Consider the following 162,933-nt stretch of genomic DNA (forward strand, 5'->3'; position numbering starts at 1 on the left):
CGTTCAACGCCGTGAAATACTGGCGGGTGCGGTGGCTATATTCGGCGCGGCCGAAGACGGAGCCGTCGCCTACCGGCACATCGACCTGGCTGTAGAGCGTATAGGCCCATTTCGGTGACAGGTTCAGGTGGTTGCCCGATGCGTCGAACGCGATATTTCCGGGCTTCAGAGCGTTGGTGTAATTCTTGTAGACCGCGTCGAGATAGGCGAGGTTCGCGCCGATCTGCAGCCAGCTTGTCGGACGCAGTTCGCTTTCGATCTCGACGCCGTTGACGCGCGCGTCTGCGGCGTTGGTGATGTCGATCACGCCCGGCGTCAGGAACGACTGAACCTGCAGGTCCTTGTACGCATAATGGAAGACGCTGGCGTTGATGCGCAGGAGCCTGTCGAACAGATCCAGCTTGGCGCCCGCCTCGTAGCTCCACAAGGTCTCCGGATCGAAGCCCTGCGCCGGATTGACGCTCGAGAAGTTGAAGCCGCCCGACTTGAAGCCCTTGGTGGCCGAAGCGAACAGCAGCACGCCGCTCGTCGGGCGGTATTCGACCGCGATCTTCGGCGTCCACGCCTTGTAGATGCCGCGCGACGAGTAAAGGCGCGGATAGGTCGCGAGCGGCAGGCCGGTGGGCAGCGAGAAGTTCGTCGCGACCTGATCGAAATCCTTGCGTTCGCGGGTGTATCGGATACCGGCGGTGACCGAGAACTGGTCGGTAAGCGCATAGGTGCCCTGCGCGAACGCGGCGAGGGCGCTGGTCTGGATCGTCGGCGCGAAATTGGCGCGCACCGTCGGATAGGTGGTGACGCTCGAGTCCACCTTGATGTTCTCGCTGAAATAATAAAGCCCGGCGATATAGGTGAGGCCGCCGGTCTTGCCCGTCAGGTTCAGCTCCTGCGAGAATTGTCGCTGGCCCTCGAACTGATCGGTGCGGCGGGTGTTGACCGCCGTGCCGTCGGTGTCGCCCACCTGGATCAGCCGGTTCTCGCGATAGGCGGTGAGCGACTTGATCTGCATGTCCGGGCCGAGATCGTAATTGATCTCGCCGGCCAGGCCCCATTGCTGGCGATTCGAAGACGAGCGGATGTTCGTCGCGACCTTGCGATAATCGCCGATGATGCTGTTCGCGAGCGGATCGGTCGTCGTCTGCAGCATTTTCACATAGCCGGCCAGCGCGTCGTCCGATTTCAGATAATCGGCGCGCAGGATGATCTCCAGCGGTTCCGACGGCGTGAAGCGGAGCTGGCCGCGCGTGCCGTAGGTCTTTTCATTGTCGAGATCGCCGACGCCCGGCGCGATATTCTTGAGATAGCCGTCGCGGCGCGTGCCGATGACGGAGATCGACGCCGCGACCTTGTCGGTGACCAGCGGGCCGCTGACATAGGCCTCGCCGCGTAGAAGATCGTAATTGCCGTAGGTGAACTGAGCCTTGGCGGCGAAGTCGTTGCCGGGTTTGCGGCTGATCACGTTGATCGTGCCGCCTACCGAGTTGCGGCCGTAAAGCGTGCCCTGCGGACCGCGCAGCACCTCGATCCGTTCGACGTCGAGGAAATTGCTGAGATAGCTGGCAGGGCGCGCGAGATAGACGCCGTCGACATGGATTGTCGACGATGGGTCCGATCCGCCGAACACGTTGTTCGATCCGATGCCGCGGATATAGACTTGGGAGAAGGATGCGTTCTGCGTGACCTGCAGATTGGGGGTCATCGTCGTCAGGTCGCGCACATCCTTGACGCCGGTCGCTGCAAGCGTGGCGTCGCTGAAGGCGGTGATCGAAAGCGGCGTGTCCTGAAGGCGCGAAGCGCCCGTCTTGTTGGCGGTCACCACGATATCGCCGTCATCGAAGGTGTTCGGCGCGTCCGCTTCCTGCGCCATCGCCATGCTCGATGCAGTGAGCAGCAGCCCACCCTGCAGCACCCGAAGAAAGATCCCCATTGCTGTTCCTCCCGACCTTGGACCGCGCCCCTGTCGGGCGTCGGCTTGAGGGGAAGAGACCATGATTCGGGTCGCGATGCAACCTTATTGTCGACGATTCTTGCAATATCATGACGATTCAGCGGATTAAAATCCTGAAATCGTCGACAATCTTGCTCTTTATCCGGCTCCACGCAGCAGCGAGACGCACCAATCGCCGTGATAACGCATCACGGATTCGCCCGTGGCGGGGTCGCCGGCGAGCACGGCATCCGTCATCCGCTGATAGTTGCTGACATATTTTGGTGCATGGACCTCCAGGTCGATCGCCTGGACCAGGAAGCGATTCCAATATTCGATGTTCACCGCGCGCAGGACGAAATCGACATAGGGGCGCTCGGCGATGGCGTTCAGCAGATAGTGGAATTCGTTGAGCACCAGATAGAAGCCCACCTTGGGTGTGGTCTCCTCGCCGGCGCGGCGGATGGCGGCCATCGCGGCGATGACGCGCGCGGCATTGTCGCCTTCCTCGATGCGGAGCGCCGCGCCGCGTACGCCGACGGCGGCGACTGGGGCGCTGACTTCGTAGATGCCGATCAGGTCGTGCACCGTCAGCGGGCGCAGGATGGCGCCGCGATCGGGATGAAGCTCGACCAGGCCCTGGCCCGCCAGCACCGCCAGCGCCTCGCGCACCGGCGCGCGGCTGAGGCCCAGCCGCTGCGCGAGTTCGGATGCGATGATCCGGCTACCGGGCATCAGTTCGCCGGCATCCAGCGCTTCCATGATCGTCGCGTAGACGCTCTGGACGAGCGAGGTCTTCAAGCCGCCATCGGCGAGTTGCTTGGGCGTGCCGAATGGCTGGGCGCCCGCGCTGGCCGGCGCCTTGGATTTGCGTTTCGCACCTGGGCTGCGGCCCATCTCGATTTCTCCCCTTGCATCCGGCGGACGGGTGCAGACGATCGCTTCCGCCGGATGCGCGGTTTCACCCAGACGCCCGCCGATCACAATCTCTGTTTTGAAGCGCGTGAATCGTGGCGCCGGCCTCACCAGATCCGCACGCGATCTGCCGGCGCCAGATACAGCGCGTCGCCAGGCTTCACGCCGAACGCATCGTACCATGCATCGATATTGCGGACGACGCCGTTGACGCGGAATTGCTCGGCCGCGTGCGAATCGAGCAGGATGCGCAGCCGCGCGGTCTCGTCGCGCTGGCGCGATCGCCACAGTTGCGCGAAGGCATGGAAGAAGCGCTGCTCGCCGGTCAGCCCGTCGATCACCGGCGCGGGCTTGCCGCTCAGCGACATGCGGTACGCTTCCAGCGCGAGCACCGCGCCGCCGAGATCGGCGATATTCTCGGCCATGGTGAGTTCGCCGTTGAGCGGGAAGCCGGGCAGCGGTTCGTAGCGTGAATATTGTGCGCCCAGCTTCGTTGCCTCCGCACGGAAACGTGCGTCGTCCTGTGGTGTCCACCAGTCGCGCACTTCGCCCTTGGCATCGTAGCGGCGACCGATCGTATCGAATGCATGGCTCAGCTCATGGCCGATCACGGCACCGATCGCGGCATAATTGGCTGCTGGATCGGCGGCGGGGTCGAAGAAGGGCGGCTGCATCAGCGCGGCTGTGAACAGCACTTCGTTGCGGCTGCCATTATAGGTCGCATCGACCAGCGCCGGGGTGATCTGCCATTCGGAGCGATCGACGGGGCGGCCGAGCCGTACGACGCGCATGTCCCAGTCGAAGGCGCGGCCCCGCCGCAGATTGCCATAGGCGTCGCCGGCCACGACTTTCAGGCCCGCATAATCGCGCCATTGATCGGGATGGCCCACCTTGCGCAGCAGCCCGGCGATCTTGGCATGCGCCTCCTTCCGCGTCTCCGGGCCCATCCGGTCGAGCCGGTCGATCCGCGCGGCCGCCGCTTTCTCGAGATTGGTCAGCAATTGCGCCACGGCCTGGCGCGTGGCGGGCGGCAGATGGCGTTCGACATAGCGGCGGTTGAGCGTGTCGCTCATGTAGCGGTCGAGGGTCAGCACCGCCTGGCGCCAGCGTGTGGGCATCGCCGGCGTGCCCTGCAGCGCCTTGTCTCTGAATGCGAAGCGCGCCGCGCCGAACCGGGCCGGCAGGATCTCGGCGGCATTGTCGGCATGCGTAAAGACCTGCCATGCCTTGAGCGTCTCGATCGGCGTCCCTGCGAACGCGGCCGCCAGCCGGACGATCGCACTGTCCTGTGCGAGCACTATGGTGTCGACATCACGCAGCCCCGCAGCGGCTAGGAAGGGGCGCCAGGCAAAGCCGGGCGCCGCCGCTTCGAGCGCCGCCACCGTCATCGGATGATGGGTGCGTTCGGGATCGAGGCTGTCGGCGCGGCTCCAGCTCGCCTGGGCGATCTTGGTCTCGAGCGCGACCACCGCCTCCGCCGCGTGTTCGCTGTTCGCCCAGCCCGCAAGCTTCAGCATCGTCGCGACATAGGCCTGGAAGGCTTGGACATCGCCCTGATAGCGCGGATCGAGATAATAATCGCGATCGGGCAGGGACAATCCGCCCTGGAGCAACTGCACCGCATAACGATCGGGCTCGCGGGCATCGGCGCGAATGCGGAGCTGGAACAGCGATCCGGCGAAGCCGCGATTTGCCGATCCCATGATCGCGGCGAGCGCATCGTGATCGCGCGCGGCGCGGACCGCCTTCAGATCGGTGTCCAGCGCTGCGGTGCCGAGCGCCTCGATCCGCGCCTCGTCCATATAGGTGGCGTAGAAAAGGCCGAGCGCGTCGGGTTTGGTTGCCGACGCGGCCTCCGTCAGGATCGCGTTCTGGCGCTCGCGCGACAGATCGTCGAGAAGCGAGAACCAGTTCTGGCGCGGCCGGTCTGCCGGGATTTCCATCGCCGCCACCGCGCGGCCTTGTGCGAAGCGGTAGAAATCGTCGCCGGGGCGGACCGTCGGATCGCCGGCGCCGGGGGCCAGGCCCCAATCGCCATGCACAGGCGCCATCGCCAGGCGCCCGGCCTCGGCCGCGAGCGTATCGAAGGCGACCTGCTGCAATGCCCTGGCCTGGGCCGGCGATATGCCCAGTTCGGATGCTGCGATCTCCTTTTCGCCCAGCATGCGCGGATCCTTGCCCGTCACGCTGCCGAAGACGACCAGCGCCTCCAGATAATAGCCGTGCGTGCTGCCGTGATAATGATCATGGGCCCAGAGGTCGATCTTGCCGGCGTCGATCCCGTCATAGGGATTGGCATCGGCAACCCCGGCATCGATCGCACGTGTCCAGGCCTGGCCCACGGGAATGACGCCCTTGATCGCCGGCGTGCCGGCAGCGGCCAGATCATAGGCGCGGCGCACGACCATCGCCATCGCGCCGATCGGCTGGCCATACCAGCGCCCGTCCGGCTGATAGGTCTGGTCGGCGCGCGACCAGGTCGCGGTCAGCCGCACCTGCACCGCCGGATTATGGCGACGGAACAGATCGGTCAGCAGCCCCGCGTAAGTGACGGTCGAGCCGGCGTCACCCGGCTTCTTGCTGTCGAGCATGCTGAGGCCCTGCATCACCACATGATCCCAGCCCTTGCCGATCGTCGCGGCCTTCTGGGTCAGGTGGAAATCGAGCCCCTGGCTCGGCGCCGTCTCCAGGCTCACCTCGTAATCCAGCCCCGCCTGCCGTGTGAACATCTCGAAGAGCGCCGGTACGCCGCCGATCCGTTCGCCGTTCAGGTCGGTGACGGTCTCCGATCGATAATGCTGGACCGGCGAATAGGCACCATAGGTGAAGCTGTTGCCGATGAAGAGGATGGTTTCGGCCTGCGCTGGCGTCGCGCCGATCAGAGTGAAGCCGAAAAGCAATGCTTTGATATTCATCGATATTCCTGCCGATTTCTCGCGTGCGTCACGCGTGAGGCTGCTGCGCTGAAAAGTCGCGATCAAGGGCTGGAAAAATATATTCGTTTTGCCGAAGGAACTCGCTTCGCCGCTCGTCTGGGCTATGCGTGTCGACTGTTTGAGCGAAAGGAACGAAGCGCGATAATGGGGGGTCGGGATCAACGCCTCGTCGCCTGGGTATCGACCCAGGTGATGCCGCATGAGCCGGCGGTGCGCGCCTGGCTCAAGCGGTCGATGGTGTCGGCCGAAGATGCCGACGATCTGATCCAGGAGGCCTATGCCAATCTCGCCTCGCTCGACGCGTTCGAGCAGATCGCGCGGCCCGACGGCTATTTCTTCCAGATCGTCCGCAACCTGCTGACCACCCAGATCCGGCGCGCGCGCATCGTGCGGATCGAAAGCGTCGCGGAGATCGACACGCTCGTGGCCGGATCGGAGGACCCCTCGCCCGAGCGCGTGACCGGCGCCAGGCGCGAGCTGGAGATGGTGCAGCGGCTGATCGCGGGGCTCCCCGATCGCTGTCGCCGGATCTTCGAGATGCGCAAGATCGAGGGCCTCTCCCAGCGCGAGATCGCGGAGCGGCTGAAAGTGACGGAAAGCATTGTGGAGAATGACGGGGTCAAGGGCATGCGCCTGATCATGCAGGCGATGCGCGCGACGGGCGAACCCGCATTCACCGGAAAGAAAGCGAATGATGAGCGACCGGCAAAGCGCAGCTGAGATAGAGGAGCAGGCGGTGCGCTGGGTCTGGCGCATCGATGCCGAAGGGCGCACGCCCGCCGTGCAGGCGGAGCTGAACGGCTGGCTTGCGGGTGACGTCCGTCGGCGTGGCGCGCTGCTCCAGGCGGAGGCGACCTGGCTGTTGCTCGATCGTGGCAGTCAGTTGCAGGTGAGCGAGCCCGAACCCGTCGAAGTCGACCGCCGGCGCTGGTTCACGCCTCGCCGCGCGATGTTCGGCGGCGCCGGCGCGCTGGCGGCGTCGCTTGCCGCCGCCTTCCTGCTGATGCAGCCCGATGCGCGGTACGACACGGCTGTCGGGGAGATCCGGCGCGTGCCGCTGGCCGATGGATCGGCCGCCGTGATCAACACGGCGAGCGCCGTCGATTTCGACGCGCGGCGCGATCGCCGCGTCGTCCGCCTGGCGCAGGGCGAGGCCTGGTTCCAGGTCGCCAAGGACAAGCAGCGGCCCTTCGTCGTCGAAGCAGGAGATGTGCGCGTGCGTGCCGTCGGCACCGCCTTTTCGGTGCGGCGGCGCGACGGGGGCGCCGATGTGCTGGTGACGGAGGGCGTGGTCGAAACCTGGGTGGCTGGAGCGGAGGGGCATCGCGTCCGCGTCGGTGCGGGCGCGCGCGCCTTCGTCGCCGACAATGCCGCGATCACCAGCCGGTTTTCCGCTCCGTCGGAGATCGATCGCGCACTGGCGTGGCGCAACGGCAAGATCGACCTGAGCGGCGAGACGCTCGACTGGGCCGCCGCAGAGTTCAATCGCTATAATGCCCGCGAACGCATCGTCGTCGACCGTTCCATCGCAGGGGAAAGGCTGTTCGGCATTTTTCGCACCGACGATCCGGAGGGATTCGCCTCGGCCGTCCGCATGAGCCTGGGCGCGCGGATCGCGCGCGATGCCGAAGGCCAAATCACGATTTCCGCCGGAAAATGAGCACGTGACGGGTACGCGAAAGAAAAAAGACGCGTTGGTGAAAAGGAAATGCGCAGGCCCCGCGTCTTTACCGGTCGAGGCGTGACAACGCCGCTGAATCGAAGGGGGGTTTCAATGTCGTTCCGGTCCATCCAGCTTCACGGACTGTCCGCCGCCGCCGTCGTCGCGTCGATCGTGGTTGCGCCGCCGGCCGCCGCGCAGGCCAAGCGTTTCGATCTCGCCGCGCAACCGGCGGCCACCGGGGTCGCCGCCTTCGCGCGCCAGGCCGATGTGCAGGTGCTGATCTCCGCGGGTGACGCACGCGGCCGCCGCACCAACTCCGTGCGCGGCGCGATGACCGTTCCCCAGGCGCTCGACCAGTTGCTGCGCGGCACCGGCCTGGTCGCGCGCATGACGGGCGCACAGACCTATAGCGTCGTGGCTGCCGCTCAGGTCGTCGCCGTCGAAGCTCCGGTGGACGAAGCGGAGGAAGCCGATCCGATCCTCGTCACCGGATCGCGCATCCGCACCGCCGCCAATGACGCGCCGGCGCCGGTCTCCGTCGTCCCGGCCACCGAGATCCTCGGCAAGACCGGCCGGACCGCGCTGGGCGACGAACTCAACGAACTGCCGCAATTCCGCTCCACCTTGTCGCAGGCGTCGTCGACGGGCAACCAGCCGCCGAGCCAGGTCGGCCTCAACCAGCTCGATCTTCGCGGCCTCGGCACCTCGCGTACGCTGGTCCTCCAGAACGGTCGCCGCCATGTCGCCGGTTCGCAGGTGGTTTCGCAGCCCGACGTCAACGCCATTCCCGTCGAACTGCTCGACCATGTCGAGATCCTGACGGGCGGCGCATCGGCGGTTTATGGCGCGGACGCCATCGCCGGCGTCGTCAATTTCGTGCTCAAGGACGATTTCGAAGGGCTGGCGGCGCGCGCGCAGGGTGGCATCAGCGCGCGCGGCGACGCCGGCGCCTATATGGGCTCGATTACCGCCGGCACCAATTTCGGCGGCGGGCGCGGCAATATCGCCGCCAGCGTCGCCTATGCCCGCCGCAACCAGCTTCGCTACGATGCGCGTGAATTTTCGGCGAACCAGGCGAGCTTCGTGCCCAATGTGCTCGATACCGATCGCACGCGCCCGGCGGGCTCTGCGCCCGACGGCATTCCCGATCAGATCCTGATCACCAAACTGCGCCTGCTCGCCACCTCCAATGGCGGTACCATCGTGCGCAGCACCGCGACCAATCCGCCGGGCATCTATCGCTTCGCGCCGGACGGCAGCCTGAACCTCGCGAATTTCGGCAACGGCCATTTCCTGCCGCTCGCGCCGGTCAGCGATGGTGGCGACGGGCTCAACTCGATCGGCACCAGCACGCTGCTGCCCGACAACGAGCGTTTCTCGGTCAATCTGGTCGGCCATTACGACCTGTCGGATTCGCTGCGCTTCTTCATCGAGGGAAAGGGCGTCTGGCAGAATGCCAGCACCTGGGGGCAGGGAACCTCGAGCAGCCTGACGCTCTCCACCGCCAATCCGTTCCTGACACAGCAGGCGCAGGCGATGCTGGCAACGCTGATTCCTGGCGGCGGCACTTTCGCGATGAACCGGGTCAACGACGATCTTGGCGTGCAGGGTGAGCGCACCAAGCGGACGACCTTGCGCGGCGTCGCCGGATTGAAGGGCGATCTCTCCGATCGCTGGAGTTTCGAGCTCTCCTATAATTACGGCCGGACGGAAGTGACGTCCGATTTCTTCAACAGCATCTATCCCGCGCGCATGGCGCTGGCTGCTGATGCGGTGCGTGATACCGCCGGCGTGCTCGGCACGCGCGACGCGATCGTCTGCCGCGCCCGGCTTCAGGCGGGCGGCGTGCCGACGGGCAATGCCGCGATCGATACCTGCGTCGCCGCCAATGTGTTCGGCAACGGCTCGATCGACGCGGCGGCGCGCAAATATCTGACCGTCGATACGCGCGCGACCGGCCTGCTCCAGCAGCATGTCGTCGGCGGCTTCGTCACCGGCGATACCGATGGCTTTTTCCGTTTGCCAGGTGGCCCGGTCAAGCTGGTGGCGGGTTTCGAATATCGTGACGAAAGCACGCGCTATTCGCCCGATCCACGCGACCTGGCGGGCCAGACCAGCTTCACCGGCTTCCAGCCGATCAAGGGTTCGCTCGATGTGATCGAGGGTTATGGCGAAGTGAAGCTGCCACTGCTCGCCGACATGCCCGGCGCGCGCCTGCTCGAACTGAGCGGCGCGGTGCGCGTCGCCAAATACAGCCTGGCCGGCGTCAACACCGAAGTCTCGTGGGGCGGCGGCGCTGTCTACGAACCGATCGAAGGGCTGCGCTTCCGCGGATCCTATCAGCGCGCCGCGCGTGCGCCCAACCTCGCCGAACTGTTCCAGCCGACGGTGGGCACGCGCTTCAGCGTGTTCGATCCCTGCTCGGTCGGCAACGTCAACCAGGGTACGACGACACGCGCCAACAATTGCCTCGCGCTTGGCATTCCCGCCGGCTTCGTCGCCGGCACGATCGGCTCGACGGTTCCGGGCTCGACGGGCGGCAATCCCAATCTCGACGTCGAAAAGGGCACGACCTGGACGCTCGGCATGGTGCTCACCCCGCGTTTCCTGCCGGGCTTCTCGCTCACCGTCGATTATTACAACATCAAGCTGACCGACGCGATCACCTCGATCCCGGTCAACACGATCATCAACCAGTGCGTCGATTCACCGACGATCGCCAATGTGTTCTGCCCGCTGATCACGCGTGATCCGACGACGCACGAGATCACCGACATCGCGCAGCGCGCGGTCAACCTGACCAAGCTGACCGCGTCGGGTGTGGATGTGGAAGCGCGCTATGGCTTCCCCGTCGGGCCGGTGCGCGTCGATCTTCGCGCGGTGGGCAGCTATGTGATCGATCGCGACGATTATCTGTCGCCCACCCAGCCCGATTTCCCCACCCAGCAGGTGGAAACGGTTTCGCGCCCGCGCATCGCGGCGAATCTGGGCACGACGCTGACTTATGGCGCGTTCAGCCTCGATCATGATCTGCGCTATTTCTCCAGCCAGTATCGCGGGCCGGTCGCGAATTTCAAAAGCGTCGGCGGCCAGCCCGCGCTCAACCCGGATTCGCTGCCGCCCGAATATCGCAAGACCGGCAGCCGCTTCGTTCATGACGTGCGCATGGGCGCGATGATCAACGAGCGCAGCGAATTCTATATCGGCATCGACAATCTGTTCGACAGCAAGCCGCCGCTCGGCATCTACGGCGCGGGCTTCGGCGGGGCGAACTTCGATAATGTCGGCCGCTTCTTCTATTCCGGCGTCTCGCTGAAATTCTGAAGGAAGACCGATGCGATTGTCGATGATCGTGGCGGCGGCGCTTTTCATGGCGCCGTCCGCAGCCCTTGCTTTTGACTCGAGCTGGACGGGCACATGGCGCGGCGTGCTCGAGAATCTGCCCGGCAAGCCTGACGCCGAACGGATCGACGTGATCTTCGAAGCGGGCGAGCTGCCCGAGCGCGAAGGCGAATGCGCGACCTGGCGCACGCGCTATCTCCACGGATCGGCGCTGCGCCACCTCAAGGACTATCGGCTTTGCCGGCTTGCGGGCGAGGGCGAATATACCGTCGACGAGGGTGACGGCATCAAGCTGCCGACCCGGCTGCTCGGCGACACGCTCTATTCGATCTTCAAGTTCGACGACCATCTCCTCACCGTGATCACCCGCAAGCGCGGCGACCGGCTGGAGCAGGAGATCATCTCTGCGGACGATCAGCCGGCAAGCAAGGGCGTCGTCACGCTGCATCCCCGCTCGATCCAGCGCATGACGCTCAGCCGGGCCGAGCCATGAGGGCGATGCGCGCGTTCGTGGCCGTGGCGGCGATGCTGCTTTCGGCCGCGGCGCCCGCCCAAGACGACGACCCTTATCTCTGGCTCGAAGAGACGCAGGGCCAGCGCGCGCTCGACTGGGTCGCGGCGCAGAATGCGCGGTCGCGCACCGCGCTCGAAGCGGGCAAGGCTTTCGATCGCCACAGGCAGGAAGCGGCGACGATCCTCAACGATCGCAACCGGCTGGCGATGCCGCGTGCGGCCGGTGCCGATATCGTCAATTTCTGGCAGGACGCGACCAATGTGCGCGGCCTTTGGCGTGCCGCCGAACGGCGCGGCTTCATCGCCGGCGCGCCACAATGGCGGACGCTGATCGACCTCGACGCATTGGCCGCGCGCGAAAAGCGCAACTGGGTCTGGCGCGGCGCGACCTGCCTCGCGCCCGAGCATCGCCGCTGCATGGTCGCGCTCTCCGATGGCGGCAAGGATGCCGTCACCTGGCGCGAGTTCGATCGGGTCGAGGCGCGCTTCGTCGATGGCGGCTTCGTCACCCATGAAGCCAAGACCGATCTGGTCTGGCAGGATGAAGACCACTTGCTGCTGGTTTCCGATTTCGGGGCGGGCACGCTCAACAGTTCGGGCTATGGCCGCCAGCTTCGGCGCTGGACGCGGGGCGCGGCGTTGGCCGATGCGGCTTTGCTCTACGAAGCGCCGGCGACCGATGTCTGGCTGCGGCCGATCGTCGAGCGCGACGGTGCGGCGACGCATGTCCTGATCCTGCGTAACCGCACGACCTGGGATGCGGAACTGCTCCATCTGAAGCCGGACGGGCGCACCGCGCGTGCGCCGCTTCCAGAGGATGCGACCTATCAGGCGATGATCGGCGATCGCGTGATCGCCCGGCTGCAATCGCCGCTGCGCGTTTCCGGGCGGGATCTGCCCGCTGGTGCCCTGGTCGCCTGGCGGCTGTCCGCCGCCGCGCCGGCGCTGGAACCGGTCTATGTGCCTGCCGCCGGGGAATCGATCGTCTCGGTCGCTGCGACACGGTCGACGCTGTATGTCGGGCTCCTCCACAATGTCGCGGCCCGGCTGGTCGCGCTGCGCGGCGGTGCGGCCGGCTGGCGGGCGAAGTCGGTTCCGGTGGCGCCCGATAGCGCGCTCGCCTTGGCCGATGCCGATCGCGATGGCGATACGCTCTTCTATGTCGTTCAGGGTATGACCCGGCCGGAGACGCTGTATGCGCTGGCCGACGTTGGCGCGCCCGTTCGCATCGCGTCCGTGCCGCCGCGCTTTGATGCGGCACGCTATGCGGTGTCGCAGCATTGGGCGATCTCGCGCGACGGCATGCGCGTCCCCTATTTTCTCGTCAAACCCAGGGACGCGACCGGGCCGCTGCCGACATTGATCCATGCCTATGGCGGCTTCCGCCAGCCGAGTCTGCCCACCTATCTTTCGGCGATGGCCCAGCTCTGGGTGGAGGCGGGCAATGCCTATGTCATCGCCAATGTCCGCGGCGGCGGCGAATTCGGCCCCGCCTGGCATGCCGCCGCGATCGGCCCCGGCCGGCAGAAATCCTATGACGATGTTCATGCCGTGGCGGAGGGGTTGCGCGGCTCACAGGCCGCGTCGCGGGTCGGCATCTATGGCGGGTCCAATGGCGGGCTGCTCGCCGGCGCCGTGTTCCTCCAGCGCCCCGGCCTGTACGATGCGGTGGTGATGAGCGCGCCGCTCACCGATATGAAGCGCTACAGCAAATTGCTCGCCGGCGCGTCATGGATGGCCGAATATGGCGATCCCGATCGCGCCGAGGACTGGGGCTGGCTGCGGCGCTATTCGCCCTATCACAATATCCGGCGCGACCTCGTTTATCCCAGGCCGCTGATCCTGACATCGACCAAGGACGACCGCGTCCATCCCGCCCATGCCCGCAAGTTCGCGGCGCGGCTGGAGGAACAGGGCCATGCCTTCTACTATTACGAGAATGTCGATGGCGGCCATTCGGGCACAGCCAATCGCAACGAGCAGGCATATCGCACCGCGCTGATCCTGAGCTATCTCGATCGCGAACTCGGCCGCAAGCCGGCACCGTCGGGCCCCGCATTGGACGGCAATGCGCTCTACGCGCAGCAAGCCTATCTGACCGGCCTGACCTCGGCGGATTGGCGGACGACGCCGAGCGGCCTGCGCTACCGGGTGACGCGCGCCGCCTCCACCGATGCGCCGCGCCCGCTGCCCACCGATTGCGTGACCGTCAATTACGAGGGGCACTTCATCGACGGCCGCATCTTCGACAGCAGTTACAAGCGCGGCGAACCCGCGACCTTCCCGGTCGCCGGCGTCGTGCGTGGCTGGCGAGAGGCATTGCCGATGATGCGCGTCGGCGAAGAATGGGAAATCGCGCTGCCCGCCTATCTCGGCTATGGTTTTGCCGGGCGCGGCGAAATCCCCGGTGGCGCGACGCTGATCTTCAGGATCGAACTGCTCGCCATCACGAAATAGGCTAAAGTCGAAGCGTTCTCCTTCGGCACTTGATTTGAAGGAAAGGGCAGGGCTTCGACCCGAACGGCTTGTTGGGGCATCGCCAACGTACCTCGAAATCCCAATGGCGGATTGCCCGCGCCCGTGCATCATCCCGGTATGGGATTGGGTCGAGGGGGCATGTCCGTGCAGCTAAGCTGGATCGCGAAGAAAATCGTATTTGGCCTGGGGGCGTTGCTGGCGCTTGCCGTGGCGCTGCCCGCATATGCGCAGCTTCGTTTCGAAGTGACCTTGCCGGCGGACGCCGCCAAGGGCCCGGTCACCGGCCGCCTGATCGTCGTCACCGCGCGCGGCGACACGCCCGAGCCGCGGCTCGCCATCGGCATGAACGGGCCGCCGGCCTTCGGTGTCGATGTCGAAGGGCTGAAGCCCGGCGAAACCCGGATCGTCGATGCCAAGGCCGATGGCTTTCCCTTCGATCTCTCCAAGCTGCCGGCGGGCGATTACAGCGTCCAGGCGCTGCTGATCCTCTATACCCAGGCCAAAAGGTCGGATGGCCACACCATCTGGGTTCCGCTGCCCAAGCAACGCGTCATCGCGTTCCAGGCGCCGGGCAATCCCTATAGCAAGGTGACGAAGCTGCGGCTCGATCCGGCGTCCGCGACGGTCGTGCCGCTGTCACTGACCGAGAAAATGGGGCCGGTGCCCGAAGAGCCCGACACCCCCTGGATCAAGCGCGTCAGCATCAAGAGCAAGATCCTGTCCGATTTCTGGGGCGTGCCGATGACGATCGGCGCCGAGGTGCTGCTGCCCAAGGGTTGGGCGGAAAATCCCAAGGCGCGCTACCCGGCGATCTACACGTTCGGCCATTTCGGTGGCCCGTTCAATTTCAACGACGATCCCAAGAGCGACAGCGATCGCGCGCGCGCCGCCGCGGCGGATGCCAATGTCAAAACGGGCTATCAGTTCGCGCAGGAATGGATGGGGGCGAAATTCCCGCGCATGGTTGGCATCGCGCTGGTCTCGCCCGGACCCTATTTCATCGAGAGCTATGCGCTCAACTCGGCCAATAACGGGCCATGGGGCGATGCGATCACCAAGGAGCTGATGCCCTATCTGGAAAAGACCTTCCACCTGATCGACCAGCCCTATGGCCGGATCGTCGAGGGCGCCTCGACCGGCGGCTGGGAAGCGCTGGCGATGCAGCTCCATTATCCCGACCTGATCGGCGGTGCCTGGGTGTTCAATCCCGATCCGATCGATTTCAGCCGCTATCAGCTGACCGACGTCTACAAGGAAGACAATATGTTCACGCTGCGCGTGAACGAATGGACCGCGCCCGAAAAGCCGTTCCGCCGCAGCCGCGAGGGGCATCCGCTGTTCCCGCTGCGCAGCCTCGCCGCGCTGGAAGGCATGTTGGGTTCCAAGGGCCGCTCCTATTACCAGCTCGACATCTGGCAGGCGACGCACGGGCCGGTGGGTGCGGACGGCTATCCCGTGCTGCTGTTCGACAAGAAGACCGGCGCTATCAACAAGGACGTCGTCAAATATATGCGCGAGCATGGCTACGACCTGTCGGCCTATGTCCGCGACAATTGGCCGGTGCTCGGCCCCAAGCTGAGCGGCAAGCTCAATTTCTTCGCTGGCGAGATGGACGATTTCTATCTCAACCTCGCGGTCTATCGTTTCCAGGACATGATCGCCGAGGTTGCGGGCAAGGATTATCCGATCCGCTTCGAATATGGCCGGCCGAAAAAGGGTCATAACTGGCACCACACCGACTGGGCCGGCGTCGTCCGAGAAGTCGCCGACCATGTCCGCAAGACCGCGCCCGCCGGCGCTTCGGTCGCCGACTGGAATTATTGAGGAGGATGGCGATGGGACCAAAGGGCAAAAGGCTGGCGCTGATCGGCGCGGCTTTCCTGGCCGGGGCGATGATCCCCGCCGCCTGGGTGATGGCCGATGGCGGGCCGGCCAAGACGAGTTTCGACGAGATCAGCGTGAAACGGATCAACATCGTCGAGCCTGACGGCAAATACCGCCTCGTCCTCGCCAATTCCGAACGCTTCCCGGGCCTGTTCATGGAAGGCAAGGAGTATAAGCATCACAGCCGCACGGGCGGCGGCATGCTGTTCTTCAACGATGAGGGCGATGAAGTCGGCGGTCTCAGCTATGGCAGCAACACCGTGGGCGGCAAGCGCGCCGCCAGCGGCAGCCTGATGTTCGATCAGTATAAGCAGGATCAGACTGTCGGCATCCAGTATAGTGAGGGCAACGGCCGCCGCGCGGCGGGCCTTCGCGTCTGGGATCGGCCGGACTGGTCGATCAAGCCTCTGATGGAGATGAGCGACGCCGCCGCGCGCGCGACCACCGATGCCGAGAAGCAGAAGATCCGGGGCGAGATGCAGGCCTTCGCCATGTCGAAGGGCGGCATGGGTCAGGAACGCCTGTTTGCCGGCAAGACGCAGGAGGATGCGATCGTCCGGCTGGCGGACAAGAACGGGAAGCCCCGGTTGCTGCTCAAGGTAGGTGCGGACGGCGCACCGAGCATCGAGTTCCTCGACGAGAGCGGCAAGGTGGTGAAGCGTATTACCCAATAAAGCCCGCCGTCCATCGATCGGAAATTGTGCCGGGGCCGCGCCTCCGGCCGTTTTCGTTTCTCGATATATCACCTAACTAAATGATTTATTTCAGTAATTTTTCAAATTGATGTCATTTTCCCTTGACGCCAAGCGCAATCGATGATGCCATTGCGCGCGATGGATCATCAGGCCCGACTCCGCTGGTTTGCGCGCGAAGTGCTTCCGCATGAGTCCGACATGCGCAAATGGCTTGCCGGGCGCATTCGGGGGCTGACCTCGTGCGACCTCGATGAGGTCGTCCAGGAAGCCTATGCACGGATCTGGTCGGCGGATATCGACGCGATCGGCAATGCCCGCGCCTATCTGTTCGTGACCGCCCGCCATATCGTCGGCGAACAGATCCGTCGCTCGCGGATCGTGGCGATCGAACTCGTGGCGGATTTGGAAACGCTGAACATCATAGATGATGAGGTCGGCGCGCATCGCCGGTTGAGCGGGCAGGAGGAAGTGGCGCGGCTCCATGCGATCCTCGCCGAGCTTCCGCCGAAATGCCGCCAGGCGTTCCAGCTCAAGAAATTCGAGGAATTGTCGCAGCGGCAGATCGCCGAACGGATGGGGATAGCGGAAAGCACGGTCGAGAAACATCTTGCCAAGGCGCTCCGCCTGGTATCGGAAGAAATGAAGAAGACGCCGGCGTCCGGCGCAAAGGATAGAAGGTCTGGTGAGCGCAGGTTCTGGAAATGGGGCTGATATCGACGCTCAGGCCGCAGCCTGGGCGATCCGGTCCGCAGAGCGCCCGCTAGATTCGTCCGAGAGCCAGGCGCTGGAAGCCTGGCTGGAGGAGCCCCGTCATCTTGGCGCCTATGTGCGCGCCCAGGCGCTCTGGCTCGATATCGATCGTGTCGCCTCGCTCGACAGCGGTTCGCGGATCGAGGCGCCCGCCATCGAGGAAAAACCGCGCCGCTGGCCGCGCTATGCGATGGCGGCCTCGGTTGCGATGGCGCTGATGGGCGGTGGCGTCGCCTATGACCAGCTTGCCGGACGTGTCTCGACCGGCAAGGGCGAGGTGCGCGAAATCGCGCTCGACGACGGATCGACCGTGGTGCTCAACGGCGATTCCGCGATCCAGGTCCGATATGAGAATGACGTTCGCCGGATCGTGCTGCGGCGCGGCGCCGCTTATTTCAAGGTGGCGCACAACAAGGCGCGGCCCTTCATCGTCGATGCCAACGGGCTGGCGGTCCGCGCCGTCGGCACCGAATTCGCGGTCGGCCTGGAGAACAAGGACGTCGAGGTTACGGTCGAGCAGGGTGTGGTCGCGGTTGCCGGCGTACCCGGCACCGCCGCGCCGCGCTATTTGAAGCGCAACGAGCAGTTCGTCGCGGCCGAGACCGGCCCGCGCAAGGCAGTGCTCGATTCGGCGGATGTCGAACGGATGACCGCATGGCGCCGTGGGCTGCTCGTCTTCCAGGGGCAGCCGCTGGGCAAGGCCGCCGCCGACGTCAATCGCCATTCGGACCTCCGCGTCGTCATCGACGATCCGACCCTGGCGCGCGCTGAATTCATGGGTGTGTTCAAGATCGGCGACGCCAGGGGGTTCGCGACCGCCGCCGGCCGGGCCTTCAATGCCGACGTGGTCCAGAGCGGGCAGGAGTTGCGGCTGGTTCGCCAGCAAAATTCGCCGTCTCACTGATGGACTAGCGGATTTCATCGCACCGTCACTCTTCTGCAATGGAGGCGATTGGTTCGCACTTCGGGGCGGGGAGAAACGCGATGAATTGGGGGCAATCAGTTCGGTTCGGCAAGCGGGCGATGCTGCTCGGCGGTGCGGCCGCATTGCTTTGGGCGGCGCCCGCGGCGGCACAGGACAAGCAGCGCTACAATCTGCCTGCGGGCGATGCGAGCACTGCGGTGCAGCGGCTCGCGGTTCAGTCTGGGCTGCAGATCATGGCGCCCAACGACGATCTTTCGGGCATTACCACCAATCCCGTCGAGGGCAGCTACACGCCTGTCGAGGCCTTGCGCCGGATGCTGGCCAATAAGGGGCTGACGGTCAGCGTGTCCAGCGAAGGCACGGTCGTCATCCGCAAGGCCAACGCCGGAGATGCGCCGCAGGACAGTGCGAGTTCGGGCGGCGAAATCGTCGTGACCGGGTCGCGCATCGAGCGCACCGGCTTCGATACGCTCCAGGCGGCCTCGACCACCGACGCGGCCGAGATCGCGCGCCGCGGTTATACCAATGTTCTCGAGGCGTTGCAGGATACGCCCGGCTTTGCGCCGGCCGACAACAGCCAGATTGGCACCACACAAGGCAATCTGGGTGTGGCGCAGAGTTTCGCCGACTTTTTCGGCCTCGGCTCGCAGCGCACGCTGACGCTGGTCAATGGCCGGCGCTTCGTTTCGTCAAACACGGTTTCGGGCACCGGGAGCACGGTAAGCCCGGGGTCGCAGGTCGATCTCAATCTCATCCCCGTCGGGCTGATCGAGCGGGTCGAGACCGTCGCGATCGGCGGCGCGCCGGTATATGGCACCGACGCGATCGCCGGGACGGTCAACGTGATCCTCAAGGAGGATTATCACGGCCTCGAATTGACCGGTCAGACCAGCATCAGCGATCGCGGCGATGCCGCCAATCAGTCGGTGCGCGCGCTGTTCGGGCGAAACTTCATGGAAGGCCGTGGCAATATCGTGCTCGGCGCCGAATATGTGCGACAGGAAGGCATGCTGCTCAGCGGCCGTTTCCCACGGTACGCCCTGGCGGCATCCGGCAATACCAATCCCAATGACGGCATAGCATCGCAGCTGGTTGTCGATCGGCGTTTGGCCATCCTGAGCGAAGGCGGGCTGCCCTTCCGCCCAGGCACCTTGACCAATATCACCCAGAATGGCGTGCCGATGCAGTTCGCCCCGAACGGAGATCTGGTGCCGCTCAATCTTGGTGCGCGCTATCTTGGCGATCAGGGCGCATATCGCGATGGCGGCGATGGCGTGAATCCTGCCGATCATGCGCTCCTGCTGTCGCCCAATCATCGCATCCTGCTCAATGCGATCGGCAATTTCGACATTACGGACGGGATCAACTTCTTCTTCGAGGGATCCTACGCCCATACCAGCGGCACGAAGCTCAGCGACCTGTTCCAATATGCTTCGGGTGGTTTGGGTGGTCCGCTGCTGACCTTCAGCGTCGATAACCCTTTCCTGTCGAAGCAGGCGCGCGACATTCTGGTCGCCAATGGCCTGACCACCTTCCGTCTCGATCGCAATCTCAACGATATCGCAGACAGTCGGCCGGCGAAGACCGAACTCGATGTTTATCGCATCGTCGCCGGCTTCAAGGGTGATTTCAATGTTGCCGGAGAGAAGTGGAATTGGGACCTCGCCTATAATTACGGGCGCAGCCGCAATTCGTCCGAGTTCAACCAGATCAACCGGACGCGCTTCCTGCAGGCGATCGACGTTGTCGGCACGCCGGGCAACGTCACCTGCCGTGTCGGCGGCAACTGCATCCCACTGAATCTGTTCGGCCAGGGCGCCTTCACTCCCGAGGCGGCGGCTGCCGTCATCGATCAGGGCGTCGGGATCAGCGTCAACGAACTCGAGGCCTTCACGGCGAATATCGGTGGCAAGCTGCCGTTCGGCATCGCCGAACCGATCGCGTTCAGCATCGGTTACGAGCATCGTCGCGAGGCCGGTTATTTTGCGGGCAACGACATCATCAATGGTGGCCTTACGCTCTTGGGCGGCGCACTGGGCTTCCCTGATGCACCCAAGGCCAGCTTCAACACCGATGAGGTCTATGGCGAAACGATCGTTCCGTTGATCGATGACGAAATGGGCGTGCCGCTGATTCGGTCGGCCCAGTTCGAAGGTGCGGTCCGCTATGTCGATCACTCGTCTGCGGGCGGTGATATCACCTGGTCGGCTGGCGGACGGCTGGAGCCGCGTTTGGGCGGGGTACTTGAAGGGATCACGCTACGGGGCGTCTATACCCGTGCGATCCGTTCACCATCGCTCGTCGAGCTCTTCCTGAACTCGACGCCGACCGCACGGGCCGCCAACGATCTCTGTGAGCGAACCCGGATCGATACTGGTCCCAATCCAGCCGCTCGTCGCGCGAACTGTACGGCGGCGCTCGCGGCCGTGGGCGTGACGAATGTGGCGACCTTCGATCCAACGACGAACGGTGCGTCGCCGTTCGGCACGGTTGGCGGAAATCCAAATCTGGGCAACGAAAAGGCAAATAGCTGGTCGCTCGGTGTCGTCTATCAGCCGCCTGCGATCCCTGGGCTACGCTTCTCGATGGACTATAGCAGCGTCAAGCTTCGCGGTGCGATCTCGCGCTTCACGCTGCTGACCGCTCAGTCGGCCTGTTACGACAGCACCAACTATCCCAACGAAGGTGGCTGCCAGGCCTTCAGTCGTTTGACCGCGGCACAGGCTGCGGCGCAGAGCGCGGCGACGGGCCGAGCCCGCGTCGCCGGCGATATCGCCGACAATTATCTCGAATCCTATTTCAACAGCGCGGTGACCGATTTCGAGGGCATCCTCGGCGAGCTCCAATATACGATGGAGGTCCCGAACATCGCGTCGTCGTCGGGCGAGGCCGGTCAGCTCCGCTTCGGCATCAAGGCCTTCCACGTGGCGAAATACACGTCGCAGACCTCCGGTGCCGCGCCGGTTCTGGATTCGGCGGGAGAGGTGGGGACGCCGTCCTGGAGGCTCAATGGCCGGATCGGATATGCGTTCGATCCCTTCGATCTCGACGTGCAGGTGATGTGGACCGACAAGGTGAAGGCGAGCAATACGCTGACGATCGAAGATATCCCGATCCTCAACGTGCCGGCCTATACGATGGTCAATACCTCGCTCGGCTTCAGGGTCGCCGAGAATTTCCGCCTGCAGTTCAGCGTGCGGAACCTGTTCGACAAGAAGGTGCCTTACGAGGCGATCGTGCTCGGGCAGTTCGGCGCCTATGATCCGATCGGCCGGACCTTCCAGGCACGTGCGTCCGTCAATTTCTAGGGGCATTGCCGGGCGGTACTCCCATGCCGCCCGGCTACCCATGTCGACGTTGGGGGGATGATGCGGATATCCTTTTTGCCGGCCCTTGCGGGTTTTCTTGCCGTTTTCGTCCCCGCCGTCGCGGGGGCGAAGGAGTATACGATCGAACAGCTCATGGCCGGCGATTCGATCGGCGGGATCTCCTGGTCGCCCGACGATTCAAAGCTGATCTTCACCAGCAACCGCACCGGCATCGCCAACATCTACGTCATGCCGGCGACTGGCGGTGCGGCGACGCCGCTCACCAATTCCGTCAAGGAAACGGTGAACGCGATCGGCTATTTCCCGAACGACGAGCGCATCCTGTTCTCAAGCGACCAGGGCGGCAACGAACTGGCGCATATCTATGTCCGCGAACGCGACGGCACCACGCGTGACGTGACGCCGGGTGCGAAGCATGTCGCGCGCTTCGTCGAATGGGCGCAGGACGGAAAATCCTTTTTCGTCCAGACCAACGAACGCGATCCGCGCTTCTTCGATCTCTACGAGATCCAGGCCGATGGTTACGCCAAGGCGCGGCTGTTCGAGAACGACAAGGCCTATCAGGTGCGCGCGGTCAGCGCCGATCGCCGCTATGTCGGGCTCAGCCGCATCGTCGATAACGCGACCAAGCATTGCTATGTCTATGACCGCACGGCGGCGAAGCTGATCCAGCTCACCGCCGAGGGCAAGCCGGTGGCCTGCGAGCCGCAGAGCTTCGCGCCCACCGGATCGGAGCTGTTCTACACCACCGACGATGGCGGCGAGTTCGCCTTCCTCGTCCGGCAGGACGTGGCGACGGGCAAGCGCGTTACCGTGTTAAAGCCCGATTGGGACGTATCGGGCGCCGGCTTCTCGCGTGACGGGCGCACGCTCGTCGTCTCGGTCAACCAGGATGCGCGGTCGCGGCCCTGGCTGCTCGATGCGAAAAGCTTCAAGCCGCTGGCCTTCACGAATCCGATGCCCGAGGCGAGCGTCGGGCTGTTGCTCGCCAATCGCGCGAAGAAGGCGGTGCTGCGTGCGTCCAACGGCGCGACGCCGGGCGACGTGCTGCTGCTCGATCTGGCGACGGGCAAGCGCACCCCGCTGCTCAGCGCGCTCTCGCCCGAGGTCTCGCCAGAGGATCTGGTGCCCGGCAAGGTCGTGCGCTTCAAATCCTATGATGGCGTCTCGGTGCCCGGCATCCTCTATGTGCCGAACGGCGCGAAGGCGGGCGACAGGCTGCCTGCGGTGATCCATGTCCATGGCGGGCCGGGTGACGAGAGCGCGATCGGCTATCGCCCGCTCGTCCAGTATCTCGTCAATCACGGCTATGTCGTGTTCGAGATCAACAATCGCGGCAGCAGCGGATCGGGCCGCACCTTCTACCATCTCGACGATCGCCGTCACGGCGACGCCGATCTCGACGATGTCGTCGCGGCCAAGGCGATGCTCGCCGAAACCGCGTTCGTCGATCCGGCCAAGGTCGCGATCCAGGGGCAGAGCTATGGCGGCTATATGACGCTGGCGGGCCTCGCTTTCCGTCCCGACGCGTTCGCGGCCGGCGTCGATATCTACGGCGTGTCGAACTGGCCCAGGCTGCTCGCCAACACGCCGAGCTGGTGGGAGGATCTTCGCCGCCTGCTCTTCACCGAGGTCGGCGATCCGGAGAAGGACGCGGAGTATCTGAAGAAGATCTCGCCGGTCTTCCATGCCGCGAACATCCGCAAGCCGCTGCTTGTGCTCCAGGGCCAGAACGATCCGCGCGTGTTGCCCGTCGAATCCGAGGACATCGTCGCCAAGGTCAAGGCGAACGGCGTGCCTGTCGACTATGTCGTCTTTCCCGACGAAGGCCATGGCTTCCGCAAGAAGGCCAACCAGATCGTCGCCTATCGCACGATCAAGGCGTTCCTCGACACATATGTGAAGGGCGCGCCGGCCACCGCCATGGCCGATGCCGAACCGGTTTCACCGATCGGCGACTTCCCGATCGGCCGGTGAGCGTGGCTAGGTTCACGATTTCACCCTCCTCCCCCCGTTTGCTTCGAGCAGCGTCGAGCCCTTCGACTGCCTGCCAAGGCAGGCGCTCAGGATCAACTTCTCCGCATTGCGGAGAAGTCGAGACGCGCCCGTCGAGAAGCGCTGCGCCCGGCAACTTCTCGACTGCGGTTCTCGACAAGCTCGAACCTGCGCTCGAAGTAAACGGAGGGGGCGCATGACCCTCAACCGCCGCGACTTCCTCATGGCCGGCGCCGCACTGGCCGCAACACCTGCATGGGCCACCACCGGCGCGACCGAAACCGATCGCCTCAACGCCTTTTTCGAGGGCGTCTTCCAGCGCAATCTTGCGCGGGATCCCGGTGCGCAGTCGGGCATGGGCGTGAAGGCGGGGCAGGATCGCTGGCCCGATATCGGCGCCGCGCGCGCGGCGGCGGACGTGGCGCAGTTGCGGCAGGATCTTGCTATGCTCCGCCGCTTCGATCGCGACGCGCTGACGCAAGAGGGCGCGCTCAGCCACCGGCTCTTCGAATATGATGCCGAGGAGACGATCGAGCGCCATCGCTGGCGGACCAATCGCTATCCGGTCTGCCAGATGCGCGGGCCGCAGCGCTCGATCCCGCAAACGCTGATCAACAATCATCCGATCACCGATCTCGCCGATGCCGAGGCTTATGTCGCGCGGCTGCACAATGTGAAGCCGTTCCTCGAACAGGTGGTGACGGAGCTTGAGGCGCAGGCGGCAGCCGGGGTGCGCCCGCCCGCTTTTTCCTATCCGCTCGTGATCGGCAATTGCGTCAAGCTGATCACCGGGCGCCCGTTCCAGATGGACGGGGCGGACAGCCCGATCCTCGCCGATTTCAAGGCGAAGATCGCCAGGCTTGCGATCGCCGATGCCGTGAAGGCGAAACTGACCGCCTCCGCCGAAGCGGGGCTGAAGCAGGGGTTCGAACCCGGCTTCCGCCGCCTGATCGCGCATCTGGAGGATGGCCGGCGCACCGTCGCCTATAATGACGGCGTCTGGCGCCTGCCCGATGGCGACGCCTATTATGCCGCCGCGCTGCGCTGGGAAACCACGCTGCCGATCGCGCCGGCGGAGGTGCACAGGATCGGGCTGGAGGAAACCGCGCGGCTGCATAGCGAGATGCGCGCATTGATGAAGCGCACCGGCTTCTCCGGAACGCTTCCGCAATTCTTCGCGCACGTCCAGACCGACGATCGCTTCTATTATCCCGAAACGGCGGAGGGCAAGGCCGCCTATCTCGACGCGATGCGCGCCAAGATCGCGGGGGTGACGGCGCGGCTGGGCGAACTGACCAGCCATGTTCCAAGCGCCGACGTTCTGGTGAAGCCGGTCGAGCCCTGGCTGGAGGCGTCGGCGGGCACCGCCGGCTATTTCGCGCCATCGGCCGACGGATCGCGTCCGGGCATCCTCTACGTCAACACGCGGAAGATGCGGAACCTGCCGATCTTCGAACTGTCGGCGCTCTCCTATCATGAGGGCGTGCCCGGTCATCATCTCGAAAAGGCGGTCACCCAGGCACTGACCGGCCTGCCCAAGTTCCGCACCTTCAACGGCTATACCGCCTTCAGCGAGGGCTGGGCGCTGTTCGCCGAACAGCTTCCGCTCGAAATGGGGCTCTACAGCGATCCGTGGCAGGAATTCGGCCGGCTCTCGATGGAGCTGATGCGCGCCGGCCGGCTGGTCACCGACACTGGCGTCCATGCCCTGCGCTGGAGCCGCGAGAAAGCGGTGGCCTGGCTCGACGAGAACACGCCCTCCGGCCATGACGACAATGTCACCGCGATCCAGCGCTACATCGTCACGCCCGGTCAGGCCTGCGCCTATGAGATGGGCAAGCTCCGGCTCGTCGCCTTGCGCGATCGTGCGCGCGCGGCGCTGGGTGGAGGCTTCGACATCCGCCGCTTCAACGATGTCGTGCTGGGCAGCGGCGCGCTGCCGCTGCCCATGCTGGAGGAGAATGTGGATCGATGGATCGCTCGCAAGGGGCAGGCGGCATGATCAGTCGTCGCCGGTTCGGCGCGTCGGCCGCGCTGCTGTTCGGTACGCTCGCCTTGCCGCCGCTCTTCGCCGCCGAAACCGACGAGGACGCCAGGCTCGACGCGTTCTTCGAGGGCGTCTTCCAGCGCGGCCTCGATCGCAGTCCGACGCGCCAGTCGGCGCTCGGCATCCGCCGCGACCAGGATAAATGGGACGATATCGGCGAAGCGCGCGCACTCGAAAGCCATGAACTGCTCAAGCGGGATCTGGCCGCGCTGCGCAGCTTCGACGTCGGGAAGCTCTCGCCCCAGGCGCGGCTGAGCTATCGCATGTTCGAGCGTTCCGCCGAACGCGGCATCGCCGATTTCCGCTGGCGCGACCATGATTATGCGATGACGCAGATGGGCGGCCTGCACACGCGCGTGCCGGGCACGCTCACCAACAGCCATCCGATCGCCACCCGCGCGGATGCCGACGCCTATATCGCGCGTGTCGCCGGCGTGGGGCCGTTGATGGCGCAGGCGATCGCCGCGCTCGCCCGGCAGGAGGCGAAGGGGATCCGCCCGCCGCGCTTCGTCTATGCGCAGGTGATCGGTCCGTGCGAGAATATGCTGAAGGGCGCACCCTTCGATACGGACGCCGCCGACAGCCCGATCCTCGCCGATTTCAGGGCGAAGGTGGGCAAGGCCGATTTCACCGATGCCGAGCGCGCCGACCTGCTCGCGCGCGCCACCACAGCGCTTCAGGGCGGTTTCGCGACCGGCTATCGCGCGCTGATCGCACATCTGCGCGCGGCGGAGGCCCAGGCCGACACTGTCGACGGCATCTGGAAGCTGCCCGATGGCCAGGCCTATTACGAGGCGCAGCTCGAATCCTACACGACGCTGCCGCTCAAGGCCGCCGACGTCCACAATCTCGGCCTGCGCGAAGTGGCGCGCATCCATGGCGAGATGCGCGGCATCATGAAGCATGTCGCCTTTACCGGAAGCCTGCAGGATTTCTTCGCCTTCGTGCGCAGCGATCCGCAATTCTACCATCCCGACACCGATGCCGGCCGCGCCGCGTATGTGGCGGAGGCGGAGGCGCTGCTCGCCGAGATCCGCGCACGGCAGAGCGAGCTGTTCGGCATACTGCCCAAGGCGGAGGTCGTCGTCCGTCCGACCGAGACATGGCGCGAGAAATCCGCGCCCAAGGCGCAATATCGCAATCCGCCGCAGGACGGATCGTCGCCGGGCATCTTCTATATCAACTTGGCCGATATGAAGGCGCAGCCGCGTTATCAGCTCGCCGCGACGCTCTATCATGAGGCGATCCCGGGCCATCATGTTGAAACCTGTATCGCGCACGAGATGACGGGGCTGCCCAAGTTCCGTCGTTTCGCGAGCATCGCCGCGTTCAGCGAGGGATGGGGCCTCTATTCGGAACGGCTGCCCAAGGAGATGGGGCTCTATGCCGATCCCTATTCCGATTTTGGCCGGCTCTCGCTCGAACTGATGCGCGCCTGCCGGCTGGTGGTCGATACCGGCATCCATCACCTCAAATGGTCGCGCGAACGGGCCACTGCCTATTTCGACGAAAACATGCCGTCGAGCCACTATGACAATCAGCGCGAGATCGACCGCTACATCGTCATTCCCGGCCAGGCGACATCCTATTATGTCGGCATGCAGACGTTCCTCGAACTGAGGAGCCGGGCGAAGGCGAAGCTCGGTCCGGCGTTCGACCTGCGCGCCTTTCACGACGTCGCGCTCGGCGCCGGGCCGCTGCCGCTGCCGATCTTGGACGAGCAGATTGCCGCCTGGATCGCGGGCGGCGGGAAGGGCCTGAACCGATGAAAAGACCATGGTTGATGCTTGGCGCGGCGCTGACGATCGCGGCGCTGGGCTGGAGCGCTGCGGCGCAGGAGGCGCCGGCAACCTATATCCATGCGGGGAAGCTGCTCGCCGATCCGGCAAGCGGCCGCGTGCTCGAACGCCAGACCATCGTCGTGCGCGACGGCAAGGTGGCGGAGATCCGGCCCGGTTTCGTCGGCGAGGGCGATGTCGTCGATCTCGCTGACAGCTTCGTGCTGCCCGGCCTGATCGACAGCCATGTCCATATCTGTCACGAAAACGGCCCCAACGACAAATTGCGCCGCACCGTGCAGACCACCGCCGATCTCGCGATCGACGGCGCACGCTATGCGCGGATCACGCTCGATGCCGGCTTCACCACCGTCGCCGATCTGGGTGAGGAGAATGACGCGATCTTCGCGCTGCGCGACGGCATCGCCGCGGGCAAGGTGCCGGGGCCGCGCATCGTCGCCGCCGGCAATGCGCTGAGCCCACATGGCGGCGCCGGCGATCCGGCGGGCTACCGGCCCGATGTCGGCCATCTCGTCCGCCGGCCCAGCCTGTGTTCGGGCGGTGACGATTGCCGGCGGGTGACGCGCGAGACCATCCATCGCGGCGCCGATCTCATCAAGATCGTCGCGACCGGATCGGTGCTGGCGGACCAGGCGTCGGGCCTCGGCCAGCAATTCGCCGATGACGAGATCAAGGCGATCGTCGACGCCGCGCACGCGCTCGGCCGCCGCGTCACCGCGCATGCGCATAATGCCGCCGCGATGAACGCCTTTCTGCGTGCGGGCGGCGATTCGATCGAACATGGCACCAATCTCGATGCGGAGACGGTGAAGCTGTTCAAGGCGAACAATGCCTGGCTGGTCCCGACCCTGCTCGCCGGCGACACGGTGACGCGCTGGGGCAATGATCCGCAGAGCTTCCTGTCCCCCGCCGTTCGCGCCAAGGCGCTGGAGGTTGGGCCGCTCATGATCCAGTCGGCCGCCTTCGCGCATAAGCACGGCGTGCGCATCGCCTTCGGCACCGACGCCAGCGTCAGCAAGCATGGCGAGAATGCGCGCGAATTCTCGCTGCTCGTCCGCGCCGGGCTGACGCCGCTGGAGGCGATCCGCGCCGCGACCGTCAACGCCGCCGATCATCTGGGGCTGCTTTCGACGATCGGCTCGCTCGCGCCGGGCAAGGCGGCGGACATCGTCGCGGTGCGCGGCGATCCGCTCAGCGACGTCACCACACTCCAGCATGTCGGCTTCGTGATGAAGGGCGGCACGATCTACAAGAAATAGGGGGAAAGATGCGTATCGTCTCGGGCCTGGTTCTGGGCCTTCTGTCCGTGGCGAGCGCGCATGCCGCCCCGCCGCATTATCGCGTGAATGCGGATTTCGATCCGCAGGGCAATCTGAAGGCCGATGTCACGGTCACCCTGACCGAGGCGACGAGCGAAAAGGCGTTCCTGCTCTCGCGCCGTTTCGCGCTGGAGCCGATGAAGCTGCCGCATGGCGTGACGGTGACGACCGAACCGGCGGAAAAGCCCGTCGAGGAGCTGACGCGCTACACCTTCCATTTCGCGAAGCCGACGGCGGCCCCCGTCAAGCTGCGCTTCCGTTATGCCGGGCAGATTAACACCAAGCATGACAGCAATGCCGCCGCCTTGCGGCCGGAGGGGTTCGAGCTGTTCATCGATCATATGTGGATCCCGATCGGCGCGGATATCCAGACGCGTTTCACCGTGGATGCCGATATCAGGGGGCTGGCCCCCGATCTCGTCGTCGTGGCGCAGGGCGATGTGAAACGAACCAGGACGGGCGTCCGCATCCATCGCGACTTCATCGATATCGATCTGCCGATGGTCGCGATGCAGGGATTGCAGCGCGCTGAGGCGCATGGCGTTGAATTTTTCGGACGCGACCTGTCGACGCGGCTCTCGGGCTTCTACGTCAAGCACGCCGAGGGCGCGGCGCGCTATTTCGAGGCGATGTTCGGCCCGCTGCCGCGCAAGGTGCGGATGGCGCAGGTCTGGCGCAAGAGCGGCCTCGGCTATGCCCGCACCGCCTATACCGTGCTCTCCGAAGGCGGGCGATCGGGCGAGGACGTGCCGGAGGTCAATCCGGCGCGCTATGTCGCGCATGAGGTCGGCCATGCCTGGTGGATGCTCGCCAGCCCGCTCAGCGAGGATTTCTGGCTGGTCGAATCCGCCGCCGAATATATGTCGATGCGCTATGTCGAGGCGACGTTCGGGGCTGAGGAACTGGCGAAGAACATCGCGTCGAAGGTGGATGGCAGCAAGGATGCCGGGCCGGTGATGGGCCATGGCCGCCCCAATCGCATCCAGCTCTACGGCAAGGGTCCGCTGATCCTGTGGGAGCTCGACAAGAGGATCGGCCGGTCGGCGATGGACCGGCTGATGATCGCGATGGCGCGCGAGCCCGTCCACACCACCCCGATCTTCCTGAAGCATCTGACCGCGATCGCTGGCGCCGACCAGGCGAAATGGTTCGAAACGGCGATGCGGACATGAGCGTCAGCCGCCGGACGGTGCTTGCCGGTGCGGCTGCACTGGCATTTGCCGGCCGGGCCGATGCCCAGACCTTCGGAGCCGAACGCTACGCCCGCGCGATGGTGATCGACGGGCTCGGTTCGCTCGGCAATCTCGATCCCAGATTGCCGGGCATCCAGGCGCAGCTCGCCGCGTTCCGCGCCTCCGGTCTCACCGCGATCAACCAGACGGTGGGGGCCGGCGGCGGCGCGCCCGGCCGCTTCGAGGAGACGTTGCGCCGTATCACCCGCTATGCGCGCTTCGTCTCCGCCTTTCCCGATCACCTGCTCCAGGTGCGCAGCGCCGCCGATCTCAAGCTGGCGCAACAGAGCGGCCGGCTGGGCGTGATTTTCGGTTTCCAGGACAGCGTTCCGCTCGAAACCGAGATCGGCCGGCTCGACCTGTTCGACCTGCTCGGCGTGCGCATCGTCCAGCTCACCTATAATGTCCGCAATCTCGTCGGTGATGGTTGTCTGGAGCCCGCCAATGCCGGGCTCAGCGCCTATGGCCGCGATGTCGTCGCGGCGCTCAACACGCGGCGGATATTGGTCGACGCCAGCCATGCCGGCGCCCGCACCATCGCCGACGCCATCGCCGCGTCGACGGCACCGATCGCGATCAGCCATACCGGCTGCCGCGCGCTGGTCGACGTGCCGCGCAACACATCGGATGCCGAATTGCGGGTGCTGGCTGACAAGGGCGGTGTCGCGGGCATTTATTTCATGCCGTTCCTGCGCGAACAGGGCCAGGCGCGCGCCGAGGATGTCATCCGCCATATCGAGCATGTCGTGAAGGTGGCGGGGGAGGACCATGTCTCGCTCGGCACCGATGGCGGCATCCGCGCGGCGCCGACCGGGGCGGAGGCGCTGGCGGCGCAGAAGCGCTTCTACGATGAGCGCAAGGCCATGGGCGTCGCGGCACCGGGCGAGGCGCCCGATGTGCTCAATCTTGTGCCGGAGTATAACGAGCCCAGCCGCTTCCTGCGCCTCGCCGACGATCTCGCGGCGCGCGGCTGGCCGGCGCGACGGATTGAGAAGCTGCTGGGAGGCAATTTCGCAAGGCTTTGCGCGGATGTGTGGGGCGGTTGATTGACAATCCCCCTCCCGCTTGCGGGAGGGGCTAGGGGAGGGCCCGTTTGGGCTTGGTGCTGCCTTCGACAGGCCCACCCCCGACCCCTCCCGTAAACGGGAGGGGAGTAAGGGCGCTGCCCATCCGGCTCACAATCTCCTCCAATATTTTCGCCGAAGTCGCGAAATTGAGCCGCACATGCCCCTCACCCGGCGCCCCGAAATCCGGCCCCGCCGACAGCGCGACCTTCGCCCGCTCCAGAAAATACCCTGCCGGATCCTCGATCCCGAGCGCCCGGCAGTCCAGCCACGCCAGATAACCCGCCTCGGGCGCAACATAGCCGATCGCCGGGCAATGCTCCGCCAGCAACGCCGCAAGCTGGTCGCGCCGCGCCTGGAGGTGGTCGACACAGGCAATCAGCCATTCCTCCCCGGCGTCGCTCCATGCTGCCAGCGCGGCGCGGACGCCTGGCGCCGAAAACGCGTTCCAGCGCGTCGACGGCAATGATTTGAGCTTTGCGAGCAAATCGCCGCGCGCCACGCAGACCGCGGTGCGCAGCCCGGCGACGTTGAACGCCTTGCTCGGTGCGTTGAGCGTCACCGTGCGCTCGTGCGTGATCGTCGCGAACGGGATATGGCGATGCGGCCTGTAGGTCAGGTCGGCATGCACCTCGTCGGAAATCACGACCACGTCGTGCTTGCGCGCCAGCTCGGCGATGCCGGTCAGTTCCAGCGCGGTGAAGCAGTGGCCGCTTGGATTGTGCGGATGGCAGAACAGCATCATCCGCACGTTTTCCCGGCTCATCAGCGCATCGAGTTCGTCCAGGTCGATGTGGCCGTCGGCCAGCTCATGCTCGATCAGCCGCCGGCCCGCGGTCCGCACCGAACCCAGCAGCGGCGGATAGGCGGGTGTCTGGACGATGATCGCGTCGCCCGGTGCGCTCAGCGCCTCGATGCAATTGGCGATCCCGCCGACGACGTCGGGCATCAGCAGCACGTCTTCGGGCCGAACCCGCCAGTCCCAGCGCCGCTCTGCCCAGCGCGCGAAGGCCGCCGGCACGCCGTTGGTCGCCATTGTCAGCCCATAGCCGAAATCGCCCAGCCGCAGCGCCTCGGACAATGTCTCCACGATCGCCGGCGCCGGCATCAGGTCCATGTCCGCGATCCAGGCGGGGATCACGTCGTCGGGATAGCTGCGCCATTTGCGGCCGGCGCGGCGGCGCAGCTCGGTCTCGGATGGGATCTCGATCATCACCGGCCCGGGCGCAGTCGGTCGGCGCGGCGGCGCAGCAGTTCGGCGGTGCCGAGCAGGCTGGTGGACGCGATCACCAGCAGGGTCGCGGCGGCGGTGATGGCGGGGCTGATCTGCTCGCGCACGCCTTCGAACATCTGGATGGGCAGAGTGCGCTGATCGGGCCCGGCGATGAACAGGGCGACAACCGTCTCGTCGAATGACGTCATGAAGGCGAAGACCGCGCCCGCCGCGATGCCCGGCGCGATCAGCGGCGCCAGCACGCGCAGCACCACGATATGCGGCCGGGCGCCCAGGCTGGCGGCGGCGCGCACCAGCTCGAAATCGAAACCCTGCAGCGATGCGTGGACGACGATCACGACGAAGGGCAGGGCAAGCACGGTGTGCGCGACGACCAGGCCCGCAAAGCCGTTCACCAGCCCGAGCGGCGCGAACAGGAAATAAAAGGCGATGGCGACCACCACCACCGGCACCACCATCGGTGCCGAGAGCAGGGCGACGATCAGCGGCTTGGCGCGCGAGCGCATGTTGACGAGGCCGATCGCGGCCAGCGTACCCAGCGGGGTGGCGATCAGTGTCGTTGCGGTGGCGACCGACAGGCTGTTGCCGAAGGCGCGCATCCATTGCGGCGACTCCCACAGAGCCCGGTACCAGCGCAGCGAGAGGCCATGTTCTGGAAAGACCAGGAACGCGCTGGGGTTGAGCGACAACGGCACCACCGCCAGGATCGGCAGCACCAGAAAGGCGAAGACCAGGCTGCAATAGCCGATCAGCGCGAAACGGCCCCAGCCGCGCTGTGCGATGCCGTGCCCGCTCATGCCGGCACCGTCCGCGCCATCGTCCGCCCGGCAAAGACCATCAGCAGCAGCGGGATCAGCAGCAACAGGCTGAGCGCGGCGGCCATGCCCCAGTTGAGCGACTGGTTGGTGTAGAAGGCGATCGATCCGCTGATCATCTGGTCCGCGCCGCCGCCGACCAAAGCGGGCGTGATGTAATAGCCCAGCGACAATGTGAAGACGATGATCGCGCCCGCCGCCACGCCCGGCATGGTCTGCGGCAGATAGACCTTGAGGAAAGCGGTGAGCGGCGTCGCGCCCAGCGAGCTGGCGGCGCGCATCGCCGATGGCTCGATCCCCTTCATCACGCCGTAGAGCGGCAGGATGAAGAAGGGGAGCAGCACATGCGTCATCGCGATATAGACGCCCAGCCGGTTGTAGATCAGCTGCAGCGGGGCATCGATCAGCCCGACCTGTTCGAGCAGCCCGTTCACCACGCCGTTGGTCTGCAGCAGCACCACCCAGGCGGTGGTGCGCACCAGCGCGGAGGTCCAGAAGGGCAGCAGCACCAGGATGAGCAGCGGATTGGCGCGGCGTTCGGGCAGCGAGGCGAGCAGATAGGCGACGGGATAGCCCAGCATCGTGCAGAGCAGGGCGACGACTAGGCTGATCTTGAAGGTGCGCAGGAAGATATCGACGAACACCGCCTGTTCGCGTGCGACCGCCGAGATAACGCCGTCCGCATCGATCCGCCGGTCGAGCGAGGCGAGCAGATAATAGCTGGTCAGCGGCCCCGCCGCGTGGCGCATCGCCGACCAATAGGTCCTGTTCGCCCAGCGTGGGTCGATGCGCACCAGATCGGCAAGCGAATTGCCGGGGGCGCCCGCCGCCAGACGATCGGCGGTCGCGTAAAGCAGTGTCCGCGATCCGACGACGTCGTAATTGAGGCGGTTGGCGACGCGATTGAGCGTGCCCGCCTGCCGCGCCACCAGCATCTCGGTGGCGACGGTCCGCGCCAGCGCATCGTCGGGCAGGCCTTCGCCATTCCATTCTGCAAGCGCTTCGGCGCTTTGCGGCCAGCTATCGGCGAGCTCGTGATCGGTCACCGCGCGCGACAGCATCATCAGCACCGGCACGATGAAGCTTGCCAGCAGGAACAGCAGCAAGGGCGCGATCAGGGCGAAGGTCCACCAGCGGCGTGGCGCAGGCTTCTGCAACGATCCGGGTTGCGCGGATATCGATGGGGTCATGGTTTCAGCGCGCGACCCAGGCGTTGAAGCGCTGGGTCAACTGATCGCCATATTCCACCCAGAAATCGCCATCGAGCGCAAGCGCGTCGGTCATGTTGGCGGGATCGGACGGAGTGTCGCGCTTGTAGCGCGGATCGATCCTTTTTCCTGCCTCCACGCTGGTCAGGCCGGTGGGAATGAAGGTGGGCAGGCGCATCTGGTTTTCCGGACGCGTCATGTAGCGCAGCAGTTCGTTCGCCTCGGCCTTGCGCGGGCTGTTGCTCAGGATCACCCAATAATCGACGGCATAGATGTTGCCGTGCCAGCTCACCTTGAAATTGCGCTTCTCGGTCTGGTTGGCGACGATCAGCCGGCCCGGACTCGTCACCGACATCGCGACCTCGCCCGATCCGATCAGGTCGGGCACCTGCGAGATCGAGGACCACCAGACGATATTGGGCTTGAGTTCGTCGAGCTTGCGGAATGCGCGATCGACGCCCGCCGCCGTGCGCAATGTGGGATAGACCTGGGCGGGTGGCACGCCATCGGCGAGCAGCGCGAATTCGAGCGAATATTTGGGCGTCTTGCGCATGCCGCGCTTGCCGGGAAAGCGCTTCACGTCCCAGAAATCGGCCCAGTTCTGTGGTCCCGGCCCCTTGATGCGGTCGCCGTCATAGCCGATCAGGTACGACCACAGCATCGCGCCGACACCGCATTCATGGACGGCGGAGGGCACGAAGGCCTCGCGTCCGCCCAGCGCCGCCCAGTCGAGCGGCTGGAACAGCCCTTCCTCGCAGCCCAGGATCAGGTCCTCGGTCTCGACCTGGACGATGTCCCAGCTTGAATCGCCGCCGATCACCTTGGTCCGGATCACGCCGACGCCGCCATGCCAGGTGTCCTCGCGCAGCTTGATGCCGGTCGTCCTGGCGAAGGACGTCCAATAGGCGTTGCGGTGCGCGTCCTGCGACGATCCGCCCCAGCCGACGATGGTCAGCGGCCGTGTCGGCGCGTCCGATCCGCATGAGGAGAGCGCGATGGCCGTGGCCGTGAGGCCGAGCGTCGCGACCATGCGTGCCCATCGCTTCATTGCGCGTCCCCCAGCGGATCCTCTACCCAGTCGTCCGCCGGGAAGGCGAAGCAGCGATCCGCGCACCAGCCGATCGGCAATGCCTCGGCCGGCTCGATCCCCCGTCCGCGCGGTGCGCAGATGGTCAGCGTCGCCCCGCCCGGCAATGTCGCCCGGATGCGGCTATGATCGCCGTGATAGACGAGTTCATCGACGCGCGCATCCAGCCGGTTGCAATAGCTGCCGGTGCCGTTGTCCATGCCGACATGTTCGGGGCGGATGGTGGTGACGACGCGCGCGCCCGGCGCGATATTGCCGATCGCGGTCGCGCGGATCGCCTCGCCGCCGTCGAGCCGCACCTCGCAGACATCGCCGTCCCTTGCGGTGACGGTGCCGGCCAGCCCGTTATTCTCGCCGACGAACCCCGCGACAAAGGCATTGGCGGGATGTTCGTAGATCGATTGCGGCGATCCGATCTGCTGCACCGCGCCGTCGGCGAACACGACGATCCGGTCGGACAAGGTCAGCGCCTCGCTCTGGTCGTGCGTGACATAGACGATGGTCAGCCCCAGCGCGCGCTGGATGCGCTTGATCTCCGCCTGCAGCTTTTCGCGGAGCTGCCGGTCGAGCGCGCCCAGCGGTTCGTCCATCAGCACCAGATCGGGCTCGAAGATCAGCGCGCGCGCCAGTGCGACGCGCTGGCGCTGGCCGCCCGAGAGCGCGTCGAGCCGGCGATGGCCGAGCCCGTCGAGCCTGACCAGCGCCAGCGCCTCGTCGACGCGCCTGGCGATATCCTGGTTGCGCATGCCGCGCACGCTCAGCGGAAACGCCAGATTCTGCGAAACCGACATATGCGGAAACAGCGCGTAATTCTGGAAGACGACGCCCATGTTGCGCTTGTGCGGCGGCTGTTTCGCCAGCGAGTGGCCGTCGAGCATGATGTCGCCGGCGGTGGGCGTCTCGAAGCCGGCAAGCATCATCAGCGTGGTCGTCTTGCCCGATCCCGAAGGCCCGAGCAAAGTCAGGAATTCGCCCTTGGCGACCGTCAGATCCAGCCCCGCGACGGCCGGCCGCGTGCCGCCGCCATAGCGTTTCTCGACGCCGCGGAACTCGACCAGCGGCTGCGGGGCCGATGCCATCAGCCGGCGACCGACCGATAGGCGCCGGCAAGGCGGCGCACGCCTTCGTCGATCTGCTCGGGCGTCGCATAGCTGTAGGACAGGCGGATATGGTTCCTGGGCGCGCGCGTGTTGCCCGCGCCCGGCGTCGCGAAGAAGGTGCTGCCCGCGATCAGGTTGACCTTGGCCTCGGCGGCGAGTGCGGCGACCACATCGCCATCGACATGCGACGGCAGCGTCAGCCAGACATAATATCCGCCCTCCGGCACCGCGATCTCGGCGGCCGGGATTTCGCGGCGCACCGCCTCGACGATGCGGTCGCGGCGTTCGCGATAGACGGCCTGGACGCGCTCGATATGCGCGGCGAAGGCGGGCGAACGCCCGAATTCATAGATGATGCGCTGGACGAGCGGAGAGGATCCGCCATCGGATTTCAGCCGGATCAGCCGCGCGATGATCTCGGGATCGGCGGCGACCCAGCCGATGCGCAGGCCCGGCGCGACCAGCTTGGAAAAGGTGCCGACATGGAAGACGTTGCCGGTGCGGTCGAGCGCCTTCAATGACGGCACGGTCTCGCCTTCGAAACGGACGCGGCGATAGGGCGTGTCTTCGACCACGGCGATGCCGCGTGCCTCGGCCAGCGCGATCAGCGCCTGGCGTCGCTCCAGTGACATGGTGGCGCCGGTCGGATTATGGAAATCGGCGACATTGTAGATCAGCTTGGGCGCGGCCAGCCCTTCCTTCGCCCGCGCGTCGAGCAGCGTCTCCAGCGCGGCGACGTCGATACCATGCTTGTCCTGGCCGACCTCGATGAAATCGACGCCGAAGCTGCGGAAGATCGGGATCGCGGTGAAATAGGTCGGCGCGGTGACGACGACGGCGTCGCCTTCGTCGAGCAGCAGCCGGCAGATCAGTTCCAGCCCGTGCTTGGCGCCGTTGACGATCAGCAGATGATCGGGCGTCAGCGCGCAGCCATCCTCGTTCATCAGCTCTGACAGCCAGCCGCGCAGTTCGGGCTGGCCGTGCGTCGGCGAATATTGCAGCGTTTCCTCGCGGTGCGCGTTGAGCGCGGCGATCGCATAGTCGGTCAGGTCGGGCAGCAATTGCGGCGCCGCGAAACCCGAATCGAACGGGATCACATCGGCTTCGAGTTCCGATGGAAAATGCGGTGCCGGAAAGCTGGTCGGAAGATTGGCGGCGCGACGCGCCAGACGATGTACACTCACTATGGCCCAGCCCCTCATGATATCCGCAGGGATAAGCGGATCTCCCCTGCCCGAGACGATGGCCCGGCCGGGCAAATCCGCCACTCGCCCGTCGTAAAAAGCGAGTGGCGGATTCCTTGCGCCCGTCGCTCCTCTGCTGTGGGGTGGAGGTCGATTATGGGGTCAGCGGCGGAACGAACGGTTTTGGATGCTGGCCAGCTGATCGGCGCGGCGCTGCTGTTAGCGGTCGGCTGCGTTGCGGCGGCGCAGGATGTCGGTGGTGGGGATCCCTTTACCTCCACCTATCGTCCTGCGCCGCATCCGCCGCTCGCCATCACCGGCGCGTCGATCCTGACGGGCACGGGCGCGGAGATCGCGATCGGCACCGTGCTGGTGCGTGATGGCAAGGTCGAGGCGGTCGGCGCCGATCTCGCCATTCCCGATGGCTATCAGCAGATCGACGGGCGCGGCAAATGGGTGACGCCCGGCATCATCGACGCGCATTCGCATCTCGGCGTCTATCCCTCGCCCGGCACGCCCTCGCACGAGGATGGCAATGAGGCGGTCTCTCCCAACACGGCGGAGGTTTGGGCGGAGCATTCGGTCTGGCCGCAGGATCCCAAATTCCGGCTGGCGCGCGGTGGTGGCGTCACGTCGCTGATGATCCTGCCGGGCTCGGCCAATCTGTTCGGCGGCCGTTCTGTCACGCTCAAGAACGTGCCCGCCGTCACCACCCAGGCGATGAAATTCCCGGGCGCGCCCTATGGGCTGAAGATGGCGTGCGGCGAGAATCCCAAGCGCGTCTATGGCGGCAAGGGCCGCGCGCCGATGACCCGGATGGGCAATGTCGCAGGCTATCGCAAGGCGTGGATCGATGCGGCCGAGTATCTGAAGCGCTGGGACAAATGGGAGAAGGGCGGAAAGGCTGGGGATGCGCCCAAGCGCGATCTCCAGCTCGAAACGCTGGCCGGCGTGCTCAAGGGCGAGATCCTCGTCCAGAACCATTGCTATCGCGCCGACGAGATGGCGGTGATGATCGACGTCGCGCGCGAATTCGGCTTCCACATCCGCGCCTTCCATCACGCCAACGAAGCCTACAAGATCGCCCCCTTGCTCGCGAAGGAGGATATCTGTGTCGCGACCTGGGCGAACAGTTGGGGCGCGAAGATGGAATCGCTCGACGGCATCGAGGAGAATGCGCCGATGATCGACGCGGCGGGCGGCTGCGCGATCATCCATTCGGACGACGGGCTGCTCATCCAGCGATTGAACCAGGAAGCGGGGATCGCGATGACCGCCGCCAACCATGCCGGCATCAGGATCTCGCGCGGACAGGCGATCCGCTGGATCACCGCCAATCCGGCCAAGGCGATGGGTGTCGCCGATCGCGTGGGCACGCTGGAGCCGGGCAAGATGGGCGATCTGGTGCTGTGGAGTGCCGATCCGTTCAGCGTCTACGCCGTCGCGGAAAAGGTCTGGATCGACGGCACGCTCCGCTGGGACCGCGCCGATCCGCGTTATCAGGCGCCGTCCGATTTCGTGCTGGGCCAGCCGGGACAGGAGTTCGCGCGATGATCCGGCATATTCTGGCTGCACTCATGCTCACCGCCGCGATGCCGGCGGCGGCGGAGACCGTGGCGATCACCGGCGGACGCGTGGTGACGATGGGCGGCGCGGGCGAGATCGCGCGCGGTACCGTCATCGTGCGTGACGGGCGGATCGTCGCGGTCGGCGCCGATATATCCGTGCCGCCGGGCGCGCGTATCATCGATGCCACGAACAGGATCGTCACCCCCGGTCTCGTCGCGTCGGGCACCGCGCTGGGCCTGATCGAGGTGCGCGCGGTCGAATCGACCGACGATCGCGGCGCGCATAACAGCGAAATCAGCGCGGCGTTCGACGCCGGCTATGGCCTCAACCCGGATTCGCTGCTGCTGCCTGTTGCGCGGCTGGGCGGCATCACCAGCGCGATCGCGACGCCCGGCTATGACGATGCGGCGGGCCGCGAACTGCTCTTCGCGGGGCAGGCGGCGGCGGTCTCGTTGGGCGGCGCGCCGATGCTGATGAAGCGCGGCGTCGCGATGGTGCTCGACATGGGCGATGCCGGCGCCGAACGCGCTGGCGGCGCGCGCGCCGCCGAACTGGTCGCGCTTCAGGCGATCTTCGCCGAAGTGCGCGATTTCGCGCATCGCCGCGCCGCCTATGATCGCGGAGAGACGCGTGACTATACGCTGTCTCGCATCGATCTGGAGGCGCTGCTGCCGGTCGTCGAGGGGCGGATGCCGCTCCTCGTTTCCGTCAATCGCGCATCGGATATCCGCGACGCGCTGGCGATGGCGCGCGAGGAGAAGGTGAAGCTGATCCTGGAGGGCGCGGGCGAGGGCTGGCGCGTCGCGCGTGAGATCGCCGCGGCGAAGGTGCCGGTGCTGTTGACCCCGATCGAGAACAATCCCGTCTCGTTCGAGATGCTCGGCGCGACGCTCGGCAATGCCCGTCGCCTGGCCGCCGCCGGCGTGACGATCGCGATCCAGGGCAATGGCAATCACCGCGAGCGCGAGATGCGCTACAATGCGGGCAATGCGGTCGCCAACGGCCTGCCCTGGCAGACCGCGCTCGCGGCGATGACGATCAATCCGGCGCGCATCTTCGGCCTGGCCGATCGCATCGGATCGCTCGAGGCGGGCAAGGCCGGCGATATCGTGATCTGGGACGGCGATCCGCTGGAAACCGTCGCGCGGCCGGTATCGGTGCTGATCGGCGGTATCGAACAACCCATGACGTCGCGCGCGACCGAGCTGCGCGACCGCTATCTTCCCGCCGTGACGGCGAACGGTTCAACAGGAGAGAAACAATGAACGGCAACAGGCTCCTCATCCTCTATTCGGGCGTGCTCACCGCCGCCATGGCCTTTTCGCTCGGCACCGGCGCGATGGCGGATACCACGCCCAGGAAAGCGGCGTTCGACGAGATCGACGTGAAGCGCATCAATGTGCGCGAGGATGACGGCACGATCCGGATGATCGTGTCGAATACCAGCCGTTCGCCGGGCATCATCTATCACGGCAAGGAACGCCCGCATCCCAGCGGCAATCGCGGCGCCGGCATCATCTTCTACAATAATGAAGGCACCGAGAATGGCGGGCTCACCTTCAGCGGCCAGAAGGGCCCTGATGGCAAGGTTTCGGGCGGCGGTCATCTGAGCTTCGACCAGTTCGAGCAGGATCAGGTGATCCAGTTGACCCAGAGCGAATATGCCGGGCGCCGCTGGGCGGGCATGATCGTCAACGACCGGCCTGACGCGCCGCTCGATTTCGACGAGGCCATGCGCTTCAGCAAACTGCCGGACGGCCCCGAAAAAACCGCGCTGATGCAGAAATTCCAAACGGAGGGCACGTTCGGCCGCCAGCGCGTCTATGTCGGCAAGACGCGCGATCGCGATTCCGCGGTGATGCTCAACGATGCGATGGGGCGTCCGCGTATCCTGATGAAGGTCATGCCCGACGGCAAGGCTTCGATCGACTTCCTCGACGAAAAGGGCGGCGTGGTCCGCTCGGTGACCCCCGACGGCAAATGATCAGGCACGCGCTTTTCCTGTCGCTCTCGGTCGCGCTGGCCGGCTGCGCGCCCACGCAGCCGCCCGCAACGACGGCCGCCAGCGCCGCCGCCGCACCGGCCGAACCGGTGCGGCCGATCGACGCCAATCCGTTTCCGAGCACCTATCAAGCGCCCGTCGTCGGCAAGCTCGCGCTCGTCGGGGGCACTGTGCTCACCGCGACGGGTGCGGAAATCGCCGACGGCACGGTGCTGATGGACGCTGGCCGGATCGTCGCGGTGGGCGCGAACCTGGCGGTGCCTGAGGATTATGCCCAGGTCGATGCGCGCGGCAAATGGGTGACGCCCGGCGTGATCGACGCGCATTCGCATCTCGGCGCCTGGTCGCAGCCCGAAGGCGCGGACGCGCTCAACGACGTCAACGAGATGACCGATCCCAACACCGCCCAGGCCTGGGTGGAACATTCGGTCTGGCCGCAGGATCCGGGGCTCGATGCCGCGCGGCAGGCGGGGGTGACGACCCTGATGGTGCTGCCGGGTTCGGCGAACCTGTTCGGCGGGCGGACGGTGACGCTCAAGAACGTGCCCGCCGGCACGATGCAGGCGATGAAATTCCCCGGCGCGCCTTATGGCCTCAAGATCGCGTGCGGCGAAAATCCCAAGCGCGTCTATGGCGCGAAGGGGCGTTCGCCGGCGACGCGGATGGGCAATGTCGCGGGCTATCGCAAGGCGTGGATCGACGCGCAGGATTATGCGCGCCGCTGGGAGAAATGGGAAAAGAATGGCCGCGCAGGTGATCCGCCCAAGCGCGACCTCCAGCTCGAAACGCTGGCCGGCGTGCTCAAGGGCGAGATCCTCGTCCAGAACCATTGCTACCGCGCCGACGAGATGGCGAACATGATCGACATCGCGCGCGAATTCGGCTTCCGCATCCGCACCTTCCACCACGCGAACGAGGCGTACAAGATCGCGCCGATGCTGGTGAAGGAGGATATCTGCGTCGCCACCTGGGCAAGCTGGTGGGGTTACAAGATGGAGGTGTTCGACGCGATCGAGGAAAATGCGCCCTTGATCCACGCGGCGGGCGGTTGCGCGATCATCCATTCGGACGATCCGCTGGTCATCCAGCGCCTCAATCAGGAAGCGGCGGTCGCGCTGTCCTCCGCCTGGCGGGCGGGGCTGAAGATCCCGAAGGCGGAGGCGATCAAATGGTTCACCGCCAATTCGGCCAGGGCGCTCGGCATCGCCGACAGGGTCGGCACGCTCGAACCCGGCAAGAATGCCGATGTCGTGCTGTGGAGCGCCGATCCGTTCAGCATCTATGCGCGCGCTGAGAAGGTCTGGATCGATGGCGGCATCGTCTTCGATCGCTCGGACCCATCTTATCGCCCGCATTCCGATTTCACCCTCGGTCAGCCCGGAGGCACGCGATGATCCGTCCGCTACTGGGGGCGCTTGCGCTCATTCTGTCCTCGCAGGCGGCGGCCGAGACCGTCGCGATCGTCGATGCGCGGCTGATGACGATGGCAAGGGCCGGTGAGATCGAACGCGGCACCGTGCTGATCCGCGACGGACGCATCGTCGCGGCCGGGGCGAACGTGGCCGTGCCCGCGGGCGCGCGCGTGATCGACGGCAGGGGTGGGGTGGTGACGCCCGGCTTCATCCAGGCGGACAGCAGCCTGGGCGCGGTCGAGGTCAGCCAGGTGCCGACAAGCGCAGACCGCGCGACGCACAGTGCCGGGATCAGCGCGGGCTTCGATATCTCGCGCGGGCTCAATCCGGACTCGATCCTGTTGCCGGTCTCGCGGCTCGCGGGCATCACCCATGCGGTGACCACGCCGCTCTATGACGACCGGCGCGGGCGCGAACTGCAATTCTCCGGGCAGGCGGCGGTGATCGATCTCGCCCAGCAGCCCGACATGGTGACGCGTCCGCGCGTCGCGATGGTGCTCGAAATGGGCGAAGGCGGCGCCGAACGCGCCGGCGGCGCGCGCGGTGCGGCGATCGTCCAGTTGAAGGCGACGCTCGCCGATGTCCGTCATTTCGCGCGCAATCGCGCCGCCTATGATCGCGGTGCGGGGCGTCCGCAGCCGCTGTCGCGCATCGATCTCGAAGCGCTGGTTCCCGTCGTCGAGGGAAAGATGCCGGTGATCGTCAAGGTCGATCGCGCGTCGGACATCGTCGAGATGCTTGCCCTGGCGCGTGATGAGGGGCTGAAGATCATCCTCGACGGCGCGGCGGAGGGCTGGCGTGTCGCGCCGCAGATCGCGGCGGCGGGCGTACCGGTCATCGTCGATCCGGTCGCGAACCTGCCGCGCAGCTTCTCCGAACTCGGCGCGACCGAGGAGAATGCCGCCCGGCTCAACGCAGCCGGCGTCATGTTGATCCTGAAAACGGGCAGCGGCGTCGCCCATCGCGCGCGCGAGCTGCGCTACGGCGCGGGCAACGCCGTGGCGTGGGGCCTGCCGCACGATGCCGCCGTTGCCGCGATAACAATCAATCCGGCGAAGATATTCGGCCTTGCGAACCGGATTGGTTCGCTCGAGGCAGGTAAAGAGGCTGATCTGGTACTGTGGAATGGCGATCCGCTGGAACCGTTGTCGCAGCCGCAGGCGGTGTTCGTGAAGGGGATTCAGATGCCCGTGACCGCGCGGCCGCTGGATTTGCGTGATCGGTATATGGGAGTGGCTGCCAACCCGTGAACCAAACCCGTTCGTGTCGAGCGAAATCGAGACACGCTGCGCGCTGACGTCTTCGCGCGATCACCTATCCCACGGAAACCGCAACGTCGGCTGGTTCACGTACCGCCTTACACCGATCGTCAGCGTCTGGCCCGCGCCGGGCGCCAGCCGCACGTCGAAGGCGGGCGTATCCAGCAACCGCTGAACGCCCGCAACCGTCACGCTCGTCGCCTTATGCTCGCCATAGCCGCCCATCTGCACCGTCACGATGCGTGGCCGGAGCGGATTTACATTGATCAGGGTCAGCACCACCGAATCCGGCGTAATCTTCTCCACCAGCGCGGCCACATCGGGCGGCAGGCCGGCACGGCGCGCTACCGGGTCGAAGTGGCGCACCTGCGCGTGGAGCGGCAGCGGGCCGTGGCCCGATCCGTCAGGATCGGCGGCGCCCATCGTCAGGTTGATGAGCGCGGTCGTCGCGACCGGATTGGCATTGGACCAGCGCGTCTCGTCGGGTGGATAGCCGATGCTGCTGTCGTCCTTGCGCAGGATACCCGCCGCGACGCGGACTTCTTCGATATCCTTTTGGAGCGCCCTTAGCGGATAGGCTGGATCGCCGTGGTTCAGGAAGCCGATCCAGCCGCTGTCGGGCAATCGCCTCAGGTCGCCGGGGTTCAGCGACCAGAGATAGATGTCCTGCTCCACCTGGCGGCGATTGCCGAGGCCGGGTGAACTGCCGTCGACGTCGAACCAGCCATACCAGCCCTGATCGCCGTGATAGACGGGGATCAGCGTCTTGCCGCCCTCCACCTTCTTCTGCGCATAGAGATTGTCGATCTGTCGGCGCAGCACTTGCGTGTAGCGCTGATCGCCGGTCAGCAGCAGTGCGTTGCCAAAGCCCTCGGGCGGGCCACGCAGTACATAGTTGCGGACGCCTTGGTCGGGCGAATTCCAGCCGAACACGCCGCCATACCATTTGCCGCCCCATTCGCCGCCGATCGTGCCGTCCAGCCCGATATTGGAGGGGATGTTGCCGCCGTTGGCGTCAATGCGCTTCGCCCAGGCATCGACATAGTCGAGCAGCCAGGTCCGGTATTTCGGATCGCCGGTGACCATATAGGCGTGAAGCGCCAGATTGGTGCTCGCCAGATTGAGCGGATGGTCGCCCCGGATATTGGTGGCCTTCAGGAAGCGGGTCTGCCGCTTCGGATCGCCGCCGGGCACGGGCGGACCGTCCCAGTCGGTGGGTGAGGGTTCGCCCAGATTGGGGCCCTTGCTGCCGTTGAACAGGCTGCGGATGATCTGGAGCTTCGGATCGTAATTGGGCGCGGCAGGATCCTCGCCGAGATAGAAGCCGGCGAAGCGGCGCAGCCGCGTTTGATAGGTCGGATCGTCCGGCGCGCTCAAGCCGTAGAAATAGAAGCCCGACAGCCCTTCGCCCATATGCTCCCAGTCGAAGGAAGGCGTGAACTCGCGCTGGTAGATGCCGTCCCTGGCCGCCGCAACCTCCAGCACCTTCGCGCGCGAATATTGGTCGAGATGCCCTTCCCAGACGAAGCGCCATTGCGTCAGGATCGAATCCGGCCCGCCCAGTGCATGGGCGAGCGGCCAATTGCGGATCGGCTCGACCGCATCGTCGGGCCCATCGGTGATGCCCCAATGTTCCGGCCCGCGCAGATAGCCGCGCGGATCGACATATTTGTCGATGAACAGCTTCACGCCCTCGCCGTTGAGTGCGATCAGTGCGCGTTCCGCCAGCGCCCAGTCGGGCGGCGGCATCGGCCGGTCGATCTCGATCGTCTGCGCGATGGCGGGTATGGAGAACGGCAGCGCCGCGGCGCTGGCCAGGACCAGCTTCAGCGCCGCGCGCCGGTCAGCGCGCATCGGCCACCGCGGCGGCGATCAGCGCGCGCATATGTTCGATATAGGTGCCGGTGGAGATGCCGATCACCGGCTTCTCCGCGAAATAGGGCGAGGTGTCGGTCGCGTCGCCGACGCGGGTGGCGCGATAGTCGCCGGGCTGGGGCGTCGCGCTGCCGTCGCCGCGATAGGGATTGCTCGTCGCCTTGAGTTCGGTCGGCCACCAGCCCTTGGCGTTGAGCGAGGAGACCAAAATGTCGAGACCCGCGCCGCTGCGGTCGGTGTTGAGGTCCGACGTGTCGGCATCCGACAGGAAGTAGCGGGGCAGCGGCACCCGGTTGCCCTGTTTGAGCGGCGAATCCTTCGCGACCTGTTCGGGCGGCAGCGCCTTCAGCGCCTCATAGTCGCGGCGGATGGCGGCGACGTCGATCGCGCGCGTCGATCCATAATGTGACACGGTGTTGGCGGGATCGTAATCGGCATAATAGGCACCGTTGACCACGTTCGACCCGCGGCGATGGATGTAGAGCGGCTTTCCGGTGCCGATCTCGACGAAGGTGGGATAGGCCTTGCCATCCTTGATCTGCGCATCGGGCAGGCGGACGGAATCGAGCCAGTCCAGCGCCTCGGGCACGCGGGCGAGGAACTTGCTATCCCCGGTCAGGCGGTAGAAGTCGAGCAGGCGGCGGATATTGTCCGCGGTCGTATGCGTGGCCAGCGCGCGCGGCTCGTAGGTGCGGGCGCCGGCGGGCTTCAGGTCGGTGGTATATTGCAGCGCCCAGCCAGGCTGGGGCTGCCCCTGCTGCGTGACCAGAAAGACGCTCATCGCACGGTTGATCGCATCGAGCACGCGCGTCTCGCCCAGCGCCTGGTAGCAGAGGATCAGGAACTTGACGTTCTCGCCCGCGACGTCGTCGTTGAAGGTGATGAAGGACGTGTAGTCCGGCCGCCCGTGATGGGCGAATTCGTATTTCAGCGGATAACGCTGCGGCCAGCCACCGACCGGATACTGGCTTTCCAGCACGAAGCCGATCGCACGCTCCAGCGCGGGGCGGTATTTGGGGTCACGCTTTTCGACATACAGGCGCAGCAGGAATTGCATCGCCTCCGAGGTGCCAGCGTCGTCGAACGTGGCATTGCCCCAATAATGCTGGAATTCTTCCAGCCGCCAAGCGTTCTTGCCGATCGTGTCATACCATTGGCGGGTGGAGGACTCGCCGTCGAAATCGATGAAGTAATTCCATCCGCCGCTGGGCAACTGGCCGAAGATCAGCGCCTCGGCCGCCTTTTCCGCCGCCTGGTAATAATATTCGTCGCCGGTGGCGTGATAGGCGTCGAGGAACAGATGGCCCATGGTCGGCGTGCCCGGCGGCTGGACCCAGACCATGCTGGGATATGCCTCCATCTCGCCCCATCGCCGCGACTTGTCGGGGAGATAAGACCAGACATAGCCGCCCTTGGTCGAGACCTCCTCCACCATGAACCGCGTTGCGCGCTTCATCGTGTCGACGATCTGGGTGCGGCTTGGTTTCGCCTCCGCCGCGATGGGAAGGCAGGCACCGGCCACGACCAGGCCAAGAGCGACGACGCGGCTCAATAGGGTCATTTCAATCCTGCATTCATTCCGGGGAGTCGCGGGGGGGGGGGAGTCGGGGGGCGCCAGGGGTAAGGCGCCCCGCGAAACCGTCAATAAGTGTAGCGGATACCGAACAGGAATTCGCGGCCCGAGTGGCGATAGACCGAAAGCAGGTCGCGCGAATCGTTGAACTGATCCTGATACTGGTCGGTCAGGTTCACGGCTTCCAGCGACAGCTTGAAATTGTCGGTGAGCGTGAACTGGATCGACGCGTCGAGGTTGAAGGTGGAGTTGGTGCCGTCGACATCGGTGCCGCGTTCGGTGCCGGGTACGCGCGTCAGATATTTGCTGCGATAGGATCCAGACACGCGCGCGCTGAACACCTTGTCTTCATAATAGATGGTGGCGTTGGCCGATCGGCGCGACAGGCCGGTCAACTGGTTGATGGTGGCGACCGTACCGTCGGCGGCCAGATATTTGATGCGCGAACTGACCTGGGTGTAGTTCAGCAGCAGGCCGGTATTGCTCAGGAATCCGGGCAGGAAGCGCAGCGGCTGCTGGTAATTGACCTCGAAGCCGCGCAGGCGCCCACCGGGCGAGTTGCGCGGTGCGCTGAAGGTCCAGTTGTTGAGCGATGGGCCGCAATTCGGCGTCGAACCGCAGGCCGCGACCGCGACGCTGTCGGGCAGGCCGAACGGATTGCCACTGAATACGCTGCCCGGCGTCGATACCGTCTGCACGAAGCTGCCGATATTCTTCTGGAACACCGCGAGGGAGAGCAGTGAGCCAGGCTGGAAATACCATTCGATCGCGCCGTCGAAGGTATCCGCTCGATAAGGGTCGAGCACGGGATTGCCGACACTGACGGTGCGGCCCGACCCCGAAACCGAGATCGAGGCGCCGGGCGGCAGGCTGCCGAGATCGGGGCGTGCCATCACTCGCGCCGCGGCGAGGCGGAGAACGAGGTTCGACGCGGGTTCGATGACGATGTTCGCGGAAGGCAGCCAGTCCTCATAGCTGCGCGGCGTCGTGATCTCCTGTGGGGCTCCGCTGGTGAATACATAGCCGGTTGCCGCCTGCCTGGTCTTCACATAGCGCAGGCCGGCGTTGCCACGCACGGGAACACCGCCGATCTCGGTCTTGAAGTCACCCTGGATATAGGCGCTCTTGTCGGTCTCCGCGACGCGGCTCTTCGAACCGAGCGCCGGTTCAGGCCCAAGCTTGAACGCGCCGCCATAGATGGATTGATCCTCCAGGCTCAGCTTCTCGGCTGCGGTCTCGTAATCGGGCACGATGAACGATGTGCCCTGGAAGGTGATGACCTTGGTATATTGTGACAGCGGGATCGCCGCGACTTCCGCCGGGATCGTCGCTTCGCGGTTCGACGTGGTGCCGTTGGAGCGGCGCAATTCCTCCGTCCTGAACTTGTACTTCTTGTAGTTCACGCCCGCGCTGATGCTGAAATCGTCGTTCAGTTCCCACTTCAGATTGCCCTGGAAGGTGTTGAAGGTGTTGACTGCCCGCACCGCGCGCAGGCGAAGCTGGCCGAGCACCCAGGCATTGGGATTGTCGATGTCCGCGGTGCCCCAGTTGAACACAGGTGCGCGCGAATTGGTATAATCGTAGCTGAAGCCGTCGGTGTTGTAGGAATCGAGGATCACCGTATTCTGGATCGGATTGTTGAAATCCGACTTGGAATAGCCGGCGACGGCGGTGAAGGTCAGCGCGTCGCCGAGCTTCTGCTCCAGATCCGCCGAGATCTGCCGGAACTGGGTCTTGGACCGGTCCCGCCGGTTCTCGACGCGCAGGTCGACATCGTTGAACGTGCCGGAAACCATGACGCCGTTCTGGATGTTCATCGCGGTGATGTCGGTATCGGCCAGGCCGCAGGTGGTGGGCCGCGTTGCCGTGGTGCAGGCGCCGGCCGCGCTGAGTGACGGCGCTTCCAGGTAGAATTCGCCGCGACGGACCTTGAAGTCGGCATAAAGGCCGTCGATGCTTAGCGTGGTGTTGTCGCTGGGACGGAATTGGATCGATCCCGTCGCACCGATACGCTCCACATCGTTGCTGTAGATGTCGTAGCGCGGGAAGCGCGGATGCAGTGCGGCGTTCGCATCGTTGCAGGCCGTCGCGTTAGTGGCGCAATTCTGGCCGAGCACGCTTTCGAAACCCGGCGCGAAGGCCGAGCCCTGCGCCCAGCGAACGGTGGAGAAACCCTCCTCGACCGTCTTGCGGCGGCCATAGGCGGCGGAGAGCAGCACGCCGATCGTGCCGTCGGCGAAGGTGTCGGCGATCAGGAAGGCGCCGCGCGGCGAAACCTTTTCGGAGAGATCGTTGTAGGCTGCCTGCACCGAACCGGCGAGTGTGAAGCCGTTATAGTCGAAGGGACGCGCGGTCCGGAGATCCACGGTCGCGCCCAGCGAACCTTCCTCGGTGGAGGCTTCGGCGGTCTTGCGCACGCTGATCTGGTTGAACAGGTCGGCCGCAAACACGTTGAAGTCGAAGCCGCGGCCGCGATTGGTGCCGCCGCTGGCGTCGGCGCCGCCCGCCGTGGTCAAGGCTTCCATGCCGTTGATGCGGACGCGCGTGAACTGGGGGCCAAGGCCGCGCACCGATATCTGCCGGCCTTCGCCGCCGTCGCGGGTGATCGCGACGCCGGGGATGCGCTGGATCGATTCCGAAAGATTGAGGTCCGGAAACTTGCCGATGTCCTCGGCCAGGATCGAATCGACTGCCGCCGATTCGTTGCGTTTCAGGTCGATCGCCTTGGCGAGGCTGCTGCGGAAACCGGTGACTATGATGTCTTCATCGGATGGTTCGGATGGGGCTGCCTGGCCGGTGTCGGCTGAGGGGGCCTCGCTCTGCGCGTGCGCCGTGCCCGTGGCGAAGGCGGTCAGCGTCAGTGCCGCGACCGATGCGCCGCAAAGCTGCCACGCATGGCGATTGCCAATCTTTCGCATTGATATCTCTCCCCTTTTTTCGTTCGAACTCTCTCCGTCCGATCTCTTACGGGGAACCCCCGCCGCCGGACTTGGCCCCTGCAAGTCGCTCCTTGAGCAACCCGAAGGGCATCGCACCTTCGCGCAGCACAGCGTGATGGAATGCCGCCATCCGCTTTCCGCGCTCTCGCCCGACCATCGCGTCGCGCTGCTCGGCCAATGCCAGCCACGTCATCGCTTCGGCCGCGCGCCCGCCGGGGTTCTGGCGGATTCGCTCGATATCTCGTTCAAACGGCGCGAAAATCATCGCGTCGCCCTGCAGCTCGGCCACGAAGTCGACCGCCTGCGAAACACTCCATCCCATGATATGGACACCGGTGTCAATCGTGGCCCTGCCGATGCGAAAAAGCATCCATTGCAGATAGCCGATCATGGCCGGCCGATCGTGCCGAAGCAGGCCCACCTCGACGCTTAGCTGCTCGGCATAGATCGCCCAGCCTTCCGCGAAATTCGGCGCATAACGCAGCCGCAGCGGATGGGGCGTGGCCAGCGATTGCGGCGCTTGCTGGACGAAATGGCCGGGCAGCAGTTCGTGATGGACGACGCTCGGCAGGCTCCAGCGCGGCCGGCGGCGGATTTCGCGAAGATCGACATGATATGTGCCGGGCCGTCCATCCTGCGGCGGAGCGCGATAACCCTGGCGGCCTGCCGCGATATCGTCGGCCGATAATGACTGGACGATGACATCGCCGGTCTCCGCAGGCAGCCCCGTGACCAGCGCGGGCAAGCGGATGCGGGAGGCCGCCAGAGTCCGGCTCATATCGGCCACCGCCTGCACGCGCCCCGCCTCATTGTCATCGTAAAGCCAGCGCGGTTGGCGGGCAAATTCGCGGAGGCGCTGGCCCACGCTGCCGTGCATGAGGCCTTCCGCGCGAAGCAGCGAATCGGCCCGGCGTGCCAGTGCCTTCGCCTGCATCTCGAAACGCCGATGCAGCGCGCGGGGCTCAAATGGCGCGCCGAACTGGCGTTCGAACAATTGCCCGTAACCCGCCGATCCGCGCGCGATATCGGCGTCGATCGCAAGGCCCCAGAGCACGGTTTCGAGGTCGGCGCGCGCCGATGGCGACAGTCGTGAGGCATCGATATCGGCCAGACGGCGGTGCGATTCGCTGGGGTCGGCGCCGGGATCGATCGCGTCGAGCAGTCGATGGAGCGCGTCGTCCGCCGGCATGCTCGGCCGGGCATGGGTCGGAGCCTTGGGAAGCGCGATCGCGGCCATCGCACCGATCAGCAAATCCCGCCGATTCATCTGAATGACACCGCGATCATTAACAGGCCACGCATTGCCTTTCCTCCCGCCCCTTCGCCACTGTTTCAATAGGGCCTGGAGGCAGTGCAGGTCCAGCGTGCCGTCTCGGCGTGGATCGAAGGAGGATCGGGGCTGGAACCGGACGAGAGCGCGTTCGACTGGGCGTCGGGCTTTAAGGGGGAGCGCGGACGCCGTTGGCACGGCACGCGCTCTCGTCCGGAGAATTTCCGAGGAAGGCCGATACGCTGCCTTCCCCGGCCCACCGTCTGGGGGAGTGGGTCACCTCGAGGGGGGATACAATCCGAGGCTTGCCCATAAGACGTCGTGCTGCGGCGGGACCCGCATAAAAAAATCGCGCCGGCCCGACGATCAGGGTGGCTCTTGCCTCCGGGTGTCTATCCGGCGCATGGAGCGCGCGTGTTTTTCAAACCGATCAGCGACCGATGACCGTCGGCGGTCTCGAAGCGGTGTTCCTTTCCAACCGGGACATGCTGCTGCGCTTCCTGCGCGCGCGCGGCGCGGCTGACGCGGCGGAGGATCTGCTGCACGAATTGTGGCTGCGTGCGTCGGGCGCGCAGGCCGGCCCGATCGCGGAGCCGCTTTCCTATCTTTACGCGACCGCCAACAACCTGATGCTCGATCGCCACCGTTCGACGACGCGCGCGCAACGTCGCGACCATGACTGGTCGGATGCGGCCGGCACGACGGTGGCCGGGGTGTCCGACGATCCGTCCGCCGAGCGGCTGCTGATCGCGCGCGAACGCCTGCGCCAGGCTGAGGAAGCGCTTGCCGCGCTTGGTGAGCGGCCGGCGGCGGTGTTCCGCCGCTTTCGCATCGACGGGGTCAGTCAGCGCGACATCGCGCAGGAATTCGGCATCAGCTTGAGCGCGGTCGAGAAGGATCTCCAGAAGGCCTATCGGGCGATGATCGAATTAAGGAGACGGGACGATGCGGATTAGTGGGGACCGCGGCGTCATGGTCCTGAGACAGACATGAACAGACCGCGTATCACCATTGAAGACGAGGCGATCGGCTGGGTTATCCGCCAGCGCGATCCCGGATTCGCGGACTGGGATTCCTTCATGCTGTGGCTGGAGGAAGATTCGATGCATGCGCAGGTCTATGACGAGATGGCGCTCGCCGACCGGGACATGGCATCATATGCCGCACCTGCCCCGAAACCATTGGCGCCACCGGCCCGGCACGATGGCGGCTATCGCCCCAGCCGGCGCGGAGCGTTGGGCTGGGGTGCGGTGGCGGCGTCGCTCGTCGCGTTTGCCGGTTATTCGCTGCTCGTGCCCGCCAGTGCGGGTTATGCCGTCGAAACCAAGGCGGGTGAGCGCCAGAGCGTCGCGCTCGCCGACGGCAGCCGCATCGACCTGAACGGCGGGACGCGGCTGATGCTCGATCGCGAGAATCCGCGTTTCGCGCAACTCGAACGCGGCGAGGCGCTGTTCACCGTCGTTCATGACGAAACCCGCCCCTTCATCGTCAAGACCGGCGGGGCGACGCTGACCGACGCCGGAACCGCGTTCAACGTCGTGCGCGCCGGAGACGTGACCGAAGTGGCGGTGTCCGAGGGCGTGGTGATCTACGACAAGGGCGCCGAACGCGTGACCCTGCCGATCGGGCGCCGGCTGCGCGCGGTCGACGGTCGTCGCGCCGAGGCCGGCGATACCGATCCTGGCGCGGTCGCGGCATGGCGCGAAGGCCGGTTGATTTATGGCAGCGCCGCTTTCGCGACGGTGGCGGACGATCTTTCGCGCAATCTGGGCGTGCCGGTGTCGGCCGCCCCGGGCGTGCGTGCGCGCCGTTTCAGCGGCGTGATCCTGCTCGATGGCGGCGCCGATCGCGCGGTGCCGCGTGCCGGCGCCGTGCTGGGCGTGTCCGCGCGGCGCGAGGGCAATGGTTGGGTGCTCATGGCGGGGAGCGATGCGGAACGCTGAACGCGCGTTGATTGCGATCGCCCTTGTGGCGAGTGCGTCCGCCGCCCAGGCGGAAACGCGGCGTCCGGTGGACCTGCCCGCCGGATCGCTTGGCAGCGCTGTGGTCGCGCTCGGGCGTCAGGCGGGGATCAGCATCGGCGTTTCCGATCCGCGCCTGGCTTCGATGCCGGTCCGGCGGGTGCGCGGCCAGCTCACCGTGCGGCAGGCCCTGCAGAAGCTGCTCGACGGCACCGAGGCCGGCTTTGTGAGCATCGGCGCGGATAGCTGGCGGATCGTCCGGCGCGGTCCGCCGCTTCAGCCCCAGCGCATCGCGCAAAGACCGATGTTCCAGCCCGCGGTGATGACGGTCGAGGAGCCGCCAGGCGACATCATCGTGACCGGCAGCAAGCGCGCGACTCCGCTCTCCGCCTATCCGGGGAGCGTTTCGGTTTTAAGGATGGACGATCTGCCCGTCGGCGCTGAAGGCCATGGCACTGACGCGATCGCGCAGCGCCTGCCTGGCGTCGGTTCCACGCATTTCGGGCCTGGGCGCAACAAGCTGTTCATTCGTGGCATCGCCGATTCCAGTTTCAACGGCCCCACCCAGGCGACGGTTGGCCAGTATCTGGGCGAGACCCGGCTCAACTATAACGCGCCCGACCCCGATCTCCGGCTCTACGACATCGCGACGATCGAGGTGCTGCAGGGGCCGCAGGGCACGCTGCACGGCGCCGGTTCGCTCGGTGGCGTGCTGCGCATCCTGCCGGTGGCGCCGCGCCTGGGTGAAACCCAGGCGAGCGCCGCCCTGTCGGCGGCGGCGACCGCGCATGGTGCCCCGAGCTACGATGCGAACGTCATGGTCAACCTGCCCGTCGCGGGGGATCATGTGGCGGTGCGCGCGGTCGGCTACGCGGTGCGCGACGGCGGCTATATCGACGATACGCTGCGGGACCTGAAGGACGTCAACCGCACCGACACCTATGGCGGGCGCATCTCGCTGCGCGCCGAGCCCGCGCCGGGCTGGACCGTCGATATCGGCGGCACTTACCAGTCGATCCGCGCGCGCGACAGCCAATATGCCAACCGCGACCTGCGCGACCTGGTCAAGGAAAGCCCGGTCGCCCAGGCGTTCGGCAACGATTATGCGCTGGGCCAGTTCGTCGTGCGCAAGCAATGGGATTCAGGCCTCAGCTTCGTCTCGGCGACAGGCGTGGTGCGCCAGGATATCGACGAGACCTATGACGCGACGCCGGAGAATGGCCCGCCCACCCTGTTCCGGCAGAACAGCCGCATCTCGCTGCTCTCGAACGAGAATCGACTGTCCTACGACATGGACGGCGGCCTCGGCTGGGTGGTCGGCACCAGCGTGGTCAGGAACGACTATCGGCTCAGCCGCAGCAGCGGCGCGGGGATGTTCAGCAGCGAGGTCGGTGTTTTCAACCGCGTCGATGAAGCCACCCTGTTCGGTGAAGTCACGCTGGCGATCACGCCTTCGCTCAGCGCCACCGGCGGTGGGCGATTGACGCATGCGCGGCTGTCGGGCGACGCGCTCGATGCGCCGCAATTTGAACAAGCCGATGTCCGCATGGAGGCCAAGCGCTCCGAAACGACGATCCTGCCGTCGCTCGCGTTCAGCTATCCCGCGGCGCCGGACCTGACATTCTTCGCGCGCTATCAGGAAGGGTTCCGGCCCGGCGGCATCGCGGTGCGCAACAATTTTGTCCAGCGCTACCAGAACGACGACGTCGCCACCACCGAGTTGGGGATGCGCTATGGCGGTACCGGTGTCGGCGCGGTGAATCTCGCGCTGTCGGTCGCGCATACGCGCTGGCGCGATATCCAGGCCGATCTGATCGACGGCACGGGCCTGCCGGCGACCAACAATATCGGCGACGGCCGGATCTGGTCGGTCGACGCGACCATCGGCTGGCGGCCGCTGCCCGGATTGTTGATCGAGGCTTCCGGCGTCTATGCGGACAGCAAGCTCACCGATCCCTTCACATCGGCGGTGGTGCTGCGCTCGTCGCTGGTCGCCTATGACGGCGGAACCGGCGTTGTGAGTGGCCCCGGCCCTGGCGTGATATTCCCCTTGCCGGCAACGGCGGTGATCGCCGAAAGCGATGACCTGCCCAATGTCGCGCGCTTCAACGGGCGCATCGGCGCGGAATACAGCACCGTCCTTGCCGGGGAATATGATCTGCGCGTGTCGGGCTGGGCGCGCTATGTCGGCCGCTCGCGGCTCGGCGTGGGGCCGGTGCTCGGTGTGTCGCAGGGCAATTACCTCGATACCGCGCTCAGCGCGCGGATCGGGCGCGGCGGATACGGCCTGTTCCTGAGTGCGACCAACTTGTTCGATTCGATCGGCAACCGCTTCGCGCTGGGATCGCCCTTCACCCTGCCGCATGAACGCCAGATCACCCCGTTGCGCCCCCGCACGCTGCGCATCGGCATGGATATCCGATTCTAGGGTGTTTGCCTGAAAAGGCCGGGAACCGGTTTCCCGCACGTTATCATCGCACCTCCACTGGTCGAAAATTCTTACGGGTCTTGTCGCCCCGCGCCGTCATGCGGGCATTCACGGAGCGCGCAAGCCTGCTCCGCTGCCCAAAGACGGAGTTGAAATGCGTACTCTTCTTGCCTGTACCTGTCTGACACCGATCGCCCTGCTCGCGGCGACCAGCCCGCTGCGCGCCGAGACGGTGGTTGACACCGCACGCACCACGCCGGCGGCGACCTCGACGATCAAGAGTGGCGCGGCCGATGATATCCGCATCACCTCCGCCGGCTCGGTGAAGCCCGCAAGCGGCACGGCGGTGACGATCGACAGCAACAACAGCGTCAAGAACGAAGGCACGATCCAGATCACCGGCGCCAATGACGCGACGGGCATTCTCGCCAATGCCAACGTTTCCGGCGGCATCACCAACACCGGCACGATCACCATCGACGAGAATTACACCGCGACCGATACGGACAATGATGGCGATCTCGACGGCCCCTTCGCGCAAGGGAGCAACCGCTCCGGCATCCGCACCGCCGGCGCCTTCACCGGCAATGTCGCCAATAGCGGCACCATCACCGTCGAAGGCAATGACAGCGCGGGCATCGCGCTCGGTGGGCCGCTCACCGGATCGCTTTCGCACACCGGCGGTACCATCTCGGTCACCGGTGATCGCAGCTATGGCATCCGCACCGGGAATGTCAGCGGTGACGTGAAGATCCAGTCGGCGGTTTCGGCGCGCGGGGCCAATGCCGTTGGCGTCGCCATCGACGGCAATGTCGGCGGCGCGCTCGTGATCCAGGGCGCGATCTCGTCTTCGGGTTATCGTTCGACCACCGCGCCCACCGATGTCAGCAAGCTCGATGCCGACGATCTGCTCCAGGGCGGGCCGGCATTGCGCGTTTCGGGCAATGTCGGCGGCGGCATCGTCTTCGCGGTGCCCCCGGCGGACAACAACAAGGACGACGCCGACGAGGACAAGGACGGTATTCCCGATGCGAATGAAGGCACGGCTGCCGTCACCTCCTATGGCGCGGCGCCGGCGGTCCAGATCGGATCGGACAGCGCCGCCACCACGATCGGCGCTGTCACGGGCAACGCTGACGGCCATGGCATCGTCGTCAACGGCACGATCACAGGTGCCGGTGTCTACAAGGATGTCGCGGCGAACGGCCTCGTCATCGGCGGGCTGGGCGGAAACGTGACGGTCGCCGGCGGCGTCACCGTCACAGGAACGGTCACAGCCTCATCCAATTCCGCCAATGCCACCGCGCTGCGCGTCGGCAGCGGCGCCAGCGTTCCCAATATCAAGACTTCCGGCGTGATCACGGCGGCGGGCGGCAACGCGGCCGGCTCGCTGGTGCGTGCCGTCGCGATCGATGCCGGCGGCGACGTCCGCTCGCTCGTCAATAGCGGCCGGATCCAGGCCGATGCGGCAGGCGACGGCACCGCCGTCGCGATCTCCGACAAGGCGGGCAAGCTCGCGCTTGTCGAGACCAGCGGATCGATCATCGCCACGGGCAAGAGCGGCAATGCGATCGCCATCGATCTTTCCGTGAACAATGCGGGCGCGACGGTCAGGCAACTCGCGGTCGCCAGCGGCGCGACCGCGCCCGTCATCAGCGGCGACATCTTGTTCGGCGCGGGCGCCGACACGCTCGATATAGCCGACGGCACCGTGACCGGCGCCGCGAAGTTCGGCGCGGGGGACGACCGGCTGACCTTGAGCGGTGATACCAAATATACGGGCAATGCCACTTTCGGCTCCGGCGTCGACACGATCGCGCTTTCGGGCACCTCGACGATGACGGGCACGCTCGATCTTGGCGGCGGCGCGGACAGCCTCTCGCTCGGCGGCACCTCGATCTTCACCGGCACGCTGCTCAACAGCACGGGCGCCGCCGTGAATGTCAGCGGCGGCAAGCTGCTCGTCCAGGGCACCAATGCCGTCGCGATCTCGTCGCTGTCGGTGAGCGGACAGGGCACGATCGGCGTGAACATCGATGCGCAGGCCAACAAGTTCACCCAGTATCTGGTGAGCGGCGCCGCGAATTTCGCGGCGGGATCCAAGGTCGCCGTGTCGCTCGCCAATGTCAGCGATGCCGAGGGCGAATATCTGATCGTCAAATCCGGATCGATGACCGGGGGCGCCAATCTCGCGAGCGAAGCGGCGGCTCTGCCCTTCATGTTCAAGAGCAACGTCACCGCGAACGACGTGGCGGGTGAGGTCAAGCTCAACGTCGCGCGCAAAACCACGACCGAACTCGGGCTCAACCGTTCGCAATCCAGTGCCTATGACGCGATTTTCAAGGTGCTCGACAGCGACGCCAAGGTCGCCAATGTGTTCCTGGGCTATGCCAATGGCGATGATTTCCGCCGCGCGGTCGCCAGCATGCTGCCCGATCACGCCGGCGGCGCGTTCGAGACGGTGACGCAGGGCTCGCGCGCGACGGCGCGTTACCTGGCGGATCCCAATGCACCGATGAGCGACCAGGGCGGCTGGGGCTTCTGGCTGCAACAGGTGGCATGGGGCACGTCCAAGGGCATTGGCAAGACCTCGTCCTATGACATCACCGGCTGGGGCGCATCGGGCGGTGTCGAGGTGAAGACCGGCGGTTTCGGCAATTTCGGCCTTTCGGTCGCCTATCTGTCGGGCAAGGATTCGGACGGTGACGTGTCGAACGAGGTGACGGCGGACCAGATCGAGCTGGCGGCGCACTGGCGCGGCGAGTGGGGCGGACTCAACGCCTTCGCGCGCGTTTCGGCCGCGCAGATCGATTTCGACGGCGTGCGCGTGTTCAGCGGCCGCCTCGGCACCGAGACGGTATCGCGCACCGCGAGCGGGGCCTGGAACGGCAAGCTCTACTCGGCCTCGGGCGGCCTCTCCTACGAGCTGCGCTTCGGTCGTTTCTCGCTGCGTCCTGCGGCGGCGATCGATTATTACAAGCTCGACGAGAAGGGTTACACTGAAACCGGCGGTGGCGATGCCTTCAACCTGACCGTGCTGGGCCGCAAGAGCGATGAACTGGCCGCGACGGGCAGCGTCGCCGCTGGCCTCAATTTCGGCAAGCGCGAACCCGATTCCACCTGGTTGCGTCTCGAACTCGAAGGTGGCCGCCGCCAGATCGTCGGCGGTACGCTCGGCTCCACCATCGCGCAATTCAAGGGCGGCGAGCGTTTCACGCTGGAGCCGGAGCAGCGCACCGATGGCTGGGTCGGCAAGTTCCGCGCCGTCGGCGGGCTGGGCGATTTCCAGCTTGGCGGCGAAGCGAGCGCGGAAGAGCAGCAGGGCCGTGTCGCGCTGGCGTTCCGCGTCTCGCTCAACCTCGGCCTCTAAACCTCACGAACGGCTTCCCTCTCCCCGATGCATCGCGTTAGGGAGAAGGGATGGCCGATGTCGATATCATCCTGGACGCCGCGCGCCGCTGGCAAGGGGCGCCGCTTGCGCTCGCGACCGTCGTTTCGACCTGGGGATCGGCGCCGCGCCCGGTGGGCAGCCATCTGATTGTTCATGGCGATGGGCGATTCGAGGGATCGGTATCGGGCGGCTGTGTCGAGGCGGAAATCCTGCACGCCGCAGCGGAAGTGATCGCGGGCGCGCCGGCGCGGCTGATGCGCTTCGGCGTCGCGGACACCTCGGCCTGGGAAGTCGGGTTGCCGTGCGGTGGCGAGATCGCCGTGTTCGTTCAGCCGGTTTCCGAAACCGGCTTTGCACCTGATCTGTTCGACCGGATCGCGGCTGCACGTGCCGGGGGCGATACGCTCATCGTCTCGACCGATCTTGAAAGCGGCCATAGCGTCGAAGGCGCGGGGCAGGGTTTCCAGAATCGCTACCTGCCGCCCCGGCGGCTGTTCATCGTCGGCGCGGTGCAGATCGCGCAGGCGCTGGCCGGGCTGGCGCGCGAGATCGGCGTGACGCCGGTGATCATCGATCCGCGCGGCCGGTTCCTGACGGCGGAGCGCTTTCCGGGCGCCGAACTCGACGATGCCTGGCCCGACGATGCCGTCGCCGGGCGCCGCCCCAATGCGGCGACCGCCGTGGTGACGCTCAGCCACGATCCCAAGATCGACGATCCCGCGCTGATCGCCGCGCTCGCCGCGCCGACCGGCTATGTCGCGGCTCTTGGATCGCGGCGCAGCCATGCGGCGCGGCTCGAACGGCTGGCGGCGATGGGCGTATCCACGGAGGCGCTGACGCGGATCGACGGCCCGGCGGGCCTCGATATAGGCGCGATCGGCCCGGCGGAAATCGCGCTGTCGATCGCCGCCGGCATGGTCGCGGCCTTCAATGATCGCGGCTGACCGCGTTGCCGCGATCCTGCTCGCGGCGGGTGGCTCGACGCGCTTCGGGCCGGAAGACAAGCTCAACGTGCAGTTGGGCGGTCGGCCGCTCGTCACGCATGCGGCCGCGACTCTGGCGGATATCGGCTTCGGCGCTGTTGTCGCGGTCTGCGCGCGGGCGACGGCGCCGCTGCTCGCCGGCTTCGATATCGTGATCAATGATGCGCTCGAACGCGGACAGGCGCATTCGATCCAGCTTGGCGTTGTGAACGCGCTGGAGCGCGATGTCGATGCGGTGTTGATCGCCCTTGGTGACATGCCGTTCATCACCGCCGCGCATCTGTGCCGGCTGCTGGAATCGGATGGTGAGATGGTGGCATCGTCGCTGGATGGGCAGGCCATGCCGCCGGCATTGTTCTCGCGTCGTGCGGCATGTGATTTGCTGATGCTCGATGGCGACACGGGTGCGCGCGGGCTGCTGCGAAACGCGATATTGGTGCCGGGTGATGCCGCCATGCTCGCGGATATCGATCGACCATCGGATTTGCCGCGCTGAGCCTGGCGGGTGACGCTTCACCTTGGGGGCGGTTGAGTGCATAGAGCGCGGCCACGGATTTGGGCGGGACGATGACGGCCGGGACGGCACAGCGCGAATGGCGGACGGAGATGCGGGCGACCGTGCTGCTTGCCCTGCCGCTCATCTTCGGAAATCTCGCCCAATCGGCGATCTATGCCACCGATCTCATCTGGCTCGGCCGGCTCGGCGCCGATTCGCTTGCTGCCGCCGCGCTCGGCGTCAATCTCTACACCGCCTGCATGATCTTCGGCATGGGGCTGATGACGGCGGCCTCGCCGATGATCGCGCGCGAGCGCGGCCGGCGCTTCAACTCGATCCGCGACGTTCGGCGGACCGTCCGCCAGTCGTGCTGGGCGGCGGTCACCATCGCCCTTCCGCTGTGGGCGGTGATGTGGAACGGCGAGGCGATCCTGCTGCTGATGGATCAGGATCCCGCGCTCGCGGCGATGGCGGGCACGATGCTGCGCTGGCTGCAATGGGGGCTGCTGCCCTATCTGTTCTTCCTGGCGCTGCGCAATTACGTCTCCGCGCTTGAGCGGCCGCGCTGGGCCGTCGGCGTGCTGGTGGCCGGGCTGCCGATCAATGCGCTGCTCGCCTGGATCCTGATCTTCGGTCATCTCGGCATGCCGAAAATGGGGCTTGCGGGCGCCGGCCTGGCAAGTGCGCTCACCAATTCGCTGCTGTTCCTTGGATTGACGGCGGTGGTCGTGACCGATCGCCAGTTCCGCCGCTACCGGCTGTTCGGCCGCTTCTGGGTGGCGGACTGGCCCCGCTATCGCGCCGTCTGGGCGCTCGGCCTGCCGATCGCGGTGACGCTCGCCTTCGAAGTGACGGTGTTCAACGCGGCGGTGTTCCTGATGGGGCTGATCGACAAGCCGTCGCTCGCCGCGCACGCGATCGCGATCCAGATCTCCGCCATGGCGTTCATGGTGCCGATGGGGCTTGCCCAGGCGGCGACGGTGCGTGTCGGTTTCTGGCAGGGGCGCGGCGACGCCCGCGCGGTGGCGCGTGCCGGCTGGCTGTCGCTCGCCATCGCGCTCGGTTTTTCGGTGCTCGCGGCGGCGGTGCTGATCGGCGCGCCGCGATTGCTGATCGGCGTCTTCCTCGATCTCGACGATCCGGCCAATGCGCTGGTCGCCCGGCTAGCGGTGTCATTCCTGGCGGTGGCCGCTCTGTTCCAGATCGTCGATGGCGCGCAGGCCGTGGGCGCGGGGGTTTTGCGCGGTCTTCACGACACGCGCGTACCGATGCTCTATGCCGGTGTCGGCTATTGGGTGATCGGCATCGGCGTCGGCACGGTGCTGGCCTTTCCGCTGGGAATGCGGGGCATCGGCATTTGGCTGGGGCTGGCGAGCGGGCTCGCCGCCGTCGCGGTCCTGATGGTGTTGCGCTGGGTGCGGCGCGACCGGCTTGGCTTGATTGCCACCGGGTAACCAAATCCTAATTCCTTATCCGTTAACCATTGTCCGCAAAGGTCGTCGCGCGCCGTTCTGGCGCGTGCCAAAGGGATTAGGGACAGATGGTTTCGATACGGGCGATCGCGATCGCCATGATTTGCGCGCCGGTCGCGGCGCACGCGCAGGATGCGGCTGACGATACGGGCGCGCTCGACGAAATCGTCGTCACCGCGCAGAAGCGCGAACAGGCGCTCGTCGATGTGCCGATCTCGATCAGCGTCGTCGATGCCGCGACGCTGGCAGCGACGCGATCGTACGAATTGCGCGATCTCTCCCGGTACGTTCCCAATTTCTCGGTCGAGCGCCAGGGCGCTATCGATACCATCTTCATTCGCGGCGTCGGCGGCGGCGGCCGCAATATCGGTTTCTCGACACGCGCGGGCGTCTATGTCGACGGCGTCTATGCCGGGCAGTTCGCCTCGATCAATCAGGACACGCTCGACATCGCCCGTGTCGAGGTGCTGCGCGGCCCTCAGGGGCAGCTTTTCGGCCGCAACACCGTGTCGGGTGCTGTCAGCATCGTCACCGAACGCCCCGGATCGGCATTCGAGGGGCGCGTTGATGGCGGCATCGGCAACAAGGACCTGTTCGAGATTCGCGGCATGGTGAATGCGCCGCTCGGCGAAGGTGTGGCGCTGCGTGTTTCCGCCTCGCATCGCGAGCGCGACGGCTTCACCCTCAACGTGCCCACCGGTACTGATCTCGACAATATCGATCGCACCAGCGCGCGCGCGCAACTGAGCGCCGATCTCAGCGACGGCGTCCGCCTCGATCTGGCGGCGGATTACAGCCGTGACCGCAGCAATAAGCAGGCGGGCGAGGCGATCACCGATACGTTCGGCACCGGCCCGGCGGAGGAGCCGGGCGCGTTCCGCACGCCCTATAATCGCGATCCGCGCCAGCGCATCGAATTCGCAGGCGGTTCGGCGACGCTCAACTGGGATCTTTCCGATACCGCGACGCTGACCGCGATCAGCGGATATCGCTGGACGCGCTACGATCGGACCAACGATCTCGATTATGCGTCGTTCGATTTCTTCTTCATCGATTTCGACCAGAGCTTCCGCCAGTTCAGCCAGGAAGTCCGCGTCGCCTTCGGCAAGGGCGGGCCGCTGAGCGGCGTCGCCGGCCTCTATTATTTCGACGAATCGGCCAAGTCGCTGAGCGTGGTTTCGGGCGGTTCGATGATCGGTTTCCTCGGGCTCGGCCTGCAGCCTGGCCCCGGCGGGATCGTCAGCGCGCGCGTGAAGACCAAATCCTATGCGGCGTTCGGTTCGGCCGATTGGGAACTCACCGACCGGCTCACGCTCAACCTCGGCGCGCGCTTCAGTCATGAGAAGCTCAGGATCGTCGATTATTCGATCTCGGCGCCGGCGGTGCTCGGGCTGGCGTCGTTGCCCGATTATGACGATGCTCGTTCGGTGGACAGTTTCGATCCGACGATCGGCCTGTCGTTCAAGCTGTCCGAACGCTCCAACGCCTATGTGAAATATGCGCGCGGCTTCAAGAGCGGCGGCTGGAACGTCGATTTCATCAGCCTGCCGCTGACCTTGGACGGCGTGCCGTTCAAGACCGAGCGTGTCGATTCGGGTGAGGTCGGCTTCAAGACCGAGAATGCCGATCGCACCCTGCGCTTCAACGCCGCCGCCTTCTATGCGGTCTACGACAATTACCAGATCAACCAGTTCGTCGATATCGGCTTCGGCCAGACCTCGCTGCAGCTTCGCAACGCCGCCAAGGTGACGAGCTGGGGTGCGGAGGCGAGCGTTCAGGCGGCGCCCGTCAAGAACCTGCTGCTGACCGCCGACCTTGGCTATACCCATGCCGAGTTCGACCGGTTCCCCGATGGCGGCGGGCCGGGCGTGGATCTGGATGGCAACCGCCTGCCTTATGCACCGCGCCTGACGGCCTCGGCGGGTGCATCCTATTCGGTGCCGATCGGCTTCGGCAGCCTCGACCTGTCCGCTCAGGTCAGCCACAAATCCGGCGCCTTTTCGGGGCCGGAGAATATCGCCACGCAGAAGCTGGACGCACGCACCACCGTCGATGCGCGGCTGGAACTGGTCGGCGACGGCAAGCATTGGTCGCTGGCCCTGTGGGGTCGCAACCTGTTCGACGAACGCTGGATCGACAATCGCGTCTTTGATTTCTTCCAGACCCAGCTCGTCGAATATGGCGAACCGCGGACTTATGGCATCAGCGGGAAGCTGAGTTTCTAAAGCCGGACCTGTGCTATCGTGCCAGCTCGCGCGCGGCCTTCGCATAGAAGCGCCGCTGCGATGCTGTGTGTAAGAGAGGCATCGGGAGCACTTCGTGATCCCGGCAGTGGTCGGACTCCAAGCTTCACCTTGCCGCCGAACATGGCTTGAATGTCCTGACGGACGCCGATGTCTCCGCTGTCGATAATGGGCATGAGCTGATGATAGGCGAAGAACGCACCGTTTTTGCCGACAAGGTTGAGCAACGGTGATGGCAGGCAGGATCGCGCGCACCTTGCGCCAAACCTTCCGGAATTATGTCCGCTCCGGGATCGAGAGTATGTTTGGAACCCTCGAGTACTCATCCGCCCTCCGCCGGATGTGGCTGATGGACTCACTCGCCTTCACCACGCCGATCGCCTGGAACCTCAGCCATGGGGTGATCAGAAACGGTTGATCCCAGGCCAGCATCGTCAGGCGTTCGCAGCGCCTTAAAATTCATCGCAAGATCCAAACCTCGGCCACAGGCTGTAGCCCCAGGCTTCAGAAGCACATCGTTTGCCGTCTTGTGCAAAGGGCCCACCTGAGGGTCGCCAGCCTTTGCCGGCCCGATGGTTGGGCGCAGGTTTATCTGGCTGTCGCAAAAGGAAACGCCCGGCGACCTTGCGGTCGCCGGGCGTCTTTTCGGCCGTTCCTCGAACCGATGCCATTGCCTTTGGCTGGGTAGGCAATGGCGATAGCGGCACCCCCCACGAGCCCGCATGATCGGAAACGGCCGTCCTTCCCGGCTTCGGCGCAACCCGGCGCGAGGGGGCCGGGTGCCGATGCCTGGGAGTAGAAAAACCGCGATGTGCGATCGCGGTGCGATCCGTTCCGCCGGGGCCGGTGATTGCGCCGGCCCCGGCGGGTGACGGGATCAGCGCAGCAGCGAGAGAACGTTCTGCTGGCTCTGGTTCGCCTGGGCAAGCATCGCGGTCGACGCCTGGCTCAGGATCTGCGCCTTGGCGAGCGCGGCGGTCTCGGCCGAATAATCGGCGTCCTCGATGCGCGAGCGGGCGTCGGACAGGTTGGTCGAGTTGGTCGTCAGGTTGTTGACCACCGATTCAAGACGGCTCTGGCCGGCACCGAGCGACGCGCGCGCCGCGTTGACCGAGTCGAGCGCGGTGTCGACATTGCCGATGGCGGTGCCGGCGGCGGTGTCGGTGGCGACGCTGAACGCCGTGGTGACGCCGGTCAGGGCCGAGATCGACAGGGCGACGGTGTCGCTGCTTTCCGCACCCGTCTGGATCGTGACGCTGGTCGCGGCCGTGGTGCTGAACAGCGTGACGTCGTTGAACTTGGTGTTGCTCACGATGCTGCTGATCTGGCTGGTCAGCTCGGTCACTTCGGTCTGCATGTTGGTGCGGTCGCCGGAGCTGTAGGTGCCCGACTTGGACTGAACGGCCAGTTCGCGGACGCGCTGCAGCATGTTGGTGACTTCGTTGAGCGCGCCTTCGGCGGTCTGCGCCAGCGCGATGCCGTCATTGGCGTTGCGGATCGCCTGGTTCATGCCGCGGACCTGCGCGGTCATCGAGGTCGAGATGGCGAGGCCGGCGGCGTCGTCCTTGGCGCTGTTGATGCGCTTGCCGGTCGACAGGCGCTCCATGGCGCTGCCCAGCGCCTTGCTGGCGTTGGTCGAAGCGTTCGCTGCCCGCAGCGACGCCATGTTCGTGTTGATCACAGTCATGTCTAGTCTCCAATTCTTGCTGACCCACGCCCCATTTCGTGGGCCGGATGTCGCTTCAGGCAACATGTGCCGTCAGCAAGAGCGGCGAACCGGCCGGAGAGTTAAGGGGATGGAGCAAAATTAACCAGATAACATACTGAAATAATTCAATAATAATTCTCATCTACAGGGTTTTCACCGTACCCCTGATTGCGTCGTCGTTAACCTTAACACCCGCATAACCATCGCATCGAAATTGCGAAGTTGCCTGGTGGGGGGCATTCGAAGATGACCGGACTCGATCATGACGATATCGTGCTGCGCGATCATGGACAGCTGGTCCATCGCGCCTCGGCGATCTTCGCGGCCTCGGCGGGCAGCCGTGGCGATGCGGGCTGCACGCTGACCGCATCGGATGCCGATCAGCCCGCCGGCCGTGGCCGGGTCGTCGCGCTGGAACGGAACGATGCACCCTTCATCGAACGGGTTGCCGGCAACCGACTGAAGCTCGGCTATGCCGATGGCGGTTCCGAAGCCTCGCTCGCGGCGCTGCTCGCCTGCGTCACCAAGGCGGGCGATCCGATCGCCGCCGATCCCGAAAGCCTGGCGGTGCTCTCGCTCGCCGAGCGCCTGGCCGTCAGCGATATCCCCGTTCTCATCAACGGCCCGACCGGCACCGGCAAGGAAGTGCTGGCGCGCTTCATCCACTCGCGCAGCGCCCGTGCCGACAAGCCTTTCGTGGCGGTCAATTGCGCGGCGGTTCCCGAAGCGATGCTCGAAGCCCTGCTATTCGGCCATCAGAAGGGCGCGTTCACTGGCGCGCACAATGCCGGCGAAGGTTTCTTCCGTGCGGCCGATGGTGGCACGCTGCTGCTCGACGAGATCGCGGAGATGCCGCTGGCGCTGCAGGCCAAGTTGCTGCGCGCGTTGCAGGAAGGCGAAGTGGTGCCGCTGGGCGCCACCCGTCCGATCAAGATCGATGTTCGTATCATCGCCTGCGCCAACCGTGACCTGCCGCTCGAAGTGGAGGAAGGCCGCTTCCGCGCCGACCTTTTCTATCGCCTGAACGTCTTTCCCTTGTCGCTGCGTCCGCTGTGCGAGCGCCCCGAGGATGTCGCGCCGCTCGCCTTCGCGCTGGCGCTGCGCCATGCTCCGGCCGGCGCACCACTGCCCTGGATCGCGAACGATGCGCTCAACGCATTGAAGGCGCACAACTGGCCGGGCAATATCCGCGAGCTCGAGAATGTGATGCGCCGCGCGCTGCTGCTCTCGAACGGCGACGGCGAGATCGGCTTGCGCCACATCCATTTCGATCGACCCGCGCGGCTGGTCACCACCAATGTCGCGATCCAGCCGGCCCAGCCGGTCGAGATCGCCGCACCGGTCGCCGAGCCCGCTGGCGGCGAAGCGCTCAGCAAGGTCGTGCAGCTTTCCGAGGCGCGCGCCATCATGGCGACGCTGGAGGCCTGTGACGGCAGCCGCGTTCGCGCCGCCAAGCGGCTGGGCATTTCGGAGCGTACGCTGCGCTATCGCCTGGCGCGCTTCCGTGATGCCGGCCAGATGATCGCGGGAGGCACGGCATGACCTCCCCCGTCGGTGGGGCCTCCGGCCTTCAGCAGATCCTGGCGATGCGCCAGGAGATGATCGACAAGAACCAGGTTCTCCAGTCGCTGCGCGCGGGGGCCGGTACCGGCGCCGCGCCGGCGGACGCGCCGAATGCACCCGTCGCGCCCAATGGCCCGGCGGGCGGCTTCACGGATGCGCTCAAGACCGCGCTCGACGGCGTCAATGCGACGCAGCAGCGCGCCTCGGACATCTCCGCCGCCTATGAGCGCGGCGAAGTGACCGACGTCGCCAAGGTCATGCTGGCGCGTCAGGAAGCGGGCATCGCGTTTGAGGCGACCTTGCAGGTCCGCAACAAGCTGCTGTCCGCCTATCTCGACATCCTGCGAATGGGAGTCTGATAGATGAGCGATCTCGTTCCGGCTTCGGCGCCCGTTCCGCTCGGCAATGCCCGGGCGGTGGATGGGCAGCGCCCGGCCATTCTTCAGCAGATCAGCGGTTTCGCCGCACAGCCTGCGGTCAAGCGGACCTTGCCTTATGCCGCCGCCGTGGGCGTACTCGGCTCGGCCGCGCTGGCCTGGATGGTGCTGAGCCCCGCGCCGCAGCGCGTGCTCTATTCCGAGCTCGCGGACGGTGAAAAGGCGTCGGTGACCCAGGCGCTCGACAAGGCGTCGATTCCATACAAGCTCGATCCCGCGACCGGCGCGATCACCGTTGGCGAAGGCGATATCTATCGCGCGCGGATGATGGTGGCGTCGGACGGCGCGGTGGCGGCGCCGAGCAGCGGCACGGATCTGATCGATTCGATGCCGATCGGCGCCAGCCGCAGCGTCGAGGCCGAGCGCCTGCGCGCCGCGCGCGAACGCGAACTGCAACTGACGATCATGGAGATCGATGGCGTCGAATCGGTTCGCGTCCATCTGGCGCAGGCTGAGAAATCGGTGTTCGTGCGTGACAATTCGCCGCCGCGCGCCTCGGTGATGTTGAAGCTCGCACGGGGGCGCCAGCTTTCCGACGGGCAGGTGACCGCGATCGTCAATCTCGTCACCGGGTCGGTGCCGGGCCTGTCGAACGACGAGGTCAAGGTGATCGATCAGCATGGCCGGCTGGTTTCCGACCGGAATGCCGGCAATGCCAATATAGACCGGCTGAACATGCAGTCGCGGATGGAAGAGAAGCTGCGCGGGCAGCTTTCCCAACTGCTGACGCCGATGTTCGGCGAGGGCAATTTCTCGACCGAGATCCAGGTGGATCTCGACATGAACGCCGTCACCTCCGCCCGCGAAAGCTGGAACAAGGACGGCGCCGTCCGCACCGAAACCACGCAATCGTCGCCGGTGCCCGAAAACCCGATCGGCTACGGCGTGCCGGGCGTGCTGTCCAACACGCCGCCGCCGCCTACGCAGGTCGTGCCGGGGGCGCCGGGCGCGCCCGCCAAGCCGGCCGTGCAGACCGTCGGTGGAGCCGCGCCCGCGACGCCGGCGACCGGTGCCGCCGCGCCCGCCGCTGGCCAGACGCCCGCGACGCCGCCTGCGCCCGAATTGAGCCAGAGCGCCACGCGCACCTATGAACTGGGCCGCGAGGTCGCGGTTTCGAACGGTACGCCGGGCGATATCAAGCGGCTGTCGGTCGCCGTCGTGCTCAGCAGCGCGGCGATGGCGTCGCGCAAGCCCGCCGATATCGCACAGATCAAGTCGCTGGTCGGCGCCGCCGTCGGCGCCAATGTCCAGCGCGGCGACCAAGTGGAGGTGATCGCGCGGAAGTTCCAGAGCGAACCGGTCGTCGTTCCGCCTTTCTACGAACAGCCCTGGTTCGCCACGGTGCTGCGCAACGGCGTGGCGCTGATCTGCGTGCTGTTGCTGATCTTCTTCGGCCTGCGCCCCGCCATCGCGGCGATGCGTCGCAAGTCCGAGGGCAAGCCCGGTGGCAATGTCGAGGGCGACGGGCCGCGCGCGCTGGCGGCCAATGGCGATGCCGAGAACGGTGATGCAGGCGCCGCCGCCACGCTTTCGACCGAGGCGATGCTGACCGAGCGGCTCGACAGGATGAAGCTCGCCGATCAGGTCGGACTGGCCCAGCGCTTCATCAGCGAACAGCCGGACAGCGCGATGGCGGCGATCCGCCAGATGCTGGCCGAAGCCGAATCCGCAAAGGCCGACGCGGCATGACCGAGCAGAAAACCACCTTCACCAAGGCCGAACGCGCCGCGATCATGATCATGATCATGGATGACGAGCAGGCCACGGAAGTGCTGCGCCATCTCGAGCCGCAGGAACTGCGCCTGCTGGGGCAGGCGATGTGCGATCTGAAGGAAGTCGCGCCGTCGCAGGTCGCCGCCACGATCGGCGGTTTCCTCGATCGCACCCAGCGCCAGGGCCTGGTCAATCACGACAATACCGGACGTGTACGCAACCTGATGACGATGGCGCTGGGAGAGCGCAAGGCGGACAGCCTGATGTCGCGCATCGCGCCGGCCGCCAAGACCAGTTCGATCGAGCTCACCAAATGGCTTGACGCCTCGGTGATCACGCCGCTCGTCAAGAACGAGCATCCGCAGCTCATCGCGGTGCTGCTCACCAATCTGGAGCCCGAGACCGCCGCGCAGGTGCTTCATGCGCTGCCGCGTGCGATGCAGCCGCAGGTGGTGCACCGTATCGCCACGCTCGGTCCGGTCACCGCCGGCGCGCTCGCGATGCTCGAAACCGTGCTGTCGCAGCGCATCACCGACAGCCATGGCCCGGCCGCGCTCAATATCGGCGGTCCGCGCGAGGCGGCGGAGATCATCAACAACGCGTCGCGGGCGACCGAGAAGCGGATCATGCCCGAACTCATCAAGATCGACCGCTTGGTCGCGAAGCAGATCGAGGGCGAGATGTTCAAGTTCGACCATCTGCTGTCGATCGACGACAAGTCGATGGGCGCGCTGCTGCGCGAAGTCGATTCCGAACAGCTCATCGTCGCGCTCAAGGGGCTGGAGGACGAGGATCGGGAGGCCTTCTTCCGCTGCATGTCCAGCCGCGCCGCCGATGGCGTGCGCGACGAGATCGAGGCGCGCGGCCGCATCAAGCTCAGCGAAGTGGTCGATGCGCAGAAGGCGATCGTCCAGATCGCGCGCAGGCTGGCGGCCGAGGGCACGATCTCGTTCGGCGCCGGCGATGACGATTATGTCTGAGCGCGTCCATGACTAGGGCATTGTCGATCAGCGAACTCGCCGTGTTGCTGGCGCAGGGCGACGAAGAGAGCGAGCCTGCCTTCGAAAGCACCGGATTCGAGAGCGGATCGGCCGAAGCGCCGATGCCGGAAACCGAACTGTCGGTGCCGTCCATGCCGATCGCCGAGCTTGCGGTGCACGCCGCCCGAGCCGCCGCGGCCGCCGAGCCGGGGTCGGTGATGCCGCGCCATTTCTCGCCCGATCCCGATATCGCCAGGGCGTTGGGCGTCATGCCGCAATCGAGCGAGGACGATCCGATCCGCCAGGCATGGAAGTCGGGATTCGAGGATGGTGTCGCCACTGAAAAACGGCTCGCGCGCGAAATGCAGGGCGAGGATGTCGCGGCGCTGACCGCGCTGGGCGAACAGATCCACCAGATCGATGCCGCGAGCCTGCACATGCTCGAAAGCCGGCTGCGCGACGCCGTCGTCGCATTGTGCCGCCAGGTGATCGACGATTGCGTGATCGCGCCCGACCGGCTCGCCGCGCGCATCCAGGTCGCGGTGCGTATGCTTGCCGCCACGCATAGTGAAAAGCGTGTCGAGGTGAGCCCGACCGATTTCAAGCTGCTTGGCGGCCAGTTGCCGGCCGAATGGACGGTCACCGCCAATCCCGATCTCGCACGCGGCGCGATCCGCGTGATGACGCCCGAAGGCGGCGTGGAGGACGGGCCGGAACATTGGAAGCTCGCGTTGGAAGAGGCGATCCGCACATGTTGAACGGCCTGGCCGTATTGCTCGACCGGTTCGAGGCGGCGGAAATAGACAGTGCGCCGCACAGCTTCGGCCGACTGACCGCCTGTGACGGACAATTGCTTGAGGTCAGCGGCCTGGCTGTCCCGATCGGCACGCAATGTCTGGTCGATTATCGGCCGGGACACAGCGTCGCCGCGGAGGTCATCGGTTTCCGCAATGGCCTCACCATCATGATGCTGCTCGCCGATCCGATCCTGATCCGGCCGGGCGCGCTTGTGCGGCCCGCCGGATTGCCGGGGCTGGTGCCCGTGGGTCATGAATTTCTCGGCCGATCGGTCGATGGCGAGGGACGGGCTATCGATGGCGGGCCGCCGATCCGCGCGGGGGAATTGTGGCCGGTGGGCGGCATTCGGGGAAATCCGCTCGATCGCAGCCCGGTGCGTCAGCCCTTCGATACCGGGGTTCGTGCGCTCAACGCGCTCACCACTTTCGGCATCGGCCAGCGCGTCGGCATCATGGCCGGATCGGGCGTCGGCAAGTCGGTGCTGCTCGGCATGATCGCGGACGGCGCGCGCGCCGATGTCGTGATCGTGGGGCTGATCGGCGAACGCGCGCGCGAGGTCTCCGATTTTGTCCAGCACCGCATGGCGGGCGAGATGCGCCACCGCACCGTGGTGGTGGCGGTGCCTGCCGACCACGCACCCAATCTGCGCGTGCGCGGCGCGCTGCATGCGACCGCGCTTGCCGAATATTTCCGGGCACAGGGGCTTTCGGTGCTGCTGATCATGGACAGCCTGACCCGCGTGGCGCATGCCGCGCGCGAGATCGCGCTGCTGCTGGGCGAGCCCTGCTCGGCGCGCGGCTATCCGCCCTCGGCATTGTCGACGCTGACCAAGCTGGTCGAACGCGCGGGCAATTCGGAGGAGAGTGGCGGCGCGATCACCGGCATCTATACGGTGCTCGCCGATGGCGACAATCAGGACGATCCGGTGGTCGATACTGCACGTTCGATCCTCGACGGGCACATCGTGCTTTCGCGCGACCTGGCGCAGCGCAATCAATATCCCGCGATCGACGTGGCCGCATCGCTGAGCCGCGTGATGAGCGATATCGTGGATAAGCCGCATATGAAGATCGCCCGCGAATTCCGTGCCCTGTCCGCCACCTACGAAACCAATCGGGACTTGATCCTGATGGGCGCCTATCGCGCCGGCAGCGATGCCGGAATCGATCGTTCGATCGCGATGCACGAACATCTCCAGCACTTCATCTGCCAGGCCGAGGAGGATCGCGTGTCGCTGAACGACAGCATCGGCCAGCTCGCCGCGTTGCTTGGCCATGGCCAATGATCCCCAACGGCTGAAACGGTTGCGGCGGATCGAAAAGGTCCGCGCGGTCGCCAAGGAGATGAAGCTGGCCGAAGCGGCGCGCGCCGAAAGCACGCTGCACCAGTTGCGTGGGCTGGCGGAGCGGACGCGCGCGATGGCGGCCGGCTATGCGGCGCGATCGGATTCGACCCATGCCGGCCAGCTTGCCGGCATGTTCACCTTCTCCCAGTCGTTGCACCGCATGTCGGACAAGGTTTCCGCCGATGCCGCGACCGCGCAGCATCTCGCCGACCGTTTGGGCCGCGACGTGCATGCGGCGGAGCGCAGCCGCGCCACCGCACAGGAGCGCGCCGACAAATATCAGGCCGACATGGCGCGTGCGGCCGCCACCAACTATGCCGATGCGGCGGGCCGAAAAGGGTTTGGCACGAAGTTTGAATAGAGAAGGGCGAACCCGCTCCAGGAGCTTTGCCCAATGCCCGACGCCGCCGTCCCCGCCCTTCAGCCGATTGCCCAATTCCTGGCGATTGTTGCGCCGGTGGCGGCCGATACGGCGGTTTCGGCGGATTTCGCGGCTTTGCTTGCGCAACAGGTCATCGACGGAACGGCAACGGTTTTGCCGGAACCCGGCAAGATCTTGCCGGCCGCCCGGCAAGATCTTGCCGCCCTGCAATTGCCGGTCGTGATCGTCCCCGACGATGCCGTTGCCGAGGATGGCATCGAAATGCCCGTCGCCGACGACGCCGAAGGCGATGACGAAGCTTCCACCGATCGGGCGATGCCTGAAATGCTGTTTCCGATCTTCGCGATGTTGTCGCAGCCGGCGCCCGTGCGGGCGGAACCGGTGGCCGAGACATCGGCCGCGCCCGTCGCGCCGCCTTCGCCCATGCAGTTGGCGGTGATGAAGGCGCCGATCCTGCCCGAAGGGACGGTTCCGGTCGCGACCCAGTCCCCCGTCACCTCCACCATGCCGGCCGCGCAAGTCGCGCCCGCCGCCGCGACGGCCACCCCTGTCGCGTCCGGACAGCCCATGCTGTCGTCCGATATCGTCGAGGCGGTTCGCGCCGCGCCCGCCGCCACCGCGCAGCCGGCGCTGCCCGCGCACAGCGTCGCGTTCGTGATGCGCGCCGATCCGGCCGCAGCGCCCGTCACGGCGCCGCCCGTCGTGGCAGCCCCTTCGATGGAAGTTACGCCCGATGCGCAGCCGGTCGATGGCAAGGCCGAACTGCCTGCGCGTGAGGTCCGGCAGGCGCGCTTCGTCGCGCAGCCGGTGGCCGAGGCGCGCAACGCGGCTCTCGCGATCCAGGCCGATCCAGTCACGGAGACCGCGTCGCGCAAGTCGCGCCTGCCCGCCGATGTCGCCGCGCTGTTCGATCCGTCGCCGATCCCCGGCGCACCGACGTCCGAGTTTCGTGGCGTGGCAGCCGTGTCGTCGTCCGCCACCATCGACGCGCTGCCGCGCGACCGGGCCGTCTCGCTGATCGATACCATCGCGACGCTGCGCAGCGAGGCGCGTGGGGACACGCTCGCGCTCTCGATCCAGCATGACGATTTCGGACGGATCTCGGTGCGCTTCGAACAGTCGGACGACAAGGTCGTTGTCCAGTTCGATACGCAGGACGCCGATCTCGCGCGGTTGATCGCGGACGCCACGCCCGAGCTGAAATCGGCCGGCGAACCGCACGGCATGCGCTTCGAACGCCGCGATAGCACTGCCGGCAACAGCGGCGCCGGCACGAACATGGGCGGTTCGCACGATGCGCCCCGCCAGGGCCGCGATCCGGCCGCCACCCACACCGGCCAGCGGCCGCAGTCGAGACCGACGCGCGACCGTGGCGGCATCTTCGCCTGACATTTGACCTTCCGGAGACCTTGAGATGAGCACCGCAAAAACCATGGGCGCCGCCGAAGCCCCGCCGAAAAAAGGCAAGGGCCTGATGATCAAGCTGCTCGCCGGCGCGACCCTGATCGGCGCGGGCGGTGGCGTTGCCTATGGCCTGATGCTCCAGGGCGTCATCGGCAGCGCCGCCGAGGTGAAGGAAGACAAGAATCCGAAATTCGTCCGCAAGGGCGAGGCCGATCCCTATGCCCCGGCGGGCGAGGGGCATGGCGAGGGCGCCGGGGCGAAAGAAATCGACGGCGAGGGCGGCGAGCCCTATCGCACCAGCTATTACAGCTTCAACGACGAGTTCACCTCGAACCTTCGCGAAAGCGGGCATTTCGTCCAGCTCAGCCTGGCCGCGTCGACCAATTATGACGGCCGCGTGCTGCTATGGCTCAAGAAGCACGAACTGGCGATCCGTTCGGCCATCCTGATCGTGCTCGCCGACACCAGCGAGGAAGAGGCCTATAGCGTTGTCGGCAAGGAGAAGCTGCAGAAGCGGCTGACCGACGCGATCAACAAGGTGCTCGTCACGAACGAAGGCTTTGGCGGCGTCAAGGCCGTCTACTTCAAGTCGTTCATCGTCCAGTGAACGCGCATGTCGGCATGAAGGGCGGCGGGCGCGGCTCGCCGGCGCAGCACGCGGAGACGCTGCTGGCGGGGGGCCAGTCGGCGACGACCGATCTCGACCCGCTGAACCAGCTTGCCGGCCGTTTGCGCAAGGGCATGAAGATGGGCCTGGAGCCCATCCTCAACACCCTGCCCGAAGTGACGCTCCAGCCCGCGGCGATGATGCGGTACGACGCCTATATGGCCCACGTGCCGTCGCTGGCCAGCAACAGCCTGTTCCGCGTCAAGCGTTCCGATGCGCGCTTCCTGCTGTCGGTCGACGGCGGGGCGATCATGCGGCTGGTCGATCGCTATTTCGGCGGCAGCGGTGCGGCCGATCCAGTGCTGCCGCAGGAATTCCCGATGTCGGCCGAACTCATGATCGATCGGCTGGAAACCATGATCGTCGCGCGCCTCGCCGATGCGATGGGAAGCACGCCCGAGATCGAGCGCGAGAAGCACGAGGCGACGATCGCCCATCTCGCCTATCTCGAGCCGAGCGACCAGATCGTGCTGTCGCGCATGACGGTGAGCGAAGCCGCGCGCGAGCCCTGGCACATCGATTTCGTCTTCGCCGGCACGGCGCTCCGCATGCTGGCGCCCAAGCTTGCCAACCGCGTCACCAGCCGCCGGCCCGGCCGCGCCGATTGGGACGATCTCGTCCAGTCGCCTCTTGGTGAGGTGCCGCTGACGGTCCGCGCGGTGATGGCCGAAAGCTCGATCTCGATGGCGACGATCGCCGCGCTCGAACCCGGCCAGATCCTGCCGATCTCGCTGGCCCGCCACGTCGCTCTGCGCGTCGGCGAACAGGCGATCGGCTTCGGCACCATGGGCAAGCATGAGGACCGCATGGCGGTCCGCCTCAAGCAGATCCTCAAGGACTAAGGACCAGACGATGACCATCACCGCGAAGAAATTCGATATATTGAAGGATGTCGATGTCCGGCTCACCGTCGAGCTCGGTCGCACGAACCTGAAGCTCAAGGACCTGCTCGCCCTTGGCGAGGACAGCGTCGTCACGCTCGACAAGCTGTCGGACGACCTGCTCGACGTGCTCGTCAACGGCACGCTGATCGCGCGTGGCGAGGTGGTGACGCAGGGCGACCGTTTCGGCCTGCGCATCGTCGAGCTCGCCAATCGCGCCGGCGGCAGCGACGAGGACGTCGCCTGATGCTCTGGTACATCGTCAAACTGCTGATTATCCTGCCGATGATCGCGGGCCTCGCCTATGGCAGCCTGCGTCTCGCCAAGCATATGCAAGGGCGCCTGGCGCCCAATCAGGGCGATCGCATCGCGAAGATCATCGAGTCCTCGATGCTGTCGCCTGGCGTCAAGATCGCCGTCATCGAATTCCACGGCCGCGAGATCCTGGTGTCGGCCACGCGCAACGGCTTGACCACGCTCGCCGAAGCACCGGCGCGGCCACGCGCCGTTGTCGGTCACGGAGACGTCAAGTGAAGCGTTTCCTGTTCGCGCTCTGCCTTGCGCTGATCGCCTTCTCCCCCGAACTCGCGCACGCGGCGGCCGCCGCGCCGCTGCCGATGGCGGCATCGCCCGCGGCGCTGCCCGGCGCGCTCGATCGCGCATTCGGCGAGATCAGCGGCAATCAGGGCGGCAGCATGTCGCTGTCGCTCCAGTTCCTGCTCATCATGGGTCTGCTGACGATCCTGCCGAGCCTGTTGCTGATGATGACCAGCTTCACGCGCATCCTGATCGTGCTCGCGATCTTGCGCCAGGCGCTCGGCCTCCAGCAGTCGCCGCCCAATCAGGTGCTGATCGGCCTGTCGCTGTTCCTGTCGCTGTTCGTGATGGCGCCGGTGCTGGAACAGGTGAACACCAATGCCATCCAGCCCTATTCGGCGGGCACGATCAATGCGGAGCAGGCGATCGCAAAGGGTGGCGAGAGTTTCCATGCCTTCATGGTCACGCAGACGCGCAAGACCGATTTGCAGATGTTCTCTGACATGGCCGGGCAAAAGGGCTATGCCCGCTCCGCCGACATCCCCTTCTCGATCCTGATGCCCGCCTTCGTCACCAGCGAGCTCAAGACGGCCTTCCAGATCGGCTTCCTCGTCTTCCTGCCCTTCCTCGTCATCGATCTCGTCATCGCCAGCGTGCTGATGTCGCTGGGCATGATGATGATGTCCCCCACCGTCGTATCGCTGCCTTTCAAGCTGCTGCTGTTCGTCCTCGTCGACGGCTGGGCGCTGCTGATGGGCTCGCTCGCCGCCAGCTTCGGAACCTGATCCGATGGATAACGCAACCTCGCTTCTCGAACTCGCCAACCGGACGATGTGGGTGGTCGCGCTCGTCGCCGCCCCCGTTCTCCTCGCCTCGCTGGCGGTCGGCTTGGTCGTCGGCATGATCCAGGCCGCGACCTCGGTCAACGAACAGACGCTCACCTTCGTGCCCAAGCTCGCCGTCACCGCGCTGGTGCTCGTCATATTCGGCGGCTCGATGATGGGCCTGATGACCGATTTCACGCACGACCTGTTCTCGATGATCCCGGAGATCACCCGGTGATAGCGGTCGATTTCGGCTTCGGGACGCTCGAAGCCGAACTCTGGCGGATGATGTTCATCATGACGCGCATCGGCGCGGCATTGCTCGCCGCCCCCATCTTCAGCTCGGCCGGCGTGCCGGTCCAGCTCCGCGTCGCGATCACCGGCGCCGTCGCGATCCTCGTCACGGCCTGGACCGACGTCGCGGCGCCCGTCGCGCTGCTCTCCGCCGCCGGGCTCGTAGCCGTGGCGAGCGAAGTGCTGATCGGCCTGGCGATGGGCTTCGTCATCCAGTTGACCTTCGCCGCGCCCACGATCGCGGCCGAAGTGATCAGCGGCACGATGGGCATGAGCATTGCCACCGCCGCCGATCCCAATTCGGGCGCGGGATCGACCGCGCTCGGCCAATATTTCTCGATCCTGTTGACGCTCGCCTTCCTCGCGGTCGACGCGCACCTCCAGTTCGTCTCGCTGATCGTGCGCAGCTATACGGTGTTTCCGCCTGGCGGGAGCTGGCTGTCGGCCGCGCAGTTCGAACAGGTGGTCAGTTTCGGCGGCGACATGCTGGCGACGGCGGTGCTGCTGGCGCTGCCCGTCACGCTGATCCTGATCCTCGTCAACGTCGTCACCGGCATCGTCAGCCGTTCGGCACCGTCGCTCAACCTGTTCGCTCTTGGCCTGCCGGCGGGCGTCTTCGCGGGCATCATCGCGCTGGTCATTTCCGCGCCGCTGCTCAATGAACAACTGCTCGGCCTGGCGGGCGACGCCGTCGCCGATGTCGAGACCATGCTGGTGGCGCGATGAGCGAGCAATCCGGCGAGAAGACTTTCGCGCCAAGCCAGAAGCGGCTGCGCGACGCCGCCAAGAACGGCGACGTCATCCGCTCGCGCGAACTGGCGACCGCGGTGGTCGTGCTCGCGGGCGTCGCCTGGCTCTGGTTCGCCGATGACTGGATGATGGCCAGCTTCAGCGAGGTTTTTCATCTCGGCCTGCGCTGGGACCGTGCCGCGCTCGACAATTTCGAACCCGGCGCCGTGCTGCGCGCGGTGCTGGGGGCGACGCTGCCGATGATCCTGGCGCTGGGCGCGATCACGATCGTCGTTTCGCTCGCGTCACAGCTCGCCTTCGGCCATGGCCGCTTCAACGCCGGCAACATGGCGCCCAAGTTCAGCCGCCTCAATCCGCTGTCCGGCCTCAAGCGCATGTTCGGGCCCAATGGCCTGATCGAGCTGGGCAAGGCGCTGGTGAAGGTCGCGCTGCTCGGCGCTATCGCCTGGTGGTTCGCGCAAGGGGTGATCGAATCGGTACTGGGCCTGGGGCGCGGCAATCTGATCGGGCAACTCGACTATGCCTGGGATCTGCTGATCCGACTGATGCTGACGCTGTCGGCCGGTCTGATCGTCATCGCGCTGTTCGACGTGCCGATCCAGATCGTCCGCCAGCTGGGCCGCCTGAAGATGACGCATCAGGAAATGCGTGACGAGCACAAGGAAAGCGAAGGATCGCCCGAGAAGAAGGCCGCGATCCGCCAGCGCCAGCGCGAGATCGCCAAGGGCGGCATGCACCGCGCGATGCGTGACGCGCAATTCGTCATCACCAACCCGACCCATTTCTCGGTCGCGCTCACCTATGATCCGACGCGTGCCTCGGCGCCGATCGTGCTCGCCAAGGGGCGTGGAGAAAAGGCGCTGGCGATGCGCGAGCTCGCCAAGGAGCTGAACGTGCCCGTGCTCGAATATCCGATGCTCGCGCGCTCGGTCTATTTCACCACGCGCGAGAACATGGTGATCCGCGAGGAGCTGTTCATCGCGGTCGCGTCGGTGCTCGCCTTCGTCATGTCGCTGAAGCGCGGCGAACACCCCGTCCGTCCGGTGATCGACGTGCCGATGCACATGCGCTTCGACGAATTCGGCCAGGCGGCGGAACAATGAAACGGCCGGGGATTAAGTCCGCGGCGCGGCGGACGTTCTAGCGATCATGGACTCGATCATCTCCACCCTGGGCGCCGGCAGCGGCATCGATATGGCGGCGCTGACCACGAAGCTGGTCGATGCGCAGTTCGCGACTAAGATCGCGCGGCTGGAGAAGAAGGACGAGCAGCTCGACGCGCAAATTTCCGCAGCGTCCTCGATCAAGAACAAGATCCAGCTTCTGGCGATGGCGCTCGGTGAACGCGTCCGCACGGGCGATCTGACGCCGCTGCCGACCATTGCCAACAGCGCGGTCGCGACGGTCAGCCGCCTGTCGGCGGCGGCGCCGACCAAGGGATCCTATTCGCTTGAAGTGCAGCAGCTCGCGGGCAGCCAGTCGCTGGCGAGCGCTGCCTATGCCAGTGCCGCCACCACCGTCGGATCGGGCACGCTGACCTTGCGGTTCGGCACCGTCGACGGATCGAGCTTCACCGCCAATGCAGCACGTGAGCCGGTGACGGTCACGATCGCGCCGGGCGCGACTTTGCAAGGCGTCGCCGATGCCATCAACATGTCGGGCAGCGGCGTCACCGCCTATGTCGCGACGACCACCACTGGCGCCAAGCTGATGATGAAGGGCGCCGACGGCGCCGAGAACGGCTTCACCGTCGAAGCGGGCGAGACCGCGGGCGACGAGGGACTGGCGGCGCTGGCCTGGACTCCGGGCGGGACATCGTCTGCGCAATTGTTTTCGACTGCGACCGACGCGCTCTTCAAGCTCGACGGCCTCGAGATGTCGAGCAAGACGAACACCGTGACCGATGCGATCGACGGCCTCTCGATTTCGTTGAGCGGCACCAATATCGGCAACCCCACGCGGATCGGCTTTTCGAACCCGGCGCCCAACATCACCAGCGCGATGAGCGATTTCGTCGCGGCGCTCAACGAGATCCAGGCCGAGATCTCCGAGGTGATGAACGTGCAGAGCGGCGATATCCGCCGCGATGGCGGCGCGCAGGCGCTGCGCCGTGAACTTTCCAACCTGACGTCGAAGATCATCATGCCGAACGCCGCCGAGGGAGAACCGGCGACGCTCGCGCAACTGGGCGTGAAGACCAATCGCGACGGCAGCTATTCGCTCGACACCACTGTGCTCGGCGCGGCGCTCACCGCCAATCCCGAGGCGGTTTCCAGGATGTTCACGCCCGGCCTGTACGGCGTCTATGCGGAGATGGACCGGATTTCGCGCAGCGCTTCGGCGGTCGGCAATCCCGGTTCGCTCGCGGCGTCGATCCAGCGCTACACCAGCATGAAGAAGGATATCGTCGAGGACCGTACGACGCTCGACGAGGCGTCGCAGCGCCTGCGTGACCGGCTGACGCAGCAGTTCAGCGTCGCGGATTCGCGCGTCGCGAACTTCAAGTCGACGATGACCTTCCTGGAAAACCAGATCGCGGCGTGGAACGCGAAGGACTGATATGCTGGCCACACGCACCAATCCGGCGGAAACCTATCGGCGCATCGAGTTCGACGCGCGCGTCAGCGGCGCCGATCAACGGCAGCTCGTCACCTTGCTGGTGGAGGAGCTGCTCGCGGCGCTGCAATCGGCGCTGTTCGCCCATGACCATGGCCATAACCAGCGCAAGAGCGCGGCGATGACGCGCGCAATCGCGGTGCTGACGACGATGGAACTGGGGGTGGCGCCTGGCGCGGAGGACGGCATCGGCGCGACGCTGCTGCATTTCTATCGCGCGGGAAAACGCACGATCCTCGATTCGGTGGTCGGCTTCGATCGTGAGGCGATCGTGCGGCTGCATGGCGATTTCGACGATATCCGCCGGTCTTTCGTTCAGCGCTGAGCCAGCGGATACGACCTTCTCACATTCAGGCCACCGCATGGGGAGCGCGGATCGTCTTGAGTAAAGGTCCGCCCCGGTCCCGGCGTCGCGCTCAGGCGCGGCCGGGGCCGGGGCGGGAAAGGATCAGCCGTTCAGCTTGTCCTTGACCGCCTTGGCAGCGGTGAAGCCGAGCTTCTTCGAAGCGGCGATCTGGATGGTCGCGCCGGTCGAGGGGTTGCGGCCTTCGCGCGCGGCGCTGGCCTTGACCTTGAACTTGCCGAAGCCGTTCAGCGAGATCTCGTCGCCCTGGGCGGCGGCATCGGTGATCGCGGCGAAGACCGAGTCCACAACCTTGCGCGCATCGGCCTTGGTCAGGCCATGATCGGCGGCAATGCGCTCGGCGAGATCGTTATTGTTCATATCGGATTCCTTCCTGTCTCGTTGACGCCCGTCGCCGGGCGCGTGTCCATCGGTCGATCGAACCATCGACAGATGGAGGCGCCGCGTACGCGGTTTGGCGCGTTTCGAAAAGAGGGAGTCGTCGCAAGAAGACGCCGGAATCGTTGAAATTGCTCCAGATCGGGGGCTTTCGGGGGCAGGTGGAGGCAATTGACGACCGGCTTGGCGTGTTCGCCGTGAGAAATCGGTGAACACGCGGACGAACGGCGAAGGTCAATCGTCGTCCGCCCGATTGGTGATCAGCTTGCCGTTCCGCGCATCGATCACGAGCTCGCGCAGGCGTCCGTCGGCGGTCAGGACGTTGACGTCATAGGTCAGGCCGGACCGTTTGGAGTCGAGGTCAATCTCGATCACATGGCCAGCCTGATAGCCTGTCGCCAGGGTGAGGATCCGGGCCATGGGAAGCACGTCGCCGTTGAGGACGGCTCGATGCTCGGCGGCATCGTCATCATCCTGCCGGTGCGTCGATTCGGCTCGGTTGGGTCCGCCGATCGCTGCGGCGGGAATCAGGGCGACCGTCGCGGTGCAGGCGAGGGCAAGCGCGGTCAGGGTGGAAGTGCGCATGGGAATACTCCTTCATCATGTGATGAGGCGTATCTAGCCCGGCTTTGCTGACGGGCGCCGGACGGCCGGCGTCAGCGCGGCATCAGGTTCAGGGCGCGGTGGCGAGATAAAGGGGCGTCAGCGTCACATTGGGGACGACGCCCCCGAACCGGGTGTCGGCGAGCGCGCAGATCGCGTCAAGCAGCGTGTCGCGCCGGCTGGCACTCAGGCTGCGCACATAGGAATAGCTGGCATAAAGCGCGCGGACCTGCGCGGTCCGGAGCGTCCGTTCGCGGCGGAACAGGAAGGGCGTGAATCCGGTGAAGCCGGCCGCGCCGATGTCCGCGCGGTGCAACTCGACATCGAGCGAATAATGGCCGGCGGTGCCTTCGGAGGGTGGCAGATCGATATCCGCCAGCAGCGGCGTGACCGCGTCGGCGAAGGGATCACCGGCACCGGCCTGGCGATAGGCGTTCCACCACAGCGCCAATGTCGCGCCCGGCAACAGCAATTCGCGCAGCCGGGCGAAGGCCGGCACCGGCTCCAGCCAGTGAAAGGCGGCGGCCGAGCAGGCGAGATCGAAGCGGCCGGCGATCGGCGCATCGACAAAGCCGTGCTCGACGACGTGCAGGCGCGGATCGTCGATGGTTTCGGCAAGATGCGCGGCCAGCGCGGGATCGGCCTCGATCGCGACGAGCCGCTGGGGATCGAGGGTCAGAAGGTCGCGCGTCGCGAGCCCGGTGCCTGGCCCGATCTCCAGGATAGACAGGTCGGCGCGCCGCCCGCACCGTTCGGAGACCGTGTCGTACAGTTCGGCCGGATAGCCGATTCGCGCCACGTCATAGCCGTCGACATCGGCGCCGAAGACCGATCGGCCGACCGTCCGTGCCAGCCGACCGGACCTTGATGTCTGCAAATCCGTCATTGCGCGTCGGTCCTCCGTCTCGATCGATCCCGCGCTTGGCATGCGAAGCTGACACCATGCTTTCGCGCGACTTCCCAAGCGCCCGTCGATCCATGTACCAGGGATGGAGATGAAAGCGCTCGTCGATCCAAGCAATGCCCTGACGCGTGGCCTCGCCGCGATTCGCGAGCAGTTCCAGGTGCCCGCGTCCTTTCCCCCGGAAGTGCTGGCGGCGGCCGAACTTGCCGCTGCCCGGCCGCTCGACGGCCATGTCGATCGAACCGATCGGCCGTTCGTGACGCTCGACCCCGCGGCATCGACCGATCTGGACCAGGCCTTCGCGATCGAGCGCGATGGCGGCGACCTGCTGCTGCACTATGCCATCGCCGACATCGCCTGGTTCGTCGCGGACGGAGACGTGATCGATCGCGAGGCGTGGCGGCGTGGCGCGACGCAATATCTGCCCGATGGCAAGGCCGGGCTCTATCCGCCGGTGCTGAGCGAGCGGGTCGCCAGCCTGCTGCCGGACGGGCCGAGGCCGGCGGTGATCTTCACGATCCGCGTGGATGGGGGCGGCAATGTTCGCCTCGACGGCGCGGAGCGCGCGATCGTCCGCAGCCGGGCGAAGCTGGCCTATGACAGCGTCCGCGACGCCGATCTGCCCGACGGTTTCACGGATCTGGCGATGCGGATCCAGGCGGCGGAAAAGCGGCGCGGCGCGGCGCGTGTCGATCCGCCCGAACAGGAGGTCGCTTCATTGCCCGGCGGCGGCTTCCAGCTTGTCTTCCGGCCGCGACTGGACTCGGAGGATCGCAACGCCGCATTGTCGCTGGCCGCCAATCTGGCGATCGCCGATGCGCTTCAGGCCCATCATACCGGGTTGTTCCGCGTCATGGCCGAGCCGGACACGCAGGCAGTGGCGCGCCTGCGCCTGACCGCCGCCGCGCTGGGCCTCGATTGGCCCGCCGCGACGCCGCTCGCGGCGTTTGAACGCACGCTCGACGCCGGCGACGCGCGCCAGGCCGCTTTCATGCTCGCGGTTCGCCGCGTCGGCAACGGTGCATCCTACATGCCCTATCGCGATGGCGTCGTGCCCTGGCATGCGGCGATGGCCGCGACCTACGCGCATGCGACGGCGCCGCTGCGCCGTCTGGCCGACCGTTATGTCGTGCTGGCGACGCTCGCGATCGCCAACGGCGCGGCGGTGCCCGAAAACGTTGGCCGCGCCTTCGAAGCGTTGCCGGAGGTGATGGCGCGCGCCGATGCGCTGGGCGGCTGGATCGGCCGCGCCGCGATCGATCTGGCCGAAGCGGTGATGCTCCGCGATCGCGAAGGACAGGTCTTCGCGGCGGTCGCGACCGACATCCAGGACAAGGGAGCACGGATCCAGCTCTGCGATCTGCCGGTGGTCGCGCGCGTGAGCGGCTCGGATATCGTGCCAGGTGCCGCGTTGCAGGTCCGCCTGGTCACAGCGGATCCGGAGCGGCGCAGCGTCGTGTTCGAGCGGATATAGCCGCGACGCGATGCAGGATCTCAACGATCTCTATTATTTCGTCCAGGTGGTGAACCATGGCGGCTTCGCCGCAGCCGGCCGGGCGCTGGGCATCCAGAAATCGAAGCTGAGCCGCCGCATTCTCCAGCTTGAGGAACGGCTGGGCGTGCGATTGCTCCAGCGTTCCTCGCGCCGCTTCTCGGTCACCGAGATCGGGCGCGAGTTCCATGATCGCTGCGTCGCCATGCTGGTGGAAGCGGAAGCGGCGGAACAACTGGTCGCCGAAATGCGGACCGAACCGCGCGGCGTGGTCAGGATGAGCTGCCCGACCGCGTTGCTTGCTTTCCAGTTCGGGGCGCTCGTCGCGCGCTTCATGGCGGCCAATCCGGCGGTCGAGGTTCATCTGGAAGCGACCAATCGCCGGGTCGATCCGGTCGCCGAGGGAATCGACATCGCGATTCGGGTCCGTTTCCCGCCGCTGGAGCCGACCGAACTCGTCATGCGCCGGTTGGACGAAAGCACGCAATGTCTTGTCGCGAGCCCGCAATTGGTGCCCCATGCTCTCGCATCCCCGGCCGATCTTGCCGATCTGCCCAGCCTGGATCTCGGTCCGCCGCATGGCCAGCATGTCTGGCGATTGCATCACGCCGATGGCGGTAGCGCCTCGGTCAATCACCCACCCCGGCTCGTGACCGACGACATGGCGGCGTTGCGCGAGGCGGCGCTGGCCGGCGTCGGCGTCGTGCAACTGCCGACGATGATGATCTGGGAAGATATTCAGGCCGGACGGCTCGTCCATGTCCTGCCTGACTGGCGGCCGCGCAGCGGCGTGATCCATGCGGTGTTCCCCTCGCGCCGTGGATTGCTGCCTTCGGTGCGCGCGCTGGTCGATTTCATGGCGACCGAGTGCGAAGCGCAACGCCGGCACGCAGACATGGTTGTGGAATAGAATTTCTCTACTTAATTAATAGAAAAAAGTTCTCCTGTTTTGAAACAGGGAATGGCAATGCGGTGGTATGAGTTCCGTCGCCGTATCCCCAAAGACCGCCCTGATCGTCCGCCATGTGCCCTATGAAGGTCTGGCCGGCTTCCGTGCGCCGATCGAATCCGCCGGCTATCGGCTGAGCTGGATCGACGCCAGCGATCCCGAATTTCCCGAGGCTGATCTGGTTTCACCCGATCTCGTGATCCTGATGGGCGGGCCGATGGGCGTGTACGAAAGCCAGGATCATCCCTGGATCCCGCACGAGATCGAGCGGCTGAAGGCGCGGCTGGACGCGGACCGGCCGACATTGGGCGTCTGCCTCGGCGCGCAGATGATCGCCGCCGCGCTTGGCGCGCAGGTCTATTCGGGGCCGGAGCAGGAAATCGGCTTCTACCCATTGTCGGTGACCTCTGCCGGCGCGGAAACGCCGCTGCGCCATCTCGATGGCGCCCGCGTGCTGCAATGGCATGGCGACACCTTCGATCTGCCGCGCGGCACTGAATGGCTGGCGCAGACCGATCGTTACCGGCATCAGGCCTTTCGCCGTGGAAAGCGTGTGCTTGCGCTGCAATGCCATGCCGAAATGGGGCTCGATCCGCGCATCGATGCGTGGATCGCCCAGTCCGGCCCCGATCTCGATGCGGCCGGTTTGTGCGGCAACCGGCTTCGGCTAGACTATTACCGGCACGGTCCCGACGCGGTGGTCGCGGGGCGGCAGATGATCTCGGCCTGGCTCGGCGAACTCCATTAGCAGATGGACGCCGGCCTGCGATGTCCGAGACGAGGAGAGCGGCATGGCGGTATTGAGGATCGACGATCCGGATCTGGTCGAACGCGCGGCATCGCTGGGCATCACGGTCAGTCCATCGACGCCGACCCTGGGTGCGGAGATCCAGGGTATCGACCTCGATCGTCCGCTCGACGAGCCGGTGGCGGAGATCGTTCGGGAAGCGTGGCTACGCTACAAGGTGATCTTCTTCCGCGATCAGGACATCAGTCATGAAAGCCATATCCGGCTCGGCCGATTGTTCGGCGCGCTGGAGGGGCACCCCGTCATCCCCCACGCGCCGGGCCATCCGGAGGTGCTGCTGATCAGGGGTGTCGAAGGCGTGACGCTGACGGCCGAGAAGGTCGAGCCGTTCAAGGCCTTCAACAAATGGCATACCGACGTCACCTTTCGCAGGAATCCGTCGATCGCCTCGATCCTGCGGGCGCGGACGATCCCGCCGGTCGGTGGCGACACGATCTGGGCCGACGCGGCGGCCGCATATCGCGGCCTGCCGCCGGCGATCAAGGACCGGATCGCCGGTCTCGATGCCGAGCACGATATCGTTCGCAGTTTCGGCGGGCGGGTGAGTGACGAGAGGCGCGCCCAGCTCGCGCGGGATTTTCCGCCGGTGACGCATCCGGTGGTGCGGACGCATCCGGAGACCGGCGAGAAGATCCTCTACGTCAATCACACCTTCACCACGCGGATCCTGGGTGTCGCTGAGGAGGAAAGCCGCGACCTGCTCACCTTGCTCTTCGATCGGATCAAGGTGCCCGAATATCAGGTCCGCTTTCGCTGGAGCCCCAACGCGATCGGCATCTGGGACAATCGCTCGACCCAGCATTACGCAGTGGGCGATTATTGGCCGGCGGACCGTTTGCTTGAACGCGTCACCGTCTCGGGTGACGTCGTCACGCGATAGGCAGCGCAATGATTTCAAGGATGAAAGGAAAAGTTGCTTTCATCCCGACATTCTCAATCATATTAGTAGACTTAATGGTTCGAGGCCGAAACGTCCGGTAGCGATGTCGTCATCGTACCGAACGAAAAACGGATCGGAGAGTTGTTTTCACCAACCTGCGCGTTTGCGAACGGCGTGCGGCCATCGGCCGCGCCTGCCCGGCGCCGGCGTGTGGTGATCGAATAGCCGGGAGTTTCCCCTATCTCCCTCTCCCGGTAAAGCCTGGGCCGCATGCGAGTCACGCCGCATGCGGCCCCCTTTTTGGAAGCTCAGGCCGTTTCGGCGACGATGTTGCGCAATGCCTGTTCGAACGCAGCAGGCGGCTGTCCGCCCGAGATCAGATAACGATCGTCGATGATCACCGCCGGCACCGAAGCGATGCCGCGCGATTGCCAAAGCTGTTCGGCGCGGCGGACCTCCTCGGCATAACGCCCCGCTTCCAGCACCTCGCGCGCGGCCGCGCCGTCGAGCCCGGCCGTTTCGGCAGCGGCGACGAGCATGTCATGGTCGGACGGAGCCTGGCCGTTCGTGAAATAGGCTTCGAACAATGCGTGCTTGAGCGCGGCCTGTTTCCCCTCGATCTCCGCCCAATGCAGCAAGCGATGTGCGTCGAAAGTGTTGTAGATGCGGCTGTCGTTCGATGTGGCCATGGTAAAGCCGACCCCGGCCGCGCGGGTGCGGATCATCTCGCGATTGGCGGCCGATTGTTCGGGCGTCGAGCCGTATTTCTGCGTGATATGCTCGACGATGTTCTGCCCTTCGGGCGGCATGTTCGGATTGAGCTCGAACGGCTGGAAGCAGATGCGCGCGTCGATCAGGTCGCCGGTCTGCGCCAGCGCCTCCTCCAGCCCGCGCAGGCCGATGATGCACCAGGGGCAGGAAACGTCGGACACGAAGTCGATCTTCATCGGACGGGCCATCGGCAATTCCTTTCGATCAGTCGCCGCCGATATGGGGAGCCGCAGGCTGAGCGCTAGTACCGGTCAGCCACCGTGCCCTTGCCATGGAAATCATAGCTGAAGGCATCTGCCGGATAGGGCAGCATCGTCCGGTTCCAGCTTTCGAACGCCTGTTTCATCGCAGCGAACCGCTCGGGCTGGTGCGTCTTGAGGTTACCGCGTTCGCGCGGGTCGGCGACGACGTCGAACAGATAATCATGCCCGCCCAGCCGCAGATATTTGAGGTCGCCGTCGCGCATCGCCGACTGGTCGTTGGCCTTGTGCCGCCAAAAGAGCGTGCGGGGCGCCGGGTCCGTGCCGCCGGTCAGCATCGGCAGGATGTTGATGCCGTCGGTGGCGGCAGGGTCGGAGAGTGGGGCGCCGGCGGCGGCGAGCAAGGTCGGCAGCCAGTCCATCGATGCTGTCACCTGCGCAGATGTGCCGCCAGCGCGGATGCGGCGTGGCCAGCGCACGAGCGCTGGCACGCGAATGCCGCCTTCGAGCAGTTCGCCCTTCATGCCGGTGAACGGCCAGTTCTTCGAGAAACGCTCTCCGCCATTGTCGCTGGTGAAGATCACGATCGTGTCTTCGGCCAGCTTCAGGTGCGAAAGGGTCTGGAGCACCCGTCCGATATTGCCGTCGAGGTTGGTGACCATCTCGGCATAGGTCTTTGCGCTGCCGCCGTCATAGTGGAAGGAATCGCGGATGGACGTCGCCACGGCTGCATCCTGCGGTCCCTCCCAGGGCCAGTGCGGCGACGTGTAGTGAAGGCTGAGCAGGAAGGGAGCGTCGCCGGTCGCGAAGCGCGTCAGTTCGTCGATCGCGCGATCGGTCAGCATATCGGTCAGATAGCCGTTGCGCTTCACTGCGGTCTCGCCGTCGAACAGGTCGGGCGTATCGACGCCGCGGATCGTAAGCGCATGGGTGAAATAATCGACGCCCCCGCCATAGCTGCCGAAGAACCGATCATAGCCGCTTTTGAGCGGACCGAAATCGGGCAGGATGCCGAGATGCCATTTGCCGACCAGCCCGGTGGCATAGCCCAGGTCGCGCAGGCGCGAGGGCAGGGTGGCGGCGCCCGGCGGCAGGCCCAGCGCGAGGTTGCGGCCCAGCGGCTCGTCGAGCCCGGCGGGCAGGCGATATTGGTAGCGGCCGGTGATGAGCGCCAGGCGGGTGGGCGAGCAGACCGAGGAATTGGCATAGGCCTGAGACAGTTTCAGCCCGTCGCGCGCCAGTCCGTCGAGATGCGGCGTCGCATAATCCTCTCGGCCGTAGCAGCTCAGATCGGCATAGCCGAGATCGTCAGCCAGGATGAACAGGATGTTGGGGCGTGCCGATCGTCCGCGTCGCGCGGCGGCGCTTGCCGTGGGAGAGAGGCCGAGCGCCGCACCCGCGGATGCCTGGGCCAGCACCTGCCGGCGTGAAAGTCCGTCCGTCGCCATCACATCACCTCGCCCATATCCACCACGATCTTGCCGATCGCCCGCCGATCGCGCAGCGCCGCGATCGCCTCTCCTCCGCGTGCCAAAGGATAACGCGCCGAGATATGTGGGCGAAGCCTGCCGGCAGCGTGAAGATCGAACAAGGCGCGCAGATTGGCGGCATAGCCTTCAGGGTCGCGTTCGGCGAAGCCGCCCATGAACACGCCGACGATCTCGCATCCCTTAAGCAGCGCCAGGTTGAACGGCATCGCCGGGATGCCTGCGACGAAGCCGACCACCAGATAACGCCCGTTCCAGGCCATTGCGCGCAGGACGGGCTCGGCGAAGCCGCCGCCGACCGGATCATAAACGATGTCCGCGCCGCCGCCGTCCAGTGCGTCGCGGATCAGGCCGGTCAGCTTCTTGGCGGCCGCCGCATCGCCGGGCTCGCCGTCATGCACGATGATATGGGCGGCTCCCGCCGAACGCACGGCCTCGGCCTTTTCCGTTGACGAGACCAGCGCCGTGACCGATGCGCCGATCGCCGCCGCGATCTCGACAGCGGCAAGGCCGACGCCGCCGGCGGCGCCGAGCACCACGACACGATCTCCCGGTGAAATCCGGCCCCGGTCGACGAGCGCGTGATAGGATGTGGCATAGGTCGACATCAGCATCGCCGCTTCCGCGCCCGGAAGCTCGTCGGGCAGTCCGATCGCCATCGCCGCATCGCAGACGACATGCTCCGCCAGGCCGCCGATATAGGTGAGTGCCGCGACACGGTCGCCGGGCGCGAAGCCGGTCACGCCTTCTCCGATCGCCGCGACCACCCCCGAAACCTCGCCGCCGGGCGCGAAGGGGCGGGACGGGCGATGCTGGTAGCGATCCTCGATGATCAGCACATCGGGATAGTTGATGCCGCAGCTCGCCACGCGAATCAGGATCTGGCCCGGCCCCGGCGATGGTTGCGCGGTCCGACGCAGTTCGAGCGTTTCGGGGCCGCCGCATCGCGTGCTCATCAGCGCGCGCGTCGCGCCGACGTTATCGTCGCTCATGGCCCATCCTCCAGGCTTTCCTCATTCTTATGATCATTGTTAAGTAACTTAACAATGTGCGTGAATGCTGGCAAGCTGTGCGATCCGCGCCGTTCGCGCTGGCGGCCTCAACGATTTCGGCAAGTATCTTGTCTTTTAATGTCAATGAAGTTGACATTCATCCTGTGTTGGCGCAGCTATGTGCGCACAACGCCATACAGGTGAGCCACAAGGCGGGAGGGAGAGGATATGATCGCGATTCGTTGCAGGAGCGGTTGGCTGGCGGCGCGGGTATCGTGCACCGCGATGGCGGTCGCCGCCGGGATCGGAACGGCTGCCGCGCAGGACGCGCCAGCCGATGATCTGGCGAGTGAGATCATCGTCACCGCGCAGAAGCGCGAGCAGAGTCTCCAGGACGTGCCGATCTCGATCCAGGTGGTTTCCGGCAAGGCGCTGCAGGATAATGGCATCCGCACCTTCGAGGATCTGGGGCCGCTCATCCCCAACTTCACCGTGGTCAAGACGCCTGCCGCCAACATCATCTCGATGCGTGGCGTCGCGTCCGGCCCGGGCAGTCCGTCGCTCGAACAGTCGGTGGTCATGTTCGTCGACGGCATCTATGGCGGCAATGCGCGCCAGTTCGCTTCGCCCTTCCTCGATATCGAGCGAATGGAAGTGCTGCGCGGGCCGCAGGGTGCGCTGGTCGGCAAGAACACCAATGCCGGCGCGATCAACATCGTCACGCGCAAGCCCGGCTTCGAATTCGGCGGCTATGTCCGTGCCGATTACGCGATCGATCCCAGTGGCCCGACGGTGGAAGGCGCGCTCGACATTCCGATCGCCGACAATCTCGCGATCCGCGTCGTCGGCAAATATTCCGATGTCGACGGCTATATGTACAACAGCTTCTCGAACAAGGATCAGCCTGCCCGGCGCGAGATCGTCGGCCGTGCCGTGCTCCATTACGACAATGGCGGCCCGATCACGATGACCGCCAAATACGAACATGCCGACGTCAATGTCGACGGGTCGCCCGTCCAGATCATGTCCGCGCTCAAGGGGCGCGGGATCGATCATGTCAAGGAAAGCGGTCTCGCCTTCTCCAACGAGTTCGACAATATCCGCACCGACACCGCATCGTTGCAGTTCGACATCGAGCTCGGTGAGCACACGCTGACCACGATCACCGGCTATTCGCACTTTGTCAGCAAGAACCGGATCGACGCCGATTTCACCGAAGTGACGGGTGCCAGCGCCGATTTCGACATGAATTTCAACCAGATGTCACAAGAGGTCCGGCTACTCTCGCCCACCGGCAAGACGATCGAATATGTCGTCGGCGCCTATTATCAGGTTGGTGACCTGCTGGAGGAGCGGACGACCGGCGTGCTCTTCGCGCCGGCGGCCAGCACCTATCGCATCATGGATCAGGACAGCCGCGTCTGGTCCTTCTACGGACAGGTCACCGCGAACATCAGCGACAGCCTGCGCGCGATCGGCGCGCTGCGCTATACGCACGAGCGCAAGAGCGCGACGTACAAGCGCTTCTCCGGCCCCAATACCTATACCGATCTGCGCACCGGCACCCAGGTCGCCAATTTCTCGGACAGCCTGCGCGAAGGGCTGATCGATCCGTCGGCGACGGTCCAGTACGACGTCAACGACAATGCCATGGTCTATTTCACCTATAGCCGCGGTTCGAAGGGCGGTGGCTTCCAGGGTGCGATCTCGAACGCGGTGCCCTTCTCCTTCCAGTTCGAACCCGAGCGTTCGCAATCCTTCGAGGCGGGCGCGAAGCTGAGCTTCCCCGGCGTCGGCCACCTCAACCTGGCGGCCTATCGCACCAAATACACCAATCTCCAGGTCTCGGCCGCGCTGCCCTCGCCCGATGGGCTGAGCGCGCCATTCTTCACGGGCAATGCCGGCGATGCGGTGGTGAAGGGCGTGGAACTGGACGGCCTGCTCCGGATCGCGCGCGGCCTCGAGCTGATCGGTAATGCCGCCTGGACGCCCAGCGCCAAATATGGCGAATATGGCGCCGGCCCCTGCTATACGGGGCAGGCGCCCAACGGCACCCAGCCGGGATCGTGCAACCTGTCCGGCCTGCGGCTCAACTTCACGCCGAAATGGGCGGGGGCGGTGACGGCGCGCTATTCGGGCGATATCGGATCGTCGCTCAAGTTCACGGGCAGCTTGACGACCCTGTTCCAGTCCTTCTCACGCCGCGATTCGACGCGCGATCCGTTGGCGGTGCAGCCCGCCTATGCCAAGATCGACGCGCGCATCGGCATCGGCGCGCCCGACGATAGCTGGGAACTGGCGGTGATCGGCCGTAACCTGACCGACAAGACGACGGTGGCGTTCGTGGGCGCCGGTGGCCTTGCGGCTTCGGTCTTCTCGCCCGATTCGCGATCGCTGACCGTCGATGCGCCGCGCACCTTCGCGGTGCAGGCATCGTATAAATTCTGACCGGCAAGGGTGGCCAGCGCGACGATGACGGCGTTCGATCTCGAAAAGGCCGCGACGTTTGCGGGTGGCCATCCCTTTGCAGCTTATGATGCGCTGCGGTCGCACGATCCGGTGCGCCGTCATGACGGGCGCGATGGCCGCCCAGCCTATTGGACGCTGACGCGCCATGCCGATGTCGAGGCGGTCTCGCGGGACAATCTCCGCTTCACCTCCACCCAGGGTTTCCGCGTCTTCGAGGAAGGCGGCATCGCGCTGCTGACCCCGAAGATCCGGGAGGCGGTGACGAGTACGATGATGACGATGGACCCGCCGCGCCATGGCGAGGTCCGCCGTCCGCTCCAGCCCAGCTTCCTGCCCTCCGCGCTGCGGCGGCTGGAGGCGAGCGTGAACGGGTTCGTCTCCGAACTGGTTTCGAACCTGCCCGATGGCAGCGAGATCGAGTTCGTTTCCGAGGTCGCCGCCATCGTGCCGATCCGTACCCTTTGCCTGATGCTCGGCATTCCCGATCAGGATATCGGCAAGGTGTTCGACTGGACCAATCGGCTCGTCGGTACTTCCGACCCCGACTATGCCAGTTCGCGGGAGAGCTCGCTGGCGGCATTCGAGGAAGTGTTCGATTATGGATTGGCGCTGTTCGAGGCGCGCCAGGCCGATCCGCAGGAGGATCTGCTGACCATTGTCGCCAACATGATGTCGGATGGCGCGCCGCTGCGCGATGCCGTCAAGCGTGGCCTGTTCACCCTCTTGCTGGCGGCGGGCAACGAGACGACGCGCAATTCGCTATCGGGAGCGATCGTCGCGCTGAGCCGTTTTCCCGAACAACGGCGCAAGCTGGCCGAACAACCGGCGCTGATTCCGGGCGCGGTGCCTGAATTGCTGCGTTATGTGACGCCGGTGATCCAGATGATGCGGACCGCCCTGGTCGATGTCGAGATCGGTGGTGTCGCGATCCCGGCGGGTGATCGGGTGGCGATGCTCTATGGCGCGGCCAATTCGGATCCGGCGATGTTCGCCGATCCGCGCCGGCTCGACGTCGAGCGGACCAATGCGTCGCGTCACCTGTCCTTCGGCATCGGCATCCACCACTGCCTGGGCGCGCGTGTCGCGACGATGCAGCTCGAAGCGCTGCTGACCGCGCTGCTCGCGCGCTTCCCAGATATCGCGATCGCCGGCGAGCCCGATTATCTGCAGAGCAATTTCGTCTGCGGTATCAAGCGGCTGCCGGTCGCGCTGGGCCGTGCGCGATGAATATCGCGATGACGGAAACGTGGGAGGATCGACCGGTCTGGGCCGGGATCGGCGCGACCTGGCCTGAAACCACGCTCGAGCGTCAGGTCGCGCGGTTCGCGCGCGAAAAACCGCATGCGATCGCGGTGATCTCGCCCGATGCCATGCTCGACTGGCGCACGCTCGACGACCGTGCGAACCGGCTGGCGGGGGCGCTGGCCGGGCGGGGACTGAAACCGGGCGACCGGCTGGGCTGGCTCGGGCGCAACGGCGTCGATTTCCCTGTCGTCCTTGTCGCGACCCGGCGTGCGCGGTTGATCCTGCTCGGTCTCAACTGGCGCCTGTCGGCGGCCGAAATCGCGGCGGTGATCGATCGCGCGCAGCCCGCACTGGTCATCGGCGACGCCGAATTCGCGTCGTTGCTGCCCGGCGGTCAGGCGATCACCGAAACGGGCGATGCGCTCGACGCGCTGATCGCCTCAGGCAGCGGCGAACGCATCGACGGTCACCGCCCCGACGATCTCACCACCCTGTTCTTCACATCGGGCACCACCGGCGAGCCCAAGGCACTCGCCTATACGAGCGAAGCGGTGGAGCGGATGACCTGTGCGCCGACCACGCTCGATTTCTCGCCTGATGCACGATTGCTGATCGTCGCGCCGGTCTTCCACACCGCCGGCTGGGCGTGGACGCAATATGGCCTGGCCGGGGGCATGACGCAGATCCAGCTTCCCGCTGCCACCGCATCGGGCATGCTCGATGCGGTCGATCGCTGGCAGGTCACCCATGCGCAATGGGTGCCGGCGATGTTGAGCACCGCGCTTGCGGAGCATCGTGCGCGCGGCACCGGCACCACCAGCCTGCACATGATCGCCTATGGCAGTTCGCCGATCGCCGAGACGTTGCTCGATGCCTGCATCGCCGCGTTCGGTTGCAGCTTCTCGCAGGTCTATGGCCTGACCGAGAGCGTCGGGCCGATCACCCATTTGCCGCCCGATGCGCATGATGCGCGATCGCAGGGCAAATCTCAGGCGACCGGACTGGCCAATCCCGGCGTTGAACTGCGTCTGGTCGATGATGATGGCGCGGATGTCGCGCCCGGTAAGATCGGTGAGATCTGGGCACGGCTTGCACATCCCGAGGCGTATCACTGGTCGATCGATGGCGTGGGGGAAAGCGTGACCGATGCCGATGGCTGGCTGCGCACCGGCGATGTCGGCTATCGCGACGCCGACGGCTATCTGTTTGTCACCGATCGCAAGAAGGACATGATCATCACCGGCGGCGAGAATGTCTATCCGGTGGAAGTGGAAAAGGCGCTGTCGGCGGCGCCGGGCGTGGCGGATGCCGCCGTCTTCTCGCTGCCTGATCCGCGCTGGGGCGAAACCGTGGTCGCCGCGATCATTCCGCAGGACGGCCATAGCCTCGATCCGGTTGCGGTGATCGCCGACTGCCGATCGCGGCTGGCGCATTACAAATGCCCGACGCGCATTTTCGAAACGACTTGCTTCCCGCGCAATGCTTCGGGCAAGGTCCTGCGAAGGGCCCTTCCCGAGATGTTTGGCCAATGAGCCTTGCTGCGGCTCAATGCCTGGCGCATTGCGGAGGGGAGGCGAGGCGGCCGGAACGGGGGCAGCGTGCAGCAATTTCTGATGATGGACCTGCTTCGGGCCTATTACTGGTTCGACGAAGCGCTGCAGGCCGGGTTGAAACAGCATGGCTGGGGAGACGTGACGCGATCTCAGTCGCTGATCCTCTCCAACGTCGCCTTCGGTGTGCGCCGGGCTTCCCAGCTTGCCAAGAATCTGGGCGTGACGCGTCAGGCGATCAGCCAGATGCTGACCGAGATGGAGCGCAAGGAACTGATCACGATGAGCGCGGATCCCAGCGATGGCCGCGCGCAGATCGTCAATTTCAGCGCGCGTTCGCAGGGCATCCGCGACGACGCGATGCAGATCCTCAATACGATCGAAACCCGGCTGGGCGAACAGCTCGGCCGGCGCCGCTTCGAGGCGCTGACCGAAGCGCTCTCGCGCGACTGGGGTCCACCGGCCTTCGTCGACAAATAACGATGCACCGTCCGGGTGGGGCGATGCGTTTCCCACTCGGATAGAGGTGTCATGACCCAGCTTCCCGACGCGGCGCTTCGCGGCCGATCCGCCATCGTGTTCGGCGGCACCAGCGGCATCAATCTCGGCATCGCCCGCGCTTTCTGCGCGCACGGTGCTTATGTCTTCGTCGTCAGCCGCAAGCAGGAGAATGTCGACGCCGCGGTCGAGAGCCTGCGCGGCGCTGGCGGCCACGCCGATGGATTGGTGGCCGATGTCCGCGATTTCGACGCGGTCGCCGATGCCGCCGCGACGGTTGCCGGGAAGGCGGGTGGGATCGACATCGTCGTTTCCGGCGCCGCCGGCAATTTCCTCGCCTCGGCGGAGACGATCTCGTCCAACGGCTTCCGCACCGTCGTCGATATCGATCTGATCGGCACCTTCCACGCCGCGCGCGCCTGTCATCCGCATCTGCGCACGCCGGGCGCCAGCATCATCAACATCACCGCGCCGCAGGGCACCAAGCCGATGATCGATCAGGTCCATGCCTGCGCGGCGAAGGCGGGCGTCAATATGCTCACGCGCTGCCTGGCTCTCGAATGGGGGCCGCAGGGCATCCGCGTCAACGCGATCTCGCCCGGCCCGATCGGGGAGACGGAGGGTATGCGCCGGCTCGCGCCCAGCCCGGGAGCGGTTGATGCGATCACCAGCGCGGTGCCGCTGCGGCGTTTCGGCACGATCGCGGAGATCGCGGAGGCCGCCTGCTATCTCGCCTGCGCCGATTATGTGAACGGCGTGGTGCTCGACGTCGATGGCGGCGTGATGCTCGGCACCGGAGGGATCGTATGAACGCGCTTGTCGGACGGACGGTCCTGATCACCGGCGCCTCGTCGGGTGTCGGGCGCGATCTGGCGCGGAGCCTGGCCGGGGCGGGGGCGAACGTGATCGCCTGCGCGCGTCGGCGCGCGATGCTCGACGATCTGGTGGCAGAGATCGAAAGCGCAGGCGGCAGCGCCTTCGCGCAGGATTGCGACGTGACCGACGCGACCGCGATCGCTGCCGCCTTCGATGCGGGCGAGGCGCGCTACGGTTCGATCGACAGCGTCATCGCCAATGCCGGCATCAATCATGCGGGGCCTGCGATGAAGCTGGAGGTTGCGCAGCTCGACGCGATCCTGTCGGTCAATCTGCGCGGGGCATTCCTGACCGCGCAGGAAGGCGCGCGGCGGATGATCGCGGCGGGCGATGCATCGGATGCGCCGCGCCGCATCCTGTTCGTCGCGTCGATCCTGGGGCTGCGGCCACAGGCGGGCGCGGCGGTCTACAGCGCGACCAAGGCCGGGGTGGTGATGCTCGCGAAGTCGCTCGCGCTCGAACTCGCGCGTCATCGGATCAGCGTCAACGCGCTTTGCCCCGGCTATATGCCTACCGACATCGTCGACGACTGGTTCGAAAGCGAGGGCGGCAAGCGCCAGATCGCGGGCTGGCCGCGCCGCCGGCTGATGCCGGTCGCGGAACTGGAAGCCGCCGTGCATTATCTGCTGTCGGCGGGCGCGGGTTCGGTGACGGGCACGTCGCTGACCATCGACGACGGCCAGTCCCTGGCCTGAATAATGTCTACTTACTTGACAAAATTTCCGCGAGGTCCGACAGTTTTCCGCGACAGGCGATGAGTCCGCGCGCCGCATCGAGGAGGATGAGATGACCGAAACGCCAGAGGCCCGACCGATCAAGGGCGTCCATCACGGCGCCTTTCGCTGCCGCGACGCGGAACAGACGCGCTGGTTCTACGAGGATGTGCTGGGGCTGGTGACCGAAGGCGGCGTGGTGCTCGACGAAGTGCCGGGCACCGGCGCCGACGATCCCTATCTCCATATCTTCTTCCGGATGAAGAACGGCGAATATATCGCCTTTTTCGACGCACCCGCCTCGGCCGATCCGGAGTGGTTCAAGCGCAAGGAAAGCTTCGACATGCATTGGGCGTTCGAGGTCGAGTCCGAAGAGGTGCTGCTGGCGATGCAGGCGCGGATCAACAGTTTCGGGGTCAGCGCGCTCGGCCCGATCGACCATCATTTCGTCCGGTCGATCTATATGTACGATCCCAACGGCATCCAGGTCGAGCTGACCTACCGCACCCCAGACCACGACGCGATCTTCGCCAAGGAAAAGGCGGATTTCACCGATGTGCTCGCCCGCTGGTCCGAACGGACGCGCGCGGTGAAGCTCGAGAAATTCGGCGCCGAGGCGATCGAGAAGCGCGGCCGCGCGCCGGTGAAGGCCTGACCATGCCGGCATCGCGATACGAGCGTATCCCCTATCTCGTCATGTTCGACGAAAAATCGGCCTTCAAGGACACCTATGCCGGGGAGATCGGTAAGGTCGTGGTCGAGGCGCATCTGCTGAAGCCGGAGACGCCGTCGGACAGCGTCGTGATCTTCTCGCATCCGATCGGCGGCGGCGCCTATCTGCCGCTGATCGGCACCCTGGCGAAGCACGGCATCCACACGATCTATTGCAACACGCGCTATCGCGGCAACGATACCGCGCTGATCATGGAACGCGCGGCGATGGATTTCGCGGCGTGCGTGCGCGATGCCAAGGAAAGGCTGGGCTACAAGAAAGTCTATCTGGGCGGCTGGAGCGGCGGCGGCGCGCTGTCGCTCTTCTATCAGGCGCAGGCGCAGGATCCGCGCGTCACGCATACGCCAGCGGGCGATCCCTATGATCTGACCGCCGCGAACTTCATCCCGGCCGACGGCATCATGCTGCTGGCCGCGCATCTGTCGCGCAACCTCACGCTCACCGAATGGCTCGATCCCTCGATCACCGACGAAAGCCGGCCCTTCGATCGCGATCCCGCGCTCGATCTCTATGCGCCCGATGGGCCGAAGCCGCCCTTCTCCGACGCGTTTCTCGAAAAATACCGTGCGGCCCAGATCGCGCGCAACCGGCGGATCACCGCCTGGGTGAAGGATGAGCTCGACGCACTGAAGGCGGCGGGCAAGCCCAATCACGAACGCTGCTTCACCGTGCAGGGCACGATGGCCGACCCGCGCTTCGTCGATCCCGCCGTCGATCCCAGCGATCGCAAGCCGCATTGGTGCATGCTCGGCGATCCCGCGGTGGTGAATGACGGGCCGGTGGGGCTGGCGCGCTTCACGACGCTCCGGAGCTGGCTGTCGCAATGGTCCTATGATGATTCCAATGCCGACGGCATCAAATGCGCCGCGCGCATTTCCGGCCCGATGCTGGTGATCGAGAACAGCGCCGATGATGCCTGCACCCCTAGCCACGCCGCGCGGCTGATGGCGGCGGCCACCGGCTGCGCGCAGACGCATCATGTGGTGAAGGACGCCAATCATTATTATTTCGGCCAGCCGGACTTGGCCAACCAGACCGCCGGGCATATTCGCGACTGGATCGCCGGTCTGGAAGGGTAAGTGAAATGACGGATGAAGCGACGGGGCCGCTGGCCGGCCTGATCGTGGTCGAGATGGGCCAGCTCATCGCCGGACCGTTCTGCGGCCAGCTGCTTGGTGACATGGGCGCGACCGTCATCAAGATCGAGCCGCCGCGCGTCGGCGATCCGATGCGCCAATGGGGGCAGGGCGTTCCCGTCTGGTGGGAAGTGATCGCGCGCAACAAGCAATCGGTCTCGATCAACTTGCGCGAGGCGGAGGGGCAGGCGCTGGCGCGCCGACTGATCGACCGCGCGGATATCCTGATCGAGAATTTCCGCCCCGGCACGATCGAAAAATGGGGGCTGGCGCCCGATCAGCTCCACGCCACCAATCCCGGTCTGATCGTCGTGCGGATGTCGGGCTATGGCCAGACCGGCCCCTATGCCGGCCGCGCCGGTTTCGGCGGCATCGGCGAGGCGATGGGCGGATGGCGCAGGCTGGTCGGCGATCCCGATCGGCCGCCGAGCCGGATGGGGGTCTCCATCGGCGACAGCCTGGCCGCCACCTATGGCTGCATGGGCGCGCTGGCGGCGTTGCACAATCGCGCCGCGACCGGGCTGGGCCAGGTGGTCGACAGCGCGCTTTACGAAGCCGTGCTGCAGGTGATGGAGGGGCTGGTTCCCGAATATACCATCGGCGGATCGGTGCGCCAGCGTTCGGGATCGGTATTGCCCGGTATCGCGCCTTCCAACGTCTATCCATGCAGCGACGGCGAATATCTGATCGGCGGCAACCAGGACACGGTGTTCCAGCGGCTGTGCCAGGCGATGGGCCGGCCCGAACTTTCGGCGGATCCGCGCTACGCGACGCATGGCGCACGCGGCGAACGCCAGGCGGAGCTCGACGATATCATCGCCGCATGGACGTCGCGTCATACGGTTGCCGAGGTTGAGCAGGCGATGCTCGATCACGGCGTGCCGGCTGGCCGTATGTTCGGCCCGCAGGACATGCTCGACGATCCGCATTTCCAGGCGCGCGACGCGATCGTGACGGTGGAGGGATCGCGCTGGGACGGGCTGAAGATGCAGAATGCCTTTCCAAAGCTGTCGCGGACCCCCGGCTCGGTTCGCAGCCCGGCCCCCGAGCATGTGGGGCAGCACAATATGGCGGTCCTGGGTGGGATGCTTGGTATCGACGCCGATGCGCGCGCCGATCTGGAGGCACGCGGCATCATCTGAAGCTGAAAAGTTTTAGAGTCTGTTTGGAAATGCGCCGATGGCTCTGGAAATGTGCTCTTCCGCACTTTTCCAGACAGACTCTCAGCCCATCACCGCTTCGAGCTGGCGCGCGTCGAGATATTCCTCGATGCGCGTCACCGCGCCGTCGGTCACGAATACCATCGCGCAGCATTCCACTGCCACCCGGGCGCCATCGCGGCGCGTGCCGGTCAGCCGGTGGCGATGGATGAAGCCGCCGTCGAAAAGCGTGATCCGGCGATCGGCATAAGTCCGATCGGGCATGCGCTTGACGAACAGCGGCAGGAATGCGGCGACCTCGCGCGCGGCTATGCTGCGCTGGGTCGTGTTGGACCAGAGCGTCGCGTCCGGTGCGTAGAGGCTCTTGAGCGTCGCGGTATCGCCGGCTTCGAGCGCGTCGAACAGCCGGGCGGCGAGGGCGGTCATATCCGTGGTCATCATGGCTCCTGACGGGCGAGTGAGGCGCGAAAGGCGCGCATGGCCGCGGCGATGCAGATGACGCCGATCGGCCCCGCGATCGCGGTGAAACTGGTCAGCGAGCGGCCGATCAGCGCGGGGTCGCCGAAGATGCGGTCGGTTAGCAGCGCGACGGCGGTCGGCGCGAGCGCGAGCGACAACAGGGTGACGACGAACAGGTAAAGCGCCGCGATGCGCGCGCGCAGCGGTGCCGGCGCAAGCTTCTGCACGGCGACCGCGCCCGGTGGATAGGCGGCGGCTCCGAACATGAGCGCGATCGCGAACATGGCCGATGCGCCGAGCGCGCCGGGCATAAGCGGCGCGGCGGCGCCGAACAGCGCCATCAGCGCGATGCCGATGGCGACGACGCGCAGCGATGCGGTGGCGGACCCGGAACGTGTCCAACGATCGGAGATAGCGCCGCCGGCGATCGCGCCGATCGGGCCGAGGATCAGCAGGCCGATCCCGAGCATGCGGCCGGCACCGGCTGGCGTCTCTCCATAGGCGCGGATCAGGAAGGTCGGCGCCCAGGACAGCAGTGCCGTCGTGATCATCCCCGAAATGCCGTTGCCAACGAACAACAGCGCCAATGTCCGCCATTCGCGGACGAGGAATGGGCGGAGCGGCATCGGCGTCGTGGTGGTCGTGGTGGCCTGTCTGCGCGGTTCGGGAATGGTCAGCGCCAGCAGCGCCAGCAGCAGCCCCGGCGGGCCGAGGATCAGGAAGACGAGCTGCCAGGCCCGCACCGGCCCGAGGGGTGTTTCATGGCCGCCGCTCGCCGTCGCGAAACCGATGATGATCCCGCCGATGACGAAGGCGAGCCCGCCGCCGACCGACACGCCCGACGAAAAGACCGCCATCGCGCGGCCGCGCTTGTCCTCCGGAAACAGGTCCGCGATCAGCGAATAGGTGGCGGGGCTCAGCGTCGCTTCGCCCACGCCAACCCCCATTCGCGCCAGGAAGAGTTGCCAGAAACTGCCGGCCAGACCGCAGGCCGCCGTCATCGCGCTCCAGAAGGCGATGCCGATCGAGACGATCGCGGTGCGCGAGCGCCGGTCCGCCAGCGCCGCGATCGGGATCGCCATGCTGGTGTAGAAGATCGCGAAGGCCAGCCCCTGGAGCAGGCTGATCTGGGTGTCGCTGAGATTCAGGTCCGCGCGCAGCGGCTCGACCATCAGCGAGATGATCATCCGGTCGATATAGGACAGCGTATAGGCGAGGAAGAGCACGAACACCGCCCACCAGGCACGGCCTTCGCCGATCTGCGGCGCATCGCTCGCGGGCTGGGCTGGGGGCATCGACAGGATCCGCTATTGGCGGATCGGCCCGAGATCGAGGCCCAGCACATGTTTGCCGTAGAGTTCGTTCGCGTCGTCGCGGTCGAGCAGCACATGGGTGCGGACGGTGTTGATGTCGCGCTGGATGAGCTGGAACGGCGAGCGCTCGTGCTGCGCGCGCGCGCCCGCCATGCCGGCCATGGTGTTGATGATGTCGGCGCAAGTCGCGACGGCGAGCGCGGCGTCGCGGCGATAGCGCAGCCGCTCCTCGGCGCTGGAGGTGCGGCCGCTTTCGGCCAGCAGGTCGACATCGACGAAATGGCGCTGCATCAGACCGTGAAAGGCGTCGTAACGCGCCATGGCGTCGGCGATCTTCGCCTGGGTGCTCGCGCGCGCGGCGTGATTGATCCCGCCATAGCCGACCCGGCCCTTGGTGAATTCGATGAATTCGTCGATCGCGCGCCGTGCCAGGCCAAGGGATGCGCCGACGGTGGCGATCATCAGCACGGTGTGAAGCGATGCGCGCAGCCCGCGATATTCGGGCAGTGCTGCCGAACCGGGCGTTTTGCCGACCATCAGCAGGTTTTGCGACAGTGTCAGGTGATCGGGAACGAACAGGTCGCGCACATGGAATTCGCGGCTGCCGGTGCCGCGCATGCCCGAAACGAACCAGTTGTCGACCACTTCCACCTGCGCCTTGGGGATCAGCAGGTTGACGGTTTCCGCGCCGTCGGTTCCCTCGACCAGGGCGAGCGCGCCGACCCAGTCGGAGAAATCGATGCCGCTGGCGAAGCCCCATTCGCCATTGACGCGATAACCGCCCTCGACCTTGCGTGCCGAACCGCCCTTGCCGGAAAAGGTGAGCGGGAACAGCGCATGGCTGGTCTCGCCATACAGCGCCTGCTGTGCTTCCAGCCCGAAATGCGACAGCACCCAGTGGTGGCATCCCAGGATGCCGAACAGCCAGGCCGTCGATCCGTCGCCCTGACCGATCAGCACCGCTGTATCGAAAAATGTCGAAAGACCGGCTTCGCTGCCGCCGAAGCGCCGGGGCGCGAGCATCTGGAGGATGCCGGCATCAAGCATCTCGGCGATCGATTCGTCGGCGACACGGCGATCCTTGTCGACGGCATAGCCGCGTTCGCGCAGCGCCGGGATCATCCCGCGCGCGCTTTCGAGCAGAGCATCCCGATTCGGGCCGGGCTCCCGCTCGCTCGTTGCCGCCGTTTTCGCCTGTGTCGCCATGAACTCTCACCACCCTTTTAGTCAATCTACTTTACATATTTGAAGTGGGGGTTACAAGGGGGAAACGACGGGGCCGATCGGCCGGTTCAGGGGAGAAGCAGCGGTGGCCAATGTCCTTATCGTCTTCTATTCGCGCGACGGCATGACCGAGGCGTTGGCCAATGCCGTCGCCGAAGGCGCGATGGCGGCTGGCGGTGGCGTGCGCATTCGCCGCGCGCGAGAACTGGTGGGTGAGGATGTGATGGCGCTGGCGCCGGGCTGGATCGAGAACGCCGCGCGCTTGAACGCGCTCTACGAAGCGCCGACCGCCGACGATGCGGTGTGGGCAGACGCGATCCTGTTCGGTACGCCCTCACGCTTCGGCCTCGTCTGTTCCGAAGTAAAGGCTTATCTCGATAGCCTGGGCGCGCTTTGGGCGCGCGGCAAGCTGGTCAACAAGGTTGGCTCCGCCTTCGCGTCCTCGGCCACGCCGCATGGCGGCAATGAGGTGACCAGCCTCACCCTGTTCGTGCCGATGGCGCATTTCGGCATGGTGATCGTGCCGCCGGGCTTCGCCGATGGCGCGATGTTCAAGGCCGGCACGCCCTATGGTGCCTCGGCGGTCTCGCACAACAAGCCCGGCGCTCTCCCCAGCGACGCCGACCTGGACGCCGCGCGATTCCAGGGGCAGCGGGTGACGGAGATCGCGCGGCGGCTGAAGGGGTAGGGCGCGCACGACAAAGCGCGCCTGTTTTCAACGCCCAGTCGCGATATGCGAGGCATCGGCCTTGAAAACCTGGCCGGCTGGATATTGCCGGTGCGGCAGGATTGTCCTTGACGATCTGGTAAGTGCCCAGTGGTAGCGTCCGTTCTTACCCGCGCAGACAGCGGGCATGCATTGGCGTGGTGGGAAATGATGATGTCGCGCCGCGAACCGGATGTTCTTGTCGCGTCGTTGAAACGAACCGTCCTTGGCTTTCGGGATTTTTCCGGGCGATCACGCCGTGCGGACGTCGTCTGCTATTGGATCGTGGCGTCGGCCGCGAGTTTGATCCTGAGCGTCAATCTTTCGAAAATTCTACCCTGGCAAGCCGCGGTGCTTGTTCATCTGGTCGTCTATACCGCCGCTGCCGTGCCGGCTTTTGCGTTGCTGGTCCGGCGGCTCCATGATCAGGATCGCTCCGGCCAGTGGGCGTTGCTGTTTCCGGTCATGTACATCTACAAGATGATCCAGTGGCTATGGTCGATTGCCGATCAACCCCTCTTCCATGTGCCGACAGGGGTGCCGACCGTGCCCATGATGGCGTTGGAGCTTCCGCTTCAAATCGCCATCTTGATCGTCGCGCTATTGCCCGGAACCTCTGGCCCCAACCGCTTCGGGCCAAATCCCCGCCTGAAGGCGGTGGTGGATATGCGCTAGCCGTTCGCGCGCCAGCGAAAGCCCGGCATTCTCCAGAGGTGAGTCTGAACAATCGATCGACGGCTATAATGTCCGCCCCACGATCAGCCGCATGATCTCCGAAGCGCCGCCATGGACGCGATCGATGCGGGCGTCGCGGAAGATGCGGGCGATCGGATATTCGTTCATATAACCATATCCCCCGAAAAGCTGGATGCAGTCGTCGATCACCTTCCATTCGGTCTCGGTGACGAACAGCTTGATCATCGCCGCGAAGGACGCGTCGAGCCGGCCGGCCAGATGTTCCGACAGGCCGTGTTGCAGGAACACCTTCGACGCGGTTGCCGCGGTCTTGGCGTCTGCCAGCTTGAACTGGGTATTCTGCAGGTCGATCAGGCTCTTGCCGAACGCCTTGCGGTCTTTTGTGTAGGCGATCGTCTCGCCCAGCGCCCGTTCCATCAGCGCCATGCCCATGCACGCGATCACCAGCCGTTCCTGCGGCAGCATCGCCATCAACTGCGCGAAACCCAGCCCGACCTTGCCACCGAGCAGCGCATCGTCGGGCACGACCACATCGTCGAAGAAGAGCTCCGACGTGTCCTGTGCCTCGCGCCCGACCTTGTCGAGATTGGTGCCCCGGCGGAAACCGGGCGCGTCTCCCTCGACCAGGAACAGGCCGATGCCATCGCTGCCGTCTTCCTTGGCAGCCTTGGCGACGACGATGATCAATCCAGCGCTTTGCCCGTTGGAGATGAAGGTCTTCTGTCCGTTGATCCGCCAGCCGCCTTCGACGCGGGCGGCGCGGGTGCGGATACCCTGAAGATCGGATCCCGCCCCCGGCTCGGTCATCGCCACCGCCAGGATGGTTTCACCCGAAACCGCGCGCGGCAGCCAGCGGGTCTTCTGCGCTTCGGTCGCATAGTGGACCAGATAGGGGGCGACGATACTGCTGTGGACGGCGACGCCGAAGCCCTCCAGCCCGCGACGGCCGGTTTCCTCCAGCACCACCCAGTCGTGCCGGAAATCGCCGCCTGGCCCGCCATAGGCCTCGGGTATGCTTGGGCAGAGCAGCCCGGCTTCCCCCGCCATTTGCCAGAATTCCACCGGCACCTGCTTGGCCTGGCGCCATCCGTCGAGCGTTTCGGGCGCGGCGTGGCGATCGAGGAAACGGGTGATCGCGTCGCGATAGAGGATGATCTCCTCGTCCTGCATCGGATCGATCTCACGGATGGGCAGAACGGACGTCATATTGGGTCGGCCTCCAGGCAAATGATGTCAATTTACTTGACATATAATCGGTCGCGGGAAAAGGGTGTGCCATGGGAAGAGGACATGACTGAGCCTGAGGGGCAGGACGATGCCGCGCCGCTGATGGCAGCGCTCGAACGCGCGTTCGCGCGCCAGCATGGCGCCGCGCCGCGCCTGTCGGCGCTCACTCGGCTGAGCGGTGGTGCCAGCAAGGAGAATTGGGCCTTCTCGGCAATATCCGATGGTGTGGAGCGCGCGCTCGTGCTGCGCGCGGCGCCCGCCGAATCACGCTTCGAATCGGCGGGTGTGATCCCGCTTCCAACCGAGGCGGCGTTGTTGCGGCTGGCGCATGCGCACGGCGTGCCAGTGCCCGAAGTCGCCTGCGAACTGACCGACGCCGATCGCCCCGGCTATGCGATGCAGCATGTCGCGGGCCAGAGCGTCGGTGTCCGTATCCTCAAGGACGAAATGCTTGCCGAGGCCCGCGCCGATATGGCGCGGCAATGCGGCGAGATCTTGGCGCGCATCCATGCGATCCCCGTCGATGGCTTGCCCGCGCTGGATGTGCTGATGCCCGGCGATGCCGTCGCCGCGCTTGCCGAAGCCTATCGCGCGACCGGCCAGCAGCGGCCGGTGTTCGAACTCGCCTTGTGCTGGCTGGCCGATCGTCTGCCCAATTGCGGCACCTCCGCGCTTGTCCATGGCGATTTCCGCAACGGCAATCTGATCGTGGGGCCGGACGGCATCCGCGCGGTACTCGACTGGGAAACCGCGCATATCGGTTGCGCGGCAGAGGATCTGGGCTGGCTCTGCGTGCCGAGCTGGCGGTTCCAGCGGCCCGAGCTGCCCGTGGGCGGCTTTGGCACCCGCGAGGCCCTGCTCGATGGCTATCATGCCGCTGGCGGCCGGCCGACATCGATGGACGATCTCCGCTTCTGGCAGATGTTCGGGAGCCTGCGCTGGGGCGTGATGTGCGCCGGGGTCGGTGCGCGCTTCGCGGGCGGCGTCCGCTCGGTCGAGGGCGGCATGATCGCGCGGCGTGCCTCGGAAACCGAATATGACCTGTTGGCGCTGATGCGGGAGACGGGTGATGCTTGATGCACCATCGGGCGACGATCTGCTGGCCGAGGTGGAGCACGCGTTGAAGGAAGGGATCGCGCCCGGTTTCGCGCAGCGCGTCGCGGCCAATGCGGTGGCGCTTGCGCGCCGCGAACGCGCGATGCAGCCCGCGCTGGACGCTGCCGAGCGGAAAAGGCTGGTGGCGTTGATTGGTGGGCAGGGCGGTGATCTCGCCACGCTCAATGCCGCATTATGCGATGCGATCCGCACCCGCGTGATCGATGCCGCGTCGGCGGCGCTCATGACGCATCTCTGGGAAACGACCCGCGCAAAGCTCGCGGTCGACCAGCCCGCCTATCCGCCATTCCGCGCCGAAGCGCAGCCGTGAGGGACTTATGGATTTCGACCTTCCGTCCGACCTGACCGATTATCTCGCGACGCTCGATCGCTTCATAGCCGACGAGATTGCGCCGCTCCAGGCGGCCGACGACAATGAACGCTTCTTCGATCATCGTCGCGAATGGGCGCGCACGGACTGGGATCGCGGCGGCTTGCCCCGGCATGAGTGGGAGGATCTGCTCGCCGAGGCGAAGCGACGCGCCGATGCCGCCGGCCATCTCCGCTTCGCGCTGCCGGCGGCGTTCGGCGGGTGCGATGGCGGCAATCTCGCCATGGCGGTGATCCGCGAGCATCTCGCCGCCAGGGGGCTGGGGCTGCATAATGATCTGCAGAACGAGCATTCGATCGTCGGCAATTTCCCGACGGCGCTGATGATCCGCGATTTCGGTACCGATGTGCAGCGCGAGGCGCTGATTCCCGGCATCCTCGACGGTTCGCTGTTCGTCGCCTTCGGCCTGACCGAGCCGGATCACGGATCGGACGCGACGCATATGGAGACGCGCGCGGTGCGCGAGAGTCGCGACGGCATGGCGGGCTGGCGGATCGATGGCGAGAAAATGTGGATCACCGGCATGCATGTCGCCAGCCACTGTCTGCTGTTCGCCCGCACCGATGGGGCGGCGGGCGATGCGACGGGGATTAGCTGCTTCGTGATGCCCAATCCGATCGCCGGACTGAAGATCGAGGAGTATCTCTGGACTTTCAACATGCCGACCGACCATCCGCGCATGACGCTCGATGGCGTCTGGCTGCCCGAGGATGCGATCCTGGGCACGGCCGGCGATGGCCTCGTCCTTGCCCAGCATTTCGTGCACGAGAACCGCATCCGCCAGGCCGCGTCCAGCCTGGGCGCGGCGGTCTACTGTATCGAGGAAAGCATCGCCTATGCACGGGCGCGCAAGCCGTTCGGCAAGCCGCTGGCGGCGAACCAGGGTATCCAGTTCCCGCTGGTCGAACTCGCGACCCAGGCGGAGATGCTGCGCCAGCTTATCTACAAGACCGCCTGGGAAATGGACCGCATGCCAAAGCCGGAAGTGGAGAAACGCCTCTCCGACAAGGTGAGCATGTGCAATTACTGGGCGAACCGGCTGGTCTGCGAAGCCGCCGATCGCGCGATGCAGGTGCATGGCGGTATCGGCTATTCGCGGCACAAGCCGTTCGAGCATATCTATCGCCATCATCGCCGTTACCGGATCACCGAGGGGGCGGAGGAGATTCAGATGCGCAAGGTGGGTGCCTGGCTGTTCGGCTATGCCGGGCCGCGTCGCCACGCCGGAGGCCGGCCGTGACCGCGACCGGTGACCGGTTCGGAACCATCATCGTCGAGCAGCGTGGCGCGGTCGACTGGCTGACGCTTAATCGGCCCGAGCGGCTCAATGCGCTCGACGACCGGATGACCGCCGAGCTGCGCGGCTATTTCGAGGGACTGTACGACCGCCCCGATCGCCGCATCGTCGTGCTGCGCGGCGCGGGGCGCGCCTTCTGCGCCGGGCTCGACCTCGCGAGCGATCAGGCGCGGCGCTTCCTGGAGGGCGATGTCGGCACGGCATTCTCAGTTCAGCGCGGTATCCGCAACGTGATGCTGGCGATGCGGCGTTGCCCACAGCCGATCATCGGCCTGCTCCATGGGGCGGCGGCGGGTGGCGGCTTCGTGCTCGGGCTCGCCTGCGATATCCGGGTCGCAGCCGAAAATGCGCGGATGAACGGCGCTTTCATCCGCATCGGACTGGGTGGCGGCGATGTCGGCGCCAGCTATCTGCTCCCGCGCCTGATCGGGGCTTCGGCCGCGGCGGAATTGCTGCTGACTGGCCGCGACCTAGATGCCAATCGCGCGCTCAGGCTCAATCTCGTCTCCGAAGTGGTGCCCGAGGCGGAGCTGGAGATCGCTGCCGGACGGTATCTGGAGCCGATGCTGGCGACCGGGCCGATCGCGCTCGGCCTCACCAAGGAAGTGCTCAACGCCAATCTCGATGCGTCCAGTTTCGAAGCCGCGCTGATGCTGGAGGATCGCAACCAGGTCGTTCTCAGCCGTACCGTCGATTTCCGTGAAGGGGTGGATGCGTTCCGCGAGAAGCGGCGACCGGTCTACAAAGGGGAATAAGCGCCGCGTTCAGCCCGGTTCGCCGCGCTGGAAGATCATCGCCAGCTCCTCGACGTCGAGGTCGCGCTCCAGTTCGTGGAGGACTTCGTCCTCGATCATCCCCGCTCGATGGATGCGGATCAGCTCTTCGCGGCTCGCGGCGATCGCCTTGAGCAGAACGTCGAAATGCGGTCGCAGATTGTCCATCTCGGTGGCGGCATTCTCCTCATAGCGTTCCATGAAGCGCATCCGGCGCCGATGCTCCTCGAGCATTTGCGGGTGGATCAATGTGCCGTCCGGCGCAAAAGCGAGGATCTCGACGACCGCGATCCTGGCGCGGGCCATCGCTGCCTCGGCCGCGGGCAGGTTCATCCTCGCGGGTGGATCCTCGTCGACCGGCCGGACCTTGCGGACGAGCCAGCCGAGGCTGGAGCCCTGCACCACGACGGTCACGAAGATGACCGCGAAGGCGCAGATCAGCATCAGGTCGCGACCCGGCATGTTCATGGGCAGCGTCAGCGGAACCGCCAGCGTCACCACGCCACGCATGCCCGCCCAGCCAAGGACCACTGCCTGACGCCAGCCGAGCGGACGCGCCCGTTTCAAACCGGCCTTGCGGGCGATTTCGAGCAGCGTCTCCGATCCCAGGATCCACAGGAAACGGACGATGGTGACGGTGAGCACGACGCCGAGTATCGCGATGACCATCGATGCGGGAAGCGCATCGATCCCGCCGATCCTTTCAACCGCGCCGCGCAGCGAGAAGCCGATCAGGATGAAGACGAGCGCTTCGAGCACGAACACCATGATCCGCCAGACCGAATTGCCGAGCAGCCGGACATCGGCGGAAAGCACGACATGCTGGTACCAGCCGAGCACCAGCCCGGCGGCGACGGTGGCGATCACGCCCGAGACATGGACGGCCTCGCCCGCGAGATAGGCGGCCCAGCCCAATGAAACCGTCGCGACGACGACGAGCATCCGATCGCGCAGGTGGCGGACGACGAAGACCCAGGCGGCGCCGACCGCCAGCCCGACGATGACGCCGCCGATCGCGACCATGGCGAAGCTTTGCACCGCCTCGCCGGCATGGAAAACGCCACTCAGGGTCGCGGCGACAGCGAAGCGGAACAGGATCAGTCCGGTCGCGTCGTTGAGCAGGCTTTCGCCTTCGAGCAGTGCGGACAGCCGCCGCGGCAAAGGGACGTCCTTGAGCACCGCGCGCGCCGAAACCGCGTCGGGCGGCGACACGATAGCGCCCAGAGCGAAGCACGCGGCCCATGGCAGGCCAGGCACGAGCCAATGGGCGACCAGCCCGACGGCGAGCGTCGTGAACACCACCGCGCCCACCGCCAGAGACAATATGCCCGGCAGATGGCGCCGGAAGCGCCCGAGCGCGGTGTAATAGGCGCCGTCCATCAGCAGCGGCGGCAGGAACAGGACGAGCGCCAGTTCCGGATCGAGCGAGATGGCGGGCAGGCCGGGCACGAAAGCGAGTGCGCCGCCGCCAACGAGCAGCGCGGTCGCCGGGGGCAGCCGCAGCTTGAGCGCCAGCCAGTGGAGCGCGACGACCAGGGCGAGCAGCCCGAGCACGAGCTCGAACGCTTCGACCCCATGCATCAGGGGCAGTTCCAGTTTTCGGTGTCACCGAACGGCATATGCGAGCCCCCTTTTCCGGAAAACCGGATCACGCCCACATCTGCCGTTCTTTGCCGCCGTGATCAACCGCGACCCGGCCAGGAGCGTTTCCCCCGGCCGGGCTTCGACATCAGAACGAGTAACCGACGCCGATCGAGACGCGCGCATCGTCGTCGCCCCGGCCCCAGCGGCCACGGCCGGAGACATAGCCCGAAAACGCACCTTCGCGCATGGCGACGCGCAACTCGGCGAAGGCGCTGTCGCGCTCGGTATCGGCGAGCGGCAGCACCGCCGAGCCCATGGCATGCTGCGCGCCCGCCAGGTGCACCGCCGTGCTCTTGTCGCCGCTTTCCTTCTCGACGCTATAGCCTGCGCGGATCGCCGGGCGGATCGCGCCGAGCTGCGCGCCCAGTTCGCCGCCGACGCTGGCGGTCAGCTTCTTGAAGCCGCGCGCGGCATAGGTGATGTTCGAGACCGAGGCGCCGGTCTCGGTATAGCCGTCGAGCGAAAGATCGACATAGTCGACCGCCGCGAAGGGGGTCAGGCTGGCCTTGCCGACAGGCATGGTCCAGCCGATCTCACCGCTCGCCGCCCAGCCGTCACCCTTGGTCTTGCCCGTCGCCTGCTGGCCATAGGCGGAGATGCGGCCGATCTCGCGGAACTTCGCGTCGCCCAGCCAGGCGCCTGATGCCTGGGCGTAAAGACCCATCGGCGTCTCGATCGCGGCATAGGCGCCGACCGTCCAGGCGCGCGCCTCCAGCGGCGAACCATAAGCGAGCCGGCCGTCCATCTTGCGATAGCCGCCTGTCACGCCGATCCGCGCATTGTCGCCGATCCGCAGGTCGAGCCCGACGGTGGTCGCGATGGTGTCGACATCGAGTCCGGTCAGCGGGCTCGCGCCGGCACCGATCTTGTTCCAGTCGGTATCGAGCCAGAGCTGGACGCGCTGTTCATTCTGTGGCGCGTCCCAGCCGCGCCGCGCGTTCAGGAAACGCATCGCGGGCTGTGTTGCGCTCATGCCCAGCCCGTTCATAGCCATGCGCGTGCCGTACAGCACGTCGGGGGCCATCGTCTTCATCGCCTGGAGCGCCATGGGGTCGACATAGGTCGGCAGGGTCAGGCGATAGACCAGCAGGATGCTATCGTTGTTGCCCGTGCCGTCGAGCGCGCCGGAGGTGCCGGGAACGCCGTTGAAGATGATGCTGGTGCCCTGGAAATCATTGTCGTTGCCGACGAACAGGAAGAAGTCCTGCGGTGCGCCCTCCTCCAGCACCGGCGCCAGCGCCATCGCTTCCCATTTCTCGCCGATCGAGGTCGAGTTGGTCAGCGGAAGCCGGGTGATGTTCATGCCGACGCGTGCGAGCTGCACGGGGTTGAGCATGTTGACCAGTTCGACCTGCTGGACAGGCACGATGCTCGGATTCAGCGTGCCGCTGGTGGCGAGAGGCGCGTTGCTCGTCTCATACTGGGTGCCGGCGAGATTGGTCGCGTTCGCCGTGTCGACCAGCAGGATGCTCTTGAACATCGGCGTCGGGCTGCTGCTGGCGTTGGCGGCGACGCCGCGACCCAGGCCGTCGCGCGAGAGGACAAGGAACTGGGTGTCGTTCAGCGCGAGCATCTCGGACTGCGCTGCGGTCCGGTCGGGCGCGCCGCCCGAGCCGTTGTTGTTGAAGGTGGGCAATTGCAGCACATAATGGCCAACCGGGTTGGTCGGCGTGGCGTTGCTGCTGATATCGTAGACCAGGAGGCGCGTATTGTTGCGTGTCTGCTGGTTGGCGCCGTTGGTATCCTGCACCGTCGCCGATTGCAGGATGGTGACCAGTTTCCTGTTGTCGGGCGTGATCGCCATGGCCTCCAGGCCCTGGTTGTTGCGGCGGCCGGCCTGGCCCGGTGTCGTGCTGTTGAAATCGATCGCACCGCCGGTGCGCGGCAACAGCGCGGGCACCGTCTGGATCGCGCCGATCTGCTTGCCTGTCGCATCGAAATAATAAAGGCCGGCGGCATATTCGTCGGAGATGTAGAAGGTGCCGTCCGGACGGAAGGCGATGGCTTCGGCGTCCAGGCTGACATGGCCGGCGGCGGTGCCGTCGGTCGCGACGGGATAGACGATGCCGTTGCGGGTGACGGTGTTACCGCCCGGATCCCGGCCGGTTATCTCGACGCCGTTCGCGTCCTTGAGTGTGAAGCCGCCGGTGGGCGTGATGGTCAACTGGTTCTGCGAACTCGCCGATTGCGGCAGGCTGCCGGTGCCTGTCAGCGGTTTGAAGCTGATATTCTCGGTGTGGACGCGGTTGCGATAGTCGATCGCGCCGTCGAACGGTCCGCGATCGGGCAGCGTATACATGCTGCTGGCATAGCTGCCGTCGGCATTGCGGCGCCAGGTCGACAGGTTCAGCGCCATGCCGGAAAAGCTGCCCAGCGTCTCGTTGCGGAAATCGCGGGTGTTGGCGTCCAGCCGCCCGGCGCCGACCAGGCCCTTGTTGGCGAAGGTGGTGCCGTTCATCACGACAGTTGTCGTGCCCTCGGCATTGGTGACGTTGGGCGTGGTCACCTGACGCGACTGCGCAGCCGCAGGTGCCGCGGCAAGCAGGCCGAGTCCGATCGCGACGAGCGACGCGTTCAGCCGAAGCGTGGACTGTTTCATGATATTTCCCCCATGTTGCGAACCATGTCCGTTCGGGGCGCCGCTAGGGGATGGGCGTTACGGTTTCAGGTCGAATGGGTGATGTTTGCGTGACGCGGTCAAGGCTTAGATGGGCTTAGCCTTACCCGCGGCTATTGCGCGTTGCGATCCGGGCCATTCCCAACGAAACCTCCCCGCGAAAAGAAACGCAGGGAGATGCCGCATGGACATCCACAATACCGATCGACCGAACCGCCGCGAGATGATCCGGGCGGGCGCCCTGTTGGGGGCGGGCGCCGCCTTTGCGCAGCCATTGCCGCTGTTTGCGCAATCGGGGGCGATGGCCGATATCCGAAAGGCGGCGCAGGCGGGCAAGGATGCGTCGATCAAGCGCATCCGCGACTGGATCGCGCTGCCGTCGATCGCGGCGGAGAACCGCAACATGGCCGAGGGAGCCGCCTATATGGCAGTGCTCGCCCGCGATGCCGGCTTCGCCAATGTCGAGATCGTCGCCACCGATGGGCATCCGGGCGTGTTCGGCTCGCTCGACGTCGGCGCGCCGCGCACGCTGGGCCTTTATTTCATGTACGACGTCAAGCAGTACGACGCCGCCGAATGGTCGTCTCCGCCGCTCGAGGGCAAGCTGGCCGAGCGCAAGGGGCTCGGCACCGTGATGATGGGGCGCGGCAGAGCGAACCATAAGGGGCCGGAGGGCACCTTCCTCGCCGCGCTCCGTGCTGCCCGGCCGCGCGGTCGCGAAGCTCGACCTGCGCCTTGTTCCCAACCAGACGCGCGCGGAGGCGATGAAGAAGCTGCGCGCGCATCTCGACAAACATGGCTTCGCCGATGTCGAGATGAACGTCAGCGGCGGTTACGATCCGACCGAAACCGACGAGAACAGCCGCCTCATCCGTGCCGAAGTGGCGACGTACAAGACGCTCGGCGTGCGGCCGAACCTCAATGTCCGTCTGGCAGGAAGCTGGCCGGGCGGCACCTTCACCCAACCGCCGGTCTCGGTTCCCGTCGGCCGGTTCGGGCTCGGCACCGGGGGCAATGCCCATGCCCCCGACGAATATTTCCTGATCGATTCGACCAATCCCAGGGTCGCCGGCCTGGTCGATACGACGATGGGTTATGTCGAGTTCCTCTACACGTTCGCTGCGATCAAATAGGGGCGTAGGCGCGCATGAAGATGTCGAGCGCACGCTCGACATCGGTCTCCATCCGTTCATCGGTGGCCGCCTTGATCAGGCCGAGCAGCAGTTCCTGGTGGGAGCTCGCCATGCAGAGATTGACGAGCAGCCGTGCCGCGATGAGCGGATCGTCGCGGCGCAACTGTTCGCGTTCCATCGCGCCCGCGAGGAAATCGGCGAGCAGCCGCTGCGTGGCGCGCGGCGCTCGCTCGTAGAAGATCTGCCCGATTTCAGGAAACCGGCCGGCTTCCGCCACGATAAGCCGGTGCAGCGCGATCGCGTGCGGCGATGTCACCTTGGCCATGAAGCCGAGGCAGAAGCGCGCCAATGTCGGCCGCAGTTCACCGTTCGGATTCAGGATCTCGGACAGGCGGGCGCGAAACGCGATCGTGACCTCGTCCAGCACGGCGGCGAACAGCTCGGGCTTGGACGGGAAATAGCTCCACAGCGTACCTTTCGATCCGCCGAGCGTCGCGGCGATCGCCGACATGGTGGTGCCGGCATAGCCGCATTCGAGGAACGACTGGGCGGCGACGGTCACGATCGCATCGCGGCGATCCTGGCGTCGGGCTTCACGGCGGGTGGGTGGGCGGTCTTCGATCCTCTCCATAATTGCCGTACCATAGAGTACGATTTTCTGTTGACAAGCCCCAGGCGGAGGCGCAGGGCGCGAAGGTATACTATCTGGTACGGTTTTCCTTATGGCTGTTCGTTTCGCTCCCCTGTTGGCGGGAACCGCGCTGCTCGCATCCTGCGCGTCGATTCCCGATCTCGGTCCGCAGCCGGCGTTGCGTGCACCGGCATCGATCGCCGCCGATCGCAGCATGGCGGCGGGCGAGGCCGCATGGCCGGGCGAGAATTGGTGGAGCGGCTATGGCGATCCGCAACTGACCGCACTGATCGAAGAGGGCTTGCGCAACGCGCCCGACATCGCGGCCGCCTCGGCGCGGTTCCGCAGGGCGTCGGGCTATGCCCAACAGGCGGGCGCGCCGCTGCTTCCGTCGATCTCCGCCGATGGCAGGGCGACGGTCGACAAGCAGAGCTACAATATGGGCTTTCCCAAGGAGTTCGTGCCCCAGGGCTGGCTCGATGGCGGGCGCGTCGGCATCAATCTTGGCTTCGACCTCGATCTGTGGGGCAAGAACCGCGCCGCGCTCGCCGCCGCCACGTCGGATGCGGCGGCCGCCGGAATCGACGCCCAGGCCGCGCGGCTGATGATCGCAACTGCCGTTGCCGACGCTTATGCCGATCTCGCGCGCCTCCACGACCAGCGCGATATCCAGGAACGCGCGCTCGCGATCCGCGGCGAGACGCAGAAGCTGGTCGCCGAGCGCGAATCGACCGGGCTCGATACGCGCGGGGCGCTGCGCCAGGCCGATGCCGGTGTCGCGACGGCCCGTGCGAACCTGTCCGCCGCGGAAGAAGCGATCGCGCTCCGGCGCAACCAGATCGCCGCACTGATCGGGGCCGGCCCCGATCGTGGCCTCGCCATCACGCGACCGGCGCTTGCCGGTCATGGCTCACGCGGCTTGCCCGCCGGAGTCACCACCGACCTGATCGGCCGCCGGCCCGATATCGCCGCCGCGCGTGCGCGGGCCGAGGCGATGGCGAGCCGCATCAAGGTGGCGCGCGCCGATTTCTTCCCCGCGATCAGCCTGAGCGGGTTGATCGGCGTCCAGTCGCTCGGGCTCGACTCGCTGGTGAAGAAGGATTCGATCTTCGGCAGCGTCGGCCCCGCGATCAGCCTGCCGATCTTCCAGGGCGGTGCGCTGTCCGGCCAGTATCGCGGCGCGCGCGCCAGCTATGACGAAGCCGTCGCGGATTACGACAAGACCGTGGTCGAGGCGTATCGCCAGGTCGCGGATGCGGTGACGAGCCAGCGCGCGCTGGTCCAGCGGCTTGCCGATGCGCGCGCGGCGGTCGCCGCGTCCGAACAGGCCTATGCGATCGCGCAGACGCGCTATCGCGGCGGCCTGTCCACCTATCTCGACGTGCTCAATGTCGAGGACCGGCTGCTTGCCGCGCGCCAGTCGCTCGCCGAGATTGAAACACGCGCCTTCGCGCTCGACATCGCGCTGATCCGTGCGCTGGGCGGCGGCTTCGTCGTCTCCGCCGACACGGCGCACATCATCAAGGACAATCCCAATGGCTGACGCCGGAAACCCCGCCATCGTTGCAAGCGAAGCCGTGCCGGACGGTGCGGCGGTCGCCGCCGCGCGCCTGGAAAAGCGCAAGACCTGGCTGACCCGTCTGGCCATCGCCGTGGCGGTGATCGGCCTGATCTGGGCGGCCTGGTATTTCCTGATCGGGCGCAATCACGTCAGCACCGACAATGCTTATGTCAATGCGGAGGTGGCGCAGGTGACGCCACTGATCTCCGCGCAGGTACAGGCGGTGAATGTGAGCGACACCGCCAGCGTCAAGCGTGGTGATGTGCTGGTGCGGCTCGATCCGACCAACGCGCAGATCGCGATCGCGCAGGCGGAGGCCGATCTGGCCGATGCGCGCCGCCGTTTCCGCCAGACCGCGGCCACCAGCACCTCGCTCGCCGCGCAGGTGCAGGCGCGGGGCGCGGATATCGCGCAGGCGCGCGCGCAGCTCGTCAGCGCCAATGCGGATCTCGACAAGGCGCGCATCGATCTTCAGCGCCGCGAAGCGATTGCCGGCAGCGGCGCGGTTTCGGGCGAGGAACTGACCGCGGCGCGCAAGGCGCTCGCCGCCGCGCAAGCCGCGCGCGCGCTGGCGGAGGCCGGCGTCAAACAGGCGGAGGCGACGCGCGGCGCCGCGTCCGGCCAGCTGGCCGCGAACGACGCGCTCGTTGCCGGGGCGACGGTGGAGACCGATCCGGGCGTGCTCGTCGCCAAGGCACGGCTGGCATCGGCGCGGCTCGACCTGGAACGCACGATCATCCGTGCGCCGATCGACGGCGTCGTGACCAAGCGCCAGGTGCAGGTGGGCCAGCGCGTGGCGCAGGGCGCGCCGATCATGACGATCGTGCCGCTCGCCAATGTCTATATCGACGCCAATTTCAAGGAGCGGCAGCTGCGCGACGTGCGCGTCGGCATGCCCGCCAAGGTCACCGCCGATCTCTATGGCGGCAGCGTCGAATATCATGGCCGCGTCGCCGGCTTCTCGGGTGGGACGGGCGCGTCGATGGCGCTGATCCCGGCGCAGAATGCCACGGGCAACTGGATCAAGGTGGTTCAGCGCCTGCCCGTCCGCATCGAACTCGACCCCAAGGAACTGGCGAAGCATCCCCTGCGCATCGGCCTCTCTACCGAGGTCGAGATCGATATCTCGGGCAAATAGGACAATCGCGATGGCGAGCCGGCACGCCGATCCCGTGATGATCGCTCCATCGCGGCGCCTGATGGCGGGGCTCATCCTCGCACTCAGCAATTTCATGGTCGTGCTCGACCTCACGATCGCGAACGTCTCCGTCCCCCATATCGCGGGCAATCTCGGTATCTCGGCCGATCAGGGCACGTGGATCATCACATCCTATGCGGTGGCGGAGGCGATCTGCGTGCCGCTGACGGGCTGGCTCGCCCAGCGCTTCGGCACGGTCAGGCTGTTCGTCGCCAGCATGGTCGGCTTCGGCCTGTTCTCGCTGTTGTGCGGCATGTCGATGACGCTCGGCATGCTGGTCGCCTGCCGCATCGGCCAGGGGTTGTGCGGCGGGCCGATCATGCCGATGTCCCAAACCCTGATGCTGCGTGTCTTTCCGCCCGAACAGCGCGGCCGGGCTATGGGGCTCTGGGCGATGACGACTTTGCTCGGCCCCGCCTTCGGCCCGATCATCGGCGGATATATCAGCGACAATTGGAGCTGGCACTGGATCTTCTTCATCAACATCCCGGTCGCGATCTTCTGCACGATCGCCGCCGCGGCGCTGATGCGCTCGATCGAGACGCCGACGGTGAAGGTGCCGATCGACAGGATCGGCCTGGGCCTGCTGATCTTCTGGATCGGTTGTCTTCAGATCGTGCTCGATATTGGCCGCGATCACGACTGGTTCGCCGATCCGAAGATCCTGGTGCTCGCGATCCTGGCGGTGATCGGCTTCATCGCATTCGTGATCTGGGAACTGACTGAAGAGCATCCCGTGGTCGACCTGCGCATCTTCCGCCATCGCGGCTTCAGCTTCGGTGTCGTGACGCTGGCTTTATGTTTCGGCGCCTATTTCGCGAGCATCGTGGTGATCCCGCAATGGCTGCAGATCTCGATGGGCTATACCGCGACCTGGGCGGGAATCGTCACCGCCTTTACCGCGATGGCGGCCTTTTCCACCGCGCCCGTCGCGGCGCGGCTGCTGCCCAAGGTGGACGCACGGCTGATGGTGTCCTGCGCGGTCGCCTGGCTCGGGGTGATGGCGGTGCTGCGCTCGCAATGGGCGAGCAATGCCGATTTCTACACGCTGTCGCTGCCCCAGTTCCTGCAGGGTTTCGCGATGCCGTTCTTCATGATCCCGTTGACTACCGTCACGCTGAGTTCGGTCGAGCCCAGTGAGACCGCCTCTGCAGCGGGCCTGCAGAATTTCCTGCGCACCATGTCGGTCGCGATCGCGACGTCGCTCGCGCTCACCGTCTGGGGCGATGCGCAGCGCACCGCGACCAGCGAGCTTGCCTCCACGCTCCGGCCCGACGATGTCCAGGCGCGGCTGTCGGATGCCGGTTTCTCGATGGAGCAGGTTCGCGCGATGATCGCCAATCTGGTCGACAAGGAAGCAATGACGCTCGCCGTCAATCACACCTTCCTGGTGACGGCCATCGTCCTGTTCCTTGCCGCGGCGCTCGTCTGGTTTTCGCCGCGTCCCAAGGGGCCGGTCGATATGTCCGCCGCGCATTGACGCGGATCAAAGGACGCGGTCGCGCATTCGGGCAGGCGCTCGGCGAGAGCGGTGATGCAATACGTTGACGATTGGCGGGGCATGTATCTGCTATGAGTCGGGTTCCGTCGCAGGGAATCCGGCCTGCTCGCTGGGAAAAGGCGCATATGGCAGACGAGATCGAACTGAAGCTGGAGCTGACGGGCGACGCGGCTGCCCGGATCGAAGCCTCCGGAATGCTGTCCGGGGATCCCCGCAAGGTCAGGCAGCGATCGATCTATTTCGATACGCCAGATCGGGATCTGGCGCGGGCGGGTTTCTCGCTGCGCATCCGCCGTTCGGGCCGCAAGCGTATCCAGACGGTCAAGGCGTCAGGCGCGGGCGCGGCCGGGTTGTTCGTCCGGTCCGAATGGGAGCGTGCGGTGACGGACGACAATCCCGTTCTGGATTGCACCACGCCGCTCGCGACGCTGCTGGGTGATGCGCTCGATGCGGTCGCGCCCGCGTTCGAGGTGAAGATCGACCGGCACGAATGGGTCGTCGTCGAGGGCGATGCGATCATCGAGCTGGTGCTGGATCGTGGCGAGGTCGTGGCGGGCGAACGCTGTTCGCCGGTCTGCGAGATCGAGCTCGAACTCAAGTCGGGCGATCCAGCGGCGCTGTTCGCCCTCGCGCGCAGGATTGACACTGTGGTGCCGGTGCGGCTGGGCGTCGTGACCAAGTCCGAACGCGGTTATCGCCTGATCGCGGCGGCGTCGGCAATGGCCAGGGCGGAGCGGATCCAACTCGATGGCGAGGCGACGGTGGCGCAGGCGTTCCGGCGGATCGTCCAGTCATGCATCCGCCAGTTTCGCCTCAACGAAGCGGTGTTGCTGACGGAGCCGAATCCAGAGGCGCTGCATCAGGCGCGCGTCGCGCTGCGCCGCCTGCGGTCCGCGCTTTCGATCTTCAGGCCGATGATCGGTGCTGACGGTGTGGCGCTGGGCGAGGACTTGCGCTGGCTGGCGTCCGAACTCGGGAACGTCCGCAATCTCGACATGCTGCTGGAACGCGCCGGGCATGGTCCGCTGCACGACCGGATCGCGGCGGCGCGCACGGCCGCTTACGAGCACGTGCATGACGCGTTGCTTTCCGCGCGGGTGCGCGGGATCATGCTCGACCTTGCCGAATGGGCGGCGACCGCGAACTGGTCCGGATCGTCCGGTGGCGAGGCGGACGGGGATCAACCCGCGCGTGGCTTCGCGGTCGCGGCGCTCGATCGTTTCCGCCGAAAGGTGAAGCGCAAGGGCCGCCGCATCGCGCATCTCGACGACGAGGCGCGGCATGCGCTGCGCAAGCATGCCAAGAAACTTCGCTATGCGGCGGAATTCTTCGCGCCGTTTTTCGGCCGCAAGCGCGAGCAGCGAAGATACAAGCGTTTCATCAGGGCGCTGGAAGCGTTGCAGGATCGGCTCGGCGCGCTCAACGATCTCGTGACCGCCCGCGACGTTCTGACGGCGCTGGGCGTCGAAGGTCCGGCCGCGTCCACGCTGCTCGCCGAAGACGACAAGGGCGATCTTGTCGACGCGGCCGCTGACGCGCAAGGGGATCTGGTCGACACCAGGAGATTCTGGTGACCATCGTGGCGACGGGACGCGTCGTCACGCACTGACATTCGCCGGCCCGGAAAGGATTTCGATCACCCCCCGACTAATGCCCCATCGTGGCGAAAGATCGGCGCGAAAGAAAAGGGGGGAAGGTGATGAGGAAATCGACGATCCGAACCATGCTGCGCGTCGGATCCGCGCTCGGCATGCTGACGATATCGGCCATGGCGGCGGCGCAGGACGCGCCCCAGGGTGAAGAACCCGGCTTTGGGGATATCGTGGTGACCGCCGACAAGCGCGCGGAACGGCTACAGGACGTGCCGGCATCGGTGAGCGCAGTGACCGGCGATCAGCTCCAGGCTGTGCGCGCGACGCAACTCGCCGATTATGCGGGCTATGTGCCTGGGCTGGTCTTCACCAGCCGGGGCGGGCAGGGGCATGGCTATATCGCGCTGCGCGGCCTGGCGCCGCTGGGCGAGACAGCGGCGGTCGGCACCTATATTGACGATACGCCGGTGGGGTCGAGCAGCGGTCTGGCCGCCGGATCCTCGATCGTCGTCGATCTGACGCCTTATGACGTCGAACGGGTGGAGGTGCTGCGCGGTCCGCAGGGCACGCTCTATGGCGCCAATGCGCTGGGCGGGCTGATCAAATATGTGACCGTGCAGCCCGATACGGGCGACACCTCCGTCCGGCTGGGCGGCGAACTTTCCGATACCGCCCATGGCGGTGGACTCGGCTGGGCGGTGCGCGGAGCGCTCAACCTGCCGGTGGTGACCGATACGCTGGCCGTGCGCGGCAGCTTCCTGTCGCGACGCTCGCCCGGTTATGTCGACAATCCCAGGCTGGGCCTGAGCGACATCAACGACGCGCGGCAGGTCAATGCCCGGCTCGCGATGCTCTGGCAGGCAAGCGATGATGTCACCATCAGGCTTTCCGGCCTGTATCAGCGCAATCGCGCCGATGGTTCCAGCCATGTATCGCTCGATCCCGTCACGCTCAAGCCGGCCGGCGGAGATCTGCCGCAGCAGCGTCATGTGCTGACCGGTTTCGATCAGCGGCTCCAGCATTATTCGGGAAGCCTCGCCTGGTCGCTGGGTGGTGCCGAACTGCTGTCGATCACCAGCTATTCGCGCGGCTCCTCGCACGACACGTCCGACCTGACCGAGCCCTATGCCGCGTTCATCCCGCTCTTCTGCGGACTGTTGTCGGCCTGCCCGCCGAATACCACGGGCATCGTGCCGCTCAAATATCGCAGTCGCGTCGCCAAGTTCACGCAGGAAGTGCGGCTGAGCTCGACCGGGGAAACCGCGTTCAAATGGATGGTGGGCGGTTTCTATACCGACGAGACCGCCTCCTACCATCAGGATCTGCAGGCGCGGCGGACCGACGGGACGCTGATCGCCGGGCTCACTCCGTTCGGAACCGTGGTGCTCGATTCGGGCTATGAGGAGAAATCGCTTTTCGGCAATCTCGGCTATAGTTTCGGCGATCTGATCGACATCGGCGCCGGGCTGCGCTGGGCCAGGAACGATCAGGTCTATAGCCAGATCACCACCGGGCCCATGCTGGGCGAAGGCAATGTACCCAATAACCGGTCGTCGGAAGACGTGGTCACCTATATGGCCAATGCGCAGCTTCATCTGGCGCGCGACGCGATGCTCTATGCGCGCTTCGCGACGGGCTATCGTCCGGGCGGACCCAATGTCGCGCTGCCCGGCGTGCCGCCCAAGGTGAATTCCGATTCCACCCGCAATTACGAGATCGGACTGAAATCGGAACTGTTCGACCGGCGCGCGCTGTTCAACCTCACCGCCTTCCTGATCGACTGGGATGATATCCAGATCAACCTGCTGACCGCGCAGAATCTGGGTTATCTCGCCAATGGCGGCAAGGCGCGCAGCAAGGGCTTCGAGTTCGAAGCGATGCTGCGTCCGGCGCAAGGGCTGCAGCTTGGCGTCAACGGCGCCTATACGGACGCGCGAATCCGAAGCGGCGCCGTGCCGCTGGGTGGCAAGGATGGCGACCGTATCTCGTTCATTCCGCGCTTCAGCGGCTCCGCCACCGCCGATTATCGGACCGCATTGGGCGCCCGCGAATTGCACCTCAATCTGGGCTATCGTTATGTCGGTAGCCGTTTCGCAATGCTGGAGAGCAATCCGGCGGCGCGGCGCGCGCGCGCCTATGGCTTGGTTGATGCCAGCGCCGCGCTCTCGGACGATCGCTGGACGCTGCGCCTGTTCGCCAAGAACCTGTTCGACAAACGTGCTTTCCTGTCGCCTGTGCCGCTGCGGCGCGGGGCGACGGCGGTCTATTATGTCTCGCCCGTCGTCGAACCGCGCGTGATCGGGATCAGCCTGGATACGCGCTTCTGATCCGGCCAGACGCCCCGGCCAGTTCGTCGGGGCGTCAGCTTCCCAGCGCCGCGCGCAGCATCTCCTTGGCACGGGTCAACCGGATCGACACGCTGTTGGGCGTCAGGCCGAGCATCGCGGCGATCTCACGCGGGGTGAAGCCCTCCAGCGTCAGCACCACCGGTTCGCGCGCGCTCAGCGGCAATGTGCGGACCGCGTTCATCAGCCGGCGCTGCTGGTCGTTGCGTTCGATCTCGTCGAAGGGCGATGGCTGGCCACAGGGTATCGCGTCGTCGAGTTCCGCCATGCGCGGTTCGGCGGCCGCGCGCGCGACATGGCTGATCGCGCGATTGTGCGCGATCCGCGCCAGGAAGGTGCGGATCGACGCGTCGCCGCGAAAGCTGGGCAGCGAACGCCAGACCGCCGCCAATATGTCCTGCTGCAATTCCTGTCTTTTCGCGGGGTCGGCTTCGTAGCTGGCCGCGATGCGCGCCAGCATCGGCCCATGATCCCGTAACAGAGTCTGAAATGCTGCCTCGCGCGCCATCGCGATCAGCCGTCCGCTCCGCTTCGCGCAGTGCCGGGCTCAGGCGGGAACAGATCGTCCTCGATTGCGTGAAGCCCCCGCAGATAGCGCCTGTTCTCGCGCAGTAACCGCGTGCAGCGCCAGAGCAGCAGGCCGAGATAGGCGATCGCGAACACCGCCTTTTCCCAATAGGGAAGCGGGACGACGCTGCGATAGGCAGGGTCGGCATGGGCGTATCCGAGCACCAGCAACAGGATGATGCCGGTCGCGGCGACGCAATAGCCCGATATCGCCCAGCGGATCCCCGCTTCAGCCTGGCGGATCGACACGCGGAACGCGCCATCGGCGCTGGCAAGGCTGGCGCGATCCGTTGCGAACCGCGTCCAGAGCGCCAGGCCGATGGCAAAGCCGCCGAACAGCAGCAGCGATATGGCGACCAGTCGCGAGGGCCAGTCGTCGCGATAGAGCAGGAACAGACCCAGCAGGATCTGGACCACGCCTTGCGCCAGATCGATCGCGAACAGCATCGCGGCGTTGCGCGCACGACGGCGAAGCTGGCGCTGTACATGCGCGACGTCGATCGCGTCGGCGGGCGTCTGCCAGATCGTCGCCAGCGCGGACCATTTCTGACCCTCGTCGATATCCATATGTCCAACCATCTTCGATCGTCGATGGCCTGGGCCTAACGTCGAATGTCGCTGATCTGAAACGAAATTCGGCGTCGACAAAGAAAAATGCGCGATCGTGGGAAAGAATATCCGGAACGCAAAGACTGAATGACTGTCGCTGTTCTTGCCTGGTCTTCGAAAAGGCCGGAATCGGACGCTCCACCTGTTTGAGCCGCTTCGATGCGGTGTGGCGATTGCACCCTTCGCACCCGTGATTCGCGAAAAAATCGCGCCCGCCACGAAAGAGTTCGGGTGGTTCCCCGGACTGACGGCACGACCGAGACAAAAGGGGAGGGAAGGACCGTGAAACAGATCCGTCGGCTTCGACGAAGCCTCGCGGCATGTCTGCTGGCGACCGCCGCGCTGGCCGCGCCACCGGCGGCGGCCGATGGCGACTACGATGTCGTCATATTGGGCAGCGTGCGCGGCAGCATGACCGTCGCCACCGAACAGGGCGTGCGCCGCGTCCATTTCCATTATGTCGATCGCGGGCGCGGCCCGGATTTTCGGACCGAGCAGCGATCCGACGCCAATGGCATTCCGATCGCCTATTTGGCCAATGGCCATAATTATCTGCGTGGCACCGTCGACGAGCGTTTCGACCGCAGCGGAGAGATCGGGCGGTGGAAGAGCCGCGCCGACCAGGGCGAGAGCCGCGTGCCCGGCTTCTACCTGCCGCACGAAGGCAGCATGGACACGACGGGCAGCCTGGCCGCCGCGCTGCTGCGCGCGCCTGGCGGCGAACTTGCGCTGCTGCCGCGCGGCAAGGCGCGGATCGAGCGGGTGGCCGATCACCCGCTGCCCGCCGGCGGCAAGGCGACGCTCTATTTCATCCATGGCCTGTCGTTCGCGCCCAGCCCGGTCTGGCTCGACGATGCCAACGATCTTGTGCTCGAAGGCAATGGCTGGGTGTCCGCACGGCGCAAGGGGCTGGGCACGCTGGGCGACGAACTGGTGAAGGCGCAGGAACAGGCGCTGACCCGGCGCGAGATCGATCAGGCAAGGAGTCTGGCGCGCAAGCCGGCGGGTGCGGTCGTGTTCCGCGACGTGACGCTTTACGATGCGGCGAAGCGCGGCCGTGCGGAACATCGCACGGTGATCGTGCGCGACAACCGGATCGAATGGGTCGGGGCGGCGAAGGCCGCGCGGATTCCCGATGGCGCCGAGGTGATCGACGGCGGCGGCCGTACGCTGCTGCCGGGCCTGTTCGACATGCATACCCATCTGGCCGACAATACCGGCGGGCTGCTCGCGATCGCGTCGGGCGTGACGAGCGCGCGCGATCTCGCCAACCAGATCGCGTCGCTGTCCGAACGGATCGCCGCATGGGATTCGGGCCGGTTGATCGGTCCGCGGGTCTTCCGCTCGGCGATGATCGACGGGCGCCATCCGCTGGCCGGGCCGACTGAGCTGCTCGTCGGCACCAGGGAGGAAGCGGTGACTGCCGTCGCGCGCGCCGCCGATGCGGGCTATCCGGCCGTCAAGCTCTACAGTTCGCTGTCCACCGATCTGGTGCCCGTCATCATCGCGGAGGCGCATCGCCGCGGACTGCGCGTCGGCGGCCATGTGCCTGCGGGCATGACGATGACGCAGGCGATCGAAGCGGGCTTCGACGAGATCAACCACGCCAATTTCTGGATGCTCGGACTGATGGGACCGGAGGTGGTCGCGAAGACCAACACGCCCACCCGGCTCACCGCGCTTGGCGAGCATGGCCGCGACATCGATCTCTCCAGCCGGGCGGTGCGCGATCTGGTCGCGCTGACGCGCAAGCGCGGTATCGTGCTCGATCCGACCTTGAGCATATTGGAGGACACGCTGATGGCGGCGCCGGGCCAGCCGGTGCCGAGCATCGCTGCCTTCGCCGATCGTTTGCCCGCCACGGTCGCGCGCTCGGTCTCCGGCGGGGGCATCGCGCAGAACGACGCGGAACGCCTGCGCAACCGCCAGTCGCTCAATCGGCTGGGGCAGATGTTCATGATGATGCACCGCGCGGGGGTGACGATGGTCGCGGGCACCGATGGACCGCCCGGCATCACGCTGCCGCGCGAACTGGAAACCTATGTCGAGGCGGGGTTGACGCCGGGCGAGGCGCTTTACATGGCGACGCTCGGCGCCGCGCGCGTGGCCGGCGCGGGCGACCGGCTCGGCTCGATCGAAGCCGGCAAGCTCGCCGATCTCGTGCTGGTCGATGGCGACCCGACCCGGACCGTTTCCGACATCGCCCGCACGTCGCTCGTCATGAAGGACGGGCTGATCTTCGATCCGGACGCATTGTTCGTCGCTGCCGGCATGCAGCCGCGCCAACCACGCACCATCAACAAGGGGGACAAGAAATGACACAGGATCGCAGGCATTTTCTCATCCGTTCGGCGACTGCAGCGGCGCTCGCGGTCGGCGCGGCGGGCACGGCGCACGCGCGGAGCGCGACGGGCGCATCGGGTGGCGGCGTCTTCGTCAATTCGCTCGGCACCCTTTTCGGGTTCGACGCACCGCCGCCGCCGCCGGGATCGAAGCCGTTGATCGTCGAAAGCCGGCCGGAAATGGTGACGGACAGCGCGGTACGCGACACGCTGGCCGCCGGCATCAATGCGGTGAACATCACATTGGGGCATGTCGCGGGGGATATCGATCCCTTCGAACACAGCGTCGCCGATATCGGGCGATGGAACCGCATCCTGCAACAGCGCTCGGGCCAGTTGCTGCATGTGCTGAAGGCCGACGACATCGTACGCGCCAGGCGCGAGGGCAAGCTGGGCGTGATCTATGGCTGCCAGAACAGCACCATGCTGGGCGACAAGGTCGAGCGCGTCGATCTGTTCGCCGATCTCGGCCTGCGCGTCTTCCAGCTCACCTATAACGCACCGACGGCGGTGGGTGACGGATCGATCGTGCCGGAAAACCGGCCGCTCTCTCCGTTCGGTCGCAGCGTCGTCGAAAAGCTCGCCGAGCGGCGGCTGCTCTGCGATCTGTCGCATAGCGGGCAGAAGACCTGTCTGGATGCCGTCCGCCACTCGCCGCGCCCGATCGCGATCACCCATACTGGCTGCCGCGCGCTCGTCGATGTGCCGCGCAATAAGACCGACGAGGAACTGCGTCTGGTCGCCGAGCGCGGCGGCTATGTCGGCATCTATTTCATGCCCTTCCTCACCCATTCGGGACCAGCGCGCGCGGAACATGTGGCGCAGCATATCGAGCATGCGATCAAGATCTGCGGTGAGGATCATGTCGGCATCGGCACTGACGGCCCGATGTCTCCGGTGCCCAATATGAAGGAATATCTGGAGACGCAGCGCCAATATATCGCGCAGCGCCGCAGCCAGGGGATCGCCGCGCCGGGCGAGAAGGAGGATGCGCCCTTCTTCGTGATCGATCTTCAGGGGCCGAGCCAGTATCGCGACCTTGCCCGGCTGCTGCGCAGCCGTGGCCATTCGCAGGCGCGGGTCGACAAGATCCTGGGGCAGAATTTCGTGCGCGTCGCGCGCGAGGTCTGGGGCTAGTCTGGGCTCTTCGCGACAGCCCGCAGCGCTGCCCATCCCGCCTCGATCCGGGCGATGCCCCGGGCGATGTCGGGCCGGGCGGCGATCGCCGGCCAATAGGCGGCAAGGCGCGGATGGGCCGCCAGCGGATCGGCCCGGTCAAAGACCGGCAGATACTGGACGATGTAGCGCAGCACCGGCGCCGCCGCGAGATCGGCGAGGCTCAGCGTATCGCCCACCGCATGGCCGCGATCGTCGATCGCATGGTCGAGATGCGACAGGCCGGCCTCGATCGCGGCGATGGCCGGATCGACGATCGCCGGGTCGCGGCCCGATCGGCGGAGTTGGCGGAACAGGGGCGTCATCGGCCCCATTACATAAAGGTCCACGATCCGCGCGATCAGCCGGGTTCGCGCACGATCCTCGGGCGTCGCCGGGCGCAGCGCGGGTTCGGGATGGCGATCCTCGATATAGTCGCAGATCACCTCGGATTCGGGCAGGATGAAGTCTCCGGCCTGGAGCACCGGGATCTTGCCGATCGGGCTGATCGCGCGGAACGTGTCGGAGTGCAGCCCGCCCGGCGGCGGCATCACCCGATAGGCCAGCCCCTTGATGTCGAGCTGCACCGTCAGGCGCTGCATATAGGGCGAGATATCCGCGCCATAGATCAGGTAGGGCGTCATAGCCGGCTCAACCCGCCATCGACGAGCAAGGTCTGCCCCGTCATCATCGCCGATCCGTCGCCGGCCAGGAAGGCGGCGAGCCCGGTCATGTCGTCCGCCTCTATCACCCTGCCGATCGGCTGGTTTCGCGCGAAATCGTCGAACAGGCCCGTGCGCCCCGCCGCGTCGAGCTGGCGCTCGGTGCCCGACGTACGGGTGAGGCCGGGGGATATGGCGTTGACGGTGATGCCGTGCCCGCCCAGGTCGCTCGCCAGCGCACGGGTAAGGCCGATCACCGCCATCTTGCTGGCGGTATAGGCGGCGACGCCCTGGCGCGGCAGCGTCAGGATCGACGAACCGATATTGATGATGCGCCCCCAGCCATCCGCCTTCATCGCCGGGATCAGCCCAAGCGCGATCAACAGGCTCGCCTCGACATTGAGCGCGAAGATCGCGCGCCATTGCGCCAGCGTCAGTGTCTCCAGCGGCGTCACCGGATAGGCGCCGGCGTTGTTGAGCAGGATCAGCGGACCCGCACGCCAGGCGAGCACCGCCGCGACCGTCGCGTCGATCTCCTGCTGGACGGTCAGGTCGCAGCGAAAGGCGGATGCTTCGCCGCCCGCCGAGACGATGGCGTCGGCGACGGGCGAACAATCCTCGCGATCGATCAGCGCGACGCGCGCGCCATCGGCCGCCAGCCGCCGCGCATAGGCGGCGCCGATCCCCATCGCCGCGCCGGTGATGACGGCGGTGCGCCCGGCAAGCGGTCCGTTCATGGTTTCGGCACCGGATAGGCGCCGATCGCGGCCTGCACGCTCATCTGGCGGATCTCGGTGAAATCATGGAGCCCGGCGGGGCCGGTATAGCCCCAGCCGCTCTGCTTCACCCCGCCATTGGGAAAGCCGATCTCGCCGGCCACGGTCTGTTCGTTCACCTGGATCATGCCGGCTTCCAGGCCATGCGCCAGCGCCAGCGCGCGATCGGCATTGCCCGACAATATGGCGGCGGAGAGGCCGTAACAGGTGGCGTTGGCGATGCGCACCGCATCCTCGCCGCTGTCGGCCGCCTCCACCAGCACGACCGGGCCGAAAATCTCCTCGCGCGCGGCATCCGCGCTCGCGGGCACGTCGGTGACTATGGTGGGCGCGAACAGCCGGCCGTCGCGCGTGCCGCCGGTGAGGATGCGGCCGCCCGCCGCGACCGCCTCCGCCACCTGCGCCTCGACCAGTTCGGCGGCGCGATCGGTGATGAGCGGGCCGATGAAGGTGGCAGGATCGGCAGGATCGCCGCGCACCAATGTCTCCGCGCGCGCGACGAAGGCGGTGGTGAACCGCTCGAACAGCGGGCGCTCGACGATGATCTTGCGCGCGTTCATGCAGATCTGGCCCTGATGGTAGAAGGACGCGAACAAAGCCGCCTCTACCGCGCGATCGACATCGGCATCGGCCAGCACGATCAGCGGATTATAGCCGCCCAGTTCGAGCACGGTGCGCTTCAGGTGCCGGCCCGCGCGTTCGGCGAGCCGGCGCGCGGTCGGTGCCGATCCGGTGAACATGATCAGCCGCACGGCATCGCTTTCGAACACGGCATCGGCGACCGGCCCGATTTCGCCCGGCGCGTTTGTGATCACGTTGAGTACGCCGGCGGGCAGGCCCGCTTCCTCCATCACTTCCGCGATCATCAGCCCGGCCACGACTGGCGCGTCCTCGGAGGGTTTGAGCACGACGGTGTTGCCATAGGCGAGCGGCGTCAGGATCGTCCGCCACGCCAGGATATGCGCGCCGTTCCACGGCGTGATGCCGAAGACCACGCCCAGCGGATGACGCACGGTGAAGGCGAAGCGGCCGGGCACGCCGCTCCGCAGCACCTCGCCCACCGCCAGATAGGGCCAGCCCGCGGCGACGCGCAAAGTGTCGATGCTGCGCGCCACCTGGAACGCGGCGAAGCCCTGGGTTGCGCCGGTCTCCGCCGTCAGCATCGCGCGCACCTCGGCGGCGCGGCGCGCCAAAATGTCGGCGGCGCGCAGGAAGATGGCGGCGCGGGCCTGCGGCGTCGTCGCGGCCCAGGCGGGAAAGGCGGCCGCCGCCGCATCGATCGCCGCCTGCGCGTCGGCACGGCCCGATGCGACCGTCTGCGCCACCAGCCGGCCGTCATAAGGGCTTGTGTCGGGATAGGTGCGGCCGTCCGCGGCCGGCACCCAGCGGCCGCCGATGAACTGGTCGCGGACGGGCGCGTCGCTCATGCCGTCATCCGGGGGCTGTATGCGGCGAAGGAGGGCGCGATCAGGATGCCCGGCTTGGCGCGCACCACTTCGGGAATGGCGCGGATCACGGGGCCGGCGACGCAATATTGCATCGCCTTCGATCGGTCGGGCATGCCTTCGGGCTCGACCAGGTCGATGCGGGCCTTCAGCCCCGGTGCGCCCTTGATCTCGATCTCCCAGCCATCGTCATGGTCCCAGCCGGGCATCGACCGGTCGAGCAGCCACAGCATCTGGATCGTGAAGAAGGGCTTGCCGTCCTTCATGCCGCGAAAGCGCCAGCGGAAATTGACGACGCCGCCCGCCTTCACCACGCCGACCGGCAGGACGATATCCTTGTCGGCCACGCCGAATTCGTGGTCGGCGACGACTTCGTCGAACTCGACCTGCATCGCATTGCCGACAAAGCCGACGACTTCGCCGAAGATGTGCTTGAACACCTTCTGCACGCGCGGGCCGCTGGCGATCTCCTCCACCGGCTTGCCGACGCCCATCAGGTCGAAGATGAAGCCGGGCGACAGCACGTCGGAGCAATCATAGATCTCGGTCACCTCGACGCTGTCCACCTGGGTGCAGACGCTGGTGAGCAGCATGGAAAGCCGCTCGCCGATGAAGCCGGGATTGATGCCGGTGCCGAACAGCACCGAATTCCCTTCGCGGCAGGCCTCTTCGAAACCACGGGCATAGTCGTCACCCTCGGCGAGCGGATAGGTGTGCGCGATCGTGCTGATCACGCTCTTGCCGCTGCGCAGCAGCCTTTTGATGATCTCGTCATGCTCGTCATAGGATTCGGACGGGTTGAGCGGCAGGTGGAGCACCACATCCGCGTCCGTGGTGACGATCTCGTCGACCGAGTTGGTGGCGATGATCCCGGTCTCGCCGCGCCGGGCGATCTCGCCGGCATCCTTGCCCACCTTGTGTTCGGAATAGACGAACAGGCCCGCAAGCTCGAGATCGGGATGGTCGATGATCTGGCGCAGGCAGGTCTTGCCGATCGCGCCCGTCGCCCATTGGATTACCTTGATCGTCATCGCTCCTCACCCTTTCCATATTCATCCTGCCAGCCGCGTTTCAGCCGCCCGGTCTGGACCAGCGTGCCGCCGTCGATCGTGATGGTCTCGCCGGTGATCCAGCCCGATCGTGCGCTCGCCAGGAACAGCGCGGCGTTGGCGATGTCATCGGCCTCGCCGATCCGCCCCATCGGCAGGATGCGCGCGAAGGCGTCGTAATCGACCGCGGCGGTCGCATCGGTGCGGACCACGCCCGGCGCGATCGCGTTGACGCGGATCGTGGGGCCGAGCTCGGCGGCGAGCATCCGCGTCATATGGAGCAGCCCCGCCTTGGCAGTGGCATAGGCGCCCATCGCGCGCGGTGCGGAAAGCCCGCCGATCGATGCGATGTTGACGATCGCGCCGCCATGCTCGCGCATCGATCGTGCCCAGGCGGCGCGGATCCACAGCAATGGCGCGCGCAGGTTGAGCGACAGCGCGGCGTCGAAATCGGCCATCGGCATCGCGACCAGCGGCCCGTCGGGCGGCGGCCCGCCGGCATTGTTGACCACGATGTCGATCCGGCCGGTGGCGGTCAGCGCGGCGTCTGTGGCGCGCGCGATCGTGTCCGCATCCTCCACGTTGCCGGCGATCGCGACGGCGCTGTCGCCGATCGATGCGGCGGCGGCCTCCAGCCTGTCGGCATCGCGCCCGACGAGTATGACATGGGCACCTTCGGCCGCGAACAGCCGTGCCGTCGCCAGGCCGATTCCGCGCGATGCGCCCGTCACGATCGCCGATCTTCCCTGAAGCTGTGACGCCGCGGTCATATCCCTCTCCCGCATTCTGCGATGCTGGGGGCGAGCATATAAGTCGGTCGCAGTTAGTCAATCTACTTGATTATTTTTTCGGGCGTCGCGATGATGCGGGCGAAAGGATGGCGCGAGTGGACGGCGTGCATGCGGGATGGACGGCGCTGGTGACGGGCGCGGCGCGCGGGATCGGCCTGTCGATCGCCCGGACGCTCGCGCAGGGCGGTGCGCGCGTGGCGCTGGTCGATCGGCTACCGGCGGGCGAGGCTGCCGCGACGCTGCCCGGCAGTCGCGCCTTCGCCTGCGATCTGGCGGATCCCGATGCGATCGCCACGCTGCTCGAACAGGTCGCCGCCTGGGGGCGATGCGACATGTTCGTCCATGCGGCAGGCGTATTTCCGACCACGCCGGTCGAGACGTTGACGCTCGATGCCTGGCGGCAGGTGTTCGCGGTCAAACTCGATGCCGCGATGCTGCTGGCGCAGGGGCTGGCGCCGGCGATGCGGTCTGGCGGCCGGGGGCGGATGGTGATGATCGCGTCGGGCACGATCGGCGTGCCCCGGCGCGAGGTCGCCGCCTATGTCGCCAGCAAGATGGGGCTGGTCGGCCTGGTCCGTGCGCTCGCCAGCGATCTCGGCGCCTATGGCGTCACCGTCAATGCGGTTGCCCCCGGCTTCGTTGCGACCGAGGGCACGCGCGAGAAGTTCGACCGGATCGACGCGCTGGCGTCCTCGATCGCGGCGCGCCAGTCGATCCCGCGTCTCGGCACGCCCGAAGAGATCGCATCCGCCGTCTCCTTCCTCTGTTCGGACGGCACGGCGATGATCACCGGGCAGACCTGGATGGTCGATGGCGGCTGGCACCGGCTTTGAATATTGGTTCTTCAGGAGAGTGATATGACCACAACCCTTGAGCGCGACCGCGAGAAACCGGTGCTCGACCTGCTCGATCCCGACCTCTTCGCCGCCGGCCATCCCCATGAACTTTACGATCGGCTGCGCGTCGAAAGCCCGGTCTATCGCCATCCCGGATCGGCGGTGCAGCCGGGTTTCTGGGCGCTGCTGCGCCACCGCGATATCGAAACCGTCTCGCGCGATCCGGCGCGTTTCACCTCGACACGCGGTTTCCGCCTGACCACGGATGTGCGCGCGGGCATGTGGCCTTCGGTCACCTCCGTCCTGGCGCGCACGCTGATCGCGACCGACCCGCCCGAACAGATGCACCAGCGCGGGCCCGCCCAGCCCTTTTTCATGCCCGCCGGGCTCAGGCGCGTCGAGGAACAGCTTCACCTCTATGTCGCCGAATTGTTCGAAGGGCTGGAACGCGAGCAGGCGGAGAATGGCGGCGCACCCATCGAGTTCGTCGAGCGGATCGCGGCGGTCATCCCGATCAAGATGATCAGCCTGTTGCTCGGCATGCCGGCCAGCGACGAGCATCGTATCTTCGACTGGACCAACCGCGTGCTCGGCAGCGACGACCCCGATTATGCGCGCGACATCGACGATGCGAGCAGCGCCTATGAGGAGATGTTCGAATATAGCCTGTGGCTGATGGAAGAACGCCGCCGCGAGCCGCGCGACGATGTGATGACCGCGCTTGCCCATGCGACGGTCGATGGCGAGCCGATGGATCCGGAAATCCGCAAGGGCTTCGCCGCCACCCTGATCGCGGCGGGCAACGATACGACGCGCAATTCGCTGTCGGGCGCGATGCTCACCTTGGCGGCCTATCCCGAGGAGCGTGCGCGCCTTGCCGCCAATCCCGCGATGATGGGCAAGGCCGTCGACGAACTGGTGCGCCATGTCTCGCCGGTCGTTCAGTTCATGCGGACGGCCACGCAGGATACCGAAGTGGGCGGGCAGGTGATCGCGGCGGGCGAGCGGATCGTGATGCTGTATGGTGCGGCCAATCGCGATCCGGAGATGTTCGCCGATCCGCACCGGCTGATCCTCGACCGGCCCAATGCGAACCGCCACCTCACCTTCGGCATCGGCGTGCATCGCTGCTTGGGATCGCGGCTGGCCGGCACGCAATTGTCGCTGATGCTGGGCGAGATCCTGCGCCGCTATCCCGATTACCGCATCCTTGGCGAACCGGCACTGATGCGCAGTAACTTCCTGTGGGGGGTGAAGGCGCTCGACGTGGCGCTGCGGTGACTCGATAGTTGCAGCCTGTCATTCCCGCGTTCGCGGGAATGACAGGAGGCGGCTCAAACCTGTTCGACCAGATCCCAGTCCCGCTCGAACGACACCGCCGGGAAATGCTCGCTGTCGAGCGGATCACCGTCGGCAAGCGTCGGCGTGAAGGGCATGCGCAGCTTGTAATAGCCCGCCTGGAAACGGGCCGTCTCGCCCGCCCAGCGCGTCGTGTGCGCGCGGCGGCGGCGATCGGGGGAAAGGTTCCCGTTCGCGGCATGCGCGGTCCACATATGGTGCGCCAGCACATCGCCGGGCCGCACATCCCAGCCGACCACCTCCGGGCCGTTTTCGAGGCTGTCGAAATCGGGGCAGGGCTCGCCGCTCGTATTCTTCGCATCGGGCCGGATATGGCGGACGAAATTGGTGGAGGAGGCATAGGCCGGCCCGTGATGCGAGCCGGATGCATAGCGCATCGCGCCCGATTGCTGGTCGACATCGTCGAGCGCCATCCACAGCGATATAGCCTGGCTGCCGTGAATCGGCCAGTTGGGCCCATCCTGATGCCAACTCGTCGGCGTCGGCGTCATCGGTTCCTTCACCAGCATCTGATCGAACAGGAGATTCACTTTCTCCGCGCGTAGCAGACGCGCCGCAATCGCCGCGGCGGGGGAGGCGAAGGCATAGTCGCGGAAGGTCGCGTCGCGGCGCCACGCATAGGTCTCGACCGCCAGCCGTCCGCCGTCCCCCGCCGATTCTATATGGATCGGCCCCGGATCGGCGAGCACGCGGTCCATCGCCTCGCGCATCCGGGTGATCCAGTCGGGATCGAACATGCCGCGCAGGCAAACCGCGCCCGTCGTCTCGAACGCTTCCACTTCGGCATCTGTGATCGGCCGTATCAATCGACTTGCCACGGCGACTCTCCCTCGTGATTTTGTCCAGATACTTGACAAAATAATCGAGCGCGTCAACGCTGGATCGTAAGTGGAGGATGGAGAGAAACGGCATGGCGCGGCGCGGGCGGATCGATTTCCACACCCATTTCGTCCCGGACATCTATCGCGAGACACTGGCTGCCGCCGGCATCGCCTCGGTCGGTCGCGTGCCCTTTCCGCAATGGAGCCTGGACGGGTTGTTCGAGGGGATGGAGCAGCTCGGCATCGCGCGGTCGTTGCTGTCGATTTCGGCGCCGGGCGTCGATTTCGGCGATCCGGTGCTGGCGGTCGATCTCGCGCGCCGGACCAACGATCTGCTCGTCCGACTCAAGGCCGATCATCCCGGCGCAATCGGTGGGCTTGCGACCCTGCCGCTGCCCGACGTGCCCGCCGCGATGGCGGAGCTTCGGCGGCTGGAGGGATCGGGGCTGGAGGGCCTGATCCTGCTCACCAGCAGCCAGGGGCGCTACTGGTCCGATCCGGCCTTCGCGCCGTTGCTCGAAATGCTCGACGCGAAGGGGACGCTGGTGCTGCTCCACCCCGGGGTTCCCGCGGGCGCCGAGGCGCTGAGCCTCACCTTGCCGCCGCCGATCCTGGAATTCGTGTTCGATACCACGCGTTGCGTGGCGGAGATGATCTTCACCGGCATATTCGATCGCTATCCCAATATCCGCTGGGTGCTGTCGCATCTCGGCGGAACCCTGCCCTTCGTCGCCTGGCGCCTGAGCATGATGGAGCATTCGCCGCGCCCGGCCTATGCCGAATTCAACGCGCGCGGGCGCAGCGTGCAAAGCTATCTGAAGCAGCTTTATTTCGACACCGCCGTCTCGGCGGGCCCTGCCAGCCTCGATGCCGCGCTGTCGCTGGTCGGGCCGGAGCGTCTCGTCTTTGGCAGCGACATTCCCTTCCTGCCCTTCGCCTTCGCGCAGAAGACGCTCGCCGCACTGGAGGATTATGAATGGCTGACGCCCGAGGCCCGCGACGCGATCGATTTCGGCACCGGCGGAAAGTTGCTTGAGGTTGGGGCGCTCTAGGAAATCTGCGCCAGCAGCTTGAGCACCGTGGAATAATAATCCGCCGGGCCGGCCTCCGGCCGCATCGGCGCGGCGGGGCCGAGCAGCCGCCGCACCAGCGCGTAGCCGCCGTCCGAAAGCGGATAGGGTGCAACCTCGCCGGTCTTCACGTCCACCCAGGCCGGGATCGGCTTTCCCGGTTCGGCATAGCTCCGCCAGAAGCGCGCGATGGTCTCGGCGCCCGCCCGCCGGTTGCCGAGCGCCAGGTAGAGCGGGATGCGGATGGCGTCGAAGCCGAAGCGCGGTGCTTTGTCGACCGCGGGCGCGGCGTGGCCGTCGGCGCCGATATCGGTCCAGTCGGTGGGCAGTTGCAGCGGGCCCGCGCGTGCCTCCACCAGCAGCTTTTCGCCGTCGGCGATCACCGGCGCCCAGCGATCGGCGCCGTCGGCCTTGCGGAAGGCGTCGAGCGCCGGCCAGATATAATAAGAGAGGTTGATGGTGGTGCGGCCGGCATGATCGAAACCGGTCAGGCCGGGCAGCAGCACGGTGCGCGGCCCCTGTTTGCGGACCAGATGCGCATGGATCGCGGCGCGGATCGCCTTGGCACGTTCGCCGTAGCGGGCGTCGCGCCAGCGCGCCGCCGCGCGCATCAGTGCCCAGGCGATCAATATGTCGCCGTCGGTGGCGTTGTTGGGATCGGTCACGCCCTTGCCGGGTTCGAACCGCCAGGAGAACAGCGCTTCATGGGGGCGTATCAGCGTGGTTTCCGTCCAGCCGTGAAGGCGGTCGAAACTGTCGCGATCGCCGGTGATCTCGGCGAGCAGCATGGCGTAGCCCTGGCCTTCGCTATGACTGATGCCGCCATTGCCGCTGTCGGCGATGCGGCCTTCGCCCAGCAGGTACCGGGCCTTGAACGCGTCCCAGCCGACGAGTTGCACGGGCTTTTTCGGCGCTGCGCTCGCGCATCCCGACATCATCAGCATGCTCAGGGCGAGAAACGCGCGCCGTTCAATATCCATGACGCAGTTCGACAAGGCCGGGCGTCGCGCGCGTCAGCCGTGTCGTCAGCGTGGGGCCGCTGCCGAGGCCGCGGAACCAGCTTTCATAGGCGCCCTCCAGGATATGCGGCGCCGCCTGCATCCACAGCCCGTCGTCGCCCGCGTCCAGCACGGCAGGCAGGTCGCTATGGATGATGTCGATCCCCTCGTCGTCGAGTTCCAGGCTGACGCGGCCCAGGCCCAGCGCGTCCCATAGCGCGTTCATCTGTGCGACGAGTTCGTCGACATCGTCGATCTCGGTCAGTTGCAGCATCGCGGCCAGGCGCACGCCGACGGCGTTGAAGAAACCACGCGCCTGCTCCTCGGTCGCGCCCTCGCTCACCTCGCCGATCATGGCTGCCAGCAGCGCCGGGTGGGAGCGCAGCAGCGGATAACCGGACAGGATCGCGAGTTCTTTCATGTCGGCGTCGACTTCAATACGCTTCTGAAACATCATTCGTTCCCTCCACCCAATTGCTGGCGGATACCGATCAGGCTCTTGAACTCGTTATAGTCGCCGAAGGTGTTGAGATTGAGTTCTCCGCCGATTCGGGTGCCGGGGCTGACCCGGTAATAGACGGAGCCGCCCGCCGAGATGCCGAAGCCCGTTTTGCTGATGCTGTCGAAGCGCGAACGTACATCGTCATTCTGCGCCTTCAGCGAATCGAGCTGCCCCTGCGCCGCCGGATCGGTCGGGAAAAGCAGGCTGCTGCCCTGATCGTAGCTCTGATAGCCGGTCACGATGCTCGCATCGACGTCCAGCCGCTCGCCGCGCATCGCGTAACGTAGCGGGAAGCTGACCGACAGGAAGCTCTGCGGGCTGAAATAGCCGCCATGGCCGAAGGTGAAGTAGTTCTGGTTGTTGCCGAACTGCTGGTAATTGGCGTTGACGCCCACCGTCAGGCTCGACCGCGTATCGCGGTAGATGCGCAGATAGCCGCCCACATTCACCTGGATGCCGTGATTGTCGGCGACGTTCGTGCCGTCATAGCGATAATAGGAACCATCGGCATAAACGCCGCTGCCGTCCCTGTCATAGGAGAAGGAAACGCCGCCGCCGGCCTTCATCACCGCGCCCCAGAACGCGCCGGAAACCGGATCGGTGGTGCCGGCGTACGAGATCACGCTGTCGGTGACGGGGCGGCGTTCCGCCCAGATCCGCGCGGTGGCATAGCGCGACAGCCGCGGCGTGACGGTGATGCCACCCGCGACCTGGTTCTTCTCGAAACCCAGCGGGGTGGTGCCGATATCCGCTTTCAAGATCTTGTTCTCATAACCCACGGACACCGCGACGCCGGAGGCGTGCTGGGTGTCGGCCTGGGTCAGTTGTGAGGGCTGCTGTTCGACGATGCCGATCGCCTCGGCGGTGGCGTTGCGTCCGAACCGCGCAAGGCCCGAACCGCTTGGCCGGCCCGCGTCGAGCACCACCGCGCTCGCCTTGCCGGACACGCGGCCACCCGCGAAATCGGTCGAAATCTCCGCCGTGCCGCCCAGCTCCTTGAGCTGGCTCAGGCCCACCTCGCCCGAACGCTGGCGATAACCGGTGCTGACATCGACGCGCGGCCCCGTCTCGGTGCCGAGCGCGCGCATGTCGCGATCGATCGACTGGAGCACGGGATCGGTGATCGGCGTCTGGGCCATCTGGGGCACCGGGGCCATCGGCGCGGCATAGGCCGGAGCCGCCTGCGCGTAACCGGGCATCGGCGCCGGATTGATCGGCTGAGGCGCTGCCGGATAGGCCGACATCTGCTGCGCCGGCATCGGCTGTTGCGCCGCCGCCTGCGGATTGCCGAGCGCGAAGGGGTTGACCGTCTGCTGCGCGGCCATGAACGGATTGGCCACCGCGCCCTGCGCCCGGTTGGCGAACGGATTGGCCGAGGTGAAGCCTCCGGCGGCGCGGCCGCTGGCGCCAACATAGAGTTCGCGGGCGCGCTTAAGATAGCGCATCGCCGCGCGCTCGTCGCCGCGCGCCTGTTCCATGCGCGCCGCCGCCATATAGACGTTGTAGTCGCCGGGGCTGAGCGCGATCGCACGCGCCGTCGCCTGGCGCGCATTGTCGAAATCGCCCGCCGCGCTCGCGGAATCGATCAGGCCGATCAGCGCGCCCTTGTCCTGGGGGGCCTGGTTCAGCACCATCTGGAAGGTCTGCGATGCCTGTGGGTAGAGGCCGCCCGATTGATAGAGCCGGGCCAGCGCCGAAAGCAGTTCGGGATTGCCCGGCGCGGCGTTCCATTGCGCCTGGAGCAGATCGAAGGCTTGGGCGAACTGGCCCTGCTGGCGCAACCGCTCCGATTGGGAGGCAACGAGGATGCCGTTGAGCCGGGCGACGGCGCGCTGCCCATCGGGCGTGTTTCCCGCCTGCTCGGCGACGCGATGCACGGCCGATTGGGCGAAGGCGTCCTGGCCGCTCTTGGCGAGCACGCGGACCAGCGGCTCGTAAGCGCGCGGATCGTCCGACCCTTCGGACAGCGCCTGTTGCGCGATCAGCGACGCGCCCGCGATATCGCCCAGATCGAACAGCGCATCGGCAAGCGCCCCCTTGTTCGCGATGGTCAGCCCCGGCGTCTCCGCGAGCTGGCGAAGCGCCGCCATGGCCTGGCTGCCCTGGCCCTGGCCGGCCATGGTGCGCGCGCGGGCGATCGCGGCATCGGCCTTGATGTTGATTGCCAGTCCGCGCATTTCCGCCGTGCGCGAGGCCTGCGGGATCCGATCGAGCAATGCTTCCGCATCGGATGCCCGGTCGGTCTGGCTCAGCAGCAGCGCGGCGGCATAGAGCGATTCGCCATCAGACGAGGTGCGCAGTCCGCCCGCGATCGCATCCGCATCGGCGCGGCGGCCGCGCTTCTCCAGGAAACGTGCGAACTCATAACGGATCCACGGATCCTTGGGGTCGGCCATCATGCCGCGCTGGAAAAGCTGTTCGGCGAGCACGACATTGCCTGTCGACGCCGCGTCCAGTGCCTGGGCGCGGATCGCACGGGCCTGCACCGATCCTTCGGCCTTGCCGCCGCTGCGGCCTGCTGCCTGCGCATAGAGTTGCGCGGCATCGGCATAGCGGCCCTGGCGTTCATAGATGCCGCCCAGCAGATCGTAAGCGGGCGACTTGTCGGCGAAGTCGGACTGGACAAGCCCTTCGGCGATGCGTTGCGCCTCGTCCAGGCGCCCAGCATCCGCTGCGGCCTCACCTTCGGCGATGCCCGCGAAGAAGCGGGCCGAATTGAGCGCCTCGGCCCATTTGGAGGCGTTGCCGCCGCGCGAGGCGCGCTGGAGCAGGTCGCGGGCCTCGGCGAATTGTTGCGTCCGCAGCCGCACCAGCCCAAGGCCGCCGAGTGCATCGGCGTCGTTGGCATTGCGCGACAATGCGGTCTGGAACCGGCGCGCGGCGGTGGCGAGATCGCCGGCGTCCAATGCCTGGAAACCTGCCGCGCGTGCCTCTCCGCCCCGGTCGGCGGCGGGCGCCGGTCGCTCGGTACGCGGCCGGACCGGCGCTTCGTTCGTGGTGGATGCGGCAACTGGGGTGGGGGCCTGTCGCGGGGCGGTCGGCGCGGGTGCTGGTGTGGGCTTGGGCGCCGGAGCCGGAGCCGGAGTCCGGCGCGGCGGCCCGGCCAGTGCCTGGCGCGCGGCGGCATTGCCCGGATCGATCGTGAGCACGCGGCGATAGGCCTGGTTGGCAAGATCGGTGCGCCCGCGCGATTGCCAGTAGCGCCCCTGTTCCAGCAGGGCCGCGACGCCGGGCGCCTGTGCCGCCAGCATGGCGGGTGTGGCCATCGCCATCGCCGCCGTCGAAAAGGCGAACAGCCGAACCGGGTTACGCATCACGCTTCTCCACGGCGGCCAGGCGTCTACGCTCCTGCCGCTTGAGGATCATGTAGATCGGGCCGGAGACCAGCAGCGCCACGAGCAGGCCCGAAAACGCCATCAGCATCGGGTGGCCGCTGAACCAATAGGCGATCCGCATCCACAGCGGCAGGTCGCCGACCCAATAGCTGTTGCCCACCGCGAAGCTCGACATGCCTTCGCCGTTGACGACCGACAGGTCGCCCTGCACCTGGGCGTTGATCTTCACGTCCGCCAGCCCGTCGATCATCAGCGGCAGGCTGACGGTATCGTTCGCGAGCAGCGCGATCACCGTGCGGCCGCGTTCGAAGGGCGATTGGAAGCTGACGATGCCCGCGAAATTATCGGTGCCGTAGAGCAGTTCGCCCGCCTGATCGGGTGCCCGGTCGAAGGGCGACTGGCCTTCGAACACGCGCTCCACCGCGCCGCGCTCGGCGACCCGCAGGCGGCCATTCTCGTAGCGGACCGGCGCATCGGAGAACAGGCCCCCGAGTTGCGCGAGCTGGGTGCCGCCGAGCACCAATATGTCCTTGGCCGCGAGCGCATCTGCATCGATGCCGCGCGTGACGGTCAGGCCGGTCACGGGCGCGCCGGTCGAATCCCCGAACCGCCCCATCAGTTGCAGGAACGCCTCCACCGTCGCCGGGCTCGGCTGGGCCGCCATCACCACCGCGGTCTCGGCGAGATCGGGGCGGATGGTGAAGGGATAGCCGGCATTCGCGAAGGTCGCGAGATCGGGCATGCGCAGCGCGTGATAGGCGCGGGTCAGGTCGATCGTGCTTTCAGGCAGGATGCTGGTGCGGACATTGTCGGGCAGCGTCCCCACGCACTTCTTCTTGTCGGCGATGATCAGGTTGTAATCGAAAATGAGCTGGTTCTGGCCGAACAGATTGTAGCGCGGCAGCACCACCGATGCCTTGGAGGTGTGCGAGGTCGTGTTGTTCTGGCCGGACAGGCTGTCGAGCCAGCCGTCGCCCGCCAGCGGCAGGGTGCGCAGATATTGCCCGTTGATCGACAGGTCGAGCCGCGAGGCCTTGCGATCGAGCCAGGGCGCGCCCGGATAGCGATAGGCCAGGTTGAGCGTCGCTCCCTGGCGCGGCCAGAAGAACAGATCGGGCGCGACGCGGAAGGCGGTGGTGAGCGGCCCCGGCGGCAGGCCCATGCCCTGCAGCGTATAGGCGTCGACGATCTCGCCCAGCCGCACCGGCCGGTCGGTGCGCAGCCAGCGCGGCGCGCTGTAGCGCGGATAGCTGGGGATGCGCACGCCATCGACCGAGGCCGTGGCGCCGCCGAACACGCCCTTGCGCGACGCGAGCGCGGCGGCGGCGAGCTTGAGCTCGCGATCGTCGCGGCCCATCACCAGCAGCAGTTCGCCAAAGGGATCGGCCGGATTCTTGACGACCGCCACGGTCGCGCCGGTGATATTGAGCGGAAGACCGGCGATCTGCCGGCGCGGCGTGACGAACACCACGGCATTGCCGCGCGGAAGCTGGTTGTAGAGCGGCTTGAAGCTGAAGCCGCGATAGCTCGCCATGCCGCCGAACCAGGATGCGAGGCTCGCGGCGGCTTCGAATTCGGCATTGCTGGGTGCGCCCGCGAAGACGAAGGGCAGCTTCAGCGGCGCGACGTCGTACCGGTCGAAAAAGGGCGCCGGCAACCGCGTCAGGCTGGGCGCGAGCGGCAAGGTCTGCACCTGAAGGTCGAAATAGGAGCGGACATTGCTGATGTTCGCCCAGAGCGAAGAATGGAAGGGATCCTCGCAGTCGCGCGCATAATGGCCCAGGAAGCGGATGTTGAGCTGGTTGTTGCCCGGCAGGAACATCGCTGGATTGACCGGCACCGTGATCGCCTGGCCGGCGGCCAGCGCCGGATCGAGCTGGATGGTGCGCGCCACTTCACCGTTGAGCAGGATCACGAGCTGGCTGACATCGCCGAGCAGCGATGGCGAATAGGCGAAATTGAGTGTCAGATTGGCCCCCGTCACCACCTGGTTGCCGCGCATGCCGAACGGAATGCCGATCTCGCCGCGCGTGCCCTGAAGGCGGATGGGATTGGTGACGCGCAGATCCTTGAAGGTCACGCGCTGCTGCGTGGTGCCGATCCCGGTGGCCGGCAGCACGGCCGGCACATCCTTGGGCACCGCTTGCGCGCGCGCGGCATCCGGCAGGAGCAGCAGCGCGCAGAGCAGCGCCGCGCCCGTCGCCGCGATGTCGGAAAGCCGGCGGCGCTTGCGGCGATTGGCCGGCGCCTTCGCGATGCGGATGAGCGTGGAGATATCGACGGTCAGAATGTCGCGGATCGAACGCAGGCCCGAAACACCGGTCTTCACCTTGGTACCCTCCCAGGCGTCGGCACGCCCCATCACGGCGCGGACCAGCAGCCGTTCGCGCGCGCGATCGAGCTGCTGGAAGCGCACCTGCGCAATCCCGCGCTCCATCCGCACGGTATCGACCGGAATAGTCAGCGTATCGTCGCCCATCGGCATCGAGATATCGGTGACGTTGCGGCCCTGGAGCACGAAGCCCGACGGCATCCGCGCGGCCAGCCCGCCCATCGAGATGTTGTTCGACGCGCCTTCGACGACATAGCCGTCCTCGAAATAGAGCGTGACCGGCACGTCCACGTCGATGCGGATATGCTGGCGCGTCTGGCGCCGTTCGCGCGCGACCGAGACGGCGGCGACCAGGATGATCAGGCTGAACGTCGCCCATGCGGCGTTGAGCGCCAGCGTGTCGCTCTGGATGTTGAACAGGTGCGGGAAGAACAGCCACTTCACCACGCCGAACGCGATGCCGAACACCAGCAACGCGATCGTGATCAGGTGCGGCCGCACGATCGCGAAGTCGAAATAGGTCTTGTCGAGCAGCCCGCCCTTGTCGGTGACGTTGAACTTGCCCTTGCGCGGCTGGAACAGCGTGAAGATCGTCGGCTTGACCAGGTGGAAGGCCAGCAGCGTCTCGTAGATCTCGCCCCAGAACGGACGGCGGTCGCCGCCCTGGATGCGCTCGCTCGACTGCATCGACAGGAACAGGTGCGGCAGCGCATAGGCGAAGATCAGCGATGCCGATGCGTGGATGATGTTCTGCCCCGCGATCAGATAGGAAAGCGGCGAGGTGAGGAACACGATCCGCGGCAGCGGAAACTGGAAATGCAGCATCGCGTTGAGGTAGCAAAGCCGCTGCTGCCAGTTGAGGCCGCGGCCGAGCAGCGGATTGTCGATGCGGAAGATCTGCGTCATGCCGCGCGCCCAGCGGATGCGCTGGCCGACATGGAGCACCAGCTTCTCGGTGGCGAGGCCGGCGGAAAGCCGTGTGCCGATATAGGCGGTGTTCCAGCCCATGCGCTGAAGCTTCAATGCGGTGTGCGCATCCTCGGTGACGGTCTCACCCGCGAAGCCGTTGGTCTCCTCGAGCGCGGATCGGCGGATGATCGCGCAGGATCCGCAGAAGAAGGTCGCGTTCCACAGATCGTTGCCCTTCTGCACCGCACCGTAGAACAGGTCGCCTTCGCCCGGCATGTCGCGCGCGACCGACAGGTTCCGCTGCACCGGATCGGGCGAGTAGAAATGGTGCGGTGTCTGCATCAGCGCCAGCTTGGGGTCGGTCTGGAACCAGCCGACGGTGAGCTGGAGGAAGGCACGAGTGGGCACGTGATCGCAGTCGAAGATGGCGATCAGGTCGCCATCGGTCTTCTTCATCGCGGCGTTCAGATTGCCCGCCTTGGCATGAAGATTGTCCGCGCGCGTCAGATAGCCGCAGCCGGCGGTGCGCGCGAAGGCCTGGAATTCGGGACGCCGTCCGTCGTCCAGGATGAACACGCGGAAGCGATCGGCGGGATAGTCCATGTCCATCGCCGCGAAGACGGTGTTCTGGACGATCTCCAGGCTCTCATTATAGGTCGGGATATAGACGTCGACGATCGGCCATTCTTCGGGCGCGCCTTCCACCTCGATCACCGGGCGTTCGAGCGGCCAGCTCGTCTGGAGGAAGCCGAGCACCAGGATCACCCAGGCATAGAGTTCGGCCAGATACAGGCCGCTGCCTAGCAGGAAGGCGGGGACGCTGTCGAATTCCAGCGTGTTGGTGGTCCGCCACACAATATAGCGGGTGGAGATGACCAGCGAGAGCGCGGCGATGGTGAGCGTCGCGCGGCGGCTTCGGGAGCGGCCGATCACGATCGCACCCACGATCGAGGACAGCGCGAACAGCCATTGTGAGCGCTCGTCGAGCGGCACGGTGACGACCACGATCGCGAGAGCGGCGACGCACAATCCGGAGAGGACGAGCAGCGCGGTGCGCACGGGCGGTGGCAGGGCGTCGATATCCATGGGGTCAGATCTGCAGTGAGGCGGTGCTGGCATCCTCGTCGGCGACAAGGCCGAGCCGGCGTTCGACCATGTGGGTCAGCCGGTCGAGATCGATGCGGACCACGCTGGACGGCGCGAATTTCGGGATCGGTTCGAACATCGCCAGCGCTTCGTTCACGGCTTCGTCACGGCGCACGGTGCCGAGCAGCGAATCGCCCAGCAACTCGCGGATAAAGGAGTGGCTGTGGCGCGAGAGCCGCCTGGTATCATCGAGCTGATTGAGCACGAAGGTTGTCTTTTCGAGCTGCGCGACCGGCGTGCCGGGTTCGACCAGCGGCAGCGTCGCCAGCGAACCCGCGAAGGGCAGCAGGGGGCAGATGTGCAGATCGCAATGCCTGAGCAGCCGCGTCTTGAGCGTTCGCGAACCCGAAGCGATGTCGAGCAGCGTGATGCGGTGTGGATCGAACAGGCCCGGATCGTCCTGATCGAGTACATCGAGGAAGCGCCGGTCCTCGGTGATCGCATGGCCGTTGAGCAATTCGACGCCGCCCACAACCATCGTGTCGCCGGGCGCATAGGTCATGCCCGCCACGGTCTGGCTGGGGAGCATGCCGAAATGCAGCTTCAGCGAATCCTGATAAGTGAAGTCGATCGCGGTCACCTGGTGCCCGCGTTCGGCGAGATGCATCGCGAGCTGCGCGGTGAGGAAGGTGCTGCCGACGCCGCCCTTGGGCGAATGGACCAGGATCAGCATCAGCTCTTGTCCGAAAGGCGGCCGAGGAACTGGCGCATGTTGACGACCTCGCCACGTGGCTCGGCGGCCGGCGTCGCACCCTTGCCATAACGGTTGAAAAGGCCCGTTTTCTTGGGTGGCGCCGGGCGCTCCGTCCGTTCCGTGCGGCCGGTGCGCGCGCGAATCTGCACCTCGGCTGCCGCGAGCGTCGGCGCCCGCTCCCCCATGACGCGTTCGTCGATCAACAGCGCCTCGAAGATCGGCCAGAGTTCCATGTCCGCGAACGGATCGGGGAATTCCTGATATTTGAAATCCCTGCGGTTCAGCCGTGCGAGTAGACTCTTTGCATCCTGGCGCATTGGGGAGTGCTCCAAAACTAAGGATCCCCAGAATGCGTCTCAATGGTAAATAAGATGTTAGGTCTGCGGTGGGCCGTGGAGCCAAGTGCTGAGAGACAGGCATTTTTTTGCCGTCCTGGGCTTATGGTCAGGATGCGCGGTTGATGGCGTCGCGATAGGGCTTGATCCCGACGAACAGGAACAGCGCGCCGAACAGGTCGCCGACCAGGATCACCAGCGCCAGCGACCAGCCGATCTTCTGCGGATCGCCGAACAGATAGTCGGTGGCGAGCGCGACGCTGGTCGGGCCGGCGACGCCGCTGATCAGCGTGACGACGAGCAGATAGAGCGCGGCGACCCGCGCGCGTAGCGGGCCGGGCACCATGCGCTGTAGCGCGGCGGCGCCGGCAGGGTTGCAGAAGGCGCTGAATGCGGCGCCGATCGTGATCAGCACAAGGCTGAGCACGGGCGATCCAACCAGCATCGCCGCCGGTCCGAACAGCGTCGACACGCCGATTCCGATCAGCGCCGCACGCATCGGTCCGTCGACATGGCCGCGCGCTGACAGCCAGTCGGACAACGCGCCGCCGCAATAGGCGCCCAATGTGCCGGTCAGCAGCAGGATCAGCCCCAATGTCCAGCCGATCTCGCTCGCACTGTAACCGTGCACGCGGATATAGAAGCTGGGCACCCACGATGTGACGGCGATCGCGGTCATCGCGCAAAAGCCCATGCCGACGAAATGGCAGAGGATCGCACGGCGGTTGTCGCGCATATAAGGCGCGATCGGTATGGCGGAGACGGAACGGATCAGGGCACCGCGTCCGCGCGGCTCAGGGATGGTGAGCGCCAGTAGAGCGACCAGCAGGCCGGGCAGGCCGACGATCAGGAAGACGAGCTGCCAGCTCTTCAGCGGGCCGAACCAGCTATCGACGGTATCCGATTGCGCCGCGAAGCCGATCACCGCGCCGCCGATCAACAGCGCCAGGCCCGCGCCCACCTTCACGCCGGCGCCATAGATCGCCATGGCGCGCCCGCGCATGTTCGCCGGGAACAGGTCCGCGATCAACGAATAGGCGCAGGGGCCAAGCGAGGCTTCACCGATGCCGACACCCATGCGAGCCAGGAAGAGTTGCCAGAAATTGGCGGCAAGACCGCACAATGCCGTCATGACACTCCAGATCGCGACACCCGCCGAGACGATCATGCTGCGGGACCGGCGATCCGCGATCATCGCGATCGGAATCCCGCCCACCGTGTAGACGAGCGAGAAGGCGAGCCCCTGGAGCAGGCTGATCTGCGTGTCGGACAGGCCCATGTCGCGCTTGATCGGTTCGACGAGCAGCGCCAGGATCGTGCGGTCGATAAAGGATAGCGTATAGGCGAGGAAGAGGATGGCGAGCGCCCACCAGGCGGCGGCGCTCGTCGGCCTTGCGGTCGTATCGTCGCTCATGCTGCGACCGCCGATCGCTCAGGTCCATGTTCCATGATCGTCGTCCGCCGCATGTCGCGCTTCTCGTGGAGGTCGTCGAACGGCGTGGCGCGGTGGAGTGTGCAGCGATTGTCCCAGATCACCAGGTCGCCCGCGCGCCAGCGATGCGCGTAGACGAAGCGCGGTTGCGCCGCGAAGGCGTTGAGTTCGTCGATGAGCGCGCGGCCCTCGTCCGGATTCATGCCCGCGATCTCTCCGGCATGCGCGCCGATGAACAGCGTCGGCCGCCCGTCGGGGGCGATGCGGACGATCTGCTGGAGCACCGGGGGCAGCCGGTCGCGGATCTCGGCGGGCGGCAATGGCGAGCCGACGCGCGCGCGCGAATGCCAGATCGAATGCCATGCGGACAGCGGCGCGATCCGGCGCTGGAGCGTCTCGGGGAGCGCCGTATAGACTGCACGCAGGTCGATGAATTCGGTTTCGCCGCCGCTCGCCGGCACGATGCGCGCGGACAGCAGTGACCATTTGGTCGGCAATGCATGAAACGAGCTGTCGGTGTGAAAGGCCTGATCTGCCTTGCCGAACTGGCGGCGTGGTGAATCGCGCGGCTCGATCCCGCCATCGGCGTTCAGGTTGGAAACATCGAATATACCTTCGCCCACGCGCAACACCTGCGCGGCGTTGCGGATACCCAGGCTGGGAGGAAGCTCCAGTGCGCCGAAGCGCCGGCTGAACGTGATCTGCGCATCGTCGTCGAGCCATTGGCCGCGCAGCACGAGCACGGCATGGGTAGCGACCGCCGCCTCGACCGCGGACGGCATCGCCGGATCGAACAGGTCCACGGCTGCGGCTTCGGCGGCGAACAGGGGATGCAATGCACGCGTCTGCAGGATCATGCGGCCCTCGCGCGGCGCTCGCCGCTTCCTCTCTAGATAGTTAAGTAGATTTACATATTGGCTGGGAGGCGGCAAGCCCCATTCATTCTTGCCCTGGGTTGCGAATGGTTTGGCGAAAACGATCTCCCTCCATTCGCAACAAGGCAGGCGACAATTCGATTTGGAGCGGCTAGTCAGCGCGCATGACCAGATCCGCAACCGACGTGATGCAGGACATCATCTTCGCCGCCGTCATGGATGGTATCGAGGCGCTCAAGACCGCTTCGAAGGGATTGCCCAACAATCTCGTCCGCGATCTGGGCGCGCTGCACGTCAACACCACCTTCGCGGATCTGCCCCCCGAATTGCGCTCCGCGATCGCGGCGAGCGTGCGCGCGGCGTTCACACGCCTGCAGAAGGAAGGTTATGTGGTCTCGGGCGGGAAGCCTGCCGGCGGCCCCGATCGTCCGGCGCGGTCAATGCCTGCCCATGCGCCGCGCGGCGCGGGGCCGAAGCCCAGGCGTCCGCAATCGCCGAACAACCGGTCAAGGCCGGGCGGCGGCGGCGGCCGTCCGCCGGGCAAGCCGGGTCCGGGCCGCCCCGGCAACAAATAGCCGATAGCCGTTAAAGCCAGCGCGGGCGGGCGACCGGCTACGCGCTTTGCTGTGCCTTGTCTTCCGGTTCGCGCATTGCGCGCGCATAGCCGCCGGGCGCCAGCCGCACCGTCAATCCCGCGACGAGCGCGACGCAGCCGAGGTGGAACAGCCACCCGGCCGCAAAGCCGCCGCCGCGATCGTGCAGCGCGGCGAGGATCCAGGGTGGGATCGCCGCGATCAGGAAACCGCCGCCCTGCATCAGCGCGGAAAACGCACCGGCGCGGACCGCATCCGGCAGATGATCGAGCGCGACGATCATTGACAGCGCGAAGCAGCCGCCCAGCCCGGCGCCAAGCAGGATCGCCCAGAGCGTCGGCGCGGCCTCGGGCGTCAGGATCAAGGCGGCGAAGCCGGCCGCCTGCATCGCCAGGGTCAGCCATAGCCAGGGCCTGCGGTCAGGCCGCCGGCCGGCGAGCATGGGAAGGAGCAGCGCGGCAATCGCCTGGCTCGCCGCGACGATCGCCAGCAGCCCGCCGCTGGCCGTGCCGCTCCATCCGCGCTCCTGATAGGACAGCGCCAGCCACGCCACGACCGAGGCGTAGCCGCCATTGACCAGGCCGAAACAGGCCATCAGCAGCCATGCGCGCGGCAGCCCGATCAATGCCGGCGCCGCGCGTCGCGTTGGCGACGCAGTCTCGTTACGCGGCAGGAGGCGTGCCGCCATCGCTGCGGCCAGGATCGCCGGCAGCGCCAGCGCGGCGAGCGCCAGGCGCCAATTGCCCGATGCGCGCGCGATCAGTGGCGCGGCTTGCGCGCCCAACGCGCCGCCGCCCATCAGCATCGACGAATAGAGCCCGGTCACGACGGCCACGTGGCGTGGGAAATGCTGCTTGATGATCCCGGGAAACACTGCCTGGACGATTGCCGCGCCCAGCCCGCACAGCGCCGCCGTCACGAGCAACATCCAGCCCGTGCCGGCGCCCAGCCGCAGCAGCGATCCCAAGGCGAGCATGGCGAGCGCGCCGGTGATCGCCTGGCGGGCGCCCAGTGCGTCGCGCAGGGCGGGGCCGGCAAAGGCGCAGCCGCCCATCAGCAGCATCGGTACCAGGGTGAGCAAGGCGATGCCCTGCATGCCCAGTCCGGTTTCCTCACTGATCGCCATGGCCAGCGGCCCGATCCCGGTCAGGAACGGCCGCAGGTTCAGCCCGATCATGGCCACGGCCGCGATCAGCAGGGCATTGCGCCGCATGGCTTTCAGCCCGGGTGCCGGACGTCCTGCCGCCGTCGCCATTCGCCGTACAGATCGGGGCAGGTGTCGAGCCGCGCCGACATGTGCCGGATGGTCATCGACTGTTCGGAAAAGGGCCGGGCGAGTTCGGCGCGGAGTGCCGCAGTCGACAGGCCATAAGGCTCGCCGTCCTCGTTGGAATAGGCATAGGTCACCGCACTCACACCCGCCAGCCGCATCGCCGCCATGCACATCGGGCAGGGATGGCCGCTCGCGAAGACCGCGCAGTCGCCAAGATCGGCCGTGCCGAGCGTCCGGCTGGCGGCGCGGATCGCGGCCAGCTCCGCATGTGCGGTCGGATCGTGCGAACCGATCACGTCATTGACGCCTGTCGCGACGATCTCGCCGCCGCGCACGACGACCGCACCGAAGGGGCGGCCGCCTGCCGCGACATTGGCATGGGCGAGCGCGATCGCCGCGCGCAGGAAATGGTCGTCGGTCTTCATCGCGCGCGCCGTCAGGGTTTGGCGTTCCACGCAGCCACCTTGGCGCGGGTCTCGGCGAGCATCCGGTCGAGCGCCGTGCGATCCTGAACCGAGCCGCGCAGGATCACCGCATGGATCGCGCGTGTCGCCGTGATATCCTCCAGCGGATTGCGGTCGAGCACCACCAGGTCGGCGGCCTTGCCGCGCTCGATCGAGCCGTAACGATCGAGCGTCCCGAACCAGGCGGGGCCGGCGCGTGTCGCCGCCGAGAGCGCCTGGGCGGGCGTCAGGCCGTAACGCGTGTAGAGTCCCAGTTCGTCATGCAGGCCGATGCCCGGATAGTTGAACGAATTGAGGAAGCCGGCATCTGTGCCCGCCATGATCGTGACGCCGGCCGCCTGGAGCAGCGGCAGTACCGCCGCCTCGCGTTCGATCTGGTCGTGGCGGGCCGCGATCGCGGCGGCATCGGCCTGCGCTGCGCGCTCGACGCGCCATGTATAGGTCGCGCGCAGCTTGGGGCCGATATAGGCTAGATAATCGTCGTTCCTGTGATCGTCCTGGTCGAGATAGGCGATGATCCGGCCACCGTTGAGCGTGGGGGTCACGAAGACGCCCTTCTCCACGAAGTGATGATAGGCGGCCATTGCGGTCTCCCGGTCGAAGCTCGCGCCGATCCGGCGATTCGCCTCGGCGCGGTCGATCCTGCCCGCCGCGAAATCGGCGGCGATGGCGGCCTCGTCCTTCGCGCCCGCCTTGAAGGCGTAGCCGAGATGCTCGATCGAGCTGATCCCGGCATCGACGGCCTGGCCCACGGTCAGCGCCATCGGGATATGGCCCGATGCACGCAGCCCGGCGGCGCGCACCTTGCCCAATGCATAAAGGAACAATTCGGGTTTCAGCGTGCTGTCCGTGATCTTCACGAAATCGACCTTCAGCGTCTTCAGCCGGGCGACCGCGGCGTCGATATCGGCTTCCGATCCGGTTTCGATCGTGCCCTTCCAGATCGGCTTGATCCCCTCGATCTTGGGGCCGGAGCTCAACAGGGTCGGGCCGAACAGCGCGCCCCTGGCGATCTCGTCGCGCCAGCCCAGTACCTGCAATGGCAGGTCGCCCGACGCGTCGCGGACGGTGGTGATGCCGTGCGCGACATAAAGCGGCAGCAATGCCCGGTTCTCTTCGATCAAATCGGGGCCGCCACCGAAATGGACATGCATGTCCCACAGGCCGGGGATCAGGTAGCGCGTCTTCGCATCGACCGTGCGCCGCGCGCTCCACTGCTTCGAAACCTCCGCATCGCCGCCGACAGCGACAATCTTGTCGCCCGTCGTCGCCACTGCCTGATCGGGGATCAGCCGCGCATGTTCGACATCGACGATGGTGGCGTGGCGGATCAGGATGTCGGCCCGTTCCTTCGCCGCAGCCTGCATCGGCAGAAGCGCCAGTCCGGCGAGAAGGATGGAGAAGAGGCGTTTCATGCGTCGAGTCCCGGAAATTCCATGTCCGCAGACCGGTAACTTCGCGCTTTCGTATTCGCAAATTAGATGTATGAAAAAACAATATCTATTATCTGAATGATCATGCTCGATCCGCGTCTGCTCCGTACCTTCGTGACCATCGCCGACACCGGCAGTTTCACATTGGCGGCGGAACGGTCGCACATGACGCAATCGACGGTCAGCCAGCAGCTCGGCCGGCTGGAACAGGCGGTCGGGCAGGACCTGATCGATCGCACGGCCCGGCCGGTACGGGCGACCGCGTCTGGCGAGCGTCTGCTTGGCCATGCCCGGCGAATCCTGTCGCTGCAGGCGGAGGCGGAGACATTGCTGTCCGATCAGGCGGGTACCGCCGCGATCCGGATCGGCGTGCCCGACGACATCGTCACCGCGCCGATGAGCCGGGTCTTCGCGGAGTTCGCCGGCCGGCACCGCGAAGTCCGGCTGGACGTCACCACCGGGCTCAGCCGCGATCTCGACCGGCGGTTCCGGGCCGGGGAGTTCGATATCATCGTCGTCAAGGAACCGAAGGCGAGCGTCGATTGCCGCGCTTCCTTTCCGGAGGCGATCGGCTGGTTCGAATCCGCAGACCGCGCGATCGCATGGCCCGATCCGCTGCCGCTGGTCACCTTTCCGCCGGGCGGCCTGTATCGCGACGCGATGTTCGACCGGATCGAGCGCGAACGCCGGCGCTGGTATGTCGCCTTTTCGGGAACCAGCCTCAACAGCGTCCTTGTCGCGGTGGAGGCGGGGCTGGGTCTGTCCCTCGTGCCGGCGGGTGTGGCGTCGCACTATGGCGTCCGCCCGTTCGCCGCGTTCGGGCCGGAACCGGCCATGGTCGCTTCGATCTATGCCTGGGAACGGACTGGCCCATGCGCGATGCTTGTCGAGAGCATGATCGAGGTGCTTGCCCGCCGGTTCGACGCGGCCGGGCGCTCAGCCTGACGGCGCGACAGCGGCCTTGGCCAGCAGGTGCATCAGCGCGCGAAAGCGCGCCAGTTCCTCCGGATCGGCTGGATCGTAGCGGCGATTGTCGCCGATCTGGTTGCCGTTGCAGACGTAGAACAGCGCGCCGCTTCCCACCGCGTTGACCAGATGCATCGCCGAAAGTGGCCTGAAATCGCCCGAAGCGGCGCCTTCCGCCGCCAGCTTCTCGATATCGCTCAGCAATATATTGGAGAATTGCGTCGGATCGCCGCGCCGGGGCGTGACGTCCGCGACCAGCCGCAGGATGATGCGCGCCGCGGTGGGGCGCGCCACCAGAAAGTCGAGCCAGGCGTCGAACAGCGCCAGCAGCCGGTCGAGCGGCGCCGTCGCCTGGGCGACACGCCCGAGCGCGGCGTCGTGCATCGATGCGAATATCTCGGCCTCGACCGCGTCGTAGAGTTCCTGCTTGCCCGCGAAATAATAGACGATCGACGGGCGACGGATGCCCACCGCCTGCGCCACATCCTCCAGCCGCGCGGTGGCGAAGCCGAGATCGGCGAAGACCTGTTCCGCTGCGTCCAGGATTGACTGGCGGGTTGCCTCGCCCCGGTGATGTTTGATCGGCTTCATCGCCGTTCTCCCTAAAGCATCGCGCGGAGAAGTGGGAACCGGTTTTGCGCGTGGGGCGATGCGATTCCGTCGGCCGGTGCCGGCATGCGTCAGCGCCTGAAACGGCAGGGAAGAAGACTCCATGTTTTTCATGATTGCAATTCTACCTTCATGTAGGTAAAATGTCTACCGTCGCGTAGGTAGAAGTGGAACGCCGCTGCGCGACATGGCATTCAGGGGAGGATGGATTCGATGAAAAAAGACGGACTGCTGCTGCGCGCGCTGATGGGCACCGCGATCGTCGCCACGGCCGCGCCGGCCTTGGCGCAAACCGAGTCGCAGGCTGCCCAGGCCGCCGATGACGGGTTGGGCGATATCGTCGTCACCGCGCAGAAGCGCGAGGAATCGCTGCAGGACACGCCGATCTCGATCGCCGCCTTCACCCAGGCCGATCTGGAGACCAAGGGCATTACCGGCCTCACCGATCTGCGTGCCAATGTGCCCAACCTCCAGCTCACCCCGCACCCCAACAGCGCGGCGACGACGCAGATCTTCATGCGCGGCGTTGGGCTGAGCGACGACCAGATCACCCAGGACGGCGGTGTCGCGGTCTATATGGACGGCGTCTATGTCGCGCGCAGCCAGGGCCAGGCGCTCGAGGTCGCCGAGCTGGAACGCGTCGAGGTCCTGCGCGGCCCGCAGGGCACGCTTTACGGCCGCAACGCGACGGGCGGCGCGATCAACTTCATCACCAAAAAGCCCGATCTGGGCGAATTCGGCTTCAAGGGGCAGGCGACCTACGGCAATTACGACAATCTGCGGCTGAAGGGCGCGGTCAACATCCCGATCGGCAGCACGCTCGCGGCGCGGTTGTCCTACGCCTATATCCGGCAGGACGGCTTTGTCGCCAATCCGGGCACCGGCGTGAAGCGCTGGGGCGACAAGGATCGCCGGGCGATGCGCGGCGACGTGCTGTGGCAGCCGTCCGACGATTTCAGCCTGCGCTACAGCTATGATCGTTCGGAGATCAACGACACGCCGATCTATGTGGCGTTCTCGCCGCTGCATCCCGCGACGGTGGCACGCCCCAAGGCGGGCAGCCCCTTCGTCCGGGACCTGCTGCCCAACGACGTCACCGCCGAAGGGCACAGCCTGATCGCCGAATGGCATGCGGGCGACACGCTCACCGTCCGTTCGATCACCGGCTATCGCAAGCTCGATAACTTCCAGAACCAGGATTATCTGTCGGGCGTCACCGGGCCCAATCCGCTGCAGAAGAACAGCAGCCGGGCAAAGCAGGACCAGTGGAGCGAGGAGCTGCAACTGATCGGCGACACGTTCGACCGGCAGCTCGAATATGTGCTGGGCGTCTATTATTTCTCTGAGGACGGCAGCAATTTCTCCAACAGCTACAGCCCGCCGACGCTGACGCGCAGCTTCACCACCGCGACGATCGCCAATGAAAGCTGGGCGGTGTTCGGCCAGGCGACCTACAGCCCCGAATGGCTCGATCGCCGCCTGCACCTGACCGTCGGCATGCGCCATAGCTGGGATCAGCGCGCCGCGACGCTGGCGCGCCAGACCCAGGTGAACAACGGTGCGATCACGCCCGTGCCGGGCTTTGGCAACGGAAGCCGCAAGTTCAAGGATTTCAGCCCCAGCTTCATCCTGGCCTATGATGCCGCCGACAACGTCAATCTCTATGCCAAGGCGGTGAAGGGCTATAAGTCCGGCGGCTATAATATTCGCGCCAGCTCGATCGCGCGGTTCGATCAGGGGTTCGGTTCGGAAACGCTCTGGTCCTACGAACTCGGCATGAAGAGCCAGTGGCTCGACAATCGCGTCCGTTTCAACGTCGCGGCCTTCCAGTCCAAATATCGCGACATCCAGATCAACGTGCAGTCCGATCCGACCAATATCCGGATCACCGACGTGCTCAACGCGGGCAAGGCGACAGTGAAGGGGGTCGAGGCCGATCTGACGCTGGCGCCGGTGCGCAATCTGCGCTTCACCGTCAATTATGGCTGGCTCTCGGCGCGCTATGACGAGGTGATCGACGCGACCGGTGCCGATATCTCGGCCAATTACCGCTTCACCAACGCGCCGCGCCATACGCTGGCGCTCGATCTCAATCATGATCTCAAATCGCTGCCGATCGGCACGCTTTCGACCAACATCAACTACACGATGCAGAGCGACAAATTCACCAGCTCGACCATCGCGCAGGGCAAATACATTATCGGTGACTACGGCCTGCTCAACGCGCGGTTGACCTTGGCCGACATTCCGGGGCTCGACGGTGTCCGTGTCGGCTTGTGGGGTCGCAACCTCACCGACAAGGAATATTACATCATGCAGTTCAACATCGGCCGCCCTGGTGCGCTGTTCGGCGAACCGCGCACCTATGGCGTCGATCTGAGCGTTTCCTTCTGATGCGTGGTGGGCCGATGAGCCGCCTGGCCTTGTCGCTTGGCCTGGCGGCGCTCGCGCTGCCTCTGGCCGGGGCGGGAGCGAAGGATGCCCATCCCGGTACGCTCCCGATCGCGCGTACGGCGAAACCGTTCGGCGGCGGCGCGCGTGAATTCCGCTTCGTCGTGATCGGCGATCGCACCGGCCAGCACCGGCCCGGCGTATTCGAGGATGCCATAGCGAAGGTCGAGCAGCTTCGCCCCGATTTCGTCATCAATATCGGCGATTTGATCGAGGGCAATACGGAGGATCGCGCGCGGATCGAGGGGGAGTGGGACGAGATCGAGAGCGCGGTTTCCAGGCTCGGCGTCCCTTTCTTCTACGTGCCGGGCAATCATGACCTGACCAATCAGGTGCAGCGCGAGATCTGGCGCAAGCGGCTGGGCGCGGACTATTACAGCTTCACCTATAAGGACGCGCTGTTCGTCGTGCTCAATACCGAGGATCCGCCGCAGCCCAAGATCGCGCGCACGCAATTGCTCCAGCACTATGGCGCCAACGCGATGAAGACCGTCTTCGCCGCGTTGCAGGGCGACCCCGCAAAGGCGGAGGCGATCTTCGCTAGCGATCCGAAACTGGCCGAGCTCGCCGCCAAGGTTCGCGGATCGGAGAATGTCGCCTTCAGTGCCGATCAGGTGAAGATGGTGCGTGATGCGCTGGCGAAGCACCGCAGGGCGCGCTGGACCTTCGTGCTGATGCATCGTCCGGCATGGAAGGTCGATTCCGCCGCCTTTCGAGAGATTGAGGCGATGCTGAAGGGGCGCCCGTACACGGTGCTGGCGGGCCATTATCACAAATATGCCCATGAGCAGCGTGCCGGCGTCGACTACGTCCAGCTCGGCACCACGGGTGGGATACCGGGCGGCGCAACCGACGATCCGTCGGTGGTCGATCATGTGATGTGGGTGGCGATGGCCGACGGTGCGCCGCGCATCACCAATCTGAAGCTCGAAGGCATGTTCGGGAAGCAGGGGCCAGGCGCGGCGCGCTGACGACGGCGAAGCGCCGATGATCAAGATATGGAGATGATGTTCCGATGAGTTTGACCAGTTTATCGCCCGCGCTCGGCGCGCCCGCCACCGGCGTGATCGTGACCGGGGGGGCATCCGGCATCGGCCTGGCGTCCGCGTATGCGCTCGCCGCTGTCGGCCGTCCGGTCGCGCTCTGGGATATCGATGGTGATCGCGCCCGGGCGAGTGCCGCCGCGATCGCCGACGCATTCGGCGTGTCCGCGCTGGGCGTGGCGATCGATCTCACCGATCTCGACGCCTATCCGGCCGCGATCACCGCGAGCCGAGGGGCGATGGGTACGATCGGCGGGCTCGTCCATGCCGCCGGCATCGTCGATACCGCGTCGCTCGAAGGGGTCACGGCGGAAAGCTGGGCGGCGGGGATCAACACGCATCTGCGCCCGCTGGCGCTGCTGACGCAGCAGATCCATGGCGATCTTGCCGCCAATCCGGGATCGGCGATCGTGGCGATCACCTCGATCAACGCGACGCTCGGCAACGGCATCAACCCGATCTACAGCGCAGCCAAGGGCGGCATGCTGTCGTTGGTCCGCTCGCTCGCCGACCGGTTGGCGCGCGACGGCATCCGGATCAATTCGGTGTCGCCGGGCCAGATCGTCACGCCGATGACACGCCCCGCGATCGACAATCTGCCGCAGGGTTTCTTCGAAAAGCGCATCCTGCTCGAACGGATCGGCGTGCCGGAGGAAGTGGGCCGCGTCGTCCGGTTCCTGTTGTCGGACGAAGCGAGCTATGTCACCGCGGCCGAACTCGTCGTCGATGGCGGCAATATCTCATCGCAGCGGGTATAGGAAAAGCGATGAAGCGCCTCAGCCTTGTCCTTGCGCTCGCACTCGCGCCGGCGCTCCATGGATGTGCCACGGTTAAGCCGCGTGGCGATGCGGTTGCCGTCCGGTCCGGCGCCATCCCTTTCGAACAGGCAGAGGTGACGCGGGGCGCGGGCGATCATGCCATTCGCTGGTCCGCCCCCGGGGCATCGAGCGTCACCATCTATGCTGGCGCCAGCCCCGATACGATCGACCGGACGCGCGCCGTCGCGACGGGCGGGGCGGCGGGTAGCGCGACCGTCACCGGTCTGGCGCCGGACCGGCGCTGGTTCTTCGCGCTGGTCCCTGATCGCGGCGCGCCGCTCGTCATCGCCGATCGCGGCCTGCATCTCGCGACCGTTCCCAATCTGCGCGATCTCGGAGGCTATCGCACCGTCGATGGCCGCTGGGTGCGGATGGGGCTGATCTATCGTTCGGACCAGCTCGATCGTCTCGACGATCGCGATTTCGCATCGCTGTCGGCGCTCGGCCTGGGCACGATCGCCGATCTGCGCACCGCAACCGAACGCAAGCGCGAGCCCGATCGCGTGCCCGCCGGGGTCGAGCATCTGATCCTTGACGTCGCGGCGGACAGCGAGGGCAGCCTGGGCGGCGACATGCGCCAGGCGATGGCGATGATCCAGGGCGGACGCGGCGTCGAGATGCTGACGGCGGCCAATCGCGATTTCGTCGCGCTGCCGAGCGCGCGCAGCGCCTATCGGATCTTGCTGACGCGCATGGCGTCGGCGGGCGGGCGCGGGCTGCTTTATCACTGCACCGCCGGCAAGGACCGGACGGGCTGGGCGAGCGCGGTGCTGCTGAGCCTGCTCGGCGTGCCGCGCGAGACGGTGATGGCCGATTATCTGGCGAGCAACGCCTATCTCGAGGGCAAGAACCGCGCGACGCTTGCCGCGCTCGCCAAGTCGTCGACGCCGCTCGATCCGGCGAAGCTCGAACCGGTGCTGACCGTGCGTGCCGCCTTTATCGAGGCGGCCTTTGCCGAGGTCGACAAGCGTTATGGCTCGATGGAGGCCTATATTCGCGATGGCCTGGGTATCGACGATGCCATGGTTGCCGCGCTCAAGGATGCTTTGCTGGTCTGATACCGGGTCTCGACAGCCTGACTCGCCGAGACCCGGTATTCAGCCCGCGCGGCGCTTGAGCGAACCGATCGAGGATGCGTCAGCATCTTCGAGATCGCATATAAGCCGGCTCATGTCGGCAGTGGCGACCGCTGGCCGACGATGTTCAGGCCATAGCCGGCAAGCGCCACCGGCGATTGCGTGCCGGTGGTGAGCAGCACCATATCCTGCACGCCCAGTTCGGCCAGGATCTGCGCGCCGACGCCATAGTCGCGCAGCGTTTCGGTTTCGCCCGCGTCGCCGCTGTCGTCCGCGTCATCGCGCGCCAGCGCCTTGACCGCGCGGGAGAGCAGGTCGGGCATCTGGCGGTTGATGACGACGATCACGCCGACGCCTTCGGCACCGATGATCTCCATCGATCCGCGCAGCAACCCGGCGCGTGCGCCGGTGCCGCCGAACATATCGGTGCCGAATTCCATGGCGTGCATGCGCACCAATGTCGGGCGATCGGGGGCGATCATGCCCTTGACGAGCGCGAGCTGTTCGGACCGCGTCGCGTTGTTGCGATAGGTGATCAGGCGCCAGCGCCCGCCCCATTGGCTGTCGAACTCGGTCTCCGCGACCTTCTCGACGAGATGGTCGTGCTGGCGGCGATAGGCGATGAGATCGCGGATGGTGCCGATCTTGAGGCCATGTTCCTGGGCGAAGGCGATCAGGTCGTCCATGCGGGCCATGGTGCCGTCGTCCTTCATGATCTCGCAGATCACGCCGGAGGGGTTGAGGCCGGCAAGGCGCGAGACGTCCACCGCCGCCTCGGTATGGCCGGCGCGCACCAGCACGCCACCCTCGCGCGCGACCAGCGGGAAGACATGGCCGGGGGTCACGATCTCCTCGGGTCCCTTGGACGCATCGATCGCCACCGCCACGGTGCGCGCGCGGTCGGCCGCCGAGATGCCCGTGGTCACGCCCTCGCGCGCTTCGATCGAGACGGTGAAGGCGGTCTCGTGTCGGGTGCCGTTGTTGCGGCTCATCAGGTCCAGGCCGAGCTGGTCCACCCGCCGCTTCGACAGCGCCAGGCAGATCAGCCCGCGCCCGTGCTTCGCCATGAAGTTGATCGCCGACGGCGTCGCCATCTGCGCCGGGATGATCAGGTCCCCTTCATTCTCCCGATCCTCGTCATCCACAAGGATGAACATCCGGCCGTTCCGCGCCTCGTCGATGATCTCCTCGACGCTGGAAAGATGAGAACGGGTCATCAGCATGGTCACGGGCCTCCTGACGACAGGCGGTAGCCCGGCGCGGTGCGGTTTAAATCCTCCGTTCGGACTAGGGTCAGGACCCATTGATGTGAGCGTCGCGATCTGATTCAGGCTCCGCAAGGA

General features: G+C 66.1%; 132 protein-coding genes (1 of these 132 cut by a window edge). 83 read left to right on the forward strand and 49 right to left on the reverse strand.

Features of this window, described 5'->3' with window-relative positions; all coding sequences use genetic code 11:
* From ACODTA_RS17070 to ACODTA_RS17080, 3 genes are all read right to left on the reverse strand, one after another.
* Nucleotides 1-1,927, reverse strand: the 5' portion of a protein-coding gene (locus ACODTA_RS17070) for a TonB-dependent receptor (protein ID WP_489067174.1). It extends 206 nt beyond the left edge of the window; only the first 1,927 of its 2,133 coding nucleotides appear in the window; the start codon lies at nucleotides 1,925-1,927; its stop codon lies off the left edge, out of view.
* Between the two features lie 159 nt (nucleotides 1,928-2,086).
* On the reverse strand, nucleotides 2,087-2,824 hold the full coding sequence (locus tag ACODTA_RS17075) for a GntR family transcriptional regulator (protein ID WP_489067175.1): 738 nt from the start codon (nucleotides 2,822-2,824) through the stop codon (nucleotides 2,087-2,089).
* Nucleotides 2,825-2,949: 125 nt separating this feature from the next.
* On the reverse strand, nucleotides 2,950-5,757 hold the full coding sequence (locus ACODTA_RS17080) for a M13 family metallopeptidase (protein ID WP_489067176.1): 2,808 nt from the start codon (nucleotides 5,755-5,757) through the stop codon (nucleotides 2,950-2,952).
* Here ACODTA_RS17080 and ACODTA_RS17085 point away from each other — a divergent pair.
* The 16 genes from ACODTA_RS17085 (at nucleotide 5,638) to ACODTA_RS17160 (ending at nucleotide 30,795) form a co-directional block, all read left to right on the forward strand.
* A complete protein-coding gene (locus ACODTA_RS17085; protein ID WP_489067177.1) occupies nucleotides 5,638-6,498 on the forward strand; it encodes an RNA polymerase sigma factor in 861 nt (286 codons plus the stop codon). The genes ACODTA_RS17080 and ACODTA_RS17085 overlap by 120 nt on opposite strands.
* Complete coding sequence (locus tag ACODTA_RS17090; RefSeq protein WP_489067178.1) at nucleotides 6,473-7,438, forward strand: FecR family protein; 966 nt, start codon at nucleotides 6,473-6,475, stop codon at nucleotides 7,436-7,438. The genes ACODTA_RS17085 and ACODTA_RS17090 overlap by 26 nt, the downstream gene beginning before the upstream one ends.
* Nucleotides 7,439-7,552: 114 nt before the next feature.
* Nucleotides 7,553-10,765, forward strand: coding sequence for a TonB-dependent receptor (locus ACODTA_RS17095; protein WP_489067179.1), 3,213 nt, complete (start codon nucleotides 7,553-7,555; stop codon nucleotides 10,763-10,765).
* Nucleotides 10,766-10,775: 10 nt separating this feature from the next.
* Nucleotides 10,776-11,276 (forward strand): hypothetical protein, encoded by a 501-nt coding sequence (locus tag ACODTA_RS17100; protein WP_489067180.1) that lies wholly within the window; start codon nucleotides 10,776-10,778, stop codon nucleotides 11,274-11,276.
* Nucleotides 11,273-13,753, forward strand: a complete 2,481-nt coding sequence (locus ACODTA_RS17105) for a prolyl oligopeptidase family serine peptidase (RefSeq protein ID WP_489067181.1) — start codon at nucleotides 11,273-11,275, stop codon at nucleotides 13,751-13,753. The genes ACODTA_RS17100 and ACODTA_RS17105 overlap by 4 nt, the downstream gene beginning before the upstream one ends.
* A 159-nt stretch (nucleotides 13,754-13,912) precedes the next feature.
* Nucleotides 13,913-15,598: an alpha/beta hydrolase-fold protein gene (locus ACODTA_RS17110; RefSeq protein ID WP_489067182.1), complete on the forward strand. Its 1,686-nt coding sequence runs from the start codon at nucleotides 13,913-13,915 to the stop codon at nucleotides 15,596-15,598.
* Nucleotides 15,599-15,609: 11 nt separating this feature from the next.
* Nucleotides 15,610-16,332, forward strand: coding sequence for a hypothetical protein (locus tag ACODTA_RS17115; protein WP_489067183.1), 723 nt, complete (start codon nucleotides 15,610-15,612; stop codon nucleotides 16,330-16,332).
* A gap of 141 nt (nucleotides 16,333-16,473) precedes the next feature.
* The gene (locus ACODTA_RS17120; protein ID WP_489067184.1) at nucleotides 16,474-17,064 is read left to right on the forward strand and encodes an RNA polymerase sigma factor; all 591 of its coding nucleotides are present in this window, start codon (nucleotides 16,474-16,476) and stop codon (nucleotides 17,062-17,064) included.
* Nucleotides 17,036-18,007: a FecR family protein gene (locus ACODTA_RS17125; RefSeq protein WP_489067185.1), complete on the forward strand. Its 972-nt coding sequence runs from the start codon at nucleotides 17,036-17,038 to the stop codon at nucleotides 18,005-18,007. Before ACODTA_RS17120 ends, ACODTA_RS17125 begins: the two co-directional genes overlap by 29 nt.
* An 80-nt stretch (nucleotides 18,008-18,087) precedes the next feature.
* On the forward strand, nucleotides 18,088-21,336 hold the full coding sequence (locus tag ACODTA_RS17130; protein WP_489067186.1) for a TonB-dependent receptor domain-containing protein: 3,249 nt from the start codon (nucleotides 18,088-18,090) through the stop codon (nucleotides 21,334-21,336).
* 60 nt (nucleotides 21,337-21,396) lie between these two features.
* Entirely contained in the window at nucleotides 21,397-23,334 is a 1,938-nt protein-coding gene (locus ACODTA_RS17135; RefSeq protein ID WP_489067187.1) for a S9 family peptidase, read from the forward strand.
* A gap of 214 nt (nucleotides 23,335-23,548) precedes the next feature.
* Complete coding sequence (locus tag ACODTA_RS17140; protein ID WP_489067188.1) at nucleotides 23,549-25,354, forward strand: DUF885 domain-containing protein; 1,806 nt, start codon at nucleotides 23,549-23,551, stop codon at nucleotides 25,352-25,354.
* A complete protein-coding gene (locus ACODTA_RS17145; RefSeq protein WP_489067189.1) occupies nucleotides 25,351-27,168 on the forward strand; it encodes a DUF885 domain-containing protein in 1,818 nt (605 codons plus the stop codon). Before ACODTA_RS17140 ends, ACODTA_RS17145 begins: the two co-directional genes overlap by 4 nt.
* Nucleotides 27,165-28,457 carry a metal-dependent hydrolase family protein gene (locus ACODTA_RS17150; RefSeq protein WP_489067190.1) on the forward strand — a complete coding sequence of 431 codons (1,293 nt, stop codon included), beginning with the start codon at nucleotides 27,165-27,167 and terminating at the stop codon, nucleotides 28,455-28,457. Before ACODTA_RS17145 ends, ACODTA_RS17150 begins: the two co-directional genes overlap by 4 nt.
* 8 nt (nucleotides 28,458-28,465) lie before the next feature.
* Nucleotides 28,466-29,689, forward strand: coding sequence for a gluzincin family metallopeptidase (locus ACODTA_RS17155; RefSeq protein ID WP_489067191.1), 1,224 nt, complete (start codon nucleotides 28,466-28,468; stop codon nucleotides 29,687-29,689).
* The gene (locus ACODTA_RS17160) at nucleotides 29,686-30,795 is read left to right on the forward strand and encodes a dipeptidase (protein WP_489067192.1); all 1,110 of its coding nucleotides are present in this window, start codon (nucleotides 29,686-29,688) and stop codon (nucleotides 30,793-30,795) included. Before ACODTA_RS17155 ends, ACODTA_RS17160 begins: the two co-directional genes overlap by 4 nt.
* Before the next feature lie 31 nt (nucleotides 30,796-30,826).
* Here the strand turns inward: ACODTA_RS17160 and ACODTA_RS17165 are convergent, their stop codons facing one another.
* The 6 genes from ACODTA_RS17165 to ACODTA_RS17190 are packed head-to-tail and all read right to left on the reverse strand — an operon-like array spanning nucleotide 30,827 to nucleotide 37,441.
* Nucleotides 30,827-32,026 carry a MalY/PatB family protein gene (locus tag ACODTA_RS17165; protein WP_489067193.1) on the reverse strand — a complete coding sequence of 400 codons (1,200 nt, stop codon included), beginning with the start codon at nucleotides 32,024-32,026 and terminating at the stop codon, nucleotides 30,827-30,829.
* Entirely contained in the window at nucleotides 32,026-32,844 is an 819-nt protein-coding gene (locus tag ACODTA_RS17170; RefSeq protein WP_489067194.1) for an ABC transporter permease, read from the reverse strand. The genes ACODTA_RS17165 and ACODTA_RS17170 overlap by 1 nt, the downstream gene beginning before the upstream one ends.
* Nucleotides 32,841-34,052 (reverse strand): ABC transporter permease, encoded by a 1,212-nt coding sequence (locus ACODTA_RS17175; protein WP_489067195.1) that lies wholly within the window; start codon nucleotides 34,050-34,052, stop codon nucleotides 32,841-32,843. Before ACODTA_RS17175 ends, ACODTA_RS17170 begins: the two co-directional genes overlap by 4 nt.
* A 4-nt stretch (nucleotides 34,053-34,056) precedes the next feature.
* On the reverse strand, nucleotides 34,057-35,118 hold the full coding sequence (locus ACODTA_RS17180; RefSeq protein ID WP_489067196.1) for an ABC transporter substrate-binding protein: 1,062 nt from the start codon (nucleotides 35,116-35,118) through the stop codon (nucleotides 34,057-34,059).
* Nucleotides 35,115-36,236 carry an ABC transporter ATP-binding protein gene (locus ACODTA_RS17185; protein WP_489067197.1) on the reverse strand — a complete coding sequence of 374 codons (1,122 nt, stop codon included), beginning with the start codon at nucleotides 36,234-36,236 and terminating at the stop codon, nucleotides 35,115-35,117. Before ACODTA_RS17185 ends, ACODTA_RS17180 begins: the two co-directional genes overlap by 4 nt.
* A complete protein-coding gene (locus ACODTA_RS17190) occupies nucleotides 36,236-37,441 on the reverse strand; it encodes an aminotransferase-like domain-containing protein (protein WP_489067198.1) in 1,206 nt (401 codons plus the stop codon). The genes ACODTA_RS17185 and ACODTA_RS17190 overlap by 1 nt, the downstream gene beginning before the upstream one ends.
* Nucleotides 37,442-37,597: 156 nt before the next feature.
* Between ACODTA_RS17190 and ACODTA_RS17195 the strand changes: the two genes are divergently transcribed.
* The 5 genes from ACODTA_RS17195 to ACODTA_RS17215 are packed head-to-tail and all read left to right on the forward strand — an operon-like array spanning nucleotide 37,598 to nucleotide 43,674.
* Nucleotides 37,598-38,995: an amidohydrolase gene (locus tag ACODTA_RS17195; RefSeq protein ID WP_489067199.1), complete on the forward strand. Its 1,398-nt coding sequence runs from the start codon at nucleotides 37,598-37,600 to the stop codon at nucleotides 38,993-38,995.
* The gene (locus ACODTA_RS17200) at nucleotides 38,992-40,275 is read left to right on the forward strand and encodes an amidohydrolase family protein (protein WP_489067200.1); all 1,284 of its coding nucleotides are present in this window, start codon (nucleotides 38,992-38,994) and stop codon (nucleotides 40,273-40,275) included. Before ACODTA_RS17195 ends, ACODTA_RS17200 begins: the two co-directional genes overlap by 4 nt.
* The gene (locus ACODTA_RS17205; RefSeq protein WP_489067201.1) at nucleotides 40,272-40,994 is read left to right on the forward strand and encodes a hypothetical protein; all 723 of its coding nucleotides are present in this window, start codon (nucleotides 40,272-40,274) and stop codon (nucleotides 40,992-40,994) included. Before ACODTA_RS17200 ends, ACODTA_RS17205 begins: the two co-directional genes overlap by 4 nt.
* Nucleotides 40,991-42,406, forward strand: coding sequence for an amidohydrolase (locus ACODTA_RS17210; protein WP_489067202.1), 1,416 nt, complete (start codon nucleotides 40,991-40,993; stop codon nucleotides 42,404-42,406). Before ACODTA_RS17205 ends, ACODTA_RS17210 begins: the two co-directional genes overlap by 4 nt.
* Nucleotides 42,403-43,674, forward strand: a complete 1,272-nt coding sequence (locus tag ACODTA_RS17215) for an amidohydrolase family protein (protein WP_489067203.1) — start codon at nucleotides 42,403-42,405, stop codon at nucleotides 43,672-43,674. Before ACODTA_RS17210 ends, ACODTA_RS17215 begins: the two co-directional genes overlap by 4 nt.
* Nucleotides 43,675-43,734: 60 nt before the next feature.
* On the opposite strand, the gene ACODTA_RS17220 is transcribed toward ACODTA_RS17215, so the two are convergent.
* The 4 genes from ACODTA_RS17220 to ACODTA_RS17235 form a co-directional block, all read right to left on the reverse strand.
* Nucleotides 43,735-45,537, reverse strand: coding sequence for a DUF8034 domain-containing protein (locus tag ACODTA_RS17220; protein ID WP_489067204.1), 1,803 nt, complete (start codon nucleotides 45,535-45,537; stop codon nucleotides 43,735-43,737).
* On the reverse strand, nucleotides 45,527-47,119 hold the full coding sequence (locus tag ACODTA_RS17225) for a pectate lyase (RefSeq protein ID WP_489067205.1): 1,593 nt from the start codon (nucleotides 47,117-47,119) through the stop codon (nucleotides 45,527-45,529). Before ACODTA_RS17225 ends, ACODTA_RS17220 begins: the two co-directional genes overlap by 11 nt.
* A gap of 80 nt (nucleotides 47,120-47,199) precedes the next feature.
* A complete protein-coding gene (locus ACODTA_RS17230; RefSeq protein ID WP_489067206.1) occupies nucleotides 47,200-50,049 on the reverse strand; it encodes a TonB-dependent receptor in 2,850 nt (949 codons plus the stop codon).
* Between the two features lie 46 nt (nucleotides 50,050-50,095).
* Nucleotides 50,096-51,337 (reverse strand): DUF885 family protein, encoded by a 1,242-nt coding sequence (locus ACODTA_RS17235; protein WP_489067207.1) that lies wholly within the window; start codon nucleotides 51,335-51,337, stop codon nucleotides 50,096-50,098.
* Between the two features lie 443 nt (nucleotides 51,338-51,780).
* Between ACODTA_RS17235 and ACODTA_RS17240 the strand changes: the two genes are divergently transcribed.
* The 8 genes from ACODTA_RS17240 (at nucleotide 51,781) to ACODTA_RS17275 (ending at nucleotide 64,296) form a co-directional block, all read left to right on the forward strand.
* Nucleotides 51,781-52,296, forward strand: a complete 516-nt coding sequence (locus ACODTA_RS17240; protein WP_489067208.1) for an RNA polymerase sigma factor — start codon at nucleotides 51,781-51,783, stop codon at nucleotides 52,294-52,296.
* 33 nt (nucleotides 52,297-52,329) lie between these two features.
* Nucleotides 52,330-53,283 (forward strand): FecR family protein, encoded by a 954-nt coding sequence (locus ACODTA_RS17245; RefSeq protein WP_489067209.1) that lies wholly within the window; start codon nucleotides 52,330-52,332, stop codon nucleotides 53,281-53,283.
* Nucleotides 53,270-55,729 carry a TonB-dependent receptor gene (locus tag ACODTA_RS17250; protein ID WP_489067210.1) on the forward strand — a complete coding sequence of 820 codons (2,460 nt, stop codon included), beginning with the start codon at nucleotides 53,270-53,272 and terminating at the stop codon, nucleotides 55,727-55,729. Before ACODTA_RS17245 ends, ACODTA_RS17250 begins: the two co-directional genes overlap by 14 nt.
* Before the next feature lie 154 nt (nucleotides 55,730-55,883).
* Nucleotides 55,884-59,099, forward strand: coding sequence for an autotransporter outer membrane beta-barrel domain-containing protein (locus ACODTA_RS17255; protein WP_489067211.1), 3,216 nt, complete (start codon nucleotides 55,884-55,886; stop codon nucleotides 59,097-59,099).
* 50 nt (nucleotides 59,100-59,149) lie between these two features.
* Complete coding sequence (locus tag ACODTA_RS17260; RefSeq protein ID WP_489067212.1) at nucleotides 59,150-60,064, forward strand: XdhC family protein; 915 nt, start codon at nucleotides 59,150-59,152, stop codon at nucleotides 60,062-60,064.
* Entirely contained in the window at nucleotides 60,051-60,599 is a 549-nt protein-coding gene (locus tag ACODTA_RS17265) for a nucleotidyltransferase family protein (protein WP_489067213.1), read from the forward strand. The genes ACODTA_RS17260 and ACODTA_RS17265 overlap by 14 nt, the downstream gene beginning before the upstream one ends.
* Nucleotides 60,600-60,670: 71 nt before the next feature.
* A complete protein-coding gene (locus ACODTA_RS17270) occupies nucleotides 60,671-62,053 on the forward strand; it encodes an MATE family efflux transporter (RefSeq protein ID WP_489067214.1) in 1,383 nt (460 codons plus the stop codon).
* A gap of 86 nt (nucleotides 62,054-62,139) precedes the next feature.
* Entirely contained in the window at nucleotides 62,140-64,296 is a 2,157-nt protein-coding gene (locus tag ACODTA_RS17275) for a TonB-dependent receptor (protein ID WP_489067215.1), read from the forward strand.
* Between the two features lie 895 nt (nucleotides 64,297-65,191).
* Here ACODTA_RS17275 and ACODTA_RS17280 read toward each other — a convergent pair.
* On the reverse strand, nucleotides 65,192-66,001 hold the full coding sequence (locus ACODTA_RS17280) for a flagellin N-terminal helical domain-containing protein (protein WP_489067216.1): 810 nt from the start codon (nucleotides 65,999-66,001) through the stop codon (nucleotides 65,192-65,194).
* A gap of 267 nt (nucleotides 66,002-66,268) precedes the next feature.
* Here ACODTA_RS17280 and ACODTA_RS17285 point away from each other — a divergent pair, with 267 nt between their 5' ends.
* From ACODTA_RS17285 to ACODTA_RS17370, 18 genes are read left to right on the forward strand one after another with little or no spacing between them, the layout of a single operon-like run.
* Nucleotides 66,269-67,564, forward strand: coding sequence for a sigma-54 interaction domain-containing protein (locus tag ACODTA_RS17285; RefSeq protein ID WP_489067217.1), 1,296 nt, complete (start codon nucleotides 66,269-66,271; stop codon nucleotides 67,562-67,564).
* Complete coding sequence (gene fliE, locus ACODTA_RS17290; protein ID WP_489067218.1) at nucleotides 67,561-67,944, forward strand: flagellar hook-basal body complex protein FliE; 384 nt, start codon at nucleotides 67,561-67,563, stop codon at nucleotides 67,942-67,944. The genes ACODTA_RS17285 and fliE overlap by 4 nt, the downstream gene beginning before the upstream one ends.
* A gap of 3 nt (nucleotides 67,945-67,947) precedes the next feature.
* Nucleotides 67,948-69,711 (forward strand): flagellar basal-body MS-ring/collar protein FliF, encoded by a 1,764-nt coding sequence (gene fliF, locus ACODTA_RS17295; protein ID WP_489067219.1) that lies wholly within the window; start codon nucleotides 67,948-67,950, stop codon nucleotides 69,709-69,711.
* On the forward strand, nucleotides 69,708-70,715 hold the full coding sequence (gene fliG, locus ACODTA_RS17300) for a flagellar motor switch protein FliG (RefSeq protein ID WP_489067220.1): 1,008 nt from the start codon (nucleotides 69,708-69,710) through the stop codon (nucleotides 70,713-70,715). Before fliF ends, fliG begins: the two co-directional genes overlap by 4 nt.
* Before the next feature lie 8 nt (nucleotides 70,716-70,723).
* Nucleotides 70,724-71,473 (forward strand): FliH/SctL family protein, encoded by a 750-nt coding sequence (locus ACODTA_RS17305; protein WP_489067221.1) that lies wholly within the window; start codon nucleotides 70,724-70,726, stop codon nucleotides 71,471-71,473.
* Nucleotides 71,467-72,798: a FliI/YscN family ATPase gene (locus ACODTA_RS17310; protein ID WP_489067222.1), complete on the forward strand. Its 1,332-nt coding sequence runs from the start codon at nucleotides 71,467-71,469 to the stop codon at nucleotides 72,796-72,798. Before ACODTA_RS17305 ends, ACODTA_RS17310 begins: the two co-directional genes overlap by 7 nt.
* Nucleotides 72,788-73,219 carry a hypothetical protein gene (locus tag ACODTA_RS17315; RefSeq protein WP_489067223.1) on the forward strand — a complete coding sequence of 144 codons (432 nt, stop codon included), beginning with the start codon at nucleotides 72,788-72,790 and terminating at the stop codon, nucleotides 73,217-73,219. The genes ACODTA_RS17310 and ACODTA_RS17315 overlap by 11 nt, the downstream gene beginning before the upstream one ends.
* A 33-nt stretch (nucleotides 73,220-73,252) precedes the next feature.
* The gene (locus tag ACODTA_RS17320) at nucleotides 73,253-74,629 is read left to right on the forward strand and encodes a hypothetical protein (protein ID WP_489067224.1); all 1,377 of its coding nucleotides are present in this window, start codon (nucleotides 73,253-73,255) and stop codon (nucleotides 74,627-74,629) included.
* A gap of 25 nt (nucleotides 74,630-74,654) precedes the next feature.
* A complete protein-coding gene (locus ACODTA_RS17325) occupies nucleotides 74,655-75,251 on the forward strand; it encodes a flagellar basal body-associated FliL family protein (protein WP_489067225.1) in 597 nt (198 codons plus the stop codon).
* Nucleotides 75,248-76,153: a FliM/FliN family flagellar motor switch protein gene (locus tag ACODTA_RS17330; RefSeq protein WP_489067226.1), complete on the forward strand. Its 906-nt coding sequence runs from the start codon at nucleotides 75,248-75,250 to the stop codon at nucleotides 76,151-76,153. Before ACODTA_RS17325 ends, ACODTA_RS17330 begins: the two co-directional genes overlap by 4 nt.
* 10 nt (nucleotides 76,154-76,163) lie before the next feature.
* Nucleotides 76,164-76,439 (forward strand): flagellar motor switch protein FliN, encoded by a 276-nt coding sequence (gene fliN, locus ACODTA_RS17335; protein ID WP_489067227.1) that lies wholly within the window; start codon nucleotides 76,164-76,166, stop codon nucleotides 76,437-76,439.
* Nucleotides 76,439-76,726, forward strand: a complete 288-nt coding sequence (locus ACODTA_RS17340; RefSeq protein WP_489067228.1) for a flagellar biosynthetic protein FliO — start codon at nucleotides 76,439-76,441, stop codon at nucleotides 76,724-76,726. Before fliN ends, ACODTA_RS17340 begins: the two co-directional genes overlap by 1 nt.
* Nucleotides 76,723-77,514 carry a flagellar type III secretion system pore protein FliP gene (gene fliP / locus ACODTA_RS17345; protein ID WP_489067229.1) on the forward strand — a complete coding sequence of 264 codons (792 nt, stop codon included), beginning with the start codon at nucleotides 76,723-76,725 and terminating at the stop codon, nucleotides 77,512-77,514. Before ACODTA_RS17340 ends, fliP begins: the two co-directional genes overlap by 4 nt.
* A gap of 4 nt (nucleotides 77,515-77,518) precedes the next feature.
* Nucleotides 77,519-77,791, forward strand: coding sequence for a flagellar biosynthesis protein FliQ (fliQ, locus tag ACODTA_RS17350; RefSeq protein WP_489067230.1), 273 nt, complete (start codon nucleotides 77,519-77,521; stop codon nucleotides 77,789-77,791).
* Nucleotides 77,788-78,573, forward strand: a complete 786-nt coding sequence (fliR, locus tag ACODTA_RS17355) for a flagellar biosynthetic protein FliR (RefSeq protein ID WP_489067231.1) — start codon at nucleotides 77,788-77,790, stop codon at nucleotides 78,571-78,573. The genes fliQ and fliR overlap by 4 nt, the downstream gene beginning before the upstream one ends.
* Nucleotides 78,570-79,700: an EscU/YscU/HrcU family type III secretion system export apparatus switch protein gene (locus ACODTA_RS17360; RefSeq protein WP_489067232.1), complete on the forward strand. Its 1,131-nt coding sequence runs from the start codon at nucleotides 78,570-78,572 to the stop codon at nucleotides 79,698-79,700. The genes fliR and ACODTA_RS17360 overlap by 4 nt, the downstream gene beginning before the upstream one ends.
* Nucleotides 79,701-79,746: 46 nt before the next feature.
* Nucleotides 79,747-81,156: a flagellar filament capping protein FliD gene (gene fliD, locus ACODTA_RS17365; RefSeq protein ID WP_489067233.1), complete on the forward strand. Its 1,410-nt coding sequence runs from the start codon at nucleotides 79,747-79,749 to the stop codon at nucleotides 81,154-81,156.
* Nucleotide 81,157: 1 nt separating this feature from the next.
* Entirely contained in the window at nucleotides 81,158-81,538 is a 381-nt protein-coding gene (locus tag ACODTA_RS17370) for a flagellar protein FliS (protein ID WP_489067234.1), read from the forward strand.
* 123 nt (nucleotides 81,539-81,661) lie between these two features.
* Here ACODTA_RS17370 and ACODTA_RS17375 read toward each other — a convergent pair whose 3' ends face one another.
* The 3 genes from ACODTA_RS17375 to ACODTA_RS17385 all read right to left on the reverse strand — a co-directional run bounded on the left by ACODTA_RS17375 (nucleotide 81,662) and on the right by ACODTA_RS17385 (nucleotide 83,444).
* On the reverse strand, nucleotides 81,662-81,937 hold the full coding sequence (locus ACODTA_RS17375) for an HU family DNA-binding protein (protein ID WP_222991531.1): 276 nt from the start codon (nucleotides 81,935-81,937) through the stop codon (nucleotides 81,662-81,664).
* A 252-nt stretch (nucleotides 81,938-82,189) separates the two neighbouring features.
* Nucleotides 82,190-82,540 carry a PepSY domain-containing protein gene (locus ACODTA_RS17380; protein WP_489067235.1) on the reverse strand — a complete coding sequence of 117 codons (351 nt, stop codon included), beginning with the start codon at nucleotides 82,538-82,540 and terminating at the stop codon, nucleotides 82,190-82,192.
* Nucleotides 82,541-82,628: 88 nt separating this feature from the next.
* Nucleotides 82,629-83,444: a class I SAM-dependent methyltransferase gene (locus tag ACODTA_RS17385; protein WP_489067236.1), complete on the reverse strand. Its 816-nt coding sequence runs from the start codon at nucleotides 83,442-83,444 to the stop codon at nucleotides 82,629-82,631.
* 109 nt (nucleotides 83,445-83,553) lie between these two features.
* Here ACODTA_RS17385 and ACODTA_RS17390 point away from each other — a divergent pair, with 109 nt between their 5' ends.
* From ACODTA_RS17390 to ACODTA_RS17405, 4 genes are all read left to right on the forward strand, one after another.
* Nucleotides 83,554-84,936 carry an RNB domain-containing ribonuclease gene (locus ACODTA_RS17390; RefSeq protein WP_489067237.1) on the forward strand — a complete coding sequence of 461 codons (1,383 nt, stop codon included), beginning with the start codon at nucleotides 83,554-83,556 and terminating at the stop codon, nucleotides 84,934-84,936.
* Between the two features lie 10 nt (nucleotides 84,937-84,946).
* Nucleotides 84,947-85,864, forward strand: a complete 918-nt coding sequence (locus ACODTA_RS17395) for a LysR substrate-binding domain-containing protein (RefSeq protein ID WP_489067238.1) — start codon at nucleotides 84,947-84,949, stop codon at nucleotides 85,862-85,864.
* 67 nt (nucleotides 85,865-85,931) lie between these two features.
* Complete coding sequence (locus ACODTA_RS17400) at nucleotides 85,932-86,651, forward strand: glutamine amidotransferase (RefSeq protein WP_489067239.1); 720 nt, start codon at nucleotides 85,932-85,934, stop codon at nucleotides 86,649-86,651.
* A 43-nt stretch (nucleotides 86,652-86,694) separates the two neighbouring features.
* Complete coding sequence (locus ACODTA_RS17405; protein ID WP_489067240.1) at nucleotides 86,695-87,591, forward strand: TauD/TfdA dioxygenase family protein; 897 nt, start codon at nucleotides 86,695-86,697, stop codon at nucleotides 87,589-87,591.
* 308 nt (nucleotides 87,592-87,899) lie between these two features.
* Here the strand turns inward: ACODTA_RS17405 and ACODTA_RS17410 are convergent, their stop codons facing one another.
* Genes ACODTA_RS17410 through ACODTA_RS17420 form a run of 3 tightly spaced genes read right to left on the reverse strand, consistent with a single transcriptional unit; the run spans nucleotide 87,900 to nucleotide 91,041 of the window.
* Nucleotides 87,900-88,550 carry a DsbA family oxidoreductase gene (locus ACODTA_RS17410; protein WP_489067241.1) on the reverse strand — a complete coding sequence of 217 codons (651 nt, stop codon included), beginning with the start codon at nucleotides 88,548-88,550 and terminating at the stop codon, nucleotides 87,900-87,902.
* A gap of 53 nt (nucleotides 88,551-88,603) precedes the next feature.
* Complete coding sequence (locus ACODTA_RS17415) at nucleotides 88,604-90,010, reverse strand: sulfatase-like hydrolase/transferase (protein ID WP_489067242.1); 1,407 nt, start codon at nucleotides 90,008-90,010, stop codon at nucleotides 88,604-88,606.
* Nucleotides 90,010-91,041, reverse strand: coding sequence for an NADPH:quinone oxidoreductase family protein (locus ACODTA_RS17420; protein WP_489067243.1), 1,032 nt, complete (start codon nucleotides 91,039-91,041; stop codon nucleotides 90,010-90,012). The genes ACODTA_RS17415 and ACODTA_RS17420 overlap by 1 nt, the downstream gene beginning before the upstream one ends.
* 228 nt (nucleotides 91,042-91,269) lie before the next feature.
* Here ACODTA_RS17420 and ACODTA_RS17425 point away from each other — a divergent pair, with 228 nt between their 5' ends.
* From ACODTA_RS17425 to ACODTA_RS17465, 9 genes are all read left to right on the forward strand, one after another.
* Nucleotides 91,270-93,489 carry a TonB-dependent receptor gene (locus ACODTA_RS17425; protein WP_489067244.1) on the forward strand — a complete coding sequence of 740 codons (2,220 nt, stop codon included), beginning with the start codon at nucleotides 91,270-91,272 and terminating at the stop codon, nucleotides 93,487-93,489.
* A gap of 9 nt (nucleotides 93,490-93,498) precedes the next feature.
* On the forward strand, nucleotides 93,499-94,737 hold the full coding sequence (locus ACODTA_RS17430; protein WP_489067245.1) for a cytochrome P450: 1,239 nt from the start codon (nucleotides 93,499-93,501) through the stop codon (nucleotides 94,735-94,737).
* 8 nt (nucleotides 94,738-94,745) lie between these two features.
* Complete coding sequence (locus tag ACODTA_RS17435) at nucleotides 94,746-96,287, forward strand: class I adenylate-forming enzyme family protein (RefSeq protein ID WP_489067246.1); 1,542 nt, start codon at nucleotides 94,746-94,748, stop codon at nucleotides 96,285-96,287.
* 66 nt (nucleotides 96,288-96,353) lie between these two features.
* Complete coding sequence (locus tag ACODTA_RS17440) at nucleotides 96,354-96,785, forward strand: MarR family winged helix-turn-helix transcriptional regulator (RefSeq protein WP_489067247.1); 432 nt, start codon at nucleotides 96,354-96,356, stop codon at nucleotides 96,783-96,785.
* 51 nt (nucleotides 96,786-96,836) lie between these two features.
* Nucleotides 96,837-97,613: an SDR family oxidoreductase gene (locus ACODTA_RS17445; protein ID WP_489067248.1), complete on the forward strand. Its 777-nt coding sequence runs from the start codon at nucleotides 96,837-96,839 to the stop codon at nucleotides 97,611-97,613.
* Nucleotides 97,610-98,374, forward strand: coding sequence for an SDR family NAD(P)-dependent oxidoreductase (locus tag ACODTA_RS17450; protein WP_489067249.1), 765 nt, complete (start codon nucleotides 97,610-97,612; stop codon nucleotides 98,372-98,374). The genes ACODTA_RS17445 and ACODTA_RS17450 overlap by 4 nt, the downstream gene beginning before the upstream one ends.
* Before the next feature lie 91 nt (nucleotides 98,375-98,465).
* Nucleotides 98,466-99,047 carry a VOC family protein gene (locus ACODTA_RS17455; RefSeq protein WP_489067250.1) on the forward strand — a complete coding sequence of 194 codons (582 nt, stop codon included), beginning with the start codon at nucleotides 98,466-98,468 and terminating at the stop codon, nucleotides 99,045-99,047.
* A 2-nt stretch (nucleotides 99,048-99,049) separates the two neighbouring features.
* The gene (locus ACODTA_RS17460) at nucleotides 99,050-100,204 is read left to right on the forward strand and encodes an alpha/beta hydrolase (protein WP_489067251.1); all 1,155 of its coding nucleotides are present in this window, start codon (nucleotides 99,050-99,052) and stop codon (nucleotides 100,202-100,204) included.
* Between the two features lie 5 nt (nucleotides 100,205-100,209).
* Nucleotides 100,210-101,403, forward strand: coding sequence for a CaiB/BaiF CoA transferase family protein (locus ACODTA_RS17465; RefSeq protein WP_489067252.1), 1,194 nt, complete (start codon nucleotides 100,210-100,212; stop codon nucleotides 101,401-101,403).
* A gap of 81 nt (nucleotides 101,404-101,484) precedes the next feature.
* On the opposite strand, the gene ACODTA_RS17470 is transcribed toward ACODTA_RS17465, so the two are convergent.
* Genes ACODTA_RS17470 through ACODTA_RS17480 form a run of 3 tightly spaced genes read right to left on the reverse strand, consistent with a single transcriptional unit; the run spans nucleotide 101,485 to nucleotide 104,399 of the window.
* Entirely contained in the window at nucleotides 101,485-101,859 is a 375-nt protein-coding gene (locus ACODTA_RS17470) for a nuclear transport factor 2 family protein (RefSeq protein WP_489067253.1), read from the reverse strand.
* On the reverse strand, nucleotides 101,859-103,175 hold the full coding sequence (locus ACODTA_RS17475; RefSeq protein ID WP_489067254.1) for an MFS transporter: 1,317 nt from the start codon (nucleotides 103,173-103,175) through the stop codon (nucleotides 101,859-101,861). Before ACODTA_RS17475 ends, ACODTA_RS17470 begins: the two co-directional genes overlap by 1 nt.
* Nucleotides 103,176-103,187: 12 nt before the next feature.
* Entirely contained in the window at nucleotides 103,188-104,399 is a 1,212-nt protein-coding gene (locus ACODTA_RS17480) for an acyl-CoA dehydrogenase family protein (RefSeq protein ID WP_489067255.1), read from the reverse strand.
* A gap of 103 nt (nucleotides 104,400-104,502) precedes the next feature.
* On the opposite strand from ACODTA_RS17480, the gene wrbA reads away from it, so the two are divergent.
* Both wrbA and ACODTA_RS17490 read left to right on the forward strand, forming a co-directional pair.
* A complete protein-coding gene (gene wrbA / locus ACODTA_RS17485) occupies nucleotides 104,503-105,105 on the forward strand; it encodes an NAD(P)H:quinone oxidoreductase (RefSeq protein WP_489067256.1) in 603 nt (200 codons plus the stop codon).
* Nucleotides 105,106-105,297: 192 nt separating this feature from the next.
* The gene (locus ACODTA_RS17490; RefSeq protein ID WP_489067257.1) at nucleotides 105,298-105,798 is read left to right on the forward strand and encodes a DUF805 domain-containing protein; all 501 of its coding nucleotides are present in this window, start codon (nucleotides 105,298-105,300) and stop codon (nucleotides 105,796-105,798) included.
* A gap of 63 nt (nucleotides 105,799-105,861) precedes the next feature.
* Here ACODTA_RS17490 and ACODTA_RS17495 read toward each other — a convergent pair whose 3' ends face one another.
* Nucleotides 105,862-107,025: an acyl-CoA dehydrogenase family protein gene (locus ACODTA_RS17495; RefSeq protein ID WP_489067258.1), complete on the reverse strand. Its 1,164-nt coding sequence runs from the start codon at nucleotides 107,023-107,025 to the stop codon at nucleotides 105,862-105,864.
* A gap of 84 nt (nucleotides 107,026-107,109) precedes the next feature.
* Here ACODTA_RS17495 and ACODTA_RS17500 point away from each other — a divergent pair, with 84 nt between their 5' ends.
* From ACODTA_RS17500 to ACODTA_RS17515, 4 genes are read left to right on the forward strand one after another with little or no spacing between them, the layout of a single operon-like run.
* On the forward strand, nucleotides 107,110-108,123 hold the full coding sequence (locus tag ACODTA_RS17500; protein WP_489067259.1) for a phosphotransferase family protein: 1,014 nt from the start codon (nucleotides 107,110-107,112) through the stop codon (nucleotides 108,121-108,123).
* A complete protein-coding gene (locus ACODTA_RS17505; protein WP_489067260.1) occupies nucleotides 108,116-108,472 on the forward strand; it encodes a DUF6285 domain-containing protein in 357 nt (118 codons plus the stop codon). The genes ACODTA_RS17500 and ACODTA_RS17505 overlap by 8 nt, the downstream gene beginning before the upstream one ends.
* A 7-nt stretch (nucleotides 108,473-108,479) precedes the next feature.
* The gene (locus ACODTA_RS17510) at nucleotides 108,480-109,772 is read left to right on the forward strand and encodes an acyl-CoA dehydrogenase family protein (RefSeq protein ID WP_489067261.1); all 1,293 of its coding nucleotides are present in this window, start codon (nucleotides 108,480-108,482) and stop codon (nucleotides 109,770-109,772) included.
* The gene (locus ACODTA_RS17515; protein ID WP_489067262.1) at nucleotides 109,769-110,584 is read left to right on the forward strand and encodes an enoyl-CoA hydratase/isomerase family protein; all 816 of its coding nucleotides are present in this window, start codon (nucleotides 109,769-109,771) and stop codon (nucleotides 110,582-110,584) included. Before ACODTA_RS17510 ends, ACODTA_RS17515 begins: the two co-directional genes overlap by 4 nt.
* Before the next feature lie 9 nt (nucleotides 110,585-110,593).
* On the opposite strand, the gene ACODTA_RS17520 is transcribed toward ACODTA_RS17515, so the two are convergent.
* From ACODTA_RS17520 to ACODTA_RS17530, 3 genes are all read right to left on the reverse strand, one after another.
* On the reverse strand, nucleotides 110,594-112,183 hold the full coding sequence (locus ACODTA_RS17520; protein WP_489067263.1) for a Na+/H+ antiporter: 1,590 nt from the start codon (nucleotides 112,181-112,183) through the stop codon (nucleotides 110,594-110,596).
* Nucleotides 112,184-112,331: 148 nt separating this feature from the next.
* On the reverse strand, nucleotides 112,332-114,845 hold the full coding sequence (locus tag ACODTA_RS17525; RefSeq protein WP_489067264.1) for an esterase-like activity of phytase family protein: 2,514 nt from the start codon (nucleotides 114,843-114,845) through the stop codon (nucleotides 112,332-112,334).
* Nucleotides 114,846-114,966: 121 nt separating this feature from the next.
* Nucleotides 114,967-115,524 carry a hypothetical protein gene (locus tag ACODTA_RS17530; RefSeq protein WP_489067265.1) on the reverse strand — a complete coding sequence of 186 codons (558 nt, stop codon included), beginning with the start codon at nucleotides 115,522-115,524 and terminating at the stop codon, nucleotides 114,967-114,969.
* Between the two features lie 34 nt (nucleotides 115,525-115,558).
* On the opposite strand from ACODTA_RS17530, the gene ACODTA_RS17535 reads away from it, so the two are divergent.
* Nucleotides 115,559-115,996: a peptidase dimerization domain-containing protein gene (locus tag ACODTA_RS17535; RefSeq protein ID WP_489067266.1), complete on the forward strand. Its 438-nt coding sequence runs from the start codon at nucleotides 115,559-115,561 to the stop codon at nucleotides 115,994-115,996.
* Here the strand turns inward: ACODTA_RS17535 and ACODTA_RS17540 are convergent.
* A complete protein-coding gene (locus ACODTA_RS17540; protein WP_489067267.1) occupies nucleotides 115,989-116,627 on the reverse strand; it encodes a TetR/AcrR family transcriptional regulator in 639 nt (212 codons plus the stop codon). The genes ACODTA_RS17535 and ACODTA_RS17540 overlap by 8 nt on opposite strands.
* Before the next feature lie 91 nt (nucleotides 116,628-116,718).
* Between ACODTA_RS17540 and ACODTA_RS17545 the strand changes: the two genes are divergently transcribed.
* The 5 genes from ACODTA_RS17545 to ACODTA_RS17565 all read left to right on the forward strand — a co-directional run bounded on the left by ACODTA_RS17545 (nucleotide 116,719) and on the right by ACODTA_RS17565 (nucleotide 124,806).
* Nucleotides 116,719-118,170, forward strand: a complete 1,452-nt coding sequence (locus tag ACODTA_RS17545) for an efflux transporter outer membrane subunit (protein ID WP_489067268.1) — start codon at nucleotides 116,719-116,721, stop codon at nucleotides 118,168-118,170.
* Nucleotides 118,163-119,326 carry an EmrA/EmrK family multidrug efflux transporter periplasmic adaptor subunit gene (locus tag ACODTA_RS17550; RefSeq protein ID WP_489067269.1) on the forward strand — a complete coding sequence of 388 codons (1,164 nt, stop codon included), beginning with the start codon at nucleotides 118,163-118,165 and terminating at the stop codon, nucleotides 119,324-119,326. The genes ACODTA_RS17545 and ACODTA_RS17550 overlap by 8 nt, the downstream gene beginning before the upstream one ends.
* Before the next feature lie 10 nt (nucleotides 119,327-119,336).
* Nucleotides 119,337-120,866, forward strand: a complete 1,530-nt coding sequence (locus ACODTA_RS17555; protein WP_489067270.1) for a DHA2 family efflux MFS transporter permease subunit — start codon at nucleotides 119,337-119,339, stop codon at nucleotides 120,864-120,866.
* A gap of 146 nt (nucleotides 120,867-121,012) precedes the next feature.
* Nucleotides 121,013-122,461, forward strand: coding sequence for a CYTH and CHAD domain-containing protein (locus tag ACODTA_RS17560; protein ID WP_489067271.1), 1,449 nt, complete (start codon nucleotides 121,013-121,015; stop codon nucleotides 122,459-122,461).
* A gap of 125 nt (nucleotides 122,462-122,586) precedes the next feature.
* Nucleotides 122,587-124,806 (forward strand): TonB-dependent receptor, encoded by a 2,220-nt coding sequence (locus ACODTA_RS17565; RefSeq protein WP_489067272.1) that lies wholly within the window; start codon nucleotides 122,587-122,589, stop codon nucleotides 124,804-124,806.
* 34 nt (nucleotides 124,807-124,840) lie between these two features.
* On the opposite strand, the gene ACODTA_RS17570 is transcribed toward ACODTA_RS17565, so the two are convergent.
* Nucleotides 124,841-125,332, reverse strand: a complete 492-nt coding sequence (locus ACODTA_RS17570) for an RNA polymerase sigma factor (RefSeq protein WP_489067273.1) — start codon at nucleotides 125,330-125,332, stop codon at nucleotides 124,841-124,843.
* A 5-nt stretch (nucleotides 125,333-125,337) separates the two neighbouring features.
* Entirely contained in the window at nucleotides 125,338-125,958 is a 621-nt protein-coding gene (locus tag ACODTA_RS17575; RefSeq protein WP_489067274.1) for a hypothetical protein, read from the reverse strand.
* Nucleotides 125,959-126,282: 324 nt separating this feature from the next.
* Between ACODTA_RS17575 and ACODTA_RS17580 the strand changes: the two genes are divergently transcribed.
* Together ACODTA_RS17580 and ACODTA_RS17585 are read left to right on the forward strand one after the other, a co-directional pair.
* Nucleotides 126,283-128,319 (forward strand): amidohydrolase family protein, encoded by a 2,037-nt coding sequence (locus ACODTA_RS17580; RefSeq protein ID WP_489067275.1) that lies wholly within the window; start codon nucleotides 126,283-126,285, stop codon nucleotides 128,317-128,319.
* Nucleotides 128,316-129,479, forward strand: a complete 1,164-nt coding sequence (locus ACODTA_RS17585; protein ID WP_489067276.1) for a dipeptidase — start codon at nucleotides 128,316-128,318, stop codon at nucleotides 129,477-129,479. The genes ACODTA_RS17580 and ACODTA_RS17585 overlap by 4 nt, the downstream gene beginning before the upstream one ends.
* On the opposite strand, the gene ACODTA_RS17590 is transcribed toward ACODTA_RS17585, so the two are convergent.
* The 5 genes from ACODTA_RS17590 to ACODTA_RS17610 are packed head-to-tail and all read right to left on the reverse strand — an operon-like array spanning nucleotide 129,476 to nucleotide 134,199.
* Complete coding sequence (locus tag ACODTA_RS17590) at nucleotides 129,476-130,141, reverse strand: glutathione S-transferase family protein (RefSeq protein ID WP_489067277.1); 666 nt, start codon at nucleotides 130,139-130,141, stop codon at nucleotides 129,476-129,478. The genes ACODTA_RS17585 and ACODTA_RS17590 overlap by 4 nt on opposite strands.
* Nucleotides 130,138-130,896 carry an SDR family NAD(P)-dependent oxidoreductase gene (locus ACODTA_RS17595; RefSeq protein WP_489067278.1) on the reverse strand — a complete coding sequence of 253 codons (759 nt, stop codon included), beginning with the start codon at nucleotides 130,894-130,896 and terminating at the stop codon, nucleotides 130,138-130,140. The genes ACODTA_RS17590 and ACODTA_RS17595 overlap by 4 nt, the downstream gene beginning before the upstream one ends.
* A complete protein-coding gene (locus ACODTA_RS17600) occupies nucleotides 130,893-132,362 on the reverse strand; it encodes an aldehyde dehydrogenase family protein (protein ID WP_489067279.1) in 1,470 nt (489 codons plus the stop codon). The genes ACODTA_RS17595 and ACODTA_RS17600 overlap by 4 nt, the downstream gene beginning before the upstream one ends.
* Nucleotides 132,359-133,411, reverse strand: coding sequence for an NAD(P)H-dependent amine dehydrogenase family protein (locus ACODTA_RS17605; RefSeq protein ID WP_489067280.1), 1,053 nt, complete (start codon nucleotides 133,409-133,411; stop codon nucleotides 132,359-132,361). The genes ACODTA_RS17600 and ACODTA_RS17605 overlap by 4 nt, the downstream gene beginning before the upstream one ends.
* On the reverse strand, nucleotides 133,408-134,199 hold the full coding sequence (locus ACODTA_RS17610; RefSeq protein ID WP_489067281.1) for an SDR family oxidoreductase: 792 nt from the start codon (nucleotides 134,197-134,199) through the stop codon (nucleotides 133,408-133,410). Before ACODTA_RS17610 ends, ACODTA_RS17605 begins: the two co-directional genes overlap by 4 nt.
* Before the next feature lie 116 nt (nucleotides 134,200-134,315).
* On the opposite strand from ACODTA_RS17610, the gene ACODTA_RS17615 reads away from it, so the two are divergent.
* Together ACODTA_RS17615 and ACODTA_RS17620 are read left to right on the forward strand one after the other, a co-directional pair.
* Nucleotides 134,316-135,053 (forward strand): SDR family NAD(P)-dependent oxidoreductase, encoded by a 738-nt coding sequence (locus ACODTA_RS17615; RefSeq protein ID WP_489067282.1) that lies wholly within the window; start codon nucleotides 134,316-134,318, stop codon nucleotides 135,051-135,053.
* 24 nt (nucleotides 135,054-135,077) lie between these two features.
* Nucleotides 135,078-136,337: a cytochrome P450 gene (locus ACODTA_RS17620; RefSeq protein ID WP_489067283.1), complete on the forward strand. Its 1,260-nt coding sequence runs from the start codon at nucleotides 135,078-135,080 to the stop codon at nucleotides 136,335-136,337.
* A gap of 53 nt (nucleotides 136,338-136,390) precedes the next feature.
* Here ACODTA_RS17620 and ACODTA_RS17625 read toward each other — a convergent pair whose 3' ends face one another.
* Nucleotides 136,391-137,233 (reverse strand): phytanoyl-CoA dioxygenase family protein, encoded by an 843-nt coding sequence (locus ACODTA_RS17625; protein ID WP_489067284.1) that lies wholly within the window; start codon nucleotides 137,231-137,233, stop codon nucleotides 136,391-136,393.
* 92 nt (nucleotides 137,234-137,325) lie between these two features.
* Between ACODTA_RS17625 and ACODTA_RS17630 the strand changes: the two genes are divergently transcribed.
* Nucleotides 137,326-138,288 carry an amidohydrolase family protein gene (locus ACODTA_RS17630; protein WP_489067285.1) on the forward strand — a complete coding sequence of 321 codons (963 nt, stop codon included), beginning with the start codon at nucleotides 137,326-137,328 and terminating at the stop codon, nucleotides 138,286-138,288.
* Here the strand turns inward: ACODTA_RS17630 and ACODTA_RS17635 are convergent.
* The 8 genes from ACODTA_RS17635 to ACODTA_RS17670 form a co-directional block, all read right to left on the reverse strand.
* Nucleotides 138,285-139,244 (reverse strand): family 8 glycosyl hydrolase, encoded by a 960-nt coding sequence (locus tag ACODTA_RS17635; protein WP_489067286.1) that lies wholly within the window; start codon nucleotides 139,242-139,244, stop codon nucleotides 138,285-138,287. The two genes, ACODTA_RS17630 and ACODTA_RS17635, sit on opposite strands and share 4 nt — an antisense overlap.
* 31 nt (nucleotides 139,245-139,275) lie before the next feature.
* Nucleotides 139,276-139,725, reverse strand: a complete 450-nt coding sequence (bcsD, locus tag ACODTA_RS17640) for a cellulose biosynthesis protein BcsD (protein ID WP_489067287.1) — start codon at nucleotides 139,723-139,725, stop codon at nucleotides 139,276-139,278.
* Nucleotides 139,726-139,757: 32 nt separating this feature from the next.
* Complete coding sequence (locus tag ACODTA_RS17645; RefSeq protein ID WP_489067288.1) at nucleotides 139,758-143,120, reverse strand: cellulose synthase subunit BcsC-related outer membrane protein; 3,363 nt, start codon at nucleotides 143,118-143,120, stop codon at nucleotides 139,758-139,760.
* A complete protein-coding gene (gene bcsA / locus ACODTA_RS17650; RefSeq protein WP_489067289.1) occupies nucleotides 143,113-147,468 on the reverse strand; it encodes a UDP-forming cellulose synthase catalytic subunit in 4,356 nt (1,451 codons plus the stop codon). The genes ACODTA_RS17645 and bcsA overlap by 8 nt, the downstream gene beginning before the upstream one ends.
* A 4-nt stretch (nucleotides 147,469-147,472) precedes the next feature.
* The gene (locus ACODTA_RS17655) at nucleotides 147,473-148,201 is read right to left on the reverse strand and encodes a cellulose synthase operon protein YhjQ/BcsQ (RefSeq protein WP_489067290.1); all 729 of its coding nucleotides are present in this window, start codon (nucleotides 148,199-148,201) and stop codon (nucleotides 147,473-147,475) included.
* The gene (locus tag ACODTA_RS17660) at nucleotides 148,201-148,539 is read right to left on the reverse strand and encodes a hypothetical protein (protein WP_489067291.1); all 339 of its coding nucleotides are present in this window, start codon (nucleotides 148,537-148,539) and stop codon (nucleotides 148,201-148,203) included. Before ACODTA_RS17660 ends, ACODTA_RS17655 begins: the two co-directional genes overlap by 1 nt.
* 127 nt (nucleotides 148,540-148,666) lie before the next feature.
* Nucleotides 148,667-149,971 (reverse strand): MFS transporter, encoded by a 1,305-nt coding sequence (locus tag ACODTA_RS17665; RefSeq protein ID WP_489067292.1) that lies wholly within the window; start codon nucleotides 149,969-149,971, stop codon nucleotides 148,667-148,669.
* Nucleotides 149,968-150,846: a TauD/TfdA dioxygenase family protein gene (locus ACODTA_RS17670; protein ID WP_489067293.1), complete on the reverse strand. Its 879-nt coding sequence runs from the start codon at nucleotides 150,844-150,846 to the stop codon at nucleotides 149,968-149,970. Before ACODTA_RS17670 ends, ACODTA_RS17665 begins: the two co-directional genes overlap by 4 nt.
* 182 nt (nucleotides 150,847-151,028) lie before the next feature.
* On the opposite strand from ACODTA_RS17670, the gene ACODTA_RS17675 reads away from it, so the two are divergent.
* Nucleotides 151,029-151,439, forward strand: coding sequence for a hypothetical protein (locus ACODTA_RS17675; RefSeq protein ID WP_489067294.1), 411 nt, complete (start codon nucleotides 151,029-151,031; stop codon nucleotides 151,437-151,439).
* Between the two features lie 37 nt (nucleotides 151,440-151,476).
* Here ACODTA_RS17675 and ACODTA_RS17680 read toward each other — a convergent pair whose 3' ends face one another.
* The 3 genes from ACODTA_RS17680 to ACODTA_RS17690 are packed head-to-tail and all read right to left on the reverse strand — an operon-like array spanning nucleotide 151,477 to nucleotide 154,609.
* The gene (locus ACODTA_RS17680; protein WP_489067295.1) at nucleotides 151,477-152,670 is read right to left on the reverse strand and encodes a cyanate transporter; all 1,194 of its coding nucleotides are present in this window, start codon (nucleotides 152,668-152,670) and stop codon (nucleotides 151,477-151,479) included.
* 5 nt (nucleotides 152,671-152,675) lie between these two features.
* Entirely contained in the window at nucleotides 152,676-153,185 is a 510-nt protein-coding gene (locus tag ACODTA_RS17685) for a nucleoside deaminase (protein WP_489067296.1), read from the reverse strand.
* Nucleotides 153,167-154,609: an amidohydrolase family protein gene (locus tag ACODTA_RS17690; protein ID WP_489067297.1), complete on the reverse strand. Its 1,443-nt coding sequence runs from the start codon at nucleotides 154,607-154,609 to the stop codon at nucleotides 153,167-153,169. The genes ACODTA_RS17685 and ACODTA_RS17690 overlap by 19 nt, the downstream gene beginning before the upstream one ends.
* Before the next feature lie 102 nt (nucleotides 154,610-154,711).
* On the opposite strand from ACODTA_RS17690, the gene ACODTA_RS17695 reads away from it, so the two are divergent.
* Nucleotides 154,712-155,572 (forward strand): LysR family transcriptional regulator, encoded by an 861-nt coding sequence (locus ACODTA_RS17695; RefSeq protein ID WP_489067298.1) that lies wholly within the window; start codon nucleotides 154,712-154,714, stop codon nucleotides 155,570-155,572.
* On the opposite strand, the gene ACODTA_RS17700 is transcribed toward ACODTA_RS17695, so the two are convergent.
* On the reverse strand, nucleotides 155,564-156,184 hold the full coding sequence (locus ACODTA_RS17700; protein ID WP_489067299.1) for a TetR/AcrR family transcriptional regulator: 621 nt from the start codon (nucleotides 156,182-156,184) through the stop codon (nucleotides 155,564-155,566). The genes ACODTA_RS17695 and ACODTA_RS17700 overlap by 9 nt on opposite strands.
* Nucleotides 156,185-156,415: 231 nt before the next feature.
* Between ACODTA_RS17700 and ACODTA_RS17705 the strand changes: the two genes are divergently transcribed.
* From ACODTA_RS17705 to ACODTA_RS17720, 4 genes are read left to right on the forward strand one after another with little or no spacing between them, the layout of a single operon-like run.
* Nucleotides 156,416-158,596: a TonB-dependent receptor gene (locus ACODTA_RS17705; RefSeq protein WP_489067300.1), complete on the forward strand. Its 2,181-nt coding sequence runs from the start codon at nucleotides 156,416-156,418 to the stop codon at nucleotides 158,594-158,596.
* Between the two features lie 14 nt (nucleotides 158,597-158,610).
* Nucleotides 158,611-159,624 carry a metallophosphoesterase family protein gene (locus ACODTA_RS17710; protein ID WP_489067301.1) on the forward strand — a complete coding sequence of 338 codons (1,014 nt, stop codon included), beginning with the start codon at nucleotides 158,611-158,613 and terminating at the stop codon, nucleotides 159,622-159,624.
* Between the two features lie 44 nt (nucleotides 159,625-159,668).
* Entirely contained in the window at nucleotides 159,669-160,454 is a 786-nt protein-coding gene (locus ACODTA_RS17715) for an SDR family NAD(P)-dependent oxidoreductase (RefSeq protein ID WP_489067302.1), read from the forward strand.
* A gap of 8 nt (nucleotides 160,455-160,462) precedes the next feature.
* Nucleotides 160,463-161,572 carry a tyrosine-protein phosphatase gene (locus tag ACODTA_RS17720; RefSeq protein ID WP_489067303.1) on the forward strand — a complete coding sequence of 370 codons (1,110 nt, stop codon included), beginning with the start codon at nucleotides 160,463-160,465 and terminating at the stop codon, nucleotides 161,570-161,572.
* A gap of 110 nt (nucleotides 161,573-161,682) precedes the next feature.
* Here the strand turns inward: ACODTA_RS17720 and ribB are convergent, their stop codons facing one another.
* On the reverse strand, nucleotides 161,683-162,807 hold the full coding sequence (gene ribB, locus ACODTA_RS17725; protein ID WP_489067304.1) for a 3,4-dihydroxy-2-butanone-4-phosphate synthase: 1,125 nt from the start codon (nucleotides 162,805-162,807) through the stop codon (nucleotides 161,683-161,685).
* Nucleotides 162,808-162,933: the final 126 nt, after the last annotated feature.

Source organism: Sphingomonas sp. FG14 (genome assembly GCF_057809675.1).

What these genes read in the sequence shown, in the direction of transcription:
- ACODTA_RS17075 (WP_489067175.1), bottom strand. Translation starts at nt 2,824, where the DNA reads ATGGGCCGCAGCCCAGGTGCGAAACGCAAATCCAAGGCGCCGGCCAGC.
- ACODTA_RS17085 (WP_489067177.1), top strand. Translation starts at nt 5,638, where the DNA reads ATGCTGGACCGGCGAATAGGCACCATAGGTGAAGCTGTTGCCGATGAA.
- ACODTA_RS17080 (WP_489067176.1), bottom strand. Translation starts at nt 5,757, where the DNA reads ATGAATATCAAAGCATTGCTTTTCGGCTTCACTCTGATCGGCGCGACG.
- ACODTA_RS17090 (WP_489067178.1), top strand. Translation starts at nt 6,473, where the DNA reads ATGAGCGACCGGCAAAGCGCAGCTGAGATAGAGGAGCAGGCGGTGCGC.
- ACODTA_RS17095 (WP_489067179.1), top strand. Translation starts at nt 7,553, where the DNA reads ATGTCGTTCCGGTCCATCCAGCTTCACGGACTGTCCGCCGCCGCCGTC.
- ACODTA_RS17100 (WP_489067180.1), top strand. Translation starts at nt 10,776, where the DNA reads ATGCGATTGTCGATGATCGTGGCGGCGGCGCTTTTCATGGCGCCGTCC.
- ACODTA_RS17105 (WP_489067181.1), top strand. Translation starts at nt 11,273, where the DNA reads ATGAGGGCGATGCGCGCGTTCGTGGCCGTGGCGGCGATGCTGCTTTCG.
- ACODTA_RS17110 (WP_489067182.1), top strand. Translation starts at nt 13,913, where the DNA reads ATGTCCGTGCAGCTAAGCTGGATCGCGAAGAAAATCGTATTTGGCCTG.
- ACODTA_RS17115 (WP_489067183.1), top strand. Translation starts at nt 15,610, where the DNA reads ATGGGACCAAAGGGCAAAAGGCTGGCGCTGATCGGCGCGGCTTTCCTG.
- ACODTA_RS17120 (WP_489067184.1), top strand. Translation starts at nt 16,474, where the DNA reads ATGATGCCATTGCGCGCGATGGATCATCAGGCCCGACTCCGCTGGTTT.
- ACODTA_RS17130 (WP_489067186.1), top strand. Translation starts at nt 18,088, where the DNA reads ATGAATTGGGGGCAATCAGTTCGGTTCGGCAAGCGGGCGATGCTGCTC.
- ACODTA_RS17135 (WP_489067187.1), top strand. Translation starts at nt 21,397, where the DNA reads ATGCGGATATCCTTTTTGCCGGCCCTTGCGGGTTTTCTTGCCGTTTTC.
- ACODTA_RS17140 (WP_489067188.1), top strand. Translation starts at nt 23,549, where the DNA reads ATGACCCTCAACCGCCGCGACTTCCTCATGGCCGGCGCCGCACTGGCC.
- ACODTA_RS17145 (WP_489067189.1), top strand. Translation starts at nt 25,351, where the DNA reads ATGATCAGTCGTCGCCGGTTCGGCGCGTCGGCCGCGCTGCTGTTCGGT.
- ACODTA_RS17150 (WP_489067190.1), top strand. Translation starts at nt 27,165, where the DNA reads ATGAAAAGACCATGGTTGATGCTTGGCGCGGCGCTGACGATCGCGGCG.
- ACODTA_RS17155 (WP_489067191.1), top strand. Translation starts at nt 28,466, where the DNA reads ATGCGTATCGTCTCGGGCCTGGTTCTGGGCCTTCTGTCCGTGGCGAGC.
- ACODTA_RS17160 (WP_489067192.1), top strand. Translation starts at nt 29,686, where the DNA reads ATGAGCGTCAGCCGCCGGACGGTGCTTGCCGGTGCGGCTGCACTGGCA.
- ACODTA_RS17165 (WP_489067193.1), bottom strand. Translation starts at nt 32,026, where the DNA reads ATGATCGAGATCCCATCCGAGACCGAGCTGCGCCGCCGCGCCGGCCGC.
- ACODTA_RS17170 (WP_489067194.1), bottom strand. Translation starts at nt 32,844, where the DNA reads ATGAGCGGGCACGGCATCGCACAGCGCGGCTGGGGCCGTTTCGCGCTG.
- ACODTA_RS17175 (WP_489067195.1), bottom strand. Translation starts at nt 34,052, where the DNA reads ATGACCCCATCGATATCCGCGCAACCCGGATCGTTGCAGAAGCCTGCG.
- ACODTA_RS17180 (WP_489067196.1), bottom strand. Translation starts at nt 35,118, where the DNA reads ATGAAGCGATGGGCACGCATGGTCGCGACGCTCGGCCTCACGGCCACG.
- ACODTA_RS17185 (WP_489067197.1), bottom strand. Translation starts at nt 36,236, where the DNA reads ATGGCATCGGCCCCGCAGCCGCTGGTCGAGTTCCGCGGCGTCGAGAAA.
- ACODTA_RS17195 (WP_489067199.1), top strand. Translation starts at nt 37,598, where the DNA reads ATGGGGTCAGCGGCGGAACGAACGGTTTTGGATGCTGGCCAGCTGATC.
- ACODTA_RS17200 (WP_489067200.1), top strand. Translation starts at nt 38,992, where the DNA reads ATGATCCGGCATATTCTGGCTGCACTCATGCTCACCGCCGCGATGCCG.
- ACODTA_RS17205 (WP_489067201.1), top strand. Translation starts at nt 40,272, where the DNA reads ATGAACGGCAACAGGCTCCTCATCCTCTATTCGGGCGTGCTCACCGCC.
- ACODTA_RS17210 (WP_489067202.1), top strand. Translation starts at nt 40,991, where the DNA reads ATGATCAGGCACGCGCTTTTCCTGTCGCTCTCGGTCGCGCTGGCCGGC.
- ACODTA_RS17215 (WP_489067203.1), top strand. Translation starts at nt 42,403, where the DNA reads ATGATCCGTCCGCTACTGGGGGCGCTTGCGCTCATTCTGTCCTCGCAG.
- ACODTA_RS17220 (WP_489067204.1), bottom strand. Translation starts at nt 45,537, where the DNA reads ATGCGCGCTGACCGGCGCGCGGCGCTGAAGCTGGTCCTGGCCAGCGCC.
- ACODTA_RS17225 (WP_489067205.1), bottom strand. Translation starts at nt 47,119, where the DNA reads ATGACCCTATTGAGCCGCGTCGTCGCTCTTGGCCTGGTCGTGGCCGGT.
- ACODTA_RS17230 (WP_489067206.1), bottom strand. Translation starts at nt 50,049, where the DNA reads ATGCGAAAGATTGGCAATCGCCATGCGTGGCAGCTTTGCGGCGCATCG.
- ACODTA_RS17235 (WP_489067207.1), bottom strand. Translation starts at nt 51,337, where the DNA reads ATGAATCGGCGGGATTTGCTGATCGGTGCGATGGCCGCGATCGCGCTT.
- ACODTA_RS17240 (WP_489067208.1), top strand. Translation starts at nt 51,781, where the DNA reads ATGACCGTCGGCGGTCTCGAAGCGGTGTTCCTTTCCAACCGGGACATG.
- ACODTA_RS17245 (WP_489067209.1), top strand. Translation starts at nt 52,330, where the DNA reads ATGAACAGACCGCGTATCACCATTGAAGACGAGGCGATCGGCTGGGTT.
- ACODTA_RS17250 (WP_489067210.1), top strand. Translation starts at nt 53,270, where the DNA reads ATGCGGAACGCTGAACGCGCGTTGATTGCGATCGCCCTTGTGGCGAGT.
- ACODTA_RS17255 (WP_489067211.1), top strand. Translation starts at nt 55,884, where the DNA reads ATGCGTACTCTTCTTGCCTGTACCTGTCTGACACCGATCGCCCTGCTC.
- ACODTA_RS17260 (WP_489067212.1), top strand. Translation starts at nt 59,150, where the DNA reads ATGGCCGATGTCGATATCATCCTGGACGCCGCGCGCCGCTGGCAAGGG.
- ACODTA_RS17265 (WP_489067213.1), top strand. Translation starts at nt 60,051, where the DNA reads ATGATCGCGGCTGACCGCGTTGCCGCGATCCTGCTCGCGGCGGGTGGC.
- ACODTA_RS17270 (WP_489067214.1), top strand. Translation starts at nt 60,671, where the DNA reads ATGACGGCCGGGACGGCACAGCGCGAATGGCGGACGGAGATGCGGGCG.
- ACODTA_RS17275 (WP_489067215.1), top strand. Translation starts at nt 62,140, where the DNA reads ATGGTTTCGATACGGGCGATCGCGATCGCCATGATTTGCGCGCCGGTC.
- ACODTA_RS17280 (WP_489067216.1), bottom strand. Translation starts at nt 66,001, where the DNA reads ATGACTGTGATCAACACGAACATGGCGTCGCTGCGGGCAGCGAACGCT.
- ACODTA_RS17285 (WP_489067217.1), top strand. Translation starts at nt 66,269, where the DNA reads ATGACCGGACTCGATCATGACGATATCGTGCTGCGCGATCATGGACAG.
- fliE (WP_489067218.1), top strand. Translation starts at nt 67,561, where the DNA reads ATGACCTCCCCCGTCGGTGGGGCCTCCGGCCTTCAGCAGATCCTGGCG.
- fliF (WP_489067219.1), top strand. Translation starts at nt 67,948, where the DNA reads ATGAGCGATCTCGTTCCGGCTTCGGCGCCCGTTCCGCTCGGCAATGCC.
- fliG (WP_489067220.1), top strand. Translation starts at nt 69,708, where the DNA reads ATGACCGAGCAGAAAACCACCTTCACCAAGGCCGAACGCGCCGCGATC.
- ACODTA_RS17305 (WP_489067221.1), top strand. Translation starts at nt 70,724, where the DNA reads ATGACTAGGGCATTGTCGATCAGCGAACTCGCCGTGTTGCTGGCGCAG.
- ACODTA_RS17310 (WP_489067222.1), top strand. Translation starts at nt 71,467, where the DNA reads ATGTTGAACGGCCTGGCCGTATTGCTCGACCGGTTCGAGGCGGCGGAA.
- ACODTA_RS17315 (WP_489067223.1), top strand. Translation starts at nt 72,788, where the DNA reads ATGGCCAATGATCCCCAACGGCTGAAACGGTTGCGGCGGATCGAAAAG.
- ACODTA_RS17320 (WP_489067224.1), top strand. Translation starts at nt 73,253, where the DNA reads ATGCCCGACGCCGCCGTCCCCGCCCTTCAGCCGATTGCCCAATTCCTG.
- ACODTA_RS17325 (WP_489067225.1), top strand. Translation starts at nt 74,655, where the DNA reads ATGAGCACCGCAAAAACCATGGGCGCCGCCGAAGCCCCGCCGAAAAAA.
- fliN (WP_489067227.1), top strand. Translation starts at nt 76,164, where the DNA reads ATGACCATCACCGCGAAGAAATTCGATATATTGAAGGATGTCGATGTC.
- ACODTA_RS17340 (WP_489067228.1), top strand. Translation starts at nt 76,439, where the DNA reads ATGCTCTGGTACATCGTCAAACTGCTGATTATCCTGCCGATGATCGCG.
- fliQ (WP_489067230.1), top strand. Translation starts at nt 77,519, where the DNA reads ATGGATAACGCAACCTCGCTTCTCGAACTCGCCAACCGGACGATGTGG.
- ACODTA_RS17360 (WP_489067232.1), top strand. Translation starts at nt 78,570, where the DNA reads ATGAGCGAGCAATCCGGCGAGAAGACTTTCGCGCCAAGCCAGAAGCGG.
- fliD (WP_489067233.1), top strand. Translation starts at nt 79,747, where the DNA reads ATGGACTCGATCATCTCCACCCTGGGCGCCGGCAGCGGCATCGATATG.
- ACODTA_RS17370 (WP_489067234.1), top strand. Translation starts at nt 81,158, where the DNA reads ATGCTGGCCACACGCACCAATCCGGCGGAAACCTATCGGCGCATCGAG.
- ACODTA_RS17375 (WP_222991531.1), bottom strand. Translation starts at nt 81,937, where the DNA reads ATGAACAATAACGATCTCGCCGAGCGCATTGCCGCCGATCATGGCCTG.
- ACODTA_RS17380 (WP_489067235.1), bottom strand. Translation starts at nt 82,540, where the DNA reads ATGCGCACTTCCACCCTGACCGCGCTTGCCCTCGCCTGCACCGCGACG.
- ACODTA_RS17385 (WP_489067236.1), bottom strand. Translation starts at nt 83,444, where the DNA reads ATGACGGATTTGCAGACATCAAGGTCCGGTCGGCTGGCACGGACGGTC.
- ACODTA_RS17390 (WP_489067237.1), top strand. Translation starts at nt 83,554, where the DNA reads ATGAAAGCGCTCGTCGATCCAAGCAATGCCCTGACGCGTGGCCTCGCC.
- ACODTA_RS17395 (WP_489067238.1), top strand. Translation starts at nt 84,947, where the DNA reads ATGCAGGATCTCAACGATCTCTATTATTTCGTCCAGGTGGTGAACCAT.
- ACODTA_RS17400 (WP_489067239.1), top strand. Translation starts at nt 85,932, where the DNA reads ATGAGTTCCGTCGCCGTATCCCCAAAGACCGCCCTGATCGTCCGCCAT.
- ACODTA_RS17405 (WP_489067240.1), top strand. Translation starts at nt 86,695, where the DNA reads ATGGCGGTATTGAGGATCGACGATCCGGATCTGGTCGAACGCGCGGCA.
- ACODTA_RS17410 (WP_489067241.1), bottom strand. Translation starts at nt 88,550, where the DNA reads ATGGCCCGTCCGATGAAGATCGACTTCGTGTCCGACGTTTCCTGCCCC.
- ACODTA_RS17415 (WP_489067242.1), bottom strand. Translation starts at nt 90,010, where the DNA reads ATGGCGACGGACGGACTTTCACGCCGGCAGGTGCTGGCCCAGGCATCC.
- ACODTA_RS17420 (WP_489067243.1), bottom strand. Translation starts at nt 91,041, where the DNA reads ATGAGCGACGATAACGTCGGCGCGACGCGCGCGCTGATGAGCACGCGA.
- ACODTA_RS17425 (WP_489067244.1), top strand. Translation starts at nt 91,270, where the DNA reads ATGATCGCGATTCGTTGCAGGAGCGGTTGGCTGGCGGCGCGGGTATCG.
- ACODTA_RS17435 (WP_489067246.1), top strand. Translation starts at nt 94,746, where the DNA reads ATGACGGAAACGTGGGAGGATCGACCGGTCTGGGCCGGGATCGGCGCG.
- ACODTA_RS17445 (WP_489067248.1), top strand. Translation starts at nt 96,837, where the DNA reads ATGACCCAGCTTCCCGACGCGGCGCTTCGCGGCCGATCCGCCATCGTG.
- ACODTA_RS17450 (WP_489067249.1), top strand. Translation starts at nt 97,610, where the DNA reads ATGAACGCGCTTGTCGGACGGACGGTCCTGATCACCGGCGCCTCGTCG.
- ACODTA_RS17455 (WP_489067250.1), top strand. Translation starts at nt 98,466, where the DNA reads ATGACCGAAACGCCAGAGGCCCGACCGATCAAGGGCGTCCATCACGGC.
- ACODTA_RS17460 (WP_489067251.1), top strand. Translation starts at nt 99,050, where the DNA reads ATGCCGGCATCGCGATACGAGCGTATCCCCTATCTCGTCATGTTCGAC.
- ACODTA_RS17465 (WP_489067252.1), top strand. Translation starts at nt 100,210, where the DNA reads ATGACGGATGAAGCGACGGGGCCGCTGGCCGGCCTGATCGTGGTCGAG.
- ACODTA_RS17470 (WP_489067253.1), bottom strand. Translation starts at nt 101,859, where the DNA reads ATGACCACGGATATGACCGCCCTCGCCGCCCGGCTGTTCGACGCGCTC.
- ACODTA_RS17475 (WP_489067254.1), bottom strand. Translation starts at nt 103,175, where the DNA reads ATGCCCCCAGCCCAGCCCGCGAGCGATGCGCCGCAGATCGGCGAAGGC.
- ACODTA_RS17480 (WP_489067255.1), bottom strand. Translation starts at nt 104,399, where the DNA reads ATGGCGACACAGGCGAAAACGGCGGCAACGAGCGAGCGGGAGCCCGGC.
- ACODTA_RS17490 (WP_489067257.1), top strand. Translation starts at nt 105,298, where the DNA reads ATGTCGCGCCGCGAACCGGATGTTCTTGTCGCGTCGTTGAAACGAACC.
- ACODTA_RS17495 (WP_489067258.1), bottom strand. Translation starts at nt 107,025, where the DNA reads ATGACGTCCGTTCTGCCCATCCGTGAGATCGATCCGATGCAGGACGAG.
- ACODTA_RS17500 (WP_489067259.1), top strand. Translation starts at nt 107,110, where the DNA reads ATGACTGAGCCTGAGGGGCAGGACGATGCCGCGCCGCTGATGGCAGCG.
- ACODTA_RS17505 (WP_489067260.1), top strand. Translation starts at nt 108,116, where the DNA reads ATGCTTGATGCACCATCGGGCGACGATCTGCTGGCCGAGGTGGAGCAC.
- ACODTA_RS17510 (WP_489067261.1), top strand. Translation starts at nt 108,480, where the DNA reads ATGGATTTCGACCTTCCGTCCGACCTGACCGATTATCTCGCGACGCTC.
- ACODTA_RS17520 (WP_489067263.1), bottom strand. Translation starts at nt 112,183, where the DNA reads ATGCATGGGGTCGAAGCGTTCGAGCTCGTGCTCGGGCTGCTCGCCCTG.
- ACODTA_RS17525 (WP_489067264.1), bottom strand. Translation starts at nt 114,845, where the DNA reads ATGAAACAGTCCACGCTTCGGCTGAACGCGTCGCTCGTCGCGATCGGA.
- ACODTA_RS17530 (WP_489067265.1), bottom strand. Translation starts at nt 115,524, where the DNA reads ATGGTTCGCTCTGCCGCGCCCCATCATCACGGTGCCGAGCCCCTTGCG.
- ACODTA_RS17540 (WP_489067267.1), bottom strand. Translation starts at nt 116,627, where the DNA reads ATGGAGAGGATCGAAGACCGCCCACCCACCCGCCGTGAAGCCCGACGC.
- ACODTA_RS17545 (WP_489067268.1), top strand. Translation starts at nt 116,719, where the DNA reads ATGGCTGTTCGTTTCGCTCCCCTGTTGGCGGGAACCGCGCTGCTCGCA.
- ACODTA_RS17550 (WP_489067269.1), top strand. Translation starts at nt 118,163, where the DNA reads ATGGCTGACGCCGGAAACCCCGCCATCGTTGCAAGCGAAGCCGTGCCG.
- ACODTA_RS17555 (WP_489067270.1), top strand. Translation starts at nt 119,337, where the DNA reads ATGGCGAGCCGGCACGCCGATCCCGTGATGATCGCTCCATCGCGGCGC.
- ACODTA_RS17560 (WP_489067271.1), top strand. Translation starts at nt 121,013, where the DNA reads ATGGCAGACGAGATCGAACTGAAGCTGGAGCTGACGGGCGACGCGGCT.
- ACODTA_RS17565 (WP_489067272.1), top strand. Translation starts at nt 122,587, where the DNA reads ATGAGGAAATCGACGATCCGAACCATGCTGCGCGTCGGATCCGCGCTC.
- ACODTA_RS17570 (WP_489067273.1), bottom strand. Translation starts at nt 125,332, where the DNA reads ATGGCGCGCGAGGCAGCATTTCAGACTCTGTTACGGGATCATGGGCCG.
- ACODTA_RS17575 (WP_489067274.1), bottom strand. Translation starts at nt 125,958, where the DNA reads ATGGATATCGACGAGGGTCAGAAATGGTCCGCGCTGGCGACGATCTGG.
- ACODTA_RS17585 (WP_489067276.1), top strand. Translation starts at nt 128,316, where the DNA reads ATGACACAGGATCGCAGGCATTTTCTCATCCGTTCGGCGACTGCAGCG.
- ACODTA_RS17590 (WP_489067277.1), bottom strand. Translation starts at nt 130,141, where the DNA reads ATGACGCCCTACCTGATCTATGGCGCGGATATCTCGCCCTATATGCAG.
- ACODTA_RS17595 (WP_489067278.1), bottom strand. Translation starts at nt 130,896, where the DNA reads ATGAACGGACCGCTTGCCGGGCGCACCGCCGTCATCACCGGCGCGGCG.
- ACODTA_RS17600 (WP_489067279.1), bottom strand. Translation starts at nt 132,362, where the DNA reads ATGAGCGACGCGCCCGTCCGCGACCAGTTCATCGGCGGCCGCTGGGTG.
- ACODTA_RS17605 (WP_489067280.1), bottom strand. Translation starts at nt 133,411, where the DNA reads ATGACGATCAAGGTAATCCAATGGGCGACGGGCGCGATCGGCAAGACC.
- ACODTA_RS17610 (WP_489067281.1), bottom strand. Translation starts at nt 134,199, where the DNA reads ATGACCGCGGCGTCACAGCTTCAGGGAAGATCGGCGATCGTGACGGGC.
- ACODTA_RS17620 (WP_489067283.1), top strand. Translation starts at nt 135,078, where the DNA reads ATGACCACAACCCTTGAGCGCGACCGCGAGAAACCGGTGCTCGACCTG.
- ACODTA_RS17630 (WP_489067285.1), top strand. Translation starts at nt 137,326, where the DNA reads ATGGCGCGGCGCGGGCGGATCGATTTCCACACCCATTTCGTCCCGGAC.
- ACODTA_RS17635 (WP_489067286.1), bottom strand. Translation starts at nt 139,244, where the DNA reads ATGATGTCGGGATGCGCGAGCGCAGCGCCGAAAAAGCCCGTGCAACTC.
- bcsD (WP_489067287.1), bottom strand. Translation starts at nt 139,725, where the DNA reads ATGAAAGAACTCGCGATCCTGTCCGGTTATCCGCTGCTGCGCTCCCAC.
- ACODTA_RS17645 (WP_489067288.1), bottom strand. Translation starts at nt 143,120, where the DNA reads ATGCGTAACCCGGTTCGGCTGTTCGCCTTTTCGACGGCGGCGATGGCG.
- bcsA (WP_489067289.1), bottom strand. Translation starts at nt 147,468, where the DNA reads ATGGATATCGACGCCCTGCCACCGCCCGTGCGCACCGCGCTGCTCGTC.
- ACODTA_RS17655 (WP_489067290.1), bottom strand. Translation starts at nt 148,201, where the DNA reads ATGCTGATCCTGGTCCATTCGCCCAAGGGCGGCGTCGGCAGCACCTTC.
- ACODTA_RS17660 (WP_489067291.1), bottom strand. Translation starts at nt 148,539, where the DNA reads ATGCGCCAGGATGCAAAGAGTCTACTCGCACGGCTGAACCGCAGGGAT.
- ACODTA_RS17665 (WP_489067292.1), bottom strand. Translation starts at nt 149,971, where the DNA reads ATGAGCGACGATACGACCGCAAGGCCGACGAGCGCCGCCGCCTGGTGG.
- ACODTA_RS17670 (WP_489067293.1), bottom strand. Translation starts at nt 150,846, where the DNA reads ATGATCCTGCAGACGCGTGCATTGCATCCCCTGTTCGCCGCCGAAGCC.
- ACODTA_RS17675 (WP_489067294.1), top strand. Translation starts at nt 151,029, where the DNA reads ATGACCAGATCCGCAACCGACGTGATGCAGGACATCATCTTCGCCGCC.
- ACODTA_RS17680 (WP_489067295.1), bottom strand. Translation starts at nt 152,670, where the DNA reads ATGCGGCGCAATGCCCTGCTGATCGCGGCCGTGGCCATGATCGGGCTG.
- ACODTA_RS17690 (WP_489067297.1), bottom strand. Translation starts at nt 154,609, where the DNA reads ATGAAACGCCTCTTCTCCATCCTTCTCGCCGGACTGGCGCTTCTGCCG.
- ACODTA_RS17695 (WP_489067298.1), top strand. Translation starts at nt 154,712, where the DNA reads ATGCTCGATCCGCGTCTGCTCCGTACCTTCGTGACCATCGCCGACACC.
- ACODTA_RS17700 (WP_489067299.1), bottom strand. Translation starts at nt 156,184, where the DNA reads ATGAAGCCGATCAAACATCACCGGGGCGAGGCAACCCGCCAGTCAATC.
- ACODTA_RS17705 (WP_489067300.1), top strand. Translation starts at nt 156,416, where the DNA reads ATGAAAAAAGACGGACTGCTGCTGCGCGCGCTGATGGGCACCGCGATC.
- ACODTA_RS17710 (WP_489067301.1), top strand. Translation starts at nt 158,611, where the DNA reads ATGAGCCGCCTGGCCTTGTCGCTTGGCCTGGCGGCGCTCGCGCTGCCT.
- ACODTA_RS17715 (WP_489067302.1), top strand. Translation starts at nt 159,669, where the DNA reads ATGAGTTTGACCAGTTTATCGCCCGCGCTCGGCGCGCCCGCCACCGGC.
- ACODTA_RS17720 (WP_489067303.1), top strand. Translation starts at nt 160,463, where the DNA reads ATGAAGCGCCTCAGCCTTGTCCTTGCGCTCGCACTCGCGCCGGCGCTC.
- ribB (WP_489067304.1), bottom strand. Translation starts at nt 162,807, where the DNA reads ATGACCCGTTCTCATCTTTCCAGCGTCGAGGAGATCATCGACGAGGCG.